Origin of the sequence: Dactylosporangium sp. CA-139066 (genome assembly GCF_050936175.1) — a bacterium.
Classification (GTDB): Bacteria; Actinomycetota; Actinomycetes; order Mycobacteriales; family Micromonosporaceae; genus Dactylosporangium.
The window spans coordinates 1,352,501-1,583,186 of sequence record NZ_JBNJNH010000001.1 but is presented as its reverse complement, the minus strand read 5'-3'; the positions used below and the strand labels follow the sequence as shown (position 1 = coordinate 1,583,186).

Below are 230,686 nucleotides of genomic sequence, written 5' to 3'. Positions count from 1 at the left end.
ACGAGTCGGAACTGGAGGAACTCGTCAAGGCCCGGACCGTGCGGGCCATGGTCGACTGGCTCACCGCCCGGCTCAGCGACACCCCCGCGGCGCCGCCCGCATCCCAGCCGATACCCGCCCAGAGCCGCACCGGGGCGCCGACCGGCGCCGCGGGCACGCGGCCGGGCGTCGCGCCGGCGCGCCTGCTCCCCACGCTGGTTCCCGTCGCTGACGAGCCGGCCCGGCCGGCGACGGCGCTCGCGGGGGCCACCCTGGTGGTCACCGGGAACGGCCCGGTGGCCGACCATGTCGTCGAGCTGCTCCGCCGGCACGCAGCGACCGTGCGCACCGGCACGCTCGCCGAGCCGGGCCCGGTCGAGGGGGCCGACGGGCTCATCCTGCTCGACGGGCTCGACGCGCCGGCCGACGGACCGGCGCCGCTGCTGCCCGGCGCGTTCGGGCTGGTCAAGCAGGTGCTCGCGGGCGGGCCGCGCTACGTGCTGGCGGCCGCGGACGCGAACGCCGGCGACCGCACCGACGGCCTGCGGGGGCTGCTGCGCACCGCCGCCCGGGAGTACCCCGCGACCGCCGTGCGGCTCGCCGTCGTGGACGGCACCGGACCCGCGGACACGCTCGCCCGGCAGATCGTCGACGAGTTGCTCGCCGGGGGCGACGCCGCGGTGGTGCAGCACAGCGACGGCGTGCGGCACACGTACGAGATGGTGCCGTCGAGCCTCGGCCCGCTCGCGGCCGGCGGTGCCGGTCCGGCCGGAGACGGCGTGGCGGAGGTGCGGGCGGCCGGCCTGGACCGCGACTCGGTGGTGGTGCTCGTCGGCGGCGCGCGCGGCATCACCTCCTGGTTCGCTCGCGCGCTCGCCGGGGCGGCCGGGTGCCGCATCGAGCTGATCGGCCGGACCCCGAGGCCGCAGGGCCCGGAGGAGCCGGCGCTGGCGGCGGCCACGGACGAGGTCTCGCTGCGGGCCGCGCTCGCGCGCCAGGGCGGCACCGCTCCGGCGGAGATCGCCCGCAAGGCCCAGGCGATCCTGGCCGGCCGGGAGGTCGAGGGCACCCTGCGGGAGCTGGGCGACCTCGGGGCGCAGGTGCGCTACCACGCCCTCGACGTCCGCGACGCGGAGGCGACCGACCGGCTCATCGCGGCGATCCACCGCGAGCACGGCCGCATCGACGGGCTGGTCTACGCGGCAGGGGTGATCGAGGACAAGCTCATCGCCGACAAGGACCCGCAGTCGTTCGCCCGGGTCTTCGACACCAAGGTGGCCGGCGCCCGGGCGGTCCTCGACGCGCTGGACCGGCTCGCCTGCGCGCCGAAGTTCGTCGTGTTCTTCGGCAGCGTCGCGGCCACCTACGGCAACCGCGGTCAGGCCGACTACGCGGCCGCCAACGACGCGCTGGAGGCGATCGGCGCGCGCTGGGCGGCCCGCTCCGGCAACCGCTGCCTGACTGTCCACTGGGGACCGTGGGCGCCCGCCGAGGGCCGCACCGGCATGGTCAGCATGGAGCTCAGCCGGGAGTACGCCCGGCGCGGCATCGCGCTCATCGACCCGGAGGAGGGCGCGCTGAGCCTGCTGAGCGAGCTGGCCTGGGGGGATCCGGCGCTCACCGCCGTCGTCTACACCGCCGCGGCCCGATGACCGCGCCGCACGGCGACGAGATCGCCATCGTGGGCATGGCGGCGCTGCTACCCGGCGCCGCCGACCTGGACGGCTACTGGCGCAACCTGGTCGAGGGCACCGACGCCATCAGCGAGGTGCCGGCGGCCAGGATCGATCCCGAGTTCTACGACCCGGCGCAGGCGCACCGGCCGGACCGCCTGTACTGCCGGCGCGGCGGGTTCGTCGACGAGCTGGCCACGTTCGATCCGCTGCGGTTCGGCATCATGCCCGCGTCGATCACCGACATCGAGCCGGATCAGCTCATCGCGCTGCAGGTGGCCGCGGCCGCCATCGACGACGCGGGCGGGCCGGACCGGATGCCGGCCGGCGACCGGATCGGCGTGATCCTCGGCCGGGGCGGCTTTCTCAGCCCGGGCCAGGTCCGGTACAACCAGCGCGTCCGGATGTCCAACCAGGTGATCGAGGTGCTCCGGGAGCTGATCCCCGACCTGCCGGAGGGGCGGCTCGAGGCGGTACGGCGCACGTTCGAGGAGCGGCTCGGCAAGCACCAGCCGGAGGGCGCCATCGGGGTGGTCCCGAACCTGGCCGCGTCCCGGATCGCCAACCGCCTCGACCTGCGCGGCCCGGTGTACACGCTGGACGCCGCCTGCGCCTCGTCGCTGGTCGCGGTCGACCAGGCGATCGCCGAGCTCAGCCGGGGGCGGCTCGACGCGGTGCTGGCCGGCGGCGTCCACCACGTGCACGACGTCGGCCTCTGGTCGGTCTTCAGCCAGCTCGGCGCGCTGTCCCGGCGCGGCGAGATCCGGCCGTTCGACCGCGCGGCCGACGGGCTGCTCATCGGCGAGGGCACCGGCATCATCGTGCTCAAACGGCTGGCCGACGCGCGGCGCGACGGCGATCGGATCTATGCGGTGATCCGGGGCAGCGGGGTGTCCAGCGACGGGCGCGCCGTCAGCATGGTCAACCCGGCCACCGCCGGGCAGGTCCTGGCGATCCGGCGGGCCTGGGCGGCCGCCGGCCTCGACCCGGCCGCGCCGGACGCGCTGGGCATGCTGGAGGCGCACGGCACCGCCACGCCGACGGGCGACGCCGCCGAACTGGACACCCTCCGTGAGGTGTTCGGCCCGCCCGGAGAGGGCCCGGCGCCGGTCGTCGGCTCGGTCAAGTCGATGATCGGCCACGCCATGCCCGCGGCCGGCATCGCCGGGCTGATCAAGGCGGCCCTGGCCGTGTACCGCGGCGTGCAGCTGCCGACCCTGCACTGCGACGACCCCCGCCCCGAGCTGGCCAGCACCCGGTTCGCCCCGATCAGCTCCGCCCGTCCGTGGGAGAGCGACGGGCCGCGCCGCGCCGGCGTCAACGCGTTCGGCTTCGGCGGCATCAACGCCCACGTGATCCTGGAGGAGACGCCGGAGGCGTTCGCGGCCCGCCGCGCCGACACGGGCGCGACCGGCCCCCTGAGGTTGTCCGCGGCGAGCGTCGCCGAGCCGGACGAGGTGCTGTGGCTCGCCGCGCCCGACCCGGCCGCGCTGGCCGGCGTCCTCGACGCCGACGACACCACGGTCCGCGGCCTCGGCACCGCCCGGGCCCGGCAGGGCGGCGGCGCCGACGGGCGGGACGAGGGCTGCCGGATCGGCATCGTCGATCCCGACGCCAAGCGCCTCGCCACCGCCCGCCACGCCGTCGCGAGGGGGCAGGCCTGGCGCGGCGCCCGCGACATCTGGTTCAGCCCGGCCCCGCTGCTCGCCGGTGCGGCCCCCGGGCGGCTCGCCTTCGTGTTTCCCGGGCCGGAGGCCGAGTTCGGCCCGCGCACCGCGGACGTCGCGGCGCACTTCGGCCTGCCCGACCGGCAGTGGTCCGCCGCCGACCTGGGCCGCCACTGCGCCGGCCTGATCGAGCTGGGCAAGCTGCTCAACGACGCCCTGCACCGCATCGGGATCACCCCGGACGCCGTCGCCGGGTACAGCATCGGCGAATGGACCGCCGCGCTGACGAGCGGGCAGGTCAGCGTGTCCTCCATCGACGATGTCATCGCCACGCTCAACCCGGCGTCGGTCGACGTCCCCGGCCAGGCGTTCGCCGTCGTCGGCTGCGCCGCCCGGGAGCTGGCGCCGCGGCTCGCGCAGTTCCCGGGCGCCGTCCTGTCCCACGACAACGCGCCCGCGCAATGCATCGTCAACGGGCCGGAGCGCGAGATCGACCGGCTCGTCGAGGCGCTGCGCGGCGAAGGCTTCGTCTGCCAGCAGCTGCCGTTCCGCTCCGCCTTCCACACCCCGCTGTTCGCCTCCGGGCTGGAGTCGATCGGGGCCGCGCTGCGCCGCTGGCAGGTCCACCCCGCCCGCGTACCCGTCTGGTCGGCGACCCTCAAGGCGCCGGTCCCGAGCGACCCGGAGATCGTCCGCGAGGTCTCCGTGCGGCACATGCTCGAACCGGTCTGGTTCCGCGAGACCGTCCAGGCCATGTACGACGCCGGGTTCCGGGCGTTCCTGCAGGTCGGCGTCGGGCAGCTGGCCTCGGTCATCGACGACAACCTGCGCGGTCGCGACCACCTCGCCATGCCGGTCAACGTCAGCCGGCGCAGCGGCCTGAGCCAGCTGCGCCGCGTCGCCACCGCGCTGTGGGTCGAGGGCGCCGCGCCGGACCTGCGCAGGCTGGACACGGCGGCCACCCGCCACGCGAGCGCGGCGGCGCCCGCCACCGCCCGAACCGCCCGTCGCGGCCCGGCCGTGCGGCTCGACCTCGGCGTGCCGCTGGTCCGCCTCGGCGAGGGGGCCGGCGACCTGCTCGGCGCGCCGGCGCCCGCCGCGGCGCCGGCGGCCGCCCCCGGCGTCGTCACCGCCGCGGTCGCGACCCACGCCGTGCCGGCCCCCCGATCGCCGGCCACGCCGGCCCTGGCCGCGCTGGGCCGGCTCGCCGGCCGGTCCAGCGCCGCCGCCGAGCTGGCCTCGCTGCTGGGCGGCGCGGACAACGGCGGCAGCGGGCCCGGTGCGCCGCCGCCACCGCCGCCCGAGGTCCACCGCACGACCCTGCGGGTCAGCCTGGACACGATGCCGTACCTGCACGACCACTGCTTCTTCGCCCAGCCCGACGACTGGCCCGATCCACAGGACCGCTTTCCCGTGGTGCCGGCGACCACCGTCATGCAGCACATGATGGACGCCGCCCGGCAGGCGGTTCCCGGCGCGCGGGTGGTGGCCGTGCGCGACGCCCGGTTCAACCGCTGGTGCGTCGCGGAGCCGCCGCAGGACGTCGAAATCACCGTCAAGCCCGCCGGGCCCGGCGTGCTCTCGGTGACCTTCGGCGGCTTCTCCCGCTCCACGGTCGAGGTGGCGCCCGACTACCCGGCCGAGCGCCCCGCGGTGTGGCGGCACGACCCGGCCACGGAACGGCCTGCGCAGATCAGCGCCGAGCAGATGTACGCCGAACGGTTCGTGTTCCACGGGCCCTCCTACCGCGGCCTGACCGCGGTCCACGCCATCGGCGCCGCGCACGTGCGCGGCGTGCTGACCGCAACGCCCCCGCCCGGCGCGCTGCTCGACAACGCGTCCCAGCTCATGGGCGACTGGCTGTTCACGACGCAGCCGTTCGCGGCGCTGCCGGTCGGGATCGGGCACGCACGGTTCTTCGGCCCCGAGCCCGCCACCGGTACCGCGGTCGACTGCATCGTGCGCATCCGCTCGGTCGACGCCGCGCAGGTCGTCTTCGACTCGCAGCTCGCCGTCGACGGCCGGGTCTGGGCGCAGCTCGACGGATGCGTCCACCGGCAGTTCCCCAGCCACCCGGCGATGCGGGCGGCCGAGCGCTTCCCGGGGCGCAACGCAATGTCGCAGCGCCAGCCGGAGGGCTGGACCGTCGCCTTCGACCGCTGGCCCGACCTGGTCACCCGCGGGCTGGCCGCGCGCGGCATCCTCGGCGCCGCCGGCGCGGCGGAGTACGAGCGGCGGCCGCCGAAGGCGCGCAAGCAGTGGCTGCTCGGCCGGATCGCGGTACAGGACGCCGTGCGCTTCCAGATGTGGGACGACGGCCACGCCGACGTGTACCCGATCGAGCTGCCGGTGCGCAACGACCCGAACGGGCGGCCCCGGGTCCACCCGCGCGCCGGCCGCGGCTACCGCGACTGCGACGTCTCGCTCGCCCACGTCGCCGAGATCGCGGTCGCGATCGCCAGGCCGCGCGTTCCGGGCACGCCACCGGACGCGCCCGGCCCGGGCATCGACGTCGCCGAGATCACCGAATGCTCGGACAGCACCATCGCCGTCGCCATGTCCCACGCCGAGCGGCGACTGCTGCTCGAATCGGCGGCGGCGACCGGCGAGGACCGGCACGTGTGGTTCGCCCGCTTCTGGACCGCGAAGGAGGCCGCCGCGAAGGCGGAGGGCACCGGCCTGGCCGGCGATCCCAAGCGGTTCACCGTCGTGGACGCCACGCCGGGGGCGCTGACCGTTGCGGTGGCCGGCCGCGTCTACCTGGTCGCCCATCGAGAGATCACCAACCCCGAGGACCTGCCGCCGCGGCGTTACGTCGTCGGCTGGACCTGGGGACCGGAGCCCGTCAACCCAGCCGGCCGCCCGGAGCGGCCCGAACCACGAGAAGGGACATCCCATGCCCGCTGACCAGAACGCGATCCTCGCCGAGGTCGCCGAAATGCTGTACGCGATCCGTGACCACTCCGGCGTCGACGGCGAGATCACGATGTCGACCACCTTCCAGGACGACCTGGAGATGGAGAGCATCGACGTGGTGTCGCTCGCCGGCCGCCTGCAGGCCCGGTTCGGCGACACCGTGAACTTCGCCCAGTTCATCGCCGGCCTCGACCTGGAATCGGCCCGGCGCCTGCGGGTCGGCCAGCTCGTCGAGCACATCGCCGCCTCGCTGGACGGCACAGAGACCGACCCCGGCATGGTGGGCACGCCCGCATGAGCATGGTGCTGGCCAACGGCCTGTCCGTCCACGTGGAGCGGATCGCCCCGCCGGAGCCGGCGTCCGGCGCGCGCCGCACCGCACCGACCGCGGTGCTGATCCACGGCCTGGCCATGGACACCCTGGCCAGCTGGTACCTCACCCTGGCCAACCCGCTCGCGGCCGCCGGCCTCGACGTGGTCATGTACGACCTGCGCGGGCACGGACACACCGAACGCCCGGCGGAAGGCTACGCACTGGACGACTTCGTGGACGACCTGGCGGCGCTGCTGGCCGCGCTCGACATCACCGGCCCGGTCCACCTGATCGGCAACTCGTTCGGCGGCACGATCGCGTTCGGCTACGCGGCGCGCCACCCCGAGCGGGTCGCCGCCATCGTCGCGGTCGAGGCGGTGCCGCCCATCACGGCGTGGCGCGAGCGGATGCCGCGGTGGCTGTCCAACGCCGGGGCGTACCTGCCCGACCCCACGCTCGCCGGGATCGACGGGCGTGACGGCCGGCGGGCCCGGACCGTTCGCGAGGTGATCACCGCCACCAGCCTCCTGCGCGACGTGCCGGCCAGCGCGATTCCGGCGCAGGAGCGCATCGCCGCGATCGGATGCCCGGTGCTGTGCGTGTACGGCGGCGAGGCGACCGTGGGCGAGCTCGCGCCCGACGTGCGCCGGCTGCTGCCGCAGGCCCGGATCGTCACCGTTCCCGGGCAGCGGCACACCGTCCTCGTCGACCAGCCGGACTGCGTCCGCGACATCGTCCTGCCCTGGCTGCTGCAATCCGGCGGCCTCAGCTCCGACCATCACCTCCTGGCGTGCATTGACCAATAGGAGAACTCATGAACCCGGCAACCGATAACCACACCATCATCATCAACACGGGCCGGTGCGGCTCGACGCTGCTCTCCGACCTGATCGCCGAGCAGCCCGACACCCTGTCGGTCCAGGAGTTCCTCATGTGGGTGGCGCCTGGGATCTCCGGCGAGAAGGTGCTCACCGGCCCGGCGTACTGGTCGGCCCTGAGCGCGCCGAACACCCAGCTGGCCACCCTGTCCCGGATCGGCCTTCTGCCGCCCGAGATGCGCTATCCGGCGCACGGCCGCTGGGCCGGCGACCTCGCGCAGCTGCCGCAGATCCTCGCGACCACGCTGCCGAAGATCTCGGCCGACCCCGACCGCCTGTTCGACCTGCTCGCCGGGCTGGTGCCGGCGTTCCCGGAGCAGCCGCTGGCGCGGCACCACCGGATGTTCCTGGACCTGCTCACCTCGCTCGCCGGACGGCGGCGCTGGGTCGAGCGCTCCGGCGGCTCGAGCAACATCGCGCCGTACCTGCTGAAGGACTTTCCCGACGCGAGGATCGTCTTCCTGACGCGCAACTGGGCGGACACCGCCCGGTCGATGAGCCGGCACTCCTGCTTCCAGCTCATGCAGCTGCGGGTGGAGTCGGTCGGCCGGTACGGCGTCGACCCGTTCGAGACCGTCCCCGGGCAGCGGGTGCCGGCGGCGGTGGAACGCTGGCTGCCCGACCGGCTCAGCGCCGAGACCCTGCGCGAACGCGGCCGGGACGTCCGGCGCTACCAGGCACTCTGCGCGTTCCTCGCCAGCCAGGCCGAGCAGGCCATCGCCGACGCGCGACCGCGCCATCTGCTGAGGATGTCGTACGAGGACCTCGTCGACGACCCGCTGACGCAGCTCGAGCGGCTGGGCCGGTTCCTCGGCTTCGAGGACTGGCATCCGTGGGCGGTGCGCGTGGTCGGATCGGTGAAGACCCGCTCCGGCGCTGCGGCGACGGCGGTGACCGCATGAGCGACTTCGCGGACAAGGCGGCGCTCGTCACGGGGGCCGGCTCGGGCATCGGCGAGGCGTGCGCGTCGATGCTGGCCGATCGCGGGGCCAGCGTGCTGGTCGCCGACCTGGACCTCGACGCGGCGACGCGCGTCGCCGAGGCCATCGGCAGATCCGCCGTGGCGCACGAGGTCGACGTGCGGGACCCCAAGGCGTGCGAGGCGATGGTGGCCGCCGCGGTGGACGCGTTCGGCCGGCTCGACGTCGCCGTGAACAACGCCGGCATCGGCGGGGCGCGGGCCCTCACCGGGGAGTATCCGCTCGACGGCTGGGACGACGTGGTCGCGGTCAACCTCAACGGGGTGTTCTACTCGATGCGGGCCGAGATCCCCGCCATGCTCGGCAACGGGAGCGGGTCCATCGTCAACGTGGCATCGGTCCTGGGGTCGGTCGGCTTCCCGCGGTCGGTGGCCTACGTGGCGGCCAAGCACGGCGTCGTCGGCATGACCAAGACCGCCGCCCTCGAGTACGCCAGGCGTGGCATCCGGGTCAACAGCGTCGGGCCGGGCTTCATCCAGGCGCCGATGCTGAGCCAGGAGGGGGCCGCCGGCGTGGCCTACCTGCACCCGACGTGCCGGCTGGGGCGCCGTGAGGAGGTCGCCGAGCTGATCGCGTTCCTCGCCTCGGACCGCGCGTCCAACACCACCGGGTCCTACTTCCTCACCGACGGCGGGTTCAGCGCACAGTGACGTCGATGCCGTACGCCGACCTGGTCGTGCCCGACCAGCCGTCGCCGAACGCGGCCCTGGTGCGGCAGATGCTGCAGGCCGCCGCCCTGCGGCGGCCCGGCACGATCGCGCAGCGGCGTATCGCGTACGAGCGGGCCGCCGAGGCGTTCACGGCGGCCCGCTCGGCCGGTCTGGAGGCGGTACCGGTCGGGGCGGCGTCCGGGACCTGGATCCGTCCGCCCGCCGCGGGCCGGCCCGTCCTGCTCTATCTGCACGGCGGCTACTACTGCCTCGGCTCGGCCCGGACCCACCTGCACCTGGCGGGTCTGCTGGCCGATCTCGCCGGGGCCGCCTGCCTCGTGCTGGACTACCGCCGGGGCCCCGAGGATCCGTTCCCGGCCGCGGTCGACGACGGCCTCGCCGCGCTGGAGGCGATCCGTGCCGCGGCGCCGGACAGCCCGCTCGTCGTCGCCGGGGACTCGGCCGGCGCGGGCCTGGCCCTGTCGGTGGCGATGCGCGTGCGCGACGGCGGTGGCCGGCCGCCGGACCTGCTGGTCCTGCTCTCGCCGTGGGCCGATCTGACCTGCTCCTCCCCCAGCCACCGGGAGCTGGCGGCGGCCGACCCGGTGCTGGCCACCGACGACCTGCGGGCGATGGCGGTCCGGTACGCCGGCGGCGCCGACCCGCGGCGGCCGGGGATCTCGCCCCTCTTCGGCGACCTCGCAAACCTGCCACCGGTGCTGGTCCAGGCCGGCGGCCAGGAGGTGCTGCTCGACGACGCGATGATGCTCGTCGACGGCATCCGGGCCGCCGGCGGGCAGGCCGTCCGGCACCACTGGCCGCACATGTTCCACGTCTGGCAGTGGTACCACCCGATTCTGCCGGAGGGCGTCCGCGCGCTGCGCGACGCCGCCGCCGTCATCCGGGCGGCTACGGCAGGTGCAGGTACTCTGCCGGATCGAACCGCCGGGTGCGCCGCCAGTACTCCTGCGGCGGGAACGGCCAGTTCTGCGCCGAGCGGCCGGCGGGGTTGACGTACCAGCCGCCGACCTTCGAGAAGCCCCAGGCGCGCTCGGCGTTGGCCGCGTCCACCTCGGCGTTGAAGGCGTCGCAGACCTCGCGCCGCACCTCGACCGCCCGGTGCGCCGCGCCGAGCAGGTGCCGCACCGCGTCGAGCAGGTAGGTGACGGCGCACTCGGACATGTGGATGATGCTGCCGCCGTGCCCCGCGAGGTTCGTGTTGGGCCCGTAGAGGCAGAACAGGTTGGGGAAGCCGGGCACGGTCAGGCCGAGATAGGCGCGGGCGTCGCCGTTCCAGGACCGGTGCAGGTCGGCGCCGCCGCGGCCGGTGACCGACATCGGCGCGAGGAACTGCGAGGCGGCGAAGCCGGTGCCGTAGACGATGACGTCGGCGGGGTGCTCCGCGCCGTTCGCGGTCCGGATGCCGCTCGGCGTGATCCGCTCGATCCGCTCGCCCACCAGCCGGACGTTGTGGCGCTTGAGCGTGGCGATCCAGGCGCCGTCGTCGCGCAGGATCCGCTTGGCGCCGACCGGGTAGGCGGGGATCACCAGCGGCTCGAGGTCGGGGCGGCCGGTGAGCTGGCCCCGCATGTAGCCGGCCAGCGTCGCGCGCAGCGTCTCGTTCATCGCCGAGACGGCCCGCTCGCTCGGCGGGTAGTCCCGGTCGACGACCCAGCCCTGCAGTATTCGGTGCAGCCCCGGCGCGAGCAGCCAGAAGCGGTGCCAGGCCAGGTAGTACGGCAGGTGCTCGTACAACCAGCGCAGCCCCTCGGCGATCGGCTGGTGGTAGTTGAGGGTGGGCCGCAGCCACGGCGGCGTGCGCTGGAAGATGCGCACCTCGCCGGCCGTCCTGGCGATCTCGGGGACGAACTGGATGGCGCTGGCGCCCGTGCCGACGACCGCGACCCGCCGCCCGGCGAGCTCGACGCCGTGGTCCCAGCGGGCGGAGTGGAACGCCGCGCCCGTGAACTCGTCGCGGCCCGGGATGTCGGGCAGGCAGGGGCGGTTGAGCTGCCCGACGGCCGTCACGAGCACGGTGCTGGTCACCGTGCGCTCGCCGTCGGGCGTGGCCAGGGTGAGCCGCCACCGGCCCGCCGGCTCGTCCCAGGCGGCCGCGCGGACCTCGGTGTCGAACTGGATGTGCTCGTAGAGGCCGTGCTGCTTGGCGAATTCGATGAAGTACTGCCGCAGGCTCTCGTGGGTGCTGAAGTGGTACGGCCAGTCGGCCCGCTGTTCGAAGGAGTAGCTGTACAGCTGGCTGGCCACGTCGACCCGGCAGCCCGGGTAGGTGTTCTCAAGCCAGGTGCCGCCGACGTCGCCGTTCTTCTCGTACACGGTGACGGGCACCCCGGCCTGGATCAGCCGGTGCGCGGCGAGCAGTCCGCTCATGCCGGCGCCCACGATGGCGACCTCGACGTCCCGCGCGCCGGGCAGGTCGTCGCGGCTCCAGCCGGGCGCCTTGGGATCCGCGCCGGGCGGCACGATCTCCTCGGCCAGCATCGGTATCAGATCGGCCGTGTCCACGCCCAGGGCCCAGCTGGTGATCCGGTGCAGCGTCTCCTCGTCCGGCGGCAGCACCGGCGCACCGGCGCGCAGCTCGGCGAGCACGCCGGCCGCGAGCCCGCGGGCCTCCTCCCGGTGCCGGGCGGTCAACCCGCCCTGGGGCAGGAACAGCCAGCCGTCACTGCGGACGTCGTCGCGCAGGATCGAGGTGTCGTCGGTCAGGTGTGCCACCGTCATCAGGAGCGCGGGCACCTCGGCGTCGCGGAGGTGGCCGCGCACTTGAGCGTCGTCGGCATGCATCGTCATCGCAGATGTCTCCGGTCGATCGGCGCAGCCGGCGGCGGATCAACCGTCCGATGTGGACACCCGCACGCGGCAAGAACCTCGCCGAGCACCGTCGTTGCGCCGTCCGCGCGCTGAACAGCGCCTACGCCCGCGGTGCGCGCCGATCGTAACACCGTCGTCACGCCGGCCGCCGGTGATCGAGCGGGGACGTGGCAGTGCGCACCGCGGCGAGCCGACCAGCGGCGGGTGCCGGCCGAGCCGGGCGCCGCGGCCCGGGATCCCCCGAGTTTGGCGGGCCGGGCAGGGGGTAGCGCGCGCGGGTGACCACGTCTCATGAGGAACCCGGCAGAGCCCCCGACGCAGCCCCCGAGGAAGCCGCGCCGGAGAGCTACTTCGCGAGTTCCGGAATCCGCAGCTCCGGCTACGCCCCACCCGCGAGCGGCCCCCGCAGCCCGGAACGGCTCAGTCCGCCCGGCGGTCCGAGCGGTTACGAGGGCGTCGACATCGGAGCGGTACACGCGTTCAGGCGCGGGCGGCTCGAGTCCTCACGCGAGGCCGTCCTGGCCGACCAGGTCGCGGCCGTGCTCGGACAGCCGGAGCCGCCGTGCACCCCGATCGCCTCCGCCATGCGTCAGGTGATGCAGCACGTCGGCGGCGACGCCGAGCTGCTGGCCTGGCTGGACAGGTTCCCGGGCCGGCCGCAGCTGATCACCCGGGTGCTCACGCTGGTGGCCCTGCTGGACCGGTTCGGCGACTGCTGGCCCATCGTCGGGGCGCTGCGCGAGCTGCGGGCGCGGGCGCCGGACTCGCCGCTGCTGGTCGACCACCTGCCGCCGGTGGAGACCGATGACTCGGCGCTGGCCTGCCTCGGCGGCGAGATCAAGATGCTGCTCGCCGAGGACGACCTGGCCCCGGCCGGCCGGCTCGCCCTGGCCGCCGCGGACCTGCTCGCCGACCTCGCGCCGCACGTCGCGAAGGTGCCCGGCGCCGGGGAACTGGGCGCGCTCGCCGAGCGGTCCCGGACCGGCCTTCGCGAGGCCTTGGCCGCGGTGGAGGCGCCGGCGAAGGAGCCGGCAGGGCGCTGATCACCGCCCGGCACACGACCGCCATCCGGCATCCGCGACCGCCATCCGGTGTCGGCGACCGCCATCCGTTGTCCGCGACGGCCATCGGGTGTCAAGGGGCCGGCGCGCGGTCGGTGTCGGCCGGCAGCGTGGCGTGCAGTGTCGTTCCGGCACCGGCCGGGCTTGAGATCCGCAGATGTCCACCGAGCGCCTCGACCCGGTCGACGAGGCCCGCGAGCCCCGACCCGAGGGCCGGGTCGGCGCCGCCGACGCCGTCGTCGCGGACCGCGAGCACGAGGACCGCACGCTCCGTGTGCTCGTCGACGGCGAAATCGACGTGCACGTCGATCTGGGAGGCGTGGGCGTGCTTGGCCACGTTCGTGAGCGCCTCGGACACGATGTAGTAGGCGGCGATCTCGACCCCGCTGGGCAGCCGGCGTCTGGGCCCGAGGTGGACTGCGACCGGGACGGGGGCGCGGCGGGCGAGCGCCTTCAGCGCGGGCATGAGGCCGCCCTGCGACAGGATGGCCGGGTGGAGGCCCCGCGAGATCTCCTGCAGGTCCTGGAACGCGCCGGCCATGCCTTCGGCTGTCCGGCCGAGCCGTGCCTTGGCCTCGTCGGGCTCGCCCGGCAGCAGCGCCTCGGCGGCGCGCAGCTCGAGGCCGAGCGACACGAGCCGCTGCTGGACGCCGTCGTGCAGGTTGCGTTCGATACGGCGGCGGGCCTCGTCGGCGGCCAGGACGATCCTGGTCCGCGACGCGTTGAGCTGGGCCCGGCTCTCGGTGTTCGCGACCGCGGTGCCGACGAGCTCCGTGAACTGGGCCAGCCGCGCCTCGGTGCCGGGCGGCGCCGCTTCGCCTCCGGCCCACGACACGACGAGGGCGCCCCACACCCGGCCCTCGACCATGATCGGTGCCGCGACCGAACGGAGCCCTTCCTTGCGCGCTATGTCGGCCACCGCAGCGGTGGAGTACTGGTAGCTGTCCACGCGGGCCGGGCGGCCCGTGCGCAGCACCGCCTGCATGATGCCGCCTTCCACGGCGAACCGCCGCCCCAGCAGGGGCTCGATGCCGGCCTTGGCGTACTCGGCGATGACGTTGAAGGAGTCGGGCTCGTCGTACCGCAGCAGCCTTGTGGCATCCGCGTCCAGCAGCGACGCCGTCTCCGCGGCGACCGCGGCGACGACGTCGCCCGGCGGGGCGGCGTGGGCGACGAGCTCCGCCACCCGCCGCAGGCTCGCCTGTTCCGCCGCGAGCGCGCGCAGGGCGTCGGCCATGGCATCGCGCTCGGTCGCGGTATGCAGCAGTACCTCCAGCTGGGGCACCACCCGTGCGTTGAGCCGGTGCAGCAGCGGTTCCGGCAGGTCGGCGGGGACGATGAAGGTGCCGGCCCGCGGTCCGTACCGCAGCGGGGTCGCCATCTGCCCCTCCCGCACCGGGACGCTGTCGGCTTCGATCGTCGCGAACGGCAGCTGCAGCGTCTGGGCGACGCGGCGCGAAGCCTCCAGCAGCACCGAGCACAGATCGGGTGCGGCCAGCGCGAAGCGGGCCAGCCCGGCGAAGAGGTCGGCCTCCTCGCGGCGCTGGACCGCGTCGACCGCTCGGACCCGCGCCAGCGCTCCCATCAGGCCGGCCAGTATCGCCGCGACGAGGAACGCCCCGAATTCCGCCCACTCCTGCCTGCTGGTGGTGTCGAGGTTTCGGACGGGCTCGACGTAGCCGATGTTGTAGGCCGCCACGCTCACGACCGCCATCGCCACCGCCAGGCGCAGACCCCAGATCGTGGAGATGGTCAGCACACCGAGCAGGAAGAACCCCTCCAGGACTTCCCGCGACACCACGCGGTCGCACGCAAGGATCAGCAGCATCTCGACCACGATGAGCAGCGCGCCGACCACGATCCCCAACCAGAGCGGCGGCGGCGTCGGGGGCACCAGCCGGGCCGCCAGGCGTGCCAACATCACCGAGCCCCTCTCCTCAGCACCTGCCACCCACACCGCAGGTCCCGCTATGCCCTCTCGCACAGCGGGAGCGGGCGAGGCGAAGGGTGACAGCCGGCCGCCGGATGGCGACGCCATGCCCAAACCGGCCGTGTTCCCCGATCAACTCTATGCGGTCGCGGGGCCGTCCGGGGCCGCCGCGATACCGGGCGCACGGCCCCCGGGCCGCTGGGCATCGGGAAAGCCGCCGGTGAGTGAGCCGTGGTCACGGCCCGCCCACCGGCGGCTTCGACTATCTCCGGTCAGTCCTACTCGGTGACCGTGAAGGGCAGTTCAACCTTCGTCTTCGAGTCCCCGCCCGCCAGCGTGAGGCTGGTCGAACCCGGCACCGCCGCCCCCGGAACGCTGATGACCGCGCCGGAGATGACGCCGTCGCCGTTCGCGCGGACGGTCATGGAGTGCAGGTTGTCGCCGAAGGTGATGGTGACCGCCTCGTTCCGGGCGAACCCGGAACCGTCGACGGTGATCGCCGTGCCGCGCGGGCCCTCGGTGTCCGACAGGGTCACCTCCGGCTGGTACGCCGGCTGGCCCGGCCCGGTCATCTCGACCGTGGCCGTCGCCGGGGCCTGCGAGGATGCGCCCTCGGCGGTGACGGCGTACAGGCCGGGCGCCGCGTCACGCGGTGCCGCGAGCGACGCGTGCACCGAGCCCGCCGCGGACGCCTTGACCGTCACGTTGCCCGCCCCGTTGAGCGTGACGCTCACCTGCTCGCCGGCGGCGAACCCGGTGCCGTTGACGGTGATGGTGTCACCGGCGCCGACGGACGGCGAAGCCGAGATCGCCGGCTGCGCCCCGGGGCCGCCCACCGTCACGGTGAACGTGACGGTGCTGCTCGCCAGCGTGTCCCACACGGTCACGTGCACCGTGTAGGTGCCGGTCTGCGCGTAGGTGTGCTGACCGCTGATCGCACCGGACGCGTTGACCGTGGCGTCCTGGGGAACCGTGCCGTCACCCCACTGGACGCTGGCGTGGTAGCCGGTCGAGTCGGTGACGCCACCGGTCACCGAACCGAGCGCGGCGCTCAGCGCCTGCCCGGCGGTGGCCGTCTGGTCCTTCGGGGCCGTGGCCGCCAGGGCCGCGGCCGGCGTGCCGTCGCTGGCGATGGCGAACACGTGGATCCGGCCCGCCGAGCCGGGGTCACCGGTCTGCGCGGGCAGCTTCACCGAGACGAGCGTCTTGCCCGCCGGGATCTGGTACGGCGCGGTGGAGAACAGGAACGGCTGGGCGCCGTCCCGGCTCGTGCCGAGCAGCCGGTACCCGGCCTTGGCAACGATGATGTTGCCGTACGACGGCGTGCCGTTGGGGTTGCCGCCGAGCGTCCAGTCGCTCATCTGGATCGGGATGTTGGCGGTGGTGCCGTCGCTGAACGTCGCCATGCCGGTCGTGCTCTGGTTGCCCTGCGTGCCGGCGCCGATGAACGAGATGCTCTTGGCGTCGGACGGCAGGTTGAGCACGATCGTGTTGGCGTTGCCCGTCGCGTTGTCCAGCGACCCGGCCGGGACCGCGGGCAGCGTGAAGTTCAGCGCCGTGCCGGGGACCCCGTGCGACTGGCCCTGGGTGACGCCCGCCGCCGCGAGTGCGGCCCGGTCGTACGCCCAGTTCTTGGCGTCGCAGTTCGCGGCCAGGACGCCCTCGTCACCGATGCAGACGTTGTCGAATGCGGCGGTGAGGCTGGAGTTCGGCGTGTAGGCCACGTCGACGCCCACCGTCGCCGTGCCCTGGCTGCTGCCGTCGGTCACCGTGACCGAGGCCTGGTAGTAGCCGGGCTTGGCGTAGGTGTGCGAGCCGCTGACGTTGTACACCGCCCGCGAGCTCAGCGTCGTGGTGCCGGGGGTGGCCGGCGTGCCGTCACCCCAGTTGATCGTGGCCTGGTACCCGGTCCCGGCGCCCCCGGTGACGGAGGCCAGCGGCACGGACACCGAGGCTCCGGACAGCGCGTGGACGGTGCCCACGGTGGTGACCGTGATGGCGCCGCCACCGAGCTGCACGTCGCCGCCGGCCAGCAGCTCGATCTCGGCGAGGTTCGCCTGCGCGGCGCCGCTGGTCTTCGTCACGACCAGGCGGAACTGCGTGAACTGCCCCGGGTTGCTGATCCGGAAGGGCCGGGTCTGGTTGCGCCACGGGAACGTCTGGCCGGTGCGGGAGTCGACGGTGGTCCAGGTGATCCCGTCGGTGGAGCCCTGCAGCTGCCAGTCCGCCGGGTCGCCCGCCTTCGCACCCGAGGTGAGGGTGTAGTACGTCGGCGCCTGGCCTCCGCCGCGGTACACCCAGTTGATCTGCGGCGTGCCGGTGGCGAACGTCATCTGCGTGGTCGACGAGTCGTCGAACAGCTTCGACGCGTCCTGCCCGCCGGTCGCGGTCGCGGTGCCGAGACCGGGGCCGGTGGTGTCCTGCAACGGCTTGGGCACCGCGTTGCCCTTGGTCAGCGACGGCGGTGCTTCGTTGTTGGCGGTCCCCCACGTCGACGGCTTCGGCCCCATCTGGAAGTCGATGGTGCCGCCGTTCGCGAGAACGGACGAGTCGATGGACGTGACCTTCTGCTTCTTGCCGTTGACGTTCACGCTCTGCACGTAGACGTTCTTGGTGCTGTTGTTCGCCGCGTTGACGACGATGTCGCCGCTCTTGCGGTGCACGGTCATCTGGCTGAACTGCGGCGAACCGATGGCCCAGTTCGACGAGCCGGCCTGCAGCGGGTAGAGGCCCAGCGAGCTCAGGACGTACCACGACGACATCTCGCCGTTGTCCTCGTCACCCAGGTAGCCCTGGCCGATCTCGCTGCCGACGTAGACGCGCTGCAGGAGCTCCCGCACGATCGCCTGCGTCTTCTGCGGCGCACCCGCGTAGTCGTACATGTAGGGGATGTGGTGCGAGGGCTGGTTGCTCATGCCGAGCTGGCCCATGCGGACCGCGCGCGCCTCCAGCATCTCGTGGATCGTGCCGCCGTACCCACCGGGGTGGTCGGCGTTCTCCGGCGTGGCGAAGAACTGGTCGAGCTTCTGCTCCAGCGCCTTCGTCCCGCCGTACAGGTTGGCCAGGCCCTGGCCGTCCTGCTGCGCGGTGAACGCGAAGTTCCAGCCGTCGGTCTCGGTGTAGACGCCGCCCCAGTCCAGCGGGTTGCCGTTGAGGAACTTGCCGGAGGCGTCACGCCCCTGGAAGAACTTCGTGCTCGGGTCGAAGAGGTTGACGTAGTTGCGGGCCCGCTGCAGGAAGTAGTCCGACTCCTCCTTGAGGCGGTCGCGCTCCTCCTTCGGCGTGGCCTTGTCCTTGGCCAGGGCGGCGGCCATGTTGCCGATGCCGTAGTCGTTGATGAACCCTTCCAGCGCCCACGACACCGACTCGCCGGTGGAGGTCGGCGTGTAGCCGAGGAACAGCGACGTCTCGATGCCCTTGCGGCCGACCCCGCTGCGCCCGGACGCGACCGTCGCGTCCTTGACCGCCGCGTTGTAGGCGGCCATCGGGTCGGGCAGCGCCACGCCGTTGAGGTACGTCTCGGCGAGCGCGACGTCCGCGCTGGTGCCGGTCATCAGGTCGGCGTAGCCGGGCGACGACCAGCGGGCGATCCACCCGCCGTCGCGGTACTGCTGGACGAAGCCGTCGGCGATCTTCGCCGCGACGTCCGGGTACAGCAGCGAGTACGCCGGCCAGACGGTCCGGTAGGTGTCCCAGAACCCGTTGTTGACGTAGATCTGCCCGTCGACGATCTTCGCGCCGGTGGTGGTGGCGGTCGACGTGCCGGTCGCCGCGGAGACCGGGCTCGCGTACTGCCAGTGCGGCGCGTCCGCGGTGCCGGTGTTCTCCGACTGCGAGTTCGGGTACAGGTTGAGGCGGTACAGGTTCGAGTAGAGCGAAACCAGCTGCGTCTCGGTTGCGCCGCGCACGTCGATCCGGCCGAGCCGGTCGTTCCACGCCGCCTTCGCGGCGGCGCGGATCTCGTCGAAGCTGCGGCCGGTGACCTCGAGGTCGAGGTTCTTGCGGGCCTGGTCGACGGAGATGAACGACGTCGCGAGCTTCAGCGTCACCTGCTGGTTCGCCGAGGTGTCGAACGTGGCGGACGTGGCCGAGGCCGTCTTCGGCGCCCGGTCGAACGTGCCGGACACGAACATCCGGCTGCGACCGGCGGACAGGCCGCTGCCGTTGTCGACCCAGCCGGTGAAGGTGCCGTCCGTGCCGATGGTGAACGTGCCGTTGTAGAAGACGAGGCTTCCGGTGCTCCCCGTGGGGAACGTGAACTGCATGATGCCGCCGTGGTCCGTTGGCGACATCTGCGCGATCAGGCCGTTGGTCGTCTTGACCCGGTAGAAGTCGGGCTGCGCGGTCTCGTCGTTGTGGCTGAACGCGAGGGCGCGGCTGCTCGGGGTCCCGGTGAGGGAGCCGCCGGCCAGGACCGGCATGACCGACATCTGGTTGCGGTCGCCCATCCACGGGCTGGGCTCGTGCGAGATCGCGAGGCCCTGCAGCGTGGGCAGGTTGGCCGAGTTGTTGGCCTTCTGGTACTCGTACTCCCACGAGTTCGAGGTGGCGTTGGTGACCGGCGTGAGGAAGTTGAAGCCGTTCGGCACCGCCGAGAGCGGCAGGTTGTTGCCGCGCGAGAACGAGCCGGAGGCGTTGGTCCCCCGCCGGGTGTCGACGTAGTTCGTCAGGCTGGAGCCGTCGATCGAGGCCGGCGCGCCCGCGACGGTGACGTCGTCGAGCCAGCCCTGGAACCGGGTCGCGGCGGTGGCCTGCGGGTCGTCGTAGGCGAGCAGGATGCGGTCGATCGTCTTGCCGCCGGCGACTGCGCCGATGTCGGACTGCACCGCGTTCCACTGGTCGGCGTAGAGCACCTTCGAGGCGCCCTGACCGGCGGCGGTGAGTGCATACCCGTGCTGGTCGAGCGCCGGGAGCCCGCTGAGGTAGCTGCCGTCGGTGAAGTGCAGGTCGACGGCGGCGTACGTGGACGGGTACTGGGCGTCCTGCCCGGTGTACTCGGGGAAGATCTTGTAGGACAGCCGGCTCTTCGGCCCGACCGGGATGTTCACGTCGAAGAGCTTGTTGGTCGCGTACGAGCGGCCGTCGGCCTCGGCGCCGCCGGAGTACCGCAGCGAAGCCACCCCGGTGAATCCGGCGCTCGGCTTCATGTTGTAGCCGCTGACCGGGCCGGAGCCCACGACGCTGACCATCGGGGTCGCCGGCGGCTTGGTGTTCGAGCCGTCGCTGATGTCCCAGTCCGCGAGCTGGACCAGCGAGTCACCGGAGTTCGCGGTGACGTTGAGCCGGTAGTAGCTGTACGCGGTGGTGTTGGTGAAGCTGTAGGTGTTGGTGGCGAACCGTCCGCTGAAGGACTGGCCCGTCCGCCGGTCGAGGTCGGTCCACTGGCTGCCGTCGTTCGACCCCTGCACGGTGAAGTCCTTGGGGTCGCGCGACGCCGCGTCGTTCGCGGAGGTCAGCGAGTACTTCACGACCGCCGCGGGGTTGGTGAGCCGGTAGGCCACCCAGCCGGTCGGGTTGAAGGCGAGCCACTTGGTGGACGGATTGCCGTCCTTGAGCATGACCGCGGTCTCGTTCGGCGGGTTCTCCGCGCTCGCGGTCACCGCGCTGACCTGGTTGAGCAGGCTGCCGGGCAGCCCGGTGGGGCTCGATCCGCTCAGGTTGCCCTGAACCGGTTGGCCGTTCGCGCCGACCTCGACGGTGCTCGCCGGCGGTCGCTGGTCGCTGGTCTCGAATGAGGAGCTGAAGTCGCCGCCGGTCGGCGCGGCGCTCGCGGTGGTTGCGGCGATGAGCAGTCCGACCGGCAGCAGGAGTGCGGTTGCTCCGGCTAACCGTCGGCGGGACAAGGGGGGACCTACTGGGGCGCCGATGGGCACCTTCATGCGGAACTCCAGGGGGTGATCACGGGCGCACAGCACGCGCCCAATGGAGATCGCCAGCTTTTCGCCGCCTGACAACGTTGTCAAGATACAACCGTGTAATCATCCGGAAACGACAATGACCCCGCAGGTCATCGCCCCGGGATTGGGGCGAATTGTCCGGGCGGAAGCCGCGAAATCGACCAAAAGGCGCGCACTGTTGTTGTCAACGTTGTCAAGGACTGGCCCCGCGCCGCTATCGTCTGTCCCGTGACGAGCGACCTGGTCCGCACGAGGCGGCCCACGATGGCGGACGTTGCCGCCCGGGCCGGAGTGAGCCTGAAGACCGTGTCGCGCGTCGTGAACGACGCGCCGCACGTGCAGCCCGAGCTGGCCGAGCGGGTGCTCGCCGCCGTGGCCGAGCTCGGCTTCCGGCGCAACCACCTGGCCAGCTCCCTGCGCTCCGGGCAGGCGACCGCCACGATCGGGCTGCTCATCGAGGAGATCGCCAACCCGTTCTACGCGACCATCGCGGGAGCGGCCGCCGAGATGGCCCGGCAGCGCGACACGATGCTCATCATCGCCAGCTCCGAGGAGGACCCGGCGCGCGAGCAGCAGCTGCTGCGGGACATGTGCGCCCGCCGGGTCGACGGGCTGCTCGTGGTGCCGGCCGGCCACGACCACTCGTTCCTGCGCGCCGAGGTCGAGCTCGGCACGCCCGTGGTGTTTCTCGACCGCCCGGCCGGAAAGCTGCGGGCCGACACGGTGCTGCTCGACAACCGCGGGGGCGCGCGGGCCGGGGTACGCCGGCTCGTCGAGGCGGGCCATCGCCGGGTCGCCGTGCTGCTCGACTCGATCGGCGTCTACACGATGCGCGAGCGGCTCGACGGCGCGCAGGACGCGCTGGTGGAGGCCGGCGCGCCGTACGACAACCGGCTGGTCCGCGACGGCGTGCGCGACCCGGCGGCGGCCGGCCGCGTCGTCGCGGAGCTCCTCGACCAGCCGGACCCGCCGACGGCCTTCTTCAGCCTCAACAACCGGATCACGCTCGGCGTGATCGAGGAGCTGTACCGCCGCGGCAGCGACGCCGCGCTGCTCGCATTCGACGACTTCGACCTGGCCCGCCTGGTGCCGTACCCGCTGACGGTGATCGCCTACGACGCCGGCGAACTGGCCCGCGCCGCCACCGAGCTGCTGTTCCGCCGGATCGACGGCGACCGGTCCTGGCCGCACACGGTGGTACTCCCCACCGAGCTGGTGGCCCGCGGCCAGCCGAATCGCTGAACCGGCCGGACTTTCCAAAGTGGTCGAAATTCAAAAGTAAGTTTTGTTTACGACTAACTTCTGCTCAGTTGAGCAGAAGTTAATGCTATGTGCCGTTAAGCCATGTGGCTTTCCGGCTCGATCGATGCGGCGGCATGACCGGACCGCAGCAGCACCCCGCGTTTTGGGGTCACCGGGGGACGCGTAACGCCGGGCGCTGCCATCGCGCCACTTCAAGTGCACACCACTGTCCCGCGACGCGCCGCCGCGTATGACGAACTTTTGACAGTGTGAACAGAAGTTACGTCGTTCAGGACCAAACTTTTGTCGGTGCAACTCTATCTTTCGATAGTTCCGGCGGATAAGGTCGCGACTATGCGTTGACCGAGCCAGTCGCTCGCCCCGCCGAAAGGCACCCCGGTGAGCACTGGGCGCAGCTCGGTATGACGTCGCCGTATTCGCCACGCCAGGAGATCGACTCTGGCCGTACGCCTTCCCTCCGGGCGTACTGCAACCCACACACCGAACCCGTTCCCCCGATCGGACGTCCCCGCCAACGGCTGCCACCCCGGCTCCGCGGCGGCCCGAACGTCCGGCAACACCCTGCGGAGGAGCTTCATGTTCAACGCCCCAGGCCGCCGCCGAACTGCGATCGGCGGCCTGCTCGCCCTCAGCGCTTCATTGCTGACCACAACGGCGTCCGCGCCGGTGCTCGCCGCGCCCAACCCGGAGAGCAACGGCAGTCAGTTCAAGGTGCTGGTCTTCACCAAGTCCATCGGCCAGCAGAGCTCGTCGACCGCGGCGGGTGTCGCCGCGATCAAGCAGCTCGGCAACGACTTGCGGTTCACGGTCGTCGACACCAACGACGCCGGCAAGTTCGACCAGGCCCACCTCAAGCAGTACCGCGTCGTCGTCTTCCTCAACACCTACGGCGACGTGCTCAACACGTCGCAGCAGGCCGCGTTCGAGGACTACTACCGCGACGGCGGCGGCTTCGTCGGCATCCACTCGGCGATCGAGACCCAGAAGGACTGGACGTTCCTCACCGACGTCCTCGGCACCCGCGCGTCCGGCTCGTCGGCCGTCACGCAGGCCAGGATCAAGGTCGCCGACCGGGTCCACCCGGCGTCGAAGGATCTGCCGGAGTCCTGGAACCGCACCGACCAGTGGTACAACTTCACCTCCAATGTGCGCGGCTTCTCGCACGTGCTCGCGACCGTCGACGAGACCACCTACGCCGGCGGCACGATGGGCAGCGACCACCCGATCACCTGGTGCAAGGACTACAAGGGCGGTCGCTCGTTCTACACCGGCCTGGGCGACACCGCCGCCAGCTTCGCCACGCCGGACCTGCGTTCGCACCTCGGTGGTGCGATTCAGTGGGCCGCCGGCACGACCAACGGCGACTGCGGCGCGACCGTGCTGGCCAACTACCAGATGGAAACCATCGCGGCCCCGCCGAACATCGGCGAGCCGATCGGCTTTGACGTGCTGCCCGACGGCCGGGTCCTGCAGACCGACCGCAAGGGCGTCCTGCGACTGCACGACCCGGCGGCCAACGCCAGCCACGTGCTGGCCGAGATCCCGGTGTACACGGCGAGCGAGGACGGCCTGTACGGGCCGGCCATCGACAACGACTTCGCCAACAACCACTGGGTCTACCTGTACTACGCGCCGCTGACCCAGGACGCGCCGTACCCGCCGACGACGCCGACCGCGAACTCCCCGACGACCGGGGCCGACCCGAGCGTCTGGGACCCGTGGAACGGCTACTTCCAGCTGTCGCGGTTCAAGTTCGTCGACGGGCCCAGCCCGAAGATCGACCTGACGACCGAGCAGAAGATCCTGAAGGTGCCGGTCAACCGGGGCGCCTGCTGCCACGTCGCGGGTGACATCACCTTCGACAAGGACAACAACCTGTGGATGGTGACCGGCGACGACACCCCCGCGGGTGGCGGCAACTCCGGTGGCTTCGCGCCGTTCAACGACATGCTCACGACGAGCGGGCAGTACAACGCCCCGTACGTCGACGCCCGTCGCTCGGCGATGAACACCAACGACCTGCGCGGCAAGATCCTGCGCATCAAGGTCCAGGACGACGGCTCGTACACCGTCCCGGCGGGCAACCTGTTCACCGGCAAGGAGGAGGGCGGCGGCAAGACCCGGCCCGAGATCTATGCCATGGGCTTCCGCAACCCGTTCCGCATCACGGTGGACAACGCCGGCGTCGCCTACGTCACCGACTACTCGCCCGACTCGTCGACGCCGCAGGTGTTCCGCGGCCCGGCCGGCACCGGGCGGATGGAGATCGTGCGCAAGCCGTCCAACTACGGCTGGCCGCTGTGCTACTCGCCGAACCTGCCGTACTACCAGTGGAACTTCAACACCTCGACGCCGCTGGACAACCCCCCGAAGCCGTTCGAGTGCAACAACCCGGAGCACGGCCCGGCCAACACCTCGCGGTGGAACACCGGCCTGACCTACGCTCCGCCGATCGCGCAGCCTGACATGTGGTACTCGTTCCAGGACAACAACGCGGCCAACCCGCTCGGCACGCCCTGCGCGGCCTACTACATGCAGAGCCCGCCCGGCAAGTGCCCGCAGCTGTTCCCGGAGCTCGGCACCGGCGGCGTCGGCCCGCACGGCGCGGCCAAGTACGACTACGACGCGAACAACCCCAACCCGACGAAGTTCCCGGCGTACTACGACCAGTCCATCTTCTTCGGTGAGTTCACCCGCGACTACCTGCGGGAGATCCGACTGGACTCGTCCGGGCAGGTCTTCAAGATCAACGACCTGCTCAGCTGCGGCGACGGACCGCCGACGCCGGCCCGCCCGTTCCTGTGCGACAACCCCATGGACATGAAGTGGGGCAAGGACGGCAACTTCTACCTGCTGACGTACGGCGACGGCTTCTTCACGGCCAACCCGGACGCCATGCTGGTGAAGTTCAGCTACGTCAAGGGCACCCGGGCACCGGTCGCGAAGCTCGCCGCGACGCCGACCGACGGCGTGGCACCGCTGACCGTCGCGTTCTCCAGTGAAGGCTCGAACGACCCGGACCCCGGTGACTCCATCAAGTTCGCCTGGGACTTCGACGGCAACGGCACGACCGACTCCGTCGACCCGAACCCGACCTTCACGTACACCACGAACGGCGTCTACACGGCGCGGCTCACCGTGACCGACTCCAGCGGCAAGACGGCGTCGGCGAACACGACCATCACCGTCGGCAACACCTCACCGACCGTGAAGGTCAACGTGCCGCTCGAGGGCGGGATGTTCGCCTTCGGCGACACGATCCCGTTCAACGTGACGGTCACCGACCCGCAGGACGGCCCGATCGACTGCTCCCGCGTCCAGGTGACGTTCGTGCTCGGGCACGACAGCCACGGCCACGCCGAGTCGACCGCGACCGGCTGCTCCGGAACGCTGCCCACGCTCGCCGAGGACGAATCCCACGGCGGCAACGTGTTCGGCGTGATCAGCGCCTCCTACACGGACAAGGGCGGCCCCGGCGGCATCCCGGCGCTGACCACGGTCGCGCAGACGACGATCCGCCAGAAGAAGCAGGAGGTCGAGTGGGCCATCGACCAGTTCGGCACCAACACCGCGGCGACCGCGGACGTCGGTGGCGGCCTGCAACGCGGCAGCCTCGGCAACGGTGACTGGATCGCGCTCAACGGCACGATCAACCTGCAGAACATCAACTCGCTGACGTTCCGCACGTCGGGTGGCAGCGGCGCGGCCGGTACCGGATCCGTCGAGGTCCACCTGGACGCGGTCGACGGGCCGATCCTGACCACGGTCACGATCGCGCCCACCGCGAACGCGACGACCTACGCCAGCCAGACCTTCCCGATCACCGACCCCGGCGGCGCGCACCGGCTCTACCTGGTGTTCAAACCCGTCGCGGGCGGGCCGACGAACAACTACTTCAACCTCAACTGGGTGGAGTTCGGCGGCCAGGGCGTGAGCACGCCCTAGCACCACCACCCGGGGCGGGGTGCGACACCCCGCAGGAACGCCGCACCCCGCCCCGGTCTGAACCGCAGGTACATCAGCAGAGGAGCAACAGTGTCCAAACACATCAGCCGTCGTCGGTTACTGGCCGGCGCGGGTATCACGGCGGCGGCCGCGTTCACCCCGCTCGGTCCGGCCTCTGTCTTCTCACCCACGGCGGCGAGCGCGGCCAACGGCCGGCTCATCCCGGACGGCAAGGTCGGCACCATCACGTACACCCAGCGCGACGTGCCGACCCGCATCGGCATCGCCGCGAGCGCCGCGCTCGGCGTGGCCCCGACGATGGGCTACCTGGGTGGGCCCGACTTCCCGCACGACCCGACCGACCTCGGCCCGCTGGTGCCGCTGCCGGGCGGCTGGCTTGAGCTGTTCCAGTTCCTGGCCGCGGCCGGTTTCAAGCAGATCGAGTTCGCCGGCTACGGCCAGCACGCCTCCAACCCGGGCGGCGCCGCCCCCAACCCGGCGCCGGGCGGGGTGACCACCGCGGAGTCGCGCGCGGCCTACCTGGCCTACGCCCGCACCCTGCGCGGCTTCCTCGACGCGTACGGCCTGCAGGCGATCGGCAACCACGGGTACGTCCCGAACACCTGGAACGGCCCGGGCAGCGCCGGCGGCAAGATGGCCACCGAGGACTACAACCGGCTGCAGACCGAGCTGGAGTTCGCGTCGATCCTCGGCATGCCGTACATGGGCACGGGCAACGACCCGACGAGCGCCAACAACCGCAACATCGAGCCGTGGACCCTCGCGGGCGAGAAGTGGCAGGCACTGAACGAGATCGCCGTCGGGCAGTGGGGCATCCACATGTACACCCACAACCACTCCCCGGCGTACAACTTCCTGCAGGACGGCCCGATGGTCACCGTCACGCAGGACCGCATCACCGGCGCCCCGATCGCGCCGACCCAGGTCCGCGGCGAGTCCGGCAAGCGGCTCATGCAGCACTACCTCGACGTGACCGACCCCGACCTGGTCGTCATCGAGATGGACGTCTACTGGGCCCACGTGGCGCAGCACCAGCACCGCTGGCGGTACGACTGGAACGGCAACCGCGTCGAGGACATCTTCGACCCGACCGCCCAGGTCGCCAAGCAGACCAAGCGGTACGCCCTGTTCCACGCCAAGGACGGCGACGCCACCACCCAGGCCAACGGCGTGGGCGACGGCTACACGATGATCCCCTTCGGCGACCCCCGCAGTGACATCAACTACAAGGGGTTCTACGGCAACATCGGCGCCAAGGGGTACCACAACTCGAACTACGAGCAGGACAACGCCCCCGGCGGCAACGCCGACCCGGGCCAGTCCCTCCGGTTCTCGAAGATCAGCGCGGCCGGCATGAAGGGCCTGCGCGGCTGACCGCGCAGATCTCCGCATAGCACGTAGCGCAACGGCCCGGGGCGGACGCCCTGGGCCGTTGCCGTCTGCCGTGCGCCGGTCAGGGCCAGACGAACACGGACGGGTGAGCACTGGAGGTGTCCTGACGCACGGCCGGCTCAGCGGCGGGTTCCCAGCGCCCGGCGCAGCGTTTCGACCCGCCGCGCGAACGGCGCGAACCCGAACTCCGCACAGACGCGCTCGGCCCGGTCGAGCTCCGCCGCCGCGGCCGGGTCGCCGAGCAGCGCCAGCACGCCGCCGCGGTACAGCGACGCCGGTCCGAGGATCGTCGTGCCCGCCCAGAGCACGATCACCGTGTCGCCGTAGGAGCGCAGCGCGGGCAGCAGCGCCGCGGCCCGTTGCGCGTCCCCCAGCTCCAGGTACACGTCGGCGAGCAGGATGGTGCGGACCGGTTCGCGCACGCCGCCGCCGGGGTGGTCGGTGAGGCGGTCGATCGCCGCGTAGGCATCGTCCCGCCGGCCGGCCTGCGCATACGCCTGGGCCAGCACGCTGAGCCAGTCCGGGTCGACCGTGACCGCCAGGTCCACCACCTCGGGCACCACCTCGAACAGCCGGTGCTCGTGCCAGGCGATGATGCCCTCGACGGTCTGGCGCGACATCCGGGTCACGTCGGCGGCGGCCGGCGAGTGCGTCGGCGCCGCGGCGACCGCCCCGTCGCCGAGCCGGCGGGCCGTGGCGTAGTCCCCCTGCGCCAGCGCCAGGCCCGCCCGCCACCAGGTGTCGAGCAGGAGCAGGTCGCCGTCGCCGTGCCGGTCGGCCAGCTCGGCGTACCGGCGCGACACCGCCGCCGCCTCCGCGAACCGGCCGGTCTCGGTCAGGGCGCAGCGCAGCAGGTGCAGCGCCGTCGCCCGGTAGGCGTGGTCCGCCCCGGAGCCGGCCAGCATCGCGCGCGCCAGCCCGGCCCGTTCGTTCGCGCGGTCCGGCGTCCAGCGGGCGACGAACTCGGCGACCGCCGCCCGGGCCCGTGCGGCACCGGCGTCCGCCACCGCGCGGGTGCCGTCCGCGCCGTCCACCGCGCGGGTGGCGGCCGCGGCGAGGTCAAGGCCGTCGTCGTACCCCGCGGAGGCGCGCTGCACGGCCAGCGCGGCGAGCACCGCGGAGCGCAGCACGGGCGGCAGGTCACCGGCGCGGCTCACCGCCTCGTCCAGCAGCGGCACGTCGGTGGCGGCCGGCGCCCCGATGCACGCCCAGTACCCGCCGACGCCGCCCCCGGCCGAGGCCAGCGCCGCCCGGGCCAGCCGCTGCGGGTCGTCGTGCCGGCGGGCCAGCTCCGCCGCCGCCCGCAGTTCGCCGCTGCTCTCCTCCAGCCGGCCCAGCCGGCGCAGGGCCGCGCCGCGTACCTCGTGCAGGTCGGCCCGCAGGCCCGGCTCGCCCTCGGGGACGTGCCGCAGCCCGTTCGCGGCCAGCTCCTCCGCCTCGGCGTCACCGGCGCGGGCCAGCGCCTCCCTCGCCGCGCGGAGGACGGCCACCGCGGCCGGGACGTCCGGGGCGCCGGCCGCCGCGGCGCAGTGGTGCATGGCGATCGCGGCCGCCGAGGTCGCCGCCGCCGGCCCGGCGGCCAGGGCCTCGGCCCACGACCGGTGCAGCACCGACCGGCGCGCCGGGTCGAGGTCGGCGAGCACCACCTCGCGCACCAGGTCGTGCGCCACCCGCACCCGGCCGGGCGCCGGCTCGACCAGCAGTGCCGCGCGCAGCGCGACCTGGACGTCCGCGCCGAGGGCGCCGGCCGGCCGGTCGAGGACCGAGGCGACCGTGGCCAGCGGAACACTGCCGCCGGCCACCGCGACGGCGGCGAGCACGTCGGTCCCGGCCGGGGACAGCGCGGCCAGCCGCAGCCGCAGCACGTCGCGGATGCTGCCCGGCAGCTCACCGGGCGGCAGGGCCGCGAGCTCGGTCACGAAGAAGGGGTTGCCGCCGGAGCGGGCGGCCAGCGCGGCCACCGCCGCCGGGTCCCGCCCGGGCGCGCCGAGGGCGCCGGCCAGGTGCCCGACCTCCTCCGCCGAGAGCCCGGTGAGCGCCAGCCGGCGGGCGCCGTCCGACCGGGCGGCCACCGCGAGGACCCGCACCGGATCGCCCGCGGCGTCGGGGCGGCAGGTGAGCACCAGGAGCAGCGGCAGGTCACGCAGCTCACCCAGCACGATCTCCAGCACGTGCGACGAGTCCGGATCGGCCCACTGCAGGTCGTCGATCACGACCAGCAGCGGCGCCGCGCCGGCGAGGACACGCAGCCGCCGTACCACCTCCAGGCCCAGCGCGAACCGGGCGCCGGCGTCGCTGCGCGAGGCCCCCTCCGGCAGGCCGTGCAGGATCTGCTGCCAGGGCCAGTACGGCGGTGCGCCGCCGGACGGCGAGCACCGGCCCCAGCGGGCCGCGGCGCCGACCCGCCCGGCGAAGACCTCGACCAGCCGCGTCTTGCCGATGCCCGGCTCGCCGGTGACGACGACGGCCGTGCCGCGGCCGGCGGCGGCGCCCGCCCACGCCGCCTCGAGCGCCGCGAGCTCGGCCTGCCGGCCCACGAAGCCGCCCTCGGCCGCCGCCGGCGCCGGCCGTACGACATCCGGCGTGGCATCGGGCCGCGGCGGGGTCAGCGCGGGATCGCGCCGCAGGATCGCCGACTCCAGCTCGGCCAGCTGGGCCGAGGCGTCCAGACCCAGCTCGTCGGCGAGGCGGCCCCGCACCCGCCGCAGCACCTCGAGGGCATCGGCCTGGCGGCCCGCCTGATACAGGGCGCGGGCCAGCAGCGCCTGCGCACCTTCGCGCAACGGGTGGGCCGCCGCGATCCGGGTCAGCTCCGGAACCAGGCCGGCGCCCTGCCCCGCGGCGAGCCGGATCTCGGCCAGTTCGTCGACGGCGGCCAGCCGCAGCTCCTCGAGGCGTACCACCAGAGGCTGGACGTCCATCACGTCCGCCACATCGGCGTACGGGGTTCCGGACCAGAGGTCCAGCGCATCGGCGTACCGGGACGCCGCATCCGCCGCGCGGCCGGTCGCCGCCGCGGCGCGGGCCGAGCCGACGAGGTCGGCGAACCGATCGGCGTCGACGGCGCCGGGCGGCAGCTCCAGCGCGTACCCGGCGCCCCGGGTGACCAGAATGCCCGCCTCCCGGGCCGATCGCCCGGGCTCCAGCAGGCGGCGCAGCCGGGCGACGAAGCCCTGGAGGGTGGTGAGGGCGGTTCCGGGCGGGTGCCCCCGCCACAGCCGGTCGACCAGGACCTCGGCCGGCACCGGGGCGCCGTGGGCGGCGGCCAGCAGCGTGAGGACCTCGGCGGGCCGGCGGCCGCCGAGGTCCAGTTCGACGTCGTCGAGCACGGCCCGGGTCGGGCCCAGCACCCTGATCCGCACCGGCACGGGCCGCAGCTTATCCGGCCCGGGCGTGAAACGGGCAGGTCAGGGCCGAGCCGCATGTTCAGCGCCGGCGGGTCGCCGCGGCGGTGCCGCCCTCGGGGGTACGGGCCAGCGGGGCGAAGCGCCACCAGAGCAGCGCCCCGAGGACCGCGACGATCGCCGGGATCAGGCCGGTCTCGCCGCTGAACCAGCCGGTGAGCGACTTCTCGCGGGTCAGCGGCTCCAGCACGTGGTACATCGTCGCGTTGCCGACCGCGTGCGCCACGACCCCGGGCCACAGGCCCCAGCGCAGCTGCATGTTCGCCAGCACGGCGCCGAGCCCCAGCGTGAAGCCGGTGAAGACGGTCACCGACCACCACACGGGCACGCCGGCCGGCGTGCCGCCGAGGAAGATCATCAGCGGCCAGTGGAACACCGCCCAGGCCAGGCTGCTGATCAGCACGACGGTGCGCGGACCGGCGATCGTGGCCAGCCGGGCGACGAGCAGGCCGCGCCAGCCGACGTCCTCCCCGATGGCGAGCACGAGGTAGGGAAGGACCAGGACGGTGAGCCCGAGCGGCAGCATGGCCCCGATCCCGTCGCCGGCGAAGCCGGCCAGTCCGGCGGCCCAGAGGAGGCCGGCGCCGAGCAGCGTGGTGCCGAGCAGGTACGCCCAGGCGATGCCGATGCTGCGCCACGAGGTACGCCGGAAGCCCCAGTCCGGGCGGCGCAGGGTGCCCGTCGCGACCAGGCGGGCGAGCACCGCCGCCACGAGCGGGAAGAACGCCTGGCCGTACATCACCGACTGGCCGAGCGGGCTGGCGTCCTCGATGTGGCTGACGTCGACGTGCTGGGACAGGCCGATGATGGTGCTCGCGGTCATCAGCGCGGCCACCGTGGTAAGGAAGACAATGATCTCCCGGCGCGCCGAGGCGGGTCGCACGACCCGGGCCGCCGCGGCGGGAGACTCTTGGATGCTGGTCATGGTGTACTCCGTCAGTTCCGGTTGCTAACGGCACCACGTTCGCTGACCCGGCTGGTCCGGCACTGGTTCCCCGCTGGTCCGCCACTGGTCGGTGGCCTCGCGGCGACGACCGGTCGTGGTGTTCCTCGATGATCTGCAGTGGGCGGGACGCACGCCGGTCGGCTTCGTCGACCTCATGCTCTGTGACACACGGATCGACGGCCTGCTGCTGGTGGGAGCGTTGCGCGAAGAGGCCGTGGACGCGGCCCATCCGCTCGCGACGCCCCTGTCCCGGTGGCGTGAGCAGCCCGGCGTACGGCAGCTGCGGCTGGCCAACCTGCCGGCGCCGGCCACGGTCACCATGGTCGCGGAGATGCTGCATGCGGCCCCGGCCGTGGTGGCGCCTCTGGCCGAGGCGATCAGTCCGTACACGTCCGGCAATCCGTACGAGACGGTGGAGCTGCTCAACGCGCTGCACCATGACGGCGTCCTGACGGCGACGGCCACGGGGTGGCAGTGGGACCCGGCGGCCGTGCGCGCTTACCTGGACCGGTCCGAATTGGCCGGGCTGCTGATGGCGCGGATGAAGGCCATGCCGGCCCGCTCGCAGCGGGCGCCGCGGCCATCGCCTTCGACGCCGCCCGCCGCGAGGTCGCCCAGCGCCGGCGTCCATGGCATCGGGCCCTGATCGCCGAACGCGCGGCCCGCTTCCATCTCGCCAACGGCGGCGAACACGCCGGTCACGACCTCCTTGTCGAAGCGCGCCGCGAGTATCTTGCCTGGGGCGCAACCGCGAAGGTCGCCCAACTCGACTGGGCGTACCCCCGCCTGCGGCCCGACGCGACCGCCGAGCCGGGCGACGACCGGCCCCGTGGTGACCCCCACCAGCCGCCCCCCGTGACGACCGGGACGGGACCTGCACGACGGCGCCCAGCAACGGCTGGTCGTGCTGGCGCTGCAGCTGCGCACGGCGCAGGAGACCGTCGCGCCCGAGCTGGGCGCGCAGCTCCAGGGCGCCGTCGCCACGGCCACCAGCGCGCTCGAGGAGCTGCGCGAGATCTCACGCGGCATCCACCCGGCCATCCTCTCCAAGGGCGGCCTCCGTGCGGCGCTGCGCGCGCTCGCTCGCCGCTCGCCGCTCCCGGTCGAGCTCGACACCCGCATCGAGGGGCGACCGCCCGAGCACATCGAGGTCAGCGCGTACTACGTCGTCGCCGAGGCGCTGACCAACGCGGTCAAGCACGCGCGCGCCTCGGCCGTCACCGTGACCGTCGCGGCCCCCGCCGCGGACGGCGTCCTGCGAATCGAGGTCACCGACGACGGCGTCGGGGGCGCCGACTTCACCCGCGGCACCGGCCTGGTCGGCCTCAGGGACCGCGTAGAGGCCCTCGGCGGCCGGATCGCCGTCGACAGCCCGGATGGGGCAGGTACCGCCCTGCGCGCGGAGATCCCGATCCCCGCCACGAACGACGGCGACGCCTCCCGCGGCGAGTAGCCGCCTCGGCATCGCGTTCAGGGTCGTTGCGCGGGCGAGGTTGGCGCGGGCCGACGAAGACGTCAGGCCCGGTGGTCCTTCGCGCCGCCGGCGCAGCCCGCCTGCGCCGCGGGGTGCCCCGGCGCCCGCCGCCGCATGAGCATGTCCACGTCCGCGTGCTCGAGCTCGCCGTACTCCAGCGGGATCTCGGCCGTCAGGGCCGTTCCGAGCCCGGGCGGGCTGACGACCATCAGCCGGCCGCCCAGCGCCTCGACCCGGTCCCGCAGGCCGACGAGCCCGGTGCCCCGGCTCGCGTCGGCGCCCCCGATCCCGTCGTCGCGGACCGACAACCGGATCCTCGCGGTGTCCGCCGTCGCGCTGACCAGGACGACCGACGCCCGCGAGTGCTTGGCCGCGTTGGCCAGCGCCTCCGACACGACGAAGTACGCGGCCACCTCGACGCGCTCCGACGGGCGCTGCCCGATGTCGAGGCTGAGCTCGACCGGCAGGCTGCTGCGGCGGGCGAGCGACTTGAGCGCCGGAGCCAGGCCACCCTGCGACGCCAACGCCGGGTGGATGCCCCGGCCCAGCTCGCGCAGGCTGTTGTGCATGTCGTTCAGGCCCTGCACGCCCTGGCGCAGCAGGCTGCGGACCGCCGGCAGCTCGTCCGGTACCGAGTCCGCGGCCATGCGCAGCTCAAGTGCCAGCGACACGAGCCGCTGCTGGGCGCCGTCGTGCAGGTCCCGCTCGATCTTGCGGCGCGCCTCGTCGGCGGTGGTGACGAGGCGGGCGCGGGATGCGATGAGCTGAGCCCGGTTGTCGGCGTTGGCGATAGCGGTGGCGACGAGGTCGGTGAAGCCGAGCACGCGATCCTCGGCGTCGCCCGGTATCGGTTCCGGCCGCGACGACATGATCACGGTGACGCCCCACAGCTCGCCCTCGACGACGACGGGCACGCCGACCGCGGAGCGGATGCCCAGGGCGCGCGCGGCCGCCGCGAGCGAGCCACTCGCCGTCTCGAAGTCGTCCAGCCGGGCGTTGCGCCTCGTCCGGATGATGGTACTGACGAGGTTGTTGCCCTCGATCCGGAAGTCCGCCGGCGGGAGCGGGTGTCCGGACTCGTCGCAGCCGGAGAGCCGGCGGACGATGCCGTCGGCCTCGTACCGCATCAGCGCCGCGCCGATTCCGTCGAAGAGCCGGCACAGCTCCAGCGTCACCGCGGCGAACACCTCCGCCGGTGGGGCGCCGGCGGCAACGAGCGTCGCCACTCGGCGCAGGGCGGCCTGCTGCACCAGCAGCTTGGTGGCCTCCCGCTCACTCGCCCGCAGCGAGGTCAGGATTCGCTCGCGGTCCCGCGCGGCCCGCAGGACGGCCTCCAGCGACGGCACCATCCGCTCCCGGACCCGCTGGAGCGTCGCCGGCGGCGTGCTGGCCGGCAGCCGCAGCACCCCCAGCTCGGCTCCCTGATCGAACAGGGGCAGGACGGTGTCGCCCTCGCCGGCCGGCGAGTCGCCGAACTCGATCGACGCGTACGGCAGCCGGAGCAGCTCCGCCAGGCGCTGCGACGCCACCGTCAGCGCGCCCGGCACGTCGTCGGCGCTGAGCGTCCGGCGCGCCAGCTCCGCGCCGAAGTCGGCGTCGATCTTGCGCTGGGACGCCTCGACGGCGCGCGATCTGGCCAGGCTGGCGATGCCGCTCACGATGATCGCGGCGATCATGAAGATGGCGGCCTGCTCCAGGTCACGACGGACCGTCAGATGGAGCCCGGCCGGCGGGATCAGGAAATAGTTGAAGACGAGGGTGCTGACCGCCGCCGTCGCGACGCCCGCCGCCACGCCCCAGACGCTGGCCATGATGAGGACGCCGAGCAGGTAGATCTCGCCGTCCTGGCCGGCGCCCGAGACGCCGCGCAGCGTGTACAGCACCACCGTCTCGGCCGCGATGAGCAGCGCCGCGACCACGACGGCAAACGCGGCCGGCGGCGGGACGGCCGGCAGCAGCCGCGGCAGCAACGCCCACGCCCTTCGGGCCAGATCGGGAATCCGGCGCAACGCCGTCGGCGCCGAAGAACGCTTGCCGCGGCGGCCCGAATCGTCCCGCCGGCCTGATACTCGAAACACCGCATCGATCCCTTATCGCGCTAATCCCAGCGTACGCCGCACAAACGGCGCTCAGCCCCCGCAAATACCTCGTTCGGGCGGTGTCGGGAACGGCAGCGCCTGGCGTTCGGCGAGTTCGCGCTGTGCCGCGGGACGGTTCGCGAGGGGGCCGCGGCGGGCGGCGGCCTCACGTACGCTGCGGCTGTGCTCATGAGGATCCACGACGAGACGGCCACCGGCCGGCTCGTCGGCACGATGGAGCTGGACGTGCCCGGCGTCGTGACGCTGCGCGAGCTGATCCGCCTGCGAGTGCGCGAGGAGGTGGCGCGCTACAACGCCCGCCCGGTCGAGCGCTTCCACGGGCTGGTCCGCCCGACCGCGGCCGAGGCGGACCTCAACGGGTACCTCATGCCCACCCCGACCCGGATCGACTGGGAGCGCCAGGCCGACGCGGCGGTGGCCGCCTTCGAGCGCAACGGGTTCTTCGTGCTCGTCGGCGACCGCCAGGTCGAGGAGCTCGACGCCGAGCTGACGCTCGACGAGGCCTCCCGGGTCGCCTTCGTCCGCCTCGTGCCGCTGGTGGGCGGATGAGCACCGGGCAACTGGCCGCACACCGGGATCGGGCCGCGCGGGTGCTTCCCGACGCGCCGGGCCTGAACGCCGACGCCGTCGAGCACTTCCACCACCGCGTGCTGCCGGACCTGGACGACGAGCTGGTCCGCTCGGTCACCATCGCGCTCGCCGAGCGGGCGGCGGGGTACGGCGGCTGGGCCTGGGAGGCGGCCCGCCTCTTCCCCGCGCTGCTGCTGCGGCGGGCGGCCTGGACGGCGGCCGACGTCGAGCTGCTCTTCGACCTCGCCCACCGGGCGTCGGAGCACTCGGTGGTGACCGTGCTGCGCATCGCGACCGGCGCGGCCGAGGGGCTCGGCCCGGCCGGCCGGATCCCGCTCGCCGAGCGCTTCCGGGAGGCGCAGAAGCTCGTCGACGCGTCCTCGTCACGCGAGGCCGGCGAGCGGGCGCAGCTGCGGCGGCGGCTGCTCGTGCTCGCGGACACCACGCCCGCCGGCGCGCCCGCCTGGCAGCGGCGGATCGTCGTCGAGGACGGCTGGAGCCGGGCGGCGGTCGAGCGGCTGGCGGCGGTGCCCGCAGCCGAGGCCGAGGCCGCCGTCGCGCTGCTCGACCACGCCCTGGAGGTGACCTCCGGCCCGCGCCCGACCAAAACGTGGCTGCGCCGGGCGGGCGAGCTGCTGGACGGCCGGCCCGGGCTGGTCGCCCTGCTGCACGACCTGCTCACGCTCGCCCACGCCTGCCCGCCCGCGCCGGTCGAGCAGTGGCACGGGAGCTTCCGCACGCGGGTCGGGCCGGACAACGCGGACATCGTGCGCGGGCTGCTGTGGGCCGCGCAGGTGTCCGGCGAGCCGTGGCTGGTCCCGCTCGTGCTGGACCTGGAGCCGACGCTGTACGAGCCCAAGCCGCTCAACGCGTGCTATGCGGTGCTCGGGCGGCGGGCCGACGCCGACGCGATCGCCGCGCTCGTGCGGCTGCAGCGCGCCACCCGGCACCGCGGGAAGCTCAAGCAGATCGCCGCCGCCCTCGACGAGGCCGCGGTGGCCGCCGGCGTCAGCCGCGGAGAGCTCACCGAGCTGACCATCCCCGACGCCGGGCTCGACGGGCAGCGGCAGCGGCGCATCGAGGCCGGCGGCGTAACCGCCGTGCTCTGCGTCGACGACCGCCGGCGGGCCGGCGTGACCTGGGAGCACGGCGGCGCGAGCACGGCGAAGCCGCCGGCCGCGGCCGGGGCGGAGCTGATCGCCGAGGTGCGCCGCGCGAGCGCCGAGCTGAAGAAGGCCCTCGCCGGCGAGCGGGAGCGGCTCGAGGACCTGCTGGCCGAGGACCGCGACTGGCCGCTGGAGATCTGGCGGCAGCGGTACCTCGAACACCCGGTCACCGGCAGCCTCGCCGATCGCCTGCTGTGGACGGTCAGCGAGGACGGCCGCCGGTATGCCGGCCGCCCGGACGCGGACGGCCGCTTCACGCTGGCCGCCGGCGACACGGTCGTGCCGGGGCCCGGTGCGCGGGTGCGGCTCTGGCACCCGGTCGACGCGGACCCGGAGGAGGTGCGGGCCTGGCGCTCGCACATCCTCACCCACGAGCTGGCCCAGCCGTTCAAGCAGGCGTTCCGCGAGGTCTACCTGCTCACCCCGGCGGAGGAGGAGACCGGCACCTACTCCAACCGGTTCGCGGCGCACGTGCTGCGCTACCAGCAGGCCTATGCGCTGATGAAGGAGCGCCGGTGGGGGCAGCAACTATCTGGGCGCCTGGGACGGCGGCTATTGCGGCGAGGCGAAGCGGCAGTTCCCCGCGGCCGGGCTGACCGCCGTGTTCCACCACGAGCAGGCCGGTGACGAGGGCCGCGGCGACGCGGTGCGGTTCTGCACGACCGACCGGGTCCGGTTCGAGCGCGGCCGCGGCCGGGCGCGCCGGGACGTGCCGCTGGCCGAGGTGCCCGCGCGGGTCTTCTCCGAGGCGATGCGCGACGTCGACCTGTTCGTCGGGGTCACCTCCATCGGCACCGACCCGACGTGGGCCGACCACGGGCCCGACGACGCGCGCTTCGGCTACTGGCGGGCGTTCGCGTTCGGCGACCTGACCGCCAACGGCCAGATCCGCCGGCAGGTGCTCGAACACCTGCTGCCCAAGCTGAAGATCCGCGACCGGGCCCGGCTCGACGGGCACTACCTCGTCGTGGACGGCCGCCGGCACACCTACCGCATCCACATCGGCAGCGGCAACATCCTGATGTCGCCGAACGACCGCTACCTGTGCATCGTGCCGTCCGGCACCGCGAGGCCGGCCGGCGTGCGCTTCCTGCCGTTCGAGGGCGACATGATGCTGTCCGTGGTGCTGTCCAAGGCGATGCTGCTGGCCGACGACCACCGCATCACCGACCCGTCGATCCTGCGCCAGCTCGGCTGAGACCGGGCGGCTACCAGTGCTGGGGCGGCGGGACGGCCGAGCCGTCGTCGTCCCAGACGTTGCCGGTCCACACGTCGCCGGGGCTGGTGTCGTCGAAGTCGGTCACCGGCCCGTAGCCGCCGCACAGGCCGTTGCTGCCGCGCGCCGATGTCGACCTCGGAGTCGGTCATCGTCTGCGACCAGGCATCGATGGGACGAATATCGGATTGCGGACTCAGAGGCGGCTGCCGATGACGGACAGCAGCTGCAGCTTCTCGTGGCTCTCGCTGCCGGGGACCGCGGTGTACACCAGCAGCGAATGCGACTGGTCGGGGTCCAGCAGCGCCTGGCAGGTGAGCTCGAGCAGGCCGACCTCGGGGTGGATGAAGCGCTTGACGTGCTGATAGCGGACGCCGACCTCGTGCTCGTTCCAGACGGCCCGGAACTCCTCGCTGCGGGCGAGCAGGAGGCGCTGCAGGTGCGCCGCCCACGAGTCGGGCCCGCGCAGCGTGACCGTGTGGCGCAGCCCGGAGGCGAAGACGCGGGAGTGCAGCGCGTGGTCGTCCGGGTGGTACCTCGCGCGGCAGGCCGGGTCGGTGAACCAGCGGTAGCCGATGCTGCGCTCCGGCCCGGTGTACTTCGTGTTGTCCCCGGTGAGCGCGACGCCGAGCGGGGTCTGCCGCAGCGTCTCGCCGAGCTCGGTGATGACCTCGGCCGGGGTGTCGGTGAGCCGGTCGAGGATGCGCAGCACCCCGGGGCTGATGTGGGCGCTGGTCGTGCCCCGCACGGGCGGGTGGTGCCCGGCGAGCCGGAACAGGTGGTCGCGCTCGTCGAGCGACAGGTGCAGGCCCTGCGCGATCGAGGCGATCATCTGCTCGGAGGGGTACGGCCCGCGCTCCCGCTCGAGCCGGCTGTAGTAGTCGGCGGAGATGTGGCAGAGCGTCGCGACCTCCTCGCGGCGCAGTCCGGTCGTCCGGCGCCGCTGGCCGCGCGGCAGGCCGACGTCCTCGGGCTGCAGCGACTCGCGGCGCCGGCGCAGGAACTCGGCGAGGCCGGCACGGTCGATCATGTCTCGGTTCTACCACCGCCGCCGCGGCGCAGCCTGGGATTGACAGGCCGTGGATACGGCCGCGGAGCGGGGGCACCGTGAGGTCATGGCACGCAAACAACCGGACATCACCGTTCCCGGCCTCTCCGGGAAGCTCGCCGTCGTCACGGGCGCCAGCGACGGCGTCGGGCTGGGCCTGGCCGCCCGGCTCGCCGCGGCCGGGGCCGAGGTCCTCATGCCCGTGCGCAACCCGGCCAAGGGCGCGGCCGCGGTCGCGAAGATCAGGCAGCGGTACCCCCGCGCCGCCCTCTCCCTGCGGGAGCTGGATCTGTCCTCGCTGGACTCGGTCGCCGCGCTGGGCGCCACGCTGCGCGGCGAGAACCGCCCGATCCACATCCTCGTCAACAACGCCGGCGTCATGACGCCGCCGGACCGGCAGAGCACCGCCGACGGGTTCGAGCTGCAGTTCGGCACCAACCACCTGGGCCACTTCGCCCTCGTCGGCCACCTGCTGCCCCTGCTGCGGGCGGGACGGGCGCGCGTGACGTCGCAGATCAGCATCGCGGCGAACCGGAACGCGATCAACTGGGACGACCTGAACTGGGAACGGGCCTACGACGGGATGCGGGCGTACAGCCAGTCGAAGATCGCGTTCGGCCTGACCGGGCTGGAGCTGGACCGGCGCAGCCGGGCCGGCGGCTGGGGCATCACGAGCAACCTCGCGCACCCCGGCGTCGCCGCCACCAGCCTCCTGCAGGCCCGGCCCGAGGTCGGCCGGGCCCGGGCCACCGCCGGCGGGCGGCTCATCCGCGCGCTCGGGGGCCGCGGGATCCTCTTCGGCACCGTCGAGACCGCGCTGCTGCCGGCCCTGTACGCGGCCACCTCCCCCGAGGCCCGCGGCGGCCGCCTCTACGGCCCCAGCGGGTTCCAGCACATCGCCGGCCCGCCGGCCGAGCAGGAGCTCTACTCCCGGCTGCGCGGCGAGGACGACACCGCGCGCATCTGGCGAATCTCCGAGGAGCTGAGCCACACGGCCTTCCCGGAGCCCGTCGCATCCTGAGGTGCTCCGGCCGCCTGCCACGAGCGGCCGGAGCACCGCGGGACTCAGCTGAGCGTGATGGCGGGTGCCGTCACCGTGGCGGCGGTACGACGGGAATCCAGACCCGCATCGGCCCGGGCTCCCGGTTGGCCCACAGGTGGTAGGGAACGGCGTGCACGGTCGCGCTCGTGCGCGCCGGCGGGGCCGCGCCGAGCGGCCGGTAGAGCGCCTCGTCCGCCGCGTCGGCGACCTGGACGAGGGCGGCCAGCGCGACCGGCGCGGCGGGGTGGTCGCGCACGACGCCGATCGGCGCCGACGCGTCGAGCGTGAGGTCCTCGAAGACGACCCCGGCCAGCTCCCCGGGCAGGCCGGCCTGCTCGAGGCAGTAGACGACGGGGCCGCGGGCCAGCGCCGCGGCGCCGCGCACGGCGTCGACGCGCGGGTGGGCGGCGACGAGCCGCGGCGGCATGGCCAGGGTCAGCTCGACCCGGTCGCCGGCCTTCCAGGCGCGGCGGATCCGGGCGTAGCCGCCGGCGATGACGGCGTCCGGGTCGCTGACGCGCGCGTCGGCGCACCAGGCGGGGATGCGCAGGGCCAGCGTCCACGGCTCGGCGGTCGACTCGGTGACCGTGACCGTTACCGTGCCGTCCCACGGGTACTGCGTCGCCACGTCGACCGCGCGGCCGGCGGCGGCGAAGGAGCCCTGGGCGTACAACTGCAGCTGGAGGCCCCCGGAATCGCCGGTGGCGGCGTAGGCGTGCAGGGACGCCATCAGCCGGGCGAGGTTCGGCGGGCAGCACGCGCACTTGTACCACGGCAGCCGGGCCCCGGGCGCGTCCTCGTCGGAGCCGTCGTGGCCGGTGCGCAGCTGCAGCGGGTTGGAGTAGAAGAACGCGGTGCCGCCGAGCGCGGTGCTGGCGGCGATGCCGTTGTACAGCAGGCGCTCCATCTCGTCGGCGTAGCGCGACCGGCCGGTGGCCAGCAGCAGCCGCCACGCCAGGTGGAAGCCGCCGATCGCGGCGCACGTCTCGGCGTAGGCGCGGTCCGGCGGCAGCTCGTAGGCGTCGCCGAATGCCTCGTCGCGGTGCCGGGAGCCCTGCCCGCCGGTGATGTAGGTCTTCGAGGCCAGCGCCGAGCCCCACAGCCGCTCGGCGGCCGCGAGCAGCTCGGCGTCGCCCGTCTCGACGGCCACGTCGACGGCGCCGGCGAGCAGGTACACCTGCCGCACCACGTGCCCGGTGGCCTCCGCGGCGTCGCGGACCGGCGTGTGGTCCTGGTAGTAGGCGCGCTGCCCGAAGCGGCTCTCGGGGCCCAGCAGCCCGCGGCCGCGCAGGTCCACCAGGCGGGCGGCGAGGTCGAGGTACGGCCGGTGCCCGGTCACCCGGAACAGCTCGACGAGCGCCGTCTCGATCTCCGGGTGCCCGTCGACCGCGTCCTCGCCGCCGGCGCCGAAGCGGCGCACGAGCAGGTCGGCGAAGCGCCGCGCGACCTCGACGAGCGGCTGCGCGCCCGGGTCGCCGGACGCGGCGCGGGCGGCGGCGACGGCGGCCTGGATGAGGTGCCCGGCGCAGTACATCTCGTGGCTGGAGGGCAGCTCGGCCCACTGCCGGTCGCGGTTGGCGGCCATCTGGAAGTACGACACCAGGTACCCGTCCGGGTCCTGCACCTTCGCGAGCAGCTCGACGGTGTCGGCGACGAATTCCCGCTCGCTGCCGTGCCACAGCGCCGCCTCGAGGGTCTTGTACACGTCGGTGTCGGCGAACCAGTAGCCGGCGTAGGACGCGGCCGCGCCGCCGGTGTCCCCGGTGACCCGGCGCAGGTTGTCGAGGTTGCCGTGCGCGTGCAGCTGCTCGATGCAGTGCGGCAGCGTCGCGGCGCGGTTGCGCTCCTGCCACTGGCCGAGCAGTCCGCCGGGGTCGAGGCGCGCGGTCGTCAGCGGCCGGAGGGCACCGTTGGTGGGCACGACGGGGCCATGGGAGTTGTGCATGGGTTGTTCCTTCAATCCTTGACGGCGCCGGCGGTCACGCCGGCGGCGACGTACCGCTGAGCCACGATGAGCAGCAGCGTCGCGGGGATCGAGGCCACCACGGCGGTGGCCATGATGGCGTTCCACTGCTGGTTGTTGTTGCCGATGTAGTGGTAGATGCCGAGCGTGATCGGCTGCTGCGTGCCGCCCCCGTCGAGGGTGGTGGCGAAGACGAAGTCGGACCACGCCCACAGGAACGCGAACAGGCTGACGGTGACCACGGCGTTGCGGCTCACCGGCAGGACCACCGACCAGAACGTGCGCAGCTGGCTTGCGCCGTCGATGCGGGCCGCGGCGGTCAGCTCGGCCGGGATGCCGGACATGAACGCGGTGAAGATGAGCACGCCGAACGGCACGGCGATGGTCGAGTCGGCGACGATCAGCCCGCGGGTGCTGTTGAGCACGCCGAGGCGCAGGTAGATGGCGTAGAAGCCCATCGCCATGATGATGCTGGGGATCATCTGCGCAACCAGGAGCACGAAGCTGAGCACGCCGCCGCCGCGCGGGCGCAGCCGGGCCAGCGAGTAGCCGGCCGGCGCGGACAGCACGACCGTGAGCAGCACCGTGCCGAGCCCGATCACCAGGCTGTTGCCGAGGTACGGCAGCTGCTGGTCCAGCACCGCGCGGTACCCCTCGAGCGTGCCGTGCAGGGGGAACAGGTGCGGCGGATCGTCGCGCATGTCGGTGTCCCGCGTCAGGGACACGTTGATCATCCAGTAGATCGGGAACAGCATGACCGCGGTCAGCACGACGCCCACGGCGGTCCTCAGCGGCCGGCTCATGACCGCACCCGGCGCTGGGTGCGGATGTAGATCAGGCCGAAGATCATGGCGGCGACGATGAGCAGGTTGCCCACGGCCGCGCCGGGGCCGAACGCCGGCAGGAGGTTGCCGAAGCCGAGGCGGTACGACCAGGTGGCCAGGGTCGTGGACGCGTCCGCCGGCCCGCCCTTCGTCATGATCCAGATGATGTCGAAGACCTTGAGCGTGTAGATGAGCCCGAGCAGCAGGGTGATCGCGGAGACCGGCCGCAGCAGCGGGAACGTGATGCGCCAGAAGGTGCTCCACGGCGGGGCCCCGTCCAGCGCCGCGGCCTCGTAGATCTCGGCCGGGATGGCCTGCAGGCCGCTGTAGACCACGACGAGGTTGAACGGGATGCCGATCCAGATGTTGGCGATCGTCACCGACGCCAGCGACCAGGCGGGCGACGTCAGCCAGTTGACCGGGTCGACGCCGACGAGGCGCAGGGCCGCGTTGACGATGCCGGAGTCGCTGTTGAGCATCCACGACCACGTGGAGGCCGACACGATCAGCGGCAGCAGCCACGGCACCAGGAACAGCGCCCGCAGCGTCGCCGAGAGCCGGAAGTTGGCGTGGAAGAACACCGCCAGGGCCATGCCGATGGAGAACTGGAAGGCCAGCGAGACGCCCGTGAAGACCGCGGTGTGCCACACGGCCGGCCAGAACGTCGGGTCGCTCACGACCGTGTCGTAGTTCGACAGGCCGGTGAACGGCGCGTCGCCCTGCACGAACGAGCGGACCGTGTAGTGGCGCAGGCTCAGGTCGAGGTTGCGGTACAGCGGGAAGGCGTAGAAGGCGAGCAGGTAGACCGCGACGGGCGCGACGAACGCCCACGCGGTCCACTGCCCGGCGCGCTTGCGCTGCATCTATTTGGTGGCCGCGGCCGCGGCGCTCTGTGCGGCGGCGAACGCGTCCTGCGGCGACTTGCCACCGGACAGCGCCGCCTGGAAGCCGGTCCACATCGGCTGGGAGATCTTCGGGTACTTCGTGCCGAGGTTGTCGCTCGTGCGGCCCTTGGCCGCCTTGACCGCCTCGACCCACACGGTCAGCTCGGCGTTGGCCGCCACCTGCTTGGTCTGCACGGCGTCGGTCGCCGCGATGTACGACAGCGTCGTGTCGGTGGCCAGCGCGTTGTCGGCGCTGCTGAGGCACGCGATGAGCTTCTGCGTCGTTGGGTACCGCTTGGTGTCCTTCTGCACCGGCGCGGTCACGAACTCGCCGCCCGTCGGGGCCGGGGCCGTGCCGCCCGCCTTCGAGGGGATGGGGATGATGCCGTACTCGAAGCCCGCCTTCTTGGCGTTGCCCAGCTGCCACGTGCCGTTCTCGGCGAACGCGAACTGGCCGGTCGCGAACTCCTGCCAGCTCGTCGTCTGGGTGTTGTTGATGACCGAGTTGGGCGCGTAGCCGTTCTTCAGCCAGTCGGTCCACAGCTGCAGCGCGGAGACGCCCTCGGCCGAGTCGAGCTTGGTGAGGTTCGCCCCGGCGCCCCAGAACCACGGCAGGAACTGGAAACTGCCCTCCTCGGTGCCGATGGCCGAGAAGGTGATGCCCTTCTTGCCGGCCGCCTTCACCTTGGCCAGGGCCGCCGTCAGCGACGCCCAGTCCTTCACGCCGGCCGGATCGACGCCGGCCGCGGTCAGGACCGCCTTGTTGTAGTACAGGGCCAGGGTGTTGGCGCCGATCGGGATGCCGTAGGTCTTGCCGCCGATCTGGCCGGCCGCGAGCAGGTTCGGCGAGACCGCCGACGTGTCGACCTTCATCTCGTCGGTGGTGGTCAGCACGCCGGCGTCGGCGAGCGTGGACACCACCGGGTTGTCCACGATGAGCACGTCGGGCGAGTTGCTCTGCTGCGCCGCGAGCAGCGCCTTGTTGGTCAGGTCGCTGGTGTCGTACGCCGTGCGCTTGACGGTCACGCCGGCGTCGGTGCCGCACTGCTGCAGCAGCTTGACCCAGGCGGCGCTGTCGTCGAACTGCGGGTACGGGTCCCAGATCGTGTAGGTGCCGCCGCCGCTCGCGGAGCCGGTCGAGCCGGAGTCCGTGCCGCCGGACGTGGAACAGCCGGCGGCCAGGCAGGCGGACAGGACGACGGCGGCCGCGGCGCGGGCGCGGTGCCGGGTGGAAACTGTCATGGCGGTTTCCTTGGTCGGGGGTGGGGTGTCCCGCCTCCCGGGCCCGGTTTAGGAAAGGCTCGGAAAACGATTGCCTTGAAGCTAAAAGCGGGCTTGTACGCCTGTCAAGGCGCCGTTACAGTCACACGGCAAGGAAACTAGGAAACTTCTGCCGAGGTCCTTGGAGGATGCTCTGAGCAACGTCGTCCGGCCGGCCACGATCAGCGAGGTGGCGGCCTTAGCCGGGGTCTCGACCGGAACCGCCTCCAAGGCGCTCAACGGCCGGGGGTCGCTGCGGGCCGAGACCCGGCTGCGCGTGCAGCAGGCGGCCGAGCAGCTGGGCTTCGTGGCCAACGCCGCCGCGCGCGGCCTGCAGGCCGGGCGCACCTACACCGTCGGCATGATCACCACCGACAGCATCGGCCGGTTCAGCATCCCGCTGATGATCGGCGCCGAGGACGCCCTCGGCGCGGGCCAGGTCTCGGTCCTGCTCGCCGACGCCCGCGACGACCCGATCCGGGAGCAGTACTACCTGCGCACCCTGCTGAGCCGGAAGGTCGACGGCATCATCGTCACCGGCCGGCGCACCCAGGCCCGGCTGCCGATCGCCGCCGAGCTGCCGGTGCCGGTGGTCTACGCGTTCATCAGCTCGTCCAACCCGGCCGACTGCTCGGTCGTGCCCGACGAGGCCGACGGCGCCCGCCGCGCCGTGCGCCACCTGCTGGCCGTCGGCCGGCGCCGCATCGCCCACGTCACCGGCCCCGAGCACCACCACTCGGCCCGGGTGCGGGCCGTCGCCTACGCCGAGACCCTCGCCGCCGAGGGCCTCGAGCCGGCCCCGGCGCTCTTCGGCGAGTGGACGGAGGCGTGGGGCCGCCAGGCGGCCGGGATGCTGCTGTCCACCGGCGCCGAGATCGACGCCGTCTTCTGCGGCAGCGACCAGATCGCCCGCGGCGTCGCCGAGGCGCTGCGCGACGCCGGCCGCGCCGTCCCGGGCGACGTCGCCCTCGTCGGCTTCGACAACTGGGACGTGATGGTCGAGGGCTGCCGCCCCCAGCTGACGAGCATCGACATGGACCTCGAGGGCATCGGCCGCACCGCCGCCGAGCTCCTGCTGTCGGCCATCAACGGCGACGCCGTGCACGGCCTGCGGGCGGTGCCGTGCCGCCTCGTCCCCCGCGCGTCGACGGCCGTGTGAGCCCCTGACGCCGCGGCGGCCCGCCGGATCCGGGTGGGATGCCGGACCCGGCGGGCTCGGGAGCCGCTCAGCGGCAGGCGGTGCCGTTGAGCGTGAAGCCGCTCGGCGCGGCGGTGTTGCCGGTGTGGTTGGCCTGGAAGCCGATGGTCGTCGAGCCGCCCGGCGGGATCGCGCCGTTGTAGCTGACGTTGGTCGCGGTCACCGTCCCGCTGGAGGGCGAGTACGTGGCGTTCCAGCCGGAGGTGATGGTCTGCCCGGCCGCGAGGTTGAACTTCAGCGACCAGCCGTTGATCGGGGCCGTGCCCGTGTTGGTGATGGTGATGTTGTCGGTCAGCCCGGTGTTCCAGGCGTTGACGGCGTTGGTCACCTGGCACGTCCCGCTGCCGCCGCCCGGCGAGGTGGACGGGCCCGGCGAGGACGGCCCGGGCGAGGACGGGCGCGGCGACGACGTGACCGTGGGGCCGCCGCCCTCGCTCACGGTGATGCTGGAGCTGCCGCTGCTCTGGTACCCCTCGGTGGCCAGGATCTGGTAGTCGTGGCTGCCGAGGTTCAGGCCGAGCGCCGCCCAGGCGTTGAAGTGGTTGGCGGTGGTGATGGTGCCGCTCGTCCGCTTCTGCTGCCGAACGCTCCAGTACTGGTAGAACGTCGCGGTGCCGATGATGGAGGGCTGGTTCACCCGCTGGGTGCGGTAGATGTCGTACGTGCTGCCGTCAGTGGTGACGGAGCCGAGACGCTGCGCGCCGGTGCTCGGGTTGTAGCTGCCGTAGGTCTCGACGATGTAGTACTCGATGAGCGGGTTCGTGGTCCAGCCGTACAGCGACAGGTAGCCGTTGCCGTTGACGTTGAACGTGCCGGAGTAGTTGACCGTGTGGCTCGAGCCGGGCTTCCAGCCCTTGCCCACGACGGTGTTGTTCATGTTGCTCCACTGGACGCTGTACGAGCCGCCGGCGCCCAGGGTCATCGTGACGTTGCCGCTGTCCTTCCAGTACGAGAAGAAGTAGCCGTTGTGGGTGCCGGTCGTGTTCGACGTGATCGTCCGGTCGGCCTCGGCGTGGGCGGTGCCGGCCAGGACCACGGAGGTGACGGCGATCGCGGCGGCGCAGATGCCGCCGACGAGCAGTCTCGCGCGGTGCATGTGGGGGGTCCTTTCAGCGCTTTGTCAGCGATCAATTCTCGCCGAGCACCGATGTTGCGCCGAATTCGCGTCAACGGCGAGCCGAGAGTCGATCGGGCGCCGCCCGTGAATTTTCGATAATTCACGCCCGCGGATAACCCCTGCTCAGAGCGGGCGGAAAAGATGTTACGCCCAAGGTTGATCGAGAGTCGCGACAATCCGATGAATGAAAGTTTCAGCGGCCGGCTCAAGCATCCGGAGAATGCGATCACGCGAGGCCTTGACCCGTTTATTTGTGAGCGCTAACACTCGCGGGGTCTCTGCTCCTGCGCCTACGGAGGATTCATGAAGGTCCCTCGCACCCGGTCCCGGGTGGTGGCCGCCGCCGGTGCGGCCGCCCTCACCGTGGCCTGGGCCGCCGCGGTGCTGACCGCGAACACCGCCCAGGCGGCCGCCGGCTGCCGCGTCGACTACACCGTCGCCAGCTCCTGGCCGGGCGGCTTCACCGCCAACGTCACCGTCACCAACTTCGGCGAGGCCGTCAACGGCTGGCGGCTCACCTGGTCGTTCGGCGCCGGGCAGAGCGTCACGCAGCTCTGGAGCGGCTCGGTCGCCCAGTCCGGCGCCCAGGTCACGGTCACCAACGCCGACTACAACGCCGCCATCCCCACCAACGGCACCGCCGCCTTCGGGTTCAACGGCTCCTGGAACGGTGCGAACCCGGTGCCCCCCGACTTCGCGCTCAACGGCACCGCGTGCAACGGCCCGATCGGCGGCTCGTCGAGCGCGCCCAGCAGCCCGTCCAGCAGCCCTCCCAGCAGCCCGTCCAGCTCACCGAGCAGCTCCTCGCCCACGTGCACGCTGCCGTCGACGTACCGCTGGTCGTCCACCGGCGCGCTGGCCAACCCGCAGTCGGGCTGGGTGTCGCTGAAGGACTTCACGAACGTCGTGTACAACGGCAAGCACCTGGTCTACGCGACCACGCACGACACCGGCTCGACGTGGGGCTCGATGAACTTCGGCACCTTCACCAACTGGTCCGACATGGCCTCGGCCAGCCAGAACCGCATGTCGTTCGCCACGGTCGCGCCGACGCTGTTCTACTTCGCCCCGAAGAACACCTGGGTGCTGGCCTACCAGTGGGGCGGCACGGCGTTCTCCTACCGCACGTCGAGCGACCCCACGAACGCCAACGGCTGGTCGTCGCAGCAGACGCTGTTCTCCGGCAGCATCTCCGGCTCCGGCACGGGCCCGATCGACCAGACGGTCATCGGCGACAGCTCGAACATGTACCTGTTCTTCGCCGGCGACAACGGCAAGATCTACCGGGCCAGCATGCCCATCGGCAACTTCCCGGGCAGCTTCGGCTCGGCCTCCACGGTGGTCCTGAGCGACTCGACGAACAACCTGTTCGAGGGCGTCCAGGTCTACAAGGTCAAGGGCCAGAACCAGTACCTCATGCTCGTCGAGGCGATCGGCGCGAACGGCCGCTACTTCCGCTCGTTCACCGCTTCCAGCCTGGGCGGCTCCTGGACGCCGCAGGCCGCGACGGAGAGCAACCCGTTCGCCGGCAAGGCCAACAGCGGCGCCACCTGGACCAACGACATCAGCCACGGCGATCTGGTCCGCAGCAACCCCGACCAGACCATGACCGTCGACCCCTGCAACCTGCAACTGCTCTACCAGGGCCGCGCCACCAACTCCGGCGGCGACTACGGCCTGCTGCCCTACCGCCCGGGCGTGCTGACCCTGCAGCGCTGACCGGGCGATGCCCTTGGCGCGGTGGTCCGGGCCGGCGAACCGGCCCGGACCACCGGCCTCAGGCCCCCGTCAGCAGGTCGATCATCTCCAGCGCCGCGTCGGGCCGGCCGACGACCACGACGACGTCGCCCGGGCGCAGCCGCCCGTCCGGCGGCACGACCACCTCGTCCTCGCGGACGACGGCGGCGACGACCGCGCCGTCGACCGCCGCGTCCGCCGAGGACCGCCCGGCCGACGCGGCGGCGCCGATGAGGACCTGCAGCACCGCCAGCCGGTCGGCGTACCGGTCGAGGCGCGCGCAGTGCAGCGTCGGGCCGTCCACGCCGAGCACGCCGGCGAGGACCCGCGCCTCCGCGGCGGTGAGCAGCACCCCCGTCCGGCGGGTGTCCGGGTCGGCCGGGTCGTAGACCACGAGCTCCCGCCGGTCGTCGGCGTGCTGCAGGATGCCGACGTGATGGCCGTCCGCCGCGTGCAGCACGTGCAGGGTGCCCACGCCGGGAAGACGATGCTGATCCGTACGCATGATGCCTCCCTCGGCGGTCATGAGAAGTACCGCAGCCAGACGTAGCCCCACGCGATGACCGTGGTCATGAGCGTGGTGACGATGCCGTACCGGGTGAACTGCCAGAAACTGATCGGCTCGCCGGCCCGGGCCGCGATGCCGAGCACGACCACGTTGGCGCTGGCCGCCACCGCCGTGCCGTTGCCGCCGAAGTCGGCGCCGAGGGCGAACGCCCACCACAGCGCCTGCCCCGTCCCCGGGTCGGGCGTGGTGGCGACGAGGTCCTCGACGATCGGGGCCATGGTCGCGACGTACGGGATGTTGTCGAAGAACGCCCCGAGGACCGCCGAGCCGAACAGCAGCCCGGAGCCGGCGACGAAGTAGTTGTCGCCGACCTGCTCGGACGCCCACCCGCCGATGCGGTGGATGACACCGGTCTCGACCAGGCCGCCGACCATGACGAACAGGCCCATGAAGAAGACCAGCGTCGACCACTCGACCTCCTCCAGGTAGGCCTCGGTGCCGACCCGCGACACCAGCACCATCAGCCCGGCCCCGAGCAGCGCGATGATCGACGGCTCGACGTGGATGACCGCGTGCAGCGCGAACCCGGTGACGACCAGCGCCAGCACGGCCAGGCAGCGCACCAGCAGCCCCCGGTCCGCGATGGACGCCCGCTCGTCGAGGGCCATGACCTCGGCGGCGCGCTGCGGGTGGTACTCGAAGCGCTTGCGGAACATCACCCAGCCCAGCAGCACGAACAGGGCGAACAGCACCACGACGATCGGCGCCATGTGCACGACGAAGTCGTTGAAGGTGAGCCCGGCCCGGCTGCCGATGATGATGTTCGGCGGGTCGCCGATGAGCGTCGCGGCGCCGCCGATGTTGGACGCGAGCGCCTCCGCGATCAGGTACGGCACCGCGGAGATGCCCAGCTTCCGGCAGACCAGCACGGTCACCGGGGCCACCAGCATGATGGTGGTGACGTTGTCCAGGAACGGCGACGCGACGGCCGTGATGACCATCAGCAGCACGAAGAGCCGGTAGGGCCGGCCCCTGGACCGTTTCGCCGCCCAGATCGCGAGGAACTCGAAGAGCCCGGTCTGCTTGACGACCCCGACGATGATCATCATGCCGAGCAGCAGGAAGATGACATTCCAGTCGATGCCGGCGTGCTCGGAGAAGAACACGTCCTGCCCCGGCACGAGGCCCAGCAGCGCCATCAGCCCGGCCGCGAAGAGCACGACCGCGACGCGATGGACTTTCTCGGTGGCGATGAGCACGAACGCGACCGTGAAAATCACGATCGCGGCGACCGCGCTCATCGCCGACCCGGCGGCCCGTGGACCGTGACGAGCGGACGGGGACACAGTGGTACGCGAACCATGGGAATCCTCCTGAGGAGCAACACAACGAGGCCGTCGACCCGGCCGGGTCACGGCTTGACGTCTGGTGCCTCAGGAGATGGGCGGCCCGCGGCAGCCGGGCGTGCCGACGCACCGTCCATCGTGGACGGTGCCGGCGAACCCGGCCGCCGGCGCCGGGCCCGGTCGTGGATCGACCGTCACCGGGTCCGGCAGCGTGACGAGCCACGCCGGCCCGTCGGGCGGCGTGTCGTGCGACTTGAGCGGCTTGAGCGGCTTGCGCCCCGCCGGCGCGTCCGCGCCCGGCACGGCGGCGGCCGCGACCGCGGTGCGCGCGACCTGGAACGTGTCCCCCGGCAGGGCATCGTGCGCGTGGGACAGGCCGAGCAGCAGCGCGCACACGGTCAGCGCGAGCCCGACGGCGGCGGTCCGCAGCGCGGAACCTGTTCTCATTCCGCACCTCCCGCCGGCCGCTGAACGAAGGAGTCTACCAGCGCACGGCCTCCGGACCCGGTTCTTGCGGGGCAGGCTAGGCCAGCGCGGGACGGACCCGGAACGTGCTGTCGGTCCGAAACGCCGCGGTGCCGTCCGTCTCGCGCACCCACCACTGGTCGCCCTCGCGGCGGATGAAGTAGCCGCGGTAGTTCGACGACTCCAGCTGCACCTCGCCGGGGCCGATCGGGCAGAACGTGGCGTCGGCGCGGAACAGCGGCGTGCCCTCGTCGCGGCCCAGGCGCAGGCGCCAGGACGAATGCCGCAGGTACTGCCCGTCGTCCGCCCGCAGCGAGTAGCAGCTCGCGTAGGCCAGCCCCGGCACGACCTCGAAGGTGGCCCGGCGGCGGGTGAGCGCGGTTTCCGGGGTGACGAGCACCCCGAACTGCCCGTCGGTGCCGAGGTAGCGACCGGGGGCGGCGACGAGCTCCAGCGATACCGGCCCGAGGGGCAACGGTGCCGGCGCGACCAACGACGCAGCCGCGGAATCGGCCGGCAGCGGCTGCTGATCGCCGCGCGGCCAGGCCACGGCGGTGACCGCGACCCCGGCGACGAGGGCGCCGGCGGCGAGCTTCGCGACCGGCCAGCCGGCCTTCGCGGCGCCCGCCGTCACCGCGCTCGCGGCGCCGCCGGCCACCGTCCTGGCCGCGCTCACGGTCGTCGTGGCGCCGCCGGGGGCGCCGAAGGCGGCGGCGAGCGAGGCCGGCACGGGCAGCAGCGCGAAGCCGGTCAGCAGGCGCTCGGTGTCGAGCATGCCCTCGCCGGCCCGGGCGCAGGCCACGCAGGAGCGCACGTGCCGGCCGATCCGCTTGCGCCACAGCGGGCTCGGGATGCCGTCCCAGCCGGCGACCACGCTGTCCAGCCACGCGCAGCGGGGCCGCGCGTCCAGCGCCGCCACGAGCGCGCGGGCCCGCTCGATCCGGGCGCGCAGCCGCTGGATTCGCACGCCGGCGTAGGCGGCGCCGGTGCCCAGGGCCGCGGCGAGCTCGGCCCGGGTCAGCTCCTCGCCGATCTCCAGCCACCACAGGGACCACAGCACGCGGTCCTCCGGGTCCAGCCAGCCGACCGCCCGCCCCACCTGGCGGCGCTGGGCGGACAGCTCGAGGCGCAGCGCGGTGAGATCCTCGAAGTCGTCGGCGTCCGGGGCGTCCGCAAGGCCGGCCGGCGAGGCGCGCCGGCGCGCGGCCGTGCGCTCCCGCCGCAGGTATGCGCCGGCCTGCCGGACCGCGATCCAGCCGAGCCAGACGCGCAGGCGGCCCGGCTCGCGCAGCGTCGGCAGCCGGCGCAGCGCCAGCAGCATCGTCTCCTGGACCACGTCGTCGACGGCGCCGGGGTGCCCGGCCAACGCGCGCCGCACGATCGTGTACACCAGCGGCAGGTGCGCCGCCACCCGGTCATCGAGCGACGCCCGGCTGGTTCCCGTCGTTCCCACTGCCATCACCGGCCCGTTGAGCGTCCCGGCGGAAAAGCCGGGGATCAATCTCGACACGCCGCCCGGGACGTTGTCAAGGGCTCGGCCGGGCGATGCCCACGGGACCGTTCACATATCACTAATTTCCAGGTCAATGCCGCCTCCTCGTGCATTGCACGCCGGTCCGGCGTGCGCTATGTTAGCGCTCACATCCATCGATGACGCCGACTCCGCCAGCACACCGGCCGCCGTCGATCGGGTCCTGGCATCGCTCGACCGTCGGCGTCATCGCGCCGGCGGACCGCCGCCGCGCACGCGCCGACACCCCGGGGCGCCGCACCCGCGCCCAACAGCGGTCCGCCCGGCGACACCCCCGTCCAGCAGAGAGGCTCACCATGGCACAACGGCTCCGAAGCCGGCGCCTGCGCACGGCCGTCCTGGCCGTCGCGGCGACGGCCGCACTGGTCACGGGCGTCTTCGTCAGCGCCGGCACGTCCCAGGCGGCGACGTCCGGTCCGTGTGACATCTACGCGAACGGCGGCACGCCGTGCGTCGCGGCGCACAGCACGACCCGGGCGCTGTACGGAAGTTACAGCGGCCCGCTGTACCAGGTCCGCCGCGCATCCGACAACACCACCAAGGACATCGCGCCGGTCAGCGCCGGCAGCTACGCCAACGCGGCCACGCAGGACAGCTTCTGCGCCAACACGTCCTGCGTGATCACGATCATCTATGACCAGACCGGCCGCAACAACCGCCTCACGCAGGCCCCGCCCGGCGGGTTCAACGGCCCGGCCGCCGGCGGCTACGACAACCTCGCCAACGCGACCGCGGCGCCGGTGACGATCGGCGGGCACAAGGTGTACGGCGTCTTCGTCGCGCCGGGCACCGGCTACCGCAACAACAACACCAACGGCATCGCCACCGGCGACCAGCCCGAGGGCATGTACGCCATCTTCGACGGCACCCACTACAACGGCGGTTGCTGCTTCGACTACGGCAACGCCGAGCGCAACAGCCGCGACAACGGCAACGGCACCATGGAGGCCATCTACTTCGGCAACATCAAGGTCTGGGGCTACGGGGCCGGCAACGGCCCCTGGATCATGGCGGACCTCGAGAACGGCCTCTACTCCGGCGTCAACGCCGGCTACAACGCGGGCGACCCCAGCATCAGCAACCGGTTCGTCACCGCGATCATCAAGGGCGAGCCCAACCACTGGTCGATCCGGGGCGGCAACGCCCAGTCCGGCAACCTCTCCACCTTCTACAACGGGGCCCGGCCCAACGTCGCCGGGTACAACCCGATGAAGAAGGAGGGCGCCATCATCCTCGGCATCGGCGGCGACAACAGCAACGGCTCCGCCGGCACCTTCTACGAGGGCGTCATGACGTCGGGCTACCCCAGCGACGCCACCGAGAACTCCGTGCAGGCCAACATCGTCGCGGCCAACTACAACACCTCGGGCCAGGGCACGGGCACGCCGCTGACGGTGGGCTCGACGATCTCGCTGCGGGCCACGACGGCGTGCTGCACCACGCGGTACATCAACCACTCCGGCAGCGCCGTGAACACCGCGGTGGTGAGCTCGTCGAGCTCCGCCACCGACAAGGCCAACGCCTCCTGGATCGTGCGGGCCGGCCTGGGCAACAGCTCGTGCTACTCCTTCGAGTCCAAGAACACGTCGGGGCAGTACCTGCGCCACCAGAACTACCAGATCTCGCTGCAGTCCAACGACGGCAGCTCGCTGTTCGCCGCGGACGCCACCTTCTGCTCCGAGGGCGGCAAGAACGGCCAGGGCAACTCGTTCCGGTCGGTGAACTTCTCCGACCGCTACATCCGCCACTACAGCAACCTGCTCTACATCGCCAGCAACGGCGGCACGAACACGTGGGACAGCGCCAACCTGTGGTCCGACGACGTCAGCTGGGTCGTCACCGCCCCCTGGACGCCGTAACCCGCCCCGCCCCGACGGCCGTCCCGCTCCGGCGGGGCGGCCGTCCCCGCGCGCGGTGACGGGTTGTGCCGGGCGGACCGGGAGTGTTAAACCCGGTAGTCGTGTCGATGGCCACGGTACTTCTACGCACAGTGACGGCCGGCAGCCTCGCGGTGGCGCTGGCCGGGTGCTCCGGCGGCGACCCGGCGCCCGACGCCGGCCGGTACACGATCGCCATGCTGCAGGCCGGCGTGCTCCAGCCGGCCGACGCGGGGCCGACGTGGAAGCGACCCGAGCAGTCGCCGCCGGCGACGAGCCTGATGCCGCTCTGCCCGGGGCTCGCGAGCCGGCCGCCGGTGCCCGGCTCGCCGAAGGCGATCGCCGCGTCGATGGCCGACGAGGGCGAGCAGGGCGCCCAGGCGTTCGACCAGCTCGGGCTCGTGTACGCGGACCCGGCGGCGATGGACGCGGCGTTCACGGCGCTGGAGAACGCGATGGAGGCCTGCCCGCCGAGCGCGTCCAGGAGCGCCGGGCCGCGCGACGGTACGGCCGAGGCCGGGTACACCGAGACGAGCACGATCGAGCCGCTGACCTCGGGCGGATGGAAGGGCTTCGTGACGGTGCGGCACAAGGTGTACGAACCGGGGAACCCCGGCACCGCGGACGTCGCCGTCGCCGTGGTCGGCCAGGGCAACGCGATCGTCGTGGCCGCCTATGCGGTCTACTGGGTCGGCCGGCACAGCACCGGCCCGGACTTCTCGGCGGACTGGAACCGCCTCGTCGGCACCGTCCTGCGCCGGGTCGACGCCGAGCACCACAACTGACGCCGGGCGCGCCGCCGAAATTTCTCGCCGCGGCGTTGAACCCTGCGGCCCGCGCGCCCGAACAACCTGGCGTGGAGTGCATGCAGGCGAAGCCGCGGTGGTGCGCCCGCGCGGCCGTCCTCGGTGCCGGTCTCGTGGTCGCCCTCGGCCTGGCCGCGCCCGCCTCGGCCGACGTGTCCGTCACGCCGGGCGAGGCGGCCCAGGGCGACGCCGCCGACCTGACCTTCCGGATCACGAACGAGAGCCGGACCGCCTCCATCACCGCGGTCGAGGTGCAGCTGCCCGCCGACACGCCGATCGCCGAGGTGTACCCCGTGTCGGTCGCCGACTGGGCGCCGGCCATGACCAACACGAAGATCGACAAGCCGGTCGAGTCGCTGCACGGCTACCAGGTCACCGACGTCACGACCGCGGTCAAGTGGGTCGCCATGCCGGACAGGGCGCTGGCGCCGGGCGACACGACGGAGCTGTACCTCGCGATCGGCCCGCTGCCGGCGGTGGCGCAACTGTCGTTCGGCGTGGTGCTCTCCAACTCCGACGGCACGCAGGTGCGCTGGACCGCGGCGAGCGGCACGCCCGGCGAGCACCCCGCCCCGGTGCTCGTGCTGAAGGCCGCGCCCGCGGGCCAGGGCGGCCACGCGGCCGGGCACGGCGGCGCGACCCCCGAGGCGACGGCGGCCGCGGAGGCCGGCGACGGCGGCGGCGACGCCACGGGCGGCGGCTCGTACCTCGGCTGGAGCCTGCTCGCGCTGCTCCTCGTCGCCGCGATCTGCGTGGTCGGCCTGGCGCTCGACCGCCGGCGGACGGCCGCGCCGAAACCAGTTGCGGAAACGCCCGCGGAAGACCAGGAAATGGCGTTTTCAAAGCGCCTTTAAAGAGTCTTTGATGTTCTTTATTTTATGCTCGTTACCTTGACGTTTGTCGATGAAAAATCCTACGTTGAAATCCGGGAAAGCCAGGTCGAGCCGCCTTCCGGCGCCGAAGGATCCGGCGCCTGATTGGAATGAGAGAGGTTCCGTCATGCAGCGAAGGTTCGCCGCGCCGCGGCGCTGGTCGCAAGAGCCGGACGACGATTTGCAGGAAGAGCGGCCCGGCGTTTTCCGCCGCCTGCGGCTGGTTTCCGTCGGCGCCGCGGTGCTCGCCTTCGCCGCGGGTCTCATGATCACCCAGATCTCGGACGCGGCCACGTCCCGGTGGCCCCAGCGCGGCGGCGGGAGCCAGGCGTGCCCGACCATCACCCAGCGGGCGCCGGCGACCGGCGGCGCGGCCGGGCGCTCCCAGTCGGCGAAGCCGTCCGCGAGCGCGGCGGCCGGCAACGAGGCCGCCGACCCCGCCGCGGGCGACGTCGCCAAGCCCGGCCAGACCGCCGGCGACGTGAACGGCGGCCAGCAGAACGGCCGCCAGGTCACCAACCACGTCGGCGACGGCCAGGTCGCGGGCCGGCCGACCTGGCGCCGCGTCAACCCGCACTGCCCGACCCCGCCCGCCCAGCCGCCCACCGGCGGCGGCACCGGCACCGCCGTGCCCAGCGCCGGCAGCAGCACCGGCGTCACGCTGGACACGCTCGGCAACGACTGCAGCCAGAGCAAGCTGCTGGCCCACGACGGCTTCCAGAACGCGCCGCGGTGCGTGAGCACGGCGTTCGGCGAGGTCAGCAGCCAGGACAAGAACCCGACGCTGCTCATCACCCAGGCGCCGCAGCGGGTCCGGGTGGGCCAGACCTTCACGATCCAGGTCAGCACCCGAAACCTGGTGCGCGACCGGTTCCTCGGCGCCGCGGCCGGCGGCTACTACCTCGAGAGCGCCTTCCTCACCGCCGACGGCCTGACCCGGGGGCACTTCCACACCGCGTGCCGCATGCTCGCCAGCACCCGCGTCGCCCCGGACCCGAGCGTGGCGCCGGCGTTCTTCGTCGCCACCGAGGACAAGGGCGGCGGCGCCCAGCCGGACGTCGTCACCATCAACATCACGGGCATGCCCACCGCCGGCACCGCCCAGTGCGCCGCGTGGGCCGGCGACGGCTCGCACCGCATCCCGATGATGCAGAAGGCCAACGAGACCCCGGCCTTCGACGCGGTCCGGATCACGGTCACCAACTAGCGCTCGCGCGAGGCCTCGGCCCCGGCGCCGGGACGGGTTCCCGTTCCGCGTCGGGGCCGAGGCCGCGCAGCCGGGTGGCGTCCTGGCTCGGCGGGGCGCCGAACTGGCGGCGGTACTCCCGGCTGAACTGCGAAAGGCTGCCGTAGCCGACCCGGCGCCCGACGGCGGCGACGTCGCCCGCGTCGGCGGCGAGCTGCAGCCGCGCCTGCTGGAGCCGGATCTGCTTCTGGAACTGGATCGGGCTCATCGCGGTGACGGCCTGGAAATTGCGGTGGAAGGCCGAGACGCTCATGCCGGCCTGCTGCGCCACCTCCTCGACGCGGAAGCGCCGCATGTAGTTGTCGCGGATCCAGCGCACCGCCCGGGCGATGTGGCTGAGGCTGCTGTCGGGCAGCCCGAACTGGCGCACCATTGCGCCCTGCTCGCCGGTGACGAGCCGCCAGAGGATCTCGCGCTTGACCATCGGCGCCAGCACCGGGATGTCGCGCGGGTGGTCGAGCAGGCGCACGAGGCGGACGACGGCGTCGAGCAGCTCGGCCGGCGCGGCGCTGACGGCGAGGCCGGTCGGCGCGTCGGCGCCGTCGTCCGGCAGATCGCCCGGCGCCGCCTGCAGCAGCACGTCGGCGACGGCGGCCGGGTCCAGGTTCAGGCCGACCCCGAGGCCCGGGCGCTCGGGACTCGCCTCGATGAAGTGGCCGGTCACGGGCAGGTCGACGGACGCGATGAGGTACGACCCGGCGCCGTAGTCGTAGACCCGGTCCCCCAGCGCCACCCGCTTGGTGCCCTGGGCCACCACCGCGAGCACCCGGCCGTAGACGGCCGGCGCCGGCGGGTACGGCCGGTCCGCCCGGAAGATCAGCACGTCGTCGATCCCGGTCTTCAGGTCGGGCCGGGCGTGCCGGGCCAGGAGGCGGCGGAGCTCGTCGAGGGCCATGCGTGGCATTAAACCCGCCCAGGCCCGGCCCGGATCAAGCAGGATCCGGCCAGAGGTCGCGACTTCTGGGCAACCCGCCGCCGGTTGCGGGCTGGTTACATTCAGGGGTGAACGAACTCTTCGGCCGCCGGGCCGAGCTCGAGCAACTGGCCGCCTTCGTGCGACGCGCGGGCGAGCGCGGCGACGCTCGGCTGATCTGGGGTGAGCCCGGGGTCGGCAAGTCCGCCCTGCTGGCCGCCGCCGCGCGGCTCGCCCGCACGGCCGGGATGCGGCCGCTGCGCGCGTCCGGATCGGAGTTCGAGGCCGACGTCAGCTACGCCTGCCTCAACCAGCTGCTCCTGCCGGTCCTCGCCGACCTGGAGCGCCTTCCGGCCGGCCCGCGGGAGGCCCTGGCGGTGGCGCTCGGCTTCGGGGCCGGCCCGGCGCCGGACGCGCTGCTGGTCTGCAACGCCGCGCTGCTGTTGATCCGGGCGGTCGCCGCCGAGGCGCCGGTGGTCCTGCTCGTCGACGACATCCAGTGGATCGACCGGGCCAGCGCCGTCGTGCTCAGCTTCGTCGCCCGCCGCCTGGACGGCTGCCGGGCCGGCCTGCTGGCGTCGGCCCGGACCGGAACCGGCAGCCGGCTGGACCCGCGCGGGCTGGCCGAGCTCGTCGTGCCGCCGCTCGACGACGAGGCGGCCGGCCGGCTCGTCGACGCCGGCTTTCCGGGGCTGGCGCCCGGCGTCCGCCGGCGGCTGCTGGACCTGGCCCAGGGCAACCCGCTGGCGCTGATGGAGCTGCCGGCGACCCTGGCGTGCATTGGCCCCCCGACGGCCGCCCGGCCGGAGGTGGTGCCGCTCAGCGACCGGCTGCAGGCGATGTTCGCCGCCCGCATCGCCGAGCTGCCGACCGCGGCCCGCCGGCTGCTGCTGCTCGCGACGTTCGAGGGAACCGGCGACGTCGGCGTGCTGCGGGCGGCCGCCGGCGACGGCTCCGGCCTGGCCGACCTCGCCCCGGCGGAGCGGGCGCAGCTCGTGCGGGTCGACGACGCCACCGGCCGCATCGCCTTCCGGCACCCGCTGATCCGCTCGGCGATCGTGGCGATGTCCACGCACGAGGAGCGCCGCCGCGCGCACGCCGCCCTGGCCGAGGCGCTGTGCGAGGACCGGGAACGCCGGGCCTGGCACCTGGCGGCGGCCGCCGCCGGGCCGGACGAGGCGGTGGCCGAGCTGCTCGAGGACGCGGCGCATCGCGTGATGCTGCGCGGCGACGCGCTCGCCGCCGTGGCCGCGCTGATCCGCGCCGCCGAGCTGAGCGAGACGAGCTCCGGCCGGGGCCGGCGGCTCGCCGAGGCGGCCTACATCGGCGCCGAGGCCAGCGGCGCCAACGACGACGCGAAGACGCTGCTGACCGACGCCCGCCGGGCCGCGCCCGACGGCGCCGGCTCGCTGCACGCGGCCAACGCGGCCGCCTTCCTGATGCTCAACGGCGACGGGGACGTCAATACCGCGCACCGCCTGCTCGTCGGCGCCATCCAGACCGGGGGGCACGGGTACCGCAGCGACGATCCGGCGCTGATCGAGGCCCTGCACACGCTGCTGCTGCTGTGCTGGTACGGCGGCAGCCCGCAGTACTGGGAACCGTTCTACGAGGCGCTTGGCCGCCTGCGCCCGCAACCGCCGGACGTCCTCGCCCTGGCCGGCCTGACCTTCCCCGATCCAGTGCGCACCGGCGCGTCGGCGCTGCCTCGAATCGATCCGATCCTCGACTCGCTGGCCGGCGAGGTCGACCCGGCCCGCATCATGCGGATCGGTACGGCGTCGGTGTACCTGGACCGCCTGGCCGACTGCCGTGAGCCGTCCTGGCGGCTCGTGCGGCACGGACGCGAGGGCGGGCCGCCCCGCCGCCATCTCGGCGCCCTGATGCACCTGTGCCTGGACGGCTACCTCACCGGCCGCTGGGACGACGCGGAGCAGCTCGCGCTCGAGGGGCAGCGGGTCTGCGCGGACAGCGGCTTCTCGTTCTTCGCGTGGTACTTCCAGTACAACCGGGCACTCATCGCCGCCGGCCGGGGCCGCTTCGACGAGGCCGGCGCCCTGGCCGACGAGATGACCCACTGGGCGCTGCCCCGCGGCGTGGCGTCCGCCGCCCTGTTCGCCCACCATCCGCGCACGCTGGCCGCCCTGGGCCGGGGCGACTGGGACGCCGCCTTCCGCCACGCCGCCGCGATGAGCCCGCCCGGCGTGCTCGCCTCGCACGCGCCGCACTGCACCTGGGTGATGTTCGACCTCGTCGAGGCGGCGGTGCGCACCGGGCGCACGCTCGAGGCCCGGGCGCACGCCGAGGCGATGCGGGCCGCCGGCATCGCCGGCTTGTCGAGCCGGATGACGCTCATCCAGGCGGGCGTCGACGTCCTCGTGGAGGACGGCGACGAGGCCACGGCGCGGCTGGAGGCACTGCTGGCCGGCCCGGCGGCCGAGCGGTGGCTGTTCGAGGCGTCTCGGATCCGGCTCGCCCTCGGCGAGCGGCTGCGCCGGACCCGCTCGGCGGCCGGCGCCCGCCGGCACCTGCTCGCCGCGCGCGACGGGTTCGCCGCCATGGCCGCCGAGCCGTGGCTGGAACGCACGCACGCCGAGCTGCGCGCCACCAAGTACCGGCTCCCCGACGTACCGCCGGACGGCCCGGCCGCCCTGACGGCGCAGGAACTCCAGATCGCCGAGCTGGCGGCCGGCGGCCTGACCAACAAGCAGATCGCCGAGCGGCTGTACCTCTCGCACCGCACCGTGGGCGCGCACCTCTACCGCATCTTCCCCAAGCTCGGCGTCGCCTCGCGGGCCGGGCTGCGGGATGCGCTGTCGTCGGGCCCCGTCATGGACTAGACGATCGCGCACCGATCGCCGCCGCACATCTGTCAAACGACCTAACCGCCGCGGCGCCGTCGTCGCCGTTACGTCGCCGGGCGCGGCGGCCCGCGAAGTCGCAGACAGATGACTGATGAGCGCGGACCGGCCGCGCCCGACAGTTGTGCCATGTCTGTCAACCACGGTTTCCACGCCGTCATGACCGCCCGGCCGGGCTGCGGCGACGAGCTGGTCGCGCTGCTGCTCGACGCGCCGTCGCTGCCGCACCCCGACTGTGTCGTCTTCCTCGTCAGCCGCTGCGGCGCCGACCCCGACGTCGTCTCCGTCGCCGAGGGCTGGACCAGCCGGGAGGCGCACGCCGCGTTCTTCGCCTCCGAGCCGGCGCAGGCGTTCGTCGCAAAGCTCCAGCCGCTGCTGGCGGGCGAGTCGCAGTACAGCGACGCGATCCCCGTCGGCGGCAAGCCCGCGTTTGAAACCACCGTGACCACCGAAAGGAGCCGAGCATGAGTCCGGCCCGACCCGACCTCGATCCCGAGCTGCGCGCGCTGCTCGCCGACCTGCCCCTGTCGTCCGAGCTCAGCGCGGAGCTGCTCGCGCAGGTCCGCCAGATCCCCTCTCCCCCGATCGAGACCGTCATCGGCGGTCGCGCGATCGAGCGGTACGACATCGCCGCCCCCGGCCCGGACGGCGCCCGGATCCCGTTGACCGTGTTCAGCCCACAACGGGCCGGGCGCTCCGGCGCGGCGCCGTGCGTCTACTGGCTCCACGGCGGCGGGATGGTCATGGGCGACCGCTTCTCCCAGATCGACATCCCACTGGAGTGGCTCGACCGGTTCGGCGCGGTCGTGGTCACGGCGGACTACCGGCTGGCGCCCGAGGCCACCGGCACGACCCTGGTCGACGACGGCTACCACGGCCTGCTCTGGACCGCCCGCCACGCCGCCGAGCTGGGCATCGCCCCCGCCCGCATCATCGTCGCCGGGATCAGCGCCGGCGGCGGCCTCGCGGCCGGGGTCACCCTCATGGCCCGCGACCGCGGCACCCCGGCGATCGCCGCCCAGATGCTCATCTGCCCCATGCTGGACCACCGCAACGCCACCACGTCGAGCCGGCAGTACTCCGGCGAGCCGGGCGTGTGGACCCGCGAGATGAACGAGTTCGGGTGGCGCTCGGTCCTGGGCGAGCGCCGCGACGCCGACGTGCCCGGCTACGTCTCGCCGGCCGTCGCCGCGGACCTCTCCGGCCTGCCGGCCACCTACATCGACGCGGGCACGGCGGAGGTGTTCCGCGACGAGGACGTCGCCTACGCCACCCGCATCTGGGCCGCCGGCGGCCAGGCCGAGCTGCACGTCTGGGCGGGCGGCTGCCACGGCTTCGACGCCCTCTTCCCGCACGCCCGCGTCTCGGCCGCGGCCCGCCGCACCCGCAACAACTGGCTCGCCCGCGTGCTGCACGGGCTGCCGGCCGACGAGCGCGGGGCCGTCGTGACGGGCGCGGCATCATGAGCGCGTACACCGCCGTCCGGCCCGACGACCGCGCCGAGTTCCTGCGCGAGTTCCTCCGCGACCCGTTCATCGTCGCCGCCGTCACGCCCAGCGGCCGGTCGCTGTCGGAGGCGGTCACCTCGACCGTCCCGCACGCCGGCGAACCGCTGGTCGTGGAGCTCGGCCCCGGCACGGGCGCGTTCACCGCGGCCATCCAGCGCCGGCTGTCCGGCCGGGGGCGGCACCTGGCCATCGAGATCAACCCGCGCTTCGCCGGGCGCCTGGCCGCCCGCTACCCCGGGGTCGACCTCGCCGTCGCCGACGCCCGCGACCTGCGCGGCATCCTGGCCCATCGCGGGCACGGCCGCGCGGACGTGATCGTGAGCGGGCTGCCGTGGGCGGCGTTCGCGCCGGGGCTGCAGGACGACCTGCTCGACGCGGTGACCGCCGGCCTCGCGCCGGACGGGTCGTTCACCACCTTCGCGTACACCCTCACCCGCTGGACCCCGCCGGCCCTGCGGCTGCGGCGCCTGCTGCGCGAGCGGTTCGAGGAGGTCGTGCCCGGCCGGACCGTGTGGGCGAACACGCCGCCGGCCTTCGTCTACTACTGCCGGCGCCCCCGCCGGCGGATCGGAGCGGAGTCGTGAGGACCGCCATCGTCACCGGGGCCAGCTCGGGCATCGGGCAGAGCACCGCCGTCCAGCTCGCCCGGCGCGGCACCGGCGTGATCCTGACGTACCACGGCAACCAGGCCGGCGCCCGGGACACGGTCGCCGCGATCGAGAAGGACGGCGGCACGGCCGTCGCCCTGCCGCTGGACGTCGGCGACAGCGCGGCGTTCCCGGCCTTCCGCGCGAGCGTCGCGGCGGCGCTGCGCGACACGTGGGGGCGCGACCGCTTCGACTTCCTCGTCAACAACGCCGGGTTCGGCCACATGTCGCTGTTCCAGGACACCACCGAGGAGGCGTTCGACACGCTCATGCGGGTCCTGCTCAAGGGGCCGTACTTCCTGACCCAGACCCTGCTGCCGCTGCTGGCCGACGGCGGCGCGATCGTCAACACCACGAGCAGCTCGGCGCGGCACTCCGGCCTGGAGCCGGGCTACTCCGCCTACGGCGCCATGAAGGGCGGCCTGGTGGTGCTGACCCGGTACCTCGCCAAGGAGCTCGGCCCGCGCGGCATCCGGGTCAACTCCGTCTCGCCCGGCACCACCCGCACGCGCATCGGCGGCGACGCCTTCGAGCGCTTCCCCGAGGTGATCCCGGGCCTGGCGGCGAAGACCGCCCTCGGCCGGCTCGGCGAGCCCGACGACATCGGCATGGCCGTCGCGGCGCTGCTGTCCGAGGACTGCCGCTGGATCACCGCGCAGGACATCGAGGTCTCCGGCGGCTTCAACCTCTGAACACCCGCGGGGCGGGGGCGGGCGCGCGTCGCCCGGCCCCGGCCCGCGTGGGTTTCGTCGGGCGGCCACGGGATGTTCACACCATGCCGGTCGCGCTACATACTCGTGTTCATCGATATTCTGGGGGTCGCTCATTCAGGAAGGTGCGCGTTGGAACACTCGTCATCAAGGCGTCGCCGGGCAACGTCGGTGGTCGCGGCCGTGGTCGCGGCCACGCTCGGCGTCGTGCTGCCCGCGACGGCGGCCTTCGCCGACTCGCTGCCCAATCTGCCGCAGAACGCCGGGGGCTACGAGCAGTCGTTCTCGCCGGCGTACGACTACGACACCGACGGCTGCTACGCGGTCGCGGCCATCAGCCCCACCGGCACGCTCAACCCGGGCCTCAACCCGACCGGGGCCCTCAACGGCAACTGCCGCGACCAGTCCGACCTGGACCGCTCGCAGACCTACGCCCGGTCCCGCTGCAACAACGGCTGGTGCGCCATCGTGTACGCCAGCTACTTCGAGAAGGACCAGGCGCTGCCCGGCATCAGCCTCGGCGGGCACCGCCACGACTGGGAGCACGTCATCTCCTGGGTCAACCAGGCGAGCAACCAGGTCGAGTACGTGACCACGACGCAGCACAGCAGCCAGGTGACGTACCCGCGCTCGCAGGTGCGCTTCGACGGCACCCACCCGAAGACCGTCTACCACAAGGACGGCGCCTCGACCCACTTCTTCCGGCTCGCCAACAGCAACGACGAGCCGCCGGAGAACCACTACCACAACTGGCGCTACCCGCCGCTGGTCGACTGGAACGGCTGGCCGACCACCGCGCTGCGGGACCGGCTGATGACCGCCGACTTCGGCGCGGCCACCATCAAGATCAGCGATGGCCGCTTCGAGTCGCTGCTCACCGCGTCCAAGCCCGCCGGGATTCCCTTCAACCCGCAGGGCTGACGGGGCGCTACACGGTCGCGGCCGCCTCCCACATCGCCATCGCCAGGCCCAGCCAGCGCGTGTCGGCGACCTCGCCGGCCATCTTGTTGGGCACGTAGCAGAAGGTGCTGCGGGCGTCGAGGTCGATGACGGCCAGCGAGCCGCCGTAGCCGCCCCAGTACAGCGTGTTCGGGTTGGGCATCAGCTGGTCGCCCAGCGCGAAGCCCAGCCCGAACCGCAGCGGCAGGCCGAGCACCAGGTCGCGGCCGGCGACCTGCAGCTCGAGGGCGCGCCGGCAGCCGGCCTCGGACATGAACCGCCGCCCGCGGGCGACCCCGCCGTTGGCGAGGACAGCGTGCAGCTCGGCCACCGAGCGGGCGTTGCCGGTCCCGCCCCCGGCCGGGATCTGCGCGGCCCGCCACGCGCGGGAGTTGACCTCGGCCACCGGCGGCGCCGGGTTGTTGGCCACCCGCCGCTGCAGGTCGGTCTCCAGCAGCTCGGCCGGCGGCCCGTCCGGCGGCGCGATCAGCTCGGCGACGCGCGGCTCCTCGGACGCCGGCAGCCCGATGTGGAAGTCGGCCCCCAGCGGCCCGGCCAGCTCGTCGCGCAGCACGGTGCCGAGCGAGCGCCCGGTGATGCGCCGCACCACCTCGCCGATCAGGTACCCCTGGGTGAAGGCGTGGTAGCCGCTCACCGTGCCCGGCTCCCACTCGGGCGCCTGCGCGGCCAGCAGCGTGGTGGCCTTCTCCCAGTCGTAGAGGTCCTCGGTGCGCATCGGCTCCCGCCAGGCGGGCAGCCCGGCCGAGTGGCTCATCACGTGGCCGACCGTGACGCCCGCCTTGCCGTTGGCCGCGAACTCGGGCCAGTAGCGGGCGACCGGTGCGTCGAAGTCGAGCTCGCCGCGGTCGGCCAGCAGCAGGGCCACGAGCGCGGTCACCGTCTTGGTCGTGGAGTAGACGTTGATGATGGTGTCGCGCTCCCACGGCCGGGTGCCGGCCGCGTCGGCGGGGCCGCCCCACAGGTCGAGGACCGTCTCCCCGTCGACCGTCACGCACAGCGAGGCGCCCGCGTCCACGCCGGTGGCCAGGTTCTCCGCGAACGCCGCTCGCACCGGGGCGTACTGATCCCGGGCATACCCTTGCACCAGACCGTCGTCCATGCCGCCGAATGTAGGCGCGGCGGCGGCCCGGTCCCACCGATTTATCGCCGGTCGTCCGGCCCGCGGGGCGTTACCGTTGGCCATGGCCGTCGATCCGTTCGCCGGGGACGCGCAGATCGCGTCGCCGCGGGCCGCGGTGACCCGCTCGCCCGGGCTGCTGCACGACCTCGCCCGCGCGCTGTACGTCCGCCTCGCGGAGACCGGCGACCCGGCGACGCTCGACGACTGCATCGCCGTCGCCCGGCGGGCCCCCGCCGACGATCCGCGGGCCTGGGCGACGTTCGCGTTGCTCGCCGCCGCGCTGCGGGACCGGTTCCGGCGCCGCGGCGACCCCGCCGACCTCGACGACGCGCTCGCGGCGGCCCGGGCCGCGCTCGACGCACTTCCGGCCGCCGCCGCGCCGCCGGTGCGCACCATGTGCCTGCTCAACCTGGGCGATGCCGCCCGGGCCCGGTTCATGCTGCGCGGCGAACGGGCCGACATCGACGCCGCGATCGCCGCGGCGCGCTCCGCCCAGGCCGCAAGCCCCGACGATCCGACGGCCCCGGCGAGCCTGGGCACCGCGCTCAGCGTGCGGTTCGAGCGCCTCGGCGACCCCGCCGACCTCGACGCGGCGGTCGAGGCCCTGCGCCGGGCGGCGGCCGGCGCCGGGCACCCCGGCCGGATGGAGATCCTCGGCAACCTGAGCAACGCACTGCATCTGCGGTACCTCCTGCGCGGCGAGCTCGCGGACCTCGACGACGCGATCGAGGCCGCCCGGGCCACCGCCGCCATCGCCGTCACCCCGGCCGGGTCGCCCGACGCGGCGGTCGATGCGCTGACCGCGCTCACCATCGCGCTGCGGACGCGGTTCGAGCGCCTCGGCGAGCGCCGCGACATCGACGGCGCCGTCGCCGCGGCCCGAATGGCGGTCGACGCCCTCCCGGCGGGCCACACGGCCGCCGCCGGTTCGTGGTCGAACCTCTCATCCGCGCTGAACACCCGGTTCGCGCAGCTGCACGACGACGCGGACCTCGACGCGGCCGTCGACGCGGGCCGGGCGGCCGCCGCCGCGCTGCCGGCCGGCGCCCCGGAGGCCGGCGGCATCCTGTCGAACCTGGCCGCCACGCTGTCGCTGCGGTTCGACCGGTCGGCGGCCGCCGCCGACCTCGACGAGGCGGCGCGCGCCGGCCGGGCGGCGCTCGGCGCGACGCCGCCGGGCGAGACCGACCGGCCCAACCGGCTCGGCAACCTCGGCATCGTGCTCGCCAAGCGGGCGGAAGTGCACGGGACGCCGGCCGGCTTCGACGAGGCCCTCGCGGTGCTTGAGGAGGCGGTCACGGCCACCTCGGCGGCCGGCGCGGACGACGGGCAGCTCCGGCTGAACCTCGCCCTCGCGCGCCTGCGCCGGTTCCGGGTCTCCGGCGACCCCGCCGACCGCGCGGGCGCGGTCGCCGACATGGAGGCCACGACGGCCTCGCCGCGGGCGCCGGCGTCGGTCCGGCTCCAGGCCGCGCGGTGGTGGGCGGTGGAGGAGGCCGAGCGGGCCGACTGGCCGCGGGCCGCCGCCGCGTACACGTCGGCGGTCGGGGCGCTGCCCCAGCTCGCCTGGTGGGGACTCGGCCGCCGCAGCCAGGAGCGGCGGCTCGAGGCGACCGCCGGGCTGGCCGGCGACGCGACGGCGGCGGCGCTGGCCGCCGGGCGGGCGGCGGACGCGGTCGGGCTGGCCGAGGCGGGCCGCGCGGTGCTGTGGTCGCAGCTGATCGAGCGGCAGGTACCGCAGCTGGCCGCGCTGCGCGAGGTCGCGCCCGCGTGGGCGGCGCGCCTGGGCGAGATCCGCGCCGAGCTGGACGAGCCCGGCCTCGGCGACTAACGCGGCGCCGGGAAGTCGACAGTGATCCGCAGGCCGCCGCCCGGGCGGGGGTGGGCGGCGAGCGCGGCGCGGTGGGCGTGCGCGATGGCGGCAACGATGGCGAGGCCCAGGCCGTGGCCGTCGGTCTGGTCGGTGCGGTCGGTGCCGAGGCGCTGGAACGGCTGGAACAGGCGGCCGATCTCGGCCGGCGGGATCGGCGCGCCGGTGTTGGCGACCGTGAGGCGGGCGCAGGGGCCGGACGTGGTCGTGGCGATCTCGACCGTGCCGCCGGCGACGTTGTGCCGCACGGCGTTCTCGACGAGGTTGCTCACGAGGATGGCGGCCAGCCGCGGATCGCCGGTCGCGACGGCCGGGCCGAGCGCGGTCTCGACGCGTATGCCGCGCTCCCGCGCAGGAGCCGATTGATCCGGTACCACCCGCCGGGCGAGATCGGCGAGGTCGAACGGCTCCCACCCGTCGATCGGCCGGTAGCCGCCGGCCAGCGTGAGAAGCGCGTCGATCAGGCGCTCCTGCTGCCGCCCGAGGTCGAGCAGCTCCTGACACGTCGCGCGGTACGCCTCGGCCGTCACCGCGGGATCGGCCAGCGTGAGCTGCAACAGGGTCCGCTGCACGGTCAGCGGGGTGCGCAGCTCGTGGGAGGCGTTGGCGATGAACTGCCGCTGCGCGGTGAACGACTCGCGCAGCCGCCACAGCAGGCCGTCCAGCGTGTCGGCGACGTCGGTGAACTCCTGGTAGGCGGCCGGCACCCGCAGCCGCGCGTTCAGGTTGTCCGCGGACATGCCGCGGGCGGCGTCGGTGATCACGCGCAGGGGGCGCAGCGCCCGGCCGGCGATCAGCCAGCCGAACACCATCGACACGCCGGCGATGACGACCAGCGCGACGGCGGACAGCGGCAGCACCGCGGCGAGGTTGCTCGTGGACTCGGCGGTCGTCCGCCCGACGCTGAGCAGCGGCACGTCGACGAACACGACCAGCAGCACGCCGCAGCCGAACGCCAGCCCGGCGTGCAGCAGCGCCAGCCGGGTCCGCAGACGGGGGCGGGTCACGGTTCGCCGATCCGGTAGCCACCCTCGCGTACCGTATGAATCGCCGCGGGGCCGCCCAGCTTGGCCCGCAGGCGGCCGATCGTGGTCTTCACGGTGGTGGTGAACGGGTCCGTGGCGTCGTCCCAGACGCGTTCGAGGAGCTCCTCCGCGGGCACGACGCGGCCGGCGGCGGCGAGCAGGTACTCCAGCACCGCAAACTCCTTCGGGCTCAGCTCCAGCCGGCGCCCGGCGCGCATGGCGACCCGGCGGTTGGGGTCCACGGTCAGGTCGCCGTTGTCGAGCACCGGCGGCAGCGCCGGCGTGCTGCGCCGGCCCAGCGCCCGCACGCGCGCCACCAGCTCGGCGAAGTCGAACGGCTTGGGCAGGTAGTCGTCGGCGCCCAGGCCGAGGCCCTCGACCCGGTCGCGGACGGTGCCGGCCGCGGTGAGCATCAGCACGCGGGGCCCCGCGCCGCCGGCCACGATCCGGCGGCACACCTCGTCGCCGTGCACGCCGGGCAGGTCGCGGTCCAGGACCACGACGTCGTAGCGGGTGGCGGCCACCTGCGCCAGCGCGGCGTGGCCGTCGAGGGCGGCGTCCACGGCCATCGCCTCGCGCCGCAGGCCGGACGCGATCAGCGCGTTCAGCGTCCGGTGATCCTCCACCACCAGCACCCTCATGGGCTCCACCATGCCACCCGGCCGGTGACAGCCCGGTCACAGCCGCACGCACCGGCCTGTCACCGCCGCCGGCGTACAACACACGGCCATGAGTGATGCCACGATCGAGGTCTCCGGGCTGCGTAAGCGGTACGGCGCCACGGCCGCGCTGGACGGGATGACGTTCACGGCCGCCCCGGGGCGGGTGACGGGGTTCGTCGGCCCCAACGGCGCCGGCAAGTCCACCACCATGCGGATCATCCTGGGCCTGCACAGCGCCGACGCCGGGCGCGCGCTGGTCGGCGGCCGGTCGTACCGCTCGCTGCGCCGCCCGCTGCGGCACTTGGGCGCGCTGCTGGACGCCTCCGCGCTGCACCCGGCGCGCACCGGCCGCAACCACCTGCTGTGGCTGGCGCGGTCCCAGGGCCTGGGCCGCCCCCGCGTCGAGGAGGTCCTCGAGCTGGTCGGCCTGGCCGCCGCGGCCCGCCGCCCGGCCGGCGGGTACTCCCTCGGCATGCGCCAGCGCCTCGGCCTCGCCTCCGCGCTGCTCGCCGACCCGCCGGCGATCATGCTCGACGAGCCGTTCAACGGCATGGACCCCGAGGGCATCGTGTGGCTGCGCGGCTTCCTGCGGGCCCTCGCCGCGCAGCGCCGGGCCGTGCTCGTCTCCAGCCACCTCATGGGCGAACTGCAGGGCATGGCCGACCACGTGGTGGTGGTCGGCCGCGGCCGGGTCATCGCCGACACCGGCGTCGCCGACCTCATCGCGGCCGCCTCCGGCGACCGGGTCCGCGTGCGCACCGCCGCGGCGCGGCCGGCCGCCGACGCCCTCGCCGCCGCGGGCGCCGAGGTGGCCCTTGCCGACGCGGACGTGCTCACCGTGCGGGGCCTGCCCGCCGAGCGGATCGTGGCCGCGCTCACCGCTGCCGGCCTGCCGTTCTCCGAGCTCGCGCCGCACCGCGCCACCCTCGAGGAGGCGTACTTCGACCTGACCCGCGAGGCCGTCGAGTACCGCGCCGGGGCGGCGTCGTGACCGCGCGCCTGCTGCACGCGGAGTGGACGAAGTTCGCATCGGTACCCGCCTGGGTCCGCGCCACCGCCCTCGCCGCCCTGATGATCCTGCTGTTGCCCGTCACCGGCCTCGGCGGCGCCCCGCCGGACCCGTCGCGCCCGGTCCCCATCGGCCCGGACGGCGAGCCGGTCAGCGCCGGCCTGTACTTCGTGCACCGCCCGCTCGCCGGGGACGGCAGCATCACCGTGGCCGTGCGCTCCCTGCGCTCCGAGCACGCCGCGGCGTGGTCGAAGGCCGGCCTCATCGTCACCGCCGGCTCGCAGCCGGGCGCCCGCTACGCCGCGCTCATGGTCACCGGCGGGCACGGGGTGCGGATGCAGTACGACTATGTCCACGACCGCGCCGGATCCGCCGCCACGGCCGGATGGCTGCGCCTGACCCGCGCCGGCGACACCATCACCGGCGAGGAGTCGCCCGACGGCACGACCTGGAGCCCGGTCGCCACGGTCCGGCTGCCCGGCCTGCCGGGCACCGTCGAGGCCGGCCTGTTCGTCGCCTGCCCGCAGCACGTGGACGGCGTCGGCACCGACACCGACGCGGCCACCGCCGGCTTCGGCACCCCGCTGGTGACGGGCGCCTGGCCCGCGGCGGACTGGACCGGCGAGCAGCGCGGGGACCGCACCGCCACGTTCGCCGGCTACCCGCGCGGCGTGGCGGGCGGGTTCGCCCCGTCCGGCGACGGGTTCACCGTGACCGGCGCCGGCGACCTGGCCCCCGCCACCCGCGGCGACCTCGCGACCGGCGCCGCCGCCGGCGACCTGCTCTTCGGGTCGTTCCCGGCGCTGATCGTGGTCGTGGTCGTGGCCGTGCTGATGATGACGACCGAGTACCGGTACGGCATGATCCGCAGCACGCTGAGCGCCGCCACGGGACGCGTGCGCGTGCTCGCCGCCAAGGCCGTCGTGCTCGGCGGCGTCACGTTCGCCACCACCCTGGCCGCCGCGGCCGTCGCGCTGCCGCTGTGGCTGCGCCTGGTGCGCGGCCTCGGCGTCTACGTGTTCCCGGCCCCGCCGGGCGCCCTGCTGCGCGCCGAGGCCGGCACCGCCGCGTTCCTGGCCGTCACCGCCGTCCTCGCCCTCGCCGTCGGCACCGTCCTGCGCCGCAGCGCCGCCGCCGTCACCACGGTCGTCGCCGCCGTCGTGCTGCCGTACCTGCTGGCGCTGACCCCCTTCATGCCGCCGCCCGTCGCGCTGTGGCTGACGCGCGTCACGCCGGCCGCCGCCCTGGCCGTGCAGCAGACCGCGATCCGGTACCCCCAGGTCGACGGCCTCTACACCCCCGCCGCCGGCTACTACCCCCTGCCGCCGTGGGCCGGCTTCGCGGTGCTGTGCGGCTACACCGCCGCGGCGCTCGTCCTCGCCGCCGTCGCGCTGCGCCGGAGGGACGCGTGAACGCCGTGCGCGCGGAGTGGACGAAGCTGCGCACCACGCCCGGCCCCGCATGGCTGCTCCTGGCCGCCGCGGCCGCCACCGTGTCCCTGGACGTGACGCAGTCGCTCGTCCGCGGCGTGTACCTGGGCCAGATCCCGGTCGCGGTGCTGGGCGTGCTGGTGATCGGCGGCGAGTACGGCACCGCGCTGATCGGCACCACCCTGACCGCGATCCCGCGCCGCCCGGCGGTGATGGCGGCCAAGGCGGCGGTGCTCGCGGCCGCGATGTGCGCCGCCGCGGTCCCGATCCTGGCGGCCGCCCCGCTGGCCGCCCGGCTGACGCTGCGCGCCGCCGCCGGCTCGGCCGCGCACCTGGTGCTGATCGCGCTGCTGGCCCTCGGCACCGCCGCCGCGGCCCGCGACTCGGCGGCCGCGATCGGCACGGTGCTGGGCCTGCTGTACCTCCCGCCGATCCTCACGCAGCTCGTGACCGACCCGGACCTGCACCGCCGGCTGGCGCGGATCGCCCCGATGACCGGCGGCCCGGTCGCCCTCGCCGCGTGGTCCGCCGGCGCGCTGCTGACCGGCACGCTCCTGCTCCAGCTCCGCGACACCTGACCGGAGCCCTACCGTCCGTCCAGCGCCACCCTGATCTCGTCCAGCCTCCGCGCCAGATCGGGCGGCACCCCTGCAGGTCGACGCGCCGGTCGAGCAGTTGTGTCCAGAGCACGCCGCGGCCCGCCTCGAGCGCCTCGACGGCGGCACCCGGCCGGCCGGCTCCAGGGGTCACCCGCCCCTCGGAACACGCGTACGCCGATATCATCCAGGGGTTCCACAGCGACAACGTGGTGGTCCACCAAAACCTGTTCAACGGGTACAACGACCTGACGTCGTCGATCATCACCGACCCGAACTACACCACCAACTGGACGGTGACCGACAACTTCATGATGGCGGGCGCCTACACGATCTACTGCCCGCACGGCACGACGAGCGGCTTCGTCGTGCAGAACAACCGCTTCTACCCCAAGGCCGAGGACGCCACGGACCGCCGCTCCCCCGCCTACGGGCTCACGGAGCGCTGCGACACCCCGGGCGTCACGTTCACCGGCAACCGCACCGACGACACCGGCGCGACGATCAACGCCGACGGCTCGCTGAGCTGACCCGCCCGGCCGGTGAGCCCGGGCCGCACCATGCCCGCGGGCTCACCGGCCCACGGCGGCGTCATTCAGAAGGGCCAGCGGGCGTCCTCGCCGGACTCGATGAGGGGGATCATCGCGAAGGCGCCATCCGACAGGCCGCCGAACGTGTGGCGGTGGCGGGACGCCGGGGCGTGGGCCGTGCGGTAGCCGGCGAGATTCCAGGTGTACACCGGAATGCTCGAAGGCACCGAGACCGTCACGTCGGCCTGGCGGTGGTAGTGGGCCTGCTCGTCGGTGAGGATGACGACGCGGTCGTGCGCGGCGTAGTGGGTGCGCACCGCGTGCTCGGTCTGCGTGCCGCCGCGGAAGCAGTAACCCGCGTCGAAGAAGCGGCGCACGGCGGCCAGCACCGGCTCGCCGTCGACCGGCGGGAAGACCGTGCTGGCGTGGGAGAACGACACGACCGTCGGGTCCGCGGCGCGGGCGGCCAGCGCGAGGCCGAAGACGATCGCGGCGTCGAAGCGGCGCAGCGTGCCGTCGCGGCTGAAGGGGTTGTCCATCGAGCCGGACGTGTCGATGAGGATCAGGGTCCGGCCGTCGAGCGCCGGCACGTTGGACAGCGCGTGCTGCAGCGCCCGCTCCAGCGGGGCCGACCAGCGCGGGTCCGGCGCGGCGCGATGCGCGGAGAGGTATCGCATCGGCAGCACCCGCGACGCGGCGACCTCGGCCGGGTCGGACAGGCGGGCCGCGACCGCTGCGGCGGTTTCGTCGCCGACGCCGGCCTCGTCGAAGTTGCGCAGGTTGCGCAGCAGCGCGAAGTACCCCATCGACGGGACGACGGCGGCCCAGGCGGCGGCGTCCATCGGGCCCTGCCGCCAGCCGGCCAGCGCCTCCCAGGTCATGCCGGCGGCGCCGAGCACGGCCGGGTCGGTGATCGCGCGGCGCCGCTCGACCGGCAGCGCCATGAGCCGGGCGCGGGCGGCGAGCACGCCCAGCGCGGCCGGCGGTGCGCTGTCGCGGCGGTGGCGCCGGTCGAGCGCGTGCCGGAAGAGCTCGCCCTGCCGCTCGTCGCGCGCCACCGGGTGGGTCAGCTCGATGACGTCGCCGAAGCGGACCTTGCGGTGTTCGCTGTCGTACTTGAGCAGGCTCCGCTGCGAATACAGCCGCACGGCGGCGTCGGCGATGCCGCGCTTGACGGGCTTCGGGAGCGCGCGGCCGTGGCGGTCCAGCCAGTAGGCGAGCGCCTCGCCCGGCTCGTCGGCCCGTTGCAGCGCCGCGGCCACGACCGCGCGGGAGCCCGGGATGCCGGCGGCGACCTGCGCGCGGGCGCCCTCCAGGGCCGCCACGACCGACGCCGAGCGCAGCATCGCGCCGGTGCGCAGCCAGGGCACGAACCGCGCGAACCACTCCGGGTCGGCGACCGCGACCCGGGCGACCAGCGCGCGGAAGCGGTCGTCGCGCTCGCCGGCGGCCTCGTAGAACGCGTCCTCGCCGACCATGTTGGACACGGCGAGCAGGAACAGCTCGGCCTTCGGCTCGCGCACGAACCCGGGCGCGCCCTCAGCGGTGGTGATCCGGTAGTGCAGCCGCCCGTCCTGCGGGACGACGTCGTAGTCGGCCGCCTCGTGGCGGTTTTCGCGCAGCTTGAAGTTGAACCTGGGCACGGCGAACTCCCCCGCATCCCGAGATCAGTACGGCGACGGTGTTTGTCGTCTGAAGGAACCGTCACCAGCGCACCGGGAAGCGCGCCGCCAATCTAGACAGGCCGATGCCGCGCCGCAACGCGTTTTTCAGGACTTGTGGCGGACCTGGAGGATGACGAAGTCGTGCTCGCGGGCGCACGTCAGGGTCGTCAGCCAGGCGACGCACGTGGCCGGGCGGACGTCGCCGACCTTGACCGTGGTGCGCCGGTCGCGCTCGACGTCGATGCCGGTCATCGTGTAGCCGGGCACGACCTCGCGCGCGTCGCTGTCGCCGACGAGGACGGCGTCCTGGAACACCGGCAGCGCATACCCCTCGTACCTGCCCAGGATCTTGCCGTCGGAGACGCGCAGCACGGCGGCGCCGGCCGTCCCCGGGCCCGTCTGCAGCAGCAGCTCCTCCTCGCCGACGGGCACCTGTTCGGTGAGCGTCACCGGCGGCGAGCCCAGCACCAGCAGGCCCGGGATCTGGACCTCGTAGCGCGACGTCAGGCCGATCTCGCTCGGGAACACGTTGAGCACGGGCGTGCCCAGGTCGTCGGTGGTGACCGAGCACAGCCAGTGCGCGCAGTGGCCGAGCCACACCGCGCCGCGCTTGCCCGGCCAGCCCAGCGCCGACACGTCGGCGCGGCCGATGCCGGTGTCGCCGAGGGTGAACAGGTCGCCGCGCTGCCCGAAGACCGTGGCCCGGGCGTGGAAGGCCTGGGACTGCGCCTGGGCGACCTTGTACGGGGTCGTCTTCGCGCCCTTCGGGTCGTAGACGCTGACGTCGCCGTTGCCCGCGATGAGAAAGGTCGGCCGCACCGGCTCGGTGGGCTCGTTGAGGATCTTCTCGCCGTGCGACAGGTGGACCCGGGTGCTCTCGATCGGCGTGCCCTTGTCGACGTCGACCACCACGATGTCGCCCTTGGCGAGGTCCCGCCAGACCAGGCCCGCGGCGGTCTCGTGCGGGTCGATCATCAGCTGGTCGTCCTTGCCGATGGCCAGCGTCCAGTTCTTGTTGGTGGTCGGGTTGGCCCACACGGCCTGCCGCTTGCCGGCGCCGTCCGGCGCCGAGAAGGCCAGCAGGTTGCCCGAGACCTCCTGGGCCCGCTCCCAGCGCTCGGCGTCGCCGAGGCGCCGGCGGTCGCGGATCCGGCCGTCGACGTCGGCGAAGACGGCCTCGATCTGGCGGCCCACCTGGGCGACGAGGATCACGGTCGAGGCGCCGCCGGCCCACATGAACTGGTCCTTGCCCGCGCCCTGGACCGTCACCGTGGCGAGGGTCTTCGGATCCTGGTCGAACGTGACGACGTTGTGCTCGTACACCTTGAAGGTCACCACACCGAGGCCGGCCAGCAGGGCGAGCAGGACCGGGCCGATGATCAGCCAGGCCCGGCCGCGCTTGCGCCGGGGCGGCCGCACCACCGGCGGCCGCGGCGGCGGCGCCCAGGCGGCCGGCGAGACCGGCGAGACGGCCGCCGGTGGGACGGACATGGGCAGGGGAGCCGGTGCCGTCCGCACGGGCACCGGGGCTGCGGGCACCGGGGCTGCGGGCACCGGGGCCGGTTGCACGGGAATGCCGGACGTGACCCGCTCGGCGTGGGCGAGGTCGGCCAGGGCGCCCTCGGCGACGGGCAGCTCCGGCTGCTCGAGGACGGTCGGGGCCACGCCGAGCTCGGCGTGCAGGGCGCGCGCGACGAGCGGCACCCGGCTGGCCCCGCCGACGAGGAAGATGCCGTGCAGCTCGGCCGGGCGCACGCCGGCGGTGCGCAGCAGCTTGGTGACCTCCGCGGCGGCGCGGCGCACGAGCTGGCCGGCGAGCGCCTCCAGCTCCTCGCGGGTGACGTGCAGGGAGCTCGAGACGCCCGGGATCGGCACCGGCGCGGTCGCGGAGCGTGACAGCATCTCCTTGGCCGCGCGCACGTCGTCCCAGAATGCCTTGCGGTGGCGGCGCTCGAGGTCGTCGGCGGGGGCGGAGATCTGCCGCCAGGCCTGCGGGTGCTCGCGGGAGAGCAGGGCGCCGAGGTGGCCGACGAGGGCCTCGTCGATGTCGAGGCCGCCGAGGTCGTCGGCGCCGCCGGCCGCGACGATCGCGAAGCCGCCGGGCTGGGCGCGCACGAGCGCGACGTCGAGGGTGCCGCCGCCGAAGTCGAAGACCGCGAGGGTGCCGCCGGGCGGGACGGGATGGCGGACGACCTCGGTGAAGTACCGCGCGGCGGCGATCGGCTCGGGCACCAGCCGGACCGTCGCGAACCCGGCCCGCTGCGCGGCGAGGGTGAGCGTCTGGCGGCGGGCGGTGCCCCACGCCGCGGGGTAGGTGAGCGCGACCGCGGGCACGAACCCGAACGCCTCGCGGGCGGTCAGCGCGACCCGGCCGAGCAGGGCGGCGAGCATGTCGACGACCGGCACCTCGCGGCCCCCGAGCAGCACAACCCCGTCGTCGATGCGCCGTTTCGGGTTAGGCTCGTATCGGGCCGGGTCGGCCTGCGCCATCCGGTCGGCGTCGCGGCCCGTGACCAGGTTGCCGGACGGGTCGAGGTACACCGCCGACTGCAGGAGCGGTTGCCCGTCGAACATCAGCGGCCTGGTCCGGCCGTCGGCCCAACGCCCGACCGCGACCGTATTGGATGTGCCGAGATCGACGCCGACGCCGAAGCCGTTCCATCGCACCATCGTGCGCACCCCTCCCCCGTGGCACAGCCGATGGTACGGGAAACGGCCGTAACGCCCGTAACATCCAGTTCAGCGTCATGGTCTACCCTCCACGGCATGTCTGTCGTCGACGTCGAGCGCGTTACCAACGAACCGACGCCGGGGAAGCCCCTCTCCGAGCAACCGACCAAACCGTCCCGATTCGCCCGCATCACCGGCTATCGCGCCGATCTCATCGTGTTTGCCGGGTATCTACTGTTCTCCGGGTACCTCTTCGGCCACCTGTGGATGTCACCGGCCGGCCGCCGCCTGGCGGGCAGCTACGCGGACCAGAACCAGGGCGAGTGGTTCCTCGCCGTCGACACGCACAACATCCTCGGCCTGCACAATCCGTTCTTCACCGACCTGCAGAACGCCTCGGTCGGCGTCAACATGATGGCCAACACGAGCATCCTCGGGCTCGCGCTGCCGCTGCTGCCGATCACCCTGCTGCTCGGCGCGCCCATGAGCTACGTGATCGGCATGACGCTCGCGCTCACCGGCACCGCCTTCGGCTGGTACTACCTGATGCGCCGCGACCTGCACCTGAGCCGGTTCGCGGCCGTGCTCGGCGGCGCCTTCGCCGCGTTCGCGCCGCCGATGATCTCGCACGCCAACGGGCACCTGAACCTGATCTCGCAGTTCCTGATCCCGTTCATCGTCCGGCTGTCGCTGCGGCTGTTCCGCTCGCAGCGCCCGGTCCGTGACGGTCTGTGGCTGGGCGGGCTGATCGTCTACCAGGTCTTCATCACCGAGGAAAACCTGCTCATGACGGCGCTGGCCCTGGCCATCTTCGTCGTCTGCTACGGGTTCTCGGTGCGCTCGGAGATCCGCGCGATGATCCGGCCGTTCCTGAAGGGCATCGCCGCGGCGCTGGCCATCTCGGTGCCGCTGCTGGCGTTCCCGCTCTACGAGCAGTTCTTCGGCCGCCAGCACTACGTCGGCTTCGGGGACATGGCCTACGTGGTCAACGGCATCGAGGCCTTCACGGCGTACTCCACCGGCTCGCTCGGCAACCAGGGCGGCCCGCTGCTGTCGTTCAACTGGGTCGAGGCCAACGCCTACTTCGGCTGGCCGCTGCTGATCCTCGCCGTCGCGATCACCGTGTGGCTGTGGAAGGACCGGCTGGTGCGCTCCACCGCGCTGGTCGGCGCCATCTGCGCGATCTTCTCCCTCGGCTCCGAGCCCGCGGTCAGCGCCTTCAAGCACCCGCACCCGACGCTCGGCGTGCCCGGCCCGTGGGCGCTGTTCTCACGCCTGCCCGTGTTCGAGGCGATGAACGTGGGCCGGCTCACGTTCGTCACCGTCGTGTGCCTCGCGGTGCTGCTCGCCGTGGCCACCGACCGGGTGCTCGAGCAGACGCGGGAGGCGCCGGCGAAGAAGGTCCGGATCCTCTTCGCCGCCGCCATGGCCTCCGCCCTGGTGCCGCTGTTCCCGCTCCCCCTGCCGGCCCACGGCCGCCAGCCGGTGCCCGCGTTCTTCACCAGCGGCACCTACAAGTCCTACGTGGCGAAGAACCACACCGTCGTCCCGGTGCCGCCGCTCATGGCGACCGGCGACGTGCACGCGCTGGACTGGCAGGTCGCCTCGGACCTCGCGTTCCGGCTGCCCGGCGGGTACTTCATGGGCCCGGTCGCGCCGAACAACGCGCCCAACAACCAGCCCGACCCGGGCCCCTCGACCAAGCTGTTCGCCCAGATCATCAAGGAGGGCAAGCCGGTCAAGGTGACGGACCAGCAGAAGGCGGACATCATCGCCGAACTGCGCCGCTGGCAGGCCGACGCCGTGGTGGCGTACCGGGTGCCGGAGGTCCTGCCGCAGCTCAAGGAGTCACTGGACCCGGTCTTCGGCCCGGGCCAGCAGGTCGACGACGTCTGGATGTGGGACGTCCGCTCCCTCACCCGCGGCTGACGACGGACGCTGCTAGCGTGCCGGCATGGCGATCGAAGAGCTCACGCGGCTCGTCCCGACGCCGGCACGCCCCGTCGAGGCGGGCGGCGACTGGGCCCGCGTCGAGGCGGAGCTGGGGCTGACCCTGCCCGGCGATTTCAAGGAACTCCTGCGCACCTACGGCAACGGCCAGTTCGTGGACCACGTGTCGCTCCTGCCGGCCGTCGGGCCGGACCCCCGCCTCCTCGTCCGCGCCCGCTCCTTCGGCGAGCGCGAACGAACGACCGTCGAGCGCTACCCGGACCTGGTCCCGGAGGGCTTTCACCCGGCGCCCGGCGGCTTGCTCGGGTGGGCGGCCGACGACGACGGCGTCTCCTACTGCTGGTCGACCGGCGCCTGGCGGGTTGTGATCTGGGACAACCGCAACCGCCGGGTGGAGCGGTTCGACACGGACGCGACCGGCTTCCTCGCACGCTGGCTGAGCGGGGCACTGCGCCCACGCTCGATCACCACGCCGCCGGCCGTGGCCCCATGGTTCCAGCCGTTCCGCGACCGCCGCCACGCCTACGTCGTGCTGTCCGACAGTGACCTGCCCTACGAGGAGCGACTGCGGGTGCTCAAGGACGCCCTCGCCCCGGTCCAGGAGCGCGGCAGCACGCTCGAGGACGACGAGGCCGAGGACGAGGATCCGGACGAGGACCGGCAGGACTTCTTCGCCGCCGTCGAGCGCGACTGGATCATCACCTACGAGACTTCGTACAACCACCAGATCCGCTTCGCCTACCCGCCGGAGGATGACGACGGCGTCCGCGCGCTCGCCACGGCGGTTGCGCCGGCCATGGGCTCGCGGATCGTACGCACCACGGACCAGCGGGGCGCGCCGATCTGGTCCTGACCGGCCCGCGGCCGCCGAGCCGGATGGCTCGGCGGCCGCGAGGTCAGAGTTCGTCCGGGAAGCCGAACATGCCGGCCGGGTTCGGCAAGACCCACGTCTGGTTGAAGTTGACCGGGTCCTTGTAGATGCGCCCCGTGTACGAGCCGTCGGCGTTCTGGAAGACGTCGGCCTTCGCGTTGCTCATCGACGCGACGCGCTTGCTGGTCGCCGCGTCGAAGCCCTTGCGCGCCGGCCCGGTGCTCTTGCTCTTCACCTCGGGCGTGAACGCTTCGTATCGCGAGACCTCGCCCGGCGCCTTGACCTTCGACTCGCTGTCGCGGGCCTTCGCTGCGCCGACGTAGTGGCCGTCCACGCCCTTGCCGCGCTGCTGCGGCGGCTTGCCGGGGCCCTCGTGTGCCCACGACGGTGACGACGGCCACCCGACGCACCATCCGACCGAACCCAGGCACAGTTCGACGACCGCGCGATCACAAGATGTTCTTCAATGGAATCCACGTTGATCCGTCAATGTCCGTTTCGGGCTCTATCGGTCTATATTGGTGCGTATCGAGCATGGACGGCCACCACATCCAGCGGCCGGCGTCGAGCGTGAGCGCGGTCACGAGCACCGAGCGCACGACGATCGTGTCCAGCAGCACGCCGAACGCCACCGCGAAGCCGAGCTCGGCGGCGAACACCAGCGGCAGCGAGCCCATCGCGGCGAACGTGCCGGCCAGCACCAGGCCGGCCGAGGTGATGACGCCGCCGGTGGCCGACAGGCCGGTCAGCGCGCCGCGGCGGGTGCCGTGCCGCTGGGCCTCCTCCCGCACCCGGGTGACCAGGAAGATGTTGTAGTCGATGCCCAGGGCGACGAGGAACACGAACGCGAGCAGCGGGAACGAGGCCTCCGCCCCGGCGAAGCCGAAGACATGGCCGAAGACGAGTGCGCTCACGCCGAGCGCCGCCCCGAACGACAGCACCACGGTCGCCATGAGCAGCAGCGGCGCGACGATCGCCCGCAGCAGCAGCGCGAGGATGAGCAGCACCGCGACGAGCACGATCGGGATGATGACCCGGGAGTCGCGCTCGGCCGCCAGCTGCGTGTCGAGCAGCACGGCCGTGCTGCCGCCGACCTCGGCGCCGGCGCCCGCGATGCCGTGCAGCGCGGCCCGCACCCGATCCACGGTGCGCATCGCGGCCGGGCCGCTCGGGTCCTCGGCGAGCTCGCCGAGCAGCAGCGCCTCGCCGTCCTTGACGATCGGCGGCGAGACGGCGGTGACGCCCGGCACGCCGGCCAGCGCGGCCCGCACCCGGTCGGCCGCGTCCGCCCGGGTCACGACGTAGACGGGGTCGCCCCGGCCGGCCGGGAAGTGCACCGCCTGGATCTCCTCGCCGACGACGGTCGGCGGCCGGCCGGTGAACTGGTCGCGGCCGGCCAGCCCGTCGGCCCGCAGGTCGAGCACCCCCAGCGCGAGGACGCCCAGGGCGAGCGCGGTGCCGATCCACACGGCCCGGGGCCGGCGGGCGACGGCGGCGCCGACCCGCGCCCAGAGCCCGCCCGGGTCCGCGTCCGGCGGTGGGACCGGGTCGTAGGCGGGGCGCGCCGGCCAGAAGATCCAGCGGCCGCAGATGACCAGCAGCGCGGGCATGAGCGTGAGCATGGCCAGCAGCCCGACGAGGATGCCGATGGCGCAGGCCGGGCCGAGGCCCTTCGTCGAGTTGAGCGACGCGAGGGCGAGCAGCATCAGGCTCGCCGCGACCGTGGCGGCGCTGGCGATGATCGCCGGGCCGCAGCGGCGCAGGGCCTGCGCCATCGCCTCGTGGCGGTCCTCGTGGCGGCGGAGCTCTTCGCGGTACCGCGAGATGAGCAGCAACGCGTAGTCGGTCGCGGCGCCGAAGACGAGCACGGTCAGGATGAAGCTGGTCTGCTTGTTCACGACCAGCCCGGCGTGCCGGGCCAGCAGGTAGATCACCGCCTCCGACGCCACCAGCGCGCCGCCGGCGCTGAGCAGGGGCAGCAGGGGCAGCACCGGGCTGCGGTACGTCAGCAGCAGGATCGCCAGCACCACCAGCGCGGTGACGGTGGTCAGCCCGCCCGTCCCGTCTGATTGGCCCCGGCCGAACGCGTCGATCGAGTCGGCGGCGAGCCCGGCCGGGCCGGTGACGTGGAAGCCGAGGCCGTCGGCGTTCGCGGCGCCGATCGCGGTGAGCGCGTCGACGACCCGGCCGAGCCCCTCCCAGCCGTCCCGGCTCTTGCGCAGCGGTACCACGGTCTGGATCGCCCGGCCGTCGGCCGACGCCTCCGGCCCCTGCGGCGCGCCCGCGACCTCGGGCAGGCGCGCGAAGGCCTCGGCGTCGGCGCGGGCCTTGGCGAGGTCGGCGGCGGTGATCCCGGCGGCCCGGTCGTAGACGACGATCGCCGGTACGGTGTCGGCGGCCTGCAGCCGCGCGGCCCGCTCGACGACCCGGGTGGACTCGGCTCCGCCCGGCAGCCAGGCCGCGTTGTCGTTCTGCTCGACGCCGCCGAGGCGCCCGGCCAGCATGAGCACCGGCACGAGGACCGCGACCCAGACGGCGACGACGACCCACTTCGTCACGCGGCCGCCCGGAACGCGGATCAGGTTGTACAGCATGTCGGGTTCCGGCCCTTCAGTCGACGCGGGAGAGCTTGTCGGGGTTGGCCACGACGTAGATGCCGCGCACCTGGCGCCCGTCCGGGGTCAGGTCGAGGTTGACGACCGCGTAGGCGCGGCCCCCGGCGAGCAGGACGGCCGACGGTTCGCCGTTCACGCTGCGGTACACGATGTCGAGCCCCGGCCCGGGACGCTGCGCGATCGCGGCGATGAGGCGGGCGACCTTGTCGCGGCCCGCCAACGGCCGCACGCCGCCGGCCGAGGTGACCCCGCCGCCGTCGCCCCACAGCGTCACGTCGGGCGCCAGCAACTGCAGCAGCGCCTCGAGGTCGCCGCCGGTCGCCGCGGCCAGGAACCGCTCGGTCACCGCCTGCCGCACGCTCGGCTCGGGCTCGTAGCGGGGCCGCCGGGCGTGGACGTGCTCGCGGGCGCGGTGGGCGATCTGGCGGACCGCGGCGTCGCTGCGGCCGAGGATGCCGGCGATCTCGGTGTGGGCGTAGCCGAACACCTCGTGCAGCACGAACACCGCCCGCTCCAGCGGCGTCAGCGTCTCCAGGACGACCAGCAGCGCCATCGACACCGACTCGGCGCGCACGGTGGCGTCGGCGGCCTCGTCGCCGAGCGGCCCGACGAGCGGCTCGGGCAGCCACGGCCCGACGTAGGTCTCCCGGCGCCGGCTGACCGCGGCCCGCTCGGCGAGGGCCCGGTTGACCGCGATGCGCACCAGGTAGGCGCGCGGGTGCTCGACCGGCGCCCCGCCGCGGCCGGACCAGGCCAGCCACGTCTCCTGCAGCACGTCCTCGGTGTCGGCGACGGTGCCGAGCATGTTGTAGACGATCGAGAACAGCAGCTCCCGATGGTCGTTGAAGGTCTGCGTCGTCGGGTCGGACATCGTTCCTCCTGTCGAATCGCACCCTGAGAGCGATCCGGCGGGCGGGAACGTGATGCGCGACGCGGAACTGTGACCGGTGTCTCAGCCCTCTACGGCGTGCGATAGCAGGGGGTGCCGATGGTCACCGCGAGGCGGGGGGCGTCCCGATCCCGAACCGGTCCTCCGGCGCGCCGGCGCCGTCCCCGCACGGCACGTCCGTGACGTCGGCCGGCTGGGCCCGCCTGGCGCCGGGGCCGATCAGGTCCAGCACCTTCGCGAGGTGGTCGCCGACGAGCGTAGTGCGCGGTACACCCGGGCCGTAGTAGCCCGGGCAGGCGACCGATGACGAACCCGGCGCGCATCGCGTCGTCGTACAGGTCGCCGGCCTGCCCGCACAGGTCGTACATGGCGTCGGCGTGATGCTGCAGCGCCTCGCCGATGCGCCGGCCGGCAGGCAGGTGTTGCTCACCTCGACCCGCACCTCGCCGGTGCGCCGCGCGGCGGCCTCGGCGGCCTCGCCCTCCGGCCACGCCTCGGGCAGGTCGCGCGTGCCGCGGATGACGTCCTCGGCCGCGCCGTCGAGCTCCCCGGCGAGCTGCTTCCAGGCCCGCGCGACCGCCGAGAACGGCGCCGGGTCGCCGGCCAGCAGCTCGGCGAACCCGGGCTCAGCCACGCTTCGTCCACGGGTGCCCGCGCATCGCGTCCCGGTCGGCGGCGTTGTAGCCGGCGGCCGCCGCCGCGTAGCCGTCGGCGAGCCGCGTCACCTCGCCGGCGAGGTGGTCGAGGTAGCGCTGCCAGGCGTCGATCGCGCCGCGCGCCTGCGCGGTCGCCGACCACGCCTCGGCGCCGTCCCCGGCCGGCACCATCGCGTCCCGGTGCGCCCCGGCGCCCCCGCGGGCTGTACCGGTCCGCCGTGCTGGCCGCGCTCACCGCGCCGCTGCCCGTCACCGGCGTGACGGTCGGGATCTTCGGGTCGCGGTTCGCGCGCGGCTGGACCCACGGCCCGTCGGCGCCGCTCGCCCTGCGCATCCTCGCCTACGCCGGCGAGGCGCTCGCCGTGATCGTGTGGGTCGCCGCGGCGCTGTGGATGGTGCACGCGCTCACCAGCCGGCCGCTCAGCGGGGTCGCGCGGCGCTGCGCCCGGCGGTGGCTCGGGCTGGACCTGGCCGTCGAGTACGCCCCGGTCGCGCCCGTCACGCGGATGTCGACCGGGTTCTGGTGGGACGGCAAGGAGTACCACGGCTCGCAGCGGGAGGCCCGGCGCCGGACCCGGATGAACGCCCGCTTCCACGACCCGCAGGTGAGCTGGGACGGTCTCTGGGCGCTGGCCGCCGGGGTCACCGTGTGCCCGGTCGCGCTGCTGCCGTGGCTCGGGATCGCCGGCGGGGCGGTGCTGGCCGCGACGCCGGGCCTGGCGTGGTACGGCGCCGCCGCCGTCGTCGCCGGCCTGGCCGCGGCGCCGTTCGCCTGGCGCGTCCTCGGGCCCGTCGCCCGGCGGCTGCTCGGGCCGGGCCAGCGCCGGCGGGTGGCCGAGCTCGAGGCCATCCGGGCCGACATGACCCAGACGCAGGCGGCCGAGCTGGAGCGCATCGAGCGCGGGCTGCACGACGGGGCGCAGTCGCGGCTCGTCGCCCTGGGGCTGTCGATGCAGGCGGCCGAGCGGCTGCTGGAGTCCGACCCGGCGACGGCGCGGGAGATCCTCGCCGAGGCGCGGGCCGCTTCGGTGGCCGCGCTCGCCGAGCTGCGCTCGCTGGTGCGCGGGATCAACCCGCCGGTGCTCGCCGAGCGCGGCCTCGTCGAGGCCGTGCGGGCCCTCGCGCTCGACGCGGCGGTCGAGGTCGACGTGCGCAGCACGGTGGCGGGGCGGGCCGAGCGGCCGGTCGAGGCGGCGGTGTACTTCGCCGTCGCCGAGCTGCTCACCAACGTGGCCAAGCACGCGCGCGCCCGCCGCGCGGCTGTCGATCTCGCGCACGCCGGCGGCACGCTCACCGCGGCTCGACCGCGTCGCCGGCGGGGGCCACCGCCCTGGACCCGGCCGTGATCGCCAAGCTGCTCGGCCGGCCCGCGCACGCCGACCCGCTCGCCGCGCTGACCGACCGCGAGCGCTCCGTGCTGGAGCTGATGGCCCAGGGCCTGTCCAACGCCGCGATCGCCGGCCGGCTGTTCCTCAGCGAGGGCGCCATCAGCAAGTACACGACGACGATCTTCGCCAAGCTCGGCATCGCCGCCGACGACGACACCAACCGGCGGGTCCGGGCGGTGCTGACGTACCTCGGGGCGAGCGGGCGGCACGGGACAGACAGCGCGCACTGAGCTGCGCATAATGTGGTCCACTCACACTCACGAGGGACCGGACACACATGAAGACGACGATCCGAGCGGCGATCTCCGTCGCGCTGCTCGCCGGGTTCTACCTGCTCGCCGTGGCGCTGATCGCCGTCCTCGGATGGCTCACGTTCTGGCTGGCCCAGTCGCACCCGGGCGCCGCCGCCGGCAAGCTTGCCTACCTCACCGTCGCCGCCGCGGGCGGCATCGTCGTCGCCTTCTGGAAGATCCTGCGGGCCAAGCCGGGCGAGCCCGAGGGCCTGCCCCTCTCGCCGCAGGAGGCGCCCGGCCTGTGGCAGGCCGCGGCCGAGCTGGCGCACCAGGTGGGCACGCGCGCACCCGACGAGATCCGGCTCATCCCCGACGTCAACGCCGCCGTCTCCGAGCACACGACGCTGCTCGGCCTGGCCGGCGGGCGCCGCTTCATGTACGTCGGGCTGCCCCTCCTGCAGGCCTTCACCGTCTCCCAGCTGCGCTCCGTGCTGGCCCACGAGCTGGGCCACTACTCCGGCAGCCACACCAAGCTCGGCGCCCTCGCCCACCGCGGCCGGATGGCCATCGTGCAGACGATCGTGCAGATCGGCCCCAGCTCCGTCCTCGGCGGCCTCTTCCAGCTGTACGCGCGGCTCTACGTCCTCGTCGAGCAGGCCGTCAGCCGGCGGATGGAGTACGAGGCCGACGAGTTCTCGGTCCGCATCGCCGGCCGCGCCGTCGCGATCAGCTCGATGCGCGACCTGCCGGTCGTCGCCGCCGCGTGGAACTTCTTCGTCGGGCGGTACGTCACCATCGGCTGGGAGGCCAAGCTCGCCCCGCGCGACGTCTTCGGCGGCTTCGGCCTGCTGCTGCAGGGGCGCCAGGGCGAGCTCGCGAAGCTGCGCGACGACGCGCCGCCCTCGAAGAGCTCCAGGTGGGACTCGCACCCGCCGATCGCCGACCGCATCCGCGCGATGGAGGCCATGCCCGACTCGGGCGTGCCCGCCGACGCCCGCCCCGCGGTGACGCTGCTGGCCGACCCGGCGGCGCTGGCCCTGCGCCTGCAGCACCACGCGCTGGCCATCGAGGGCAGGCAGCTGCTGCCCTGGGAGGAGCTGACCGACGCCGGCATCGCGGCCGGCGCCCAGCGCGGCGCCGACGGCCTCTTCCGCGCCGCGGCCCGCCTGGCCGGCGCCCCGTCCGGCGACCTTTCCCTGGTGCTCCACCTGGTCGAGCAGCGCCGCGCCGGCGAGCTGGCCCGCACCCTGGAGCCGCACGGCGACGCCGAAGCCCGGCGCGCGGGCCTGACGGAGCGCGTCGCCGCCGCGGTGGCGCTGGCCGCCCGGGCCGGCGGCGTGGGCCGCTGGCAGCACTCGTGGAGCGGCGGCGCCCGCTTCGCCCGCCCGGACGGCACCGAGATCCCGACCCGCGAGCTGGCCCGCCTGGCCACGAGCCCGGACACGGTCGCACAGGCCCGCGGGCGCCTGGCCGAGCTGGGCATCAACGTGACCGCCGTCCGCCAGGAGTCCGCGCGGGCGAGCGCCGCCGGCTCGGAGATCCTCGGCGGCCTGGCCAGCCTGCGCGCCCCCGGCAAGCTGTACTTCGACCTGTTCATCCTGGACAACGGCCTGATGCTGATGCCCGGCCCGAAGGAGACCGACGACGGCCGCGACCGCCTGATCCGCGTGGCCCGCTCGGCCCCGGTGTCGGAGCTGGCGAAGCGCTACCGGTTCGTGCCGTTCGAGGACATCCGCGCCGCCGTCATCCACAAGCCGACCCCGATCCGGCTGTCGATCACGCTGCACAGCGGGGAGAGCATCGAGCTGACGGAGCCGTGGAGCGGCGAGCTGATGGACCGCAAGGACCGCGACCTGCTGCGCGAGGCCCTGCGCCCCTTCATCGCCGAGCCCCAGCCCTCCGCCTGACCCCGCCGCGCCCAACGCGAACAGCCTCCCGATCGATCGATGTCGATGTGCGGCGTTCGTATCGCCGGCGACGCCGGACCCCAACGCCGGGGCAACGTGCCGGGCCTAGCGTCGCGCGCGACGGCACCGGCAACGCCCCTCGGCGGCGGGCACGACACGGAGGCGACGTGAGCATCTACGACAGCATCGGCGGGGCGGGGGCCGTGCAGGCCGCCGTCGAGCTCTTCTACACCCGGGTCCTGGCCGACCCGCGGCTGGAGCACTTCTTCGCGGGCGTGGACCTCCAGCGCCTGAAGTCGCACCAGCGGGCGTTCATCGCCGCGGCACTGGGCGGCCCGCAGCTGTTCGACGGGCGGGACATGGCCACCGCCCACGCCGGGCTGAACATCACCGGCGACGACTTCGACGCCGTCGTCGGCCATCTGGCCGGCACCCTGGCCGAACTCGGAGTGCCGGCCGAGGAGATCGGCCGGATCGCAGCGGTGCTGACGCCGCTGCGATCCCAGATCGTCTCGGCCCGCGAGCTCGCCGGCTGACGAGCGTCAGCCCGCCGCGGCGGTCCCCGGCGCGGCTGGCCGTTTCTCGTCCACTGTGGACCCCGGTCGGCGCCGGAGGCGGGCGATCAGGGACAGCGCCGGGCCCGTGGCCATGGTGGACACCAGGGTCATCACGACGAGCATCGAGAAGACCGTCGGGCTGATGACGCCCAGCTGCAGGCCGATGTTCAGCACCACCAGCTCCGTCAGCCCGCGGCAGTTCATCAGCGCGCCGAGCGACAGCGACTCCCGCCAGCCCGTGCCCGTCAGGCGCGCCGCCAGGGACGTGCCGCCCCACTTGCTCACCATCGCCACGACCACGATCAGGGCGCACCACGCCCAGCGGCGCCCGTCCGTGCCGAGCAGGCCGAAGCGGGTGTGCAGGCCGGTGTACACGAAGAACAGCGGCAGCAGCAGGGTGACCGTGACGCTCTGCATGCGGTGCGCCGCCTCGGTCACCGCGGGGACCTTGCGCGGGGCGATCGCGCCGAACAGGAACGCGCCGAAGATCGGGTGGATGCCGATCTCGTTGGTGGCCAGCGCGCTCAGCATGACGCCGCCGAGGATCAGCGGCAGCACCGCGGCCGGCGGGCGGCCCGGAAGCCAGCGCGCCAGCAGCGGGCGGACCGCGAAGACCATCACGGCGACGAACGCCAGCGTCAGGGCGATCGTGACGAGCACCGAGGCGGTCGAGCGGTCGCGGGCGACGGCGGTCACGAACGTGAGCACGCACCAGGCGACGACGTCGCCGATCGCCGCGCACGTCAGCGCCAGCGCGCCGAGCGGCGTGTCGGTGATGCCGCGGTCGGCGAGGATCCGGGCCAGGACCGGGAACGCGGTCACGCTCAGCGACACCGCCAGAAACAGGCCGAAGGGCAGGAAGCCGACGCCCTCGCCGAAGGTCGGGTACATCCCGAGGGCCAGCACGATCCCGCACAGCGCCGGCAGGGCGAGGTTGACCTGGCTGACCGTCGCCGCCACGAGGCCCCGGCGGCGTACCGACTCCAGGTTCATCTCGGCGCCGACGAGGTACATGAAGAAGACGAGACCGAGCTGGGCGAGCGTGTTGACGGCGGTCACCACGGGGGCGGGGAACAGCCAGGCGAAGCCGGCCGGCCACACAAGGCCGAGCAGCGACGGGCCGAGCAGCACGCCGGCCAGGATCTCGCCGATGACCTCCGGCTGGCCGGTGCGGCGGGCCAGGCGGCCGGCGAGGTAGCACGCGGCGAGCACGACCGGCAGCGCGACCAGCAGCCGCGCGAACGGGTCGGCGGCCACGGCCGGCGCGGCACCCGAGGGGGCCGCGCCGCCGTCCGGGGCCAGGCCGAGCAGCGGCACGATGAGCGCGAGCGGGACGACGACGAGCGCCGCCCCGACCAGGATGGCCCGGACGGCGGGCCGGGGACGCGGCGGCAGCTCCCGCCGCGCGGCCCCGGCGCCGACGTCAAGCATGGCGCAGCTCCAGGGTGCAGCATTTGACGCTGCCGCCGGCCTTCAGCAGCTCGGACACGTCGGCGCCGATCGGCTCGAAGCCGCGCTCGCGCAGCTGGCCGATGAGGCCGGTGGCGGCCTGGGGCAGCACCACGTGCCGGCCGTCGGAGACGGCGTTGAGGCCGAACGCGGCCGCGTCGTCGTCCGAGGCCGTGATGGCGTCGGGGTACAGCTCCCGCAGCACCTCGAGGCTCTCGGGGGCGAACGCGGGCGGGTAGTACATGACCTCGTCGGTGTCGAGGACCGCCAGGGCGGTGTCGAGGTGGTAGTACCGCGGGTCGACCAGCCGCAGCCCGACGACCGGCACGCCGAAGTACGCGGCGGACTCGTCGTGGGCGCGCGGGTTGGTGCGGAAGCCGGTACCGGCCAGCAGGCGGCCGCCGACGGCGAGGTAGTCGCCCTCGCCCTCGTTCACCCACTGGGCCTGGCGCACATCGGTGTAGCCGCGGGCGCCGAACCAGTCGAGGTACGCGTCGGCCTCCGCGGTGCGCTGGGTGTAGCGGAACCGCGCGACGAGCACCCGCCCGCCCAGCACCGTGGCGCCGTTGGCGGCGAAGACCATGTCGGGCAGGCCCGCGCGGGGCTCGAGCAGCTCGACGCGGTGGCCGAGGTCGGCGTAGAGGTCGTGCAGCCAGCCCCACTGGGCGATGGCGAGCTCGGTCGAGGTGGGCTTGCCGGGGTCCATCCAGGGGTTGATCGAGTACTCGACGTCGAAGTACGTCGGCCGGACCATCAGGTAGTGCCGCGGCGTTGCGGTGCGAGACAACACGAACCTCCTAAAGGAACTGAACTTCGACCTTGCCGGCCAGATCGGTGGCGGTCTTCATGGCGTCGTCGAGCGAGGTGCCGGTCGCGCCGATGCCGCCGATGATGTTGTTGCCGTGGGGCGGGCGGCGGATGACGTCGCCGGGGCGGGCCATGATCTTGAGGTAGAACAGCGACGGCGCCTCGGCGACCTCCGGCGGCACGCCGACGGACTCGACGGTCCCGGCCGGGCTGATGATGCACATCGCCGCGGTGTGCACGTCGGTCGGCGTGAAGTGCCGCACGTCGGGCTTGACGCCGCGGGCGACGTCCATGACGGCGCGGATCGGGTCGTAGCCGGCCGACAGGCGGGCCATGTGGTCCAGGCCGCCGCCGCCCGGGCGCACCGCGATCTCCAGCAGGTACGGCCGGCCCTCGTGGAAGCGCACCTCGGCGTGCAGCGCGCTGCGGCGCAGGCCCTGCGCGCGCACGCCGGCCGCGACGACCGCGTGCACGTCGGCGACCTGCTGCGGGGTGAGCGCGGTGGGCGCGTGGTGGACGTCGTCGTCGAAGGTGTCGCCCTCGATGGTGACACGGTCGACGATCGAGCCGAGGTACACCTCGTCGTCCCAGACGAGCGCCTCGATGAGGTGCTCGTGCCCGTCGAGGAACGACTCGACGAGCAGGCCGTGCGGGCCGAGGTCCAGGCCGCCGGCCTCCATGGTGTACCACGACATGCCCTCGATGCCCTCGCGCGCCTGGGCGAAGCGCGTGCGCAGCTGCTCGGCGTCGTCGATGCGGAAGACGAAGTTGCTCGCCGCGCCCAGGGTCGGCTTGAGGATGACCGGGTAGCCGAACTCCTCGGCGGCGCGCAGCGCGGCGTCGACGTCGGGCACGTGCCGGAATGCCGGGTGGGCCGCGGCGCCCCGCTCGTGGGCCTGCCGCATGAGCAGCTTGTTGCGGCTGGTGACGGCGGCCTCGACGCCGATGCCGGGCAGGCCGAGCGCGGCGGCCACGGCGGCCACCGCGACGACGCCGGACTCGGAGAACGTGAGCACGCCGTCGAAGTGCTCCTGCTCGTGCCACGCCCGGGCGTGGCGGATCAGCTCGTCGATGTGCGCGCTGCCGGCGACGCGGTAGTGGTCGGCCGGCCACAGGTCGTCGGTGCCGACGCCGTTGAGCACGAAGAGGTCCCCGCCGAAGTCGGTGATCTGGCGGTACCGCGACTGGTAGTAGTAGGCGTTCTGGGTGGCCTCGATGGCGAGCAGTTTCATGACACACCTCGCAGTGCGGTCGGGCGGGCCGCGCCGGTCAGGCGAGCGGCGAGGGACTGGGCGATGAGCGGGGCGAACTTGAACGACGAGCCGCCGCAGGCGGCGTGGGCCAGCACGCGCTCGCCGATCGGGACCGTCAGCGGGCCGCCGGTCGGCGCGTGCGTGAGGTAGTAGGAGTCGCGGGCCTCGAGGACCCAGTCCTCGGACAGGCCCGGTATGGCCGGCGCGTGCAGGTCGAGCAGGCGGCGCCGCCACGGCTCGGGCGTCTCCTGACCATCCAATGTGGACACGACCCGGCACGCGGCGGACGCGCTGAGCTTGAGCGGGGTGCCGGCGACGGGCACGACGAGCCAGGCGCCGCCGACGGTGCCGAGCGACGGCACGGTGGGCGTCGACGCCCACGCCGGCGCGTCGGCCGGCGGGACCCGGCAGTGCAGCTGGCTCTGCCGGTGCAGCACGAGCTCGGCGGCCAGCTTCGGCGGCAGCAGCGGGCGGGACCAGGCCCCGGCGGCGACCAGCACGGCGTCCGCGCGCAGGACCTCCCCGCCGGCGAGGTGGACGGCGGTGCCGCGCACGGCATCGACCCGCCGGTGCGGGAGCAGCTCGGCGAACGGGTGGGCGCGCAGCCGGTCCGCGAAGGCGGCCAGCGCCCGGTCGGCGAGCACGATCCCCGCGCCGGCCTCGAGGACCGCGCTCGCCCCCTCCGGGAACCGCAGATGGGCAAAGCGCGCCGCCAGCTCGGCCGGGCCGAGCACCGCCGACGCCGCCCCGACCCCGGCCAGCGCGGCCTGCGCCCGCGGCAGATCGGCGTCCGGCAGCACGGTCAGCGCGCCCGTGCGCCGGAACAACCCGGCACCGGCGCCCGGCCACAGCGCGAGCGCGCGCGCCGCGGCCGCGGTCGCCGCCGCGTCGCCGAGGTGCAGGGCCCGCACCACGCGCTGCCGGTCGAAGGAGCCCGCGGCCGGGTTCGGGATGTCGCCCTGGTCGACGACGGTCACCTCGTGGCCGGCCGACACGCACTGCACGGCGGTCAGCAGGGCGATGACCCCGCCGCCGACCATGACGATCCGCACCGTACGCCTCCCCGCCGTCGCTTGCGAGGAGGCCGAAACCGTTACGCCGTCTCGGTCCGCTCCATCGCGCCGAACGCTCGCTGCGTTCTGGGCTCATTCAAGGGGCGGGCCGCGTTGACCGGAAGCACCGGCGGTACCGAACAATCAACGCCGGCGGTCTCGCGCTGGGCGCGGCGGTCGCGCAGCGGCGAACCGAGCTGCGCGGCCTCGTGGCGCACGTGTTCGGCGAACGCACCGACCAATGTGGACACCCGGTAGCGCCCGGCGACCGACGCCCGGGTGAGCAGTCCCGCGTCGACGAGCGACTCGAGCGCGTCGTCGGCCTCGTCGACGGCCACGCCGAGCGCCGCCGCGAGCGCGACCGCGCTCGTCCACCCGGCGCCGCCGAGGCCGAGCTGGTGCACCGCCTGCCGCCCGGGCGGCGACAGCCGCTCGTACGCCGCGCTGAAGCGGTCCCGCACGTTGACGTCGCCGACGCTGAGGCTGTCGATGAGCCGGTCGCGGTCGGCGAGCAGCCCGGCCGTGTGCGCGAGGGCCCACTCGGGCCGGGCCGCGATCCGCCGGCCCACGATGTTGATGGCCAGGGGCAGGTCGCCGCAGATCTCGGCGACGGCGGAGGCGGCCGCGTACTCCGCCTCGACCCGCTCGGCGCCGACGATCCGGCCGACCAGCTCCAGGGACTCGTGGCGGGCGAAGGCGTCCAGGTCGACGCGGTGGGCGTCGTCGAGCCCGAGCAGGCGGGCGCGGCTGGTGAGCACGACCTGGCTGTGCGCGGCCCGGGCCAGCAGGGGCCGCACCTGACCCTCGTCGCCGACGTTCTCCAGCAGGACGAAGACGCGCCGCTGGGCGAGCAGCGAGCGGTACATCCCGATGCGCTGGATCGGGTCGTCGGGCACGAGCGGGGCGGGCACGCCCAGCGCCCGCAGGAAGCCGCGCATCACCTGGTACGTCGAGCGGATCCCCGGTTCGCAGCCGCCCATGTCGGCGTACAGCTGCCCGTCGGGGAACTCCGAGGACACGACGTCGGCCAGCCGCAGCGCGAACGCGGTCTTGCCGACGCCGATCGGGCCGCTGACCATCAGCGGCAGGCGCACCGGGCCCGGCCGCCCGACGAGCATCGCGGCCCCGGCGAGGGCCTGGCCGCGCCCGACGAACGTGCTCGAGCCCATGGGTAACTGGGCCGGCCGCGCCAGGTTGGACATCACCCGCGACAGCGGCCACGGGTCGGCCGGGTCCGCCTCGGGCGGCGGCTCCTCGCGGGCCTCGGGCGCCCCGCCCGGCCCGGCGGCCGCCCCGACCTCGCCGGCGACGCGGCGCCAGCGGCGCTCCCACGCGGGCCGGTCGCCCCCGCAGGCGGCCACGAACGCGAGGGTCACGGGCAGGGTCGGCAGGCGGTGCCCGCTCGCGGCGGTCGAGAGCACCGACGGCGCGAAGAGCGCGGTGCGGGCGAGCTCGCGATAGCTGGGGTTGCCGGCCCGCCGGCGCAGGGCGCGTAAGTCCCGCGCGAACTCGGTGATCGGCCCGCTGGAACCGTCCAGCGGCCGCTCCGGCCTACCCATCCCGCCGCCCCGCGGCCGCGGCGGCGCTGCTCCGGCTGACGCCCGGGTCGAGCGGTGCGAGGTATGCGGCTTGTGGTCGCATGCTGGCCTCCTGTCGTCGACGTTGTGCTCGCTGCGGGGGTCGCCCGCACCGGGCACGGCTTGGTGCGCGGCGCCCGCCACGGTCCCGCTAGTCATTCGGACACGAATGACTGTCCGCGGCGGCGTCCCCGGGTTATCGGTTTATGAACGAACAGTTGCGCCGCGACAACCGCTGGGACGGTGCGCAGCGCAAAGCCTCGCCACTTCCGCGGCGCGCGCCTCCCACAACGCCGCGGAAATGCCGGTCAGGATTTCGATCAGACCCGGGCTGAACATAGATGATGATCATCGCCGGCGAAAGGGGTCAGTCGGGATGTAGCACTTCGGCACGCATCCGGCAGCGCACCGAACCATCCGATCAAACATCATCTGCGGTTGAGTTCGTCAATACGACCACCGTCGATGGAATTCCGCGCCCACCCCGGCCCTACCCGGCACCCCGGTTCGAACGTATGTACTGCTCAGCAGGTGAACCGGGGATTCGCGGGCCGCCGCGGCAGGGGCGTCCGGGGGCCGTGGCGGTTACCGCGCGGCCGGCCGACGACGGGCCGATTGATCGGGCCACTGACCGATTTCGATCAGTCCCCGGCAGCCGCAAAAAGTTGCCACCGTCCCAAATCCGGCACCGAACCGTGGGATCGGTCGATTGCCCCCGAACGAACGCGTATCGCGCCATTGTGGATACCCAGCGTTGCCGGGTTGTTGCGGGCCGGTCACATCGCGCTAAGATTCGGACCCGTGCCCATCGACGCGCCCGGCCTGACCGATCTGCAGCGGACCGCGGCGGTGTTCAATGGCTTCCCCAACGTCGACCGGAGCTGGCTGCGGCTGGTCGACCAGACGGCGCCGGCGGTCGACCTGTCCCGGGCCGAGCATCGGGCGCTCCTGCTGCGCTGGCTGAACTCCTGGGGCTGCCGCATCCGCTACCCGCGCGAGGGCGAGCCCGCCCCCTTCGACGACGGCGTCGCCGACTGGTGGGACCGCTGGGGCCCGGCGCTGCCGGCGGCGGACCTCGCCGCGCTCGACGACGACGAGATCGCGCTGCTCGGCGACGCCTACGCGGGCCTCGCCGCGGTCGCCGTCTCGGCCGGCCCGGTGCGCCGCTCGCTCGGCCCGACCGCGGCCGCCAAGGCCCTGTACGCTCTGCGACCGAACGCGATCATGCCCTGGGACGCCGCGATCGCGGCCGCCCTGCACGGCGGCCGCGACGGCCCGGCGTTCGCCGCCCACCAGCGGCTCGGCCGGCAGTGGGCGCTGGCGGTGCTGGCCGAGACCGGGATCGAGGAGCGGCGGCTGGCCGCGCTGGTCGGGCGCCCGCAGATCTCGCTGGCGAAAATCCTCGATGAATACCTCTACGTGCGAGTCACCATGTCCGCCGCCGCGACGCCGAAGGGGTAATTCATGGCCGTCACCGTCCACGATGTCCGCCGAATCGCATTGTCGCTCCCCCGCGCATACGAGGCGCTGGTCCGCGACCGCGTCAAATTCCGGGTCGGGCGGCTGGTGTTCCTGTCATTGTCGCCGGATGAGACCGAGATGGGATTCGGATATCCCAAGGAGGGCCGCGAGGCGCTCATCGCGAGCGAGCCGGACAAGTTCCACCTGCCGATCCCGTCCGACATGCGCTACAACTGGGTCCGCGTCTGGCTGCACGCCCTCGACCACGATGAGCTCGAGGAGCTCATCGTGGAGTCGTGGCGGATGTCGGTGCCGAAGCGGGTCTACGCCGAGTACGTGGGCGAGCGCGTCCCCTAGGCCGCCACCTCCTCGATCGTCGAGGTGCCGCTGTCGGCGTTGGCCCCGAAGCGCTCCCACCGCTCGTTGAGCCGGATCCGGCCGTCGGGCAGGAACTCGGGGGTGTTCACGCTGTGGCCCGAGACCACGCGGCCGTCGGCGAGCACCATGCAGTACGCGAAGGAAATGGTGCCGTCGGGGGCGCACAGCCCGGCGAGGGAGCCGCGCCGCACGTCGCCGCCGCTCCACTCCGACCACACCACCTCGCCGTCCTGCCGGTACGTGGCCACGGGCGCGTCCGGGGCGTGCCCCCGGAACCGCCGGCCGTCATAGTCGATCACGGTCACTCCCCTCGCTCGGGAACCACAGGTCCTCGGCGCCCAGGTCGGGCACCGCGTACTTGCCCAGCGCGCTCATGAGCAGCCGCAGCTCCAGCTCGAGGCAGCGCACCAGCCGCACCAGGCCGCCGGCGGCGTCCTCGTCCGCGGCGAGCAGCGCCGCCCGGCCGAGCCCGACCGCCGTCGCGCCCATCGCCAGGCACTTCAGCGCCCGGCCCCCTTCCCAGACCCGCCCGGAGGCCAGCAGCGAAGCCTCGTGCTTGTCGATGCGGCGCAGGCACTCGGCCAGCGGCAGCCCGACCTGGCCGAGGAACACCGGCGGCGCCCATCCGGTGCCGCCCTCGGCGCCGTCGACCGTCACGGCGTCGGCGCCGGCCGCCCAGGCGACCTCGGCGGCCTGGCCCACGTCCCGGCCCGGGTGCAGCTTCACCCAGGTGCGGGCGCGCGGGTAGTTGTTGCGCATGAGGTGGACCTGCTGGCGCAGGATCTCCTCGGTGAACGTGCCCGGGCTGCTGCTGCGCAGCACCGTCGGGGCGTCCGCGCCGAACGCGTCGTCGACGAGGAACTGCCCGGCGACCGAGGCGCCGGCCGCGCGCGGCATCACCGTCATGCCGCCCAGCCCCGGCTTGGCGCCCTGGCCGATCTTCAGCTCGAACGCGAGCCGGCCGGTGTTGAGCAGCTCGGTCGCCACCGGGTCGCTGTAGACGAGGTTCCACACCTCGGCGTCGGCGTCCTCGGTGCTCTGCTGCACCACCACGCCGCCGAGGCCGTCGGGCACGGCGGCGGCGTAGGCGCGGATCCGGCTGAGGAGGCCGGTTTCGCGGTACCCGTGCATGGGCACAGTGCTTTTCCCCAGCACCACCGGGCCGTCGTCAACCCTCCGGCCGTAGCCGTGCATGGGCACGACGTTCTCGCCGATCACCATCGGAATGCCCAGCCGGCCGGCCTGTTCGCTGACCGCCCGCCCGAGGTCGCCGGCCCCGGCCACCTGGGTCGAGCCGAACGCGCAGACGAACAACGGCAGCGGCGAGGCGAATCCGCCGATGGCCGTGGTCAGGTCGACGTCGCCGTACAGGGGCTCGCGGCCGAGCTCGTAGAGCTTCTCGAGGCGCAGCGGCACGAACACGGGCGGGACGACCCGCGCCCGGTCCAGCTCGTCGCCGCCCCCCGCCGCGGGGGATGCCCCGTAGAGGCGCCTGCCGTAGCCGTCAAGGGCCGGAAACACCGCGGCGGTACCGTCGAGGGCCCGCCGGCGGATCAGGTCCTCCGGCAGGCCGTCAGCCGACAGTCCGCTCATGGCGCGAGGACCCCGGGCAGCTTCGGGTACGCCGTCGCCTGCCACACCGTCTCCAGACCGCCCAGGTAGCGGGTCACGCGCTCGATGCCCAGCCCGAAGCCGGCGCTGGCCGGCAGGCCGCCGTCGCGGGCCAGTTCGAGGTACCAGGCGTACTTCGACGGGTTCTCGCCGGACTCGCGCATCCGCTCGATGAGCCGCCGGTACTCGTGCGTGCGCTCGCCCCCGCTGGCCAGCTCGCCGTAGCCGTCGGCCGCGATGAGGTCGAAGTTGCGCAGCGTGCCCGGCTCGGTGCGCGACTCGCCGTCGGTGAAGCCGCGCGAGCCCTTGGGGTAGTCGGTGATGAAGAAGGGGCGGTCGGTCTGCTCGGAGATGAGCTTCTCGCCGTACCAGTCGATCTCGGCGTCCGGGCTCTGGCCGTGCAGCAGCCCCTGCAGCCGCCGGACCGCCTCGGCGTGGGTCATCCGCTCGAAGTCGTCGCGCAGCAGCGCCGCGAAGGCGGCCGGGTCGCGGCCGAGGAAGGCCAGCTCCGCGGTGCACTCGCGCAGGACGTGGGCGACGATGTGCCGCATCAGGCCCTGCAGCAGGGCCAGCACGTCGTCGCGGGTGGCGTCGCGCATCTCGACGTCGAGCTGGTGGAACTCGACCAGGTGCCGGCCCGTCGTCGCGGTCTCCAGCGGCTCCAGCCGCACGTTCGGGGCCAGGTAGAAGATGCGGTCGAAGGCGAGCAGCGACGCCTGCTTGTACAGGATCACGCTCGTCATGAGCTTGTAGCGGTGGCCGTAGAAGTCGACGTCGAGCTGCTTGGCGCCGCGCACGCCGGGGTCGGTCACCGGGCCGAGCATCGGCGGCAGCAGCTCGACGAAGCCGTTGGCGGCCAGGAACTCGCGGCTGGCGATGGAGATCGCGTTCTGCAGCCGCAGCGCCGCGTGGGTCACCGGCGACAGCAGATGCTCGCGGGTGGCCGGCGGCAGCGGCGCCTTCAGCACGGGGGCGACGGTCATGTCAGACTCCTCGGTTCGTTGTCAAAGGTCCGTTCGACGAAGCGCAGAGCATCGAGCAGGCCGGCCGCGGTCATGCGGACCGCGGGCGGCGGGTCGACCAGACCGCCGAGCGGCAGCGCGCCGATGCGCTCCCACTCCAGCCGCCCGGCCGGGTCCAGGCAGCCGCGGGCGCGGCCGGCGTTGTCCGGGTGCAGGCAGAAGGGCACGTCGAGGTAGCCGCGGGCGAACGCGGCCACCAGCGCCCGGCCGACGTCGGCGTCCAGCGTGAGCACGTTGTCGACGAGCGCCTTCGCCTGCCGGTAGATGCCGGTGTCGGCGACCGGCGCGCGCCGGGCGACCCCGCGGGCGGCCGCGGCCGCGTGCTCCAGGGCGGCGACGTTCTCGCCGACGGTCGGGATGCGGTGGGCCTCCGCCGTCGTCTTCACGATGAGCCGGGCCGCGCCGCTGCGGGCCGCGATCCGGGCCGACTCGGCCAGCAGCCGCCGCGCACCGGCGGGGGTGCGGGGATAGACGCCCATGTAGGTGTACACCACGATGTGCGTCCGCGCGGCGGGCAGATGGCGGCGGGCGAGCTCGCCCAGGGCGTTGATCGCCTCCTCGTCCTGCCCGGCGTGGGTCTGCTGGGCGTAGCTGAGCGATATGCACCTGATGCCGTGCTGCCAGAAGAACACGCCTTCGAGCACGCTCAGCGCGACCAGCATCGCCGGCGGGCACAGCTGGCCCATCATGCAGCCGCCGAAGGTCTCCAGGTGCGGCTCGACGGCGCCGGTGCGGGCCGCGGCGAGCAGCTCGCAGCAGTGCCGCCAGTGGTCGACGGCGACGGCCAGCGGCATCCGGCTGTACGGCAGGCAGTACGACACCGGACCGCCCTCGGTGGCGTGCAGCCCACACTCCAGCAGGGTCCGCACGATCCGGCGCGGGTCGGCCGAGCCGTGCCGGACCTGGACCGGGAAGCGGGCCGACGCGACGCCGTCGAGCATCGCCGCGGTCACCGCCGCGCCCCGGTCCACGAGCGGGTAGCCGTTGAGCTCGTCCCCGGCGGCCAGGGCCCGCCGGACCGCCTCGTGGTCGCCGAGGCGGGTGTAGCTGTCCAGGGTGATGGTGCCGACGGTGGTGGCCGCCGCGTCCCGGGTGGCGAGCAGCCCCTGGCGCATGAGGACCGGGTCGGCGAAGCCCATCCGCGGCTGCACGACGAGCTCCCCGGCGGCGCGGTGGGCGGCGACGACCTCCCCGAAGGAGGCCGGCCGCGCCACCACGGCCGTCACGGCGCCCCGATCGCCGCGTCCGCGCGGGCCGGGAGGGCCCGCACGAACGAACGGAACGACGTCAGCCCCGCCGCGTCGTCGAAGACCGCGTCGAAGCCCGCGGCCAGCAGGGCGGCGGCGGTACTGCCGGCGCCGCCGCCCGCCACGTCGAGCTTGCCGCCGATTACCACCGGCGTGGCGACCAGCTCGGGCCGGCCGCGCAGCGCCTCGATGAGCCGCAGGCCCTCCTGCCCGCCGTGCCCGTTGACGCTGCTCACGACGAGCAGGTCGGGGCGGCGCAGCCGGCACTCGCGCAGGATCGTCTCGTCCGGCGTGCACGCGCCCAGGTTCGTCACCCGGCACCCGAGCTCCTCGAGCAGCAGCTGCAGGTACACCAGGTTCCAGGTGTGCGCGTCCGACGACACGGTCGTCACGACCACCTCGAGGCGACGGCGGGGCTCGACGGCAGACTCGTTCACTTCGCCGCGACCGCCATCCGGTCGGAGGCGACCGTCTCGATGCGGATCAGGGCCGCGGCCGCCTCGGCCCGGCGCAGCGCCTCGGCCGGGGAGTCCGCGGTCACCATGACGTCGCCGGCGCGGTCCCACGAGCTGCGCAGCCCCGCGAACGTGTCCCCGGCCGACACCGACACGTCGCAGGCGAAGACGCCCGGCGCCGCGGCCGCCGCCTCGGCGCCCTCGACGCTGAGCACGACGCCCGGCTCGACCGTCAGGAAGCGCACGGCGGCGCCGCCGGCGGCCTTCGACGGCATCGGCCGCGGGTTCTCGCCCCGCATCACCGCGAAGTACGCGCGGTTGAGCTCCACCGGGTAGGCCCGCTGGATCAGCTCGATGATGCCGTCGCCGGCGAAGCGGCCCGCGCACTCGACGAGGTACGGCACGCCGTCCTCGACGATCCACTCGCAGTGCACGATGCCGTCGCGGAACCCGGCCGCCCGCACCACCCGGCCGGTCTCGGAGACCAGCCGGGCGGCCAGGGCGGAGGGGATGTCGGCCGGCACGATGTGGGCCAGCTCGACCGGCCGGGGCCCGGGGTACAGCTGCTTGCCGGTGACGTTGACGAACAGCGCGCCGCCGTCCTGCACCAGCATCTCGACGCTGAACTCCGGCCCCTCGACGCACCGCTCGACGAGCATCCGCAGCTCCATCGGCCGGTCCGGGACGAAGATGCCCTCGTCCTGGACCACGCACTCGGCCCAGGCCCGCTCCACCTCGTCCGGGTGGTGCAGCACCTGCGTGCCGACCGCGGCCTGCCGGTTGGCGGGCTTCAGCACGACCGGGCTCCGCCCGCGAGATTCGGCCAGCCGAGCCATGAACGCCCGCACGTCGGCCGGGCCGTGCACCGTCTCCGACTCCGGGTTGGCGATCCCGGCGCCCCGCGCGACCTGGCGCAGCAGCGCCTTGTCCCGCAGGATCTGCGCCGCGCCGAGGCTGGAGCCGGGCCGGCCGTAGCGTTCGGCGAGCCGGGCGGCGAACGGCGTCGCGTACTCGACCAGCGGCACGATCGCCGCCGGGTCGAGGTCGCGGTGGGCGTTGTAGAACTCGTCGGCCTTGCCGGCGAGGTGGAACTCCCACTCGATGAGCTCGCGCACCAGCTCCGAGCCGGCGATCTTGTCGCGCACCTGCCGCTTGCGCACGACGTCGGGCTCCTCGATGAAGATCACCGAGCCGGGCGGCTGCAGCTGCGCCAGCGACGGCAGGGCCGCGCCCACGAACCCGACGAGGACCAGCGGTTTCACGACGCCTCCTCCTCCACGTAGTACCAGTTCTCCGGGTTGATCAGCCCGTACGGGTTGACCGGCGTGAAGCCGCGCAGGTTGGCCGCGACCTCGAACAGCCGCCGGGGGAAGTTCGGCGTGAGCAGCACCGGGGCCTGCTCGGCGATGTACTCCTGGTACTCGTACAGCGCCGAGAGGTCGTCGGTGAGCACCGTGCGCGCGATGAGCTCGTCGGCCCGCGCGTCCTGGTAGTTGCTGAAGTTGCAGCTGGCCTCGCTCTGGAACAGGTTCTCGCCGGTCGGGTAGTTGTAGACCCAGCCGCCGTTCCAGCAGGACAGCTCCCACGTGCGCGGGTACTGCTCGGTCGGCCCGCCGGGCCCGTCCTCGGCGACGAGGACGGAGGCGAAGACCTCCTGCGGGCGCAGCTCGATGCCGGCCTTCGCGGCGTCGGCGACGAACTGCGTCATGAGCCTGGTCAGCGCGGGGCGGCCCTCGATGTACCGCAGCGAAAGGCTCAGCTGCGTCCCGGCCGGGATGCCCTCGCCCGCCTCGCCGGGCCCGGTGCCGGGCCGCACGCACACCGCGGGCGAGACGCTGACGTCCCAGCCGTTGTCGGACAGCAGCTGCCGCGCCCGTTCGGGGTCGAACGGCCACCGGCCCTCGGGGCCGAGTTCCGGCGAGAGCAGGTCGCTGTGCGGCAGCACCGGCACCGGGCCGGTCTGCACCCAGCCGTAGCCCTGGTAGATCTCCCGGGCGCCGTACTCCTGGTCCATGCAGCTCTGCAGGGCCTGCCGGATGTACGGCTGGCGGATCAGGTGCCCGCCGATGCCCCGGTTGAGGAAGTTCAGGGCCATGAAGTGGATGGTGTACAGCCGCTGCGGATGCAGCTCGTAGTGCGGCGCGAGCGGGTTGGGCCCGCCGGCCGCCCCGAGGCCCATCGGCAGGAAGCCCACCTGGATCGCGCCCGGCCCGTGCGGGCCCTGGCGCAGCAGCTCGTACTCCTGCTCGTCGGTGGTGATCGGCACCTGCCGGAACTCGTCGAGCTGCGCCGGGTTGGGGCCGCTGTAGTGCTCGTTCGGCACGAACGTGACCGAGCCGTCGGCGGCGAACTCGCGCAGCCGCCAGGGCCCGTTCACGACGCTCCAGATCGGGCTGTCGGGCCACCGCATGCGGTGGGAGTTGTCCTCCGCGGTCGGGTCGCCGTTCTGCGCCATGAGGTACTCGAAGACGGCCTCCGCCTGCTCCGGGTCGTGCGTGGCGTCGGCCGGCCCGTCGGCGGTGCGGTCCCACGCCTTCGGCATCGGGTTGATCATCGTGAGCTGGTTGAGCAGCACCCAGTTGCGCGAGTACGCCCGGTCGAACGTGAAGCTCACGGTGTCCTCGGCGACCTTGGCGAAGGACACCAGGTTGTCGGGGAAGAACCCCTTGACGTAGGCGCCGAAGCGCGGGCCCTTGCGCTGCAGCATGTGCATCCAGAACATCACGTTGTCGGCGCACACCGTCTCGCCGTTGGACCACTTCCACGGCTTGATGCGCACGGTGCAGGTGCGCCCGTCGGCGTCCCACACCGGCTCCTCGCCGAGGCTGAGGTCCCAGTCGATGCCCGTCCCGCCGTCGCGGCCCAGCCAGTACAGCGGCCGGTACATGAGCATCTGGAACTCGTACAGGCTGCGCATGCCGTAGCGCTCGGGCGGGGTGAACGGGAAGATGACGGCCGGCGGGAAGCCCGGCAGGCAGGCCCAGGTGGCCACCCCGCCGGTCTTCTTCACGAGTTTCTGCATGGCGTTGCTCCCTTATGCGGCGGTGGCTTCGAGGACCTCGGGCGCGCGCTGCAGGCGCGCCAGCGGCCGGGCGAGGCTCACGTACGTGCCGAGCACGATGGCGACGACGAGCGCGACGAGCCCCCAGAACGCCCACGGCACCCCGTAGCGGTCGGCGACCGACGACAGCGCGACGGTGGCCGCGATGCCCAGCGCCAGCCCGAACGCCTGCGCGCCGCCGAAGATGCGCCCGACGCGGTCCTCGGGGCTGGCCCGCATCAGCAGCGTGCGGGCGGCGATGCGGCCGTTGGCGAAGCAGAACGCGGCGACCGGAATGACGGCCATGAGCACCCCGTAGTGCGTCGGCTCAAGGGCCACCATCGTCATGCAGCCGAGCGTGCCCAGCACGGCCAGGCGCAGGCCGCTGATCCGCTCGGAGACCCAGCCGTAGCAGGCCGCCCCGGCGATGAACCCGGCGCCGGCCAGCGCGTCGACGACGCCGATCATCCAGGCGCCCTGGTGGAACGTGTCCAGGATCAGCGCGGTCAGGATCGTGTTGCTCACCATGAGGTTGGCGTTGCCGCTGGTGAACAGCAGCGCCAGCCGCTTGATCGGCGGCCGCCCGTTGACGACGGGCCGCGCCGGCGCGCCGTCCCCGGCCTCCTGCTCAACCGCCGGGTTCGGTACGGCGGGCGGCTTCGGCCCGCACAGCCACGTGAGCAGCCCCGAGGCGACGAAGGTGAGCGAGTTGAACACGAACAGCGGCGTCGGCCCGAACCACACGACCAGGAACCCGGCCGTCGAGGAGGCCATCAGCATGCCGGTGTTGGTCGCGACCTCGAAGTGGCTGTTGAATTTGCCCAGCCGGGCGTCGAGGACGCGCTCCTTCACGAAGGCGTTGCTGGCCGGCATGAACAGGGCGGCCGAGACGGCCAGCAGCAGGTTGGCCAGGTACGAGCCGAGGCTCGTCGGGCCGCCGATCCACAGCCAGACCGGCAGCGCGAACGCGGTGACGGCGCTGACGAGGTCCGCGACGACGGAGAGCCGCCGACGGTCGACCCGGTCGACGAGCTTGCCGAACAGGAAGGCCAGGGCCACCTGCGGGATGGAGACGGCGATGAACAGCCAGCCGACGGACAGCGTGGTGTTCTCCGCCCGGAACACGAGGATCGCGGCGGCGGTGATCTGGAAGGCGTTGCCGGCGGTGGTGAGGAAGCCGGCGGGGATCAGCAGCCGCTCGGCCCGCCGGGATTTCCGCTCGGCGCTCGCATCCGGCGCCTTGGCGGGGTCGAGGGTGGTCGTCACGTGGTGCTCCAGGTGTCGAGGGTCGGCACGGCGAAGGCCGTGGTGTGGTGCAGCGCGAACGCGTCCGGCGTCATCCGCGGCTCGAAGCCGCCGGCCCGCGCCGCGCGCTCGGCGAGGTCGACGAGGATCGGCGAGAAGCACCCGACCAGCGCGCGCAGCTCCAGGAACAGGTCGCCGACGCGCTCCTTGGCGGTGTCGGCGGCCGCCGCCACCCGCAGGCGCTCGACGTGCTGCACGATGAGGTCGGCCGCGCGGGTCAGGCTGAAGCTGTCGAGCTCGAAGCACTGGCCGAAGCGCTCGCACATGATCGCCGCCCGGGCGCGGGCGCCGTCGGAGACGGGCAGCGCCTCGGTCTCGCCGCCGATCTCGGCGGTGAGCTTGCCCAGCGAGCCGGCCAGCTCGTTCCACGGGTTGACCAGCCGCTCCATGGCGATCTTGTCCAGCACCGCGCGGCTGAAGTTGGTGCGGGCGTGCTCGGGCGCGGAGAGGTTGAGGTAGAAGCGGGCGATGTCGCGGGGCACCTCGGCGACGAGGTCCCGCGCCCACACCACGTGGCCCTTGCTGGTGGAGAACTTCTCGTTGTCCAGCTCGTAGAACTCGTTGGTGAGGATCTGGCTGGGCAGCACGTAGCGCCCGTCGTGGGCCATCAGCTCGGCGACGTGCACCAGGGCCCAGATGAACAGGTTGTCGAAGCCGACGAAGAAGACCAGCTCGGCGTCGTGCTCGGCCCGCCACGCGTCGTCGCCGGTGGGCGTCTCGATGCCCATCTGACGCTGGGCGAAGGCGCTGCAGTACATCGAGGCCGGCATGCCCTCGGTCCAGGCGTTGATGGTCTGGCCCGGCGTCTCCGGGAACTTCGCCGGCATGCCCCAGTCGACCGGGTAGGTGATCGGGTAGTCGGGCAGCGGCTTGGACAGCAGCTCGCGCATCAGGGTGACCAGGTGCGGCCGCCACGTCGAGGCCTTCTCGGCGTGGAAGGCGATGAGCCGCTCGCGGTACTCCTCCAGCGGGAACACCAGGATCTCGGCCTCGCGGTAGGTGACCGGGTCGGCCGGGTCGAGGATCGACCAGGGGTTGATGAGGCCGTCGAAGTCGATCCAGTGCCCGCAGGTCTCGCAGATCCCGCCGCGGCTGTCGGCCAGGCAGGTCGGGCAGTCGCCGCCGACGAGCCCCTCGACGAGGTACTTGCCGGTGGCCTCGCTGTAGGGCAGCCGGACGGTGCGCAGCCGCAGCTTGCCGTTCTCGTGCAGGCGGCCGACGTAGTTGTAGACGTTCTCGCGGTAGCCGTCGTCGGTCGGCGCGAAGCCGTCGACCGCGATGCCCATCGCCTCGAACGTGCCCTTGATGAGGCCCCAGCAGCGGGTGGTGAGCTCCTCGGGCGTGGTGCCGAGGCGCTTGGCGGTGGTGACGCAGTACGTCTGGCTGTCGTCGCCGCCCGAGGCGTAGACGACCTCGCCGCCGATGGCCCGGCGGTAGCGGGCGTGCACGTCCGCGGCGACGTAGGGGCCGGCGACGTGGCCGACGTGCAGGTCGCCGTTGGTGGTCGGCGGCCCGCCGATGATGAGCTCCCGGCGCATGGCGCTCAGGCCTGCTGCTCGTGGCGGCCGACGAAGCGCTCGGACATCTCGGCGTCCCACCACACGCAGTACATCTCGAAGGCGGCCGAGCTCTCGTTGAGCACCCGGTGCGGGGTGTGCGGCGGGAAGTGCACGATGTCGCCGGCCTTGAACTCGCGGCGCTCGCCCTGCGAGTCGAGCACGGCCTCGCCGGTGACGGCGATGAAGATCTCGTACTCGTGGTGGGCGTGCATGCCGGTGGCGCCGCCCGCCTCCACCACGCACCAGGACCCCTCGAACGGGGCGTTCAGCGCCGGCCACGGCACCAGCCGCTGGGCGTCCGCGCCGTTCTCGCGCTTCATCGTGTCGCGCTGCAGCTGCCGAATCTCCATGATGGACGGTCCCTTCTCGTTGTTACGCGGCGGCCAGGGGCGCCTGCACCTGGGTCAGGTGCGCGGCGCGGTGGGTGAGGATGTCCTGCAGGATGTCGTTGGCCCGCGGGGCGAGGACACTCAGCAGCGAGTCGGCGATGCCGTGCGTGGCCTCGTTGACGCCCTGCAGGTAGACCGCGGCGGTGGCGGGCCGGTCGATGACCAGCCGGTAGTCGCGGGTCACGGCGACGTCGTCGACGCCGACGGCGTCGGCGATGTGACGCACCATCCGCGGCATCTCCGGCGAGAAGCCGGTGCCGAGCAGCACCAGGTCGGTGCGCAGCTCCTGCACCGTGCCCGAGCGCCAGTCGGTGAGCTCCAGGACGAGCTCGTCGCCCTCGTCGCGGGCCGCGGTCAGGTCGTGCATGGTGATCATGCGCAGCCGGGAGCGGCCCGAGAGCCGGTCCAGGTAGACCTGCCGGTAGAGCGAGTCCATGGTGCCGGGCGCGAGGCCGGCGTAGTTGGTGTGGTGCATCTGGGCGAGAATCCGCGCGCGGGCCTCGGGCACGGCGGCGTGGAACTCGTCGACGAACGAGGGGAAGAACAGCTCGTTGGTGAACTTGCTCGTCTCGTAGGTGTTGAGCCCGATGGAGCGCATGACCAGGGTCGGCCGGCACTCGGGCAGCTCGGCCTGCACCGACGTGAACAGCTCGGCGGCGCTCTGCCCGGCCCCGATGACGGTGACCCGGTAGGGCAGGTCCTTGCGCAGCTTCGCGACCCGCGGCAGGTACTGCGTGCTGTGGATGACGCGCTCCTGCGCGACGCCGCGCAGCGGCTCGGGGATGCGGGCGTCGCGGCCGGCCCCGACGACGAGGTAGCGGCTGCGGATCGTGGCGCCGTCCGTCGTGCGGGCCGCCCAGCCGGTCAGCACGCCGTTGGTCCACAGTGGATCGACGGACACGCACTCCCGGCCCCGCTGCACGCCGACGAGCTTCAGCTGCTCCGCCGTCCACTTGAGGTACGCGGCGAGCTCCAGGCGGTACGGCACGAAGCTGCCCATGTTGACGAAGTCGTTGAGCCGGCCGGTGGCGTGCAGGTAGTTGAGGAACGAGAAGCGGCTGCGCGGGTTGCGCAGGGTCACCAGGTCCTTGAGGAACGAGACCTGGCTCAGCGCCTCCGGCAGCAGCATGCCGCGCTGCCAGGACACCTCCTCGTCGCGCTCGATGACGAGCGAGTCGCGCGCCAGGCCCGGAGCCATCTCCTCCAGGGCGACGGCGAGCGCGAGGTTCGAGGGCCCGGCGCCGATGGCCAGGAGCTCGACGTCGTGGTCTGACATAGGGTTCTCCTTTGCGGGGTCAGCCACCGCTCGCCGCCGTCAGGGTGAGGGCGCGGGCGGTGAGCCGGATCTGCGCCTGCGCGGCGTCGAGCGCGGCCGCGCACTGCCGCGGGTCGCTCCCTTCGCCGATGACGTAGGCGTAGCGGGAGATGAACTCGGCCGGCGGCAGCTGCATCCGGTCGCCGGGCTTGACGAGGGCCACCGCGGCCAGCACACCGCGCGCCGGGTCCACCGCGGGCAGCGTCACCGAGTCGACGACGCAGTCCTCGGGCGGGTAGGCGAAGCGCACGCCGACGCAGCGGCGTGCGCCCGCGGGCCGGATCCACGGCTCGACGCCGAGCGCGACGTCGACCGCGACCGCCCCGGGCTCGATGCCGGTGGCGTAGCGGCCCAGCAGCGGGATGAGGTCGCCGCCGAGCCGGCCGTTGATCTCGACGATGACCGGGCCGCGGGCGGTCAGCTTCAGCTCGGCATGGGTCATGCCGTAGCGGAAGTCGATCGCGGTGTGGGCGGCGGCGAGGGTGTCGAGCAGTTCCCGGTCGCCGAGCAGGTCGTCGCCGCCGTCGACGGCGTGGCCGAGCTCCTCGAAGTACGGGTCCATGCCGACGGTCTTGTGGGCCACGAACAGCGCCCGGTACCGCCCGTCGACGACGGCGCCGTCGACGCTGATCTCGGGCCCGTCGAGGTACTCCTCGACGAGCGCGCCGCCCTGGTACGCCACGGCGCCGATGAGGCTGACGGCCTCGGCCGCATTGAACGCGTCGCGCACGGCCGCGGCGTCCGCCGCCCGCACGACGCCGATGCTGGCGCCCAGGCCGCGCGGCTTGACCACGACCGGGTAGCCGATGCGCTCCGCGGCGGCGACGGCGTGCGCCTCGTCGCGGACGAACTCGAACTTCGGCTGGGCCACGCCGGCGGCGGTGAGCACCTCGCGGCTGTGGTACTTGTCGCGGCAGCCCTCGATCGCGTCGATGCCCGGGCCCGGCAGGCCGAGCGCGTGCGCCGTGTGCGCGGCGACGGTGATCAGCGCCTCGTCCCACGTCAGCACGCCGAGCACCGGCCGCTGTTCGGCCAGCTCCCGCGCCGCCGCGATCACCGCGTCGCGGTCCAGCACGTCCACGACGGTGCCGCCGCGGACGTACCCGCGCTGCCAGCTCAGCTCGGCCGCGTTGAACATCCACAGTGGATGGCGCCCGGCCGCCGATGCAAGGAGATACTCCCGGTACGGCTGCATCCCGCACCCGATGACGAGGACAACGCCCTCTGCTGCAGTCATCTCATGTCCCATCCCTTCCCGGAGCGACGTGGCAACTACAACGTGGCGCCGGGTTGACCGGAACCTTTGGTCAGCGCAGAACAATCAACGGCCGATTTTGGTTTCGTTGACCCGTAAGGCGGGCGGCTCGTTTACTGGCCAACGACGAAAGAGACCCCTCGATGGATGGGACGGAACATGAGCGTCGACGTCAATGAGCGGGCCGCCATGGATGGCGTGGCGCCGCCCACCTACGCCGAGATCGTGCTCGACGACGAGACCCGCGACGCGATCGGCGCCGCGCTGCTGGACCTGCCGAACCCGGTCGAGGACATCGACCGGTCCCTGGCGCGGCTGCGCGTGGTCTTCGCGGGCCTGCCGATCGGGCAGCTGCAGGCCGTGCTCGACTTCGGCCGGCACGTCGACACCCCGGGCGTGGCCATGGTGCGCAACCTGCCGGTCGACCCGGTCCTGCCGCCCACGCCGGTCGACGGGCGCCCGAGCCCGGACAAGCGGACGTTCGTGGCCGAGGGCGTGCTGCTGGGCCTGTCCCAGCTGCTCGGCGAGCCGGTCGGCTTCACCACCGAGAAGAGCGGCGGGCTGATCCACGACGTCGTGCCGGTCTCCGCCGGCGCGATGACCCAGACCAACCAGAGCTCAACGGTCTTCCTCAACTTCCACAACGACATCGTCCACGACGAGATCGGCCGCTACGACGTGTCGAACCCCGACTTCCTGGTGCTGCACTGCCTGCGCCAGGACGCCGGCAAGCAGGCGGTCACGTACTACGCCGACGCCCGCGACGTCGCCCGCGCGATCGACCCGGCCGTCCTTTCGACCCTGCGCGCGCCGCTGTTCCGCCTCAACGCCCCCGGCAGCTACGTGCGCGACGTGGCCGGCGGCGCCGAGACCCTCGCCGAGCCCGCCCCGATCATCTCCGGACCGGACGCCTGCCCGGAGATCGCGGTGTCGGCCAACGGCGTGCACCCGCTCACCGGCGAGGCCGGGCACGCCCTGGCCGAGCTGCAGCGGGTCTGCCGCGAGGTCGCGCACCAGGCGCTGCTGGAGCCCGGCACCGCGCTGCTCATCAACAACCGCAAGGGCCTGCACGCCCGCTCCCAGTTCGCCGCGCAGCACGACGGCCGGGACCGCTGGCTGCAGCGCACCTACCTGCGCCGCAGCCTGTGGACGATCCGCTACCGGGCCCTGCCCGACGGCCGCCGGGTGCACTAGATGAACCCCACGGTCCTGGTCATCGGCCTCGGCGGGACGATCACCATGACGCCGGGCGCGGGCGGCGGCGTGGCGCCCGCGCTCTCGGCCGAGCAGCTGCTGTCCTCCGTGCCCGGCCTGCCCGGCCTCCCGGTGACGATCGAGACGGTCGACTTCCGCCGCGTCGCCAGCGGCTCGCTCGGCATCGAGGACATCACCGCGGTCGCCGAGCTGATCCGCGCCCGCGCGGAGGGCGTCGCCGGGGTCGTGGTGGTGCAGGGCACCGACACGATCGAGGAGACGGCGTACCTGCTGGACCTGTACCACACGGGAGCGCAGCCGGTCGTCGTCACCGGCGCCATGCGCCACCCGGAGCAGGCCGGCGCCGACGGCCCGGCGAACCTGCTGGCCGCGGTGCTGACGGCGGCGAGCGAGGCCGCCCGCGACCTGGGGTGCCTGGTGGTCCTGGCCGACGAGATCCACGCCGCCCGCCGCGTGCGCAAGACCCACACGACGGCCGGCTCGACGTTCCGCTCCCCCGACGGCGGCCCGCTCGGCTACGTCGTGGAGGACCGCCCGCGGCTGCTCAACCGAGTCCCGCGCCGCCCCGCGCTCGCCCCGCCGGCGACGCCCCGCCCGCCGCGGGTCCCCGTGCTGACGATGGCCCTCGGCGACGACGGCGTGCTCCTCGACGACCTGGGCGCCCGCGTGGACGGCGCCGTCATCGCCGGCTTCGGCGGCGGCCACGTCCCGCGCACGATCGTCGAGAAGGTCCAGAAGCTGGCCGAGGAGGTCCCGGTGGTCCTGGCCAGCCGCGCGGGTTCGGGCCCGGTGCTGACGCAGACGTACGGCTACCCGGGCTCGGAACTCGACCTGATCGCCCGGGGCCTGGTCCCGGCCGGCTTCCTCGACCCGCTGAAGGCCCGCCTGCTGCTGTGCGCGCTGCTGTCCGGCGGCGCCGGGCCGGAGGCGATCGCGGCCGCCTTCGCGGGCGCCTAACCGAAGGGGCCCTCGGCGATGACCCGGGGGTCGTGGCTGGGGATGACGTGGCAGTCCAGCGCCTCCATGCGACGCAACGTCTGCTCGTACACCGCCAGGTCGTAGTGGACGGCGTTCGGGATGCGCTCGCGCCAGTGGTGGTACGTCGGGACGGTGTCGCCGGCGATCAGGGCGCGGCCGCGGCCGGTGTCGACGACGATGCCCTGGGAGCCGGGGGTGTGGCCCGGCAGCGGCACCACCCGCACGCCCTCGGCGACCCGGGCCTCGCCGTCGACCGCGGCGATCCGCTCGATCTGGGCCAGCCACACCGGGGCGCCGAGGCCGAGCATGTCGTAGAAGAGGCGGTCGTCGCCGGCCCCGGGGGCGATCGCGTAGCGCAGCTCCTCGCGCTGGACGACGAACTCCGCGTTGGGGAACAGGTCGTTGTTGCCGCAGTGGTCCCAGTGCAGGTGGGTCAGCACCACCTGGCGCACGTCGGCGGGGTCGACACCGGCCGCGGCCAGCGCCGCGGCCGGCTCCTGCGCCGGCGGGCGGACCAGGACGCCGTGCTTGCGCCCGGCCACCGTGACGGCGTCGTAGGTCGCGGTGTCCACGACGATCGGGTGCGGCCCGCCGGTGATGACGTACATGAGGAACGTCAGGTCGGTGCAGGTGCCCGGGATCGGCTCGTCCGGCATCGCGCCGACCAGCAGCGGCGTAACTGAAAGACCCACATCGATACCCTAGCCCAGCGGGACGGGCGGCGGGATCGTGCAGGTGCTGGCGACCGTCGCCGCGGCGCCCGTCTCGGCCGCCGTGTGCAGGCACTCCATGACGTCCAGGACGTGGTACGCGAGCTCCGCGCTCGCCCGCGGGGCCGTGCCCGCGCGCAGGGCGTCGGCGAGGTCCGCCAGGCCGGTGCCGCGGCCCGCGCCGCGGTAGCCGGCGAGCTCCGGCAGCGCCGACCACTCCTGCGTGGCGCCGCTGAACCGGTGGACCGGCCCGTCGAAGTGGTTGGGGTCGGGGACGCTCAGGGTGCCGTCCGCGCCGTACACCTCGATGCGCGGCAGCCGCCCCGCCCACACGTCGAAGCTCATCATCAGCGTGGTCAGCGCCCCGGAGGCGTGCTCCAGGATGCCGGTCTGGTGGGTCGGGACCGAGACCGGGAAGACGGTGCCGGCGCGCGGGCCGTCGCCGATCGTGCGGGTCGCCCGCGGGGTCGAGGCCAGGCCGGCCACGCGCACGACCGGGCCGAGCAGGGTGACCAGGGCCGTCAGGTAGTACGGGCCCATGTCGAACATCGGGCCGCCGCCGGGCTGGTAGTAGAACTCCGGGTCCGGGTGCCAGCGCTCGTGACCCGGCGTGACCATGAACGCGGTCGCGGCGACCGGCACGCCGATGTCGCCCGCCTCCAGTGCGGCGCGGGCCGTCTGCACGCCGGTGCCGAGCACGGTGTCGGGCGCGCAGCCGACCAGGCGGCCGGCCGACGCCGCCGCGGCCAGGATCGCGCGGGCCTCGGCACTGCTGGCCGCGAGGGGCTTCTCGTTGTAGACGTGCCGGCCGGCCTCCAGCGCGGCCACCGCCACGGCGGCGTGGGCCTGCGGCACGGTCAGGTTGAGCACCAGATCGACCGAGTCCATCAGCTCGCCGACCGGCACGGCGCGCACGTCGCTCAGCCCTGCGGCGAGCGCGAGGGCGCGAGCCGGGTCCAGGTCGGCGACCCGGGTCAGGGCGACCTGGGGCAGCCGGGCGAGCGTCGTGACGTACTGCTGGCTGATCTTCCCCGCACCGACCAGGCCGACGCTCAGCGGCTCGCCCATGACAGCCCCCGCATGATGATCTCGTCGTGCTCGGGGACCTCGAGGTCCTTGAGCTCGTGGCCGACGGTGGTGACGAAGACGCGGCCGGCGCCGAAGCGGGTCGTCCACACGACCGGCACGGCGTGCCCGTCGACGGCGGTGACGGCGTGGACCTCGATCGCCGGGTCGACGTGGACCTGGTACCGCTCGGTGTGCACGGTGAACGGCCCGATCCCGGCGACGACCGGGTGGCTGCCGATCGGCGTGACGTCGTAGGTGACGAACTCGGCCGGGTGGTGCACGAACTGCCCGCCGGTGATGCGCTGGTAGTCGGGCGAGGCGCGGAAGGAGTCGATGAGGCCGCCGTGCCAGCCGCCGAGGCCGGTGCCGGCCCGCACCGCGGCGGCGAGGCCGGCGATCTGCTCGGCGGTGGCGGTGCCCATCGTCCAGCAGTGCACGATCAGGTCGGCGCGGCGCAGCAGCTCGGCGTCGAGGTAGGTGTCGAGGGTCTCGGACGTGACGACCTCATGGCCCTGCTCGCGCAGTTTGGCCACGTAGCGGTCGGTGGCCTCGACGGGGCGGTGCCCCTCCCAGCCCCCGCGGACCGCCACCACGACGCTCACGGGTTTCGCCAGGTGTGGACGGGGCTGAAGCCGAGCAGGTCCCGGCACAGACGGGTGGAGACAGGCACGGCGTATCCCTCCAGCGCCTCGGCGATCTCGGCCTCCGGATGGTACTCGGCAAGCAGCCGCGCCGTCTCCACCGTCGCCGTGGTGTCGGGCGCGGCGACGTTGACGACGGCGTGCCCGGCGAGCGGCCGGGTGAGCGCGGCGGCGACGGCCGCGACCGCGTCGCGGGTGTCGAGCCAGCTCCACAGGTCGCCGCGGTGGCCGCCGAGGTCGGCGGCCACGTGGTCGAGGTGGTGGCGCAGCCGCGCGCCGGTGCCGATGAACGGCAGCCGCAGGCTCACGGCGGGGATGCCGCCGCGGTTGCTCACGGTCGCGGTGACGAGCTCGCCGACCCGTTTCGAAAGGCCGTAGGGGTCGTCGCCGACGTACGGGTGGTCCTCGGTGAGCGGCAGGCGCAGCGGCGACGCCCCGCGGGCCGACCAGGCCAGGCCGACCGCGGAAAGGCTGGAGACGTAGACGATGCGCCGCACGCCGATCGCGGCCGCCGCCTCGAGGAGGTGGTACGCCGAGCCGACGTTGTTGGCGAACACGTCGGGCTCGACCGGGGCCGGGATCGCGGCGGCGTGCACCACCGCGTCGATCCCGGCCAGCAGCCCGTCCAGGCCGCCGGGGTCGCACAGGTCCCCGGTGACCGCCTCGTCCGCGGCCCCGGACGGCGGCGGCGTGCGGTCGTGGGCGCGCACGGCGTGCCCGCCGGCCCGCAGGGCGGCCACGACGGCCGAGCCGAGCATCCCGGCGGCGCCGGTCACGAGGATCTTCACGTGGCCTCCGCGACGAAGGTGGCGGTCAGGGTGAGCGGGCCGGTGACGGTGAACGCGTACGTCGGCGCGGTCGAGACCACGGCCCCGCCGCCGCTCCAGCCGGCGAACCGGTAGCCGCGGGCCGGCCGGGCCACCGCCGTGACCGGGGTCCCCGGCTCGTAGTAGCCGGGCCGGCTCGCGTTGCCGGAGAGCCGGACGGTGCCGGCGCCCTCCGGGACGGCGGCCACGGCCACGGCGTGCTCGACGACGTTGATGACCATGGTGTTGTACAGCGTGACGGGGCCCGTGCTCGTCGCGCCGTTGTAGCGCATGAGGTTCGCGACGACGGCCCGGCCGCCCTCGACCCGCACGGTGAAGCCGTCCCCGCCGAGGTTGTCGGTGCCGACGTTGACGGCCCGCACGTCCCCGGAGCGCACGACGATGCCGTTGTGCAGCCCGTAGCCGAACACGCCGTGGACGCTGAGGCGCCGGGCGCCGTCGACGGTGACAAGGTCGGCGTTGGTGCGCGTCCAGGCGTCGATCACCTGCGGGAAGAGGTTGGCCCCGAGCACCCAGTTGGGGATCGCGAACCCGGTGCGCACGAACGTGTTGCCGTTGGACAGCACGCCCTCGATGCGCCCGTCGGCGCCGCGCGCCGTGACGCCGTGCCGCACGAACGTGCCCTTGATCTTGCGAACCAGGAACCGGTCGCCGGCCATGTCGAGCGCGTTCCAGGCGTTGGGCAGCCCCAGGTTGACGGCGTAGTTCCCGTCGCCGAGACCGCGCACGGTGTACGGGTAGGGCACCAGGCCGCCCTGCGCCGCCGGGTTGTTCTCCGGGTAGAAGACGCGCAGCCCGGCGACACCGGCCCGGTCACCCCGTAGCGTGATCGCGGCCGGGTCGGTGTCGGCGGTGGCGCTCGCCCGCCCGGCGTACGCCATGAGCACCGTGCCGCCGCTGCGGCCGTCCTCATCGCGGTTGGGCAGCGGCGAGGCGCCGAGCAGCTGCACGCCGGCCGGCACGCTCAGGCGCCCGGCGAGGCGGTACCAGCCGGCCGGGAGGTACACCACGCCACCGCCGTCGCGCCCGGCCCGGTCGAGGGCCCGCTGGATCGCCGGGGTGGCGTCCGCGGCGGGCAGGTAGCCGTTGCCGTGCGGCGCGTCCGGCGCGTACAGCGCCCGCCGGCCCGGCCGGGTGGCCGTACGGCTCGCGTCGTCGCCGGGCACGGCGCCGTCCATCTGGTACACCGTCCCGCGCACGGCGCCGGAGACCCGCACGCCGGTGAGCTTCACGTAGCCGCCGCCGTTGTTGGCCACGGCCGCGTCGTCGCCCTGCAGCTCGCTCGCGGCGAGGGCCAGCCCCCACCGCTCGTCGAACTTGTCCACCTGCAGCGCGACGCCGGTCCGCTCGATGCGCACCCGGTCGAACACGCCGGTGAACTCGGCCCGCTGCCCGGCCACGACGTGGATGCCGATGCGGTAGTCGGCCGCGGCGAGGCCGGCGAACTGGTCCCACTCGAGGTCGCCGAGGACGAAGCCGGTGCCGTTGGCCCGCGTCCACGCGTCCACAGTGGACCGCTTCGGCGGCTGGTACGCGGCCGGGGCCTGCGCCCAGTAGGCGTTGCTGAACCGGATGTCCTCCCAGGTGCCGACGTCGGCGCCGTTGTACGCCTCGACGCCCTCGTAGAGCGCGGTGCCGCGCACGTTGCGCACGGTCGCCGACTCGTGGGTCTGGCCGTTGCCGGGCGGGCGGCCGCGCTCGTCGCGCATGGTGCTGATGCCGATGCCGCGGTACGAGTTGAGCATCGTCACGTCGGCGACGGTGCTCATCATGTAGTTCTCGTCGCTGCCCCAGGCGCTGCCCGGGATCTCGAACGTGAAGTTGTAGGGCACGGGCGCGGTCGCGCTCTGCCGCGGGTAGTAGGTGGTGAGCCCGACGACGCCGGCACTGCCGCCGATGCGGAACAGCACGGGCCCGTCGTCGCCGGACGGCAGGTCGGCGCTGATCACGGTGCCGTACGAGCCGCCGCCGGTGTCCGGGTCGCGGCGGTCGCCGCGCAGGGTGCAGAACGCCGGCACCTCGACCGTGCCGGTGACCCGGTAGGAGCCCTCGGCCAGCCACACCGTGCCGCCGCCGGCGTCGTAGCAGTCCCAGAGCGCGGACTGCAGGGCGGCGGTCGCGTCGCGGCGGCCGGTGCGGTCGGCGCCGTAGGCGGTCGCGTCGAAGTCGGCGACGACGGCGTCCTCGGTCGGGTAGCGCGTCTCGACGAGCCGCGGCGACGGCGTGACCGTGCGCCGGTCGCGGATCTCGAGCGAGGCGATGTCGGCGTGGTCGAGCCCGGCGGCGTGGCCGGCCACGCTCACCCGCACGTAGCGCGCGTTCGTCTCGGCGAACCGGGTCCGCACGGCCTGGCCGCCGTTTCGCCCGGCCTGGGTGTAGGTCACGCCGTCGGCCGACAGCTCGACGCGGTAGTCCGGAGAGTAGGCGCTCCCCCACTGCACGAACACCTCGTTCACCGGGCGGGCGGCGCCGAGGTCGGCCTGAAGCCACTCGCCGGTGCCGGCGCCGGTCCACACGGTGCCCGGGTCGCCGTCGTTCGCGTTGCCGGGCGACGACCCGGCGGCGGTGCCGCTCGCGCTCAGCCGCGCCGCGCGGGCCAGGTCGGTGTTGACGGCGGCGGCGCGGAAGGCGCCGAGGACGTCGTACAGGTCGCGCAGCGCGGCGCCGACCCGGTCCTCGGTCGCCGCGGCGTCGTCGAGGACGGCCTGAGCGCGGCCGATCGCGGCGGCGAGGGTGGCCTTGGAGCCGGGCGGGTACTGGCCCTCGCGGCCGCCCTCGCGCGCCCCGTAGAGGGCCAGGCCGGCGGCGGCGACGAGGTCGCGCAGGCCGGCCTTCGCGTCCAGCTGCCGCGGTACCACGGTGACGCGCACGGCCGCGATCGTGAGCTCGGCCGGGGAGCCGTCGTGCGTGAGGCGGAAGTCGGCGCCGTTGGTGCGGTTGGTGAGCACGGCGTCGTCGAGGACGAAGTCGTGGGTGCGCCACTGGCCGGTGTCGCCGTAGGTGACGGCCGCCGAGGGCTTGAACCGGTACGGCAGGTCCTCGCCGGGCGAGTCGTAGTGCAGGAAGAGCGTGCCGTTGCCGGCGTCGAGGTAGTCGACGCTCACCAGGACGATGTCGCGGGTGTCGTAGGCGTAGGCGTCGGCGACGTTGAAGTACAGATAGTTGGTGCCCGGCGCGGGTGCGGCGGCGTTGGTACGCCAGAAGCCCCGCCCGGCGGCCGTGCCGGTGACGAGCCCGGCCTCGTTGTCGCCGGCCCGCGGCGAGAGCCCGGTGTCCGACGCCGTGGGGCCGAGGATCGCCTGCGGCCCGCTCGCGGTGATGCGCACCTGGGCGACGGTGATGTCGCCGTCGCCGCTCAGCCGCAGCTCCCCGCGCAGGTCGGCGCCGGCGAGCCCGACGGCGGCCAGCCTCCACGCGCCGGTGCCGGCGAGCTCGGCGACGGTCGTCGCCGCCCCGGCCGGGGTGCGCAGCGTCAGGGCGCCGGCCCCGTCGTCGTGGTAGGTCACGACCACGACCACCGGCGCGCCCGACACCGAGTCCGCGTAGCCGGCGTCGGCGGTCAGGCCGATGGACGTGGTCTGCCAGTAGCCCTTCCCGTCGAGGGTCCCGGTGCGCAGGCCGGCGTCGGGGCGCACGCTCAGACCGAGCGTGACCGGGGCCGGTCCGAGGTCGGCGCCGACCCCGCGCGGGTACATGACCGGCCCGGGCGCGGCGTAGGCAACTGTGCCGGGGGCAACGAGCGCCACCACGGACAGGAAGATGAGCAGGAGTCTGCGGGTTGTCATGCCTTCACCGCTCCCATCAGGCCGTTGACGACATAGCGCTGCGCGGCGGCGAACAGCACGATCACCGGGATGACCACGATCAGGGCCCCGGCCATGAGCACGTTGTAGTGCTGCACCGCGCCCGACTGCAGGTTCTGCAGGGCGATGGGCAGCGTGTACGTGTCCGGGTCGTTGAGCGAGACGCGGGTGAGCAGGTACTCGTTCCACGTCGAGATCGCGGTGAGCACGGCGATCGTGATGAGCACGGACCGGGCCAGCGGAAGGTAGATGGTGGCGAAGATGCGCAGCTCGCTCGCGCCGTCGACGCGGGCGGCCTCGCGCAGCTCCGCCGGGATCGCCTCGAAGGCGTTGGTCAGCATGAGGATCGACAACGGGGCCGAGCCGTTGACGAACGGCAGGATCAGGCCCCAGTGGGTGCCGAGCAGCCCGAGGTTGTTTTCGAGCAGCACGATCGGCAGCAGCACGGACACGCCGGGCACGAAGAGCAGGGCCATGAACATGCGGTACAGCGCCTTGCGGCCCGGGAAGCGCAGCACCGCGAACGCGTAGCCGGCCGCGCCGTAGATGGCCAGGACCAGCAGCACGGTCAGGCCGGTCACCTTGACGCTGTTGAAGAAGTAGTCGAAGAAGTGCAGCTCGTTCCAGGTGTCGACGATGGTCTTCAGCGTCGGGTGGTGCGGTACCAGGTGGCCGCCGGCGACGACCTCGTACTGGTCCTTGAACGCGGCCGAGACCATCCACAGGAACGGGTACAGGCTGATGGTGGCGTAGAGCAGCAGCAGCGCGCCGACGATGATCCGCGCCGCCCACGTCCGAGCGGCGCTCATGTCGCCCTCCGCATCACGCGCAGGTTGACCGCGGCCAGGATGAGCGCGGCGATGAACAGCAGCCAGCCCAGCGCGCTGGACAGGCCGAGCGTCGGGTCGAGCTGGGAGAGGAAGGCGAGGCGGTACGTCTCCAGGCCCAGCACGTTGGTGTGGTTGCCCGGCCCGCCGTTGGTCATGATGAGGAACGTCTGGAAGCCCTGCAGCGAGTCGCGCAGCGAGAGCAGCACGATGATCGCCGTGATGGGGCGCACCAGCGGCCACACGACGTCGCGCGTGATGCGCCACGGTCCGGCCCCGTCGATCTGCGCCGCCTCGATCAGCGCCGGGTCGACCGCCTGGAGGCCCGCGAGGTACAGCATCATCGAAACCGGGACCGACGACCACACGGTGATGACGATCAGGGTGGGCAGCGCGGTGGTGGTGTTGCCCAGGAACCCCTGCGGCTGGCGCAGGCTGCCGAGGCCGAGCGCGCCGAGCAGCGCGTTGACGGCGCCGTCGGGCTGCAGGATGTACTGCCACGCGAAGTACACGGCGATGCCGGCGGTCACCTGGGGCACGAAGTACACCGAGCGCAGCAGCGTGCGCAGCCGGCGCACCGAGTTGAGCAGCACCGCGAGCGGGAAGCTGACCACGACGGTGAGCACCGGCACGGCGAGCATGACCCAGAACGTGTTGAGGGCGGCCTGGTGCACCCGCGGTGCGTACCGCGGGCTGGCCCACAGCAGGTCGGCGTAGTTCTGCAGGCCGACCCAGATCCAGTGCGGCTGGAAGCCGTTCCAGGTGGCGAAGCTCAGCGAGAAGCCGTAGCCGATGGTGTACGCGCCCATGACCGCGAACAGCGCGACCGCCGGGAGGACGAAGGCGTAGCCCCAGGCCGCCTCGCCGGCGCGCGTGCGCCGTCGGGAGCGGCCCGGGCCGTCCGCGCCGGCGCCGGTGCGCTGGCGAGGACGGCCCGGGGCCTCGGTCGGCACCGCCATTACTGCTTGGCCCAGTAGGAGTCGATGACCTTCGTCATGTCGGCGCCGGCCTGCTCCGCGGACTTCTTGGCCAGCGGCGTGTAGTCCATCAGCGCCGACGCCACGGTCGGGCCGTCGTAGTTGTTGGGCCGGTACGTGGTGTCGCCCGGGTTGTACGCCGACGGGCCGGAGCCGAACGCCTTGATCATGGCGCCCAGGGCGGGGCCGACGGCGGCGGTCGGGTCGGAGCCGAGGTCGGTCGGCGGGATGTCCAGGGCCTCCTTGGCGAACGTGGCGGAGACGTCGGCCTTGGCGAGGTACTTGAGCCACTGGATGGCCCCGGCCCGGTTCTTCGTGGTCGCGGACACCGACACGCCGGTGAGCGTGAACGGCGCCAGCGTGAGGTTCTTGACGGCGCCGGCGGCCGGCGAGGGCACCGGGAACGTGATGACGTTGCCGGCGTCGAACCCGTTCTGGGCCAGGAAGGCCAGGGTGAACGTGCCGCCGATGTCGAACGTGGACTTGCCCTGCGCGAAGGCCAGGTCGGCGGCGTCGATGTCGAGGCTCTGGGTGCCCGGCAGCCAGTACGGCTGGACCTGGCCGTAGGTCTGCAGCATCTGCACGCCGGTCGGCGAGGAGAACGTGCCGGACTTGTCCTTGCCGAACAGGGCGTGGAACTTGTCCGGGCCGAGCATGCCGTAGGCCATCGGCTGCAGGAACCACTCGAGCCCGGTCGTCGGCGACTTCAGGCCGATGCTGACGCCGCCGTTGTCGGGGTACTTCGCCTTGACCTTGCCCAGGTCGGCGACGAACTCCTCCCACGTCGTCGGCGCGGCGGTGATCCCGGCGTCGGCGAGGCGCTGCTTGTTGGCGTAGACGATGCCGAAGGTGCCGACGGTCAGCGGGACGCTGAAGCGCTGGCCGAGCTGGATGCCGTGGGTCTTGGCGTCCTGGGCGAGGGACTGCTTGTAGTACTGGTCGGTGACGCTGCCGTCCTGACGGACCGCGGGCAGATAGTTGGCCAGCCACGCGTCGTCGGCGTCCTTGGCCAGGTCGCTGAGCAGCCCGGCGCCGCCGAAGGTCAGGTCGTCGCCGTTGGTGTGCACCTCGAGCAGGTCGGGGAGGTTCTTGGTCTGCGCGGCGGCCTGGACCTTGGTGACGAAGGCGTCGTCCGGCCCGTACGCCTCGACCTTCACGGTGATGCCGGTCTCCTTGGCGAAGGAGTCGGCGACCTTCTGCAGCGCCTTGACGTGCGACTGCTTGAAGGTCCACATCGTCAGCGTCTTGCTGTCGCCGCCGGACTTGTCGTCGCCGCCGCCGCACGCGGCCGCGCTCGCGCCGAGGGCCAGGGTTATCAGGACGGCCAGAGCCGGCCGCCACGCGCTTCGTTGGGGTGTCATCGCGGGGCCTTCGCGTCTGGGGCGCCATCGACATGCGCCGCTTTGGAGTTCGAAACTAAATCGAATCGATGTACTCTGTCAATCGATGGACAAAGATCGGCAACAGACGCACGAAAGTCCGCTGGCTTCGGCACCGTGGCCGCGCAGCGGCGCGCGGATCACTCACGTCCGCACGTTCCTCTGTGGACCGCAGGGGTGCCCCTACCTGATCGTTCGGGTCGAGACGGACCAGCCGGGGTTGTACGGCCTGGGCTGCGCCAGCGACCCGCAACGCACCCTGGCCGTGCGTTCCGTGCTCGACGACTACCTCGGCCCCCTGCTGGTCGGCCGCGACGCCGGCGACATCGAGGACGTCCACCGGCTGCTGCTCAACTCGGGCTACTGGCGGGGCGGGTCGATCGCGAACAACGCCCTCGGCGCCGTCGACGTGGCGCTGTGGGACATCAAGGGCAAGGTGGCCGGCCTGCCGCTGCACGCGCTGCTCGGCGGCCGGGCCCGGCACGGCGCCGCGGCCTACACGCACGTCGACGGCGACGACCCGGCCCGCATCGCCGAGGACGTGCTGGCCGCCGCCGAGGCCGGCTACCGGCACGTGCGGGTCCAGGTCGCGGTGCCCGGCGTGCAGAACTACGGCACGGCGTCGACCGGCACCGCCTGGGACCCCCTGGCCTACCTGCGGCACGTGCCCCCCGCCCTGGCCGAGGTGCGCCGCCGGGTCGGCGACGGCGTCGAGCTGCTGCACGACGCCCACGAGCGGCTCACCCCCGCCCAGGCCGTCCGGCTGGTCGCCGCGCTCGCCGACGCGCGGCTGTTCTTCCTCGAGGACGCCCTGGCCCCCGAGGACGGCGCGCACTTCCCGCGGCTGGCCGGGCCGGTGCCGCTGGCCGTCGGCGAGCTCTTCGACGACGTCACGCAGTTCCTGCCGTTGCTCACGGCCCGGGCGATCGACTTTGTGCGGCTGCGCATCCCCACGCTCGGCGGGCTCACCCCGGCGCGCAAGCTGACGGCGGCGTGCGAGCTGTTCGGGGCCCGGATCGCGCCGCACGGCCCGGGCGACGTGAGCCCGGTGGCGCAGGCGGCCAACGTCGCCCTCGACGTGTCGACGCCCGCGTTCGGCGTGCAGGAGGCGGCCCGCTTCCGGGACGCGACGCTCGAGGTCTTCCCGGGGGCGCCGGTGCCGGTCGGCGGGGTGCTGTACCCGTCGGAGGCCCCCGGCCTGGGCGTGGACTTCGACGAGGCGGCGGCGCGGCGTCACCCCGCTCCCCCGCCGCTGGCCCACGACCGCTGGGCCCTGGTCCGCGGCGTCGACGGCGCCGCCGAACGACCCTGATCCTGGTGGGGATCGGCCTCCGCTGAGCCCTTTGGGCCGCGGCGTGAACGACCCTGATCCTGGTGGGGATCGGCCTCCGCTGAAGCCCTTTGGGCCGCGGCGTCGACGGCGCCGCCGAACGACCCTAGCCGAGCAGCAGCGACTGGGGCTGGGCCGACAGGAACTGCTCGAGCACCAGGCAGGCGGCGCCGATCGCGCCGACGTCGATGCCCAGCCCGGTCGTCGTCACCACCGTCGGGTGGATGCGCTCCACGAACGGCGAGCTCTCCACGATGCCCGGGATCACGGCCATGAACCGGTCGGCCAGCAGCGGCCAGATCGGCCCGCCGAACACGATCATCTCGGCGTCCACCAGCGTCGCCGCCGCGCTGACGCCCCGCCCGACGCGCACCGCCCAGCGGTCGATGATCTCGCCGGCCGTCACGTTGCCGGCCGCCGCGCGCCGGCACAGCCCGCGCAGGCTCTGCTCGGCGTCGCGCGGCCCGGCCGGCTTGAACTCCGGCCCGAGCACGCCCTCCTCGATCGCCTCGGCGACCAGCGCGTTCGTGGTGCAGGCGGCGTACAGCCCGCCGACCTCGCCGGCGTTGCCGGACAACCCGCGCAGCACCACGTCGTCGACGACGAGCCCCATGCCGGAGCCCGTGCCCAGGTAGAAGAACAGGAAGTTGCCGGTGTCGGTGGCCGCGCCGGCCCAGCGCTCGGCCACGGCCGCGGCGATCACGTCCTTGTCCAGCAGCACCGGCAGCCCCGTCGCCTCGGCGAGGTGGTCGCGCAGCGGCACCCGCCCCCAGCCGACGAGCTCGGGCGGCGCGATGACCAGCCCCGCCTCCACGTCGACCGGCCCCGGCGCGGCGATGCCGAGCCCGAGCATCGCCTCCCGCGGCACCCCGGACTCGGCCATGAGCTCGTTGATCGAGTCGCCCATCTCCGCGAGGGTGTGATCCGGGTCGGCGGCGGCCGGCGTCGGCCGCTGCGCCCGGGCCACGACCCGCCCGAGCAGGTCGAGCACGACCATCGTCACGACGGCCGGGTCGAGGTGCACCCCGACCGCATACCGCGCCTCGGCGTTCACCTGCAGCAACCGCCGCGGCTTGCCGCTGCCCGTGCTGCGCGTCCCGGCCTCGCGGGCCAGCCCGGTGTCCAGCAGCCGGCGGCAGATGTTCGACACGGTCTGCGCCGACAGGCCCGTCAGTTCGATGAGCTCGACCCGGCTGAGCCCGTCGGGCACCCGCCGGATCGCGTCGAGCACCACCGACTCGTTGAAGTCGCCCATGCGCGGCAGGTTGGTGCCGCGCCGCATCGGCAACTGTTTGCCCATCGCCACCCTCTGGTCCCGGCCCGGTTTTCCGCTCGGCGGCGAGGCTCGCCCCGGCGACATTTATCCATCGAATTGATTTAGGGTAGCATCGATCTCCCTAACGCTGCGACGAGGTTATCGCCACCGTGCGACAGAGCGCCGCATGCCGGCCGAGCCACGCCCAGGACGACTCGCTTTGAGATACTTGGATGCGGGGCGCCGGGTCGGCCCGCCGCTCATTCACGTGGAGGGTGCATGCGCAAGTGGATTGCCGCCGTCGCGACGGTCGCGGCCATCGCCGGCACGGCCGGCTGCAATGGCGGCGGCGGTGCCAAGGAGCCGAAGGACGAGGCCCTCGCGTGCGCGAAGGCCGTCAAGGACTCCAGCGGCCTGGGCGGCAACCTGAGCACCGCGATCACGGTTGCCCGCAACAACGCCGGCATGCAGCCCCTGTCCCTTCAGCACGACCAGGCCATGGCCGACGCGCAGCAGTACGCGAAAGACCTTCTGGCCAGCCTGAAGGAGCTGCAGAGCAGGGACATCAGCCCCGAGCTGCGCAAGACGCTCGCCGAGAGCCAGACGACCGTCGAGCAGATCCAGACCACGCTCGGCGACGCCACCGCCAAGCCCCCGGACGCCACCGGCAAGCTGGCGGTCATCGACGACGAGATCAATCGGGTGTGCAAGGGCAAGTAGCCGCGCCGACTGCATCGTGCGCACGCCCCAAGCAGGCGGCGGCCCTCGCGCCGCCTGGCACGCCGGGCGTCGACGACAACGTCAACCGGGTGTGCAAGGGGAAGTACTGAGGCTCAGCGCGTCGCGTTGATCAGGTCGTCGAGCACCAGGGTGCGCAGGTCGTCGCGGCTCGGGACCCGGCCCAGGCCGCGCAGGCGGGTCGACTGCATCTTGCGCATGCCCTCGAGCAGGCGCCGGGCCTCGCGGGCGTTACCGAAGTTCTGGTCGCGCTCGACCTGGTGGAACCACTCGAGCAGGCCGTCGGACAGCCCCGGGGCGAGCATGTAGTCGTCGTTCTCGGCGATGCGATGGACGATGAGTACCAGCTGCTCGGGCTCGTAGTTCTCGAACTCCATCGTCTTGGCGAAGCGGGAGGCCAGGCCCGCGTTGGCGTCGAGGAAGTCGGCCATGTCCTTCGTGTAGCCGGCCACGATCACGGCGATCTCGTCGCGGTGGTCCTCCATCAGCTTCACCAGCGTGTCGACGGCCTCGCGACCGAAGTCGCTGCCGCCGGTGGAGCGGGTGAGCGTGTAGGCCTCGTCGATGAACAGCACGCCGCCGATGGCGCTGGTGAAGACCTCGGTGGTCTTCTCCGCGGTGTGGCCGATGTACTGCCCGACGAGGTCGCGCCGGCTGACCTCGCGGAAGGCGCCGTTGGGCAGCACGCCGAGCGCCTTGAGCAGCTCGCCGTAGATGCGGGCCACGGTCGTCTTGCCGGTGCCGGGGGCGCCGGTGAAGATCAGGTGGTGGCTGACCGCGCCCACGGACAGGCCGGCCGCGCGCCGCCACTCGTTGACCTGGATCTCGTCGATGAGCGTGCGGACCTCGTTCTTGACGCCGGCGAGGCCGATCATGCCGTCGAGGTCGGCCAGCAGCTTCTCGACCCGGTCCGGGTCCTTCTGGATGGCGCGGTCGATCGGCTGGTGCCCGGCGTTGACGCGGGGCCGGTCGGCGCGCGCGGCGATGACGGTCGGGTGCGCGCCCTCGTCGATCTGCAGCGCCGGCGACGCCGTCGACTCGAGCGTGTTGCCCTCGATGAGCCCGCCGCAGCCGCGGCCGACGAAGATGCCGACGCCGCTCGCGTCGTGGATCCACGACTCGCGGATCGTCGGCGAGCTGTGGTGCGCCACCGAGATCCCGGCGTCGCCGGTACGGCTGACCTCGCAGCGCTCGATCGTCGGGTTGCTCGCCTGGTACACGTAGATGCCCCGGTACCGGCACCCGGCGATCGTCGTGTCCCGGATGATCGGGTCGGCCCCGAGCCGGGCGATCACGCCGTCGGCCGTGACATCGCTGATCTCGCTGCGCTCGATGACCCCGGTGGAGTCCTCAATCAGCACGCCGAACTCGGCGCCCTTCACCACCAGCTCCGACGCCTGCACGGTGCCCCGGTCCGTCACCGCGAGGCCGGCGCCGTAGCGGGCCCGGACCTCGCAGTTCTCGATCGTCAGCCGGCCGCCGACGATCTCGACCGCGTTGGCGTCGCCGGCCTGCAGGACCAGTCCCCGCAGGGTCAGCTCCGCGCCGCGGGCGCGCACGGCCGGCTGGTCGACCGAGACGACGTCGATCGTCACGGTGCCCGGCTCGGCGGCGACCAGCGTCAGGCGGCGACCGTCGAGCCGCAGGGCCTCGTTGTAGGTGCCGGCGGCGATGGTGATGACGGTGTCGTCGTCGGCCACCTCCAGCGCGTCGCGCAGCGTCGGAAACCCGCCGGGCCGCCCGGGGGTGACTGTCAGGACCTGGGACATCGCTTCACCTGTTCGGTCGGGGACCCGGCCACTCTACCGACCCGCCGCTCGGCTTTGCCGACCCGCCGCTTGCCGTCGGCTCCCGGTCCGCCGCCGCTGTCCGCCGGCGGACCGGGTCGGTCTCCGATGACGTCCGCCGCACCCACCGGCGTTCGTCGGTGGATCGGCGCTAGCCGTTGGCGGCCCGTCGCTGCAGCGCCTCCGGCGTCTCGTGCTCCTGCTCCCCGCGCGGGCCGCCGCCGAGGACGGCGCCGCCCGGCGTGCCGACGCCGAACGCCTGCTCGTCGGTGACCACGCCCGGATGCCCCGCGGCGGCCGCGGCCGCCGCCTCGCGTTCGTGATCGGTGGTGAAGCGCCGGTGCTCCATGCCCCGCTCGGTCCGGCGCCTCAGCGCGGCGGCGCCCTGCTGGTCCGATGCGCTCGGCCGGCCGAGCACGGGCGCGGTGGCGCCGGCCGTCGTCGGCGGCAGCATCGGCATGAACGGCTGATCCTGGTGCTCCAGCCGCGCGGCCCGCATGCTGCCGTCGATCACAGGCGCGGCCACAGACGGCGCGTCCTGCTCGTTGCCGGTCACCCAGTCGCCCGGCTGCTCCGGCGTGGAGTGTCCGGACCCCGGTCCGTGCTTCCGCCCGGCCTGGCGGCCGGCCGGCGCGCCGCCCGGCGGCAGGCCCGGCAGCCCGGGGTCTCCCATGCCGCCGATGCGCGGGGCGCGCAGCACCGACGGCCCGCCGTCGGCGTCGATGCCGCCGGTCAGGGCCGGGTCGCCGACCGGCCGGCCGTAACGGTCGAGCGCCGGCTGGCCGTCCTTGCGGGTCGGCCGGCCCAGCACCGGCCGGGTGCTCGGCGGCATGGCGCCGTCGGTCAGCCCGTCCGACGGCAGCCCCTGGGGCGGGATGCCGCCGCTCGCCGACTGCAGCCCGCGGCGCTCGAGGCCGGCGCGCGACTGCGACGGCATGCCGGGCTCCCCCGGCGCGTTGACGTTCTTGCGGTTGTTGCCCAGCACGCCGCGGCGCATCGACGGCGCGCCCGGCGGACGGGCGCGCAGGCCGGGCGAGCCGGGCGGCCCCTCCATGCCTCCCATCCCAGGGCCGAGCCCCTGGGCGTTGACGCCGGTCGGCCCGGAGATGAGCCCCTTGTTGGCGTTGAGCCCGGTGAGCCCGTCGGTCAGCGACTGGTTCAGACCCTGCGGGAGGTTGGCGTTGAGGCCGCTGGTGCCGGGCAGCCCGTTGGGCGAGAGCCCGGGCGGCAGGACGGCCAGGCCCGGCACGAGGCCCGGGTTGGGCAGGCCGCCGGGGTTCGGCGCCAAACCAGGGTCGGGGAGCGCGCCGGGGTCCGGGGCGCCGCCGAGTTCCGGGGGCGCGCCCGGGTCCGGGGCGCCGCCCGGGTCGGGCGCGCCCGGGTCGGGAATGTCGACCTGGGGAACCGTGATGTTGATCGGCGGCAGCACCGGCGGCACCAGGGACGGCGGGGAGCCGACGTTCGGCACCCCCGACATGAAGTACTTCGACATGGCGTCGGCGATGACCTTGGGGTCGACCGTCACCGCGTCCATGGGGCCCTCGTAGCGCTGCGCCCGCGCGCCGGACAGCTGACCGATCGGTCCGGTGAACTGCCCGCCCATCTCGTACTCGAGCTGGAACGCCTCCATCGAGAAGTTGCGGAAGCCTGTGGCCGCGGCGACGTTGGTGGCGAGGGCCGGGTCGTACTCCTTCGCGTAGTGGTCCAGCGTCCCGTCGCGGAAGTCCTTCACCAGGTCGATGTAGGAGTTGCGGTTCCACTGGTCCTGTTTCGCCAGCGAGTCCCCGGTCTTGTACTTGCGCAGGTCGTGTGCCTGGTCCATGTAGTGGTTGTAGGCATTGTCGAGCGCGACCAACGCCTGCTTGTACTCGTCGTACAGCGTCTGCATCCGGCCCTGGTAGTGGGAGATGATGCCGGCGATGGAGTTGAGGGCGGACCAGTTCTCGTCGGCGGCCTGGGCCCAGTCGGCGAGCGACTTCATCGCCGCGCCCGGGCCCTTGGCGTAGAACGCGTCGGCCGCGGGCGACTGCCACTGCTTCACCGCATCGCCGCTGGGGGTCTTGCCGCCGTTCACGAGCGCGTCGGTCGTGCCGGAGATTGCACGGGACATCTCCTGCAGCAGCGTCTGCATGCGGCCCCAGGCCAGTGCGGCGTGGGTGGCCTCAATGGCGGACAACGCCATGATCCGCTTATACGTGATCTCGATGTTGTCTTTCTTGATCCGGGTGCCCATGTCGTCTTTCGACAGCTTGGACGGATCGGCGGTCCAGCCGCCGCCCCCGGAGTAGCCGTTGCTGTAGTTGAACGGGCTGCCTTGCTCGCCGGTCTGGTGCCAGAGGTGGACCTCCTTCGCACGCGCGGCGTAGTCGGTCGTGTATCCGTAGTTGTCCGGCGCCCCGTGCTGGCCTGCCATCGTCCTGTCCCCTCAGTCGTTCGACGGTGCGCCGCTCAGTTCTCGCCGTGGATCGCCTTGCCGCTGTCGCTGCCGTGGCTTCCGTACTGCCGCTCGCGCTCCTCGGTCGGGGTGAGCCCGGTGTCGGGCTTGTCGTCCTGCTTGGCCGGCACGACCGTCTGCTCGGTGGTCTGGACCTTGCCGTCCAGGCCCACGGAGGTGCTGCTGACGTGCACGCCGCCGCCGCTGAGCTGGGTGGTCGACGAGGTGCTCGTGGTGTACTTCCCGTCAGCCCCGAGTGTCTGGACGGTCTTGCTCTTCGTCTGCTGCCCGGAATAGTCGTAGGACTCACCGGTCGTGACGATCGAGGAGGGCTGCTTCGCTCCCGGCTTGTAGACACTCGTGGTCGTCGTGTTGTTGCTGATGAACATCGACCCACTGTTGGCCGTGGTGACCATCAGCATGGAGCCGTCGGGGAACGTGTACTTGAAGCCGCCCTCGACCGGCTGCTTGTCCGCGTACTGGAGCAGGTCGGGGTCGTCGATGGCCTGGTTGGCCTCGGTGTAGCGGCCCGACTCGGCGTCGGCCTTGGCCTGGTCCGCGGACATCGTCGAGTAGCCGTTCTTCGGGAAGCCGGCCGGGGCACCACTCGTCCCGGCAAAGGCGAAGTCGACCGCGTTGATGCCGAGGGCCGACTCGTCGTCGGTGGTGGCGTAGGCCACGCCGATCGCCAGGGCCGCCGACTGGATGGCCTGGATGCCGGTGCCGACGTCGCGGAGGAAGGCGCCGAAGTCCTGCAGGTTGCGCTGGACGATCGCCATCGCCGTGCGACCCTCGGCGAACTGCGGCGTCCCCGGGACGATCTTCATGAACGCGCCGGCCGAGTGCGTCGAAATCGCGGTGACGGGCTCGGAGATCTGGCTCTGCTGGTCGGCCATCACGGCGACCAGATCCCTGGCGTAAGTCAGCAGGTCGGGTGGATTGACCTTGACCGATCCGTCGCCCATGCTGCTACCTCCCCGTATCGCGCCACCGCCCGGCCGAAGCCGCCTTCAGTGACCAGCCTAATTGAACGCGCCAACCGTTGCCGACCGCAAATGTGCCCAGGCTAGGCTGTGCCTCACAAGTTACGGCGTGGGCTGCGGTTTCGGCGAGCGTGAATGGAGGCAACGGCGTTGAGTGACCCGGAGGTGGACGAACAGGGACGTCCGGGCAGGTGGGTGCTCACCGACGATCCGCCCGTCGTCCGGCTCGCACCTGTGGAGCAACCGGGCGAAATGGACGGGTTCCGGCTGGCCCGGGTGTTCGAGACGCCGCTGGCCGACGGCCGGCCGCGCGTGGATGCGGCCCGCGGGCGGATGACCGACGTGCAGGAGCGCCGCCGGGTCCTGAACTACCTCGAGTCCGCCACGGTCATCGCCGACTTCCGCACCCGCTCCGGCGACCTGCTCGAGCCGCGCCGCCTGGGCGCGATCCCCAACGTCTTCCGCACCGACGGGCGCTGGATCTGGCACGACTCGGTCGCCTACTACCTGCGCTGGCACCTCGTGCCGCCGGAGCCGGACTTTCTCGCCCATATCGCCGCCGCCGGATACCGGCCGGCACCCGCCGGCCCCGACACGGTGGCCGCGGCCGTCCAGGCGGCCTCGAAGGCCGACGCGATCTACTCGGCCCAGCGCGACCGCTGGACGGTCGAGCAGCGGCTGGTCGCCGACCCGGCCCGCTTCCCCCGGGAGCTGCAGGGCCGGCTGTTCGCGATCGGCTGGCGCCCGGACCGGGACGTCTCCGCCGAGGTCGAGCCGTGGCTGGCCGGCGAGATGGAGCGGCTGCGCGAGCTGCACGGGCGCATCGGCCGGTTCGCGCTGCCGGAGCCGTTCGAGGCGGCCCGTAAGGTTTTCGCCGAGTTCGGCGGGCTGCAATCGCGCGACAACGCCGGCGGGATCACGTCCGCCCGCGTGCCCTTCGTAATCTTCCCGCCGCCGCTCGGCGACCCCAAGAGCCTGCTCTCCGACGCCTTCGACGTGATGTTCCTGGGCAGCCGGCTGCATCAGCCGGTGTTCCAGCTCGGCTACGTCGAGGACGGCGAGACGGTGCTCGTCATGGCCGAGGACGGCTCGGTTCACCTGACCGGCGCGGTCGAGCGGCTCGCCGGCGCGACGTTCGACGAGGCGATCGCCGCGCTCATGAACGGCGACCTGCCCGAGGAGCCGCCCGGGCCCGGCGGATCCGGATCGGCCCCGTGACCGCGCCCGATCCGATCCAGCCCGCCTGGCTTCCCGGCAACGAGACGGAGGCGCAGCTGGTCACGGCGCTCGCCGGCGACGACCGCGAGGCATTCTGCCGCATCGTCCGCGACGCGCTGTGGTTCCTCCCGGCATTCCCGGACGAGCCCGAGGGCCAGCGCTTCCTCACCCACGACCTGCTCGGCGAGACCTATCTGCTCGTGTTCACGTCGGTGCAGTCCCTGGTCGGCGCGGTCGGCGCGCTCGTCGACTCCTACACCGTCACCGGCTACGACGAGCTGGCCGGCCGCTGGCCCAATCCGGCGTGGCGGCTGGCCGTCAACGCGGGCACCCCGATCGACGCGTGGGTGACGCTGTCCGCGCTCGCCGAGGCGGCCCGCGGCGAGCGGGTGGTGCCAACCCTCGCCACGATCGCCGCGCAGTCGGACCCCGACCCGGCCGATCCCCAGATGGACGGGGTGCTCGACGACTTCCTGGCCGAGCTCAACCGGGCCGATTTTCTGGTACCCGTGACGGTGGGGCCGCCGCCGCGGTACGCGGTCGCCCGGCACGAGGACGGTCCCGCAGTCGAGGTCTTCACCTCCGAGCGCGAGCTCGCCGCGCGCCACCCGGAGGGCGTCGCGTGGACCCGGGCCGGCCTGGAGGAGCTGCTGGCCGCGTGGCCCGGCGATGACTGTGCGCTGCTCATCGACCCCGGCTCCGACGCCCCGTTCCGCGTCGAGGGCGCCGACGTGCCCGGGCTGCTGCTGTGGGGCCCGTCCGGCGCCGACCGGCCGGCGCCGGAAGATATCGACGGCGACGAGCAGGTGAACGGGCTCACCTCGCCACGGATTGCCGATGTTGAGTACATTGAGGGACAACAACGCGACGGGGAGCGAGGTGAGACGCGGGATGAGTCCGGTGGAACGTCCGGATTGGGCGAGTCTGTATTCCGTCGTCGATGACCTCAAGCGCGCCATCGGCGGCCTCGACGAGACCCAGAAGCGCATCTCCCGCATCACCGGGACCGGCTACTCACCGGACCGGATGGTGAAGGCGGTCGTGGGGCCACGCGGGCAGCTCGTCGACCTCGAGATCGACCCGAGGGTGTTCCGCAACCCCGACGCGCGAGGACTGGCGGACGCGATTTTGATCGCCGCGCGCAACGCCGTCAACGACGCCAACGGCAAGACGACGACGATCGTCGACGAGGCCGTCCCGGTGCACCTGCGCCGCGGCCCGTTCGGCGGGGAGGATCAGCTCGAGGGCGTGATCGCCCGGCACGATGCAGACCTGAACAAGGATGACGACGAGGGGAGCCGGCGCAGATGAGCAACTACTTCAGCATTCAGGGCTCGCCCGCCGAGATCATCGGCGTGGCCACCAACATCACCGCAAAGGCCCACGCCCTCGAGTCGGACCTGCGGGGGCTCCTGGCCACCATCAAGTCCCTGGAGAGCGACGGCGTCATCGGCACCGACGACTTCGCCGCGGAGTTCGTCAAGACCTACCGCCAGGACACCCCGGTGGCCACCGGCACCGCGTGGGCGACGGACGCAACCAAGGACGCGTCGGTCAGCCTGGCCACCTCGTCCGGCCAGCTCGGCGACGCGGTCAGTTCGACGATGCAGGACTACCTGGTCACCGACGGTCAGGGTGCGGCGGACATCAACTCCGTCCAGACGACCCAGACCTGATCCACGAGCGCGGCCCGCGAGGCCGGCAGCTGAGGGCGCGGCAAAACCGGGGGAGGCAGCGCGTTGCCGCAGGACCATTTGTTCGCGGAGATTCTCAACGCCTTCGCCCAGCTCGAGAAGTGGATCCCGGGCTGCGGCACGTGGCCGATCGATCTCATGATCGGCAAGCTGCCCGAGGCCAACCCGGCCGACATCTACCGGCTCGCGGACGCGTGGGGCGACGCCGCGAAACGCCTCGAGACGTACTACTACGACGTCCAGCACGCCGCCGACCCGATCGTGGAGAGCTGGCAGGGCGACGGCGCACCACTGGCGTTCAGCGAAGCGTGGAACCAGCACCTGCTCGACGTCGGCGACGTCATCCAGTCCATGGCCGCGATGCAGATGATCGTGCAGAACTACGGTCTGGAGCTGGAGACCGAAGAGTTCTTCATCGCCTTCACGCTCATCATGCTGCTCGTCCAGGCGATCGTCGCGATCGTCAGCGCGTTCTTCACCGGCGGCGTCTCCCTCGGCGAACTCGGCCTGGCGTATGCGGCCGCGAGAACCGGCATCGCCAACGCCTTCAAGGCGTGCCTCGCGGCGCTTCGCCGGCTGGTCGAGATGCTCGTCACCGGCGAGCTGAAGAAGGTGCTCGCGAAGGCGGCCACCAAGGACTTCCTCAAGGCCGTCGCCAAGGATGCGGCCAAGGGCGGCGCGAAGGCGCTGGGCGACGGGGTGAAGGCCCTCGGTCGCGGGGGGCTGGACGCCCTGAAGGACCTGGGCCCGCGCCGGATCCTCTCGCGAGCGGCCAGCGAGCGGGCCGCCGCCCAGTTCCGCAAGGACCTCATGCGCTCGGCGCTGCGTCGCGAGCTGCGCCGGGAGCTGCGGCGCGCGGGCGTCAAGGGGGCCGAGCGACGGGCGGCGAACCGTGCGCTGAACCGGGCCGCCAACCAGCTCAGCCAACGCATGGCCGCCGACCTGCGCAACAAGCTCATGCAGAAGTGGACGACGAGGGCCGCCGGCAACGAGCTGGGCCGCCTGGGCGAAAGGGAGCTGGGCCGCCTGGGCGAACGCGAGCTCGGCCGCCTCGGCGAACGCGGGCTGAACGACGCGACCCAGCGGATGCTCGACCGCTACGTCGAACAGCAGCTCGGGCGCACCACGATGATGGGCACCGCGGGGCGCTACGTCGGGCAGCTCGCCTGGCACGGCGCCCGGTTCATGGGCGGCGTCGACTTCCTCGCCCAGGGCTTCGAGCTCGCCACCGGCGAGCGCAGCTCCATCAACATGGAGGAGGTCGCGTTCTCCCTCGGCCAGGGCGCGATCATCGGCGGCGGCATGTTCGGCCACGGCCTGCTCGGCAAGATGGCCACCGGCGCCTTCGCCGGCGGGGCCGCCGCCATGGCGACCGACGGCGTCCAGCTGGCGATGGGCCGCACCCCGGAGGGCGGCTTCAACTGGTCGGGCGACCTCTGGCACGGCATGCGCGACGGCGTGCGCATGGGCCTCGTGTTCAGCGCGCCGCACGCGCTGGCCGGCGCGGCCAGCCACGTCGTGCCGAGCTTCGGCGAGCGCCCCGGCCACCAGACCTTCTCGATCGACAACGAGCACTACGGCCTCCACGTCTTCACCGGCGACCCACACACGGGCGCCGGTGGCTACACCAGCGAGCACGGCATCGGCTGGCGCCTGACCGACGGCACCATGGTCCAGATCCACGCCGCCCCCGAGGGCGGCGTCTCCGCCACCCGCAGCATCGGAGGGGAACCGGGCGGCACCGGCCCGGGTGGCCGCGAAGCGGGCGGCACGCGCACGTCGGTGATGGATCGGCCGGCGACCAGCACGCGCGACGGCGGCAGCGGCGGCGGCCCGCGGGACAACCAGCGCGGCCTGCCGCCCAGCCGCGGCGAGACCGGCGGCGACCCCACGCGGCTCACCGACCATGGCGGAACCGACCACACGCGAACGGTCGAGGGCGAGACGACGACGACCGATCACCATCGGACCATCGACGGCCGGACGGTCGACCACACCAGCACGACCGACCACACTCAGACCAAGGACCACACTCAGACCAACGACCACACTCAGACCAACGACCACACTCAGACCAACGACCACACCCAGACCAACGATCATGGCCGAACCGAGCAGACGCAACCGGACCGGCCCCAGACGGGTCATGGACGGACGCTCGAAGGCACGGTGATCGACCACGGCCGGACCATCGAGGGCCAGACGGTCGACCATGCCCAGACGACCGACCGCAATAACGACGGCGACCGCAGCGATCGCGCGGGCGGCTCCGACGACCGCGACCGGACCATCGACCATCCGGCGACCACGCAACACGGGCGACCGGAGCACACCCAGGGCGAGCGGCCACCCATCGAGCAGCCGCGCACCGAGGTGCAGCCGGAGCAGATGGCCGCGCGCCACCCGCAGGTGACGGTCGACCGGCCGACCGGGCTCACGCATGCCGAGAACGTGCTGTCGCACAGCAACGACACCCGCGCCCCCGAGGCGCTGCGGGCCGAGCACCGGACGCACCTGGGCGATCCGCCGGCCGGGCGCCCGACGCACGCGGCGCAGCACGTCGAACACCAGCTCGGCGATCTCGCGGCTCAGGGCCGCGAAGCCACGCTCGTCGGCGGCCAATCCGAGCCGGGCGCAGCGCACCCGGAGGCGGGTCGGACGCATCCCGAGCCGCACCTGCCGGAGCGTGGCGACGGCGACGGCACGCACTGGGTCAGCGCCTCCGCCGGGCCGCCCAAGGATCCGACCGAGTTCCCGAGGCGGCTCTTCGCCGACGTGCTGGACGCCCGCGTGCCCGGCGGCCTGACCGGTGCCGACCCGCAAGTGGTGCGGCAGCACGCGCATGAGCTCGCCCGCCAGGTCCTCAGCTCCACGGCGCCGGACAACATCGCGACCGCCAGGCGGCTGCACGAGTACGTCCGCACGGAGATGGGCGACGCCTCGGGCACCCGGCCGGACCGCGCCCGGGTCGACCGCGTCGCCGCCGAGGCCGCCGAGCGCACCCAGAACCGCCGGGCGGAGACCGAGCGCGGCTCGGATCGCTCCGGCGCGCCCGAGCACGAACGGCCCCTCGAACACGACAGCCGGACGGAACACGAGCCGCCGCAGGAACGCGAACCGCAGGAACACCAACCGCAGGAACACGAACCGCGCCAGGACCGGGTGGCGCGCCAAGAGCACGACGGGCAGCCGGAGCATCGTGAGGCCGAACCGGCGGTGCCAGAGCCCGCTCATGCGCCCGTCCACGAGCCGGTGGAGCTACGGCTGGAGGAGCAGCCGACGCCGCGGGAGAACGTGGTCGAGCGCCGGTTCCTGGTGTACGACAAGCAGGGCTCCGGGCACTGGCAGCTCGTCACCGAACGCTCCACCCTGCACTGGAGCGAGGCGACGTTCGAGCGGCTGCCGCTCGAACACATGGAGGGCGGCATCGACGGCCCCGCGGCCCGCGAGGCCGCGCACCGCGCAGCGCAGCAGCTCGCCGAACACGAGTACACCCGCCTGGTCGACACGACCGACCGGTGGCTCGAGGGCGAGCTGCCGCCCGAGGAGGTCGGCAAGATCGGCGGTATGTCGGCCGCCGTCGTGCTCCCCGACGGGCGGATCGTGGCCGCCACGAGCATGCGTGAGATCGGCGTCGACCGGACCGTGCACGACACCGGCCTGGACAATGCCGCCTGGGAAGCCAAGCCCACGAGCGAGCGCAACGCAGTCCGGGGCGACTTCGCCATGACTCGCGACGCCGCGAATGCGGCCGCGATGCGTGCGCACCCCGAGAGCGGCCCCCGCCACGACATCGTGATGAACGAGCTCGACGGGATCCCGAGGTCGCTGCAGTCGTTGACCCACGGCAAGTGCGCCGAGCCGACCACGCTGAGCAAGGTCGCGCGGATGGTCGAGGCGGACCTGCGCGCCGAGATGCGGGGACGGGGCGAGACGCCGCCCGTGCGCGACCCCGGCCACCCCGACTACCGCCCCAATTCCCCCGAGCACCGCGAATACATGCGCGAGCTCGAGACCCGGGTCCGGGACACCCTCCGCGGCGGCCAGATGGCCAGCCACCGCAACGAGGGTGAGCCGATCGACCACTCCGAGCAGTTCCCCTGTGCCAGCGACGACGTCCTGCTGGACCGCTTCGGGCTGCGCTCCGACTACGTCGACCACGCGATCGCCGAGGCGCACATCGACCCGCAGCGCCGGCTCGTCGTCCTGGCCGGGCACGGCGACCGGCTGCGCGACTACGGCATGCGGGTGCCGGAGATGGGCCCGGACACCGTGGTCGTGGTCATGCACGGCCACGTCGACGGCAACGCGATCGGCGCGCGGATCGGCAGCCTGGACGTCACCGGCGCCGAGGTCGGCCGCGTGCTCAACCGCATCGTCGCCGACCACCCCGAAATGGGCCCGATCAAGAAGGTCGTGCTGGTCACCTGCGAAGCCGGGGTGCAGGCCCACGGCGGCGGCTTCCGGGGCCAGGACACCTCGCTGGCCGTACAGGTGGCCGAGCGGACCGGCCTCACCGTGGTCGCCGCGCGAGGCGAGGTGTTCGTCAGCGAGCACGGCGGCGTCGAGGCCTTCGAGACCGGCCCGGTCCCGGGCCACGTGGTCGACCCGCAGCCCGGCTTCGGCAACCCGCACCAGGTGCAGCCCGAGCGGGCCGGCTGGACGCAGGTGGAGCCGAGAATTCGCCGCGGCGAGGTCATCGGCACCCGCAGCACCGACCTGGAGCCCGAGCACTACCCGTTTGCGGACCGTCCGGTCGAGGGTCACCGGGTGCGCGCCGACCAGCCCGCGCCGCCATCGCACGGCGGCGGCGCGCATCCCGCGCACGACGGGGGGCCGCCCGGGCACCCCCGGGCCAACACGGCGATCGAGGGCACCCGGCACGTGCCCGACGGCACGCGCCTGCGCATGAACTCCGACACGGCGTACATCATCGGGGCCGAGGAGACCCACCCCGGCGACTTCGGCGGCGGCGTGGTCGGGATGGAGCGCGACGGCGGGCTCCTGCGCGTCGACCTGCGCGGCGAGCGCCCGCACTACTTCCGCGTCGAGGTCGGCGACGACATGCGCAACGTCTCCGACAGCGCCGTGCACACGGGCCGGTCCGACGACCCGCACGTGATCAAGATCAGCTCGACGACGGACGGCTACGAGGTACCGCGCGTCTGGCTCCACGAGGTCACCAAGACACTCGATCAGGCCGCGCCGTGGTGGCGCGCCGAGGTGCCGCAGCACGAGGCGCCGCACCAGAGCGGCGACCCGTACGTCAACGCCCGCCTCAACGAGCGCAACCACGTGCTGCGTCAGCTGGCCGACGAGCGGCAGGCCTGGCAGCACGACGAGCTGCGCCAGGACCTGCGCGGCCTGGACCGCGACCTGGCCGAGCACGGCTACGACCCGGGCCGGCTCGAGCAGGTCGCGGACCCGACCGGCCCCGCGCACGACCCGCACGACGAGGTCTGGACCGAGCCGAAGTGGGTCCGCGAGCACCGTGCGCCGTCGATCGACGAGGTGATTCCGCAGACGAAGGCCGAGGCGACGCGCTGGCACGACGCGATCGTCGAGACCGTGCGCTCCCTGTTCGAGCCCTATCAGTTCGGCGGCCTCCGCATGCGGCTGGAGCACGACCTGCCGATCGTCGCGCACGCCGACTCGCTGCAGATCCGCCTCGAGGCCGTGCGCCCGGACGGGACCAAGGCCGGCCACATGTCGTTCACGATGCGCCGGACGGAGGACGGCCGGCTCGTCGTGCACCACGACCACCTCGGCCTGACCGACACCGGCGGCGAGCGCGGCCGCGGCTTCTACCGCCAGCTCAACCAGCACCTCGAGGGCTGGTACCGCTACTCCGGCGTCGACCGCGTCGAGCTGCACGCGGCCGAGTCGGCCGGCGGCTACGTCCACGCCCGCGAGGGCGTCGACTGGGCCAACCCGCACGCCGCCCGCGGCATGCTCGACCGCCTGCAGCTGCAGGTGAACCGCCTGGCCCGCGAGGCCGAGGCCGTACAGCGCTACATCTACGCGGATCGCTCGATCCCGGTCGAGCACCTGGCCCACGAGTACCGCGCCGCCGACGCCCACCAGCTGTACTACGAGATCGAGCGCCAGCGGTTCGCCGGCCAGGAGGTCCTGAACCGGGCGCAGCACAACCCATACGGCTCCCACGACTTCCCGACCCCGAAGGACATCGCCGACGCCGGCCGCCCGCTCGACGGCGACACCGGGCCGGACCGGATGTGGGCCGGCAAGCGGGCCCTGCTCGGCGGCGCCTGGCACGGCGTGAAACACATCAGCTCCGACGGCCCCCGCCTGGCCCGCGACGGCCACCAGGTCACCGCCGACTCGGTACCGCGGTCGCCGACGTTCCACAGCCACGCCATGCCTGAGCCCGCGCCCGCGCACGTCGAGCACTACGGCCGCCAGGCCCTGGCCGACGCGGGGCGGCATCTGCCCGCCGACGCGCCGCTGCGCGACACCCGGGTCGAGCTCACCAGCGTGTCGCCGGACCGGCCGGGCTGGCCCGGCAACGCCGTCGCGCGCAGCGTCCCGTTCGACGCCGCCGGCCGCGACCTGCCGCCCGGCACCGTCCCGCCGGAGGGCGGCGGCTACCGCATCGAGGTCTCCGACCGCGCACACAGCTGGGCGGTTCCCCGCGCGGTGGTCCACGAGGTCGCCGAGACCAACGAGATCCTGACCCGCCACCGCAACGGCGACCCGATCGACATCCCGGATGCGCTGCACCCGGGCGCCCACGAACCCGGCGCCCGCCTCAGCCCCCACGATGTCGGCCGCCTCGCCGAGCGGCGCCTGCTGCAGCAGTGGGCCGCGGACCGGTCCCTGTCGGAGGCCGACCGCGCCTGGGTGCACCACGAGCTCGGCCTGCTCGACGAACATCTCGGCCTCAGCGGCCACGACGAGGCCACGGCCGCCCGGCACGCGTTGATCGACGAACATGCGCACGGCGCCGCACGGCCCGATCACGACGCCGGGGCCCGCGCCGCCGAGCCTGAGCATCCTCGGGCCAACACCCCGATCGAGGGCACCCGGCACGTGGTCGACCCGGACTCCAGGTACGGCCTGACCGTCGGGGAGGCTCGTGCGATCGCCGAGACGGAGGTCCACCCGGCCGACTTCCGCGGCGGGGTGGTCCGCCTGGCGAGCGACGGCCACCTCGTGCGGGTCGATCTCCACACGCAGCGTCCGCACTATTTCGAGGTCAGGGTCGTCGACCACACCAGCGCGGTGTCCGAAAGCGCCGTGCACACCGGGCATCAGGGCGACCCGCACGTCATCACCGTCGGCCGGACGACGCACGGCGACCTGATGCAACGCGTCTGGCTGCACGAGATCACCAAGACCCTCGACCAGGCGGCGCCCGGCTGGCACGCCGAGCCGCACGGCTCGACCCATGAGCTCGGCGACCGGATGGCCGGCGCCAACCGCAGCCACGACCCGTACATCGACGGACGCCTGTCCGAGCGCGCCAGCCTGCTGCGCCGGCTGGCCGACGAGCGTCAGGCCTGGCAGCACGACGAGCTGCGGCAGGACCTGCGCGGTATCGACCGCGACCTGGCCGAGCACGGATACGACCCGGCCCGGCTCGAGCGGGCGGCCGAGCCGACCGGACCGCAGCACGACCCGCACGACGAGGTCTGGTCGGATCCGCGCTGGGTGCGTGAGCAGCGCGCCCCCTCGATCGACGAAGTCATCCCACAGACCTGGGAGGAGGCGGCCCGCTGGCACGACAAGATCGTCGAAGCGATCCGGCCGCTCTTCGAGGGGCGCCGGTTCGGCGGCTTCGACATTCGCCTGCAGCCGGACCACCCGATCGACGCCAGGCCGGACTCGCTGCACATCAAGCTGCAGGCCGCCGGGCCCGACGGCAAAGCAGCGGGCCGCATGACGTTCACCCTGCAGAGGAATTCCGGGCGCCTGATCGTCCAGCACGTCAGCATCGGGCTTGATGAGGGCGTGCGCGGGCGGGGCTTCTACCGCGAGCTGAACCAGCATCTCGAAGGCTGGTACCGGTACTCGGGCGTCGAACACGTCGAGTTGCACGCCGCCAGTGACGCCGGCGGCTACGTCCACGCGCGCGAGGGCATGGACTGGGCCAACGTCGGCCACGCACGGAACATGTTCGAGCGGCTGCACCGGGCGATGGACCGGCTCGGCGAGCATGCCGACATGGCGCGCCGGTTCGCCGGCGGGGACCACTCGGTCAAGATCGACGAACTGAGGCGCGAGTACCGCGTCACCGACGACGCTCTCGCGGCCGAGATCGAACGGCAGCGCCAGGCCGCCAAGGCGGTCCTCGACCGCGCGTACGAGCCCAAGCTCGATGAACACGGCCGGCGGCTGCAGAAGGGCGTGGAGGACTACCCACGGCCGATCGAGATCGCCGACGCCGGGCGCCCGGAGGGCCCCACTGATCCGGATCGGATGTGGGTCGGCAAGCGCGCGCTGCTGGGCGGCGCCTGGAGCGGCGAGAAGCCGATCAGCTCCGAGGGCCCGCGATTCCCGCGCGGCGGCGAGCAGGTCACGGCGTCCGCGGTCCCCAAGTCGCCGACGTTCCACGGCTACGCCCGGCCGGAGCCCGCGCCGGCCGAGGTCGCGCACCAGGGCCGGCAGGTGCTCCACGACACGCTGTACCGCCAGCCGGCGGACGCGCCGCTGCGCGACTTGCGGGTCGAGCTCACCAGCACCACGCCGGAGCGCACGGACTGGCCGGGTGACGCCGTCGCGCGCAGCATCCCGATCGACGCGGCCGGGCACGACCTGCCGCACGGCACCGTGCCGCCCGAGGGCGGTGGGTACCGCATCGAGATCTCCGACCGCGCCGCCGACGCGGCGATCCCGCGGGCGGTGGTGCACGAGGTCGCCGAGACCAACGAGATCCTGCGCCGGCACCGCAACGGCGAGCCGGTCGACATACCCGACGCCCTGCGGCCCGGTACCCACGAGCCCGGGGCCAGGCTCAGCCCGCACGACGTCGGGCGGCTCGCCGAACGGCGACTGCTGCAGGAGCAGGCCGGCGACCACTCCCTGTCGCGGACCGAGCGCCGGACGGCGCAGGAGGAGCTGGACCGGCTCGACGAGCACCTCGGGCTCAGCGGGCACGACGAGGCCACGACGGCCCGGCGGGCGCTCGTCGAGGAGCACCTGCGCGACGCGCCGCCCGAGGGCGACCGGCCCCCGATGCCGGAACGGCTGCCGGCGCCGTTCAGGTTCGAGGAGATGTACGGCGACCGGCACTGGCACGACGACGCCACGCGCTTCGAGCAGGAGGTCGGAGCGCACTTCTTCAACGACCCGCGGACCTTGGACGCGACCCGGGCCGCGGTGACCCGGCTGCGCGACGTCCTGACCGGCCTGGCCGCCGCGGCGGAACCGCACGCGGACCCCGCCGTGCTGCGCGCGCGGGTGGAGTCGGCGTTCTTCCGCGACGACGTGCCCGACAGCGCCGGGCAGGTCGGCACCCGCGTAACCCTCGACGAGCTGCTCGAGCACGGCAACGTCCGCGAGCTGATGACCTCGTTCTACAACGCGGCGTACTTCAACCGCGACCACCCCGGGACCCTCGCCCACTCGCTGATGGGCGTGATCGACCACGACCGCTGGGCGGCGGCCCGCGAGGCCGGCGTCAACGTCGCCGAGCTGCGCGACGTCCAGCGGCAGCTGGACAGCCGGGTGCGCAGCGCCTTCGCGTCGGTGATGAAGTACCAGTTCGACCGCGACCCGTTCGGCACCGGCAACGTCTCCCTGCGCGCCCCCAAACCCGTGCGCGACCTCGGCGAGATCACCGTCAGCCAGAAGGCCCGCGTCAACCGCACCCCGGAGGAGCAGGAGCGGCTCGGGCTGATCCACACGGCCGACGACTACGCGGAGCTCGGAGTGCCCCTGGGCGTGTACGAGCGGGCGTACGTCGAGTCGCGGGTCGACGGGCCCTTCACCGACCACACCCCGCTGCCGTGGCGGGAGGGCCTGACCGCGCACGACACGACCGACAGCAGGTGGGCCCGGTCGGTCGCCGAGCGGGGGCTGCTGCCCGTCGACGGCGTCTCGGGCACCACCGCCCGGATGCTCACCGCGTCCAAGCTCATCGGGCTCGACCACGCCCAGAACGAGCGCTTCCTGAACGCCCTCATGGGCTGGATGCTGCCCGGCCGGGACCACTCGCTGTACGAGATGCTGCGCGGCGCCGAGATGGCCGGGATTCTGCCCGAGTCGGCCCGGGCCGAGCGCTTCGAGCCCGCGTACATGTACCGCGAAATCCCCAACCTCGACCTGGCCACGCTGCGCGCGGACGTCGCGCCGGACGGCCTGGTGCCGCACGAGGCCCGCTACTACGCCCATGCCGTCGACCCGGCCGGCTTCAGCGAGACCCAGCACAAGGTCCAGGACATCGCGCAGCGCGTGTGGCCGCAGCTGCGCAGCGGGAACGTCCACGAACCGCAGCTGCAGCACTGGCTGCGCGAGAACGGGATCGACCCGAACGACCGCGCGGCGGTGCAGGCGCTGGCCGACCGGCTCACCGAACCCCACGTGATGGCGATCGCGGTGTACACCCGGCACAGCCACTACCTGATCAACAATGTGGTGCGGTCGGAGATGTTCACCCACAGCGACCTCGCGGTCCGCAAGGTGTTCGACCGCAAGGTCGACCAGCTCGTGGACAACTACCTGGACAACCTCGCCCGGGAGGTGCGGCCGCTGCCGCTGCCCCTGAAGCTGCGCGAGGTCGTGCACGCCGACACCGGCCACCTCACCTCCGAGTCCCCGCTCTCCCCGGACGCGCAGCGGTGGGTCGACGCCCGCCGGGAACAGTACGAGTGGACCCGGCGGGCCCAGGAGCTGCGCCGCGACCTGCGGATCGTCGACGCGGAGGAGGCCAAGCTCAAGGCCTACGACGCCGCCAAGGCCCGCGGGCTGGCCGAGCTCGCGCTGCGCCGGCAGCTGCGTGCCGTCGGCCCGGAGCTGCTGCGCGAGATGCGCTGGCACGCCGACATGGTCCAGGACGCGATGATGCAGCTGCCGACGGTCGGAAGCCCGGACCGCCCGGTGCTGGTGTACCGCGGCGACTGGCGCACTCCGGTGCACTCCCCCATCTACGGCAGCCGGTTGTTCCCGCACGGCATGGCGCGCGAGGTGCTCAGCACCAGCCGCCAGCTCGACGTCGGGGTACGGTTCATGAGCGAGAACCCGGCGGCCGGCCAGAAGGTGCTGGTCGTGTTCAAGCTCACGGGCCAGAACGCGCGCGACATCTCGGTCTTCTCGTCGTTCAACACCGACGGCGAGGTGGTCCTGCCGCCCGGCTCGCGGATCGACCGCGTCGACGACCCCGGCCTCGCGGCCCAGGTACGGTCGGAACTGCCGGAATACTGGCAGGATCGTTGCGAGATCATCATCATGACGGAGAGGTGAGATGGCCGGCGAGCCCACCGACGAGGCCTGGCCGGTGTTCTCCGGTCTGCACCGGGTCCTGCTGCACCTGGCCGGCCGCATGCCCGACGACTGGATGATCGAGGCCCGCGCGTGGCTGGGCCGGGCCGAGCTCGAGTACATGCCGGACCTGATCAGCGGCGGCGTGGCCGGCGCGGGTGTCTCGCTGCCGGCCGCGGACGTCGAGCTGCTGCGCCGGCTGCAGGCGCAGTACGCCGGCCCCGAGGCGCCGGCCGGGATCGATCTCATCCCGACCGCCGAGGAGATCCCGCCGACCGCGCACCGCTTCGCCCCGGCCCGGCCGGGCCAGACGCCCGAGCGCGACGAGCACGACTACTCGGCCGCGGCGATCAACGTCGACCCGTTCGTGGTCACGGTCGCCCGCGCCTGGCGCACCGGCCCGGACGGCGACGCGCCCACGCGCGTCTTCCTCGTCGAGGTGGACCCCGGCGCCGAGGCCTGGACCGTCGCCGCCGACCTGGCCAGGCTGCTCGACTGGTCCGACGAGCGGCCGGCCCCGCAGATCGAGGTGTACTGGACCGGGGAGCCCCTGCCGCCGTACCACACCGCCGCACTCGCCGGCGCGCTGCCGCTCTGGCACCGCGAGGGCGGCCCCGACCTGTCCCGCCTGTCGCTCCCGCTGGTCGAGCGCTTCGTCGACGCCACCCTGCGGGGCGACCTCAACGGCATGCGGCGCGCCATCGACTGGCCCCTCACCGGCGCCCCGCGGGTCGCGGCCCGCCTCGCCGCGCTCGACCCCGCCGAGCTGGAGGACTGGGCCGGCGACATGGTCCCCCGCCTGTTCACCGCGGGCGACACCATCGAGGGCGTGATGCCGGTGCTGCGCCAGGTCACGGGCCTCCTCGGCGACAGCGCGACGATCCACCGCCCGGACGCCGAGGAGGCCCGCGAGATCCTCGACCGCCTGCGCATACCGCCCGTCCCCGGCCTGTCCGAGGGCCACGCCGCCCGCCTGGCCGAGCTCTCCCGGCGCGCCGAGTCCCTGTCCGAGGTGTACCTGGTCCACGGCGGCTCCGCATGGCTGCCGCTGGTCTGGGCCCCCGACACCGATCGGCTGGTGCTGGTCTATGAGTGATCCGGAGCGGCGGCGCATGATGGCCGCCCTGCAGGCCTGGCACATGGAATGGGCCGCCAAGTGGAAGATCGACGAGTGGGAGGGCAACATCCCGCCGGAGGCGGAGGCCGAGTATCAGCGCCGCGCCGACGAGATCCGCGGCATCGCCCGGCCCGCCCCCGCGCCGTTCAGGATTCCCGACGGCATGGCGCCGATCCCGATCGAGCCGCGGCCGCGCACGGAGCCGGAGCCCGAGCCCGAGCCGGAGCCCGATGCGCCGGCCACGCCGCCGTTGGCTCGCACCTCGTACGAGTCGCTGTTCTACGTCGACACGGAGCCCTGCCCGCGCTGCGGCGTCGCCATGCGGACCAGGTGGTCCTCGGCGATGATCCAGCTCGGCGACGGCCTGGGCGACCGGTACTCCGGCGACTGCGGCAACTGCGGCCAGCACCGCGAGTACGTCTTCCGCCTCCCGGAGCGCCATCTGCCCCGCCCGAGCGACCGCACGGTCTTCTTCGGCGGCCCCGACCCCTCGCAGCTGGTCGACGCCGGCCGGTGGCTGAACCTGTGGGACGAGATGGTCGCGCGGGCGAAGGATGCCCTCGCCGCCGGCGACGCCGAGGCCGTGCGGCGGAACACCGAACTGGCGTGGACGGCCGTTGATGAGGCCCTGAAGTTCATCCCGGACGGCGCCGACGCCATCCCGGAGACCGCCTTCTGGTCTCCGGCCGGCCGCCGGCGGTACGAACGCGAACCTCGCCGCTTCACCCGGCGCCGGCTGCGACTGCTGCACGACGTGCTCCGCGAGGAGTTCGGCCCGCCGGACTGGGCAACCCCGGCCGGCGGCCCCGCCCGCCCTCCGCTGGCGCGCAGCAGCGCCGAGGCGCACCTGTATCTCGACCGGCAGGCATGCGTCTGCGGCGCGGCCCGGGCGAACTGGTCCAGCTCGATCCGCGATCTCGACGGCGACCTGGCCGGCGAGTACCGGGCCGCCTGCCCCCAGTGCGGCCGCGACCGCCGATTCGTCTTCCGCCTGCCGCCCGAACCGCCCCCGATCCCCGTCGAGGGCGCCGGCTTCAGCTACGGCGACGCAACCCGCTCCGAACTGGTCGACCCCGGCGAATGGCTCGCCGAGTCCGACCGGCTCTCCCGATCGGTCCCCATGCTGCCGGCCGCCGCGAGCGCCGCCGAACGCGAACGGTTCCGCTTCGCCATCGGGCGGGCCGCGGCCGCGCTCGCCGAAGTGGCCCGCTTCGCGCCGCCGGGCGCGACGGCGGTGCCCGAGGAGGCGTGCTTCACCGAGGCCGGCCGCGCGGTGCACCGGGCCGAACCGGGGCGGTTCCGGCTCGACCGGCTCGCCGCGGTGCGGCAGAGCTATCTACACCTGCTGGAGTTGGCCGAATGAGCGAGACCTCGCCGCAGCGGCGGCGGATCACGGCCGCGCTCCAGGCCTGGCACACCGAGTGGGCCGAGAAGTGGGGCATCGACGACTTCCCGTACGAGGGCATGACCGTCGAACAGTGGAGCGCCAACATCCCGCCCGAGGCGGAGGCCGACTACCGGCGCGGGACCGATGCGATCCTCAGCGGCGTCCCGGCCGCCCCCGATCCGGCCTCGGCGCCGCCGGGCATGGCGCCGATGCCGGTCGAGCCGCCACTGGCGCGCACGCCGGCCGAGGCGCGGCTCTTCGTCGACATGCGGCTGTGCCCGCGCTGCGGTGCGCGGCGAACCGCCTGGAACTCGGTGCTGGAGCACCTCGGCGAGGGCATGGCCGAGCGGTACACGGGCGACTGCAGCAACTGCGGCGAGCACCAGGAGCACCTCTTTCGCCTCCCCGAGCGGCACCTGCGGCGCCCGGAGGGCGTGACCGTGTTCTACGGCGGCGCGGAGCCCTCGCAGCTGTTCGACGCAGGCGAGTGGCTGGCGATGACGTACCCGGTGATCGACCAGGTCAAGCGCGACCTCGCGGCGGGCGACGCCGCGGGCGCGCGACTGCACACCGAGCTGGCCTGGGTGTTCATCGACGAGGCGATGAAGTTCCTGCCGGACGGCGCCGACGCGGTCCCGCCGACCGCCCTGTGGACCCGGCGCGGGCGGGGAGAGTACGACGCCGACCCCCGGCGCTTCACCCGGCGCCGGCTGCTGCTGTTGCAGGACATGCTGCGCGAGGACTTCGGCGCGCCCGACTGGGCGTCGGCTGAGCCCGCGCGGCCGCGTCTGGCCCGTTCCAGCCCCGAGGCACACCTCTTCCTCGACCTGCAGGCGTGCGTCTGCGGCGCCACCCGGGCGAACTGGACCAGCGTCGTGCGCACGCTCGACAACGGCGAGCCGGCCAGCGAGTACACGGCCCAGTGCCCACGGTGCGGCCGCGAGCGCCGCTTCATCTTCCGGCTGCCGCCGGAGCCACCAGCATCCACCCCCGAGGGGGCCGACTTCAGCTACGGCGACGGACCGCACTCCGAGCTGATCGACCCCGGCCAGTGGCTGGCCGAGTCCGACCGGCTCTCCCGATCCGTGCCCATGCTGTCGGCCCATGCCGACGCCGCCGAACGCGAACGGTTCCGCTTCGCCATCGGGCGGGCCGCGGCGGCGCTCACCGAGGTGGCCCGGTTCGCGCCCGCGGGAGCGGACGCCGTGCCCGAGGAGGCATGCTTCACCGAGGCGGGGCGCGCGGTCTACCGGGCCGAGCCCGGGCGGTTCCGGCTCGACCGGCTCGCCGCCGTACGAACGAGCTACCTGCAGCTGCTGCAGATGGCGCAACGCTGAGCAGACGGAGGCACCGATGGAGCGCGTGTGGCCGGCGGCGCAGTATGCGCTGCGGCTGGTGAGCTTCGGCTCGCCGCTGGTGCGCGAGCGCCACGACCGCGGCGTGCTGATCAACCCGCAGGGGTTTCCGGACTGGGAGTTCCACGCGCGCGCGGTGGTGCGGCTCGGCGAGGTGCCGGCCGGGCTCACCGTCGACGAGATCCGGGTGGTGGACGTGCTGGCGGCCAACGCCGTGCTGCGCCGCGACGGCACCGATCCGCTGTGGGACGGCGACGACGGCGACGTGCCGCGCACGCCGCAGGGGTGGACGTGGGCGCACCTCGGCGCGCGGCGGGAGGTCGCGCTGGTGCCGATCGAGCTGCACGCGTCGTTCCGGCACGCCGGCGGGGTCAGCGCGCTGCCCGTCGACCGGTCGGTGCGCGGGCTGCGGGTCGACCTGGAGCCGGTGTGGGCGGGCGTCGGGGGCGAGCTGCAGCAGGTGCCGGCCGACGTGCTGGACGAGCTGGAGCGGCGCCTCGGTTACGCGCTGCCGCCGCGGTACCGCGGGTTCCTCGCCCAGACCAACGGCGCCGCGCCGCGCGAGCCGGGCGTCATGCCGGGCTTCGGGTTCGTGGCCGACCAGCGCTTCTTCGGGCTGTCGCGGGACGATCAGGCGCAGGACCTCATCGTCGCCAACCAGTTCACCGGCGACCGCTTCACCGAGGACTTCCTCGCCATCGGGTGGGTGCAGGGCGGGACGATCGCGGTCAAGGTCCGCGGCGAGGATCCGGACTCCATCTGGTACCTCGACGACGACGACGACCGGGCCGACGCGCGCGACGACGCGGCCGAGGTGACCGCGCGCCTGCTGCACCGGTGCGCCGATTCGATCGAGCAGTTCTGGAACCGGCTGGACCGGCCGGCCGCGCAGCTGCTGACCACGGCGGCCGCGCTCGTCAACGCCGGGGACGCGGCCCAGGTGCGGCCCGACGGGCTGGGCGAGTCGCTGCCGCCGAGCCACCGGGCGCCGTGGCAGCCGCCGCGCAGCAGCGACGAGGAGTACTTCGCCGATCCCGCGATCCAGATCATGCTCCTGCGCCAAGACGAACCGGCCTGATCGCGGGCCATGCAAACCACGTATCGTCGCAGCGGAGGCGACGCGAAGGACGGTGGCGTGAACATCCAGCGGTATCGGCGGCTCGGTGCGGCGCTGGCGGCCCTGGCGGTGCTGGGCGCGCCGGCGGCGGCCACGCTCGCCCGGCCGGGTACCGCCGCCGCGGCCCCCAACTGCGCCGAGCCGGGCAGCACGGGCAAGCAGGCCAACTGGGCCCGCCCCGCGCTCGCCCTCGACCGCGTCGCGCCGCTCAGCGGCGGCTCCGGCCAGCGCGTCGCCGTGCTCAGCACCGGCGTCGACGGCAACCACGCCCAGCTCAAGGGCCGGGTCGAGGCCGGCAGCAGCGTCCTGCCGGGCGCGCCCGGCGCCGGCAACACCGACTGCAGCGGCCTCGGCACCCAGGTCGCCGGCGTCATCGCGGGCGGCCAGCTCGGCGACACCGGCGTCATCGGGGTGGCCCCCAACGCGCGCATCGTCCCCATCCGGGTCGCCGACCAGCGGGCCGGCGGCGAGGTCGCCCCGGCCGTGCTCGCCGCCGGCATCAACGCCGCGGTGACCGCGAAGGTCGACGTCATCTGCGTGCCGCTGGTCGCCTACACCGACAGCGAGGAGCTCGAGGCGGCGGTGCGGGCCGCGCTGGCCGCCGGCATCCCCGTGGTCGCCTCGGCCGGCGACCCGCCCGGCCAGGACAACCCGAAGCCGTATCCGGCCTCGTCGCCCGGCGTGATCGCGGTGACGGCGCTGAACGTCTCCGGCGCCGTGGTCCAGCGATCCGGCTCCGGCGACTACGTCTCGCTCGGCGCGCCCGGCGCCGGCGTCGTCACCCTGCAGACCGGCAGCGGCCTGGTCGTCGTGGACGGCACCGGCCTCGCCGCCGGGTACGTCGCCGGGGCGGTCGCGCTGGTGCGCAGCCGCAGCGCCAAGCTCTCGCCGGACGCGATCGAGCGCCAGCTGACCGCCACGGCCACGCCGACCCAGCCGACGTCGCGCAACAAGGCGCTGGCCGGGATGGTCAACCCGTACCGCGCGCTGACGGAGACGCTGGTGCAGACGTCCGGCGTGCCGGTGCCCGGCTACGATCCGCCGCCGGCGCCGGCGGTCGACGCGGCCAAGGCCCGGGCCCGCGACCGGGCGCTGCTGCTGGCGGCCGGCGCCCTCGGGCTCGCCGTGCTCGTCGGCATGGTCGCGGTCGGGATCCGCACGCGGCGGCGCCACTCGTGGCGGCCCATGCTGGCCCCGCCGCCGATGGAGCCGAACGACTCGCCCGAGCCGTTGCCGCCGGTGCTGCTCTTCGAGGACCAGAAGTGAGCGAGCCTGCGGTACCAGCGCAGTCCTCCGTCCGGGCGGTGCGGGATCTGCCGATTCCGGGCGCCCGCTACGCGCTCACCGTCTTCCACCCGCCCGCCCCGATCATGCGCATCCGGTACCGCGACGGCGTCGTCGTCGGCGGCCTCGGCTTCCCCGTGTGGGCGCCGTACGCGCGGGCCGTCGTCGAGCTGCCCGACCCGCCGCCCGGGCGCGGCGTCGACGAGATGCGCGTGCTGGACGTCGTCGCGGCCAACGCGGCGCTCGCCGCCGCGGGCTCGCCGATGGCCGCGCCGGACCTGGCCACGCCGCACGGCTGGACGTGGGCGCACGTGGGCCTGACCCGGCGGATCGCGCTCGTCCCGGCCGACCTGCACGCGAGCTTCGCCCACCTCGGCGGGGTATCGACCATGCGCGCCGACCGGGGGCGCCGCGGCGTCGACGTGGCGGGCGCGCCGGGCATCGGGGCGATGAGCCGGGTGCGGCTGCCGGAGAGCGGGCTGGCCCGGGTCGAGGAGTCCATCGGCTATCGGCTGCCCGAGGCGTACCGCGAGTTCCTCCTCGAGACCAACGGCGGCCGGCCGGACGTTCCCGCGGTACACCCGGGATTCGGCTTTGTGGCGGACCAGTACTTCTTCGGCTTCGCCCGCGAGGACTGGATGCAGGACCCCGTCTACGTCGGCGGCTGGTTCGCCGATCGGCTGACGCGGGAGTTCATGGTGGCCGGGCACGTGCAGGGCGGCCAGATCGCGGTGAAGGTCCGCGGCGGCGACGTGGGCTCCGTGTGGTACCTCGACGACGACGATCCCCGCGACGCCGACACGTTCGACGCGGAGTACCGCTGCCGGCACCTCCTGCACCGGGTGGCCGACGACTTCCGGCAGTTCTGGTCGCAGCTGCGGACCGTGCCCTACTGGCTGCAGCGCCTCGCCGCCGACCTCGTCGCCGACGGCCGCGCGCGGCTGGTCGCCGAGGAGGGCGACGGCGCCTCGCTGCCGCGAAACCTGCGCCCGCCGGAGCGCTCGCACGAGCCGCCGGCGCTCGTTCCCACCCCGTCGTCCAAGGCCTGAAACGGCACTCGGCCGGCGCCCACCGCAGTCGGGTGAGTGCCGGCCAAGTGCGACGAACCGGTCGGTCGAACCCGGGGGCTCAGAACCGCGCGGCGGCAGCGGCGTCGGCCGCCTGCATGTTGACGGCGGCGTTGCCGACCTTCTGCGACAGCGTCTGCAGCGTCTGGGCCATCTGGTCGGCGTTGCTGTGCCACTTCGCGCTGCAGCCCTGGAACGCGTCCGCACCGGCACCCTGCCAGCCGTTGGCCAGCAGGTTGTTGAAGGTGCGGTCCACCTCGGCGAGGTGCTCGTTCATCTGGGTCACGAACGCCGTGATCGAGCCCGACAGCGAGTTGATGCCGTTGAAGTCGTACACCAGGTCGTCAGACATCTCGTTCTCCTCTCCGTCGTCCCGCTCAGCCGCGCAGGGCGTTTGCGACAGGACCCAGGCCCGGGTTGTACTCGCTGGCCACCTTGGTGATCTCCGCCGCCGCGTCGGCGTCGGTGCTGCCGAACGCCGCGTTGGACTGGCTGACGTTGTTCGCCATGGTGTTGAGTGCCTCGAGGATTCCGCGCAGCTCCTGGCCCAGCTGGGCCGACACGTTCTGGAAGCTGTTGCCCGCGCCACCCTGGAAGACCGCCGCCTGCGTCTCGATCTCGTTCAGCAGCCGCGTCAGGTTCAGGGCGATGCCCTCGCCCGTCTGCGTCGCGACGTTCGCCGCGTTGTTCAGCATCTCGGGCGTTACCCGAGTTGGTCCTGCCACTGCTCTCACCCCGTCTCTCGGTTGCGACCGGCCAGTGGTCCCGGCTGCGTCGGACCGTGTCTCACAGAGTGTCCGGGCAACGTATGGCCGACCGTCGTTTTCACGGCCTGAACCCGAGGCTATCAAGCAGCGCAAGTTTCTGCGCTACCACGATCTTCGATGAACATCACTTGGCATGGTGCTCGATGCGGGCACCATGCCTCACTTCGCGTTGAGCGGCGCCGCCGTCGCCGCCGCGCCCCGGTTGAGCGCCGGGCCGACGGGGATGCGCACGAGGAGCGCGGCCGGCACCGGCGACGCGGCCTCCGGGTTGTAGCCGAGGAACGTCACGTCGTCGCGGGAGGCCACCGGGAAGCGGATGCCGGTGTCCGTGACCAGCGACCAGCCGCCGATCGGGAAGCCCGGCGTCGGCTCGCTGACCACCAGCGCCGCCTTGGCCGACGGGACCGCGACCAGGTCGGCGAGGGCGCCGCCGGACGCGGTGCGCCCGCGGGTGGGCACGCCCTCGAAGTCGCCGGCCGGGCCGACGGAGATGCTGGCGTTGCCCGAGTCGCCGTACTCCGCGCAGACCTGATCGCCGGCGCCCGGCGCGGTCAGGTGCGGCGGCCTCACCGGCGGCGCCTGCGCGCCCTGGACGGCCGGCAGGGCGTTGGACTTCCTCGCCTTCTCCGCCGAGCCGAGGTCGACCTGGACCGGGTTGCCGCCGGCCTTCACCGCGATGTCCTTCTGCAGCTCGGTGAGCTGGGCCAGGCCGTCGTCGAACACAAGGTAGTACAGCGGGCCGCCGCCGGTCTGCGCGACCAGCACCTCGCCGTTGTTGTGGGCCGGGATCGCGGTGCTCTTCGCGCCCGCGTTGGGCACCTGGATGTCCTTGATGTCCGCGCCGGACGGCAGGCTCTCCAGCAGCGCGCTGCCGACCGGGGTGCTGGGCGCGGCGGCGAAGAGGGAGGCGAGCACGGACTTGTCCATGCGGTACCGATAACCGTGCCAAATAAGCGCAAGTGCCCCGGAGCTGTCGGTGGCCAGGATGCCGTCGTCGGCGGGGAGCGCCTTGGTCCCGGCGGCCGCGCGGCCGGCTGAAAGCTGCACGACGGTGGCCCCGAGCCCGTTGCCGGTGTTGCGGTTCTGCGCCGAGCAGATCGTCCACGGCAGCCCGGTCAGGTGCTTGGCGTCCGGCACCGAGTTGGGCGCGCCGGCGATGCCGACGGGCGCGGTGCGGGGCGTGTCGCCGAGGGAGTTGGCGGCCACGCTCTTCACCACCGGCGGCGCGTGCCCGGCGGCCAGCAGCGCGGAGGCGTAGTTGAGCGTCGGGTGCAGCACCCCGTCGGAGTACACGAAGGTCGCGCCGCTCTCCTTCTCGACCACGACCGTCCCGTCGACCCGCCAGCTGTTGCCGCCGGTCTTCGTCAGGATGCCGATGACGCCGAACGCGGCGGCCACCAGCACGGTGACCATGCCGCCGATGAGCAGCGCGCCGCCGCCGCGGCGGGCCGGCGACTGGGCCGGGTCGGTCTCGCGCATCACGAACGCGCTGACCACGCGCTGGCTGCGGAACTGGTACGACTGCAGCTGGTCGCGGCGGGATGCCATGTCAGCCCACCGAGGAGAACAGGCCCTGGATCGTCTGGAAGACGCCCAGCACCCAGCAGGCGAGCGGGATCAGCGACATCAGGGTGAGCACGTCCAGCAGGTCGGCGATGCGCCCGAGATAGGGCGAGGGACTGCGGCGGCTGTACCGCAGCGTCGCCCCCAGCACCACCGCCGCCACCGCGAGCACCACGGACAGCAGCAGCACGCGGCCCGAGCCCGGGTCGGTGTGCCGCATCCAGCCGTACCCGGCGACGGCGACGATGCTCACCGCGCCGATCAGCAGCGGCAGGCGCTGGGCGGCGGTCGGGAACAGCCGGCCGCGCAGCAGCAGCGCGGCCGCGCCGACCAGGGCCAGCACGATACCGCCGATGCCCGCGCCGGAGAGCAGGATGACCCCGCAGGCCACGCCGACCACCGCGGTGGCCACGAGGGCGCCGGTGAGCAGCTCGGTGGCCCGGGCCACGGCGGCGAAGACGCCGGCCCGCTCGGGCAGCGGCGCGTCCTCGAGGATCTCCTCCGGGCGCTGCGGCAGCGCCGGCAGCGGGATGCGCCCCATGGAGCTGGCCAGCAGCGGCTGCGCGGGCAGCAGGCCGAGCGTCACGGTGAGCACGGCCGCGGCGGAGCTGCCGGCCGAGGCGCCGGCCAGGCAGATCAGGCCGCCGACGACGGCACCGAGCCCGACGCCGAGGCCGGCCACGAAGATGCGGGCGAGCGCGGCCACGCCGACCATCGCGATCGCGCTGGCCAGGATGAGCGCGGCGCCGCCGGCGACGACCTGGGCACTGTCGAGGTGCCCGGGCGCCTGCCCGGCCGGCGCGGTGACGAGGGCGCCGCCGAGGGCGGCGTAGAGCAGGGCGTAACCGCCGACGACGGCCCCCGCGACCGCGTCGCCGCCGACCCGGGCGAGGAACACCCCGGACAGGATCAGCACGCCCGCGGCGCCGAGGCCGATGCCGCCGGGCAGCTGCCACGGCGAGCCGGCGATCGCGAGCAGGAACGCGCCGAGCACGAGAATCGCGCCGACGATCGCCAGGCCGAAGCGGCGGGTCGCCGCGCCGCCCCACGAGCGCCCGGCGCGCCGCGCGGAGCTGGCGATCACCTCGACCACGTCGTCGTAGGCCGGCTCCGGCCAGTTCAGCCGGCGCGGGGCCAGGTGCAGCAGCTCGCCGTCGCGAACCGACTGACTGGCCAGATCGCTGTCGGCGTCGAGCTCGCCGCCGGACGTGCGCCGCAGGGTCCAGCCGCCGTGCGCCTCGCCGGCGTCGGCGATCTCCACGCCGGCGTGGCGCAGCAGGTGCGGCAGCAGGTCCGCGACGAGGATGTGGTCCGGGAGCGCGACATCGACGCGGCGATGCGGGGTCGACACGGTCACCCGGGTCAGGCCCACTCCCACCGGGGCAGTCACCAGCTCCACCTCTCCACGGTCGGTCGACCTTCGATGCCGCCGCCGGCGACAAGCGTCCGCGCAACCCGGGGTGCCCGGTGGTGCCGGGTGGCCGGCGGATGAGGCGCCCAACCTAACATGGCCCTGGTCTAGCATAGGCGCCGGCGTATATCGGGGGAGGCGAGGAGCGGGTGGGTCAGATCGTTGTCCGGCGGCTGCCGCGCCGCCCCGCGCCGGCGATGCCGACCGGTGAGATCGTCCTCGACTCGCCCCCGGAGCTGCCCACCGGCGGCAGCAAGGCGTGGGGCCGGATCATCATGCTCATGCCGATGGCGGCCGGCGGCGCGGCCATGGGCCTGATGATGGGCGCCCAGCGCGGCGGCCCGCTGTCGTACGTGGCCGGCGGCATGTACGGCGTATCGATGCTCGGCATGATCGCCAGCCAGATCTCGAGCATGGGCGGCGGGCAGAGCAAGCAGGACATGGCCGAGTCCCGGCGGCAGTACCTTCGCCGGCTCAGCCAGCAGCGCGCCCAGGTGCTCAGCTCGATCCGCCGGCAGCGCGAGGCGCTCGGATACCGCCACCCCGACCCGGAGTCGCTGTGGTCGACGGCGTCCAGCGGCCGGCTGTGGGAGCGCCGCCGCCGCGACTCCGACTTCGGCGTGGTCCGCGTCGGCCGCGGCCCGCAGGAGCTCGCGACCCCGCTCGTGCCGCCGCAGACCCGCCCGGTCGACGAGCTCGAGCCGCTGTGCGCGGCCGCGCTGCGCAAGTTCGTCGCGACGTACTCCGTCGTCCCCGACCTCCCGGTCGCCATCGCCCTGCGTGACTTCGCCCACGTCTACGTCCGCGGGCAGGGCCGCCGCACGCGCGCCAACGTCCGCGCGATGCTCGCCCAGCTCGCCACCTTCCACGCCCCCGACGACCTCGTCATCGCCTTCTGCCTCGGCGACGGCGTGCGCACGGAGTGGGACTGGGCGAAGTGGCTGCCACACGCGCAGCACTCGGCCAAGACCGACGCCGTCGGCGCGCTGCGGCTGTTCTCGCCGAGCGTCACCGCGCTGGAGGCCATGCTCGACGACGTCCTGGGCGACCGGGGCCGGTTCAACCCCTCCGCCGCGGGCGGCTCGCGCCAGCACGTGGTCGTCGTCATCGACGGCGGCTCCACGAGCGGCTCCGACCACCTGATGACCGACGGCGGCATGGAGGGCGTGACCCTCATCGACCTGTCCAACCCGCCGCCGCGGCTGCTCGACGACGCCTCCGTGGTGCTCGACATCGCCGAGGACGGCACGGTCACCGGCACCACCCTCGACGGCAGCACCCAGGTCGGCGTCGCCGACGAGCTGAGCCGCCCGCGGGCCGAGACGCTCGGCCGCGAGCTGTCGCCGCTGCGCCTGTCGGCCGCCTCGGTCGCCGAGCAGACCGGCGTCGCCACCGACCTCGGCCTGGCCGAGCTGCTCGAGCTCGGCGACCCGTTCGAGGTCAACCTGGACGACACGTGGATCGGCCGGCCGACCCGCGACCGGCTGCGGGTGCCGATCGGCGTCAACGAGCAGGGCCGCCCGATCGAGCTGGACCTCAAGGAGTCGGCGCTGGACGGCATGGGCCCGCACGGCCTGCTCGTCGGCGCCACCGGCTCCGGCAAGTCGGAGCTGCTGCGCACGCTCGTGCTCGCCCTGGCGGTCACGCACAGCCCCGAGATCCTCAACTTCGTCCTCGTCGACTTCAAGGGCGGCGCGACCTTCGCCACGCTCGACCGGCTCCCGCACACCAGCGCGATGATCACCAACCTGGAGGAGGAGCTCTCGCTGGTCGACCGCATGCTCGGCGCGATCTCGGGCGAGCTGACCCGCCGCCAGGAGCTGCTGCGCCGGGCCGGCAACTTCGCATCCCAGCGCGACTACGAGCGCGCGCGGCTGTCGGGCGTCCCGCTCGCCCCGCTGCCGAGCCTGCTGCTCATCGTCGACGAGTTCAGCGAGATGCTGGCGGTGCGCCCCGACTTCATCGAGATGTTCGTCCAGATCGGCCGCGTCGGCCGGTCGCTCGGCATCCACCTGCTGCTGGCCTCGCAGCGCCTCGAGGAGGGGCGGCTGCGGGGGCTGGAGACGCACCTGTCGTACCGGATCGGCCTGCGGACGTTCTCGTCCATGGAGAGCCGCGCGGTGCTCGGCGTGGCCGACGCCTACGAGCTGCCGCGGCTGCCCGGCCACGGGTACATCAAGGCCGGCGTGGAGGGCCTGATCCGCTTCAAGGCGGCGTACGTCTCCGGCCGCTACCGCAAGGGCGGCCGCGCCCGCCTGGCCGACAGCCCGAGCGTCGACCCGGTGCGGGCGTTCTCCACCTGGTACGCCACGCCCGCCGGCGAGGCCGCCCAGCAGGAGGCCCAGGCCGCCGAGGCCGCGGAGGCGGCCAAGCTGGCCCAGGAGCAGGCGGAGGAGGTCGCGCGCGGCGACAGCCTGCTCGACATCCTCGTCGACCGGATGGAGGGCCAGGGCGTCCCGGCCCACCAGGTGTGGCTCCCCCCGCTGTCCGACTCGAGCACCCTCGACGAGCTCATCACCGGCCTGCACCAGTCCCCCGAGCGCGGCCTCACCTCCGGCGACCCGGCCCAGCACGGCAACCTGCACGCCGTCGTCGGTGTCGTCGACCGCCCGTTCGAGCAGCGCCGCGACCCGATGTGGCTGGACTTTTCGGCCGGCGCCGGCAACCTGCTCGTCGTCGGCGGCCCGCAGAGCGGCAAGAGCACCCTGCTGCGCGCGATGATGGGTTCGCTGTCGCTGACCCACACCCCGCGCGAGGCCCAGTTCTACTGCCTCGACTTCGGCGGCGGCTCGCTCGCCACCATGCGCGACCTGCCCCACGTCGGCGGCGTGGCCCTGCGGCGCGAGGTGGACAAGGTCCGCCGTACCGTCGCCGAGCTCTACCAGCTGCTCCAGCAGCGCGAGACCCAGTTCGCCGACTGGGGCGTCGACGGCGTCGCCTCCTACCGCCGCATGAAGCGCGAGGGCCGCCTCCCCGACGAGCTGCTCGGCGACGTGTTCCTGGTCGTCGACGGCTGGAGCACCATCCGCAGCGACTTCGAGGAGCTCGAGCCCCAGCTGACCGAGCTCGCCGGCCGCGGCCTGGGCTTCGGCATCCACGTGGTGGCCGCCGCCACCCGCTGGATGGAGGTCCGCCCCGCGATCCGCGACCTGTTCGGCACCAAGGTGGAGCTGCGCCTCGGCGAGCCGGGCGACTCGGTCATCAACCGCCGCGCCGCGGTCAACGTCCCCGAGCCCCCCGGCCACGGTCTGACCCCCGAGGGCCTGCACTTCCTGGGCGCCCTGCCGCGCATCGACGGCCGCTCGACGAGCGAGGACCTGCTCATCGGCCAGGCGGCGCTGGTGACCGCCGTGCGCGACTGCTGGCCCGGCCAGCCGACCCCGCCGGTGCGCCTGCTGCCCGACCAGCTGCCGTACGAGGCCCTCCCGCAGCGCCCCCACTCGGGCCGCGGCGCCTTCACGATCGGCCTGGCCGAGGCGGACCTGTCGCCGGTCGTCCTGGACTTCGACGCCGAGCCCCACGCCCTGCTCTTCGGCGACGTAGAGTGCGGCAAGAGCTCGTTCCTGCGCGGCCTGGCCCGCAGCGTCGCCACGACGTACGACCCGAGCCAGGCCCGCCTCATGATCATCGACTACCGCCGCAGCCTCCTCGGCGTGGCCAGCCCCGAGCACCTGCTCGGCTACGGCACCTCGGCCCAGGTCACCCAGGGCCTGATCGACCAGGTCGTGGCGGTGATGAAGGAGCGCCTCCCCGGCCCCGACGTCACGCCGGAGCAGCTGCGCACGCGCAGCTGGTGGCGCGGCCCGCAGCTGTACGTCCTGGTCGACGACTACGACCTGGTCTCCTCCGCCCAGCCCAACCCGCTGCTGCCGCTGCTGGACTTCCTGGCCCAGGGCCGCGACATCGGCCTGCACCTCGTCGTCGCCCGCCGCGCGGGCGGGGCGGCCCGGGCGGTGTTCGATCCGGTGGTGGCGCGGATTCGCGAGCTGGCGTCGCCGGGCATCCTGATGTCGGGGCCGCGGGAGGAGGGCGCGCTGTTCGGCAACGTGAAGCCGCGGCCGCAGCCGCCGGGTCGCGCTCAGCTGATCACGCGGCGCGAGGGCAACCGCTTGGTCCAACTGGCCTGGGTCCCGCCCGCCGCCTGACTTCCGCCGCTCCATTCCGCCGCGCGGTTACCCCGCCGCGCGGTTACCCCGCCGCGCGGTTACCCCGCCGCCCGTTTATCCCCGCCGCCCGGTTTATCCCCGCCGCGCGGTCTGCCCCGCCGCGCAGTTTATCCCGCTGCGCGATTGCCCCGCCGCGCGGTTTAGGCCGCCGCGCGGTCCCACTCCGCCGCAGTCCCACTCCGCCGCAGTCCCACACGGCCCGCGCAGTCCCACACGGCTCGTCCTGTGCCGCCGCACCGGTCCCAGGGCTCAGCGCGGTCCCACACGCCTCAGGTCCCGCACCGCCGCGCGGTCGGGCCCCGGTAGGTCGCACGACTGACGGTGCGAATCGCCTGTCGGGCGAAAAATCCGGCATGTCCGTTGAGCGAGACGCACAAGAAGATGCTGCGCAGCCAAGGGCGGGACACTCCGTGTCCGACTTTTCGCCCGACAGGCGATTTGCCCCCGGAAGGTTCGCCGCCCACAGGCAAGGTCGAGGGCGGTCGCGCGGCTCAGCGGCCGGCCTCGAGCAGTGCCGTGCCGCAGCTGCAGCCCGCCTTCGCCGCCCGGCCCAGCGTGGTGGGGGTCAGCGTTGCGGGGCGCCCAGCAGGTAGTTTTCGATCGCCGTGCGGTGCAGCCAGACGTACCGGTGGGAGCCTTCCCCCAGCACCGCCAGCATCTCCGGCTCCAGTTGCTGCATCAGCCGCGCCGTCGCGGCGTTGAGGCCGAGCACGTGCGCGGCGATCTGCGCCTCGCCGGGCTGCAGCCGCTGGAACAGCACGAGGTCCGCCGAACCCAGGGCGCTCATCGCGTTGTGGTCCAGGTGATGTACCACCGTGACGCGGGTCTGCCAGGACGACAGTGCCGCCACGGCGCCGCCGGGGGCCGTGTCGCGCACGACGAGCATCGGGCGGTAGGCGCTGCCGGGCGGCAGGTCGAACTCCGCCGGCGCCATCTGCACCCGCTCACGCTGGCCGACGGCGTGCGCCCCGAGCCCGTCCCACGCCGACGGCTGGCCGGTGATGGCGTAGACCTGGGCGCCCATGGCCAGAGCCCGGAACGTGATGAGCCGGGCCGCCCAGACGCCGCCGACGAGGACGATGTTGGTGGGCTTGCGGCGGAACAGGCGCACGACGACCGGGGTGCGGTCGCGGTCGGCGCCGACGAGCAGGCCGGGGCCGAGCGCGGGGCCCGAGAGCTGCTCGAGCGCCGAGGCGTTGACTACGTGGCTGCCGATGTGCAGGCCCGTGAGCCGCTGCGAGGAGGCCTCGGGCGCGCGCTCCCCCGGGCGGTACACCGTGCCGGGCGGCGCCGGTGGCGGGCTCGGCGCGGCGGTGGCGCCGGCCGACGGGCGGGTCAGGACGGCGCTGGAGCCCCACTGCTGGGCCCGGGCCTGGGCCGTGGCGTCGGCGGTCTCGCCCGCCTGGCCGGCGCCCTGCACGGTCGGCGCGGCCGCGGTCTGGCCGGACGCCCAGGTGGTCGGCGCGGCACCCTGCGCCGGCACGGCGGCGCCGCCCTGCGCGGGCGCCGGCTGGGCCTGCGCGGGCCCGGGCCCGTAGGCGGCGTGGGCCGCCTGGTGCACCTGCGCATAGGGCTGGGCCGGGCGGGAGAGGGCATTGCCCTGGTACTGCTGCTGCGGATCGACCGGCTGCTGCCCCGGCCGGCGCAGGGTGGCCTCGGGGTCCACGGGCCGGCCGGCGTGCGGATCGTACGGCGGCTGGCTCACCAGCGACCCCCTCCCGTCGGTGCGGTCGCGTAGACCGCCGGAGCCTGCTCGCCGTCGAGGCGCTGGACCTGCGCGCCGAGGTCTGCGGCGGAGCGGACGACCTGCGACTGCGCGTCCGACAGCCGGTCGCTCGTGGTCGCCACGCGGACCAGGCAGCGCAGCTCGGCGTCGCCCAGGGGCGCGTCGAGGACGTCGTCGCCGAGCTCGGCCGGCGGTACCGCCACAATGGTCGCCACCGTGGTCTGCAGCGCCGGTAGGCCCGCGAGGGTGTGCAGGAGCGCGGGCACCTTGGCCGGCGCCGGCCACTCGCTGATCCAGAACGTGCTGTGCACCAGGTGGCCGCTCTGCCACCCGTTCCACTCCTCCCGCGGCGGCTCCTGGCCGGCCTGCAGGCCGCAGCCCTGGCGCAGGGCGGCGAGCAGGGCCGGGCGGTCCAGCGGGGTGGCGCCGAGGCCGACCCGCTGCAGCGTGTGCACGGCGCGGCGCAGCAGGGCGGCGACCACGACCGGGGCGCGCTCGGTGACGTCGCCGTCGGCCCCGGCGACCGCCAGGCGGTGCTCCTCCAGGCGCACGACCAGCCACGACACCCGGTTGACGGGCGCGGGGCCGGAGCCGATCTCCTTGAGCAGGTCCTGGTACGAGCGGGCGGCCTGCGGTTGCTGCGAGGTCAGCGGGGTGGCCGGGCTGGCCTGCGTGACGACCTGCAGCAGCACGCCGGCCTGGCCGGTGGCGGCCAGGGTGCGGGCCAGCATGGGCAGCGGCACGGCGGGCGCGGGCCCCTCGGCGAGCACGGCGACGGGCTCGAGCTCGGCCACCGCATACCAACCGGCGGGGTCGCGGGCGACCGCGACCACGGTGTGGGCGTCGGCCGGCTCGTCGGCGTCGCGGGTCAGCGCGCCGAGGTCGGTGGTCTCGGTCGAGTCGGGCACGGCGCCGCCCCGGCCGAGCTCGGTGACGCTCAGCCCGGGCGCGAGCAGGTGCAGGTCGGCGAGCTCGTCGGCGGGGCCGCCGGCCGGGCGCGCGCCCCGGCGGCGCCGGAACGTGCGGGTGATGCGCCACTGCTCGAGCCACCAGCGGCCGCGGCTGCGGGCGAGCACGGCGACGCACAGCAGGGCGGCGATGACGGCGACCGGCAGCGCGACCAGCAGGCCCTGGCCGAGCAGCGCGACGGCGGTGAGCACCAGCGCCTCGACGATGAGCACCTGCAGGATGTGCACCGGCCCCAGCTGCCCGCTGCGCTTGGCCGGGCGCATCTCGGGCGGGCCCGGCGGAGGCTGGGACGTCGCCGCGACCCTCGCCACGGCCCGAACCCCGGTCCCCGTGTCCGTCACGATGCTGGTCCTCCCCCGCCGTGTCGTTGCGTGCTGCTAGCCATCATAGGTAGCCGTGCCGACGAGCGTAGACGGCGCTCAGTCCGCATCGGTGGCCGCCAGGATCGCAACCGTGCAACGGTCGGGGCGCAGACCCGCGATGTCGTAGTCCATCGACAGGCCTGGCGCTTCCAGCCGTAAGAATCAGGCCACGGGGAAGTCGTAGTACGTGTCCGGGAACGGCTCGTTCCGCAGCGTGTAGTGCCACCACTCCTTCGGATAGTTGGTGAACCCGCCGCCGGCCATGAGCCCCGTCAGCAGCTCGCGGTTGGCGCGCTGGGCCGGGCCCACCCCGCCGGCGGCGGTATGCGCGAGCGGGTCGAAGCAGTCGAACCCGGTACCCATGTCGACGGTGTTGTCGGGGAACCGCTCCCCCGCCGGCGAGGTGCACGGCACGAGCGGCGTCGCCGGGTCGTACGCCGGCTGGGAGCGGGCGGGCAGCGCCACGATCGTGAGGTCCATGGTGCTGCCGCGGCTGTGCGCGGTCGGCCCGCCGATGTACCCGTCGTCGAAGAGCCGCGACTTGGCCTCCTGCGGGTAGAACTCCCCCTTCATCCGCTGGTCGGCGTCGTGCGACCAGCGGACGAAGTCGTCGACGGCCCGCTGCGGCCGGTAGCAGTCGTAGACCTTGAGGCTGTACCCCTTCTCCAGCGCCTTCTGCTGCACGCCCTTCAACGCCTCGGCCGCCTTGCGCGCGAGCAGGCACCGCGGCCGCTCATACCCGGTGACGGGCCGCCCGACGAAGTTGTGCGCGGTCGCGTACCGGATGTCCTGCAGGATGGTCGGGTCCACATCGGACAGTGCCACGAACCCGTCCGGCAGCGGGGGGCTCGAGACGGACGGGCTCGCCGACGCGGCGGGCGGGGACGAGACCCCGGCCGGCGACGCGGACGGCGACGTGACCGGCGGACCGGACGGCGAGGGCGAGGGCGAGGGCGCTCCCCCGCAGGCGGCCAGCGCACCGAGGGTCACGAGCACCCCGGCGGCCGCGTTCAGCAGGCGCATGCCCGGATTCTCCCGTTCTCGCGGCGGTCGATGGCGAGCCGCCCGCCGCGGCCGACACTCGGCCGGTCGCTCACTGTCTCACGGCTGCTGTGCCGGGGGCCACAGCCGCCGGGCGGGAGTGCCGTGCCCGGCGATGCGCTCCGCGAGGACCCCCACCAGCGCCCGGCCGGGGCTAGACGCGACTAGTGCAGGGCCGCCTTGAGGACGACGAGGGCGACGCCGAAGCTGCCGGCGACGACCGTCGACACCACCCGCTCGGCGGCGCTGAGCCGGCCGCGGCCGCCGATCTCCCAGCCGGCCAGGCACAGCAGGCCGGTACTGCAGCCCAGCGCCGCGAGCACCGCCGGATACTGGCCGACACCGAGGAGGTCGAGGACGACGAGCACGGCGAGCGGCAGCGCCGAGGCGGTCACGATCTCCCAGCCGCGGGACAGCTCCCGCCGCACCACCGACCACGCCGGCCGCCGCCCGTCGTGGATGCGCTCGGCGACGAGGCGCGCGTAGCGCTCGGCGCTCCAGTAGACGACGAGCGCGAACAGCACCGCGACCGCCGTCGCCGCCGCCGAGTGCGCGTGCGAGGTCGCCATGACGGCGGCGCTGACGATGACGCCGTAGATGCCGGCGGCGGTGCCCTCCTCGGTGGGCTGCAGGATCAGCCGGCCCGGCACTGCCCGGCCACCCCCGCCGTCGCGCGGAGGCGGGCCTTGCGCGCCTCCGTGAGGACGATGACGGACAGGGATGCGACGAGGCACACCAGCCACTGGCCCAGGCTCAGGCCGACCGTGTGCAGCAGCCGCTGGAACAGGCCGAGCTCGGTGGCCAGCACGATCGCGAGCAGCGACAGGCCGCTGGTGAGCAGGAAGCGGTGGTCCTCGAACGTGTCGAGGCTGAACACCGAGCGGGTCTCGCTGCGCACGGTCAGCGCCAGGAACAGGTTCAGCAGCGAGAACGTGGTCAGGCCCATGGTGCGGGCGACCGCGATGCCGTAGGCGGCGTCGGCCGCGGCGATGACGGCCAGGGTGGTGGCGCCGAGCACCACGCCGACGACGGCCAGCCAGCCCAGGGTCCGGCCGGGCAGCAGGGCCTCGTCGCCGCGGCGCGGCGGGCGGTCCATGAGATCCGGCTCGGGGCGGCCGTAGCCGAGGCCGATCGCCTGGAACACCTGGGTCGTGAAGTTCACCCACAGCGTCTGCAGCGGCAGGAACGGCACGCCGGCGGCGATGCCGAGCACGCTCGCACCGAGGAACGTGGCGATGAACCCGATGAGGGCGCCCATCTGGAAGAAGACGTACCGCTTGAGGTTGTCGTACAGCGCCCGCCCGATGGCGACGGCCTTGACGATGGTGGCGAAGTCGTCGTCGGTGAGGATCATCGCGGCGGCCTCCTTGGAGACCTCCGTGCCGGTGATGCCCATCGCGATGCCGATGTCGGCCCGCTTGAGCGCCGGCGCGTCGTTGACCCCGTCGCCGGTCATCGCCACGATGTGGCCCTTGCGGCGCAGGATCTCCACGAGCCGCACCTTGTGCTCGGGCGTGACGCGGGCGATCACGCCGATGTCGTCGATCTCGGCGAGCGCCTCCTCGTCGCTCATCGCGCCGAACTCGGCGCCGGTGATGGCGCGCCCGTCGATGCCGAGCTGGCCGGCGATCGCACCGGCCGTGACCGCGTGGTCGCCGGTGATCATGCGCACCTGGATGCCGGCCGCCTTGGCCGTCGCGATCGCGTCGCGGGCCTGGGGTCGCGGCGGGTCGACGATGCCGGCCAGCGCGAGCAGCGTGAGCCGGTCGAGGGCGCCGAGCAGGTCGGCGCGCGGGTCGAACGTCCGCGCGTCGAAGTCCTGCCGGGCGGTCGCCATCACGCGCAGCCCCCGGCCGGCCATGCGTTCGTTCTCGTCGAGGTACCGCCGGCGCAGCTCGTCGTCGAGCGGCGTCGTCCCGCCGTCGGGCGTCACGACCGATTCCGCGCGGGCGAGCAGCTGGTCCGGGGCGCCCTTGACGTAGCAGCGCACGACGTCGTCGTCGATCCGGTGGAACGTCGCCATCAGCTTGTACGCCGCGTCGAACGGCACCTCCGCGAGCCGGGGGTAGCGCTGCCGCGTCTCCGCCACGTCGAGGTGGCCCTTCTCGGCGAGCACCACGAGCGCGCCCTCGGTCGGGTCGCCGACGAGCTGCCCGCCGGTGACGACGGCGTCGCCGGCGAGGGCCATCGGCAGCAGGAAGGGCTCCAGCGGTATGTCGGGATCGCCCGCCGTGTGCCGGACGTCCCCCTCGGTGCCGTAGCCGGTACCGGTGACGGTGTAGCGGCGGCCGGGGATCGCCAGCTCCGTCACCGTCATCTGGTTGAGCGTCAGCGTCCCCGTCTTGTCCGAGTTGATGGCCGAGGTCGAGCCGAGCGTCTCGGTGGAGCGCAGCCGCTTGACGATCGCGTCGGCGCGGGCCAGCAGCTGCGTGCCCAGCGACAGGATCGTCGTCACCACGGCCGGCAGGCCGGTCGGGATGGCCGAGATCGCGAACGCGATCGCCGCCAGGAACACGACGTCGAAGCTGTTGCCGCGGTACAGGTTCAGCCCCACCGACACCAGCAGCGCGACGCCGGCGACGAGCAGGATCTGGTTGGTCAGCTTCGACAGCTGCCGGGTCAGCGGCGTCGGCGCCTCCCCGCCCGCCTGCAGCAGCCCGGAGATCCGCCCGACCTCGGTCGCCATCCCGGTCGCGGTGACGACGAGCGCGCCGGTGCCGCGGGTGACGTTCGTGTGCATGTACGCCATGTCGACCCGGTCGCCGAGCGCCGCCGCGACCGCGGCGAGCTGGTCGGCGTCCTTGGCCACCGGCAGGCTCTCCCCGGTCAGCGCAGACTCGTCGATCTCGAGCCGGGTGCTGCGCACGAGCCGCCCGTCGGCCGGCACGCGGTCGCCGGCCTCGACGAGCACGACGTCGCCGGGGACGAGCTCCTCGGCCGGCACGGAGGCGAGCTCGCCGCCGCGGCGCACCCGGGCCCGCGTGACCATGGCCTGCTGCAGTGCGGAGACGGCGGCCGCCGCCTTGCCCTCCTGCCGCAGGCCGAGCACGGCGTTGAGCAGGGTGAGCGCGATGAGCAGCAGGCCGGTGCCGTACTGATGCAGCGGGTACAGGCTGCCCAGGCCCGCGCACAGCAGCACGATCTGCATCGGGTCGGCGTACTGGCGCAGGAACGCCCGCCAGCGCCGCTCGCTGCGGGCCGCGGTGAAGCGGTTCGGCCCGTAGCGTTCGCGGCGGGTCTCGACCTCGCCCGCGGGCAGCCCGGCGGGCTCCTCGACGCGTTCGGCGGCGAGCGCCTCGGCGGCGGACATCGCGTGAAAGGGCCGGTCGTCGGCCTCGGGGAGCACTGAGGTGGCCATCGGCGGACGCCTCCAGTCGGGGGAACGGGGCTCGCGGCGGCGAGATATACCCGGCCGCCGCGGATCAACCGCGCGCAGGCCCCGGCTCACCCGGATCCTCACCAGCCGGATTTTGCATCGGTACGCCATGATCGAGGCGTGATTCGCTTCGTCCTGAATGTGCTGTGGTTCATCTTCGGCGGCGGCCTGGTGCTGTTCCTCGGCTACGCACTGGCCGCGCTCATCTGCTTCGTGCTGGTGGTGACGATCCCCTTCGCGATCGCCTCGTGGCGCCTGGCCGTGTACTCGCTGTGGCCCTTCGGCCGGACCGTGCGCGCCAAGCCGGGCGGCGCCGGTGTCGCCAGCGGCATCGGCAACGTCCTGTGGGTCGTGCTGGCCGGCTGGTGGCTCGCGCTCACGCACATCAGCGCCGGCATCACGCTGTGCGTGACCATCATCGGCATCCCGTTCGGCATCGCCCACTTCAAGCTGGTGCCGGTCGCCTTCTGGCCCCTCGGCCGGGAGATCGTCGACCTGGACTGACGACGGGCTCATCCGGGGCAGAGGAAGGCACCCGGAGTACACCCGCGCAATCTCGGATCCGAGGACGTCACGCGTCGGAAGGATCTGAGACCCATGGCCAGGGCAGTAGGCATCGATCTCGGAACGACCAACTCGGTGATCGCCGCGTTCGAGGGCGGCCACCCGACCGTGATCACCAATGCGGAGGGCAGCCGGACCACGCCCTCCGTCGTCGCGTACACACCCTCGGGCGAACGGCTCGTCGGGCACCTCGCCCGGCGCCAGGCGGCGCTCAACCCCGACGGCACCATCACCTCCGCCAAGCGCTTCATCGGCCGGCGCTTCGACGAGATCGAGGAAGAGGCGAAGACCGTCACCTACCAGGTCGTGCCCGGGCCCGAGGGCGCGGTCCGGTTCGACGTGCGGGGCAAGCAGATCTCGCCGGAGGAGGTCTCCGCGCAGGTACTGCGAAAGCTCGCCGACGACGCCGCGAAGTACCTCGGCGAGAAGGTGACCGAGGCCGTCGTCACCGTGCCCGCGTACTTCAACGACGCCCAGCGCCAGGCCACCAAGGACGCCGGGCGCATCGCCGGGCTCGAGGTGCTGCGCATCATCAACGAGCCGACCGCGGCCGCCCTCGCCTACGGCCTGGACAAGGCCGGCCACGAGACGGTGCTCGTGTTCGACCTCGGCGGCGGCACGTTCGACGTGAGCATCCTCGACGTCGGCGACGGCGTCGTGGAGGTGCGCGCGACCGCCGGCGACACGCACCTGGGCGGCGACAACTTCGACCACCGCCTCGTCGACCACCTCGCCGAGGAGTTCAAGCGGGCCGAGGGCATCGACCTGCGCAAGGACCCGCAGGCGCTGCAGCGGCTCACCGAGGCGGCCGAGCGGGCCAAGATCGAGCTGTCGACGGTGCCGCAGGCGCAGGTCAACCTGCCGTTCATCACCGCCGACGCCAACGGGCCCAAGCACCTCACCACGACCGTTACGCGCGCGGTGTTCGAGGAGCTCACGCACGACCTGCTCGAGCGGACGATGGGCCCGGTGCAGCAGGCGATGAGCGACGCGCGCATCAGCGAGGGCGACCTCGACGAGGTGATCCTCGTCGGCGGCGCGACCCGCATGCCGGCCGTGCAGGCGCTGGTGCGCCGGCTCACCGGCGGCAAGGACCCGAACATGAGCGTCAACCCGGACGAGGTCGTCGCGCTCGGCGCCGCGATCCAGGCCGGCGTGCTCAAGGGCGACGTGCGCGACGTCGTGCTGCTCGACGTCACCCCGCTGTCGCTGGGCGTGGAGACCCTCGGCGGCCTGATGACGAGGATCATCGAGCGCAACACCACCATCCCGACGCGGCGCACCGAGACGTTCACCACGGCCGAGGACAACCAGCCCGCGGTGGAGGTGGTCGTGCTGCAGGGCGAGCGCGAGCGCGCCGCCGACAACCGGGTGCTCGGCCGGCTGCGGCTGGAGAACATCCGGCCCGCCCCGCGGGGCGGCCCGCAGATCGAGGTCACCTACGACATCGACGCCAACGGCATCCTGAACGTCTCGGCCAAGGACCGCGACACCGGCGGCGAGCAGCAGATCACCGTCACCGAGAGCGGCACGCTGGACAAGGCCGACGTCGAGCGGATGGTTCGCGAGGCCGAGCAGCACCGCGCCGACGACGAGCGGGTGCGCCGGGCGGTCGAGTCGCGCAACGAGCTCGACAGCGCCGCGTACCAGGTGCAGCGCGTCCTCGACGAGCGCGGCGATCGGGTGCCGGAGCACGAGCGCGCCCGGGCCGAGCTGCTCATTCAGCAGGCCCGCGATGCGGTCAAGGACCCCGACGCCGACCAGGCCCGGATGCAGAGCATCACCGCGGACCTGCGCCAGGTCTCCTTCGGCCTGGCCGGCGCCGCGACGGCGCAGCAGCCGTCGCAGCAGCAACGGGCGCCGAGCGCCGACGAGGACATCGTGGACGCCGACTTCACGGGCGGCTGAGATGTCGGCGGAGCCACAGGAGCCGGTCGAGGCGATCGACTGGGAGGAGCGGTGGCGCCGCGCCGCCGCCGACGCCGACAACGCCCGCAAGCGCTGCGAGCGGCTCGTCGCCGAGCGGACCACGGCCGAGCGGCAACGGGTGGCGGCGGCGTGGCTGCCGGTGCTCGACCACCTGGAACTGGCGCTGCAGCACGCCGAGGCGGACCCGCAGGCGATCGTGCAGGGCGTCGCCCACGTGCGGCAGGAGGCCCGAGACGTGCTCGAGCGGCTCGGCTTCGAGCCGCTCGGCATGCCGGGCGAGCAGTTCGACCCGGCCCTGCACGAGGCGGCCGAGGCGGTGATCGACCCGCAGTCGCCGCCCGGCACGGTGGTGCGCGTGGTCCGCCCGGGCTATGGCGGCCCCGGCGGCCTGCTGCGCCCGGCCGTCGTCGCCGTGTCGAAGGAGAGCGGCGATGGAGGTTGACTACTACGACGTCCTCGGCGTGCCGGAGACGGCGAGCGCCGATGAGATCCAGCGGGCGTACCGGATGCTGGCCCGCCGCGCGCACCCGGACGTCGACAAGGAGCCGGGCGCCGAGGAGCGCTTCAAGCAGATCACCGAGGCGTACCACGTGCTGTCGGACCCGCAGCGCCGGGCCGAGTACGACCAGCCGGCCCCGACGTTTCGCGACTTCGACCTCACCGACCTGTTCGGCCGCATGGGTTCGGTGCCGGGCGCGGACACCGAGGCCCAGGTCACGATCTCGCTGGAGGACTCCTACCGCGGCGGCAAGCGCACCGTGACGCTGCCCGACGTGGGCCGCTACGAGGTCACCATCCCGCGCGGGATCACCGACGGGCAGCGCATCCGCCTGCCCGGGCGGGGCTCACAGGGGTTCGGCGGCGGTCCGCCCGGCGACCTGTACCTCGTGATCCGGCTGCGGCCCGACCCGCGCTACCAGCTCTCCGGCCGCGACGTCACCGTGCGGCTGCCCGTCACCCCGTGGGAGGCCGAGCTCGGCGCGAAGGTGCCGCTGACCACGCCGGGCGGCGAGATCCGCGTCGACGTGCCGCCGGGCTCATCCACCGGCCGCCGGCTGCGGCTGCGCGGGCAGGGCCTGCCGAACCCGCGCGGCAACCCCGGCGACCTCTACGCCGAGATCAGGATCATGGTCCCGCCGCACCCGGACGCCACCGAACGGCGGCTGTTCGAGGAGCTGGCGCGGGTCTCCACCTACAACCCCCGGAGCAACGGATGAGCCTCGCCATCGTGTACCGCGAGTCGATGTCGCTCGACGCGTTCGCCGCGGCGGCGGGCGTGCACCCGCAGCTCGTCATGCGCTTCGTCGCGCTCGGCCTGCTAGAGCCGGTCCGGGGCGAGCGGGGCGAGCCGCTGTTCCCGGGTGGGCAGCTGGCCCGCCTGGCCCGCATCCGGCGGCTGCGGGCCGCCCTCCCGCTCAACTACGCCGCGGTCGGCGTGGTGCTCGACCTGCTCGCCCGCATCGACGATCTCGAGGAAGAACTGCGGAGGCGGCCGTCGGCCTGAACCGGCTCACCGAGACTAGGTCGTGTCTCGTGGATCTTTGGTGAGGTCGCGTAGCCAGATCTTCATCGTGGCGATGTCGACGGTGGCCCGGAACATGTAGTCGCGTTTGTCGTACCTGGTCGCCACGGCGCGGAACTGCTTGAGTTTGTTGATGCAGCGTTCGACGGTGTTGCGCTGTTTGTAGCGTTCGCGATCGAAGTTGGGTGGCCGGCCGCCGTGGGAGCCTTTCTTGCGGCGGTTGGCCGCCTGGTCGGCCTTGACCGGGATGGTCGCGGTGATGCCCCGTCGGCGCAGGTGCGTCCGGATCGCCTTGGACGAATATGCCTTGTCGGCCAGGACGTGCCCGGGCCGGGTCCGGGGACGCCCGCGCCGGCGCTGCACTCGGATACCGGTCATCACCTGCGCGAAGCCGGTGCAGTCGGCGCGTTGCCCCGGCGTGGTGTGCCGGGAGATCGGCCGGCAGCGCCGGTCCGCGGCGAGGTGCAGCTTCGTCGTCAGCCCGCCCCGGGACCGTCCGAGGCACTCCCGGCCGCCCGATTCGTCCTTTGCTGCTTCCCCTTTTTCGGATGGTCGACGGCTGGGGCATGGCGGGCGCCGGCGGCGTGCGGGTGCGCCCGGATCGAGGAACTGTCCACGGACACGGTCCAGTCCTCGCCTTCCTCGGCGTCGCAGTCGATGCGCAGCGTGTCGCAGATCCGCATCCAGGTGCCGTCGATAGCCCAGCGACGTTTTCGCTGGTAGACCGTCTTCCACGGGCCGAACCGCTCGGGGAGGTCCCGCCAGGTGATCCCAGTGCGTTCCCGGAACAGGATCGCCGAGACCACCGTGCGGTGGTCCCGCCAGCGACCACCACGCGGTGGATCAGGCGGCAGCAGCGGCTGCAGCAACGCCCATTCCTCATCAGTCAGCTCATGCCGTCGAGACACAGCCGTCTATTTACCGCATCCGACACCGATGATCCACGAGACACGCCCTAGCAGTGAGCGAGACCGGCGCGGATCTTGCTCTGCACGACCCGGGTCGCCGACTCCTTGACCCGGGCGGCGAACGCCGGGTCGGCCTTGGCCGCAGCGACCAGGGCGTCGGACATCGGGCCGGCGTCCTGCGGCCGCACGCTGAGCACGACGTCGCCGCCGGCCTTGACGAACTTGACGGCCCGCTGGCCGACCGGCGTCGCGCCGACCGCCTCGGCCGCGCCGAGGTCGTCGGAGAGCACCAGCCCGGTGAAGCCCATCTTGCCGCGCAGCAGGTCCGTGACGATCGCGGACGAGAACGCGGCGACGTTGTCCTTGTCGAGCTTCGGGTACGTCGCCGAGGAGATCATCACCGCGGCCGACCCGGCCGCGATGCCGCTGGCGAACGGCTTCAATGACGCGTCGTCGGCGGTGGTGAGGTCGTCGCGGGCCCCGGTCGAGGTGTCGGTGTTGACCCGCACCCGGCCCAGGCCGGGGAAGTGTTTGAGGGTGGTGAGCACGCCGGCGCCCTGGATCGCGCCGACCACGACCGCCACGTCGGCGGCGACGGGGTCGGCCGTGGCGCCGTACTGCCGCTCGAACCCGCCGATCGGCGGGTTGGCCTTGCCGACGCTCGCCGGCACCACGTCGGCCACCGGCGCCAGGTCGATCGTGACGCCGATGTCCTTGAGCCGGGCGGCCCACTCGGCGGTGCGGGCCTTGAGCGTCGCCTCGTCGAGCTTGCCCTGCTCGACCCCGGACGGGATGGCCGGGAAGTCGGCCCCCTTGAGGGTCTGGACCTGGCCGCCCTCCTGGTCGATGCCGATCTGCAGGGCCAGCCCGGTCGCCTTCTGCGACGCGTCCTGCAGCTGCCCGATCGCCTGGCGCATCGAGGCGGCCGTCGCCGAGCTGCGGCCGGCCAGGAAGATGCCGCCCAGGTGGTACTTCTGGATGGTCTGCGTCGCGTTCAACGCCGAACCGATCGGGGTGCCGATCATGAGCAGCTGACCGGCCTGCTGCTCGATCGGCAGCCTGGCGACCAGCGTGGTGGCGCAGTCACCCCCGCTCGCCGACGGCGCCGGCGCCGGCCCGGGGTTGGCCTGGCTGGTCGAGCTGGCGGCGTTCGGCGCGGCCTCGTCGCCCGAGCCGCTGAACCCGGCGACCGCCACGACGACGCCCGCCGCGACGAGTGCCGCCGCGACGGTGATGACGGCCCACATCGGAAACGGGCCGATGCCTGCACGGCGTGATCCTCCCGGCATCCGTTGAGCATACGGACCACGGGTTACTGGTACGCGGTCAGGAATCTGTCGCGGAAGGCGTTCATCGGCCACACGGCGGCCTTCGGGTCGGGCCGCAGGCCGGGCTGCCATCCCCAGCCGTCGATGCGCTGCAGCACCTTCGGGTCCTTGGCCACGATCGTGATCGGCACGTCGTGGCTGGCCTGGTCGCCGACGATGATCGGGGAGGGCTGGTGGTCGCCGAGAAACACCACGACGAGGTTGTCGTCGCCGTACGTCTGGATGTACGAGATGAGGCTGCTCAGCGAGTACACGATCGAGTTGCGGTACGCGGTGCGGATCTTCTCCGACGTGCGCCAGGCGACGTCCGGCGGGTCGCCGGCGGTGCTCATCGAGCTGTACACCGTCCCGTCCCCGACCTCGTCCCAGCCGACCAGCTGCGGGATCGGCGTCCACGGCGCGTGGCTGGACACCAGCGGCATCTCGGTGAACGTCGGCGGGTGGCCCGGCCCGCGCTCCAGCCGCTGGTACGCCGCGAGCGTGAACTGGTCCGGCACCGGCACGTAGCTGAACTTCGGGCCCTTGTAGCCGATGGTCCGGGAGTCGTACAGCTCGTGGTACTGGAAGAACTTGCCCTCCGGCCAGTCCCGGTCGTTGGCCGGCATGATCCCGGCCACGTGCCAGCCGGCCCGCCGGAACGCGGCGTTGAGCGTGAACCGGTCACTGGCCAGCAGCGTCTCGGAGCGCTGCGCGTTGTCGACCCACAGGCCCGACAGGATCGTCTCGTGCGCCATCCAGCTGCCGCCGCCGGTGATCGGCGAGGTCAGGAACGCGCTGCGGGCCTCGAAGCCCTTGGCCGCCAGCGCCTGCGTGCCCTGGTCGAGCGTCGCGTCGACCTGCGGCGCGTACTGCGGGTTCTCCACCGCGTCGCGCCCGTAGCTCTCCACGAACGTGAACAGCACGTCCTTGCCGCGCAGGGCGGTGAGCAGCTGCGAGCCCGGCACGTCGCGGAACGCGTCGACGGCGGCCTGCGAGCCGAACTTCTTGCCGTCGTTGATGTCGCGCCGCACGAGCGCGACCTGGTCGCCGAGCGTGCCGGTGGCGCCGTCGGAGGCGACCGGCAGCCCCTGCGCGGCCTGCACGTTGAACAGCGCGAGCACGGCCCACGCGCCGGCCAGGATCGCGGTGGCGCGGGTGGTGCCCTTCCGGTACCGCAGCGCGAGGCGCCCGAGCCGGCGCAGCGCCAGTGTCATGACGACCGGGACGGCGAGCACGATGAGCCCGAGCACCACGGCGACGGCGATCGCCGCGGGCCGCCCGAGCGAGGAGCTGACGAGCCCGAACGCCGGCCCGAACAGCACCCAGTCGAGCACGGGGTCGAACGGCCGCGACAGCGCGGTGTAGAACCCGAGGTTGAACAGCCGCACGATGACCAGCACGCCGAGGATGACGCCGGCCACGCTCAGCACGGCGGTTCGCCAGTGCCCCCGCGCGGCCAGGAACAGCGCGACGAGCAGCAGCCCCTCGATCGGGATGCGGATGAACGCGCCGAGGCTGAACTCGGTCAGGCGGTCGGGGCTGACCAGGGTGAAGTACACGACCGCGGCCCCGAGGACCGTCCCGATCCATCGCAGGACGCTTCCGGCACGGGCTCGCGCGCGGGACTTCTTCTCGGGCGCGGCCGGTTCCGGCTCGGTGGTTTCGAGTGCGGTGTCGATGGCCATCAGGATGACACCGCCACCCGCAGCGACTGCCGGCGCCAGCGCCACAGCACCTCGGAGCCGAACGACTCGACGAGGAACAGCAGCGCGACGGCCACGGCGGCGGTCGCGACCGCCGGCGGCAGGAGGCCCGACGCCGCGATCGCCAGCGTCACGCCCTGCATCGCCGCGACCACCTTCCGCCAGTACCGCGGCGGGACCGGCCCGCGCAGCCACGGCACCAGCGACGTCGCGAGCCAGATCACGTAGCGCATCGCCCCGATCGCCAGGACCCAGGCCCCGACCGACTCGGCGACGAACGCGCTGAGCACCAGGATCAGCCAGGCGTCGGTCTCCATGTCGAAGCGCGCCCCGAGTTGCGTGACGCCGCCGGTACGCCGCGCGACGTTGCCGTCCACCGCGTCGAGGGCCAGCGCGATCGCACTGAGCGTGCACAGCACCGTCACCGGCGCGGGCCGGGTGAAGGAGTCCGCGGTCAGCGCGGCGACGCCGCCGACGAGCCCGGCCCGGGTGGCCGTCACCCAGTTCGCCGCCCCGAACGTCTGCGCGCCGGAGCGTTGCAGCCCGTGACCGAGCGCCACGAACGTGACGAGCCCGCTGCTCAGGCCGACCACCCAACCGGCCGTGCCGAGCCCGGCACTCGCCGCCAGGACGGCCAGCACCGCGACGTGGAAGATCAGGCCTGTGACCGGACCGGTTCGAACCCTCGGCATCATCGCTCCGTGTACGTGGTGTGGTTGCTGACCATGGACCCGACAATGCATACGCGTACGGTGCCGTGACGGTTCGATCTCGCCGGAGTCCCCGGTTGAGGGACAGTTGTCTGAAGGGAGGCCGCGGTGCGTGAGGCCCGGGCCTTTTGGGCCACCGGTTCCGGTGGCGACATCCGGTCGGCTCCGCTGGCCGCGCCCGGCGAGGGCGAGGTCCTGGTGCGCACGCTCTACTCGGGTGTGAGCCGCGGCACCGAGACGCTGGTGTTCGCGGGCCGGGTCCCGGCCGACCAGCACGACGCCATGCGCGCGCCGTTCCAGGAGGGCGACTTCCCGTTCCCGGTGAAGTACGGCTACCTCAACGTGGGCGTGGTCGAGGCCGGCCCGCCCGCCCTCCTGGGCCGCGCGGTGTTCTGCCTCTATCCGCATCAGAGCGCTTATGTGGTACCGCAGGAATCGGTCATCCCCGTCCCGGACGGCGTGCCACCGCGCCGCGCGGTCCTCGCCGGGACCGTGGAGACGGCGGTCAACGCCCTGTGGGACGCCGCCCCGCTGATCGGCGACCGGGTGACGGTGCTCGGCGCCGGCATGGTCGGCTGCTGCGTGGCGGCCCTGCTGCGCAGCGTGCCCGGCGCCGAGGTCGAGCTGGTCGACACCGACCCGTCGCGCCGCGCGATCGCCGAGGCACTGGGCGTGACGTTCGCCTCGCCGGACACCGCTTCCGGCTCCCGCGACCTGGTCGTCCACGCGAGCGCCACCCAGGCCGGCCTGCAGCGCTCGCTGGAGCTGCTGCGCCCGGAGGCAACGGTGATCGAGCTCAGCTGGTACGGCGACCGCCCCGTCGCGGTCTCCCTCGGCGGCGCCTTCCACTCGGGCCGCCTCACGATCCGCAGCAGCCAGGTCGGCACCGTCTCGCCCGCCCGCGCGTCCACCCGCACGTACGCCGACCGCCTGGCCCTCGCCCTGCGCCTGCTGCGCGACGAGGCCTTCGACGCCCTCATCACCGGCGAGTCGCCGTTCGAGGATCTGCCGAGCGTCCTGTCACGACTGGCGGACGGAACGCTGCCGGCCCTGTGCCACGTCATCACCTACACCTGAGGAGCCCGTAAGCGTGTACAGCCTCACCGTCCGTGACCACATGATGATCGCCCACAGCTTCCGCGGCGAGGTCTTCGGCCCGGCCCAACGCCTCCACGGCGCCACGTACGTCGTGGACGTGACGTTCTTCCGCTCCGAGCTCGACGCCGACAACCTGGTGGTCGACATCGGCCTCGCGGCGGAGGAGCTGAAGGGGGTCCTGTCGGCCCTGAACTACCGCAACCTGGACGACGACCCGGACTTCGCCGGCGTGAACACGTCGACGGAGATGCTCGCCGCCGTGGTCGCCGACCGCCTGGCCGCCCGGGTCGCGGCCGGCGCGCTGGGCACCGGCGCCGGCGGCCTGGAGCGCATCTCGGTCACGCTGCGCGAGTCCCACATCGCCTGGGCCACGTACGAGCGCCCTCTGTGACTGCCGCAGCGTCGTCCGTCGACGTGGCCGCCACACCGTGGTCCGTCGATGTCGTGCTGCCCAACGACATCGACGACCCCACCGGCCCGAGCGGCGGCAACCGGTACGACCGCGAGGTCTGCACCGGCCTGGCCGCCCTCGGCTGGTCGGTCCGCGAGCACCCCGCCCGCGGCGCGTGGCCCGCCCCGTCGCCGGACGACCTGGCGGCGCTCGGCCGGCGGCTGACGACGATGCCCACGGGCTCGCCGGTGCTGGTCGACGGCCTGGTCGCCTCGGCCGCGCCCGACACGATGGCGGCCCACGCCGGGCGGCTGCGCCTGGTCGTGCTCGTGCACATGCCCTTCGGCGACACCGACGCGGCGGCCCGCCCCGGCGAGCGCCGCGCGCTGGGCGCCGCGACCGCGGTCATCGCCACCTCCGAGTGGACCCGGCGGCGCCTCATCGAGCTGTACCCCCTCCCGCCCGTCACGGTGGCCACCCCCGGCGTCGCCGCCGCCGCGGTCGCGCCGGGCACGGGGACCGGCGGCGCGCTGCTGAGCGTCGCCGTGCTCGGCCCCCACAAGGGCCAGGACGTCCTGGTCGAGGCCCTGACCCGCATCGCCGGCCGGGCACGTGGTCGTCCGCCGGGATGGGCTCGGGACTGGACCTGGGTCTGCGCCGGCGCGCTGGACCGCGACCCGGCCTTCGTCCGCGCCCTGCGCTCCCGCGTGGACGCCGCGGCCCTCACCGGCCGCGTCCACTTCCCCGGCCCGCGGACCGGCGCCTCGCTGGACGCGCTGTACGCCGCCGCCGACCTGCTCGTCCACCCGTCGCGCGGCGAAACGTACGGCATGGTCGCCGCCGAGGCCCTGGCCCGCGGCATCCCGGTCCTGGCGACCACGGCGAAGGGCCTGCCGGACGCCGTCGGCCGCGCAGAGACCGGGATCGTCCCCGGCCTGCTGGTCCCGCCGGACGACCCGGAGGCGCTGGCCGCCGCCCTCGAACGCTGGCTCGGCGACCACACCCTGCGACAGACCCTGCGCGCCGCGGCACTTTCCCGCCGCTCGACCCTTACCGACTGGTCCGTTACGGCAGGCATCATCGCCGACACGCTGCGCAATCTTCCGGCTTCCATGATTGCTTTCTGACATTCGGCGGCGCGGCGGACGCGGATCTGAACCCGGCGGCCCATCTCGGCGTATGACAAGAGAGATCCCTCGAACGCGATCCCCGTTGAACGCGATCCCCGTTGAAGGAGCCCGCCGATGCAGCGCCCCGACGTCGCTACGCGCCCCGAGCTCGCGGGCGCCACGACGGCGGCCACGCCCGCGGGCCGGGATCGACCGCCGACTCCGTTCGGCAGCGACGACCGGGCGGCGGACGGGGTGGACGGCGACGCCCGGGTCGGCGCTGCGGGTGGTGGGCGGACGCGGGTGCGGGTGCCGTGGGGGCTGGTGCGCACGATCGGCGGCGTTGCGGTGCTCGGGCTGCTTGTGTGGCGGCTCGGGAGCGGGCCGTTCCTGGCCGGGCTGCGGATGATCGACGCGTGGGCGCTCGGCGTGGCGCTGGCCGTCGGGGCGGCCACCATCGTGGCGTGCGCCTGGCGGTGGCGGATCGTCGCGCGCGGGCTCGGGCTGCAGCTGCCGCTGCGCACCGCGGTCGCGGACTGTTACCGCGCCGTCCTGATCAACTCCACGCTGCCGGGCGGGGTCCTCGGCGACGTCGACCGGGCCGTCGGGCACGGGCGGGAGCGCGGGGATCTCGGGCGCGGGATCCGGGCCGTCGTGTGGGAGCGCAGCGCGGGGCAGGTCGTGCAGTGCGCGCTCGCGCTCGGGCTGCTCTGGGCGCTGCCGTCGCCGGTGCGGGCGTACGTGCCCCGCATCGCCCTCGTGCTCGGCGCCGCCGCGGCCGTGTTCGCGCTGCTCGCCCTCGTCGCTGGGCGTCGAGGCCCGGCCGGCTGGCGGCGGGCGGTACGGACCGTGCGCACCGATGTACGCCGCGTGCTGCTCACCCGGCACGTCTGGCCCGGCGTCGTGTTCTTCTCCGCCGTTGCGGTCGGTGGTCACCTCGTCACGTTCCTGGTCGCCGCGCGCACCGCCGGCCTGACCGCCCCCGCGACCCAGCTGCTGCCGCTGACGCTGCTGGCGCTGCTGGCGATGGGCGTGCCGGCGAACATCGGCGGTTTCGGCCCCCGCGAGGGCGTCGCCGCCTGGGCGTTCGGCGCCGCCGGACTGAGCGCCGCCGATGGAGTCGCAACGGCGACCGTCTACGGGGTACTGGTGTTGGTGTCGAGCCTTCCCGGCGTCGCGGTCCTGCTCTTCCGCCGACGCGCCGTGGCCAGCTGAAGGAGAAGGATGTTCGAAACTCTGCCCGGGGCAACGATGCGCACGCAGGTGACCGTGCCGCTGCGCCTCCTCGACGGGTACACCACCACCGCCCGCCTGTTCTCGTTCAACGGCCTCGTCGACGGGCGCGAGCACGTCGCGTTCGGGCTCGGTGACTGGGCCGCCGCGCTGCGCCGCAGCGCCGACGGGGGCGCCGCCCCACTGGTCCGCCTGCACAGCGAATGCCTGACCGGTGACATCTTCGGCAGCCAGCGCTGCGACTGCGGCCCGCAGCTGCGCGAGGCGATCGAGCGGATCACCGACAAGGGCGGCTTTCTGCTGTACTTGCGCCAGGAGGGCCGCGGCATCGGCCTGTACTCGAAGCTCGACGCGTACGCGCTGCAGGACACCGGCCTGGACACGTACGAAGCGAACATCGCCCTCGGTCACGCGGAGGACGAGCGCGACTACTCGGCGGCGGCCCAGATGCTCGACGCGCTGGGCGTCCCGCGGATCGCGCTGCTCACCAACAACCCCGACAAGGCCGACCAGCTCGACCGCCTCGGCGTCAAGGTGGCGAGCGTGGTGCCGACCGGCGTGTTCCTGAGCCCGGCGAACGCCGGGTACCTGGCGGCAAAGGCGAACCGTGCCGCGGCAAGGTGAGTCAGCGCCGCCGCGCAACGTGGCGGCGACTCCCCGCAAGGAGCGGGCACCCGGCATGGTCGCGCTCCGCGATGCAGCGACCACTTTCGGTCGCCACGACCCGGCCGGCCGCGACGCCGACGCTCCCGCGCGCGACCCGGACGCCGGCCGCGAACCCGCCGGACTTGTCCGCGAGCACGGCGAGCCACGGCCAGAACGCGGCGCCGCGGGGGACGAAGACGGCGGGGCGGGGCGCGAGCGTGGCGTGGCCGAGCGTGCGCGTCGCGGCGCTGAGCGTGTGCGCGGCGATGGCGATGACGAATGGGGCGCCGCGGTAGCACAACGTGTCGCTGCGACTGCTCCGCGCGAGCGGCCGTACGTGCTGCTGAGCTGCGCGATGTCGCTCGACGGCTACCTCGACGACGCGACCGACGAGCGGCTCGTGCTGTCCAACAGCGAGGATCTCGACCGGGTCGATGCCATGCGGGCCGAGTGCGACGCGATTCTCGTCGGGGCCAACACGATCCGGCGCGACAATCCGCGGCTCATGGTGCGCGCCGCCGAGCGGCGGGAGCGGCGGGCCGAGAACGGGCTGCCGCCGCTGCCGGCCAAGGTCGCCATCGTCGGTCACGGCGATGTCGACCCGCAGTCACGGTTCTTCACCGACGGCGAGACGGACAAGATCGTGTACTGCGCGACGACCACGGCGTGCCATCACCGTGAGCGGCTGGGCGGGCGGGCCACGGTGGTCGACGGCGGCGAGCCGGTCGATCTCGGGCTCGCGCTCGAGGACCTGGCCGCGCGCGGGGTACGCCGGCTGCTGGTCGAGGGCGGGAGCACGATCCACACGACCTTCCTGACCGCCGGGCTCGTCGACGAGCTGCAGCTGGTGGTCGCGCCGTTCTTCGTCGGCGACGCGCGGGCGCCGCGCTTCGTCGGGGACGGGCGTTTTCCCTGGAACGCCGGGCATCGTGCGACGATGGTCGAGGTCCGCCAGATGGACGATGTAGTGCTGTTGCGGTACGCGCTGTCCGACCGATTCGAGGCCACATGACCACCGTCACGCCGCAGCACGCCGGGGCCGCCCGCGGCCGATTAGGGACCGGGCCCCAGCGGGCCACCGCGGCGATACTCGCCGTCGCCCTCGCCAATGCCGTCGTCGTCGAGATCCTGTTCTTCACCGCGGCCGGCACGCCGGAGCCGATGCTCTCGGCCGGGCGGTTCCTCGGCCTGCACGCCGCGGTGGCCCTGGCGTTACAGCTCGTGCTCGTCGCGCGGGTGCCGTGGCTGGACCGGCGGCTCGGCCTGGGGCAGCTCACCGCCTGGCACCGCTGGGTCGGGATCACGCTGGCGTGGACGGTGACGGTGCACGCGACGCTGGCCTCGTGGGCGTACGCGCGGATCCGCAACTGGTCCTTCGCCACCCTGGTGGACAAGTGGCTCGGCTCGCTGGGCACGCTCGCCGGCGTCATCGCGGGCACCCTGCTGTTGCTCGTCGTGCTCGCCTCGACACGGGCCGTGCGCCGCCGCCTGCCGTACGAGCTCTGGCACGCGCTGCACCTGGGCACCTACGCCGTGGTCGGGTTCGCGATCGTGCACCAGAGCGTGGAGAACCCGATCTCCCAGCCGGCCACGTGGGCGAAGGTCTACTGGGTGCTGCTGTGGACGGTCGCGATCGGCGCGTTCCTGTTCGGCCGCATCGCGCTGCCGCTGTGGCGCAACGCCCGGCACGGCCTGCGCGTGGCGGCGGTCGTGCCGGAGTCCGGCGACGCCGTGTCGGTGCACGTCACCGGGCGTGACCTGGACCGGATGCCGGCGGAGGCCGGGCAGTTCATGCTGTGGCGGTTCCTGACCCCGAGCCGCTGGTGGCAGGTCAACCCGTTCTCGCTGTCCAAGGCCCCGGACGGGCGCAGCCTGCGGCTCACCGCGAAGGCGGTCGGCTCGGGCAGCGCCGGGCTGCGCCACCTGCGGGTCGGCACGCGCGTCTTCGTCGAGGGCCCGTACGGTGCGTTCACGAGCCGGCACCGCACGCAACCGGCGACCCTGCTGATCGCCGGCGGCGTCGGGGTCACGCCGATCCGGTCGCTCCTGGAGGAGCTCGAGGGCTCGATCATCGTGCTGTACCGCGCACGCTCCGAAACCGACGCACCGCTGCTCGGTGAGCTTCGTCAGCTGGCCGCGGCCAAGGGCGCCGAGCTGCACCTGGTCACGGGCCGTACGCGCGACACCACGCCCACCCCGCTCGGCCCGGAGCACCTCCGGGCGCTGGTCCCCGACCTGATGCGGCGCGACGTCTACATCTGCGGCCCGGCGGCGATGACGAACGCGGTCCTGGCGACCCTGCGCGGCCTCGGCGTCCCCCGCACCCAGCTGCACGCCGAGATCTTCGCCCTGGCCGACTGAGCCCGCGAAGGCCCACGTGTCAGCACATCGGGCATGCGAGGGCGGCGAACGAGGGGCACGGCGGGTTCAGGGTGGGACGGGCCGGGTGCCTTTCGGTGTCAGGCGCTTACGGACGGTACCCAAGCGCCGAACTCAGCCGCGACGGCCGCCGGCGCCGGAGGGGGTACACCTTGGGACTCACCGTGTTCGTGGTGCTGGTGGTGCTGGGCGTGTTCGCCGAGGCGTTCACGCCGCGCAAGCGGCCCATCGCGACGGCGGCGCCCGACGTGCACGAGGCGCCGGAGGATCTCTCGTTCGTGCTGCGGTCGGGGCTGGCGCCGATCCGCGGGTACGCGGAGATGCTCGGGGACCGCGTCGCCGACGTCAACGACCGGCGGATGGCCCGCGCGATCGAGCAGCAAGCCGAACGACTCACCCTGCTGGCGGACCGGCTCGGCACCAAACGCGCGTAGCGACCAACGCGCGTAGCGACCAACGCGCGTAGCGACCAACGCGCGTAGCGACCAACGCGCGTAGCGACCAACGCGCGTAGCGAGCGAACGCGCGTAGCGAGCGAACGCGCGTAGCGAGCGAACGCGCGTAGCGAGCGAACGCGCGTAGCGAGCGAACGCGCGTAGCGAGCGAACGCCAAGCGACTCACCGTGCTCGCGGACCGGCTCGGCACCGAACGCGCGTAGCGGGCGAACGCGCGTAGCGGGCGAACGCGCGTAGGCGCGCTACTTCTTGTTCTTCTTGCGCGGCTTGACCGTGATGTGGATCGGGGTGCCCGTGAACTCGAACTCCTCGCGCAGGCGGCGCTCGACGAACCGGACGTAACCCGGGTCCAGCGCGCCCGTGGTGAAGAGCACGAACTTCGGCGGGGCGACGCCGGCCTGGGTGGCGAAGAGCACGCGCGGGGCGCGGCCGCCGCGGACCGGGTGCGGGGTGGCCTGCACGAGCGCGGTGAGCCACTGGTTGAGCTGGCCGGTCGGGACGCGGCGCTCCCAGTTCTCCAGGGCGGTGCGCAGGGCGGGGGCGAGCTTGTCGACCGCGCGGCCGGTCTGGGCCGAGACGTTGACGCGGACCGCCCACGGGACGCGGCGCAGCTCGCGGTCGATCTCCTTGCCGAGCTGGTAGCGGCGGTCCTCGTCGACGAGGTCCCACTTGTTGAAGGCGATGACCAGCGCGCGGCCCGCTTCGATGACCATCGAGATGATGCGCTGGTCCTGCTCGGAGATGACCTCGCTCGCGTCGAGGAGCACGATCGCGACCTCGGCGGCCTCGATCGCGGCGTTGGTGCGCAGGGAGGCGTAGTACTCGGTGCCGCTCGCGTGCGACACCCGCTTGCGCAGGCCGGCGGTGTCGACCATGTGCCACGTCTCGCCGCCGAAGTCGACCAGGCTGTCGACGGGGTCGACGGTCGTGCCGGCGACGGAGTCGACGACCGCCCGCTCCTCCTTCGCCAGCTTGTTGAGCAGGCTGGACTTGCCGACGTTGGGGCGGCCGACGAGGGCGATGCGGCGAGGGCCGGCCTCACGACGTACAGCAGGACGGGCTTCTGGAAGGTTTTCCAGGATCTTGTCGAGGAGGTCTCCGGCGCCGCGGCCGTGCAGGGCCGAGATCGGGAACGGTTCGCCCAGGCCCAGGCCCCACAGGCTGGCGATCTCGCCCTCGATGCGGTCGTTGTCGACCTTGTTCGCGACGAGGATGACCTTGCGGCCGCCGCGGCGCAGCATGCGCACGGCCGCCTCGTCGTCGGAGGTCGGCGGGATCGTGGCGTCGACCACGAACAGCACGAGGTCGGCGGTCTGCGTGGCGATCTCGGCCTGCGTGGCGATGGCCTTGGCGCGCTCGCGGGCGTCGGGCAGCCAGCCGCCGGTGTCGACGATCGTGAACGACTGCCCGGACCACTCGGCGTCGTAGGCGACCCGGTCGCGGGTGACCCCGGCGACGTCCTCGACGACCGCCTGCCGGCGCCCGAGGACGCGGTTGACCAGGGTGGACTTGCCGACGTTGGGTCGGCCGACGACGGCCACGATGGGCAGGCTCAGCTCGATCTCCGGCTCGGCGTCGACGGCCTCGTGGGAGACCTCCGCGGGCATCGGGTTCACGCCGTCACCTTGTCGAGCATGCGTCGCACGCGCTCGACGACCTCGTCGATGCCGAGCGCGGTGGTGTCGAGCACGACGGCGTCCTCGGCCTGACGCAGCGGGTCGGCGGCGCGGGTCGAGTCGAGGCGGTCGCGCCGCTCGAGGTCGGCGGCGGTGGCGGCCTGGTTGGTCGCGTTCTCGCTGCTGCGTCGGCGGGCGCGCTCGGCGGCGTCGGCGGTGAGGTACACCTTCAGGTCGGCCTCCGGGGCCACGACCGTGCCGATGTCGCGGCCCTCGACCACGATGCGCTCGGCCTCGGCGATGATCGCCCGCTGGCGGGCGACGAGCAGGGCGCGCACGGCGGGCACGGCCGAGACCGCGGAGACCGCCTGCGTCACCTCGGGCCCGCGGATCTCCCGGTCGACGCCGGTCCCGTCGACGCTGATGTGCGGCGCCGCGGGGTCGGTGCCGATCGTGAGCTGGACGTCCTCGGCCACGGCGGCGATCTTGACGGCGTCGCTCAGGTCGACGTTGTCACGCAGGACCGCGTATGTCACCGCGCGGTACATCGCGCCGGTGTCCAGGTAGCGGGCGTTGAGCGCCTGGGCGACCCGGCGCGAGATCGTGGACTTGCCTGAGCCGGACGGCCCGTCGACGGCAACCACCAGTTGCCGGCCCTCGTCGTGCACGCCGTCTCCTCCGACTCGATATAAGCCCTTTGACTCGATGAAGCCCTTCAAAACAGTACTTGACCCTACGATGACCACCCTTCACGGGAGGCCGTCGTCACACCCCGTCGGCGCCGGATCACAGGCCTCGGTCGGCGTCAGGTCGACCGCCTCGATCAGCCCCGGCCCGCACGCTCCGGCGTCCTCGTGGCACGGCTCGCCCATCACGCGGTCGGCCTCGGGCAGCCGCGCCAGCACCGTGCGCGAGATCTCGATCAGGGCGTCGACCTGATCCGGCTGCAGGGCGTCGAAGAACCAGTGCCGGACGTGCGCGACGTGGCGCGGCGCCGCGTTGTTGACCGCGTCCCAGCCGGCCTCGGTCAGCACCACGAAGGCGCCGCGCGGGTCGTCGACGCACGGCTCGCGGGCCACCAGGCCGCGGGCCGCCATGCGCGTGATCTGGTGCGTGAGCCGCGTCTTCTCCCACTCCGCGGCCGCGCGCAGCTGGAACACACGCAGGCGGCCGCCGGGGGCCTCGGACAGGCTGACCAGCACCGCGTACTCGGCGGCGGTGAGGCCGGTCTCGCGCAGGAGCTGCCGCGCCACGCGGCGCTGGATCTCGGCGTGAAGGGCGAGGTACCCGCGCCAGGCTCGCTGCTCGCGCTCGTCGAGCCAGTCCGGTTCCGTCACAGCACACAGTCTACGGTCATGGGTGACATGTCACCTTGATCTCACGCCATGATGGGTGACATGTCACCGTCATCGTGCGCTATGGTCCACGGTGACACGTCACCCTTACGCGGGTGGCCTTCCCCCTTCGGGGTCTCAACCCCTTCAGGAAGAGGAACGACGGACATGACCAAGGTCGGAATCATCCTCGGCAGCACTCGCCCGGGCCGTAACGGCGAGGCCGTGGCCAAGTGGGTGTACGACATCGCGAGCCGCCGCGGCGACGCGGAGTTCGAGCTGGTCGACCTGCTCGACTACAACCTGCCGCACCTGGACGAGGCCATCCCGCCGTCCCAGGGCCGGTACGCCAACGAGCACACCAAGCAGTGGTCGGCCAAGATCGCCGAGTTCGACGCCTACATCTTCGTGACGCCGGAGTACAACCACTCGACCAGCGGCGCCCTGAAGAACGCCATCGACTTTCTCTATACCGAATGGAACAACAAGGCGGCCGGCTTCGTCAGCTACGGCTCCGCTGGCGGCACGCGGGCGGTCGAGCACCTGCGCCTGATCGCGGCCGAGCTGCAGATCGCCGACGTGCGGGCCCAGGTCGCGCTGTCGCTGTTCACCGACTTCGAGAACTTCAGCGTGTTCAAGCCGGGCCCGCAGCACGAGGCCACGCTCGGCACGGTCATCGACCAGACGGTCGCGTGGGGCAAGGCGCTGGCCACGGTGCGCAACCAGGCCTGACCGGTTCGACCCGGCCGGAGGGCAAGAGGGAGGTCTCTCCGGCTAGGTCGCGGGCCGGGTGGAGCGGGCGAAGCGGTCCGCCAGGCCGGCCGCGGCCGCGAGCAGCTCGGGCGGGCCGACGAGCTCGAAGTCGACGTCGAACATGCCGAAGAACGCGGCGAGGCCGGTCCACGACCAGGAGCCGGCGCTCACCCGGCACCGGTCCGGCCCGATGTCCTCGACGATGGCCTGGCCGCGGCTCCAGTCGTTCACGGCCGCGGCGGGTGCCATGAATATCGCGGTACCGCGGCACGGCAGCGGGTCCTGCCGCTCGAACCGCTCCGCGATGAACTCGGTCACGCCCGCCGCCGGCAGCTCCCGCGGGGCGAACCGGGGCCCGTTGGGCGCACGCGGCGTCATGCGGTCGACGCGGTACGTGCGCCAGTCCCGGCGGTCCAGATCCCAGCCCACCAGGTACCAGCGCCCGCCCCACGTGACGAGATGGTGCGGCTCCGTGCGCCGCGGCGGGCCGGCCTCGCCCGGGCCCGCGGCCATCTCCCGCCGCCCGGCGTAGTCGAACCGCAGCACCTCGCGGGCGCGGACCGCGGAGCCGATCGTCAGCAGGTGCTCGGCGTCGATGTCGGCCTCGCGCCAGCTGTTCTTCACGATGCGGGTGACCTGCAGCGCGTCGACGCGGTGCCGCAGCCGGGCCGGCATCACCTGGCGCACGGTGGCCAGCGCCCGCAGCGCGGCCTCCTCGACGCCCTGCACGGCCACCGTCGCCGTCTGCAGCGCCACCGCCACGGCCACGGCCTGGTCGTCGTCGAAGAGCAGCGGCGGCAGCTCGGAGCCGGCGTCCAGCCGGTACCCGCCGTCGGGCCCGCGGGTCGCCTGCACCGGGTAGCCGAGCTCGCGCAGGCGGTCGACGTCGCGCCGTACCGTGCGCGGGCTCACCTCGAGCCGGTCGGCGAGCGTGCGGCCGGGCCAGTCGCGGCGGGCCTGCAGCAGCGACAGCAGGGCGAGCAGCCGGGCCGAGGTCTCCAACATGGCGTCCAGTATCGCCGCAGAACCGGACAGCTCCTGTCCGCAACCTCGGGTACGGATAAGTCCGGCCGCTGGCGCGGCCGGACTTATCCGACTTTTCGTATATGCGCGTTTACTTGTGGCGGTTGTACATCCGCGGGGCCTGCGGGTTGGCGCCCTTGCCGCCGCCGCCACGGCCGCCACGACCACCCCCGGTGGGCGGCAGCGAGCGGTTGGCCTGGGCGCGGCGGATGGCCTCGAGCGGGTTGGCCGGCTTGGTCTCTTCGGTCGCCTCGGACTCCGCCTCCGCGACCGCCTCGGTCTCGGCCTCGGCGGACGGTGCGGAATTGTCGTCGGCGGACTTACCGGAACGGTTTACGGCAGGCATGGCGAGCGTCTCCTTCGCGGGACGTGCATGGGCGGCAAACGGACAGGTTGCGGCCGCGCGGAACGCGAAGCGGGGAGTGATGAACCCACAACGGGGGCCGGCCGGTTGCACCGCAAGAGCGGTCAGCGGCGGCGCGCGCGGCGTCGATGGGCTCAGAAACGCATGCGGAGACGGTAGCAGCCCACCGGCCGCCCGCGCACGTACCTTTTCCGGCAAGGCCCGCGGCACGGCCGGTCGCCGTGCCACGGGCGGGCGGGCTTGCGCTAGGGGAACACCTTGACCGCGGCCGGCCAGGCCGACGTGTCGTCGGGGTTCTGGGGCTTGACGCCCAGCGAGATCTGGCTGAGCTGGAACGCCGTCGTGAGCTTGATGCCGCTGATGCCGACGCTGATGTACGTCCCGCCGCCGGGCAGAATCCGCGTGCAGCTGGTCACGTCGGGGCAGCTGGTGCCGGCCGCCTTCGTGCCGGCGTCGGCGCGGCCGACCGTGATCGTGAGCGCGGGCACGGCGTCGAAGTCGTACGGGGCGAGCAGCGTCCCCTTCGGCACCTTCGGGGTGAGGCGGACGGCCGAGTAGATGCTGTTGCCGTAGCCGAACTCGACGCCGTAGCTCACGGAGAGCAGCTGGTAGCCGGGCGGGAGGGACCCGTGCTGGAAGCCGACCGGGAACTCGCGCGGCGCGGCCGGCATGAGACCGTCGGCGATCGCCACCAGCGTGTCCTGCTGGGGGACCGTCTCCCACGAGGACCAGTAGATGGCCGCCCAGGAGTCGGCGGCGTACTGCCACGCGAGCGCCGGCACCTCGGGCTGCATCTGCTTCTCGATGCGCGCCCTGTCGTTGGCCGACATCGTGGGCGCGCTGTTGGCGCCCGAGTACATGAGCAGGGCCGGGCCGAAGCGGGTCGAGACCCGCTGCTGCGCCTTGAGGAACATCGTCGGTTCGAAGACGCCCGGGCGGTACACCACCAGGCTCCCCCCGCGCAGCAGGCCCGCCGGGTCCCGGCTCACCAGCGGGTCGGCCGCCGGCTGCGAGGGCCGCGCGCCGGCGGGCGACGGCGCGGGGCGCGCCGCGATCGACGACTGCTGGTAGGCGTTGGTCACCAGATCGGGGTCGCTCACGACGAAGGAGCCGGCGGTGTACCCGCGATAGGTCGTGACGAACGGCGGCGCCTCGGCGAACGCGGTCGGGACCGGGGACGCGGCCATCTTCGCCAGGCTGCTCGGGTCGACCGCCGGCGTCAGCGGCGCGCCCGGCGAGCCGGTGAGCACGAAGGCGGCGGCGAGGGCCGCGACCGCGACGACCGCGCCGCCGCCGACCGAGGACAGCAGGGCGAGACGCCGGCGGCGCCGGACCAGACCACGGCCGGCGGCCGTGATGTCGTCAACGCTGAGCCGCGGTGGCGGCGCGTCGTCCCGAACCGACGTCAGCAGCGTGCGCAGATCCTGGTCCATGCCCTTCCCTCCCGTCCTTGTCGTAACCGAGAGCGACCCCGACGCCACTCGCTGCAGCGCCGTCCGGAGGGTCGTCCGCGACACGGAGCTCCTCCGAACCGAGGAGGGCGCGCAGTGCGGCGAGCCCCCTCGCGGTCTGGCTCTTGACGGTGCCTGGCTGGCGGCCGAGCACCTCGGCGGTCTCCTCAACGCTCAGTCCCTCGTAGTACCGCAGTACCAGCACGGCGCGCTGGCCGGGTGCCATGCGGGCGAGCGCGGCGCGGATCCGCAGCCGCTCGTCGACCTGGTCGGCGTGGTCGGGGCCGGGCAGTTCCGGCAGCGCGTACCCCGCCGAGCGCTCGCGCCGCCGCCAGGGCCGACGGCTCTCGTCGACCAGCGCGTGCACGATCGCCCGCCGCACGTACGCCAGCGGGGTGTCGACCTTCTTCCAGCGCACGTACAGCTTGGCCAGGGACGCGGCGACCGCGTCCTCGGCGGCGTGCCAGTCCCCGCACGTCAGGTAGGCGAGCGAGCGCAGACCGTCGAATCGCGCGGTGACGAATTCGCGGAAATGCGCCTCGTCGTCTTGGTTCACCCGTCCGGGCTCCCTTCGTTCCGGGGTAGACGTCACGGCCGAGCGAAGGGTTGCACACGGTTTTCGGCTTTATTTCCGGCAAAAGGCATCGAGGCGCCCTCGAACGGGCATTTACGGCACAAAGTTGGTACTTCCGGTGGACTTCAGCGCCGTCACGCACAGTTATCGCGGCAGCGTGCGGCGCATTGCGCTAGGCCGATCGGCGATCGGTGTCGGAATTACCACCGGATGCAATCGCACTCGGGTCCGACGCGAATTCCGACCGTGGCTGGCGGAGTGCGTCGACGTCAATACCGAACGCAATCGCGCGACGGCCCTGCGGGAAGTCCGATTCGGATTACGCGGCGTGTTGAAGTCGCCACTGTCGATCACGTCCGGGCACGCCCGGCCCGGCGACGATCGCACGGGTGGCGCGGTCCCGGCGACGATCGCACGGGTGGCGCGGTCAGCCGACGGTGCCGCCCTTGACCGTGGCCTCCACCGACGTCGGGGGCTGGGTCGGGCCCTGCGTCGTCGGGTCGGGAGTGGGCTGGCCCGTGGTCGGCGGGGGCTGCGACGACGGCGGCGGGTTGCCCGGAGCCTCCGACGACGCGGACGCGCTCGGCGCCGCCGAGGTCGAACTCGGCGGCGCCGTGCGGGTCGACGTGTGCGTCTCCGCCGGGACCTCCGGGGCCTTCACCGAAGGCGAGGCGGTCACCGCGGGCGGCGGCTGGCTGTCGGAGTCGGGCGGGTGGATGACCTGCCGGGTCAGGGCGACCACGGCCAGGATGACGCCGGTGGCCAGCGCGACGACGGCCACGCTGGCGGCGATCGGCACCCACAGCGGGCGACCGGGCGGCAACTCGGGGTCGTCGTCGGGGTCGTCGCGGAAAGGTCGCGCCGAGGTTACTGCCGGTACCGCTCCGACCACTGCGGGTACCGAATCATCTTCCTGGGTCGGGTCGGCGGCGCTACGGGCCGCGGCGGCCATGGCGGCGGCGGTCGGAAAGCGTTCTTCCGGGTCTTTGGCCATGGCCCGTTCCACCAGCGCGCGCGTGGCGGCCGGCAGGTCCTCGGGCAGCGGCGGGGGCTCGTCCTGCAGGTGCTTGATGGCGATCTCGAGCGGCGAGTTGCCGTTGAAGGGCGGGGCGCCGGTGAGGCAGTGGTACGCCACGACGCCGAGCGCATAGATGTCCGCCGACGGGGAGATCGGGTCGCCGGACGCCTGTTCGGGTGACATGTACAGGGCCGTGCCGATGACGGCATTGACCTTCGTGACGGACGTCACGGACTCCGAGCGGGCGACGCCGAAGTCGACGAGCGTCACCGCGCCGCCCTCGCCGACGAGGAGGTTCCCGGGCTTGACGTCGCGGTGGATGATGCCCTTCTCGTGGGCGGCGTGCAGCGCGTCGGCGGCCTGGGCGACGATGGCCAGCGTCTCCTCGACCGACAGGGTGCCCTCGGCGGCGATCAGCTCGCCCAGCGGCCGGCCGTCGACGTAGGCCATGACCAGGAACAACGTGCCCTCGGGGGTCTCGCCGTAGTCATACACCCCGACGACGCCGGGGTGGCCGATCGACGCCATGAGGCGCGCCTCGGAGCGGAACCGGCGGCCGAACTCGACGTTGCTGACGTGGCCGGGCAGCAGCACCTTGACGGCGACGGTGCGGCCGAGCGTCTTGTCGGTGGCGCGGAACACCTGCCCCATGCCGCCGCTGGCGACGAACTCATCGAGGCGGTACCGGTCGCCGAGAACGTCCCCTGGTCCCAACACGTGCATGACCGTACCCAACGATCCGGCGCGCGACACGCCGGGCGCGCAGTGCGATATGTACCCTGCAGTGACGTACAGTCGGGCAACGGCTGACCCGCTTCCCCCTTTCAGGCCGACGACGGTGCGGTCCCGGGTGGAGACGAAAGCCGCCGGGAGGGGCGAAGACAGCGATGACAGGCATGGGCGACCAGGCGGAGTCGTGGACCACCACGATGCGCGCCGAGCAGGCCTCGCTTGACCTCGGTGCGGAGCTCGGGCCGGCGGACCCGACCGCGTACACGATGCGCAAGCCGATCCCCGAGCCGATGCCGATGGACCGGCACGGCCCGGCCCGGATCATCGCCATGGCCAACCAGAAGGGTGGCGTCGGAAAGACGACGTCGACCATCAACCTGGGGGCGGCGCTGGCGGAGTACGGGCGGCGGGTGCTGCTCGTCGACTTCGACCCGCAGGGCGCCCTCTCGGTCGGCCTCGGCGTCAACCCCCACAACCTCGATCTCACGATTTACAACATCCTGATGGACTCGGACGTAACGGTCGAGGACATCCGCATCAAGACGGACATCGCCGGCCTGCACCTGCTGCCGGCCAACATCGACCTGTCGGCGGCGGAGATCCAGCTCGTCACCGAGGTCGCGCGCGAGATGGCCCTGGCGCGGGTGCTGCGCCCGGTGCTCAAGGAGTACGACTTCATCCTGATCGACTGCCAGCCCTCGCTGGGCCTGCTGGCGATCAACGCGCTGACCGTGGCGCACGGCGTGATGATCCCGCTGGAATGTGAGTTTTTCTCACTTCGTGGCGTCGCGCTGCTGCTCGACACGATCGACAAGGTGCGCGAGCGGCTCAACTTCGATCTGGAGCTCGAGGGCATCCTCGCGACGATGTACGACAGCCGCACCACCCACTGCCGCCAGGTGCTGCAGCGGGTCGTGGAGGCGTTCGGGGACAAGGTGTACCAGACCGTCATCACCAAGACGGTGAAGTTCCCGGAGTCGACGGTCGCCGGCGCGCCCATCACCACGCTCGACCCGGCCTCGTCGGGCGCGCGCAACTACCGGCAGCTCGCCCGCGAGGTCATCGCCCAGCAGGCCGAGCGGCGGCTTTAAGGGTTTTCGCTGTTCGTGCGCTAGGTTCTTCGCGTGACTGAGCCGGTTCTGTCGTCGGCCTCCGTGTCCCCACCGGCCGCTGCCGCCGGCGGGCCGCTTCCGGACGCCGCCGAGTCGCCGGTCGCTGCAGATTTGTCCGGTACTTCGGACATCGCCGCCTCGCCCGAAAAGCCCGACGAGCTGGCGGCCCTGACCGAGGCCGCGGCGCCGGCAGCCTCGGGGTTCCAGGTCAAGCTGGCCAACTTCACCGGCCCGTTCGACCTGCTGCTGCAGCTCATCGGCAAGCACAAGCTCGATGTCACCGAGGTGGCGCTGCACACGGTCACGGACGACTTCATCGCGTACATCCGCGCGATGGGCGACGACTGGGACCTCGACGAGGCATCGGAGTTCCTGGTCGTCGCGGCGACCCTGCTCGACCTCAAGGCCGCGCGCCTGCTGCCGTCGGCGACGGTCGAGAACGAGGAGGACCTGGCGCTGCTCGAGGCGCGGGACCTGCTGTTCGCGCGGCTGTTGCAGTACAAGGCGTTCAAGGAGGCCGCGGCCCACATCGCCGGCCTGGAGGCGGTGGGCTCGCGGCGGTACCCGCGCTCGGTCACGCTCGAACCCCGCTTCGCCGAGGCGCTGCCGGACCTGGTGCTCGGCGTCGGCCCGCAGCGGCTGCTGAAACTCGCGCTGAAGGCCTTCACCCCGAAGGTGCCGCCGGTCGTGTCGATCGCGCACATCCACCAGGTGCGGGTGAGCGTGCGCGAGCACGCGAACATCATGAAGGACCGCCTGATGCGCCTGCGGGTGGCGACCTTCACGGACCTGTGCAACGACTGCGAGTCGACGCTGGAGGTGGTTGCCCGCTTCCTGGCCCTGCTCGAGCTGTACCGCGAAAACCTCGTCAGCTTCGAACAGGTCCAGGCCCTCGGCGAGCTCGTGGTCCGCTGGACGGCCGCCGACGACGCGGACGTGAACATCGACGTCGAGGAGTACGACGGCCGCCCCGCCCCCGCGGATGCGCCTCCCCCTTCGGACGGCACCACTCCCCCGGACGAGGCTCTCGACGCGGATTCGGCCGGCGCCTCGCAGTCGTCCCTTGATCCTGCCGAGTCGTCCCTTGATCCTGCCGAGGCAGATGGCCTGGAGCCGGACGCGGCCGCCGAGGCAGAGTTGGAAGCGAGCGCGGAGACAGCCTCGGCCCCCGACGGCGACCTCGATCCGGATTCCCCGCCGGATCCGGACCTGGCGGATTCTCCGGATGCATTGGATGCTTCTCAGCCGTCGAGGGATGGGAATGCTGCGATCGACGCGGTGAACGCGGACAACGAGGTGGACGAGTGAACCAGGACGACAAGCCAGCGGGGTCGCTCGCCGACCAGGCCGCGAACTGGATTCCACCGTGGGCCCGCCCGAAGCCGGAGCCGCAGCCCCAGTCCTTCCCCGACCTGCAGTGGCAGTCCGACTCCGACGAAGAGCCCGCCGCCGCAACGCCGCCGGAGGACCCGCCCGCCGAGGAATCCGCCGACGACCACGCGGTCGCGGAGGAACCGGCCACCGACGACCACCCGATCGTGGAAGAGCCGGCCGCGGAAGAGCAGCCGACCGCGGACCTTGAACCAAGCGCGGAAGAGCAGGAAGTCGCGGAGAAGCAGCTGGCAGCGGACGAACCCGGCACCGAGGAGCAGCCGGTCGCGGAGCAGGCCACTGACGAGCCCGACGCCGATCTGGCGACCGATGAGCCGGCCGCCGCGGAGGAAGCTCCCGACGAAGAGGCGATCGTCACCGAGCAGCCCGCCGACGAGCCCGACACCGATCTAGCGACCGATGAGCCGGAGCCCGCCGCCGCGGAGGAAGCTCCCGACGAAGAGGCGACCGCGAGGGACGTTTCGGACGACGACGCTCCCGGCATGGCGGAGGCCGCCGACGAGCAGCCGCGACCCGAAGCGGTGCCGGACGCTGACGATCAGTCGGCGGCCGGGGGCGAGCAGGTTGTGGTGCAGACGCTGCCCGGTGTTGGGGGCGACACGGTCGGTAACCAGGAACCGGCCGCCGAGAACGTGCGGCCGGAGATGACCGACAGTGAGCTTCGCGGTGCGGTTGAGGCCATTCTGCTGGTCGTCGACGAGCCGACCAGCGAAGTGACGCTGGCGCAGGTGCTGGAGCAGCCCGTCGATCGGGTGCTGGCGGCGCTGGAGGCGGCTTCCGTGCAGTACAGCCAATTGGGCTTTGGGTTTGATCTTCGGCGCGTGGCCGGGGGGTGGCGGCTCTACACCCGGCCCGAATACGCGGCGTACGTCGAGAAGTTCGTGCTCGACGGGCAGCAGATCCGGCTCACGCAGGCGGCGCTGGAGACACTTGCTGTAATTGCCTATAAGCAGCCGGTCACGCGGTCGCGCATCTCGGCCATCCGCGGTGTGAACTGTGACGGTGTGGTCCGTACGCTGGTTACTCGGGGTCTGATCGAGGAGACCGGGAGTGAGCCCGAAAGCGGCGCGTTCCTGTACCGGACGACCACGTTGTTCCTCGAGAAGCTCGGGCTCGACAGCGTCGACCAGCTGCCGCCGCTCGCCCCGTTCCTGCCCGACGACATAGATGAGATCGCCGATGCCCAGCGTTGACCCGTCCGTTGAGTCCGAGTCCGTGCCCGATTTCGAAGGGTCCGCCTTCGACTCGCCGCCGGATGCCGAGCCGCCGCGCCGCGAGGAGCGGCTGCAGAAGATCCTGGCCGCCGCGGGGCTCGGGTCGCGGCGCACCTGTGAGCGCATGATCGACGAGGGGCGTGTCACCGTCAACGGCAAGGAGGCCACGCTCGGCGACAAGGCCGACGCCGTGCGTGACGCCATCCACGTCGACGGGCAGCGGCTCGTGACGGACTCGCGGCTCGTGTACCTCGCGCTGAACAAGCCGCGCGGCGTGGTCTCGACGATGGACGACGAGAAGGGCCGCGACGCGATCGCGGACTTCCTGCCGAACATCAACGAGCGCGTGTTCCACGTCGGCCGGCTCGACCAGGACAGCGAGGGCCTGCTGCTGCTCACCAACGACGGCGGGCTGGCGCACAAGCTGATGCACCCGTCGTACGAGGTGGCGAAGACCTACCAGGTCGAGATCCCCGGCCCGGTGCCGCGCGCGATGGGCCGGGAGCTCAAGGCCGGCGTCACGCTCGAGGACGGGCCGGTGAAGGTGGACTCGTTCCGGGTCGTGGACGCGTACGGGAAGGTCGCCCTCGTCGAGGTCGTGCTCCACGAGGGGCGCAACCACATCGTGCGGCGCATGTTCGACAAGGTGGGGTTCCCGGTGCAGCGCCTGATCCGCACGCAGATCGGCCCGATCCGGCTGGGCGACCTGCGGCCGGGCCGGACTCGTCACCTCTCCCAGGCCGAGGTGGGCGCCTTGTTCAAGGCCGTCGGCGAGTAGCCCACGACCGGGGACGCCTTGTGCAAAGGCCGCTGGCAAACGGCGGCGAGCAGCCCGCCGCGCCAGGGACTCCCCCGCTCAAGGCCGCAGACAAACGACGGCGAGCAGGCCGCGGCGCCAGAGGCTTCCCCCGCTCAAGGCCGCTGGCAACGGCGGCGAGCAGGCCGCGGCGCCGGGGGGATTATCGATTATTGGATTACCGCAATCCGTAATTCGATAATTCCCCAGCGGTGATCATGAGGTGCCGGTCAGATAGCGCTGCACCGTCGGGCCGATCCGCTCGACGACGGTCTCGGCCGGCATCGCGGCAACCGGCGGCAGCCGCAGGATGTGGCGACACATCGCCAGACCGAGCATCTGGGTGGCAAGCAGGCCGGCCCGCTCGCCGGCCTCATGCTCGTCGCCGGCCACCCGCCGGACGATGGGCAGGATCTGGTCGCGGAAGATGCCGCGTACGCGCTCGGCGGCCGTCTCGTCCGTCGCCGCCGAGCGCAGCAGCGTCAGCAGCGCGTCCGCGGTCGGGTCCTCCTCCCAGCGGTGGAGGAAGTGGCGCACCAGGGCGGCGCCCAGGCCCTCGGCCGGCAGGCCGGCGACGTCGGGCAGGCGCAGGTCGATGTCGACGGCCGCGGCGAACAAGCGCTCCTTGTTGCCGAAATACCGCATCACCATCGACGGGTCGATCTCGGCGTCCGCGGCGATCGCCCGGATCGTGGCCCGCTGGTAGCCGTCCCGGGAGAACCGGATGCGGGCGGCCCGGAGGATGGCGGCGCGGCTGGCGTCGGAGCGTCTCGGGGCGTCGGTCACGTCAACAACTGTAGGCCAACGACCGTTGACCGGCCAAGAACGACGAATAACCGGGAAAACCCACCAAGAACGACTGCCAGCCCGGGAACGGCCAGCCATCGGCTCCACGCAGCCGGGAACCCGCCAGGGGACAGCCGTCGGCTCGATTGCAACGAACGACCCCGCATCGATGAGACCGGCAGCAGCGGCGCCGGCGCAGGCCATTCACGTCGTTCGGGTCGTGCGGCTTCCCACCGCCGGGGTGCCGGACGTGGTCACCCTCCGCGACCGCCACGACGCCCGGGCCAACTGCCTGGGGCTGCCACGTTCCGCCTGGTCGCTGAGCCGCTTGCCGCAGACCTCGCCGTACGAGCGCGCTGGCGCAGGGTGGAGCGGACGCTCCCCCGACAGCTGGAAACGCAGGCTAGCGAGCCCGGGGATGAGCCGTGGCGTACACCTCACGGAGGCGGTCGACGGTCACCAGCGTGTACACCTGCGTCGTCGTCACCGAGGCGTGCCCCAGCAACTCCTGCACAACCCGGATGTCCGCCCCGCCGTCCAGCAGATGCGTGGCGAAGGAGTGCCGCAGCGTGTGCGGAGACACGCCCGCCGGCCCGTCGACCGGTAGGCCCGCGCGTTGAGCGGCCTTGCGCAGAATCGTCCAGGCGCTCTGACGCGACAACGGCCCGCCGCGCGCGTTCAGGAACACATTCGGGACGCCCGTGCCGTTGGCGGCCAGGGCCGGGCGGGCCCGCACCAGGTACGAGTCCAGGGACGACCGCGCGTAGCTGCCCATCGGCACGAGGCGCGTCTTGCCGCCCTTGCCGCGCAGCACCGCCATCCCCGGCCGGGCGTCGAGGTCGAGGTCGTCCACGGCGATCCCGACGGCCTCGGAGATCCGGGCGCCGGTCCCGTAGAGGAACTCCAGCAGCGCGGCATCGCGCAGCTCCAGCGGGCCGGCCGCGGACTGGGCCGGCACCGCGAGCAGCCGACCGACCTGGTCGACGTCGAGGGCCTTGGGCAGCCGCTTGGGCAGCGACGGCGGCTTGACCTCGCGCGACGGGTCGGTGGGGGCCAGGCCCTCGAGCAGGGCGAAGCGGTGCAGGCCGCGCACGGCGCTCGCGGCCCGGGCGGCCGAGGAGGCCGACAGGGGCGGCACGTCGCCGTCGGGCGAGCGCAGAGCGGCGACGTGGGCGGCGATGTCCCGGGCGGAGACGGCCGACAGGTCGGTGACGCCGGAGACGACGAGCCAGTCGACGTATCGCGAGAGGTCGCGGCGGTAGGAGGCGAGCGTGTTCGCGGCCAGCGCGCGCTCGACGGTCAGGTGGTCGAGGTACGTGTCGACGGCGCGGCGCAAACGAGCGCCCGCATCCGCACCGCCGACATCCACCATGGTGTTCTATGCCAGGACGTCGCCCAGGGCAACGTGGCTCATGCCGTGCGCGTCGGCGACCGGGCCGTAGGTGACGTGGCCGTCGTGGGTGTTCAGGCCGAGCGCCAGCGCGGGGTCGCGGCGCAGGGCCTCGCGCCAGCCGCGGTTGGCCAACTCCAGGGCGTACGGCAGGGTGACGTTGGTCAGCGCGTAGGTGCTGGTGTGCGGCACCGCGCCGGGCATGTTGGCGACGCAGTAGAAGATCGAGTCGTGGACCTTGTACGTCGGGTCGTCGTGCGTGGTCGGGCGGGAGTCCTCGAAGCAGCCGCCCTGGTCGATGGAGATGTCGACCAGCACGCTGCCGGGCTTCATGCGCTTGACCAGGTCGTTGCTGATGAGCTTCGGGGCCTTGGCGCCGGGGACCAGGACCGCGCCGATGACCAGGTCGGCGTCGAGGACGGCGCGCTCGATCTCGTACCCGTTCGACGCGATCGTCTGCAGGTGCCCCTGGTAGATGGCGTCGGCGCCGCGCAGGCGGGAGATGTTCTTGTCCAGCAGCAGCACCTCGCCCTGCATGCCCAGCGCGATCGCGGCCGCGTTGAGGCCCGAGACGCCGGCGCCGATGACGACGACCTTGGCCGCGTACACGCCGGAGACGCCGCCCAGCAGGACGCCGCGGCCGCCGCCGGCGCGCATGAGGTGGTACGCCCCGACCTGCGGCGCCAGCCGCCCGGCGACCTCCGACATGGGTGCGAGCAGCGGCAGCGACCGGTCGGGCAGCTCGACGGTCTCGTAGGCGATGCCGGTGACCTGGCGGTCGACGAGGGCCTGCGTGCACTCGCGGGACGCGGCCAGGTGCAGGTAGGTGAAGAGGACCTGGCCGGGGCGCATCCGCGGGTACTCCTCGGCGATCGGCTCCTTGACCTTCAGCACCAGGTCGCCCTCGGCCCAGACGTCGTCCGCGGTCGGCAGGATGACGGCGCCGGCCTCGCGGTACTCCTGGTCGGTGATCGACGATCCCTCGCCGGCGCCGGCCTGCACGAAGACCTCGTGCCCGGTCGCGACGAACTCGTGGACGCCGGCGGGCGTGATCGCCACGCGGTACTCGTGGTTCTTGACCTCGCGCGGAATTGCGACCTTCACGTTGGGACCCCTCTCCACTCAGCGCACCGTTACGCTGTGTGCATAAGCGGGAGTTTATGTCCGATGTACACCCGCTGCGGGCTGCACAGTGTGAACTCCTGCAGGGGCAGATTGACACAGTGTCGCCCGCAGGGCTGATCTATGCTGTGCGGCCATGACCGTCTACGGCGGGCCCCGCCCCACGCCCCCCGCGCCGAAGCCCGACAAGGTGCTGCTCGGGGCGATCGGCTTCACGGTTCTGGCGGTCATTCTCGGCGTCATCTTCGGCTTCCAGGCGTTCACGTCCGGCTCGCCGAAGGGCTCCAGCAACGCCCAGCGGCAGGAGCAGTCCGTCGACGTGCCGTCGGCGGCGCCGCCGTCGGCCGCCCAGTCCTCGGCCCCTCCCCCGCCGTCGCCGACCCCGTCGCCCACGCCGGCGAAGCAGGCGATCCTGGCCGCGAAGCCGACGCTGATGCGCCCCGACCACTCCGGCCTGTGCATGCAGGCCAACGCCGGCAACGGCGGCAACGCCTCGCAGCAGCCCTGCGATGCCAACAATGCCACGATGTTGTGGGTACCCAGGGCGATGAACAACACGCAGGACACCTTCGAATTCGTCAACGCCGCCGACAACCGGTGCATGGACGTCAACGGCGCCTCGAAGGACAACGGCGCGCAGATCGTGCTGTGGGACTGCCACGGCGGGGCCAACCAGCTGTGGAAGATGGTCCGCGACGGCGACGGCTACCGGTTCGTGAGCCTCAACAGCGGCCGCTGCATCGGCATCGACTCCGGCAATCCGGCGCCGGGCGCGGTGGCCCGCCAGTGGGACTGCGACGGCTCGACCAACCAGCGCTGGCAGTTCCAGCAGCTGGGCTAGGCGCACGAACGAGGATCAGAAGCGCGGCGCCGCGTGCAAACGGGCCGCGGGGTGTCGCCCCGCGGCCATCGGGAACAATGCACACATGAACACCTGCCCGTGTGGCCTCGGCGAGCCGTACGACGCCTGCTGCGGCCGGTACCACCGCGGCGCCGAGCCGCCGAGCGCCGAGCTGCTCATGCGGGCCCGCTACAGCGCGTACGTGCTCGGCGACCGCGCCTTCCTGCTGCGCACCTGGCACGAGAAGACCCGGCCGCGGGCGCTCACGCTGGAGGCCAACCAGGACTGGCAGGGGCTCACGATCATGGCCCGCGAGGGCGGCGGGCTGTTCGACACCGAGGGCATCGTGGAGTTCCGGGCCCGCTACGTCGCCGACGGGCGGCCGGGCGCGATGCACGACCGCAGCCGCTTCGTGAAGGTCGACGGGGCCTGGCGCTACCTGGACGAGATCGCCTGACGGGCGCGCCACTCGCGGGCGAGGACGGCGTAGATGTACTGGTCGCCGAACTCGCCCTTGAACAGCTCGTCCTCGACGAAGTGGGCCTCGCGGCGCATCCCGAGCCGCTCGAGGAGCCGCCAGGAGCCCTCGTTGCGGGTGTCGCAGGCGCCGTAGACGCGGTGCAGGCCGAGGCCCTCGAAGGCCAGCCGCAGCATCGCCTCGGCGGCCTCGCGGGCGTAGCCGCGGCCGTGGAACGCCGGGTTGAGCACGAACCCGAGCTCGCCCTGGCGGTGCACCCGGCTGGCCCACTTCAGCACGACCTGGCCGATCACCCGCCCGTCGAGGTCCATCGCCAGCACGAGCCACTGGCCCTCCTCGGTGAGGGCGTCCTGGCCCATGCGCCGGGCCAGGGCCTCGCGGGTCTCCTCCGGCGTGTGGACCTCCCAGTAGAGGTACCGCACGACCTGCGGATCCCCGGTGAGCGCGTGCAGGTCGTCGAGGTCGCCGGCGGCGAAGGGGCGCAGCGTGAGCCGCTCGGTGCGGATCGGGTAGTCGGGTCGCAGCACGCGCCGAATGCTAGACCCTGAGGGCGCTGCTCAGCCGCACAATTGTTCCGTCCTGCCCGGTGCTCACGGCGACGTCGTCGACGAGGTGGCGGGCCAGCCACAGCCCGCGCCCGCTGACCGCGTGGCTGGGCGGCAGCGCGGCGCCGCCCAGCCGCTCGCGCGGTATGCCGTCGCCGCGGTCGGTGACCTCGCAGATCAGCATGCCGCCGGCCAGCCACAGGCGCAGTGTGCCGCCGCCGCCGGCGTGCCGGACGGCGTTGGTGACGATCTCGTTGACGGCCAGGACGAAGTCCTCCAGCCGCTGCCCGACCAGTCCGGCCGCGCCGGCGAGCCGGCTCACGGCGTGCCGCACCGGCGTGATCTGCGCGACGCCGAACTCCTCGAGCAGCAGCGCCGTCGTCTGAGCGGCTTCAGCCACGGCGCTGAGAGTACTCCGTGCCGCGGCCGCGCCGTCGCGAAGTCACCCCCACGGTGCAAGATGCATTCCGGGCCACGCATGCTGAGCGGGTGGATGACGACCTGCGGGTGACCGACGACATCGCCCTGCCCCGGGCGGAGCTGATGTGGCGCTTCAGCCGCTCCGGCGGGCCGGGCGGGCAGTCGGTGAACACCACCGACTCGCGGGTCGAGCTGCGCTTCGACCTGGCCGGCACGGCCGCGCTGCCCGAGCCGCTCAAGGATCGGGCGCTGCAGCGGCTGGCCGGCCGGCTCGTCGACGGGGTGCTGTCGATCGTGGCCGCCGAGCAGCGCTCGCAGCTGCAGAACCGCCGCGCCGCCGAGGAGCGCCTGGCCGCGACCATCGCGGCCGCGATCGCCCCGCCGCCCCGGCCGCGTAAACGCACAAAACCCTCGAAGGGTGCGGTCGAGCGCCGCCTGGAGTCGAAGCGCCGCACGGCCTTGCGCAAGCAACAGCGCCGCAAGCCCGAAGAATAAGAGCAAAATGCACATATGGTACTCCGGGTGCTCCCACTGCTCGCAGTTCTCCTGCTGGGGGCCTGCGCCCACACCGAGCACCCGGTGACGCTGGCCAGTGAGACCCCCGGCCATCCGCCCGAGACCGGCGCGTACCCGGGCGAGCCGTCGCAGACCCCCGTGCCCCAGGTCTCGGGCCGGCCGGTCGAGCTGGCCGGCTGGGAGGTCACCGTCTACTACACGGCGGTCGAGCGCCTGCACAACGGCAACGCGACCGAGGTCACCGGCTGCCCGACCATCGACTGCGACAAACACCGCAACCAGCAGCGCCTCGGCAGCTTCCCGGCCTCGTTCGTCAAGGCCGTCAAGGACGAGGGCACCGGGCGCACCGCCGACGGCCGCTACCTCAACTGGTCGTACGACACCGGCTACTGGATGGACACCGCGCCCCGCGACACCGCGGGCCGCCCGCTGCGCCCCTGGGTCTCGGCCGCCGCCGACGCGTCCGCGCTCAGGGCCGGATCCCGGTTCACCATCGTGCGCTGCGGCACCGCCGAGGTCACCGCGGAGGTGTGCACGAAGCTCAAGTCCCCGACCTGGACGATCGTCGACGAGTTCACGCCGGGCCTCGGCGGCGACAAGCACGTCGACGTGTACATCGGCGAGGAGACCGGGCCGAACTTCACCGACTCCGATCTGTACACGACCCTGCAGAACGCCACGCTGAGCGCGATCCGGGCATCATGAACACCATGAAGGTCATCGTGTTCGGCGCGACCGGCATGGTCGGCCATGGGGTCCTGCGCGAGTGCCTGCTGGCCGCCGACGTCGACGAGGTGCTGGTCGTGACCCGCGCGCCGACGGGCGTGCGCCACCCGAAGCTGCGCGAGGTCACCCACGACGACTTCACCGACTTCACGGCCGTCGACTTCTCCGGGTACGACGCCTGCTTCTTCTGCCTGGGCGTTTCCTCGGTGGGCATGGACGAGGCCGCGTACCGCCGCGTCACCTACGACTTCACCATGGCCGCGGCCCGGCGGATGGCCGAGCAGAGCCCCGGCATGGTCTTCGTCTACGTGTCCGGCGCGGGCACCGACACGAACGGCCGCCAGATGTGGGCCCGGGTCAAGGGCCGGACCGAGGACGACGTCGCCGCCCTCGACCTGAGGGCGTACGCGTTCCGCCCCGGCTTCATCCGCCCCGAGCACGGCGCCCGCTCCAAGGTCCGCCTCTTCCGGATCATCTACGCCGCCCTGACCCCGCTGTCGGCCCTGCTGGTGCGCTTCGCCCCCGGCTTCGCCACCAGCACGTCCCAGCTCGGCCGGGCCATGCTGATCGTCGCCCGCACCCGCCCCGAGCGGCGCGTCTGGGCTTCCCGGGACATCGCGGCCGCGCGGGAGCCGGGTACGCGCGACCTGTGACGTGTGTGACGCCCGGTGCGTCTTCTGCACCGCCGTTTACCTGGTGTTAGGCTGGACTCCCGTGGATCGCTGACTCGGCAGCGTGACGGACCCCACGGGAGCAGGCTTTGTCCTCATCAGCACGGACCGGTGCCAGCCGGCAGGCTAAGCACATCTTCGTCACCGGGGGCGTCGCCTCCTCACTCGGCAAGGGCCTGACCGGCTCGAGCCTGGGCAGCCTGTTGAGCGCGCGCGGGCTCAAGGTCGTCATGCAGAAGCTCGACCCCTACCTCAACGTGGACCCCGGGACGATGAACCCGTTCCAGCACGGCGAGGTGTTCGTCACCGAAGACGGGGCCGAGACCGACCTCGACATCGGCCACTACGAGCGGTTCCTCGACCAGGACCTGTCCCGCAACGCCAACGTGACGACCGGCCAGATCTACTCGGCCGTCATCGCCAAGGAGCGGCGCGGCGAGTATCTCGGCGACACCGTCCAGGTCATCCCGCACGTCACCAACGAGATCAAGGCCCGCATCCGGGCGATGTCGGCCCCGGACGCCGACGGCGTCGCCCCCGACGTGGTCATCACCGAGGTCGGCGGGACCGTCGGCGACATCGAGTCGCTGCCGTTCCTCGAGGCGATCCGGCAGGTCCGCCACGACATCGGCCGCGACAACTGCTTCTTCCTGCACGTCTCGCTCGTGCCCTACCTGGCCCCGAGCGGCGAGCTCAAGACGAAGCCGACCCAGCACTCGGTGGCCGCGCTGCGCAGCATCGGCATCCAGCCCGACGCGCTGGTCTGCCGCTCCGACCGGGAGATCCCGGACAAGACCAAGCACAAGCTCGCCCTGTACTGCGACGTCGACTCCGAGGCCGTCGTCTCCGCCCCCGACGCCCCGTCGATCTACGACATCCCGCGCGTGCTGCACGAGGAGGGCCTCGACGCCTACGTCGTGCGCCGCCTGGGCCTGTCGTTCCGCGACGTCGCGTGGAAGAAGTGGGACGACCTGCTCGACCGGGTCCACCACCCGCGGCAGACGGTCACCGTCGCGATCGTCGGCAAGTACGTCGACCTGCCCGACGCCTACCTGTCGGTCACCGAGGCCGTGCGCGCCGCCGGGTTCGCCCACCGCGCCCGGGTCGAGATCCGCTGGGTGCCCAGCGACGCCTGCACCACCCCGTCCGGGGCGGCCCAGGCACTCGCCGGCGTCGACGGCGTGATCATCCCCGGCGGCTTCGGCGTGCGGGGCATCGAGGGCAAGATCGGCGCGTCGCAGTACACCCGCGAGCGCGGCATCCCGACCCTCGGCCTGTGCCTGGGCCTGCAGTGCATGACGATCGAGGTGCTGCGCCACGTCGGCGGCATCGCCGGCGCCAACTCCCTCGAGTTCGACGCGGAGACGCCGGACCCGGTCATCTCCACGATGGCCGACCAGCAGGACATCGTCGCCGGCAAGGGCGACCTCGGCGGCACGATGCGGCTGGGCGCCTACCCGGCCTCGCTCACGCCGGGCACGCTGACCGCCGAGGCCTACGGCGAGACCGAGGTCTCCGAGCGCCACCGGCACCGCTACGAGGTCAACAACGCGTACCGCGACGCGATGCAGCAGGCCGGCCTGCGCATCTCCGGCACGTCGCCCGACGGCCGCCTGGTCGAGTTCGTCGAGCTCGACCGCGAGCAGCACCCGTTCTTCGTGGCCACCCAGGCGCACCCGGAGCTCAAGAGCCGCCCGACCCGCGCCCACCCGCTCTTCGCCGCGTTCGTCGGCGCCGCGGTCGCCTACAACGCCGCCGACCGCCTGCCCGTCGAGCTGGAGACGGTCGACGCATGAGCGGTCCGGAGCGCAGCGGAGGAGCCGCGAACCATATGCACAGCGTTGACTCGCGCCGTCGCCGGAGCGAAGAGGAGGTGGCGGCGTGAGCAATTACGAGGTCCGCTCGCATACCGAGCGGCTGCGCAACCGGGTGTTCTCGATCGTCACCGATGCGATCGAGATGCCCGGCGGCGACGTCGTCGACCGTGACTACATGGTCCACATCGGCGCCGTCGGCGTGGTGGCCCTCGACGCGCAGGAGCGGGTCGCGCTCGTGCGGCAGTACCGCCCGGCGGTCCGCCAGGTCCTGTGGGAGCTGCCGGCCGGCCTCATCGACGTGCCCGGCGAGCCCCTCGTCGACGCCGCCGCCCGCGAGCTCGCCGAGGAGGCCGACCTGGTCGCCGCCCGGTGGGACCTGCTCGCCGAGGTCCACACCAGCCCCGGCTGCTCCAACGAGAAGATCCGCCTCTTCCTGGCCCGCGAGATCGGCCCGGTCCCCGACGGCGAGCGCCACGAGCGCACGCACGAGGAGGCCGACATCGAGCTGCACTGGATCGACCTCGACGACGCGGTCACGATGGCCCTGGCCGGCGAGATCACCAACGCCGCCTGCGTCATCGGCGTGCTGGCCGCGGCCCAGTCGAGGGCCCGCGACTGGAAGAGCCTGCGCCCCGCCACCGACGCGGCGTGACCCCTCAGCACCTGGCCGAGGCGTGTGCGGCCGCGATGTACGCGGCCGACACCGCCTCCCGGGCCCTGGGCATCGTCATCGACGGCGTCGCACCGGGCCGGGCCACGGCGACGATGACCGTGGCCCCGTCGATGCTCAACGGCCACGCCATCGGCCACGGCGGCTACGTCTTCCTGCTCGCCGACACCGCGTTCGCGTTCGCCTGCAACACCTACGACCGCGTGACGGTGGCCGCCGGCGCCGACGTGAGCTTCCTCGAGCCGGCCCGGGCCGGCGACGAGCTGACCGCGACCGCGGTGGAGCGGTCCCGCCGCGGCCGGTCGGGCCTCTACGACGTCACCGTGACCCGCGCCGACGGCACCGTCCTGGCCGAGTTCCGCGGCCGCTCCCGCACCCTGGACACCCCGATCCTGTAGGCCGCGCAACATTGCGGCGGCGCGGCTCCATGAGGGAGGGGGCCCAACCGGAGTCCCGCATCCGCGCCCCGCGGTGGCCGGCGCCCGACGATGAGGCGCCCGGCCCGCGCACGCGACTTCCCGGCCGTCGCCGCGGGCCCGGCGGTGAGCGGCGTTGCGGGGCTCAGCTGGTCAGCTCGGCCTCGGGGACGCGCGGTGCGGGCTGGCTGCGGTCGTCGGCGTGGTCGAGCACGCGCAGGCAGGACAGCACGACCAGGGGCAGCGCGGTGGCGACGGCGGCGCCGAGGACGTTGAACGACACGCCCTCGATGACACCGGCGAGCAGCCCGGCGACGACGAGGCCGGACACCGCGCCGCGGACCGGCGGGAACACGCTCAGCAGCCGCCGGGCGCCGCCCCAGTCGCGGATGAGCACGAAGGTGGTGTACACCAGGGCGCCCAGGACGAGCACCGTGAGCGGGCTCGTCACCGTGGTCACGACGTTGGCCTCGCCGATGCGCCGCGCGATGAACCCGGCGGTGCCGTCCTGGGTGCGCACGAGCAGCCGGCCGACGCTGCTGCGCTGCTCCTCGGGGCGGAACAGGTCGAGCACGGCAAACCCGGCCATGACGAACAGCGCGGCCCCGCCCGCCCACAGCAGCCGGGTGACGGTGAGCCAGCCGCCGACCGCCATCGCCGCCGCGATGCACACGCCGGCGGTGAGGGCGACCGCGCCGGAGGCGTCGGCGCCGAGGTAAGGGCTGCCGATCACGACCATGCCGACGGCGCCGATGACGGACACCACGAACGGGCGCCACCGCCGCTCGAAGCGCTGGGCGAGCGCCGCCCCGCCGAGCAGCGCGCCGGTGACGAGCAGGCCGAGGCCGATGACGCCGACGCCGGCGTAGCGGCCGCCGCCGACGGTGGAGTAGCCGGCGACGCCGTTGAGCTGCAGCCGCGACCCGGTGAGCACGTCGAACGCGACGGCCAGGGCGGCGATCGCGGCCACACCGCCGAGGGGCGCGATGGCGCGGCTGCGGCGGGTGGCGTACGCGATGAGGAACGTGGCCACGAACAGCACCCCGAGGGTCACGCCCCCGAAGCCGAGCCCGGGCCGCGTCCACCGCCACCACGGCAGCAGGTCGGCGACGAGCGCGGCCGGCACGGCCAGGGACGCGGCGATGAGCAGCACCTCGGCGGCGCGCACGATCGGCCGCGGCACGGGCCGGTGGGTGAGCGGACCGGGCGGGCGCCGGGCCCGGCGCAGCAGCGGCACGCACAGGACGAACAGCAGCAGCTCGACGACGACGAGGGTGGTGAAGAAGTTGGTGCCGACCCGCCGCTGGACGGTGGCCTCGCGGTCGGCGTCGGCGAGGCGGCTGACGGCGGCGGTGACGTCGGCCGGGCGGCCGCTGTTGGTGGCCGAGGCGGCGCCGCCGGCGAAGAGCTTGCCCGGCACGGGCCGGTCCAGCGCGGCCAGGGCGGTCGGGGCGAGGTCGACGACCTGGACGTAGCCGGGCCGCGAGGTCGACGGGGACGTGAGCCAGCCGCCGGTGTACCCGGGGCCCTGCGCGATCGCCACGTGCAGCCGGCTGGTCGAGTCGAGGTCGGACAGGCCGGCGAGGACGACGACGGAGCGCGGGGGCCGCGCGGCGAGGATCGAGGCGAGGGCGGCGTCGGCGCGGCGGGCGTCGGCGGCCCGGGAGACGGGGTCGTCGCCGGCGATCTCGCCCAGGTCGACAAGCGTCAGCGCGCAGGCGGAGAGCAGGCTGTCGTCGAGGGTCTCGGAGTACACGTCGATGCGGCCGTAGGGGCGGGCGGCGGCGAGCGCGGCGCCGGGCCCGATGGCGGTGGCGCAGCGCACGCCCTCGGCGAGCGCGCCGGGCTGGGCGCCCCAGTGCAGGGCGCGGTTGCGGGCGACGAGGTCGCCCTGGTCGGGCAGCGACGCCCCGGACTGGCCTTCGGTGATGGGCACGGCGAGGTCGGGGCACACGGGCGTGACGGCGCCCGGGGTGTACACCGCGAAGTTCCCCGAACCCAGCGTGAGCCACCCGTCGCCGGCGCAGGTGATCCGGCGGGCGGAGCGCACCGACAGGGCGCCGATCGCGCCGCCCTGGGCCATCTGCCACATGGCCGGCGTGTCGGCGGCGTTGATGTCGTCCCAGCGCAGCCCGGCGACGCCGACGAGCAGGACGTAGTCGGCGGTCGGGGCGGCCGGCGCGGCGGCCGGCTGCGGGATGAGCGCGACGAGGCCGAGGAGCCCGGCGAGCAGCGCGGCGAGGGCCGGCGAGAACCGATGCAGCCAGTGCCGCATCAGCCCTCCCCGCGGCCGCGCAGCTGCGCGTACACCGCCTCGACCTGGTCAATGGCGTCGGCCTCGGTCGGCCAGGTGGCCGAGCGCACCCGCCCCTGCCGGCCCAGCTCCGCGCGGGCGGCCGGGTCGTCCAGCAGGGCCACGACGGCGTCGTCCACGGCGTCGACGTCGTGCGGGGCGACGAGCCGGGCCGCGTCCCCGACGACGTCGGGTACTCCGCCGACGGCGGTCGACACCAGCGGTACACCGGCGGCCAGAGTCTCCTGGACGAACAGCGGCTGGCCCTCCCACACGCTGGTCGCCACGACGAGGTCGGCCGCGGCGAGCAGGTCGGGCACGTCGTCGCGGTAGCCGAGCAGGTGCACCGGCGCGTGCTCGACGGAGATCCGCTGGGCCAGCGACATGTACGACGGCCCGCTACCGGCGATCGCCACGAACGGCTCGGGCTCCCGGTCGCGCCACCGGGCGGCGGCGGAGACGAGCGTCTCGAAGCCCTTCTGCGGGTGCAGCCGCCCGACGGCGAGGACCAGCGGCTGCCCGGCCTCGGCGCCGAGCTCCTCGCGCACCGCGTCGCGGTCGCGCCCGACCGGCCGCGGCACGGGCGCCGGCACCTTGGCCAGCCGCACGTCGCGGGCGCCGAGCTCCCGGGCGCGGTCGGCGAGGTCGCCGGAGACGGCGAGGGTCACGTCGGCGGCGCGGGCGACCCGCCGCTCGAGCGGGTGGTACAGCCGGGCCCGCAGCCCGTTGGCCAGGACGAGGTTGTGCCAGGTGACGACGAGCGGGGTGCCGGCCGGGCGGGCGAGGGCCGCGACGAGCCCGGCCCGCAGGCTGTGGGCGTGGATCACGTCGGCGCCGCGGACCGAGCGCCGCAGCGCCCGCACGGCGAGCACGTCGCCGGGCTGCGGGCTGGCCGGGATCTCGACGGGCACGAACCGCGCGCCCTTGGCGGCGAACCCGAACTGCTCCCCGGTGGCCGCCGGCCCGTGCACGCTGACCTCGTGGCCGCGGGCGACGAGGCCCTCGGCGAGCATGCCGACGTGCCGGCCGATGCCGCCCGTGCTCGACGCCAGGACCAACGCGATGCGGGCGCCCACTTACCCGTCCCCTTTCCCGATGAGTCTTCTCAGGGTCGGCCGGTCCCCGACCGCCACTCCCGCGAGGTACACCGCCGCCACCACGACTCCGCACAGCATGCCTTGCGCGAAGGCCCCCCAGACACCCGGGGTTGCCAGCTGCGACCGCACGAGCAGCCCCACGCACACGGCCGCCGCCGCGGACAACACCGAGACGGATGCCGTACGCCAGGTGCCGCTCAACGCCTCGCGCCCGGCCCGCCGCCCGACGGCCGCCAGCAGCGCCGCCCCCAGCACGAGCATGCCGACCGAGTTCGCGGCCGCGACCGCGGCCACCCGGTCGCCGACGGGCAGGGTGACGGCGAGCCCCAGCGCGGCGCCGGCGGCCGCCGTCCACCCGACCGCGGTCGCAACCGCCGCCGGATAGGCGTTGCCGCCGGCGTAGAGCGCCCGCGACAGCAGAGCGAAGAGCCCGTACCCGAGTAGCCCCGGCGCGAACCACACCATGCCGGCGGCCAGCTGGTGCACGTCCGGTGGCCGCGACGAGGCGGCGGCGAGCAGCACGGCGACGGGCCGCGCGAGCACGATGAGCCCGGCGGCCCCGAGGCAGCTCAGCAGCACGACGGACCGCACGGACGGCGCGAGCGCGGCCGCGAACCCCGCCCGGTCCCGGGCCGCCCCCCGCTCGGCGAGCGCCGGGTACGCGGTGGTGGCCAGCGGCACGGCCAGCACCGCCCAGGGCAGCAGGAACATCGTCTGCGCGAGCGAGTAGGTGACGATGACCCCGTCGCCGGGCGCGTAGCTGACGAGCCGGATGGCCAGGCCGAGCACGAGCTGCTGCGTCCCCACGGTGACGATCCCGGCGACGGCGAGCGGCTTGAGCGTCGCGATCGCGTGCACGTCGAGCTTCGTCGTCGGCCTGACGCGCAACTTGAGCCCGCTGACCGGCGCGACCAGGCACAGCGACAGCACGGCGACGGCGAGCGTGGTCCCGCCGGAGAGCACGAGCAGGGTCCGGTCGGAGACGCTCTCGAGCGCGGCCCCGTTCCCGGCCAGGACCCCGAACAGGACGTACACGCCCATGACGGTGAGGCTGGACAGCAGCGGCGCGATGACGGGCCACGCGAAGCGCCGGTACGTCTGCAGCGTCCCCGTCAGCACGATCCCCACCCCGTAGAGCGGCAGCTGCGGCGCGAACACCCGCAGCATGCCGGCCCCCGCGTCGATGACCGGGGCCGGCTTGCCGCTGGTGAGCAGCGAGACGAGCGGATGGGCGAAGAGGGCGACGAGCAGGGCGACGGGGGTGAGGATGAGGACCACCCAGGTGAGCAGCGCGCCGACGATCCGCCCGACGTCCTCGCGCTGTTTCCCGGCCAGCAGCGGTACGACAAGACTGGCGAGCGCGCCCCCGGCCACAAGCTCGAAGATGATGTTCGGCACCGTGTTGGCGGCCTGGTAGGCACTCCCGAGCCCGGTCGCCCCCACGGTCGAGTTGAACACCATGATGCGGGCAAATCCGGCAATTCGGCTCAGAATGGTGAGCCCCGCGACGAGTGCCGCCGCCCCGAAGAGTCTGCTCTTCGTCACCCGCGCGGATACGGCGACGGTTTACGCGCCCGCGACTGCTCGTCCGGCCCTTGCTGCGCCGCGTCGACGCCGCCCCGCTCGCCTGGCGACCCGACGGCGCCGGGCCCGCCCGGCGACTCACCGCCACCCTCGGCCGGCGACCCCACGGTGCCGGGCCCGCCCGGCGACTCACCGCCACCCTCGGCCGGCGACCCAACGGTGCCGAGCCCGCCCGGCGACTCACCGCCGCCCTCGGGCGGCGACCCAACGGCGCCCGACTCGTCAGCCCAGGTTTCGCCCCGCGGCTTCGCGGCGCCTCCACCCTCCGCGGACATTTCCGACATTTCCGATTTATCGTCTACGTCCGGAGTGTCCGCGGCGCGGCGCCCCCACTGGTCCAGGCGGTTCAGCAGCGGGTGGTCCTCGATCACCCGGGTGAAGCTCACCCTCTCGCTCGCCGCGGTCAGCGCCACGATCCCGGCCAGCGCGGCCAGGCGGCCGAACGTGCCGGTGCGGGCCGTGTACGCGGTGCCGAGCAGGGCGCCCAGCGCGTTGGCCCCGGCGTCGCCGAGCATGATCTCCTCGCCGAGGTCGGCCGGCAGCAGCGCGCTCGCGGCGCCGATCGGGCCGGAGGCGCCCAGCGGCGTACCGACGGCGAGACCGGCCTTGAGCGCGCGGCCCGGGCGCAGGTCCAGGAGGTTGAACAGGTTGGCCGAGCCGGCGATCACGCCGGCCCCGAGCAGCACGTCGACCGCCTCGCGGCCGCGCCGGCGCTTACCGGCGGGGCGCCGCCGCGGCAGCAGCGATGCGGCGACCAGCCCGGCCGCGCCGACCCCGGCGATCTTCACCAGGCCGCTGGTCACCCGGCCCTGGCGCAGCGCGCCGAGGTGGCCGCGGAAGCCCTTGGCGGCGTGCTCGGGGCGGCCGCCGACGAGGTCGTCGTAGAGCCCGACGGCCCCCGAGCCCAGGCCGGCGACGACGGTCGCGGCGGCGTGCTCGGGCCGGTGCACGACGGCCCCGGCGGTCGCGCCGAGGGCGAGCGCGGGCCCGCCGGCGAGCGAGACGCGGCGGCCGCGGAAGTTGGTGCGCTCCAGCGCCGGGCTGTCGTTCAGCGCGCGCACGGCGGCGCGCGCCACCCCGCCGGCGACCGGGCCGGCCAGCGCGCCGGTGACGAAGCGCAGCAGGCGGCTACGAGCCATTGGTCACGCTCGCCGTCTTCGGCAGCAGGCTGCTCGCCCCATCGCCGATGCCGTAGTGGCCGGTCTTGCCGCCGAGCCGCTCGACGAGGGCCATGACGGCCGCCACCTGCCCGTAGGCGGTCACGGCGTTGTCGACCGTGGAGATGGACTTGGCGATGGAGGCGTCGCCGCGGACCGACGAGACCAGGCCGTTGGCCGAGAGCCCGGCCACCACGACGCGCCCGGCCAGATCGAAGCGGCTGGCCAGGGTGAGCGCGGCGGTGTTGCGATCCTTGGCGTCCTTGCCGGTCGCGGGCGCCCCGGCGACGATGACGACCGCCTCGGCGGGCGTCTTGAAGTCCCCGTCGACGCCGATGAACCCGCCGGACTCGTAGGCGGTGAGCACCGTGCGGGTGCCCTCGACCTGCGGCGTGCCGGACTTGCCGACCAGCACCGCGGCGAGCAGCGCGGCCGTGGTGTCCACGCCGTTGGCCTGGTTGGGCAGGGCGCCCTTCACGCCGAGCGGGGCGGAGGACTCGGCCAGCTCGAGCAGCATCGCGCTGCTGGCCGCGGCCGTGAACTTCTCCTTCACGGTGATGGTCCCGACGACCTTCGCACCGGCGGTACCGAGCATGGTCGCGATCCCGTCGGTGGCGGTGTTCACGTCGCTGCTGTCGCTGCCGTCGAGCTTGATGAGCAGCACGTTCTTGCCGGGCAGCCGGTTGGTCAGCAGCATCGGCGCCACCTCGGTGGCGAAGTCCGCGTTCTTCTTCAGCTCGGCCCGGGACTGCTCGAGGTCGTCGCGCAGCTGCTGCTTCTCGTCGGTGATCTTGGTGACCTGGTCGTTGAGGTTCTCGGCGAGCGGCCCGTTCGCCGCCGCGGTCCCCACGACCAGGCCGATGGCCAGCGCCAGGAAGACGGCAGCCAGCGACACGACGTGGTACCGGAAGTTGATCACAGCAAAGACGGCCTTCTACGAAAACAGCGTGAAGATCAGGTTGTCCCACCACTCGGCGATGACGCTGAGGTAGGCCCGGCCGATCGTGGTGACCGCGAGCGCGGCGGCCATCGCGGCGATCGCCGAGGCGAGCAGCAGGATCAGCGACGACCCCGACAGGCTCTGCCGGTACAGCCTACTGACCCCCTTGGCGTCGACGAGCTTGCCGCCGAGCTTGAGCCGGGTCAGGAACGTCGAGGCCATGCCGCCCCGGCCCTTGTCGAGGAACTCGATCAGCGTGTTGTGGGTGCCGACGGCCACCAGGAGCGACGCGCCCTTCTCGTCGGCCAGCAGCATCGCGATGTCCTCGCTGGTCGCCGCGGCCGGGAAGGTGATCGCCTCGACGCCGAGCCGCTGCACGCGGGCCAGCCCCGGCGCTCGCCCGTCCGGGTAGGCGTGCACGACGATCTCGGCACCGCAGCGCAGCACGTCGTCGCTGACGGAGTCCATGTCGCCGATGATCATGTCCGGGGTGTATCCGGCCTCGACCAGCGCGTCGGCCCCGCCGTCGACGCCGATGAGGACCGGCTTGTACTCCCGGATGTAGGGCCGCAGCACGTCGATGTCGGCCTTGTAGTCGTAGCCGCGCACCACGATCAGGCAGTGCCGCCCGGCGATCTGCGTCTGCACCTCGGGCACGCCGACGCCGTCGAGCAGCAGGCCACGCTCCTGCTTGAGGTACTCCATCGTGTTGGCCGCGAACGCCTCGAGCTGCACCGACAGCCCCTCGCGGGCGTCGGCCATGGCCTCGGCCACGGAGTCGGCGTCCTGCCGGACGCCCTTGGCCACGGCCTCCTCGCCGACCCAGACGGTGTCGCCCTCGATGCGGACCGAGTCACCCTCGCGCAGCCGGTCGAACAGTTCCTCGCCCAGGTCGTCGACGAGCGGGATGCCGGCCTTGACCAGGCCCTCCGGCCCAAGGTTGGGATACCGCCCGGACACCGACGGCTTCGCGTTGAGCACCGCCGCCACGCCCGATGCGGCCAGCGAGTCGGCCGCCACCCGGTCGAGGTCCACGTGGTCGATGACCGCGATGTCCCCCGGCCGCAGCCGCCCCACGAGGCGCTTCGTCCGCCGATCGAGCCGCACGACGCCAGCGATGACACCCGGCTCGGCGGGCCGGGTGCGGCGCAAGGTTGGAAGTCGCATCACAACCATCCTGGCATGGACGGACGCCGAAAGCTGTGCGCGACATGTCCACCACCAGGTGGAACGCCCTATTTCACGTTTCGGCGTGACGGCGGTCACCCCGATGGCCTTACACGTGCTGTCGCGCACCCGACACTCAGCGAGCGTATTTACGACGCGGGTCGCCGCCTCAGGTCAGCACGGAGTTCCATCGTGAGGAGTCGCCTGATGGAAACATTATCGTCGATCCGCCTGACCCGCGTGCCGAACCTCGCCGGACAGACCCCGGCCGAGGCGACCGCCGCCCTACGCGCTGCCGGACTCGAGCTCGGAGTGATCCGCGAGGTCGGCCCGGCCGGCCCCATGATCGTCCTCGAGCAGTCCACCCTGGCCACGACGGTCGCCCCCGTGGGCACGCGGGTCAACCTCCTGGTCGGCCGGCGCTGAGAACCGCCGCCCGACCTCGGCCGCGAACAGCAGCGCCCCGGCCCCCACGTAGGCGAGCAGCAGCGCCTTCCACAGCTCACCCTCGAAGTACATGCCGCAGAGGTACCCGATCAGCCCCACCATCGACGCCCAGAGGCTGACCCCGAGCGCCGTCCAGGCCTGAAAGCGCCCCGCCGGGTACCCGACCACCCCGGCGGCGAGCGCCGAGGCCGAGCGCCCGCCGGGGAGGTACCGCGCGAAGATGAGCACCTGTCCCCCGCGCGTGTCCAGCGTCCGCCGCGCCCAGTGGTAGGCGGCGAGCCCGCGCGTCTTGCCCTGCAGCCGCCGCAGCACCCCGGCCCCCGCGCGCACCCCGATCCGGTACGACAACACGTCCCCGCAGAACGCCCCCGCCGCGGCCGCGGCCATCACCAGGACGATGAACGGCTCCCCGGTGCTCCCGGCCAGCACGGAAACGGCGATCAGGGTCGACTCGCTGGGCGAAAGCGGCACGATCGCGTCCAGCCCGGCCACGACGAACACCACCAGCAGCACCCACGGCGACCCCGCAACCGCATCCACCACCCTCACAACGTAGAGCGATGGATCAAACACTCCGTGAACCGTGAGGGGCTCTTAGCGCGCCTTCTCCCGATCAGCGACGGACAGCAGCTCCTCGGCGTGCGCGATCCCCAGGTCCGAGTCCGGCAGGCCGGCCAGCATCCGCGCCAGCTCCCGGGCCCGATCCGTGTGCTCCACGACCCGGACCCCGCTGGTCGTCACCGCCCCGCCGGTGTCCTTGGCCACGACCAGATGCCGGTCCGCGAACGCCGCCACCTGCGGCAGGTGCGTCACCACCAGCACCTGGTGCTCCCGGGCCAGCCGCGCCAGCCGCTTGCCGATCTCCACCGCGGCCGTCCCGCCCACCCCGGAGTCGACCTCGTCGAACACCAGCGTCGGCGGCCCACCGGCCCCCGCGAACACGACCTCGATCGCCAGCATGACCCGCGACAGCTCGCCGCCGGACGCGCCCTTCTGCAGCGGCTGCGCGGGCGCCCCGGGGTGGGGCAGCAGCCGCAGCTCGATGTCGTCCCCGCCGTCGGGCCCGACCCCGCTGTCCGCCCCCGACGCCGTCGGGATCGTCGGCCCGTTGCCCGCGGGCTTGGGCAGCACGACGACCTCGATCCGCGCGTGCGGCATGGCCAGGCCGGCCAGCTCCACGGTGACGTCGGCGGCGAACCGCCCCGCCGCCTCCTGCCGCGCCGCCGACAGCACGGCGGCGAGCTCGGCGACCTCGCCGTGCAGCCGCTTGCGCTCCCGGTCGAGCTCTTCGAGCAGCTCGTCGGACGTGTCGAGCTCGGCCAGCTTCGTCCGGGCGTGCTCGGCCCAGGCCACGACGCCGTCGACGTCCTCCGCATACTTGCGGGTCAGCGCCCGCAGCGCCGCTCGCCGCTCGTAGACCTCCTCGAGCCGGCCCGGGTCCGCGTCCAGCGACGCCAGATAGGTCCCCAGCTCCGTCGACACGTCCCCGGCCAGGGTGGCGACCTCGTCCAGGCGGGCGGCGAGCTCGCCGAGGACCCGGTCGACGCCGGACTGGCTCTCCAGGGTGCGCCGCGCGGTCGCGATGAGGCTCAGCACGTCGGCGACGTCGTCGCCCCCGTCGCCGGTGCCGGCCAGGGCCACGTGCGCCAGCTGGGCGGCCGAGCGCAGCCCCTCGACGTGCTCGAGGCGCTGGGCCTCCTCCCGCAGCAGCTCGTCCTCGCCCGGCTGCGGGTCGACGCGGGTGATCTCGTCCAGGCCGAGCCGCAGCAGGTCGGCCTCCTGAGAGCGCTGCCGCGCGTTGGCCCGCCGGTCGGCCAGGTCGTCCTCGACGGCCCGCCAGCGGCCATACAGCTCGGCGAACTGCCCGAGCAGCTTCTCGTGCTCCGGCCCGGCGTAGCGGTCCAGCGCCCCGCGCTGCTCGGCCGGGCGCAGCAGCCGCAGCTGATCGGACTGCCCGTGCAGCGCGAACACCCGCTCGCCGACCTCGGACAGCAGCGCAACCGGCACGGTGCGCCCGCCGACGTGTGCGCGGGAGCGGCCCTCGGCGGTCAGCGTGCGGCTCATGAGCAGCGTGCCGTCGTCGTCGACCTCGGCGCCGGCGTCGGAGATGCGGCTCTCCACCGCGGCCCGCACGTGCTTCGGCAGCGTCAACCGCCCGTCGACGGTGGCGCGGCCGGGGTCGGCGCGCACCCGCCCCGCGTCGGCGCGGCCGCCGAACAGCAGGTTGAGGCTCGTCACGACCATGGTCTTGCCCGCGCCGGTCTCGCCCGTGATGACCGTCAGGCCCGGGCCGAGGGGCAGGGTGGCGTCTTCGATCACGCCCAGTCCGGTGATGCGGAGTTCCTCCAGCACGTGAGGAACACTAGCTGCGGGGTACGACAGTTCTCCACTCGGCCGTTTGGATTTACGCGCTCGTGGCGCCCTCAGCTGTGCCGTTTGTTGTGGCGCCACCCCTCGACGGGCAGGCCGAACTTCGCCACGAGACGGTCCGTGAACGGGCGCTCACGCAGGCGGACCACGCGGACCGGGAGGGCTCCCCGCCGTACCGTAACCGTGGAGCCCGGAGCGAGATCCATCACTCGCCGCCCGTCACACGACAGCAGCGCGAAGCTCGTGAAGGGCTCCACGTTGACCGTGATCGTCGACGTCGGCGCGATCACCAGGGGCCGGCTGAACAGGGCGTGCGCCGAGATCGGCACCAGCAGCAGGGCCTCCAGCTCCGGCCACACGACCGGCCCGCCGGCCGAGAAGGCGTAGGCGGTCGATCCCGTCGGCGTGGCGCACACCACGCCGTCGCACCCGTACCGCGACAGGGGCCGCCCGTCGACCTCGACGAGCAGCTCCAGCATCTTCTCGCGGGCGCCCTTCTCGACGGTGACCTCGTTGAGCGCCCAGGAGTTGCCGACCAGCCGCCCGCCGTGCTCGGCGGTGACGTCGATCGTGAGGCGCTCGTCCACCGTGTACGCGCCGTCGACGATCTCCCGGACCGCCTTGTCGACGTCGCCGATCTCGGCCTCGGCGAGGAACCCGACCTTGCCCAGGTTGATGCCGAGCAGCGGCGCCTTCGCCGGCCGGGCGAGCTCGGCGGCGCGCAGCAGCGTGCCGTCGCCGCCGAGGGCGAACACGATCTCCACGCCCTGCGCGGCCGCCTCGCCGCTGACCGGCACCGCCCGCGGGATGTTGAGCTCGGCGGCCTCCTCGGCCAGCACGCGCACCGTGAAGCCATTGTCCAGCAGGTCCGCCGCCACGGTCCTGGCATGGTCGTTGTTGCTGGCCTTTCCCGTGTGAGTGACCAGCAACGCCTCGCGTCCGTTCACGCCGCCACCTCCGCTTCGCTCCGGCGACGGCGCGAGTCAACGCTGTGCATATGGTTCGCGGCTCCTCCGCTGCGCTCCGGACCGTTCACGCCGCCACCTCCGCTTCGCTCCGGCGACGGCGCGAGTCAACGCTGTGCATATGGTTCGCGGCTCCTCCGCTGCGCTCCGGACCGCTCACGCCGCCACCTCCGCTTCGCTCCGGCGACGGCGCGAGTCAACGCTGTGCATATGGTTCGCGGCTCCTCCGCTGCGCTCCGGACCGCTCACGCCGCCACCTCCGCTTCGCTCCGGCGACGGCGCGAGTCAACGCTGTGCATATGGCTCGCGGCTCCTCCGCTGCGCTCCGGACCGCTCACGCCGCCACCTCCGCTTCGCTCCGGCGACGGCGCGAATCAAAGCTGCACATATGGCTCGCGGCTCCTCCGCTGCGCTCCGGACCGCTCACGCCGGAACCACTCCCTCGAGTACGACCTCGTGCACGACCGCGGGATCGACCGGCGGCGCGCCGCGGCGCAGCCACAGGAAGAACTCGACGTTGCCCTGCGGCCCCGGCAGCGGGCTGCGCGCCACGCCGGCCACGCCCAGGCCGAGCCCGGCGGCCGCCGCGGCGACGTCCAGCACCGCCGCGGCGCGCAATTCGGTCGATCGCACCACGCCGCGCTCGCCCAGCGCCTCCCGGCCCACCTCGAACTGCGGCTTCACCATCGGCACGAGGTCGCCGTCCTCGGTCGTGCAGGCGGCCAGCGCCGGCAGCACGAGCCGCAGCGAGATGAAGGACAGGTCGGCCACGGTGAGCTCGCACGCGCCGCCGATCTGCTCCGGCGTCAGCGTGCGCACGTTCGTGCGCTCGATCACCCGCACCCGTTCGTCGGTGCGCAGGGACCAGGCGATCTGGCCGTACCCGACGTCGACCGCCGCCACCGAAGCCGCACCCCGGCGCAGCAGCACGTCGGTGAACCCGCCGGTCGAGGCGCCCGCGTCGAGGCAGCGCCGGCCCGCGACGGGCAGCGCGGCGAACGCGTCCAGGGCGCCGGCAAGCTTGTGCCCGCCCCGCGAGACGTACTCGTCCTCGGCCGACTCCACCACCCGCACCGGGTCCGCCGGGTCGATCTGGGCGGCGGCCTTCCCCGCGGTGGTACCCCGGACCTCCACCCGGCCCGCGGCGATCAGCGCGGCCGCCTGCTCCCGCGAGCGGGCCAGCCCACGGCGCACCAGCTCGGCGTCGAGACGGTTCCGGCGCGCCATCTGCCAGCAGCTCCCAGAGTCCTCAGCGTTCCTCGATCGTGCTCAGCGTCTCCTGCAGTGTCCGGTGCGCATCGGCGTACACCGAAACCTGCTGCCGTAGCGGAAGCGACGCTACCTCGCCGAGCGCCGCAACCGCCGCTTCGACTCGGCCGAGCACGGCCGCGCCGGGCGGCCCGGGCATCGGCCCCGGGGCCGGCGCAGGCCCGGGACCAGGCACGGGGCCGGTCATGACGCCGTCTTCCGGGGCGCGCGAGTGGCCTTCTTCACGGGCAGCTTGGCGGAGGCCGGCCCGACCTCGGACGCGGCCGCGACGGTCTCGATGGCGGCCTTGGCGGCGGCCTTCTTGCCCGCGGGCGTCCGCTTCGGCGCGGCCGTCTTCACCGGCGCGGCCGCGGTCTTGGCCGGCGCCGTCTTCGCGGGCGCCACGGCCTTCTTGGCGACCGCCTTGCGCGCCGGCGCGGCCTTGACCGCGGCCGGCTCCTCGGCGATCGCCTCGGCCCCGACGGGCGGCGCGGGCTCGTGCGCCGGCGCCACGGCGTTCACAGTCGCCTCCTTGAGCTGCGCCTCGAGCTCGTGCACGCGGCTGGTGAGCGACGCCACCTCGTCCGCGGTCGCCAGCCCGACGGCGCCGAGCGCCCGGTCCAGCTCGTACCGCACCAGCTTCGTCAGCGCCTCACGGTTCGTCGATCCGGCCTTGAGCAGGTCCTCGGCCATCGACTGGAGCTGCTCGGCCGTCGCGCCGCCCTTGCCCACCAGGCGCCGGACCGTCTTGGTCGCCTTCTTCGTGGTGGCCTCGGTCATGCCGTAGGCGAGCTCCAGATAGGCCCGCCATGCTTCCTGCGCCATATTGCGTCTCTCCTCCAGGTGGTGTACGCCATTCACGCTACCGGGCAAGCCGCGACGCCGTACGGTACCGTCACAGTTCGACGGGTCCGGACAATGACGGGGAATCGCACAATGGCAACGGTTGAAGAGTGTCGGGCCGCACTGCAGAAGCTCGCCGAGCACCTGGCGTCCAAGGCCGCGGAGACTCGCGAGAAGCTCGACTTCGACCGCACGCTCGCCTGCCGCGTCACCGACCTCGACGTGGCCTTCCACGGCCGCCTCGCCGGCGGCCAGATCCTGGACCTGACCGACGGCGACGACCCGCGCGCCAAGATCAAGCTGACGTCGTCCAGCGACGACCTCGTCGACCTGGTCAACGGCCGCCTCAACGTCATGCCGGCGTGGACGAGCGGCCGCATCAAGATCGAGGCCGGCGTGCTGGACCTGCTGAAGCTGCGCAAGCTGCTCTGACACCGGCCTCGTCTCAGGCCGGCTCCAGCGCCTTCAACGCCGCCTCAGTGCCCCCGCCGGCCTCGTCTCAGGCCAGCTTCAGCGCCTTCAACGCCGCCTCGGCGCCCTCGCCGGCCTCGTCTCAGGCCAGCTTCAGCGCCTTCAACGCCGCCTCGGCGCCCTCGCTGGACGCGACGATGGGCCGGACCTCGCCCGCCGCCCACGCGACCCGGCAGAGGGCCATGAGGGCATCGACCGGACGTCCGTCCCCCGCCAGCTCCCACCGTCCGTCGCGGTCGGTGATTTCCCATTGCCCCTGATGCGGTACCGCATGAGCAGGCTCAAAAAGCCCACCGAGGTCCTCGGCCACGAACGTGGGCCGCCGCTCGACGGGCGCCGCGAGCAGCTCGGCGGCGTCGGAGACCCCGGTGAGCACGAGCAGGCTGTCCATCCCGGCCCGGTACGCGCCCTCGATGTCCGTGTCGAGCCGATCCCCCACGACGAGCGCCCGCTGGGCCCCCCGCTCCCGGGCGGCCTCGAGGAACAGGCTCGGATCGGGCTTGCCCACGATCGTGTCCGGCTGCCGTCCGAGCGCCGTGGCCAGCGCCACGACCAGCGACCCGTTGCCGGGCAGCGGCCCGAGCGGCGAGGGCAGCGTCTTGTCCGCGTTGGTCGCGATCCAGGCCGCCCCGCCGCGGATGGCCACGGCGGCGTCGCCGAGGTCCCGCATGGTCACCTCCGGCCAGTACCCCTGCACGACGACCCGCGCCTCGGACGCTTCCGTCACGGGCTTGAGCCCGACGCCGGCGATCTCCTCGCGCAGCGCCGGCGCCCCGAGGATGAACACCGGCGTACCGGCCGGAAACCGCTCCCCCATCAGCAGCGCCGTGGCGTGCGCCGAGGTCACGACCTCGCGCGACGCGGCCGGAATCCCGATCCGCGTGAGCAGCGTCGCGACGTCGCCGGGCAGCCGCGAGGCGTTGTTGGTCGCGTACGCGCTGGGAATCCCCCGCTCGCGCAACCGCGCACACGCCTCGGCGGCCCCCGGGATGACCTGATCGACGAGGTACAGCACCCCGTCCAGATCGAAGATCACCAGGTCGTAGTGCCCGACCAGATCCGCGCCTTCCGCGCCCCGGCCCGAGACTCCCGCGTCCCGGCCCGGGGTCTCCACGGCTTCGCTCATGCCGTTCCCGTCTCGTCGGGCTTCGCGGCCGCCGGGTCCCCGGCCGGCTTCGCCTCGCCCTGGCCACTCACGCGCCCGGCGTCGGCTCCCGCACTCCCGGTCTCGGCTCCGGCGCTCCCGGCCTCGGCGGCCGCCGGCTCGGTCTCGCCGAAGTCCCCGTCCCGCTCGTCGTCGGCGTCGCCCTTGCCGCCCTCGTCACCAGCACTGTCGTCGTCCGCAGGACCGTCGTCCTTGCGGTCGTCGTCCGGCGCCGCGGCGTCCCCGTCGCGCTCGTCGTCTACGTCGTCATCCTCGTCGTCGTAGTCGTCGTCATCACGATCGTCTTCGTCGTCGTAGTCGTCATCTTCGTCGTCTACGTCGTCGTCATCCTCGTCGTCGTAGTCGTCGTCATCACGACCGTCGCGCTCGTCGTCCTCGTCGTCTTCGTCTTCGTCTTCGTCGTAGTCGTCGTCCTCGTCGTCTACGTCGTCGTCATCTTCGTCGTCGTCATCTTCGTCGTCGTAGTCGTCGTCATCACGATCGTCTTCGTCGTCGTAGTCGTCGTCCTCGTCGTCTACGTCGTCTTCATCGTCGTAGTCGTCGCGGTCCTCGTCCTCGTCCTCGTCGCCGCGCTCGTCGTCCGGTCCCGCCTCGGCGTTCTCCCGCGACTCCTCGTCCTCGGCGTCCTCGGTGTCGCCGTCGAGCGTGATCCCGTCGAGCTCCAGCAGCCGCTCCGCCGCGTCCGTGCGCAGGTCCTCGTCGAGGTCGGCGGCCCGGGCGAACCACTCCCGCGCCTCTTCCCGGCGCCCCGCCCGCAGCAGCGCATCGGCGTACGCGTACCGCAGCCGCGCCGCCCACGGAGCCTCGGGCGCCGACGTGAGCTCCCGCACCTGCAGCATCGCCACGGCCGCGTCCTGCTGCCCCATGTCACCGCGGGCCCCCGCGGCGACGATCAGCAGCTCGACGATCTCCTCGGCCGACAGCTGCTCCCGGTCCGCGGTCCGGAAGAGGTCGATCGCCTTCTCCGGCCGCCCGAGCGCCCGCTCACAGTCCGCGATGACCGCGATGTGCGTCTGCTTGCCGGTCATCCGGTGGTACGTCCGCAGCTCTCCCAGCGCCGTCTGCCACTCCCCCGCGTGGTACGCCGCGAGCCCGGCCGCCTCCCGCACCACCGCGATCCGCGACGCCTTCCGCCGCGCCACGAGCGCATGCGCCAGCGCCAGCTCGGGGTCTTCGTCGAGGAGCTGCCCCGCCGCCACCAGCCGCCGGGCAACCTCCTCCGCCACGGGCCGCGCGAGCGAGCTGAGCTCCGCGCGCACCTCGCGATCGAGCTCCGACGCGACGATGTCGTCCGCCAGCACCGGATCGGCGACCCGGCTGACGGTCTCCTCACCGCCCTCGTCACTGCTGACGAAGCCCGGGTCGCTCACCCGCGGCCGGTACCCGCCTTCGTCGCTGCGCCGCAGCCCCTCGGCCCGCTGGAACCCGCCGCCACGCGCCCCGGTGTCCCGATCCCGGAACCCGCCGGCGCGCCCGCCTTCACCGTCGCGATCGCGGTACCCGGGCCGGTTCCCGCCCCGGTCCCGGTCACGGTCGCGCTGCCACGCGGGCCGGTCGCCGCGGTCCCGGTCCCGGAAGCCACCTTCACGCTGCCGGAAGCCGCCTTCACGGTCCCGGTACCCGCCGGAACGCTCACCGCGCGCCCCGCCATCGCGGTCACGGAAGCCCGAGGGACGGTCGCCACGCGGCGCACCGTCACGGTCACGGAACCCGGACGGCCGCTCCCCACGCGGGGCGCCATCACGGTCACGGAACCCGGAGGGACGGTCGCCACGCGGCGCACCGTCGCGGTCGCGGAAGCCCGAGGGACGGTCGCCACGCGGCGCGCCGTCACGGTCGCGGAACCCCGATGGACGGTCCCCGCGCGGGGCACCGTCACGGTCGCGGAACCCCGATGGACGGTCCCCGCGCGGGGCACCGTCACGGTCACGGAACCCCGATGGACGGTCCCCGCGCGGGGCACCATCGCGGTCACGGAACCCGCCGGACGGCCGCTCCCCGCGGTACCCGCCCTCGCGGTCCCGGTCGCGGAAGCCACCCTCGCGGTCACGGAAGCCCGTCGGACGGTCCCCACGCGGCGCGCCGTCGCGGTCACGGAACCCGGACGGCCGCTCCCCGCGGGGGCCGCCATCCCGATCCCGGAAGCCTCCACCCTCACGGTCGCGCCCACGGAACCCGCCTTCGCGGTCCCGGTCGCGGAAGCCGCCTTCGCGGTCACGGAACCCGCCGCCTTCGCGCCCGCGGTACCCGCCGCCGTCCCGATCGCGCGAACCACCCGAGGACCCGCCCCGGTACCCGCCGCGCTCCGGCCGATCACCCCGGAATTCACCCCGAGGCCCGCCGTCACGGAAGTTCCCGCGCGGCCGATCGTCACGCGAACGGTCGTCCCGCGGCCGGTCGTCACGCGCCGGACGCTCACCACGGGGCCGGTCATCGCGGAACCGGTCCCCGCGCGGCCGGTCGAATCCCGGCCGGTCATCCCGGGAGCGGTCACGCCCACGGTCGAACCCGGGCCGGTCGCCGCGCGAGCGGTCGGATCCGGACTGCCCATCGCGGTACCGGTCCCCGCGCGGCCGGTCGAAGCCGCCCCGGTCGTCACGAGACCCGAACGCCGGCCGATCGCCACGGTCGTACCCTGGCCGATCGCCACGCGAGCGATCGAACCCAGGCCGGTCACCGCGGGAGCGGTCGAACCCGGGCCGGTCACCGCGCGAGCGGTCGAACCCGGGCCGGTCACCGCGGGAACGGTCGGACCCGGGCCGATCATCGCGCGAACGGTCCCCGCCCGAGCGGTCGTATCCGGGCCGATCGCCGCGCGAACGGTCGTATCCGGGCCGGTCGCCACGGGAACGGTCGTATCCCGGCCGGTCCCCGCCCGAGCGGTCGTAACCAGGCCGGTCGCCACGCGAGCGGTCGTATCCGGGCCGGTCCCCGCGGGAACGGTCGTACGTCGGCCGATCCCCACGGTCGGACCCCGGCCGATCGCCACGCGAGCGGTCGTACCCAGGCCGGTCCCCGCGAGCTCGGTCGAAACCGCCCCGGTCATCGCGGGAACGGTCCCCGCGCGGCCGGTCATCGCCGTACCGCCCGCCGCGCCCCCGGTCCTCCCGCGGCCGATCGTCCCCGCCGCGAGCCGGCGACCGATCGTCATCTTTGCGCGGCCGCCCTGGGCCGTCCTGGCCATTGCCGTCGTGTGGCATCGCGTTCACGACTTCATCCTTCCCGACCGGGGTGCGCCGGATGCGCTCGACCCGGTAAACGACTCGAGGGCCGCCCAACGGGGCGGCCCTCGATCGAAAGTTTGTCCGGCGGCGTCCTACTCTCCCACACTCTCTCGGGTGCAGTACCATCGGCGCTGGAGGGCTTAGCTTCCGGGTTCGGAATGGGACCGGGCGTTTCCCCTCCGCTATGGCCGCCGTAACACTATGAACCTATCAACCCCGCACACCCACAGCCTTCCGGCCTGCGGGGTGCGATCTGGTGTTGGTTCAGAATCACACAGTGGATGCAAAAACTTCTTTCATGCTTGTGTTGTAGGTCAAGTCCTCGGCCTATTAGTACCGGTCAGCTCAAACCTGTTACCAGGCTTCCACTTCCGGCCTATCAACCCAGTGGTCTCGCTGGGGGCCTTAACCCTCAAGGGGTGGGATACCTCATCTCGAAGCGAGCTTCCCGCTTAGATGCTTTCAGCGGTTATCCCTTCCGAACGTAGCCAACCAGCCGTGCTCTTGGCAGAACAACTGGCACACCAGAGGTTCGTCCGTCCCGGTCCTCTCGTACTAGGGACAGCCCTTCTCAAGTATCCTACGCGCGCGGCGGATAGGGACCGAACTGTCTCACGACGTTCTAAACCCAGCTCGCGTACCGCTTTAATGGGCGAACAGCCCAACCCTTGGGACCTACTCCAGCCCCAGGATGCGACGAGCCGACATCGAGGTGCCAAACCATCCCGTCGATATGGACTCTTGGGGAAGATCAGCCTGTTATCCCCGGGGTACCTTTTATCCGTTGAGCGACACCGCTTCCACCTGCCAGTGCCGGATCACTAGTCCCGACTTTCGTCCCTGCTCGACCTGTCAGTCTCACAGTCAAGCCCCCTTGTGCACTTGCACTCAACACCTGATTGCCAACCAGGCTGAGGGAACCTTTGGGCGCCTCCGTTACATTTTAGGAGGCAACCGCCCCAGTTAAACTACCCACCAGACACTGTCCCTGAACCGGCTCACGGCCCAAGGTTAGATACCCAAATCCAACAGAGTGGTATTTCAAGCTTGCCTCCACCCCCACTGGCGTGAGGACTTCACCGGCTCCCACCTATCCTACACAATCGAATTCGAGTACCAATGTCAAGCTATAGTGAAGGTCCCGGGGTCTTTCCGTCCTGCCGCGCGTAACGAGCATCTTTACTCGTAGTGCAATTTCGCCGGGCCTGTGGTTGAGACAGTGGGGAAGTCGTTACGCCATTCGTGCAGGTCGGAACTTACCCGACAAGGAATTTCGCTACCTTAGGATGGTTATAGTTACCACCGCCGTTTACTGGCGCTTAAGTTCTCCGCTTCGCCCCGAAGGACTAACAGGTCCCCTTAACGTTCCAGCACCGGGCAGGCGTCAGTCCATATACGTCGTCTTACGACTTAGCATGGACCTGTGTTTTTAGTAAACAGTCGCTTCCCCCTGGTCTCTGCGGCCACCAACCGCTCCACCAGCATGTGGTCTCACCATCGGTGGCCCCCCTTCTCCCGAAGTTACGGGGGCAATTTGCCGAGTTCCTTAACCACAGTTCGCCCGATCGCCTCGGTATTCTCTACCTGACCACCTGTGTCGGTTTCGGGTACGGGCCGCTCGAAACTCGCTAGAGGCTTTTCTCGGCAGCATGGGATCACTGACTTCACCTGAACGGCTCCGCTTCACGTCTCACCCTCAATGCAGCACGGATTTGCCTATGCTGCGGGCTACACGCTTGCCCCGGCACAACCACCGGCCGGGTCCAGCTACCCTCCTGCGTCACCCCATCGCTTGCCTACTACCCACCAAGATCCCAACATTGATCCCTCCGCCCGAAGGCTTCAGAATCTCCGGAGGTTAGTACAGTGAGGTTCAGCATGGACGCTTCTACGCGGGTACGGGAATATCAACCCGTTGTCCATCGACTACGCCTCTCGGCCTCGCCTTAGGCCCCGACTCACCCAGGGCGGATTAGCCTGGCCCTGGAACCCTTGGTCATCCGGCGGCAGGGTTTCTCACCCTGCTTTCGCTACTCATGCCTGCATTCTCACTCGCGTCACCTCCACGGCTGGATCACTCCGCCGCTTCACCGGTGACACGACGCTCCCCTACCCATCCACACACCTGGACCAATAAAGGCCGGGTACATGTGTGAATGCCACAGCTTCGGCGGTGTGCTTGAGCCCCGCTACATTGTCGGCGCGGAACCACTTGACCAGTGAGCTATTACGCACTCTTTCAAGGGTGGCTGCTTCTAAGCCAACCTCCTGGTTGTCTATGCGACCCCACATCCTTTACCACTTAGCACACGCTTAGGGGCCTTAGCTGGTGATCTGGGCTGTTTCCCTCTCGACTACGAAGCTTATCCCCCGCAGTCTCACTGCCACGCTCTCACTTACCGGCATTCGGAGTTTAGTTGACTTCAGTAAGCTTGTAGGCCCCCTAGGCCATCCAGTGCTCTACCTCCGGCAAGAAACGCGTAACGCTGCACCTAAATGCATTTCGGGGAGAACCAGCTATCACGGAGTTTGATTGGCCTTTCACCCCTAACCACAGGTCATCCCCCAACTTTTCAACGTTGGTGGGTTCGGCCCTCCACGCGGTCTTACCCGCGCTTCAGCCTGCCCATGGCTAGATCACTCCGCTTCGGGTCTAGGACACGCGACTCAAACGCCCTCTTCAGACTCGCTTTCGCTACGGCTCCCCCACACGGGTTAACCTCGCCACGTACCACTAACTCGCAGGCTCATTCTTCAAAAGGCACGCCGTCACCCCCACCAAAGGTGGGACGCTCCGACGGATTGTAGGCGCACGGTTTCAGGTACTATTTCACTCCCCTCCCGGGGTACTTTTCACCTTTCCCTCACGGTACTTGTCCGCTATCGGTCACCAGGGAGTATTTAGGCTTACCAGGTGGTCCTGGCAGATTCACGGCAGATTACAGGAGTCCGCCGCTACTCGGGAACACACACCAACAGATCGCAGATTTTCGCCTACAGGACTGTCACCCGCTACGGTGCCGCTTTCCAGCGAACTTCGACTAACCCACGATTTTCTGACTGTCACCCAGGCCGGCAGACCCGAAACGGTGCGTCCCACAACCCCTACCATGCAACCCCTGCCGGGTATCACACATGCCAGGTTTAGCCTCATCCGCTTTCGCTCGCCACTACTCACGGAATCACAATTGTTTTCTCTTCCTGCGGGTACTGAGATGTTTCACTTCCCCGCGTTCCCCCTCACTGCCCTATGTGTTCAGGCAGGAGTGACACCACATGACTGGTGCCGGGTTCCCCCATTCGGACACCCTGGGATCACAGCTCGGTTGACAGCTCCCCCAGGCCTATCGCGGCCTCCCACGTCCTTCATCGGCTCCTGGTGCCAAGGCATCCACCGTACGCCCTCAGCAACTTGACCACAAAGCAAAAAAGATGCTCGCATCCACTGTGCAATTCTCAACCAACACCAAACCCAAAACCTGCGCGCACAAGCCTTCAGCTACCAGAACCACGGTTCCTGTGCAGTCTTGGATTCCGTCCGAAACAAACCGTTGGTTGGTTGTT

180 protein-coding genes, 2 rRNA genes and 3 pseudogenes (1 of these 185 only partly in view) are annotated in these 230,686 nt (G+C 73.1%); 86 read left to right on the top strand and 99 right to left on the bottom strand.

What is annotated here, in order from left to right:
- The 7 genes in view from ACQEVU_RS07340 to ACQEVU_RS07310 are tightly spaced (at most 8 nt apart) and all read left to right on the top strand, a layout consistent with a single transcriptional unit that may run on beyond the window.
- Positions 1–1,631, top strand: the 3' portion of a protein-coding gene (locus tag ACQEVU_RS07340) for an SDR family NAD(P)-dependent oxidoreductase (RefSeq protein WP_433321776.1). It extends 5,626 nt beyond the left edge of the window; the window shows 1,631 of its 7,257 coding nt (coding positions 5,627–7,257); its start codon lies beyond the left edge, outside the window; it ends in the stop codon at positions 1,629–1,631.
- Entirely contained in the window at positions 1,628–6,226 is a 4,599-nt protein-coding gene (locus ACQEVU_RS07335; protein WP_433321775.1) for a beta-ketoacyl synthase N-terminal-like domain-containing protein, read from the top strand. The genes ACQEVU_RS07340 and ACQEVU_RS07335 overlap by 4 nt, the downstream gene beginning before the upstream one ends.
- On the top strand, positions 6,216–6,533 hold the full coding sequence (locus tag ACQEVU_RS07330) for an acyl carrier protein (RefSeq protein WP_433321774.1): 318 nt from the start codon (positions 6,216–6,218) through the stop codon (positions 6,531–6,533). Before ACQEVU_RS07335 ends, ACQEVU_RS07330 begins: the two co-directional genes overlap by 11 nt.
- Positions 6,530–7,354 (top strand): alpha/beta fold hydrolase, encoded by an 825-nt coding sequence (locus ACQEVU_RS07325; RefSeq protein ID WP_433321773.1) that lies wholly within the window; start codon positions 6,530–6,532, stop codon positions 7,352–7,354. Before ACQEVU_RS07330 ends, ACQEVU_RS07325 begins: the two co-directional genes overlap by 4 nt.
- Positions 7,355–7,362: 8 nt before the next feature.
- Positions 7,363–8,328: a sulfotransferase domain-containing protein gene (locus ACQEVU_RS07320; protein ID WP_433321772.1), complete on the top strand. Its 966-nt coding sequence runs from the start codon at positions 7,363–7,365 to the stop codon at positions 8,326–8,328.
- A complete protein-coding gene (locus ACQEVU_RS07315) occupies positions 8,325–9,056 on the top strand; it encodes an SDR family NAD(P)-dependent oxidoreductase (RefSeq protein ID WP_433321771.1) in 732 nt (243 codons plus the stop codon). The genes ACQEVU_RS07320 and ACQEVU_RS07315 overlap by 4 nt, the downstream gene beginning before the upstream one ends.
- Before the next feature lie 5 nt (positions 9,057–9,061).
- Positions 9,062–10,069, top strand: coding sequence for an alpha/beta hydrolase (locus tag ACQEVU_RS07310; RefSeq protein WP_433321770.1), 1,008 nt, complete (start codon positions 9,062–9,064; stop codon positions 10,067–10,069).
- Here ACQEVU_RS07310 and ACQEVU_RS07305 read toward each other — a convergent pair.
- Positions 9,966–11,864: a flavin-containing monooxygenase gene (locus ACQEVU_RS07305; protein ID WP_433321769.1), complete on the bottom strand. Its 1,899-nt coding sequence runs from the start codon at positions 11,862–11,864 to the stop codon at positions 9,966–9,968. The two genes, ACQEVU_RS07310 and ACQEVU_RS07305, sit on opposite strands and share 104 nt — an antisense overlap.
- A 299-nt stretch (positions 11,865–12,163) precedes the next feature.
- Here ACQEVU_RS07305 and ACQEVU_RS07300 point away from each other — a divergent pair, with 299 nt between their 5' ends.
- Complete coding sequence (locus ACQEVU_RS07300; RefSeq protein ID WP_433321768.1) at positions 12,164–12,928, top strand: hypothetical protein; 765 nt, start codon at positions 12,164–12,166, stop codon at positions 12,926–12,928.
- A gap of 91 nt (positions 12,929–13,019) precedes the next feature.
- On the opposite strand, the gene ACQEVU_RS07295 is transcribed toward ACQEVU_RS07300, so the two are convergent.
- The gene (locus tag ACQEVU_RS07295) at positions 13,020–14,867 is read right to left on the bottom strand and encodes a DUF4118 domain-containing protein (RefSeq protein ID WP_433334840.1); all 1,848 of its coding nucleotides are present in this window, start codon (positions 14,865–14,867) and stop codon (positions 13,020–13,022) included.
- A 287-nt stretch (positions 14,868–15,154) separates the two neighbouring features.
- A complete protein-coding gene (locus tag ACQEVU_RS07290) occupies positions 15,155–20,719 on the bottom strand; it encodes a GH92 family glycosyl hydrolase (RefSeq protein WP_433321767.1) in 5,565 nt (1,854 codons plus the stop codon).
- 318 nt (positions 20,720–21,037) lie between these two features.
- Here ACQEVU_RS07290 and ACQEVU_RS07285 point away from each other — a divergent pair, with 318 nt between their 5' ends.
- The 3 genes from ACQEVU_RS07285 (at position 21,038) to ACQEVU_RS07275 (ending at position 27,376) form a co-directional block, all read left to right on the top strand.
- Positions 21,038–22,015 (top strand): LacI family DNA-binding transcriptional regulator, encoded by a 978-nt coding sequence (locus tag ACQEVU_RS07285; protein ID WP_433334838.1) that lies wholly within the window; start codon positions 21,038–21,040, stop codon positions 22,013–22,015.
- Positions 22,016–22,612: 597 nt separating this feature from the next.
- Positions 22,613–25,981: a ThuA domain-containing protein gene (locus ACQEVU_RS07280; protein WP_433321766.1), complete on the top strand. Its 3,369-nt coding sequence runs from the start codon at positions 22,613–22,615 to the stop codon at positions 25,979–25,981.
- 90 nt (positions 25,982–26,071) lie between these two features.
- On the top strand, positions 26,072–27,376 hold the full coding sequence (locus ACQEVU_RS07275; RefSeq protein ID WP_433321765.1) for a sugar phosphate isomerase/epimerase family protein: 1,305 nt from the start codon (positions 26,072–26,074) through the stop codon (positions 27,374–27,376).
- 137 nt (positions 27,377–27,513) lie between these two features.
- Here the strand turns inward: ACQEVU_RS07275 and ACQEVU_RS07270 are convergent, their stop codons facing one another.
- Together ACQEVU_RS07270 and ACQEVU_RS07265 are read right to left on the bottom strand one after the other, a co-directional pair.
- A complete protein-coding gene (locus tag ACQEVU_RS07270; RefSeq protein WP_433321764.1) occupies positions 27,514–30,762 on the bottom strand; it encodes a BTAD domain-containing putative transcriptional regulator in 3,249 nt (1,082 codons plus the stop codon).
- 58 nt (positions 30,763–30,820) lie between these two features.
- The gene (locus tag ACQEVU_RS07265; protein ID WP_433321763.1) at positions 30,821–31,723 is read right to left on the bottom strand and encodes a CPBP family intramembrane glutamic endopeptidase; all 903 of its coding nucleotides are present in this window, start codon (positions 31,721–31,723) and stop codon (positions 30,821–30,823) included.
- 115 nt (positions 31,724–31,838) lie between these two features.
- Between ACQEVU_RS07265 and ACQEVU_RS07260 the strand changes: the two genes are divergently transcribed.
- Together ACQEVU_RS07260 and ACQEVU_RS07255 are read left to right on the top strand one after the other, a co-directional pair.
- Entirely contained in the window at positions 31,839–32,390 is a 552-nt protein-coding gene (locus tag ACQEVU_RS07260) for a hypothetical protein (protein WP_433321762.1), read from the top strand.
- 228 nt (positions 32,391–32,618) lie between these two features.
- The gene (locus ACQEVU_RS07255) at positions 32,619–33,197 is read left to right on the top strand and encodes a sensor histidine kinase (protein ID WP_433334836.1); all 579 of its coding nucleotides are present in this window, start codon (positions 32,619–32,621) and stop codon (positions 33,195–33,197) included.
- A 62-nt stretch (positions 33,198–33,259) separates the two neighbouring features.
- Here ACQEVU_RS07255 and ACQEVU_RS07250 read toward each other — a convergent pair whose 3' ends face one another.
- On the bottom strand, positions 33,260–35,296 hold the full coding sequence (locus tag ACQEVU_RS07250; protein ID WP_433321761.1) for a sensor histidine kinase: 2,037 nt from the start codon (positions 35,294–35,296) through the stop codon (positions 33,260–33,262).
- Between the two features lie 189 nt (positions 35,297–35,485).
- On the opposite strand from ACQEVU_RS07250, the gene ACQEVU_RS07245 reads away from it, so the two are divergent.
- From ACQEVU_RS07245 to ACQEVU_RS07235, 3 genes are read left to right on the top strand one after another with little or no spacing between them, the layout of a single operon-like run.
- Positions 35,486–35,866 (top strand): hypothetical protein, encoded by a 381-nt coding sequence (locus tag ACQEVU_RS07245; RefSeq protein WP_433334834.1) that lies wholly within the window; start codon positions 35,486–35,488, stop codon positions 35,864–35,866.
- Positions 35,863–37,680: a DUF4132 domain-containing protein gene (locus tag ACQEVU_RS07240; RefSeq protein ID WP_433321760.1), complete on the top strand. Its 1,818-nt coding sequence runs from the start codon at positions 35,863–35,865 to the stop codon at positions 37,678–37,680. Before ACQEVU_RS07245 ends, ACQEVU_RS07240 begins: the two co-directional genes overlap by 4 nt.
- Positions 37,655–38,251: a hypothetical protein gene (locus tag ACQEVU_RS07235; RefSeq protein WP_433321759.1), complete on the top strand. Its 597-nt coding sequence runs from the start codon at positions 37,655–37,657 to the stop codon at positions 38,249–38,251. Before ACQEVU_RS07240 ends, ACQEVU_RS07235 begins: the two co-directional genes overlap by 26 nt.
- A gap of 214 nt (positions 38,252–38,465) precedes the next feature.
- Here ACQEVU_RS07235 and ACQEVU_RS07230 read toward each other — a convergent pair whose 3' ends face one another.
- The gene (locus ACQEVU_RS07230) at positions 38,466–39,299 is read right to left on the bottom strand and encodes a helix-turn-helix transcriptional regulator (protein ID WP_433321758.1); all 834 of its coding nucleotides are present in this window, start codon (positions 39,297–39,299) and stop codon (positions 38,466–38,468) included.
- Positions 39,300–39,384: 85 nt separating this feature from the next.
- Here ACQEVU_RS07230 and ACQEVU_RS07225 point away from each other — a divergent pair, with 85 nt between their 5' ends.
- Positions 39,385–40,338: an SDR family oxidoreductase gene (locus tag ACQEVU_RS07225; protein WP_433321757.1), complete on the top strand. Its 954-nt coding sequence runs from the start codon at positions 39,385–39,387 to the stop codon at positions 40,336–40,338.
- A gap of 70 nt (positions 40,339–40,408) precedes the next feature.
- Here the strand turns inward: ACQEVU_RS07225 and ACQEVU_RS07220 are convergent, their stop codons facing one another.
- From ACQEVU_RS07220 to ACQEVU_RS07205, 4 genes are read right to left on the bottom strand one after another with little or no spacing between them, the layout of a single operon-like run.
- Entirely contained in the window at positions 40,409–42,304 is a 1,896-nt protein-coding gene (locus ACQEVU_RS07220; RefSeq protein ID WP_433321756.1) for a glycoside hydrolase family 127 protein, read from the bottom strand.
- An 11-nt stretch (positions 42,305–42,315) separates the two neighbouring features.
- A complete protein-coding gene (locus ACQEVU_RS07215; RefSeq protein ID WP_433321755.1) occupies positions 42,316–43,125 on the bottom strand; it encodes a carbohydrate ABC transporter permease in 810 nt (269 codons plus the stop codon).
- Entirely contained in the window at positions 43,122–44,009 is an 888-nt protein-coding gene (locus tag ACQEVU_RS07210) for a carbohydrate ABC transporter permease (protein WP_433321754.1), read from the bottom strand. The genes ACQEVU_RS07215 and ACQEVU_RS07210 overlap by 4 nt, the downstream gene beginning before the upstream one ends.
- Entirely contained in the window at positions 44,010–45,272 is a 1,263-nt protein-coding gene (locus ACQEVU_RS07205) for a sugar ABC transporter substrate-binding protein (protein WP_433321753.1), read from the bottom strand.
- A gap of 160 nt (positions 45,273–45,432) precedes the next feature.
- On the opposite strand from ACQEVU_RS07205, the gene ACQEVU_RS07200 reads away from it, so the two are divergent.
- Positions 45,433–46,449, top strand: coding sequence for a LacI family DNA-binding transcriptional regulator (locus ACQEVU_RS07200; protein ID WP_433321752.1), 1,017 nt, complete (start codon positions 45,433–45,435; stop codon positions 46,447–46,449).
- Between the two features lie 67 nt (positions 46,450–46,516).
- Here ACQEVU_RS07200 and ACQEVU_RS07195 read toward each other — a convergent pair whose 3' ends face one another.
- On the bottom strand, positions 46,517–47,584 hold the full coding sequence (locus ACQEVU_RS07195) for a glycoside hydrolase family 11 protein (RefSeq protein ID WP_433321751.1): 1,068 nt from the start codon (positions 47,582–47,584) through the stop codon (positions 46,517–46,519).
- A 324-nt stretch (positions 47,585–47,908) separates the two neighbouring features.
- Here ACQEVU_RS07195 and ACQEVU_RS07190 point away from each other — a divergent pair, with 324 nt between their 5' ends.
- Positions 47,909–49,324, top strand: coding sequence for a non-reducing end alpha-L-arabinofuranosidase family hydrolase (locus tag ACQEVU_RS07190; protein ID WP_433321750.1), 1,416 nt, complete (start codon positions 47,909–47,911; stop codon positions 49,322–49,324).
- Positions 49,325–49,382: 58 nt separating this feature from the next.
- Here ACQEVU_RS07190 and ACQEVU_RS07185 read toward each other — a convergent pair whose 3' ends face one another.
- From ACQEVU_RS07185 to ACQEVU_RS07170, 4 genes are all read right to left on the bottom strand, one after another.
- Positions 49,383–49,847, bottom strand: coding sequence for a TrkA C-terminal domain-containing protein (locus tag ACQEVU_RS07185; RefSeq protein WP_433321749.1), 465 nt, complete (start codon positions 49,845–49,847; stop codon positions 49,383–49,385).
- Between the two features lie 17 nt (positions 49,848–49,864).
- Positions 49,865–51,151, bottom strand: coding sequence for an SLC13 family permease (locus ACQEVU_RS07180; protein ID WP_433321748.1), 1,287 nt, complete (start codon positions 51,149–51,151; stop codon positions 49,865–49,867).
- A gap of 132 nt (positions 51,152–51,283) precedes the next feature.
- The gene (locus tag ACQEVU_RS07175; protein ID WP_433321747.1) at positions 51,284–51,643 is read right to left on the bottom strand and encodes a hypothetical protein; all 360 of its coding nucleotides are present in this window, start codon (positions 51,641–51,643) and stop codon (positions 51,284–51,286) included.
- Positions 51,644–51,719: 76 nt separating this feature from the next.
- A complete protein-coding gene (locus tag ACQEVU_RS07170) occupies positions 51,720–53,114 on the bottom strand; it encodes a sigma-70 family RNA polymerase sigma factor (RefSeq protein ID WP_433321746.1) in 1,395 nt (464 codons plus the stop codon).
- Positions 53,115–53,488: 374 nt separating this feature from the next.
- Between ACQEVU_RS07170 and ACQEVU_RS07165 the strand changes: the two genes are divergently transcribed.
- From ACQEVU_RS07165 to ACQEVU_RS07155, 3 genes are all read left to right on the top strand, one after another.
- Positions 53,489–55,051, top strand: coding sequence for an alpha-L-arabinofuranosidase B (locus tag ACQEVU_RS07165; protein ID WP_433321745.1), 1,563 nt, complete (start codon positions 53,489–53,491; stop codon positions 55,049–55,051).
- A gap of 107 nt (positions 55,052–55,158) precedes the next feature.
- The gene (locus tag ACQEVU_RS07160) at positions 55,159–55,854 is read left to right on the top strand and encodes a hypothetical protein (protein ID WP_433321744.1); all 696 of its coding nucleotides are present in this window, start codon (positions 55,159–55,161) and stop codon (positions 55,852–55,854) included.
- Between the two features lie 80 nt (positions 55,855–55,934).
- Positions 55,935–56,729 carry a YcnI family protein gene (locus tag ACQEVU_RS07155; RefSeq protein ID WP_433321743.1) on the top strand — a complete coding sequence of 265 codons (795 nt, stop codon included), beginning with the start codon at positions 55,935–55,937 and terminating at the stop codon, positions 56,727–56,729.
- On the opposite strand, the gene ACQEVU_RS07150 is transcribed toward ACQEVU_RS07155, so the two are convergent.
- Positions 56,715–56,876 (bottom strand): hypothetical protein, encoded by a 162-nt coding sequence (locus tag ACQEVU_RS07150; RefSeq protein WP_433321742.1) that lies wholly within the window; start codon positions 56,874–56,876, stop codon positions 56,715–56,717. The two genes, ACQEVU_RS07155 and ACQEVU_RS07150, sit on opposite strands and share 15 nt — an antisense overlap.
- Here ACQEVU_RS07150 and ACQEVU_RS07145 point away from each other — a divergent pair.
- The gene (locus ACQEVU_RS07145) at positions 56,875–57,954 is read left to right on the top strand and encodes a Pecanex-like protein 1 (RefSeq protein WP_433321741.1); all 1,080 of its coding nucleotides are present in this window, start codon (positions 56,875–56,877) and stop codon (positions 57,952–57,954) included. The genes ACQEVU_RS07150 and ACQEVU_RS07145 overlap by 2 nt on opposite strands.
- On the opposite strand, the gene ACQEVU_RS07140 is transcribed toward ACQEVU_RS07145, so the two are convergent.
- Positions 57,944–58,888: an AraC family transcriptional regulator gene (locus tag ACQEVU_RS07140; protein WP_433321740.1), complete on the bottom strand. Its 945-nt coding sequence runs from the start codon at positions 58,886–58,888 to the stop codon at positions 57,944–57,946. The two genes, ACQEVU_RS07145 and ACQEVU_RS07140, sit on opposite strands and share 11 nt — an antisense overlap.
- A gap of 107 nt (positions 58,889–58,995) precedes the next feature.
- Between ACQEVU_RS07140 and ACQEVU_RS07135 the strand changes: the two genes are divergently transcribed.
- From ACQEVU_RS07135 to ACQEVU_RS07110, 6 genes are all read left to right on the top strand, one after another.
- The gene (locus ACQEVU_RS07135; RefSeq protein ID WP_433321739.1) at positions 58,996–61,746 is read left to right on the top strand and encodes a helix-turn-helix transcriptional regulator; all 2,751 of its coding nucleotides are present in this window, start codon (positions 58,996–58,998) and stop codon (positions 61,744–61,746) included.
- A gap of 150 nt (positions 61,747–61,896) precedes the next feature.
- Positions 61,897–62,235: a putative quinol monooxygenase gene (locus tag ACQEVU_RS07130; protein ID WP_433321738.1), complete on the top strand. Its 339-nt coding sequence runs from the start codon at positions 61,897–61,899 to the stop codon at positions 62,233–62,235.
- Positions 62,232–63,233: an alpha/beta hydrolase gene (locus ACQEVU_RS07125; RefSeq protein ID WP_433321737.1), complete on the top strand. Its 1,002-nt coding sequence runs from the start codon at positions 62,232–62,234 to the stop codon at positions 63,231–63,233. Before ACQEVU_RS07130 ends, ACQEVU_RS07125 begins: the two co-directional genes overlap by 4 nt.
- A complete protein-coding gene (locus ACQEVU_RS07120; RefSeq protein ID WP_433321736.1) occupies positions 63,230–63,859 on the top strand; it encodes a class I SAM-dependent methyltransferase in 630 nt (209 codons plus the stop codon). Before ACQEVU_RS07125 ends, ACQEVU_RS07120 begins: the two co-directional genes overlap by 4 nt.
- Positions 63,856–64,614 (top strand): SDR family NAD(P)-dependent oxidoreductase, encoded by a 759-nt coding sequence (locus ACQEVU_RS07115; RefSeq protein ID WP_433321735.1) that lies wholly within the window; start codon positions 63,856–63,858, stop codon positions 64,612–64,614. The genes ACQEVU_RS07120 and ACQEVU_RS07115 overlap by 4 nt, the downstream gene beginning before the upstream one ends.
- 189 nt (positions 64,615–64,803) lie before the next feature.
- Entirely contained in the window at positions 64,804–65,553 is a 750-nt protein-coding gene (locus tag ACQEVU_RS07110) for an NPP1 family protein (RefSeq protein WP_433321734.1), read from the top strand.
- 7 nt (positions 65,554–65,560) lie between these two features.
- Here ACQEVU_RS07110 and ACQEVU_RS07105 read toward each other — a convergent pair whose 3' ends face one another.
- Positions 65,561–66,691, bottom strand: a complete 1,131-nt coding sequence (locus ACQEVU_RS07105) for a serine hydrolase domain-containing protein (protein ID WP_433321733.1) — start codon at positions 66,689–66,691, stop codon at positions 65,561–65,563.
- Positions 66,692–66,773: 82 nt separating this feature from the next.
- Here ACQEVU_RS07105 and ACQEVU_RS07100 point away from each other — a divergent pair, with 82 nt between their 5' ends.
- Positions 66,774–68,543, top strand: coding sequence for a hypothetical protein (locus ACQEVU_RS07100; protein ID WP_433321732.1), 1,770 nt, complete (start codon positions 66,774–66,776; stop codon positions 68,541–68,543).
- Here the strand turns inward: ACQEVU_RS07100 and ACQEVU_RS07095 are convergent.
- Together ACQEVU_RS07095 and ACQEVU_RS07090 are read right to left on the bottom strand one after the other, a co-directional pair.
- Positions 68,540–69,589 carry a sensor histidine kinase gene (locus ACQEVU_RS07095; RefSeq protein ID WP_433321731.1) on the bottom strand — a complete coding sequence of 350 codons (1,050 nt, stop codon included), beginning with the start codon at positions 69,587–69,589 and terminating at the stop codon, positions 68,540–68,542. The genes ACQEVU_RS07100 and ACQEVU_RS07095 overlap by 4 nt on opposite strands.
- On the bottom strand, positions 69,586–70,248 hold the full coding sequence (locus tag ACQEVU_RS07090; protein WP_433321730.1) for a response regulator transcription factor: 663 nt from the start codon (positions 70,246–70,248) through the stop codon (positions 69,586–69,588). The genes ACQEVU_RS07095 and ACQEVU_RS07090 overlap by 4 nt, the downstream gene beginning before the upstream one ends.
- Before the next feature lie 88 nt (positions 70,249–70,336).
- Between ACQEVU_RS07090 and ACQEVU_RS07085 the strand changes: the two genes are divergently transcribed.
- The 4 genes from ACQEVU_RS07085 to ACQEVU_RS07070 all read left to right on the top strand — a co-directional run bounded on the left by ACQEVU_RS07085 (position 70,337) and on the right by ACQEVU_RS07070 (position 73,834).
- Positions 70,337–71,260, top strand: coding sequence for an ATP-binding cassette domain-containing protein (locus tag ACQEVU_RS07085; protein ID WP_433321729.1), 924 nt, complete (start codon positions 70,337–70,339; stop codon positions 71,258–71,260).
- Positions 71,257–72,690 carry an ABC transporter permease subunit gene (locus ACQEVU_RS07080; RefSeq protein ID WP_433321728.1) on the top strand — a complete coding sequence of 478 codons (1,434 nt, stop codon included), beginning with the start codon at positions 71,257–71,259 and terminating at the stop codon, positions 72,688–72,690. Before ACQEVU_RS07085 ends, ACQEVU_RS07080 begins: the two co-directional genes overlap by 4 nt.
- Positions 72,687–73,286: an ABC transporter permease gene (locus ACQEVU_RS07075; protein ID WP_433321727.1), complete on the top strand. Its 600-nt coding sequence runs from the start codon at positions 72,687–72,689 to the stop codon at positions 73,284–73,286. The genes ACQEVU_RS07080 and ACQEVU_RS07075 overlap by 4 nt, the downstream gene beginning before the upstream one ends.
- 227 nt (positions 73,287–73,513) lie before the next feature.
- Positions 73,514–73,834, top strand: a complete 321-nt coding sequence (locus tag ACQEVU_RS07070) for a hypothetical protein (RefSeq protein WP_433321726.1) — start codon at positions 73,514–73,516, stop codon at positions 73,832–73,834.
- A 65-nt stretch (positions 73,835–73,899) separates the two neighbouring features.
- On the opposite strand, the gene ACQEVU_RS07065 is transcribed toward ACQEVU_RS07070, so the two are convergent.
- Complete coding sequence (locus ACQEVU_RS07065; RefSeq protein WP_433321725.1) at positions 73,900–75,477, bottom strand: TROVE domain-containing protein; 1,578 nt, start codon at positions 75,475–75,477, stop codon at positions 73,900–73,902.
- Between the two features lie 126 nt (positions 75,478–75,603).
- On the bottom strand, positions 75,604–78,168 hold the full coding sequence (locus ACQEVU_RS07060) for an Hsp70 family protein (protein ID WP_433321724.1): 2,565 nt from the start codon (positions 78,166–78,168) through the stop codon (positions 75,604–75,606).
- A 96-nt stretch (positions 78,169–78,264) separates the two neighbouring features.
- On the opposite strand from ACQEVU_RS07060, the gene ACQEVU_RS07055 reads away from it, so the two are divergent.
- The gene (locus ACQEVU_RS07055; protein ID WP_433321723.1) at positions 78,265–80,097 is read left to right on the top strand and encodes a hypothetical protein; all 1,833 of its coding nucleotides are present in this window, start codon (positions 78,265–78,267) and stop codon (positions 80,095–80,097) included.
- Between the two features lie 25 nt (positions 80,098–80,122).
- Positions 80,123–80,971, top strand: coding sequence for an SMI1/KNR4 family protein (locus tag ACQEVU_RS07050; protein ID WP_433321722.1), 849 nt, complete (start codon positions 80,123–80,125; stop codon positions 80,969–80,971).
- Positions 80,972–81,014: 43 nt separating this feature from the next.
- Here ACQEVU_RS07050 and ACQEVU_RS07045 read toward each other — a convergent pair whose 3' ends face one another.
- From ACQEVU_RS07045 to ACQEVU_RS07025, 5 genes are all read right to left on the bottom strand, one after another.
- Positions 81,015–81,323 carry a hypothetical protein gene (locus ACQEVU_RS07045; protein ID WP_433321721.1) on the bottom strand — a complete coding sequence of 103 codons (309 nt, stop codon included), beginning with the start codon at positions 81,321–81,323 and terminating at the stop codon, positions 81,015–81,017.
- 115 nt (positions 81,324–81,438) lie between these two features.
- On the bottom strand, positions 81,439–83,583 hold the full coding sequence (locus ACQEVU_RS07040; protein ID WP_433321720.1) for an MMPL family transporter: 2,145 nt from the start codon (positions 83,581–83,583) through the stop codon (positions 81,439–81,441).
- Between the two features lie 16 nt (positions 83,584–83,599).
- Positions 83,600–84,475, bottom strand: a complete 876-nt coding sequence (gene sigJ, locus ACQEVU_RS07035) for an RNA polymerase sigma factor SigJ (RefSeq protein WP_433321719.1) — start codon at positions 84,473–84,475, stop codon at positions 83,600–83,602.
- Between the two features lie 121 nt (positions 84,476–84,596).
- Positions 84,597–85,127 (bottom strand): hypothetical protein, encoded by a 531-nt coding sequence (locus ACQEVU_RS07030; RefSeq protein ID WP_433321718.1) that lies wholly within the window; start codon positions 85,125–85,127, stop codon positions 84,597–84,599.
- A complete protein-coding gene (locus ACQEVU_RS07025) occupies positions 85,120–85,320 on the bottom strand; it encodes a hypothetical protein (protein ID WP_433321717.1) in 201 nt (66 codons plus the stop codon). The genes ACQEVU_RS07030 and ACQEVU_RS07025 overlap by 8 nt, the downstream gene beginning before the upstream one ends.
- 47 nt (positions 85,321–85,367) lie before the next feature.
- Between ACQEVU_RS07025 and ACQEVU_RS07020 the strand changes: the two genes are divergently transcribed.
- The 4 genes from ACQEVU_RS07020 to ACQEVU_RS07005 all read left to right on the top strand — a co-directional run bounded on the left by ACQEVU_RS07020 (position 85,368) and on the right by ACQEVU_RS07005 (position 89,213).
- Complete coding sequence (locus ACQEVU_RS07020; protein WP_433321716.1) at positions 85,368–86,495, top strand: sensor histidine kinase; 1,128 nt, start codon at positions 85,368–85,370, stop codon at positions 86,493–86,495.
- A complete protein-coding gene (locus tag ACQEVU_RS07015; RefSeq protein ID WP_433321715.1) occupies positions 86,492–86,767 on the top strand; it encodes a response regulator transcription factor in 276 nt (91 codons plus the stop codon). The genes ACQEVU_RS07020 and ACQEVU_RS07015 overlap by 4 nt, the downstream gene beginning before the upstream one ends.
- 47 nt (positions 86,768–86,814) lie before the next feature.
- On the top strand, positions 86,815–88,677 hold the full coding sequence (locus ACQEVU_RS07010; RefSeq protein WP_433321714.1) for a M48 family metallopeptidase: 1,863 nt from the start codon (positions 86,815–86,817) through the stop codon (positions 88,675–88,677).
- Between the two features lie 167 nt (positions 88,678–88,844).
- Complete coding sequence (locus ACQEVU_RS07005; RefSeq protein ID WP_433321713.1) at positions 88,845–89,213, top strand: group I truncated hemoglobin; 369 nt, start codon at positions 88,845–88,847, stop codon at positions 89,211–89,213.
- A 6-nt stretch (positions 89,214–89,219) separates the two neighbouring features.
- Here the strand turns inward: ACQEVU_RS07005 and ACQEVU_RS07000 are convergent, their stop codons facing one another.
- The 5 genes from ACQEVU_RS07000 to ACQEVU_RS06980 are packed head-to-tail and all read right to left on the bottom strand — an operon-like array spanning position 89,220 to position 95,354.
- Positions 89,220–90,665, bottom strand: coding sequence for a cation:proton antiporter domain-containing protein (locus ACQEVU_RS07000; protein WP_433321712.1), 1,446 nt, complete (start codon positions 90,663–90,665; stop codon positions 89,220–89,222).
- Positions 90,658–91,470, bottom strand: coding sequence for a dimethylargininase (ddaH, locus tag ACQEVU_RS06995; RefSeq protein WP_433321711.1), 813 nt, complete (start codon positions 91,468–91,470; stop codon positions 90,658–90,660). The genes ACQEVU_RS07000 and ddaH overlap by 8 nt, the downstream gene beginning before the upstream one ends.
- A 10-nt stretch (positions 91,471–91,480) precedes the next feature.
- A complete protein-coding gene (locus tag ACQEVU_RS06990; protein WP_433321710.1) occupies positions 91,481–92,722 on the bottom strand; it encodes an ATP-grasp domain-containing protein in 1,242 nt (413 codons plus the stop codon).
- On the bottom strand, positions 92,719–93,795 hold the full coding sequence (locus ACQEVU_RS06985) for an NAD(P)/FAD-dependent oxidoreductase (protein ID WP_433321709.1): 1,077 nt from the start codon (positions 93,793–93,795) through the stop codon (positions 92,719–92,721). The genes ACQEVU_RS06990 and ACQEVU_RS06985 overlap by 4 nt, the downstream gene beginning before the upstream one ends.
- 41 nt (positions 93,796–93,836) lie before the next feature.
- Positions 93,837–95,354 (bottom strand): NB-ARC domain-containing protein, encoded by a 1,518-nt coding sequence (locus tag ACQEVU_RS06980; RefSeq protein WP_433321708.1) that lies wholly within the window; start codon positions 95,352–95,354, stop codon positions 93,837–93,839.
- A gap of 819 nt (positions 95,355–96,173) precedes the next feature.
- Here ACQEVU_RS06980 and ACQEVU_RS06975 point away from each other — a divergent pair.
- Positions 96,174–96,833: a hypothetical protein gene (locus tag ACQEVU_RS06975; protein ID WP_433321707.1), complete on the top strand. Its 660-nt coding sequence runs from the start codon at positions 96,174–96,176 to the stop codon at positions 96,831–96,833.
- A 3-nt stretch (positions 96,834–96,836) separates the two neighbouring features.
- Positions 96,837–97,190, top strand: a complete 354-nt coding sequence (locus ACQEVU_RS06970; protein ID WP_433321706.1) for an MmcQ/YjbR family DNA-binding protein — start codon at positions 96,837–96,839, stop codon at positions 97,188–97,190.
- Here ACQEVU_RS06970 and ACQEVU_RS06965 read toward each other — a convergent pair.
- From ACQEVU_RS06965 to ACQEVU_RS06910, 12 genes are read right to left on the bottom strand one after another with little or no spacing between them, the layout of a single operon-like run.
- Positions 97,187–97,510, bottom strand: coding sequence for a hypothetical protein (locus ACQEVU_RS06965; protein WP_433321705.1), 324 nt, complete (start codon positions 97,508–97,510; stop codon positions 97,187–97,189). The two genes, ACQEVU_RS06970 and ACQEVU_RS06965, sit on opposite strands and share 4 nt — an antisense overlap.
- On the bottom strand, positions 97,497–98,804 hold the full coding sequence (locus tag ACQEVU_RS06960; RefSeq protein ID WP_433321704.1) for a glutamate synthase-related protein: 1,308 nt from the start codon (positions 98,802–98,804) through the stop codon (positions 97,497–97,499). Before ACQEVU_RS06960 ends, ACQEVU_RS06965 begins: the two co-directional genes overlap by 14 nt.
- Positions 98,801–99,805, bottom strand: coding sequence for an asparagine synthetase A (locus ACQEVU_RS06955; RefSeq protein WP_433321703.1), 1,005 nt, complete (start codon positions 99,803–99,805; stop codon positions 98,801–98,803). Before ACQEVU_RS06955 ends, ACQEVU_RS06960 begins: the two co-directional genes overlap by 4 nt.
- Complete coding sequence (locus ACQEVU_RS06950; protein ID WP_433334832.1) at positions 99,802–101,058, bottom strand: methylaspartate mutase; 1,257 nt, start codon at positions 101,056–101,058, stop codon at positions 99,802–99,804. Before ACQEVU_RS06950 ends, ACQEVU_RS06955 begins: the two co-directional genes overlap by 4 nt.
- A gap of 8 nt (positions 101,059–101,066) precedes the next feature.
- Positions 101,067–101,528 (bottom strand): cobalamin B12-binding domain-containing protein, encoded by a 462-nt coding sequence (locus ACQEVU_RS06945; protein WP_433321702.1) that lies wholly within the window; start codon positions 101,526–101,528, stop codon positions 101,067–101,069.
- Complete coding sequence (locus ACQEVU_RS06940; RefSeq protein ID WP_433321701.1) at positions 101,525–102,808, bottom strand: ATP-grasp domain-containing protein; 1,284 nt, start codon at positions 102,806–102,808, stop codon at positions 101,525–101,527. The genes ACQEVU_RS06945 and ACQEVU_RS06940 overlap by 4 nt, the downstream gene beginning before the upstream one ends.
- Positions 102,805–104,568, bottom strand: coding sequence for an ABC transporter substrate-binding protein (locus ACQEVU_RS06935; protein ID WP_433321700.1), 1,764 nt, complete (start codon positions 104,566–104,568; stop codon positions 102,805–102,807). The genes ACQEVU_RS06940 and ACQEVU_RS06935 overlap by 4 nt, the downstream gene beginning before the upstream one ends.
- 12 nt (positions 104,569–104,580) lie before the next feature.
- The gene (locus tag ACQEVU_RS06930) at positions 104,581–105,852 is read right to left on the bottom strand and encodes an MFS transporter (protein ID WP_433321699.1); all 1,272 of its coding nucleotides are present in this window, start codon (positions 105,850–105,852) and stop codon (positions 104,581–104,583) included.
- Entirely contained in the window at positions 105,849–107,429 is a 1,581-nt protein-coding gene (locus ACQEVU_RS06925) for a class I tRNA ligase family protein (RefSeq protein ID WP_433321698.1), read from the bottom strand. The genes ACQEVU_RS06930 and ACQEVU_RS06925 overlap by 4 nt, the downstream gene beginning before the upstream one ends.
- 5 nt (positions 107,430–107,434) lie before the next feature.
- Entirely contained in the window at positions 107,435–107,800 is a 366-nt protein-coding gene (locus tag ACQEVU_RS06920) for a cupin domain-containing protein (RefSeq protein WP_433321697.1), read from the bottom strand.
- A gap of 22 nt (positions 107,801–107,822) precedes the next feature.
- Positions 107,823–109,115, bottom strand: coding sequence for a lysine N(6)-hydroxylase/L-ornithine N(5)-oxygenase family protein (locus ACQEVU_RS06915; RefSeq protein ID WP_433321696.1), 1,293 nt, complete (start codon positions 109,113–109,115; stop codon positions 107,823–107,825).
- A gap of 19 nt (positions 109,116–109,134) precedes the next feature.
- Positions 109,135–110,391 carry an ATP-grasp domain-containing protein gene (locus ACQEVU_RS06910; RefSeq protein ID WP_433321695.1) on the bottom strand — a complete coding sequence of 419 codons (1,257 nt, stop codon included), beginning with the start codon at positions 110,389–110,391 and terminating at the stop codon, positions 109,135–109,137.
- Positions 110,392–110,568: 177 nt separating this feature from the next.
- Between ACQEVU_RS06910 and ACQEVU_RS06905 the strand changes: the two genes are divergently transcribed.
- Complete coding sequence (locus ACQEVU_RS06905; protein ID WP_433321694.1) at positions 110,569–111,603, top strand: TauD/TfdA family dioxygenase; 1,035 nt, start codon at positions 110,569–110,571, stop codon at positions 111,601–111,603.
- On the top strand, positions 111,604–112,581 hold the full coding sequence (locus tag ACQEVU_RS06900; protein ID WP_433321693.1) for an asparaginase: 978 nt from the start codon (positions 111,604–111,606) through the stop codon (positions 112,579–112,581). It begins immediately after the preceding gene.
- Here the strand turns inward: ACQEVU_RS06900 and ACQEVU_RS06895 are convergent.
- From ACQEVU_RS06895 to ACQEVU_RS06860, 8 genes are read right to left on the bottom strand one after another with little or no spacing between them, the layout of a single operon-like run.
- Positions 112,578–113,294, bottom strand: coding sequence for an N-acyl homoserine lactonase family protein (locus tag ACQEVU_RS06895; protein WP_433321692.1), 717 nt, complete (start codon positions 113,292–113,294; stop codon positions 112,578–112,580). The genes ACQEVU_RS06900 and ACQEVU_RS06895 overlap by 4 nt on opposite strands.
- Before the next feature lie 9 nt (positions 113,295–113,303).
- Positions 113,304–114,380 carry a Gfo/Idh/MocA family protein gene (locus ACQEVU_RS06890; RefSeq protein ID WP_433321691.1) on the bottom strand — a complete coding sequence of 359 codons (1,077 nt, stop codon included), beginning with the start codon at positions 114,378–114,380 and terminating at the stop codon, positions 113,304–113,306.
- Positions 114,365–114,982 (bottom strand): ThuA domain-containing protein, encoded by a 618-nt coding sequence (locus ACQEVU_RS06885; protein WP_433321690.1) that lies wholly within the window; start codon positions 114,980–114,982, stop codon positions 114,365–114,367. The genes ACQEVU_RS06890 and ACQEVU_RS06885 overlap by 16 nt, the downstream gene beginning before the upstream one ends.
- On the bottom strand, positions 114,979–115,809 hold the full coding sequence (locus ACQEVU_RS06880) for an NAD-dependent epimerase/dehydratase family protein (RefSeq protein WP_433321689.1): 831 nt from the start codon (positions 115,807–115,809) through the stop codon (positions 114,979–114,981). Before ACQEVU_RS06880 ends, ACQEVU_RS06885 begins: the two co-directional genes overlap by 4 nt.
- The gene (locus tag ACQEVU_RS06875) at positions 115,806–119,633 is read right to left on the bottom strand and encodes a glycosyl hydrolase family 28-related protein (protein ID WP_433321688.1); all 3,828 of its coding nucleotides are present in this window, start codon (positions 119,631–119,633) and stop codon (positions 115,806–115,808) included. The genes ACQEVU_RS06880 and ACQEVU_RS06875 overlap by 4 nt, the downstream gene beginning before the upstream one ends.
- The gene (locus ACQEVU_RS06870) at positions 119,630–120,460 is read right to left on the bottom strand and encodes a carbohydrate ABC transporter permease (protein WP_433321687.1); all 831 of its coding nucleotides are present in this window, start codon (positions 120,458–120,460) and stop codon (positions 119,630–119,632) included. The genes ACQEVU_RS06875 and ACQEVU_RS06870 overlap by 4 nt, the downstream gene beginning before the upstream one ends.
- A complete protein-coding gene (locus ACQEVU_RS06865) occupies positions 120,457–121,431 on the bottom strand; it encodes a carbohydrate ABC transporter permease (RefSeq protein ID WP_433321686.1) in 975 nt (324 codons plus the stop codon). The genes ACQEVU_RS06870 and ACQEVU_RS06865 overlap by 4 nt, the downstream gene beginning before the upstream one ends.
- 5 nt (positions 121,432–121,436) lie before the next feature.
- A complete protein-coding gene (locus tag ACQEVU_RS06860; RefSeq protein WP_433321685.1) occupies positions 121,437–122,816 on the bottom strand; it encodes an ABC transporter substrate-binding protein in 1,380 nt (459 codons plus the stop codon).
- Between the two features lie 85 nt (positions 122,817–122,901).
- On the opposite strand from ACQEVU_RS06860, the gene ACQEVU_RS06855 reads away from it, so the two are divergent.
- Positions 122,902–124,146 (top strand): enolase C-terminal domain-like protein, encoded by a 1,245-nt coding sequence (locus ACQEVU_RS06855; protein ID WP_433321684.1) that lies wholly within the window; start codon positions 122,902–122,904, stop codon positions 124,144–124,146.
- Positions 124,147–124,270: 124 nt separating this feature from the next.
- Here ACQEVU_RS06855 and ACQEVU_RS06850 read toward each other — a convergent pair whose 3' ends face one another.
- The gene (locus ACQEVU_RS06850) at positions 124,271–125,464 is read right to left on the bottom strand and encodes an ROK family transcriptional regulator (RefSeq protein ID WP_433321683.1); all 1,194 of its coding nucleotides are present in this window, start codon (positions 125,462–125,464) and stop codon (positions 124,271–124,273) included.
- Between the two features lie 234 nt (positions 125,465–125,698).
- Here ACQEVU_RS06850 and ACQEVU_RS06845 point away from each other — a divergent pair, with 234 nt between their 5' ends.
- Positions 125,699–126,139 carry a hypothetical protein gene (locus ACQEVU_RS06845; RefSeq protein ID WP_433321682.1) on the top strand — a complete coding sequence of 147 codons (441 nt, stop codon included), beginning with the start codon at positions 125,699–125,701 and terminating at the stop codon, positions 126,137–126,139.
- A gap of 113 nt (positions 126,140–126,252) precedes the next feature.
- Here ACQEVU_RS06845 and ACQEVU_RS06840 read toward each other — a convergent pair whose 3' ends face one another.
- From ACQEVU_RS06840 to ACQEVU_RS06830, 3 genes are all read right to left on the bottom strand, one after another.
- The gene (locus ACQEVU_RS06840) at positions 126,253–127,926 is read right to left on the bottom strand and encodes a right-handed parallel beta-helix repeat-containing protein (RefSeq protein ID WP_433321681.1); all 1,674 of its coding nucleotides are present in this window, start codon (positions 127,924–127,926) and stop codon (positions 126,253–126,255) included.
- Between the two features lie 169 nt (positions 127,927–128,095).
- On the bottom strand, positions 128,096–130,357 hold the full coding sequence (locus ACQEVU_RS06835; protein WP_433321680.1) for a hypothetical protein: 2,262 nt from the start codon (positions 130,355–130,357) through the stop codon (positions 128,096–128,098).
- 35 nt (positions 130,358–130,392) lie between these two features.
- Positions 130,393–131,343 carry a hypothetical protein gene (locus tag ACQEVU_RS06830; RefSeq protein WP_433321679.1) on the bottom strand — a complete coding sequence of 317 codons (951 nt, stop codon included), beginning with the start codon at positions 131,341–131,343 and terminating at the stop codon, positions 130,393–130,395.
- 168 nt (positions 131,344–131,511) lie between these two features.
- Here ACQEVU_RS06830 and ACQEVU_RS06825 point away from each other — a divergent pair, with 168 nt between their 5' ends.
- From ACQEVU_RS06825 to ACQEVU_RS06775, 11 genes are all read left to right on the top strand, one after another.
- A complete protein-coding gene (locus tag ACQEVU_RS06825; protein WP_433321678.1) occupies positions 131,512–132,579 on the top strand; it encodes an SUKH-3 domain-containing protein in 1,068 nt (355 codons plus the stop codon).
- On the top strand, positions 132,576–133,523 hold the full coding sequence (locus ACQEVU_RS06820; RefSeq protein WP_433321677.1) for an SseB family protein: 948 nt from the start codon (positions 132,576–132,578) through the stop codon (positions 133,521–133,523). The genes ACQEVU_RS06825 and ACQEVU_RS06820 overlap by 4 nt, the downstream gene beginning before the upstream one ends.
- On the top strand, positions 133,471–133,890 hold the full coding sequence (locus tag ACQEVU_RS06815) for a YbaB/EbfC family nucleoid-associated protein (RefSeq protein ID WP_433321676.1): 420 nt from the start codon (positions 133,471–133,473) through the stop codon (positions 133,888–133,890). The genes ACQEVU_RS06820 and ACQEVU_RS06815 overlap by 53 nt, the downstream gene beginning before the upstream one ends.
- Entirely contained in the window at positions 133,887–134,255 is a 369-nt protein-coding gene (locus ACQEVU_RS06810; RefSeq protein ID WP_433321675.1) for a hypothetical protein, read from the top strand. The genes ACQEVU_RS06815 and ACQEVU_RS06810 overlap by 4 nt, the downstream gene beginning before the upstream one ends.
- A 63-nt stretch (positions 134,256–134,318) precedes the next feature.
- Entirely contained in the window at positions 134,319–145,694 is an 11,376-nt protein-coding gene (locus tag ACQEVU_RS06805; RefSeq protein WP_433321674.1) for a hypothetical protein, read from the top strand.
- A 1-nt stretch (position 145,695) separates the two neighbouring features.
- Positions 145,696–146,808 carry a hypothetical protein gene (locus ACQEVU_RS06800; protein WP_433321673.1) on the top strand — a complete coding sequence of 371 codons (1,113 nt, stop codon included), beginning with the start codon at positions 145,696–145,698 and terminating at the stop codon, positions 146,806–146,808.
- Positions 146,801–148,192 carry a hypothetical protein gene (locus tag ACQEVU_RS06795; protein WP_433321672.1) on the top strand — a complete coding sequence of 464 codons (1,392 nt, stop codon included), beginning with the start codon at positions 146,801–146,803 and terminating at the stop codon, positions 148,190–148,192. The genes ACQEVU_RS06800 and ACQEVU_RS06795 overlap by 8 nt, the downstream gene beginning before the upstream one ends.
- Positions 148,189–149,553 carry a hypothetical protein gene (locus ACQEVU_RS06790; protein ID WP_433321671.1) on the top strand — a complete coding sequence of 455 codons (1,365 nt, stop codon included), beginning with the start codon at positions 148,189–148,191 and terminating at the stop codon, positions 149,551–149,553. The genes ACQEVU_RS06795 and ACQEVU_RS06790 overlap by 4 nt, the downstream gene beginning before the upstream one ends.
- A 16-nt stretch (positions 149,554–149,569) precedes the next feature.
- Positions 149,570–150,649 carry an SMI1/KNR4 family protein gene (locus ACQEVU_RS06785; protein WP_433321670.1) on the top strand — a complete coding sequence of 360 codons (1,080 nt, stop codon included), beginning with the start codon at positions 149,570–149,572 and terminating at the stop codon, positions 150,647–150,649.
- Between the two features lie 57 nt (positions 150,650–150,706).
- Complete coding sequence (locus tag ACQEVU_RS06780) at positions 150,707–151,954, top strand: S8 family serine peptidase (RefSeq protein WP_433321669.1); 1,248 nt, start codon at positions 150,707–150,709, stop codon at positions 151,952–151,954.
- Positions 151,951–153,021, top strand: a complete 1,071-nt coding sequence (locus ACQEVU_RS06775; RefSeq protein WP_433321668.1) for an SMI1/KNR4 family protein — start codon at positions 151,951–151,953, stop codon at positions 153,019–153,021. Before ACQEVU_RS06780 ends, ACQEVU_RS06775 begins: the two co-directional genes overlap by 4 nt.
- Positions 153,022–153,100: 79 nt before the next feature.
- Here the strand turns inward: ACQEVU_RS06775 and ACQEVU_RS06770 are convergent, their stop codons facing one another.
- The 4 genes from ACQEVU_RS06770 to eccD all read right to left on the bottom strand — a co-directional run bounded on the left by ACQEVU_RS06770 (position 153,101) and on the right by eccD (position 156,759).
- The gene (locus ACQEVU_RS06770) at positions 153,101–153,391 is read right to left on the bottom strand and encodes a WXG100 family type VII secretion target (protein WP_433321667.1); all 291 of its coding nucleotides are present in this window, start codon (positions 153,389–153,391) and stop codon (positions 153,101–153,103) included.
- A gap of 25 nt (positions 153,392–153,416) precedes the next feature.
- The gene (locus ACQEVU_RS06765) at positions 153,417–153,764 is read right to left on the bottom strand and encodes a WXG100 family type VII secretion target (RefSeq protein WP_433321666.1); all 348 of its coding nucleotides are present in this window, start codon (positions 153,762–153,764) and stop codon (positions 153,417–153,419) included.
- Between the two features lie 201 nt (positions 153,765–153,965).
- A complete protein-coding gene (eccB, locus tag ACQEVU_RS06760; RefSeq protein ID WP_433321665.1) occupies positions 153,966–155,354 on the bottom strand; it encodes a type VII secretion protein EccB in 1,389 nt (462 codons plus the stop codon).
- 1 nt (position 155,355) lies between these two features.
- Entirely contained in the window at positions 155,356–156,759 is a 1,404-nt protein-coding gene (gene eccD, locus ACQEVU_RS06755; RefSeq protein ID WP_433321664.1) for a type VII secretion integral membrane protein EccD, read from the bottom strand.
- A gap of 170 nt (positions 156,760–156,929) precedes the next feature.
- Between eccD and eccCa the strand changes: the two genes are divergently transcribed.
- Positions 156,930–160,925: a type VII secretion protein EccCa gene (eccCa, locus tag ACQEVU_RS06750; protein ID WP_433321663.1), complete on the top strand. Its 3,996-nt coding sequence runs from the start codon at positions 156,930–156,932 to the stop codon at positions 160,923–160,925.
- A gap of 586 nt (positions 160,926–161,511) precedes the next feature.
- Here eccCa and ACQEVU_RS06745 read toward each other — a convergent pair.
- From ACQEVU_RS06745 to ACQEVU_RS06725, 5 genes are all read right to left on the bottom strand, one after another.
- On the bottom strand, positions 161,512–162,651 hold the full coding sequence (locus tag ACQEVU_RS06745; RefSeq protein ID WP_433321662.1) for a hypothetical protein: 1,140 nt from the start codon (positions 162,649–162,651) through the stop codon (positions 161,512–161,514).
- Positions 162,648–163,982 carry a type VII secretion protein EccE gene (locus ACQEVU_RS06740; protein ID WP_433321661.1) on the bottom strand — a complete coding sequence of 445 codons (1,335 nt, stop codon included), beginning with the start codon at positions 163,980–163,982 and terminating at the stop codon, positions 162,648–162,650. Before ACQEVU_RS06740 ends, ACQEVU_RS06745 begins: the two co-directional genes overlap by 4 nt.
- Before the next feature lie 183 nt (positions 163,983–164,165).
- The gene (locus ACQEVU_RS06735) at positions 164,166–165,026 is read right to left on the bottom strand and encodes a M15 family metallopeptidase (protein WP_433321660.1); all 861 of its coding nucleotides are present in this window, start codon (positions 165,024–165,026) and stop codon (positions 164,166–164,168) included.
- A 182-nt stretch (positions 165,027–165,208) separates the two neighbouring features.
- A complete protein-coding gene (locus ACQEVU_RS06730; protein ID WP_433321659.1) occupies positions 165,209–165,694 on the bottom strand; it encodes a hypothetical protein in 486 nt (161 codons plus the stop codon).
- A complete protein-coding gene (locus ACQEVU_RS06725) occupies positions 165,679–168,402 on the bottom strand; it encodes a cation-translocating P-type ATPase (protein WP_433321658.1) in 2,724 nt (907 codons plus the stop codon). The genes ACQEVU_RS06730 and ACQEVU_RS06725 overlap by 16 nt, the downstream gene beginning before the upstream one ends.
- A 138-nt stretch (positions 168,403–168,540) precedes the next feature.
- Here ACQEVU_RS06725 and ACQEVU_RS06720 point away from each other — a divergent pair, with 138 nt between their 5' ends.
- From ACQEVU_RS06720 to ACQEVU_RS06700, 5 genes are all read left to right on the top strand, one after another.
- Positions 168,541–168,924 (top strand): YccF domain-containing protein, encoded by a 384-nt coding sequence (locus ACQEVU_RS06720; RefSeq protein WP_433321657.1) that lies wholly within the window; start codon positions 168,541–168,543, stop codon positions 168,922–168,924.
- Between the two features lie 93 nt (positions 168,925–169,017).
- Entirely contained in the window at positions 169,018–170,892 is a 1,875-nt protein-coding gene (dnaK, locus tag ACQEVU_RS06715; protein ID WP_433321656.1) for a molecular chaperone DnaK, read from the top strand.
- 1 nt (position 170,893) lies between these two features.
- Complete coding sequence (locus ACQEVU_RS06710; protein WP_433321655.1) at positions 170,894–171,355, top strand: nucleotide exchange factor GrpE; 462 nt, start codon at positions 170,894–170,896, stop codon at positions 171,353–171,355.
- Complete coding sequence (locus ACQEVU_RS06705; RefSeq protein WP_433321654.1) at positions 171,345–172,130, top strand: DnaJ C-terminal domain-containing protein; 786 nt, start codon at positions 171,345–171,347, stop codon at positions 172,128–172,130. The genes ACQEVU_RS06710 and ACQEVU_RS06705 overlap by 11 nt, the downstream gene beginning before the upstream one ends.
- Positions 172,127–172,417 (top strand): chaperone modulator CbpM, encoded by a 291-nt coding sequence (locus ACQEVU_RS06700; protein WP_433321653.1) that lies wholly within the window; start codon positions 172,127–172,129, stop codon positions 172,415–172,417. Before ACQEVU_RS06705 ends, ACQEVU_RS06700 begins: the two co-directional genes overlap by 4 nt.
- Before the next feature lie 15 nt (positions 172,418–172,432).
- On the opposite strand, the gene ACQEVU_RS06695 is transcribed toward ACQEVU_RS06700, so the two are convergent.
- The 4 genes from ACQEVU_RS06695 to ACQEVU_RS06680 all read right to left on the bottom strand — a co-directional run bounded on the left by ACQEVU_RS06695 (position 172,433) and on the right by ACQEVU_RS06680 (position 177,045).
- Positions 172,433–173,343, bottom strand: a protein-coding gene (locus tag ACQEVU_RS06695) for an IS5 family transposase (RefSeq protein WP_433319090.1) whose coding sequence is annotated in 2 segments (ribosomal slippage) — positions 172,433–172,945 and positions 172,948–173,343 — 909 coding nt in all. Because the reading frame shifts where the segments join, the coding sequence is not laid out codon by codon here.
- Between the two features lie 47 nt (positions 173,344–173,390).
- Positions 173,391–174,632, bottom strand: coding sequence for a glycoside hydrolase family 3 N-terminal domain-containing protein (locus tag ACQEVU_RS06690; protein WP_433321652.1), 1,242 nt, complete (start codon positions 174,630–174,632; stop codon positions 173,391–173,393).
- 23 nt (positions 174,633–174,655) lie between these two features.
- The gene (locus tag ACQEVU_RS06685; RefSeq protein ID WP_433321651.1) at positions 174,656–176,335 is read right to left on the bottom strand and encodes a sulfatase-like hydrolase/transferase; all 1,680 of its coding nucleotides are present in this window, start codon (positions 176,333–176,335) and stop codon (positions 174,656–174,658) included.
- Positions 176,335–177,045 (bottom strand): CDP-alcohol phosphatidyltransferase family protein, encoded by a 711-nt coding sequence (locus ACQEVU_RS06680; RefSeq protein WP_433321650.1) that lies wholly within the window; start codon positions 177,043–177,045, stop codon positions 176,335–176,337. Before ACQEVU_RS06680 ends, ACQEVU_RS06685 begins: the two co-directional genes overlap by 1 nt.
- Before the next feature lie 126 nt (positions 177,046–177,171).
- Between ACQEVU_RS06680 and ACQEVU_RS06675 the strand changes: the two genes are divergently transcribed.
- From ACQEVU_RS06675 to ACQEVU_RS06655, 5 genes are all read left to right on the top strand, one after another.
- Positions 177,172–178,140, top strand: coding sequence for a zinc-dependent alcohol dehydrogenase (locus tag ACQEVU_RS06675; protein ID WP_433321649.1), 969 nt, complete (start codon positions 177,172–177,174; stop codon positions 178,138–178,140).
- Between the two features lie 13 nt (positions 178,141–178,153).
- A complete protein-coding gene (locus ACQEVU_RS06670) occupies positions 178,154–178,552 on the top strand; it encodes a 6-pyruvoyl trahydropterin synthase family protein (protein ID WP_433321648.1) in 399 nt (132 codons plus the stop codon).
- Positions 178,549–179,679 (top strand): glycosyltransferase family 4 protein, encoded by a 1,131-nt coding sequence (locus ACQEVU_RS06665; protein WP_433321647.1) that lies wholly within the window; start codon positions 178,549–178,551, stop codon positions 179,677–179,679. The genes ACQEVU_RS06670 and ACQEVU_RS06665 overlap by 4 nt, the downstream gene beginning before the upstream one ends.
- A gap of 117 nt (positions 179,680–179,796) precedes the next feature.
- The gene (locus ACQEVU_RS06660) at positions 179,797–180,876 is read left to right on the top strand and encodes a lysylphosphatidylglycerol synthase transmembrane domain-containing protein (RefSeq protein WP_433321646.1); all 1,080 of its coding nucleotides are present in this window, start codon (positions 179,797–179,799) and stop codon (positions 180,874–180,876) included.
- Between the two features lie 9 nt (positions 180,877–180,885).
- The gene (locus ACQEVU_RS06655) at positions 180,886–181,518 is read left to right on the top strand and encodes a GTP cyclohydrolase II (RefSeq protein ID WP_433321645.1); all 633 of its coding nucleotides are present in this window, start codon (positions 180,886–180,888) and stop codon (positions 181,516–181,518) included.
- Position 181,519: 1 nt separating this feature from the next.
- Here the strand turns inward: ACQEVU_RS06655 and ACQEVU_RS06650 are convergent, their stop codons facing one another.
- Positions 181,520–181,840 carry a hypothetical protein gene (locus tag ACQEVU_RS06650; RefSeq protein ID WP_433321644.1) on the bottom strand — a complete coding sequence of 107 codons (321 nt, stop codon included), beginning with the start codon at positions 181,838–181,840 and terminating at the stop codon, positions 181,520–181,522.
- Positions 181,841–181,876: 36 nt separating this feature from the next.
- Between ACQEVU_RS06650 and ACQEVU_RS06645 the strand changes: the two genes are divergently transcribed.
- The 3 genes from ACQEVU_RS06645 (at position 181,877) to ACQEVU_RS06635 (ending at position 184,352) form a co-directional block, all read left to right on the top strand.
- The gene (locus ACQEVU_RS06645; protein ID WP_433321643.1) at positions 181,877–182,551 is read left to right on the top strand and encodes a RibD family protein; all 675 of its coding nucleotides are present in this window, start codon (positions 181,877–181,879) and stop codon (positions 182,549–182,551) included.
- Positions 182,548–183,900 carry a ferredoxin reductase family protein gene (locus tag ACQEVU_RS06640; protein WP_433321642.1) on the top strand — a complete coding sequence of 451 codons (1,353 nt, stop codon included), beginning with the start codon at positions 182,548–182,550 and terminating at the stop codon, positions 183,898–183,900. Before ACQEVU_RS06645 ends, ACQEVU_RS06640 begins: the two co-directional genes overlap by 4 nt.
- A gap of 170 nt (positions 183,901–184,070) precedes the next feature.
- Positions 184,071–184,352, top strand: coding sequence for a hypothetical protein (locus tag ACQEVU_RS06635; protein WP_433321641.1), 282 nt, complete (start codon positions 184,071–184,073; stop codon positions 184,350–184,352).
- A gap of 264 nt (positions 184,353–184,616) precedes the next feature.
- Here the strand turns inward: ACQEVU_RS06635 and der are convergent, their stop codons facing one another.
- The 3 genes from der to ACQEVU_RS06620 form a co-directional block, all read right to left on the bottom strand.
- Entirely contained in the window at positions 184,617–185,981 is a 1,365-nt protein-coding gene (der, locus tag ACQEVU_RS06630) for a ribosome biogenesis GTPase Der (RefSeq protein ID WP_433334830.1), read from the bottom strand.
- A gap of 5 nt (positions 185,982–185,986) precedes the next feature.
- Positions 185,987–186,658, bottom strand: coding sequence for a (d)CMP kinase (gene cmk, locus ACQEVU_RS06625; RefSeq protein ID WP_433321640.1), 672 nt, complete (start codon positions 186,656–186,658; stop codon positions 185,987–185,989).
- An 81-nt stretch (positions 186,659–186,739) separates the two neighbouring features.
- Positions 186,740–187,327, bottom strand: coding sequence for a MarR family winged helix-turn-helix transcriptional regulator (locus ACQEVU_RS06620; protein ID WP_433321639.1), 588 nt, complete (start codon positions 187,325–187,327; stop codon positions 186,740–186,742).
- A 165-nt stretch (positions 187,328–187,492) separates the two neighbouring features.
- Between ACQEVU_RS06620 and ACQEVU_RS06615 the strand changes: the two genes are divergently transcribed.
- On the top strand, positions 187,493–188,056 hold the full coding sequence (locus tag ACQEVU_RS06615; RefSeq protein ID WP_433321638.1) for an NADPH-dependent FMN reductase: 564 nt from the start codon (positions 187,493–187,495) through the stop codon (positions 188,054–188,056).
- Between the two features lie 42 nt (positions 188,057–188,098).
- Here the strand turns inward: ACQEVU_RS06615 and ACQEVU_RS06610 are convergent, their stop codons facing one another.
- The 5 genes from ACQEVU_RS06610 to ACQEVU_RS06590 all read right to left on the bottom strand — a co-directional run bounded on the left by ACQEVU_RS06610 (position 188,099) and on the right by ACQEVU_RS06590 (position 193,230).
- A complete protein-coding gene (locus ACQEVU_RS06610) occupies positions 188,099–189,082 on the bottom strand; it encodes a helix-turn-helix transcriptional regulator (RefSeq protein ID WP_433321637.1) in 984 nt (327 codons plus the stop codon).
- A gap of 109 nt (positions 189,083–189,191) precedes the next feature.
- The gene (locus ACQEVU_RS06605) at positions 189,192–189,446 is read right to left on the bottom strand and encodes a hypothetical protein (protein WP_433321636.1); all 255 of its coding nucleotides are present in this window, start codon (positions 189,444–189,446) and stop codon (positions 189,192–189,194) included.
- A gap of 263 nt (positions 189,447–189,709) precedes the next feature.
- Positions 189,710–190,897 (bottom strand): hypothetical protein, encoded by a 1,188-nt coding sequence (locus ACQEVU_RS06600; RefSeq protein ID WP_433321635.1) that lies wholly within the window; start codon positions 190,895–190,897, stop codon positions 189,710–189,712.
- Positions 190,827–191,471, bottom strand: coding sequence for a SigE family RNA polymerase sigma factor (locus ACQEVU_RS06595; protein WP_433321634.1), 645 nt, complete (start codon positions 191,469–191,471; stop codon positions 190,827–190,829). Before ACQEVU_RS06595 ends, ACQEVU_RS06600 begins: the two co-directional genes overlap by 71 nt.
- A gap of 445 nt (positions 191,472–191,916) precedes the next feature.
- Positions 191,917–193,230, bottom strand: coding sequence for a serine/threonine-protein kinase (locus ACQEVU_RS06590; RefSeq protein WP_433321633.1), 1,314 nt, complete (start codon positions 193,228–193,230; stop codon positions 191,917–191,919).
- Between the two features lie 164 nt (positions 193,231–193,394).
- On the opposite strand from ACQEVU_RS06590, the gene ACQEVU_RS06585 reads away from it, so the two are divergent.
- The 4 genes from ACQEVU_RS06585 (at position 193,395) to ACQEVU_RS06570 (ending at position 197,735) form a co-directional block, all read left to right on the top strand.
- Positions 193,395–194,330 (top strand): ParA family protein, encoded by a 936-nt coding sequence (locus ACQEVU_RS06585; protein WP_350621314.1) that lies wholly within the window; start codon positions 193,395–193,397, stop codon positions 194,328–194,330.
- Between the two features lie 180 nt (positions 194,331–194,510).
- Entirely contained in the window at positions 194,511–195,659 is a 1,149-nt protein-coding gene (locus tag ACQEVU_RS06580; protein ID WP_433334828.1) for a segregation and condensation protein A, read from the top strand.
- A gap of 311 nt (positions 195,660–195,970) precedes the next feature.
- Positions 195,971–196,936 (top strand): SMC-Scp complex subunit ScpB, encoded by a 966-nt coding sequence (gene scpB, locus ACQEVU_RS06575; RefSeq protein ID WP_433334826.1) that lies wholly within the window; start codon positions 195,971–195,973, stop codon positions 196,934–196,936.
- Positions 196,923–197,735 carry a pseudouridine synthase gene (locus ACQEVU_RS06570; RefSeq protein ID WP_433321632.1) on the top strand — a complete coding sequence of 271 codons (813 nt, stop codon included), beginning with the start codon at positions 196,923–196,925 and terminating at the stop codon, positions 197,733–197,735. Before scpB ends, ACQEVU_RS06570 begins: the two co-directional genes overlap by 14 nt.
- 234 nt (positions 197,736–197,969) lie before the next feature.
- Here the strand turns inward: ACQEVU_RS06570 and ACQEVU_RS06565 are convergent, their stop codons facing one another.
- The 3 genes from ACQEVU_RS06565 to ald all read right to left on the bottom strand — a co-directional run bounded on the left by ACQEVU_RS06565 (position 197,970) and on the right by ald (position 201,033).
- Positions 197,970–198,539, bottom strand: a complete 570-nt coding sequence (locus ACQEVU_RS06565) for a TetR family transcriptional regulator (RefSeq protein ID WP_433321631.1) — start codon at positions 198,537–198,539, stop codon at positions 197,970–197,972.
- 403 nt (positions 198,540–198,942) lie between these two features.
- Positions 198,943–199,911, bottom strand: coding sequence for a site-specific tyrosine recombinase XerD (locus tag ACQEVU_RS06560; protein ID WP_433321630.1), 969 nt, complete (start codon positions 199,909–199,911; stop codon positions 198,943–198,945).
- A gap of 6 nt (positions 199,912–199,917) precedes the next feature.
- A complete protein-coding gene (ald, locus tag ACQEVU_RS06555; RefSeq protein ID WP_433321629.1) occupies positions 199,918–201,033 on the bottom strand; it encodes an alanine dehydrogenase in 1,116 nt (371 codons plus the stop codon).
- Positions 201,034–201,187: 154 nt separating this feature from the next.
- On the opposite strand from ald, the gene ACQEVU_RS06550 reads away from it, so the two are divergent.
- Complete coding sequence (locus ACQEVU_RS06550; RefSeq protein WP_433321628.1) at positions 201,188–201,892, top strand: RICIN domain-containing protein; 705 nt, start codon at positions 201,188–201,190, stop codon at positions 201,890–201,892.
- A gap of 85 nt (positions 201,893–201,977) precedes the next feature.
- On the top strand, positions 201,978–202,349 hold the full coding sequence (locus ACQEVU_RS06545) for a YchJ family protein (protein WP_433321627.1): 372 nt from the start codon (positions 201,978–201,980) through the stop codon (positions 202,347–202,349).
- Here ACQEVU_RS06545 and ACQEVU_RS06540 read toward each other — a convergent pair.
- Both ACQEVU_RS06540 and ACQEVU_RS06535 read right to left on the bottom strand, forming a co-directional pair.
- A complete protein-coding gene (locus tag ACQEVU_RS06540; RefSeq protein WP_433321626.1) occupies positions 202,328–202,897 on the bottom strand; it encodes a GNAT family N-acetyltransferase in 570 nt (189 codons plus the stop codon). The two genes, ACQEVU_RS06545 and ACQEVU_RS06540, sit on opposite strands and share 22 nt — an antisense overlap.
- Before the next feature lie 10 nt (positions 202,898–202,907).
- The gene (locus ACQEVU_RS06535; protein WP_433321625.1) at positions 202,908–203,315 is read right to left on the bottom strand and encodes an ATP-binding protein; all 408 of its coding nucleotides are present in this window, start codon (positions 203,313–203,315) and stop codon (positions 202,908–202,910) included.
- A gap of 89 nt (positions 203,316–203,404) precedes the next feature.
- Here ACQEVU_RS06535 and arfB point away from each other — a divergent pair, with 89 nt between their 5' ends.
- The 6 genes from arfB to paaI all read left to right on the top strand — a co-directional run bounded on the left by arfB (position 203,405) and on the right by paaI (position 208,133).
- On the top strand, positions 203,405–203,830 hold the full coding sequence (gene arfB / locus ACQEVU_RS06530; protein WP_433321624.1) for an alternative ribosome rescue aminoacyl-tRNA hydrolase ArfB: 426 nt from the start codon (positions 203,405–203,407) through the stop codon (positions 203,828–203,830).
- Positions 203,831–203,857: 27 nt separating this feature from the next.
- The gene (locus tag ACQEVU_RS06525; protein WP_433321623.1) at positions 203,858–204,556 is read left to right on the top strand and encodes a hypothetical protein; all 699 of its coding nucleotides are present in this window, start codon (positions 203,858–203,860) and stop codon (positions 204,554–204,556) included.
- A 5-nt stretch (positions 204,557–204,561) separates the two neighbouring features.
- The gene (locus tag ACQEVU_RS06520) at positions 204,562–205,230 is read left to right on the top strand and encodes an epimerase (protein WP_433321622.1); all 669 of its coding nucleotides are present in this window, start codon (positions 204,562–204,564) and stop codon (positions 205,228–205,230) included.
- 107 nt (positions 205,231–205,337) lie between these two features.
- Positions 205,338–207,044: a CTP synthase gene (locus ACQEVU_RS06515; protein ID WP_433321621.1), complete on the top strand. Its 1,707-nt coding sequence runs from the start codon at positions 205,338–205,340 to the stop codon at positions 207,042–207,044.
- An 85-nt stretch (positions 207,045–207,129) separates the two neighbouring features.
- Positions 207,130–207,717 carry an NUDIX domain-containing protein gene (locus ACQEVU_RS06510; RefSeq protein WP_433321620.1) on the top strand — a complete coding sequence of 196 codons (588 nt, stop codon included), beginning with the start codon at positions 207,130–207,132 and terminating at the stop codon, positions 207,715–207,717.
- Positions 207,718–207,752: 35 nt separating this feature from the next.
- Positions 207,753–208,133, top strand: a complete 381-nt coding sequence (gene paaI / locus ACQEVU_RS06505; protein WP_433334824.1) for a hydroxyphenylacetyl-CoA thioesterase PaaI — start codon at positions 207,753–207,755, stop codon at positions 208,131–208,133.
- 163 nt (positions 208,134–208,296) lie between these two features.
- Here the strand turns inward: paaI and ACQEVU_RS06500 are convergent, their stop codons facing one another.
- From ACQEVU_RS06500 to steA, 6 genes and pseudogenes are all read right to left on the bottom strand, one after another.
- Entirely contained in the window at positions 208,297–210,426 is a 2,130-nt protein-coding gene (locus ACQEVU_RS06500) for a hypothetical protein (protein ID WP_433321619.1), read from the bottom strand.
- Positions 210,426–211,520: a glycosyltransferase family 4 protein gene (locus ACQEVU_RS06495; protein WP_433321618.1), complete on the bottom strand. Its 1,095-nt coding sequence runs from the start codon at positions 211,518–211,520 to the stop codon at positions 210,426–210,428. The genes ACQEVU_RS06500 and ACQEVU_RS06495 overlap by 1 nt, the downstream gene beginning before the upstream one ends.
- Positions 211,521–213,086 carry a murein biosynthesis integral membrane protein MurJ gene (gene murJ / locus ACQEVU_RS06490; RefSeq protein ID WP_433321617.1) on the bottom strand — a complete coding sequence of 522 codons (1,566 nt, stop codon included), beginning with the start codon at positions 213,084–213,086 and terminating at the stop codon, positions 211,521–211,523.
- 356 nt (positions 213,087–213,442) lie between these two features.
- A pseudogene (locus ACQEVU_RS06485) lies at positions 213,443–214,264 on the bottom strand (hypothetical protein); the annotation flags it as partial.
- Positions 214,254–215,201 (bottom strand): copper transporter, encoded by a 948-nt coding sequence (locus tag ACQEVU_RS06480; RefSeq protein ID WP_433321616.1) that lies wholly within the window; start codon positions 215,199–215,201, stop codon positions 214,254–214,256. The gene ACQEVU_RS06480 and the pseudogene ACQEVU_RS06485, both read right to left, overlap by 11 nt.
- A 15-nt stretch (positions 215,202–215,216) precedes the next feature.
- Positions 215,217–216,389, bottom strand: coding sequence for a putative cytokinetic ring protein SteA (gene steA, locus ACQEVU_RS06475; RefSeq protein WP_433321615.1), 1,173 nt, complete (start codon positions 216,387–216,389; stop codon positions 215,217–215,219).
- 15 nt (positions 216,390–216,404) lie between these two features.
- Here steA and ACQEVU_RS06470 point away from each other — a divergent pair.
- Positions 216,405–216,746, top strand: a pseudogene (locus tag ACQEVU_RS06470) (PASTA domain-containing protein); the annotation flags it as partial.
- Here the strand turns inward: ACQEVU_RS06470 and ACQEVU_RS06465 are convergent.
- The 5 genes from ACQEVU_RS06465 to ACQEVU_RS06445 form a co-directional block, all read right to left on the bottom strand.
- A complete protein-coding gene (locus tag ACQEVU_RS06465; RefSeq protein WP_433334822.1) occupies positions 216,675–217,307 on the bottom strand; it encodes a DedA family protein in 633 nt (210 codons plus the stop codon). The pseudogene ACQEVU_RS06470 and the gene ACQEVU_RS06465 sit on opposite strands and share 72 nt — an antisense overlap.
- 123 nt (positions 217,308–217,430) lie before the next feature.
- Positions 217,431–219,188, bottom strand: coding sequence for a DNA repair protein RecN (gene recN / locus ACQEVU_RS06460; protein ID WP_433321614.1), 1,758 nt, complete (start codon positions 219,186–219,188; stop codon positions 217,431–217,433).
- Between the two features lie 71 nt (positions 219,189–219,259).
- Positions 219,260–220,153: an NAD kinase gene (locus ACQEVU_RS06455; RefSeq protein WP_433321613.1), complete on the bottom strand. Its 894-nt coding sequence runs from the start codon at positions 220,151–220,153 to the stop codon at positions 219,260–219,262.
- 441 nt (positions 220,154–220,594) lie between these two features.
- Positions 220,595–221,398 (bottom strand): TlyA family RNA methyltransferase, encoded by an 804-nt coding sequence (locus ACQEVU_RS06450; protein WP_433321612.1) that lies wholly within the window; start codon positions 221,396–221,398, stop codon positions 220,595–220,597.
- A 225-nt stretch (positions 221,399–221,623) separates the two neighbouring features.
- Complete coding sequence (locus tag ACQEVU_RS06445) at positions 221,624–222,244, bottom strand: hypothetical protein (protein WP_433321611.1); 621 nt, start codon at positions 222,242–222,244, stop codon at positions 221,624–221,626.
- Positions 222,245–222,355: 111 nt separating this feature from the next.
- Here ACQEVU_RS06445 and ACQEVU_RS06440 point away from each other — a divergent pair, with 111 nt between their 5' ends.
- Positions 222,356–222,694, top strand: a complete 339-nt coding sequence (locus tag ACQEVU_RS06440; RefSeq protein ID WP_433321610.1) for an SCP2 sterol-binding domain-containing protein — start codon at positions 222,356–222,358, stop codon at positions 222,692–222,694.
- Between the two features lie 121 nt (positions 222,695–222,815).
- On the opposite strand, the gene ACQEVU_RS06435 is transcribed toward ACQEVU_RS06440, so the two are convergent.
- The 4 genes and pseudogenes from ACQEVU_RS06435 to ACQEVU_RS06420 all read right to left on the bottom strand — a co-directional run bounded on the left by ACQEVU_RS06435 (position 222,816) and on the right by ACQEVU_RS06420 (position 230,540).
- A complete protein-coding gene (locus ACQEVU_RS06435; protein WP_433321609.1) occupies positions 222,816–223,859 on the bottom strand; it encodes an HAD-IIA family hydrolase in 1,044 nt (347 codons plus the stop codon).
- Positions 223,860–224,251: 392 nt separating this feature from the next.
- Positions 224,252–225,157 (bottom strand): annotated as a pseudogene (locus ACQEVU_RS06430) (hypothetical protein); the annotation flags it as partial.
- A gap of 2,044 nt (positions 225,158–227,201) precedes the next feature.
- Positions 227,202–227,318, bottom strand: a 5S ribosomal RNA gene (rrf, locus tag ACQEVU_RS06425).
- A 114-nt stretch (positions 227,319–227,432) separates the two neighbouring features.
- Positions 227,433–230,540 (bottom strand): 23S ribosomal RNA (locus ACQEVU_RS06420).
- Positions 230,541–230,686 lie beyond the last annotated feature (146 nt).

Bases quoted from the DNA above. Each gene is read 5' to 3' on its own strand.
- ACQEVU_RS07335 (WP_433321775.1), top strand. From the start codon at position 1,628: ATGACCGCGCCGCACGGCGACGAGATCGCCATCGTGGGCATGGCGGCG.
- ACQEVU_RS07330 (WP_433321774.1), top strand. From the start codon at position 6,216: ATGCCCGCTGACCAGAACGCGATCCTCGCCGAGGTCGCCGAAATGCTG.
- ACQEVU_RS07325 (WP_433321773.1), top strand. From the start codon at position 6,530: ATGAGCATGGTGCTGGCCAACGGCCTGTCCGTCCACGTGGAGCGGATC.
- ACQEVU_RS07320 (WP_433321772.1), top strand. From the start codon at position 7,363: ATGAACCCGGCAACCGATAACCACACCATCATCATCAACACGGGCCGG.
- ACQEVU_RS07315 (WP_433321771.1), top strand. From the start codon at position 8,325: ATGAGCGACTTCGCGGACAAGGCGGCGCTCGTCACGGGGGCCGGCTCG.
- ACQEVU_RS07310 (WP_433321770.1), top strand. From the start codon at position 9,062: ATGCCGTACGCCGACCTGGTCGTGCCCGACCAGCCGTCGCCGAACGCG.
- ACQEVU_RS07305 (WP_433321769.1), bottom strand. From the start codon at position 11,864: ATGACGATGCATGCCGACGACGCTCAAGTGCGCGGCCACCTCCGCGAC.
- ACQEVU_RS07295 (WP_433334840.1), bottom strand. From the start codon at position 14,867: ATGTTGGCACGCCTGGCGGCCCGGCTGGTGCCCCCGACGCCGCCGCCG.
- ACQEVU_RS07285 (WP_433334838.1), top strand. From the start codon at position 21,038: ATGGCGGACGTTGCCGCCCGGGCCGGAGTGAGCCTGAAGACCGTGTCG.
- ACQEVU_RS07280 (WP_433321766.1), top strand. From the start codon at position 22,613: ATGTTCAACGCCCCAGGCCGCCGCCGAACTGCGATCGGCGGCCTGCTC.
- ACQEVU_RS07265 (WP_433321763.1), bottom strand. From the start codon at position 31,723: ATGACCAGCATCCAAGAGTCTCCCGCCGCGGCGGCCCGGGTCGTGCGA.
- ACQEVU_RS07245 (WP_433334834.1), top strand. From the start codon at position 35,486: ATGAGGATCCACGACGAGACGGCCACCGGCCGGCTCGTCGGCACGATG.
- ACQEVU_RS07240 (WP_433321760.1), top strand. From the start codon at position 35,863: ATGAGCACCGGGCAACTGGCCGCACACCGGGATCGGGCCGCGCGGGTG.
- ACQEVU_RS07230 (WP_433321758.1), bottom strand. From the start codon at position 39,299: ATGATCGACCGTGCCGGCCTCGCCGAGTTCCTGCGCCGGCGCCGCGAG.
- ACQEVU_RS07225 (WP_433321757.1), top strand. From the start codon at position 39,385: ATGGCACGCAAACAACCGGACATCACCGTTCCCGGCCTCTCCGGGAAG.
- ACQEVU_RS07220 (WP_433321756.1), bottom strand. From the start codon at position 42,304: ATGCACAACTCCCATGGCCCCGTCGTGCCCACCAACGGTGCCCTCCGG.
- ACQEVU_RS07215 (WP_433321755.1), bottom strand. From the start codon at position 43,125: ATGAGCCGGCCGCTGAGGACCGCCGTGGGCGTCGTGCTGACCGCGGTC.
- ACQEVU_RS07210 (WP_433321754.1), bottom strand. From the start codon at position 44,009: ATGCAGCGCAAGCGCGCCGGGCAGTGGACCGCGTGGGCGTTCGTCGCG.
- ACQEVU_RS07205 (WP_433321753.1), bottom strand. From the start codon at position 45,272: ATGACAGTTTCCACCCGGCACCGCGCCCGCGCCGCGGCCGCCGTCGTC.
- ACQEVU_RS07195 (WP_433321751.1), bottom strand. From the start codon at position 47,584: ATGCACCGCGCGAGACTGCTCGTCGGCGGCATCTGCGCCGCCGCGATC.
- ACQEVU_RS07190 (WP_433321750.1), top strand. From the start codon at position 47,909: ATGAAGGTCCCTCGCACCCGGTCCCGGGTGGTGGCCGCCGCCGGTGCG.
- ACQEVU_RS07185 (WP_433321749.1), bottom strand. From the start codon at position 49,847: ATGCGTACGGATCAGCATCGTCTTCCCGGCGTGGGCACCCTGCACGTG.
- ACQEVU_RS07180 (WP_433321748.1), bottom strand. From the start codon at position 51,151: ATGAGCGCGGTCGCCGCGATCGTGATTTTCACGGTCGCGTTCGTGCTC.
- ACQEVU_RS07175 (WP_433321747.1), bottom strand. From the start codon at position 51,643: ATGAGAACAGGTTCCGCGCTGCGGACCGCCGCCGTCGGGCTCGCGCTG.
- ACQEVU_RS07165 (WP_433321745.1), top strand. From the start codon at position 53,489: ATGGCACAACGGCTCCGAAGCCGGCGCCTGCGCACGGCCGTCCTGGCC.
- ACQEVU_RS07160 (WP_433321744.1), top strand. From the start codon at position 55,159: ATGGCCACGGTACTTCTACGCACAGTGACGGCCGGCAGCCTCGCGGTG.
- ACQEVU_RS07155 (WP_433321743.1), top strand. From the start codon at position 55,935: ATGCAGGCGAAGCCGCGGTGGTGCGCCCGCGCGGCCGTCCTCGGTGCC.
- ACQEVU_RS07145 (WP_433321741.1), top strand. From the start codon at position 56,875: ATGCAGCGAAGGTTCGCCGCGCCGCGGCGCTGGTCGCAAGAGCCGGAC.
- ACQEVU_RS07150 (WP_433321742.1), bottom strand. From the start codon at position 56,876: ATGACGGAACCTCTCTCATTCCAATCAGGCGCCGGATCCTTCGGCGCC.
- ACQEVU_RS07140 (WP_433321740.1), bottom strand. From the start codon at position 58,888: ATGGCCCTCGACGAGCTCCGCCGCCTCCTGGCCCGGCACGCCCGGCCC.
- ACQEVU_RS07130 (WP_433321738.1), top strand. From the start codon at position 61,897: ATGTCTGTCAACCACGGTTTCCACGCCGTCATGACCGCCCGGCCGGGC.
- ACQEVU_RS07125 (WP_433321737.1), top strand. From the start codon at position 62,232: ATGAGTCCGGCCCGACCCGACCTCGATCCCGAGCTGCGCGCGCTGCTC.
- ACQEVU_RS07120 (WP_433321736.1), top strand. From the start codon at position 63,230: ATGAGCGCGTACACCGCCGTCCGGCCCGACGACCGCGCCGAGTTCCTG.
- ACQEVU_RS07105 (WP_433321733.1), bottom strand. From the start codon at position 66,691: ATGGACGACGGTCTGGTGCAAGGGTATGCCCGGGATCAGTACGCCCCG.
- ACQEVU_RS07100 (WP_433321732.1), top strand. From the start codon at position 66,774: ATGGCCGTCGATCCGTTCGCCGGGGACGCGCAGATCGCGTCGCCGCGG.
- ACQEVU_RS07090 (WP_433321730.1), bottom strand. From the start codon at position 70,248: ATGAGGGTGCTGGTGGTGGAGGATCACCGGACGCTGAACGCGCTGATC.
- ACQEVU_RS07085 (WP_433321729.1), top strand. From the start codon at position 70,337: ATGAGTGATGCCACGATCGAGGTCTCCGGGCTGCGTAAGCGGTACGGC.
- ACQEVU_RS07060 (WP_433321724.1), bottom strand. From the start codon at position 78,168: ATGGTGCGATGGAACGGCTTCGGCGTCGGCGTCGATCTCGGCACATCC.
- ACQEVU_RS07055 (WP_433321723.1), top strand. From the start codon at position 78,265: ATGTCTGTCGTCGACGTCGAGCGCGTTACCAACGAACCGACGCCGGGG.
- ACQEVU_RS07050 (WP_433321722.1), top strand. From the start codon at position 80,123: ATGGCGATCGAAGAGCTCACGCGGCTCGTCCCGACGCCGGCACGCCCC.
- ACQEVU_RS07040 (WP_433321720.1), bottom strand. From the start codon at position 83,583: ATGCTGTACAACCTGATCCGCGTTCCGGGCGGCCGCGTGACGAAGTGG.
- sigJ (WP_433321719.1), bottom strand. From the start codon at position 84,475: ATGTCCGACCCGACGACGCAGACCTTCAACGACCATCGGGAGCTGCTG.
- ACQEVU_RS07025 (WP_433321717.1), bottom strand. From the start codon at position 85,320: ATGGTGCCGGCCGGGGACGGCGCCGAGGCGTGGTCGGCGACCGCGCAG.
- ACQEVU_RS07010 (WP_433321714.1), top strand. From the start codon at position 86,815: ATGAAGACGACGATCCGAGCGGCGATCTCCGTCGCGCTGCTCGCCGGG.
- ACQEVU_RS07000 (WP_433321712.1), bottom strand. From the start codon at position 90,665: ATGCTTGACGTCGGCGCCGGGGCCGCGCGGCGGGAGCTGCCGCCGCGT.
- ACQEVU_RS06990 (WP_433321710.1), bottom strand. From the start codon at position 92,722: ATGAAACTGCTCGCCATCGAGGCCACCCAGAACGCCTACTACTACCAG.
- ACQEVU_RS06980 (WP_433321708.1), bottom strand. From the start codon at position 95,354: ATGGGTAGGCCGGAGCGGCCGCTGGACGGTTCCAGCGGGCCGATCACC.
- ACQEVU_RS06970 (WP_433321706.1), top strand. From the start codon at position 96,837: ATGGCCGTCACCGTCCACGATGTCCGCCGAATCGCATTGTCGCTCCCC.
- ACQEVU_RS06960 (WP_433321704.1), bottom strand. From the start codon at position 98,804: ATGAGCGGACTGTCGGCTGACGGCCTGCCGGAGGACCTGATCCGCCGG.
- ACQEVU_RS06955 (WP_433321703.1), bottom strand. From the start codon at position 99,805: ATGACCGTCGCCCCCGTGCTGAAGGCGCCGCTGCCGCCGGCCACCCGC.
- ACQEVU_RS06935 (WP_433321700.1), bottom strand. From the start codon at position 104,568: ATGCAGAAACTCGTGAAGAAGACCGGCGGGGTGGCCACCTGGGCCTGC.
- ACQEVU_RS06925 (WP_433321698.1), bottom strand. From the start codon at position 107,429: ATGCGCCGGGAGCTCATCATCGGCGGGCCGCCGACCACCAACGGCGAC.
- ACQEVU_RS06920 (WP_433321697.1), bottom strand. From the start codon at position 107,800: ATGGAGATTCGGCAGCTGCAGCGCGACACGATGAAGCGCGAGAACGGC.
- ACQEVU_RS06915 (WP_433321696.1), bottom strand. From the start codon at position 109,115: ATGTCAGACCACGACGTCGAGCTCCTGGCCATCGGCGCCGGGCCCTCG.
- ACQEVU_RS06910 (WP_433321695.1), bottom strand. From the start codon at position 110,391: ATGACTGCAGCAGAGGGCGTTGTCCTCGTCATCGGGTGCGGGATGCAG.
- ACQEVU_RS06905 (WP_433321694.1), top strand. From the start codon at position 110,569: ATGAGCGTCGACGTCAATGAGCGGGCCGCCATGGATGGCGTGGCGCCG.
- ACQEVU_RS06900 (WP_433321693.1), top strand. From the start codon at position 111,604: ATGAACCCCACGGTCCTGGTCATCGGCCTCGGCGGGACGATCACCATG.
- ACQEVU_RS06890 (WP_433321691.1), bottom strand. From the start codon at position 114,380: ATGGGCGAGCCGCTGAGCGTCGGCCTGGTCGGTGCGGGGAAGATCAGC.
- ACQEVU_RS06875 (WP_433321688.1), bottom strand. From the start codon at position 119,633: ATGACAACCCGCAGACTCCTGCTCATCTTCCTGTCCGTGGTGGCGCTC.
- ACQEVU_RS06870 (WP_433321687.1), bottom strand. From the start codon at position 120,460: ATGAGCGCCGCTCGGACGTGGGCGGCGCGGATCATCGTCGGCGCGCTG.
- ACQEVU_RS06860 (WP_433321685.1), bottom strand. From the start codon at position 122,816: ATGACACCCCAACGAAGCGCGTGGCGGCCGGCTCTGGCCGTCCTGATA.
- ACQEVU_RS06855 (WP_433321684.1), top strand. From the start codon at position 122,902: ATGGACAAAGATCGGCAACAGACGCACGAAAGTCCGCTGGCTTCGGCA.
- ACQEVU_RS06850 (WP_433321683.1), bottom strand. From the start codon at position 125,464: ATGGGCAAACAGTTGCCGATGCGGCGCGGCACCAACCTGCCGCGCATG.
- ACQEVU_RS06845 (WP_433321682.1), top strand. From the start codon at position 125,699: ATGCGCAAGTGGATTGCCGCCGTCGCGACGGTCGCGGCCATCGCCGGC.
- ACQEVU_RS06840 (WP_433321681.1), bottom strand. From the start codon at position 127,926: ATGTCCCAGGTCCTGACAGTCACCCCCGGGCGGCCCGGCGGGTTTCCG.
- ACQEVU_RS06835 (WP_433321680.1), bottom strand. From the start codon at position 130,357: ATGGCAGGCCAGCACGGGGCGCCGGACAACTACGGATACACGACCGAC.
- ACQEVU_RS06830 (WP_433321679.1), bottom strand. From the start codon at position 131,343: ATGGGCGACGGATCGGTCAAGGTCAATCCACCCGACCTGCTGACTTAC.
- ACQEVU_RS06815 (WP_433321676.1), top strand. From the start codon at position 133,471: ATGAGTCCGGTGGAACGTCCGGATTGGGCGAGTCTGTATTCCGTCGTC.
- ACQEVU_RS06810 (WP_433321675.1), top strand. From the start codon at position 133,887: ATGAGCAACTACTTCAGCATTCAGGGCTCGCCCGCCGAGATCATCGGC.
- ACQEVU_RS06800 (WP_433321673.1), top strand. From the start codon at position 145,696: ATGGCCGGCGAGCCCACCGACGAGGCCTGGCCGGTGTTCTCCGGTCTG.
- ACQEVU_RS06795 (WP_433321672.1), top strand. From the start codon at position 146,801: ATGAGTGATCCGGAGCGGCGGCGCATGATGGCCGCCCTGCAGGCCTGG.
- ACQEVU_RS06790 (WP_433321671.1), top strand. From the start codon at position 148,189: ATGAGCGAGACCTCGCCGCAGCGGCGGCGGATCACGGCCGCGCTCCAG.
- ACQEVU_RS06785 (WP_433321670.1), top strand. From the start codon at position 149,570: ATGGAGCGCGTGTGGCCGGCGGCGCAGTATGCGCTGCGGCTGGTGAGC.
- ACQEVU_RS06770 (WP_433321667.1), bottom strand. From the start codon at position 153,391: ATGTCTGACGACCTGGTGTACGACTTCAACGGCATCAACTCGCTGTCG.
- eccB (WP_433321665.1), bottom strand. From the start codon at position 155,354: ATGGCATCCCGCCGCGACCAGCTGCAGTCGTACCAGTTCCGCAGCCAG.
- ACQEVU_RS06735 (WP_433321660.1), bottom strand. From the start codon at position 165,026: ATGCGCCTGCTGAACGCGGCCGCCGGGGTGCTCGTGACCCTCGGTGCG.
- ACQEVU_RS06725 (WP_433321658.1), bottom strand. From the start codon at position 168,402: ATGGCCACCTCAGTGCTCCCCGAGGCCGACGACCGGCCCTTTCACGCG.
- dnaK (WP_433321656.1), top strand. From the start codon at position 169,018: ATGGCCAGGGCAGTAGGCATCGATCTCGGAACGACCAACTCGGTGATC.
- ACQEVU_RS06710 (WP_433321655.1), top strand. From the start codon at position 170,894: ATGTCGGCGGAGCCACAGGAGCCGGTCGAGGCGATCGACTGGGAGGAG.
- ACQEVU_RS06705 (WP_433321654.1), top strand. From the start codon at position 171,345: ATGGAGGTTGACTACTACGACGTCCTCGGCGTGCCGGAGACGGCGAGC.
- ACQEVU_RS06700 (WP_433321653.1), top strand. From the start codon at position 172,127: ATGAGCCTCGCCATCGTGTACCGCGAGTCGATGTCGCTCGACGCGTTC.
- ACQEVU_RS06690 (WP_433321652.1), bottom strand. From the start codon at position 174,632: ATGCCGGGAGGATCACGCCGTGCAGGCATCGGCCCGTTTCCGATGTGG.
- ACQEVU_RS06685 (WP_433321651.1), bottom strand. From the start codon at position 176,335: ATGGCCATCGACACCGCACTCGAAACCACCGAGCCGGAACCGGCCGCG.
- ACQEVU_RS06680 (WP_433321650.1), bottom strand. From the start codon at position 177,045: ATGCCGAGGGTTCGAACCGGTCCGGTCACAGGCCTGATCTTCCACGTC.
- ACQEVU_RS06660 (WP_433321646.1), top strand. From the start codon at position 179,797: ATGCAGCGCCCCGACGTCGCTACGCGCCCCGAGCTCGCGGGCGCCACG.
- ACQEVU_RS06655 (WP_433321645.1), top strand. From the start codon at position 180,886: ATGTTCGAAACTCTGCCCGGGGCAACGATGCGCACGCAGGTGACCGTG.
- ACQEVU_RS06640 (WP_433321642.1), top strand. From the start codon at position 182,548: ATGACCACCGTCACGCCGCAGCACGCCGGGGCCGCCCGCGGCCGATTA.
- der (WP_433334830.1), bottom strand. From the start codon at position 185,981: ATGCCCGCGGAGGTCTCCCACGAGGCCGTCGACGCCGAGCCGGAGATC.
- ACQEVU_RS06615 (WP_433321638.1), top strand. From the start codon at position 187,493: ATGACCAAGGTCGGAATCATCCTCGGCAGCACTCGCCCGGGCCGTAAC.
- ACQEVU_RS06610 (WP_433321637.1), bottom strand. From the start codon at position 189,082: ATGTTGGAGACCTCGGCCCGGCTGCTCGCCCTGCTGTCGCTGCTGCAG.
- ACQEVU_RS06605 (WP_433321636.1), bottom strand. From the start codon at position 189,446: ATGCCTGCCGTAAACCGTTCCGGTAAGTCCGCCGACGACAATTCCGCA.
- ACQEVU_RS06600 (WP_433321635.1), bottom strand. From the start codon at position 190,897: ATGGACCAGGATCTGCGCACGCTGCTGACGTCGGTTCGGGACGACGCG.
- ACQEVU_RS06590 (WP_433321633.1), bottom strand. From the start codon at position 193,230: ATGCACGTGTTGGGACCAGGGGACGTTCTCGGCGACCGGTACCGCCTC.
- ACQEVU_RS06585 (WP_350621314.1), top strand. From the start codon at position 193,395: ATGACAGGCATGGGCGACCAGGCGGAGTCGTGGACCACCACGATGCGC.
- ACQEVU_RS06570 (WP_433321632.1), top strand. From the start codon at position 196,923: ATGCCCAGCGTTGACCCGTCCGTTGAGTCCGAGTCCGTGCCCGATTTC.
- ACQEVU_RS06560 (WP_433321630.1), bottom strand. From the start codon at position 199,911: ATGGTGGATGTCGGCGGTGCGGATGCGGGCGCTCGTTTGCGCCGCGCC.
- ACQEVU_RS06550 (WP_433321628.1), top strand. From the start codon at position 201,188: ATGACCGTCTACGGCGGGCCCCGCCCCACGCCCCCCGCGCCGAAGCCC.
- ACQEVU_RS06545 (WP_433321627.1), top strand. From the start codon at position 201,978: ATGAACACCTGCCCGTGTGGCCTCGGCGAGCCGTACGACGCCTGCTGC.
- ACQEVU_RS06520 (WP_433321622.1), top strand. From the start codon at position 204,562: ATGAAGGTCATCGTGTTCGGCGCGACCGGCATGGTCGGCCATGGGGTC.
- paaI (WP_433334824.1), top strand. From the start codon at position 207,753: ATGTACGCGGCCGACACCGCCTCCCGGGCCCTGGGCATCGTCATCGAC.
- ACQEVU_RS06500 (WP_433321619.1), bottom strand. From the start codon at position 210,426: ATGCGGCACTGGCTGCATCGGTTCTCGCCGGCCCTCGCCGCGCTGCTC.
- steA (WP_433321615.1), bottom strand. From the start codon at position 216,389: ATGCGACTTCCAACCTTGCGCCGCACCCGGCCCGCCGAGCCGGGTGTC.
- ACQEVU_RS06450 (WP_433321612.1), bottom strand. From the start codon at position 221,398: ATGGCGCGCCGGAACCGTCTCGACGCCGAGCTGGTGCGCCGTGGGCTG.
- ACQEVU_RS06445 (WP_433321611.1), bottom strand. From the start codon at position 222,244: ATGGCGCAGGAAGCATGGCGGGCCTATCTGGAGCTCGCCTACGGCATG.
- ACQEVU_RS06440 (WP_433321610.1), top strand. From the start codon at position 222,356: ATGGCAACGGTTGAAGAGTGTCGGGCCGCACTGCAGAAGCTCGCCGAG.
- ACQEVU_RS06435 (WP_433321609.1), bottom strand. From the start codon at position 223,859: ATGAGCGAAGCCGTGGAGACCCCGGGCCGGGACGCGGGAGTCTCGGGC.